We start from the raw sequence: 222,272 nt of genomic DNA on the forward strand, positions 1-222,272 counted from the left end.
GGGGGGCGGCGGGACGATCACGCTGCCCACCCTGTTCTTCATGGGCCTGAGCCCGGCGCAGGTGGTCGCCACGAACAAGCTGCTGGCGATCTTCGGGTCGGGCAGCGCCACGTACCAGTTCTGGCGCAAGGGGAACGTGGAGCGCGCCCTGGTGCTGCGCCTGATTCCGCTGGCGCTGGCCGGCGCGGCCCTGGGCGCGTACCTGGTGCATTTCGTGGACCCGGACAGTTTCCGCACGCTGGTGGGCGTGGTGATCCTGCTGGTGGGCGCGCTGGTGCTGGTGAACAAGCGCTTCGGCACCGAGGACCGCTATCCGGGCCTGACCGCCCGCACCCTGGCGCTGACCCTGCCGGGCGCGTTCGTGATCGGCATGTACGACGGCTTCCTCGGGCCGGGCACCGGGACGTTTGCGATGTTCATGTTCGCGCTGGCGGGCTTCAATCTGGTGAAGTCCGGCGGGAACGCCCGTACGCTGAACTTCGCCACGAACCTGGGCGCGTTCCTGTTCTTCCTGATCGGTGGGCAGATGGTGTGGTGGCTGGGCCTGCCGATGGGCGCCGCGAACGCGCTGGGCGCCACGCTGGGCGCGCGGATGGCGATGCTGCGCGGCAGCGGGTTCGTGAAGGCGGTGTACGCGGTGATCGTGCTGCTGGTGGCCATGCGCCTGTTCTTCGTCCGCTGAGGTCAGGGAGCGGGGCCGGGCGCGTCATGCCCGGCCCCGCTGCTCTGCCCCTCAGGCCAGGAAGGCCCGCATGTCCTCCTGCACGGTGCCGATCCCGGCAATCCCGAAGTTCTCCATGAGCACCTTCGCCACATTCGGGGACAGGAACGCCGGCAGGGTCGGGCCGAGGTGGATGTTCTTCACGCCCAGGTGCAGCAGCGCCAGCAGGACGATCACGGCCTTCTGCTCGTACCACGCGATGTTGTACGCGATGGGCAGGTCGTTGATGTCGTCCAGCCCGAACGCCTCCTTGAGTTTCAGGGCGATCACGGCCAGCGAGTACGAGTCGTTGCACTGCCCGGCGTCCAGCACGCGCGGAATGCCGGCGACGGTGCCCAGGTCCAGCTTGTTGTAGCGGTATTTCGCGCAGCCGGCCGTGAGGATCACGGTGTCCTGCGGGAGTTCCTGCGCGAAGTCGGCGTAGTAGCTGCGGCTCTTGAAGCGGCCGTCGCAGCCGGCCATCACGAAGAACTTGCGGATCTGCCCGGTTTTCACGGCGTCGACGACCTGATCGGCCAGCGCGAGCACCTGATCGTGCGCGAAGCCGCCCAGGATCTCCCCCTCCTCCAGCGGGGTGGGCGCGGGGCAGCTGCGGGCCTGGGCGATCAGCGCACTGAAGTCCTTCTCGCCGCCCGGCAGGCGGTCCGGGATGTGCGTGGCGCCGGGGTACCCGGAGGCGCCGGTGGTGTACATGCGGTCCAGGTAGGTGTTCCCGGCCTTGAGCGGCACGATGCAGTTCGTGGTGAACAGCACGGGCCCGCCGAACGCCTGAAAGTGCGCGTTCTGCTCCCACCACGCGCCGCCGTAGTTCCCGGCGAAGTGGGCGTACTTCTTGAAGGCGGGGTAGTAGTGGGCGGGCAGCATCTCGCCGTGGGTGTACACGTCCACGCCGGTGCCCTCGGTCTGCCGCAGCAGGTCCTCCAGGTCCCGCAGGTCGTGCCCGGTGACCAGGATGCCGGGGTTGCCGCGCACGCCGATGTTCACGCGGGTCGCCTCGGGCTTGCCGTAGGTGCCGGTGTTCGCGCGGTCCAGCAGGGCCAGGGCCTTCACGCCGTACTCGCCGGTCTTCAGGGTCAGGGTGATCAGGTCGGGCACACTGTGGGGCTCGGTGGTGGCCGCCAGGGCTTCTTCCACGAACGCCTCGATGGCCTCGTCGGTGTGACCCAGGTTCCAGGCGTGGTCGTAGTACGCGGCGAGCCCCTTGAGCCCGAACAGGATCAGGGAGTGCAGCGAGCGGACGTCCTCGTCGGCAGTCATCAGGAAGCCGGCGCGGGGCGCGAAGGCCAGCACGTCCTCCCGGCTGTCCACGAGGAAGGTGGCGCTGCCGTGCGGAAGGGTGCGGCCCAGCTGGGCCTGCAGGGCGCCGCGCAGCCGCAGGCCCTCCTGGACGCGGCGCAGGATGACGTCCTCGTCGAAGTTGGCGTTGGTGATCGTGGCGAACAGCGACTGCGTGAGGTACAGGCCCACGGCAGGGTCCACGGGGAGCCGTTCGGCGCGCAGGGCCCGGGCGTACAGCGCCACGCCCTTGCAGGCGTGCAGCAGGACGTCCATGGCGCTGGAGAGTTCGTCGGTCTTGCCGCACACGCCAACCAGGGTGCAGGCGACGCCCTTGCTGGCCTCCTGACACTGGTTGCAGTACATGGGGGTGGGGGCGGGGATGGTGGGGTTCAGGGTCATGCGCGGGCCTCCTGGGATGCCCCCGGCCGGTTCCGTGAAACCGGATGCGAGGGTCCACTTTCTGTCCGCGGGGAGGCTATCCCGGCCCGCCCGCGTGTGGAAGGGCAAGTATCCCGGCCCGGGCCACCGCCCGCCCCGGACTGTAAGCCCGGCGCCACGCCCCACCCCGCCCGCACGGCAGACTGCCCCCATGACCACCCCAGACCCACAGACCCCCCAGGCCGGCCGGACCGAACAGGCGATCCTCGCCGGAGGCTGCTTCTGGTGCACCGAGGCCGTCATGCAGGACGTGCGCGGCGTCCTGAAGGTCGAGAGCGGCTACATCGGCGGGCACACCCCCACCCCCGACTACCGCAGCGTGTGCAGCGGCCAGACCGGGCACGCCGAGGCCGTGCGCGTCACCTTCGACCCCGCCCAGGTCAGCTACGAGGACCTGCTCGGCCTGTTCTTCGCCACGCACGACCCCACCACCCTCAACCGCCAGGGCGCCGACGTCGGCACCCAGTACCGCAGCGCCCTGTTCCCCCTCACGCCCGAACAGGACGCCGCCGCCCGCCGCATGATCGCCGACCTCACCGCGCAGGACACCTTCGGGCGGCCCATCGTGACAGGCATCGAACCGGCCGCGACCTTCCACGTCGCCGAGGCCTACCACCAGAACTACTACGCGAACAACCCGAACCAGGGCTACTGCATGGCCGTCATCGCTCCCAAGGTCGCCAAGCTGCGCGCCCACTACGCCGACAAACTCCGCCGCTAAGGCCACTCACAGCAGGACAGGGCCGGGGCAATGCCCCGGCCCTCCCGTCATTCCGGATTCGGTGCTCCGGGCTCAGTGCGCGGCGGCCGCGTGCTTCTTCGGCAGGAAGCGCAGCACGGTGGTGATCACCGAACCCACGAACCACCCGAACAGCAGCGAGCCCAGCGTTTCCACCAGCCACTTCACGAGCCCCGGCGCGACCGGCGTGGCCTCCTCGGCGGCGTGCTCCCAGTCGTGCAGGATGTGCACCGGCTCGTGCCAGCCCAGCGTGTCCAGGCCCACCAGCAGGATGTGGCCGCCCACCCACAGCATCGCGGCCGTGCCCACCACGGACAGCACGGACAGCACCTTCGGCATGCCCTTCACGAGCGCGCGGCCCAGGGCCTGCCCACTACCGGTGCGGGCGTTCGCCAGTTTCAGGCCCAGGTCGTCCATTTTCACGATCAGGGCCACCACGCCGTACACCAGCGCCGTGATCATGATCGCCACCACGACCAGGATCGCCAGGCGCGACCCGAACGGTTCACCGGCGACCTCCGCCAGGGACAGCGCCATGATCTCGGCCGACAGGATAAAGTCAGTGCGGATCGCCCCGGACACCATCAGCTTCTCGTGCTCGGGTGAGCCGATCGCCGCGGCCGACTCACTGTCGTCGCCGTGATGCTCGCCGGTCAGCGCCTCGTGGATCTTCTCGGCGCCCTCGAAGCACAGGTACGCGCCACCCACCATCAGCAGCGGCGTCAGCGCCCACGGGAGGAACTGGCTGAGCAGCATGGCGGCCGGCAGGATGAACACCAGTTTGTTCCGCAGCGACCCCAGCGCGATCTTCTTGATGATCGGCAGCTCGCGGTCCGGCGTGAACCCCTGCACGTACTGCGGGGTCACGGCCGTGTCGTCCACGACCACCCCGATCGCCTTCACGCCGGCCTTCCCAGCCGCCGCACCGATATCGTCGATGGACGCCGCCGCCAGCCGCGCGATCACGGCCACGTCGTCCAGCAGGGCCACCAGCCCGCCACTCACGCCAGGCCTCCCCGCGGGGCACTTCTCTTCTCATGTCCGGACAGATTCACCCGCCCAGGGTAGCAACCGGGAGCGGACCCGGCAGCCACACGTCCTTCATGCCGCGCGCGTGGGCGGACCCGGCCGCGGGGCGTCCGGTATGCTGTCGGGCGTGAGCAGTGAACGGCAGGCGACCGGCGACCCCCCGCACGACGACGCGACCCCAGCGGCCGGCCGCGCCGCCGTGCGCCTCCTGCAGGGGTACGTGTGGCACCCCCGGGACGCGGAGATGGACCTCGACACCTTCCTCCCGCGGGAAGTGGATCTCCCCGCCCACTCGGGCACCACCGAGACGGACCCGGAGCCCGCGCGGGTGCTGTGGGACGAGGTGACGCCTCCCTTCGCCTTCTTCGAGAACGGCGAACCCACCGCCAGTCAGGCCTTCTACCAGTTCACGGTGCTGCGCGTGTATGAGGTCCGCCCCGGCAACGACGCCCTGCACGCCGACGCCCAGGAGGTCAGTGAACTGCTGGGGCCGCTGCTGGAGGCCACGCCGCAGGGGGTGGGCTGGCAGGTCTGGGAGGACCTGCGCGACCTGTGACCGCCTCCGGCCTGGACTGGCTGGACCTGCGCGTGGCGGACGATCCGCACCCGCGGCGGTTCAGCAGTGAGGCGTCACTGCGCGCCTACCTCCTGAAAGTCGAGCGGCTCTCCCCGGACGCCGTGATGGACCTGCTCGCACACGGGGAGCTGTCCCCGCCGGCGGTGCGCCGCGAGTACCGCGTGGACCGGCTCGCGCCGGCCCCCCGCACCCCCTGACCGTCAGGCGTCCAGCGTGTCCAGGCCCTCCAGGCCTTCAAACAGGCCGCGCAGCGGGAACGCGGGCAGCGCCGTGCGGGTGCCGCCCAGGCTGAAGTGCTCGACGCCCAGCATCTGCGTCTCCATGGCCTGCCGCTCCTTGGCGCTCATGCGGCCCATCAGGCTCTGCTCGCCCATCTGCGTGCCGTGCGCCGCCAGGGCCGCCTTCTTGTTGCCGGCGTAGGCCCGCACGTCCATGCGCACGGCCACCGTGCCGTCACTCACCCCGTACAGCTGCGGGTCCAGATTCTGGCCCATGCGCGACAGGCCCTGCGCGGCCGCGGCGGTCAGGGCCGTGTAGTACAGGCGCTGCGGCCCGCCGCCCGGCAGGTGCCCGGAGCTGAAGTAGGCCGCGGTGGCCGCCCGGTGAATCTGAAGGTGGTCGATGTGGCCGTACGCGCCGTGCGGATCGAAGGTCACCAGCACGTCCGGCTCCAGCTGCGCGATCACGTCCCGCACCCGGGCCTCCACGTCCAGCACGCTGGCGTTCATCAGGGCGCGCGGGTCGTCGTGCCGGGTGCGCTCGAAGCGGCCCGAGTCGTGGAACCCCAGGAACACCGGTTCCTCGATCTCCAGGGCGCGGCAGGCGTCCCGGAGTTCCTGCTCGCGCTGGGCGCCCAGGTCGTCCACGGTCATGCCGGGCACCGTGATCTTCCCGGCCTCGCCGCGCGTGGCGCAGGCCACGACCACCCGCACGCCCCGGCGGGCGTAGTGCGTGAGCGTGCCGCCCACCGAGAAGGCCTCGTCGTCCGGGTGGGCGAACACGGCGAGCAGCGTGGGGGGGCGGGTCCGGGCGTCGGTCATCCCGGGAGTTTACCCGTCAGTGCCCGCCGCGCCCGCTTCCTGCGCCTCCAGTCTCAGGCCGCGGGTGTGAAAGTCCCACAGGGCGTCCGGCCAGGTCTGGTAGATCAGGCGGCGGTTCACGGCGTCGGCGGCCTCCAGCGCGGCGCCCAGGTGGCGGTAGAAGCGGCTGCCCTGTTCCTGCATGGCCCGCGCGGTCCAGTACGGTTCGGAGGCGAGGAGGGTGGCGAGGCGCTCGTCGGCGGTCATGCCGTCCACGATACCCGCCGGTCCGGCGCTGGCCCTCTGCTACGCTCCGCGCATGAGTGCCGAGACCCGCGGGGAGCGCCTGCCATGCCGACCGTGATCGCCGTGACCTCCGAGAAGGGTGGCGTGGGCAAGAGCACCCTGGCGGTGCACCTCACGGCCGCGTTCGCCGGGCGCGGCCTGAACGCCGCCCTGATCGACGAGGACGGCCGGGTCGGCAGCAGCCGCCGCTGGGCGCAGCGTGCGGAACAGGTCGGCCAGCCGCTGCCCTTCCCGGTGTACGAACCGGACGACGTGAAACCGAGGAAACTGGCGGACCTGGACGTGCTCGTCATCGACACCGAGGGACGCCCGAAACGCCGGGATCAGCGCGCGCTGGCCGGCCGCGCCGACCTGATCCTGGTGCCCAGCGGCCCCAGCCCCCTGGAACTGGAGGCCACGCTGGACCTCGTGGACTACCTGCACGAGCACGGCAGCGGGCGCGGCGCGTGCCGAGTGGTGCTGACGCGCGTTCCTGCGGTCGGCCAGGGGGGCGAGGCCGCCCGCGAGGACCTGCGGGACGGCGGGGTGACCGTGTGCAACACCCTGATCCGGCAGTACGCGGCGTACACCCGCGCGGCCGAGCAGGGTGGCCTCGTGCGCGACCTGCCGGACCCGCGCGCCCAGGCGGCCTGGGGGGACGTGCTCGCCCTGTCCCGGGAGCTGCAGTGACCCCCCCCGGAGGCCGCTGAGATGGCCCGCTTCGACTACCTGGAAGGCAAGAAGCGCCGCAGGGACGCCGGGCCGGGCGCCGACGAGAAGCTGGAGGCCGTGTACCTGCGCCGCGAGACGGTCCGGGCGGTGTGGCGCCAGCTGCGGCGGGACAGGGCCGCGCCGGGCGGTGGGCGGCCCGAGGAGAGCGTGAGTGAACTCGTGGAGGACCTGCTGGTCCGCTGGCTGCGGGAAAGGGAGCGGGACTGACGTGCGCGCGGAAGCGTCCGCAGGCGTGCAGCGCGCGGGCCGCTGGGTGGGCGCCCTGGTGGCGCTGCTGCTGGCCGGTCCGTCCCTGCTGGCCCCGGCGGATTTCCACGCGCTGGACCACGTGAACCTGATCTTTCACGAGGCCGGGCACATGCTGCTGATGCCCCTGGGCGAGACGGTGATGCTGCTGGGCGGCAGCCTGATGCAGCTGCTGGTGCCGCTGGCCTGCGGGGCCGCCTTCCTGACCCGCGGGGACCGCTACGCCGCCGGCCTGATGGGCGTGTGGGCCGGGCAGAGCCTGGCGAACGTGAGCGCTTATGTGGCCGATGCCCGGGACCGTGCCCTGCCGCTGATCACCGGCGACCCGGACACGCACGACTGGTGGCAGCTGCTGGGCGGGTGGGGGGCGCTGGACGCCGCGCCGGGCCTGGGTCGGCTGCTGCTGGCGCTGGCGTTTGCCCTGGTGGTGGGGGCGGTGCTGCTGGCCCTGTGGGGCGACCTCAGCGAGCCGGTGGGGGAGGGGAGGGGCACGTGACCGGGCCGGTGCGGGTGGGCCGCTACGCGCCGAGTCCGACGGGCGCCATGCACTTGGGGAATGCGCGGACGGCGCTGCTGGCGTGGCTGCATTCCCGGGTGGTGGGGGCGCGGCATCTGCTGCGGTTCGAGGACCTGGACCGGGGCCGGGTGCGGCCGTGGGCGTACGACGTGCTGCGCCGGGACCTGGAGTGGCTGGGTCTCACCTGGGATGAAGAATATATCCAATCGAAGCGACTTGACCTGTATGCCAGTGCTCTAGAACACCTCCCCACCTACCCCTGCACCTGCACCCGCCGCGACATCCAGGCCGCCATCCAGGACAGCGCAGGTGCCCCCCACGGCACCGAACCCGTGTACTCAGGCACCTGCCGCACCCGGCCCAGCCACCCGGACCGGCCGGCCGCCCTGCGCTGGCGCGTGCCGGACCTCACCGTCTGCGCCCAGGATCTCTACCGCCAGGAAACCCTCTGCCAGCACCTGCCGGGCGAGGTGGGCGACCTCGTGCTGCGCCGCAACGACGGCGTGTACGCCTACCACCTCGCCGTGGTCGTGGACGACGCCGCCATGGGCGTGACCGACATCGTCCGCGGCGCCGACCTGTGGCCCGCCACGCCCCGCCAGATCGCCCTGCAACGCGCCCTGGGCGCCCCCACGCCCGCGTACCTGCACGTGCCCCTGATGAACGACCACGCCGGCCTGCGCCTCGCCAAGCGGGACGGCGCGCCCCCGGTGCGGGCCTACCGGGAGGAGGGCACGCCACCGGGCCGCCTCCTGGCCGAGCTGGCCCGCAGCCTGGGCTGGACGGTGCCCGACGAGGTGACCGCCGCCGACCTGCAAGGCCACTGGCGGGCGGAACTGGCGGACCGGGGGCTTAGCCCACCCAGTTCCTGAAGGCGGCCTTCATCCTGCCGCTCTCGTCTGCCGCTTGTCTAAGACGCGTCAGGCGCGCGTGCGGGGCATTCACTAGGCTTGGCGATCATGACCTTCGAGCTCCCCCAGTTTCCGTTGCCGGACGGACGCGGCCGCTACGGCCGCTACGGTGGCCGGTACGTGCCGGAAACCCTGATTCCCGCTCTTGACGACCTGGAACGTGCCTACGCCGAGGCCCGCCAGGACCCGGCCTTCCTGAACGAACTGCAACGCCTCCTCAAGGACTTCGTGGGCCGGCCCAGCGGCCTGTACCTCGCCGAGCGCCTCACCGCGCACGCCGGCGGCGCGAAGATCTACCTGAAACGCGAGGACCAGAACTACACCGGTGCCCACAAGATCAACAACTGCCTCGCGCAGGGCCTGCTGGCCGTGCGCATGGGCAAGAAGCGCGTGATCGCCGAGACCGGCGCCGGACAGCACGGGGTCGCCAGCGCCACCGCGGCCGCGCTGCTGGGCCTGGACTGCGTGGTGTACATGGGCGAGGAGGACATCCGCCGCCAGGCCCTGAACGTCTTCCGCATGAAGCTCCTGGGCGCCGAGGTCCGGCCCGTGACGAGCGGCACCGGCACCCTGAAGGACGCCACGAACGAGGCGATCCGCGACTGGGTCACGAACGTCCGCGAGTCCTTCTACATCCTGGGCAGCGTGGTCGGCCCGCACCCCTACCCGGCGATGGTCCGCGACTTCCAGAGCGTGATCGGTGAGGAGGTCAAGGTGCAGCTGCAGGCGCTCGAGGGCCGCAGCGTGCCGGACGCCATCGTCGCCTGCGTGGGCGGCGGCAGCAACGCCATCGGCATCTTCGCGCCCTTCGCGTATCTGCCGGAGGCCGAGCGGCCCCGCCTGATCGGCACGGAAGCTGCCGGGCACGGCGTGGAGTCCGGCCTGCACGCCGCGAGCGTCGCGGGCGGGCGGGTGGGCGTGCTGCACGGCGCGATGATGTACCTCCTGAACGACGACGAGGGCCAGATCGTCCCGCCGCACAGCATCAGCGCCGGCCTGGACTACCCCGGCATCGGCCCGGAGCACTGCCACTACAGCGACGCCGGCATTGCGTCGTACGTGCCCGTCACGGACGCGCAGGCCATGGAGGCGCTGCAGCTGTGCACCCGCCTGGAAGGCATCATTCCCGCGCTGGAAAGCGCGCACGCCATCTACCACGCGGTGGAACTGGCGGCCGGCATGCGCCCGGATCAGGTGATCGTGGTGAACCTCAGCGGCCGCGGCGACAAGGACGTGGCCGAGGTGATGCGCCTCCTGGACGCGGCCCGGGAAGCCGCGCCTGCCGGGGTGAGCGCGTGAGCGCCTCCCTGACCGGCACGCCCGTCGCCACCCGCGAGGGCCGGGGCGTGGCCCGCCTGCAGGCGGCCTTCCAGCAGGCCGAGGCCGAGGGCCGCGCGGCCTTCATTCCGTACATGACCGCCGGATTCCCGGACCGCTCGCGGTTCCTGGAGGTGGCCGCCACCCTGCTGGAACGCGCGGACATCCTGGAGGTCGGCATTCCCTACAGCGACCCCCTGGGCGACGGCCCGACCATCCAGCGCGCCAGCGAGGACGCCCTGGCGGCCGGCACCAGCACCCGCGGCACGCTGGACCTCGTCCGGGAGCTGCGGCGCACGCACGATACGCCGATCTCGGTCATGACGTACGTGAACCCCATCTACGCGGTCGGCCCGGAGACGTTCATGCAGCTGGCGGCCGAGGCGGGCGTGGACGGCCTGATCCTGCCGGATCTGCCGCCGGACCAGGACATCGAACTGATCGACCTCGCCACCCGCTACGGCCTGGGCCTGACCTTCCTGATCGCGCCGACCAGCACGCCGGACCGTGTGAAGCTGGTCGCGGAGGCCTGCACCGCCTTCCTGTATGCCGTGAGCGTGGTCGGCGTGACCGGCGCCCGCGAGGAAGCGGCCCTGGGTGAGGTGCCGGAGATGCTGGCCCTGGCGCGTGAGCACGCGCGCGTGCCGGTGGTCGTGGGTTTCGGGGTGCGGGACGCCCGCGCCGCGCAGGCGCTGGCTCCGCTGGTGGACGGCGTGGTGGTGGGCAGCACCTTCATCAACGCGATCCGGCAGGGCGCGGACCTGCGGGCCCTGGTGCACGACATCGCCGACGGCTGCCGCCGCTGATTCCCTGCCTTCCGGCCCTCTTCCCCCACGCTCACGGCGTGGGGTTTTTCACACCTTTTCGTGTCCTCAGGCAGCCGTAAGACGCGTGTGGGACTGGAAATGTAGTCTGTCCTCATGAGCCTGCGGCGCCTGCTGTACTCCACTCAACTGCCGTTCTGGCTGCTGCTATTGCTGGCCTTCGTGCTGCTGGGACGAGCACTGAACGCCCGCGTGGACGCCACCCGGCAGGTGGACAGCACCCGCGTGGAGATCGCGCAGGTCAACCGCGTCATGCAGCAGGTCGTGGACATGGAAACCGGCGTGCGCGGGTACCTGCTCACCGCCGACGCGAGCTTCCTGGAGCCGTATGACGCCGCGGTCGCCAGCCTGCCCGGCGACCTCGCGCGGCTGCGCGCGGTGGACGCGCTGGAAAAGGAGAAGGGCACCGCTCAGGAAGGCCAGACCGAACGTCTGGACCGGATCACCACCCTGATTTCCCGCTGGCAGATGGAGGTCGCCGGACCGGAACTCGCCGCCGCCCGCCGCGGGGACCGGGGTGCGGCCGTGGCCATCGTGCGCACCCGCACCGGCAAGAAGATCATCGATGCCGTCCGGACGGAGATCACCGCCTACACCGACGCCGAGAACGCGCTCCTCAGCCGCAGCCTGCGCACCGCCGACGCGCGGCTCTCGGAGCTGCGCACGGCCCTGTACGGCCTGCTGGGCCTCGCGCTGATCGCCGGGATCGTGTCCATCTCGGCGGGCGCGTCGATCCTCTCCCGGCATTTCGAGGCCCTGACGGGCGCGGCCCGGCGCCTCAGCGGCGGCGAGCGGGGCGTGCAGGTCCGGGAGGGCGGCCCGGCCGAGACCCGGGAACTCGCGGCGGCGTTCAACCGCATGAGTGAGGAACTCACCCACGCCACGGAGGCCGCCCGCACGCACGCGCTGGAATTGGAGGACCGCAACCGCAGCATGCGGCAGCTCGGGGACCTGAGTGACTGGATGCAGGCCGCGCGCAGCCTGGACGAGGGCGGCCAGATTCTCGCGCGGGCCCTGCCGGAACTGCTGCCCGGCACACGCGGCACGCTGCTGCACCACAACGCGTCCCGGAACCTGCTGGTGCCGCTGGTGTCGTGGGGCGGGGACGTGCAGCGGCCCGGGTCGCCGGAGCACTGCTGGGCGCTGCGCCGCGGGGAGACCCGCCGGCCGGGCAGCATGCCGTACGCGCCCCCCTGCCTGAACGGCGAGGAGTGCGCGTCGGTGTGCGTGCCGCTGTTCTCGCACGGGGAGACGCTGGGCATCCTGCGCATGACCCCGGCGGCCGAGGGCGCGGCCGACCTGGACCCGGCCGTGGACCGCGCCCTGCCCGGCGTGGCCCGGCAGGTGGCGCTGGCCCTGGCGAGCCTGAGGCTGCAGGACCGGCTGCTGCAGCTGTCCATCCGCGACCCCCTGACGGGCCTGTACAACCGCCGGCACCTGGAGGACGAACTGGCGCTGCACTTCGTGAACGGCGTGAGCGGCACGGCGCCCGTCAGCCTGATCGCGCTGGACGTGGACCACTTCAAGCGCCTGAACGACACCTTCGGACACGAGGCCGGGGACGCGGCCCTGGTGCGGCTCGCGGCGGCGCTGTCGGACCTCGCCCCGGCCGGCAGCACGCCGGCCCGGCCGGGCGGGGAGGAGTTCGCGCTCCTGCTGCCCGGGCACGACCTCGCCTCCGCCACGGCGCTGGCCGAGACGCTGCGTGAGCATGTGGCCGAGTGGACCCTCAGCCACGCCGGGATCGCGCTGGGCCGCGTGACGGTGTCACTGGGCGTGGCGCAGGTGGACCGCCTGATGACCGGCCCGGACGCCCTGGTGCGCGCGGCGGACGAGGCGCTGTACGCCGCGAAACGCGCGGGCCGCAACCGCGTGGTGCAGGCCGGGGAGGCCCCCTGGACCCTGCCGGAGGCGCTGCCCGCCCACTGAGCCTGCCCCGGGCCGGTGCTAGCCTGACCGGGTGACCATTCAATCCGTGAAGGCCCTGCCGGCCCGTGCCGACGTTCCCCGCGAGGAAACCTGGGACATCGAAGCCCTGTACGCCACCCCGGATGCCTGGCAGGCGGAGGCTGACGCCCTGCCGGCCGCCATTCAGGCGATGAGCGCCTACGCGGGCACGCTGGGGCAGTCCCCGGAGCGCCTGCTGGCGTACCTGACGGCCGCCGACGACCTGGAGCTGCGCCTGACCCGGCTGATGTCGTACGCGAGCATGAGCGCCAGCGTGGACGGCCGTGACCCGGTGGCGGCCGCGCGGCGGGACGTGACCAGCGGCCTGCTGGCCGAGTACGGCAGCCTCACGGCCTTCGCCCGGCCGGAACTGCTGGCGCTGGATTCGCTGGAGGGCTGGCTGGAGCGGCCGGAGCTGAAGGACCACCGGGTGCGGCTGTCGCGGCTGATCCGCAACCGGCCGCATGTCCGCTCGCCGGAGGTGGAGGAACTGCTGGGTGCGGTGCAGGCGCCCTTTGCCAGCGAGCGCGGCATTCACCCGGCGCTGGCGAACATGGACCTGCAGTTCGGGTCGGCGGGCGGGGAGAAGATCACGCAGGGGAACGTGGAGCGCCTGACCACCGATCCGGACCGGGAGGTGCGCCGCGCGGCCTGGGAAGGGTACGCGGACGCGCACCTGGCGCTGAAGCACTCGCAGGCCGCGATGTACGCCACGAACGTGCGCCAGGGCGTGTTCATGGCGCGGGCGCGGCGGTACCCGGACGCGATCACGGCGTCGCTGGCACCGGACAACATACCGGTGGGCGTGGTGACGACCCTGCTGGACACCTACCGGGCGCACACGCCGATCTGGCACCGGTACTGGCGGGTGCGCCGGGAGTGGCTGGGCCTGCCGGAGCTGCGCGAGTACGACGTGAAGGCGCCGCTGGTGGGCACGCGGCCGGTGTCGTACGCGCAGGCGGTGGAGTGGATCCAGGATGGCCTCCAGCCCCTCGGCGAAGAATATATCCAAGAAATGCGGAAGGGTCTCACCAGCGACCGCTGGGTGGACTATGCCGCCAACGACGGCAAACGCCAGGGCGCCTACAGCAACGGCGGCGGCCGCGTGAAGCCCTACATCTTCATGACCTGGAACGGCACCATGAGCAGCTACAGCACCCTGGCCCACGAGATCGGCCACAGCATGCACAGCCTGCTCTCCCAGCGCGAGCACCCCCACAGCGTGCCCCGCTACACCCTGTTCCACGCGGAGGTCGCCAGCAACTTCAACCAGGCGATGAGCCGCGCCAACCTGCTGCGCCGCGCCGGCGACACCGACCTGGAAATTCAGGTGATCGAGGAGGCGCTGGGCAACTTCCACCGCTACTTCTTCATCATGCCCACCCTGGCCGCCTTCGAGATGGAGGTGTACGAACGCGTGCAGGCCGGCCGGCCCGTGAGCGCGCCGGACCTGATCGCCCTGACCGCCGACCTGCTCGCCCAGGGCTACGGCGACGGCGTGCAGATGGACCGCGAGCGCAGCGGCATCATGTGGGCGCAGTTCAGCACGCACCTGTACGCGAACTTCTACGCCTACCAGTACGCGACCGGCATCAGCGCCGCCCACCAGCTGCTCGCGCAGTTCGACGCCGACCCGGACGGCGCCCGCGAGCGGTACCTGGCGTTCCTGCGTTCCGGCGGGAGCCTGGACCCCATCGACGCGCTGCGCGAGGCCGGTGTGGACATGCTCAGCCCCGAGCCGGTCGAGGCGACCTTCCGCACGCTCGCCGGGTACGTGGACCGCCTGGAGGAGCTGCTGCGCGCCCGCACCACGCATTGATCGCATAGGGAAAGGGGAGAGCGGGGTAACCCCCGCTCTCCCCTGTAACTGGCCGCCTCAGCGCATCAAACTCAATGTCACCGGCGCCACACCTTCGCCCAGGATGCCCAGCTGCCGCGCGGCCGCCGTGGACAGGTCGATCACCCGGGACGGCACCCCGAACGGCCCGCGGTCGTTGATCAGCACGACCACGCTGCGCCCCGTGCGCTGGTGGGTGACCCGGACCCACGTCCCGAACGGCAGGGACAGGTGCGCGGCCGTCATGGCAGTCCGCGCGTCCCGCCGGCCCCCGTAGTACACCGCCTGCCCGCGCTGGAACACCCGCGCGGCGGTGGAGGGGGCCGCGCGGGGCAGCAGGGCCGGCGGCGCGGCCGCCCCGGCGCCACCCCTCCCGTCGGGCAGGCGCATGACCTCCCCGGCGCGCAACTGGAAGCCCGGCCCGCCGTTCATCGCCTGAAGCTGCGCCACGCTCACCCCGCTGACACGCGCCAGGGACCACAGGGTGTCGCCGCGCTGGATGGTGTAACTGCGGTCCGCGCCGGCCGAACCCAGGAGCGCCGCGGCCAGCAGGACCAGCCGGGCCCCCGCGGCCATCCTCACACGGTCTCCTTGACCGCCTGGCTCAGCACCTCATACCCGTCCTCGGTGACCAGCACGAGGTCCTCGATCCGCACGCCGCCCACGCCGGGCAGGTACGCGCCGGGCTCGATGGTGACGAGCATGCCGGGCTTCAGGACGTCCTCGCTCGTGCCGCGCAGGCCGGGCGCCTCGTGCACCATCAGGCCCACACCGTGCCCCAGCGAGTGCGCGAACGCCTCGGCCAGCCCGTGCCGTTCCAGGATGCCGCGCGCCAGGGCGTCCAGGTCGGCCGCCCGCGCGCCCGGCTTCACGGCCTGCACGGCGGCCTCCTCGGCCTCCAGCACGGCGCCGTACACTCGGCGCATCTCGTCCGTGGGCGTGCCGATGGCGACCGTGCGGGTCATGTCGCTGTTGTACCCGTTCAGGCAGGCGCCCATGTCGATGGTGACGAGCTCGCCGTCCTGCATCACGCGGTCCGAGGCGGTGCCGTGCGGCATCGCGCCGCGCGGGCCGCTGGCGACGATCACGTCGAAGGCGTTGGTCGCGCCGGCCCGGCGCAGGCGCTGCTCGATCTCCAGGGCGATGTCGGCCTCCCGCAGGCCGGCCCGAATCATGGGGCGCACCTCGGCGTACACGCGGTCGGCCAGGGCCTGCGCGGCGCGGATCGCCTCGATTTCCCGGTCGTCCTTGCAGCTGCGCAGTTCCTCCACCAGCCCGGGCGCGGCCTTCAGCGTGGCGTCCGGCCACGCCGCCTCCAGTTCCTCCAGGCCGGCGACGGTCAGGTGGTCGGCCTCGAAGCCCACCACGCCGCGGCCCACGTCCGCGGCGGCGTGCTCGTACGTGGCGGGCGGCCGGGCGATGAACTGCGGCAGGGCCGACTCCTCGGCCGCCTGCACGGTGTACCGCGCGTCGGTGTACAGCGTGGCGCGTTCCTGGGTCACGAGGACCTTCCCGTCGGCGGGGCTGGTGAAGCCGGTCAGGTACCGGACGTTCGCGGGGCGGCTGACCCACAGGGCGTCCAGGCCGCGCTGGCGCATCTCGTCGCGGAGGCGGGTGAGTTGTGTCATACCGCCGTACGGTAACACGCGCCCCAATTCGGGGCGTGAGCCGGCCACCCGCCCCGGCGTCCCGCGGGCCCTGCACCTGATCTGTTCCCTGGGCGGGGACAGCGGCCGGGCGCCCGGGAGGGACGCTTATACTCTCTCAACGGGACAGAATCCGAGTTTGGCCCGCCCCCCGGCGAGGCCCAGTCGCATCCCAACCAGGAGGAGGAAGCGTGAAACTTCACGAATACCAGGGTAAGGAACTGCTGCGCCACTTCGGCGTGAACGTTCAGGAAGGCAAGGTCGCCTATACCCCCCAGGAAGTCAAGAACATTGCCGTGGAGTACGCGCAACCCGTCGTCGTCAAGGCCCAGGTGCACGTGGGCGGCCGCGGCAAGGCCGGCGGCGTGAAGTTCAGCCCCACCGCCGAGAAGGCCTACGAGAACGGCCAGAACATCCTCGGCATGGACATCAAGGGCCTGACCGTGAACAAGGTCCTGGTCACCAAGGCCGTGGACATCGACAAGGGCCACGAGTACTACGTGGGCATGATCGTGGACCGCAACGTCCAGTCCTACACCCTGATGGCCTCCGCCGAGGGCGGCATGGAAATCGAGGAAGTGGCCGCCGCCACCCCCGAGAAGATCATCAAGTACCGCGTGGACCCCGTGAAGGGCCTCCAGCCCTACGAGGCGCGCCAGATCGCACTGGAAGCCGGCTTCAAGGGCAACCTGAACAAGATCGCCGACATGATGGTCAAGATGAGCAAGGCCGCCTTCGAGCGCGACGCCGTGCTCGTGGAGATCAACCCCCTGTTCGTCGGTGAGGACGGCATCCCCGTCGCGCTGGACACCAAGTTCGAGATCGACGACAACGCCATGTACCGCCACCTGGACCTCGCCAGCTACCGCGAGGTCGCCGAGGAGCACCCCCTCGAGGTTGAGGCCAGCCAGCACGGCTTCGCGTACGTGAAGCTCGACGGGAACGTCGGCGTGCTCGGCAACGGCGCCGGCATCGTGATGACCACCCTGGACGTCGTGAACCGCGCCGGCGCCAAGCCCGCGAACTTCCTCGACATCGGCGGCGGCGCCAAGGCCGACGTGGTGTACAACGCCGTGAAAATCGTCAGCAAGGACCCGGACGTCAAGGCCATCTTCATCAACGTGTTCGGCGGCATCACCCGCGCCGACGAGGTGGCCAAGGGCGTCATCCAGGCCCTGGAAGAAGGCATCCTGACCAAGCCGGTGCGCATGCGCATCGCCGGGACCGCCGAGGACGAAGCCAAGGCGCTGCTGAACGAGAAGAACAGCGACCTGATCAAGATGTACCCCACCATGTTCGAGGCCGCGGAAGTCGCCGCGCAGGAAGCCAACGCCGCCAGCGGGAAGGGAGCCTGAAATGGGCATTCTGGTTAACAAGGACAGCAAAGTCATCGTGCAGGGCATGACCGGCTCCGAAGGCGCCAAGCACAGCCGCGCCATGAAGGAGTTCGGCACGCAGGTCGTCGCCGGCGTCACGCCCGGCAAGGGCGGCCAGACCTTCGAGGACTGGCCCATCTACAACAGCGTCGCCGAGGCCAAGGCCAAGCACGGCGCCGACGTCAGCATCATCTTCGTGCCGCCCGCCGGCGCCGCCGACGCCGTGCTGGAAGCCGCGCACGCCGGCATCCCCCTGATCGTCCTCATCACCGAAGGCGTGCCCACCGTGGACATGATGCGCGCCGTGCAGCAGGTCAAGGAACTCGACCAGCTCAGCCGCGCCCAGGGCGGCAAGGGCATCCGCCTGATCGGCGGGAACTGCCCTGGCCTGGTCACCAACGGGGAATGCAAGGTGGGCATCATGCCCAACCGCATCTACACCAACAAGGGCCGCATCGGCCTGATCAGCCGCAGCGGCACCCTGACCTACGAGGCCGCCAAGCTGCTGAACGACGCCGGCATGGGCACCAGCACCACCGTCGGCATCGGCGGTGACCCCGTGATCGGCACCACCTTCGCCGACGTGCTCCCCATGTTCGAGGAGGACCCGGACACCGACGCGATCATCGTGATCGGCGAGATCGGCGGCGCCGACGAGGAAGCCGCCGCGGAGTACATCGCCCAGAACATGAAGAAGCCTGTCGTGGCCTTCATTTCCGGCCGCAGCGCCCCCAAGGGCAAGCGCATGGGTCACGCCGGCGCGATCATCATGGGGGACGTGGGCACGCCCGAAAGCAAGCTCGCCGCCTTCAAGGCCGCGAACGTGCCTGTGGCCGACACCATGCCCGAGATCATCGATATGGTGAAGGCCGCCCTGAACAAGTAAGGCATCACCGGGTGCCCGGGGGCCGGCCAGCAGGCTGCCCCCGGGCGCCTTCACGCTTCAGGGGGCTTCATGTGCGGTCACGTGCGGGTCAGCCCCGCGAGTAGACTGAAGCCATGAAGCTCCGGACCTTCCTCCCCCTCGCGGCAGCGCTCGCCGCGCCTGTCTCGGCCCTGACCGTGACGGGCAGCGTGAGCGGCCAGGCCCCGGCCGGCACGCGGGTCGGCGTGTGGAGCGTCACCGCCTTCGGCCAGCCGGTCGAGGAGATGATCAGCTCGCCCCTGGCGGGCGGCACCTTCAGCCTGAACATCCCCGAGCGTGCCCCGGCCGCACGCGCCCTGAGCGCCCTGACGCCCCAGAACGTGAACTGGCCCGGCGTGATCGACCCGGTTGCCGTGAGCGGTGCCGCGCAGGCGGCCGAACTGAAGTTCTACCTGTACCAGGACGCGAACGGCAACGCCCGGCGCGACACCAGCGAGGCCCTGCGGGAGGTGAGCGTGACCGCCAACCGCGCCACGCTGTTCATGGCCTGGGTCAGTGCCGACGTGACCGTGAAGGCCAACAAGGGGTACGTCGCGCCCCTCAGGCAGGGCCTGAACGCCTTCCTGGTGGATGTGGGCCGCGCCGTGAACGTCGAACCGTACCGCCCGGACCTCACCGTTCACGTGCAACTGGGCCGCTGAGAGGAATCACAAGGGGACTGCGTGTGAAGCGCGGTCCCCTTTCCCGGGCCGGGCTCAGGCCCGGTTGTAGACGTCCACGTACTGCGGCACGATCAGATCCGGGTGGAAGCGCTCGATGGCGGCCCGGCGGGCGTTCGTGCCGAGCTGCATGTACAGTTCCCGGTCGCGCAGAATCCGCAGGGCCGCGTCGGCCATCATGTCCACGTCCCCCACCGGCGTGAGGAAGCCGGTGACGCCGTCCTCAATGACCTCCGGCACGCCGCCGGCGCGGGCGGCCACGACGGGCACCTCGCAGGCCATCGCCTCCAGCGCCGCCAATCCGAAGCTCTCGTTGCTGCTCGGCAGCAGGAACAGATCGCAGATGCCCAGCACCGTCTGCACGTCCGGGAAGGACCCCAGGAAGTGGGTGCGGCCGATCACGCCCAGCTGCTGCGCCAGGTCGAACGCCCGGGCCCGTTCGGGGCCGTCGCCGATCATCAGCAGTCGCGCCGGAATCTCCGACGCCACCCGCGCGAAGGTCTGCACGACGTCCTGCACGCGCTTCACCGGACGGAAGTTGCTGATGTGGACCAGCAGCGCCTCCTCCGGGTGCGCGAAGCGGGCCCGCACCGCCGGGTCGGTGATGCGCACGAAGCGCTCGGCGTCCACGAAGTTGTGGATCACGTCGATGGGCCGGTCCACGCCGAACACCTCGCGCGTCTCGTCCGCCAGGAACTGCGATACGGCCGTCACGTGGTCGCTGTGCTCGATGGCGTGCCGGGTGGTGTGCCGGAAGGCCGGCTCGGCGCCCACCAGGGTCACGTCCGTGCCGTGCAGCGTGGTCACCACCCGCGTGCGGCCGGTAATGTTCCGCGCGTGAATCGCCGAGGACGCGTGCGGGATCGCGTAGTGCGCGTGCACGAGGTCCAGGTCGTGTTCCAGGATCACTTCCGTGAGGGTGTTCGTGGTGGCCAGTTCCGGGAACGGCTGTTCGAACAGGGCGTACGCGAAGCCGCTGACCTGATGGAAGTACGGGCCGTTCATGCAGCCCAGCCCGGACAGCCGGAACGGCTGCGAGGACCCCACGAAGTGCATCTCGTGCCCGCGTCTGGCGAGCATCACGCCCAGTTCCGTGGCGACCACGCCGGACCCGCCGGCGCTGGTATGGCACAGCACCCCGATCTTCATTCCGCGCCCCGCTCCGGGCCGCTCAGGCCCGCGGGCACGTGTTGCTCAGTCCAGTGAATGCACACCCGCCGAGACTACCAGCCCCCCGGCCCGCCCGGGGGTGTGCCCGCCCACCGGTGGGGTCGCCCGGCCGTGACAATTTTGTATCGGGTCCAGCACTACGCTCCGGGGAACATGATCGCCGTCGTAACGGACTCCACGAGTGACCTCGCTCCGGACCTGGCCCGCCAGCTCGGACTCCACGTCGTGCCGCTCACCGTGCACATGAACGGCCGCGCGCTCCTCGACTGGCAGGAAGTCCACCCGGACGGCGTGTACGAGCACCTGCGGGCCGGCCATACGGCCAGCTCCGAACCGGCCAGCCCCGAGCGGTTCGTGCAGCTGTACCGCGAACTGCTGACCACGCACGACCAGGTGATCAGCCTGCACATCTCCGGCAAGCTCTCCGAAACGGTCCGGAACGCCGAGAAGGCCGCCATGCAGCTGCCCGAACCGGGCCGCGTATACGTGCTCGACAGCCGCCTGACCACCGCCCCGCTGGCCGACCTGGTCCTGCGCGTGCAGGAGGCCGTGCAGGCCGGCACGTCCGCCGAGACGGCCGTTCAGGCCCTCGACGGGTACCGCGACGAGCAGTACATGGAGTTCAGCGTGGCCACCCTGGAGTACCTGCGCCGCGGCGGCCGCATCAGCCGCGTGACCGAGGTGATGGGCAACCTGGTGGGCCTGCGCCCCGTCCTGACCTTCCAGAACGGGGAACTGAAGGTGATCCGCCGCGCCCGCAGCAAGGAAACCGCCGAGAACATCCTCCAGTCGCTGGTGGAGCGCTTCGGGTCGCAGCCGGTGCACCTGACCATCACGCACGCCGGCACCGACCCCGTCCGCATCCGCGCGCTGCGGGACGCCGCGCAGCAGAGCGGCCTGACCATCCGGCAGGGCAAGGTCATGCTGCTCGGGCCCGTGATCGGCGCGCACGTCGGCCCGGGCACCTTCGGGTTCATGGCCCGCCCATACGCTGACTGAAGTCGGCGCACTCTCGACCCAAAAGGAGGCCGGCCCCCACGTGAGGGGCCGGCTTCCTTCACTGCCTCCGCTCAGGTGCCGGCGGTGCTCCCGTCGCGCTCCAGGCGTTCCAGGTACGCTTTCCCGCCCTCCACGTCTACGCTGAACGCGTCGGACGCCCCGAAGGTCAGGGTCTCGGCCAGCGTCTCGCTCATCAGGTACTCCTGCCACGCCTCGGCCGCCTCGCGGGCGTCCCCGGTCAGGTCCAGGTGCAGGGTGATGCGGTCGGACACCTCGAAGCCGGCCTTCTTGCGGCCGTCCTGGATGCCGCGCACGAGGTCGCGGGCCAGGCCCTCGAGTTCCAGTTCGCGGGACAGGGTGGTGTCGAAGGCGACGAGGTACCCGGCTTCCTCCATCGCGGCGTACCCGTCGGGGGATTTGGCGTCCACGAGCACCTCGTCCGGCCCGAGTTCGTAGCGCTCGCCGTCGGGGGAGACGACCTCGAAGAACTTGCCGTCCCGGACGAAGCGGGCGACCTCGGCGGCGTCGGCGGCCTGCAGGGCGGCGCGCACCTGGGGCACGGCCTTGCCGAACTTCTTGCCGAGGACCGGCAGGTTGGGCCGCAGCTGGTAGCTGACGAGTTCGGCGTACTGGTCGAGCAGCTCGACCTCCTTGACGTTCAGCTCCTCCTTGATCTGTTCCGCGAAGCGGCCCAGCGCGGCCGTCTGCTCGGTGGTGCGGGCGCGCAGCATCACGCGCGGCAGCGGCTGACGCTGGCGCAGGCCGGTCTGCCCGCGCACCGCGCGGCCCAGGGACACCACGCGCAGCACGGCGTCCATCTCGCCCACCAGGGCGGGCGCGGCGAGCGACTCGTCCACGGCCGGCCAGGTGCTCAGGTGCACGCTTTCGGGCGCGTCAGGCTGCACGCTCAGCACCAGGTTCCGGTACAGTTCCTCGGCCAGAAACGGCGTGAAGGGCGCGGTCAGCTGCGTCACGGTGACGAGTGCGTGGTGCAGCGTGGCGTACGCGGCGAGGTCCACGCGGCCGTCCCCGGTCCAGAAGCGGCGGCGGTTGCGGCGCACGTACCAGTTGCTGAGGTCCTCGACCACGAAGTCCTGCAGCGCGCGGCTGGAGCCGGTCGGGTCGTAGCTGTTCAGGCTGTCCGTGACGGTCTGGATGAGTGCCTGCACCTTGGCGACCAGCCAGCGGTCCACCTCGGGGCGCTCGGCCACGGGCGGCGCGGCGCTCAGGTCGGGCCGGTCCAGGTTGGCGTACAGCACGAAGAAGCTGTAGGTGTTCCACAGCGTCAGGAAGTAGCTGCGGAACGCTTCCCCGATCACGTTCATGCCCACGCGGCGGGACAGTTCGGGCGGGGCGGACACGTAGGTGTACCAGCGGGCGGCGTCGGCGCCGTACGCGTCGAACACCTCCCAGGGGTTCAGGATGTTCCCCTTGCTCTTGCTCATCTTCAGGCCCTTCTCGTCCAGGAAGTGCCCGGCGCAGATCACGGACTTGTACGCCACGCTGTCGAACACCATGGTGCCGATCTGGTGCAGGCTGTTGAACCACCCGCGCGTCTGGTCGATGGCCTCGCTGATGTAGTCGGCGGGGAAGCCGCCCTGTTCGAACACCTCACGGTTCTCGAAGGGGTAGTGGTGCTGCGCGAACGGCATGCTGCCGCTGTCGTACCAGACGTCCATCACGTACGGCACGCGGCGGAAGGTCTTGTCGTTCACCTCGAAGGTCACGTCGTCCACGTACGGGCGGTGCGGGTCGAAGGCGTCGGTGCGCACGTCCGCGCGGCCACTCAGGTCGGCCAGTTCCTCGTAGCTGCCGATCACGCGGTACTCGCCGTCCTCGGCTTCCCACACGGGCAGCGGCGTGCCCCAGTAGCGGTTGCGGCTGATGTTCCAGTCGATCAGGTTCTCCAGCCACCCGCCGTAGCGGCCGTTGCGGATGTGCGCGGGGTGCCAGTCGATGGTCTGGTTCAGCTCGATCAGGCGGTCTTTCAGGCGGGTGTTGTTCAGGTACCAGCTCTCGGTGGCGTAGTACATCAGCGGCGTGCCGCAGCGCCAGCAGTGCGGGTAGCTGTGCACGAAGTTCTTCTCGCGCCACATCACGCCCCGGGCGCGCAGGTCGCGGATGATGTCGGTGTTCGCGTCCCGGAAGAACGCGCCCTTCCACGGTCCGAAGCGGTGCTTGCCCTCGCTGTCCACGCCGACCAGCACCGGCCAGCCGTAGTTCCGGGCGAGACGCATGTCGTCCTCGCCGAAGCTGGGCGCGGTGTGCACGATGCCGGTGCCGTCACTGTCACTCACGTACGTGTCCAGGCCGGCCGTCCAGCAGGCCCTGCCCTCGCCCTCGGCCGTCCAGGCCTCGGTGAAGGGCGGCTCGTACGCCACGCGGTCCAGGTCGGTGCCCTTGAAGGCCTTAAGCACCTCGGCGTTCTCGCCGAGCACCTCCGAGAGCAGGCTGCGGGCCAGGATCAGCGCCTTGCCGTCCTTGTCGAGTGCGGCCACGTACTCGAAGTCCGGGTGCACGGCCACACCCACGTTGTACGGCAGGGTCCACGGGGTCGTCGTCCACACCAGGAACGCCGCGCCGTCCGGCAGGCCCAGCGCGGCCGGGTCTTTCAGGTCGAAGGTCACGTAGATGCTGGGGTCCTGGATGTCCTTGTACCCGTCGCTGACCTCGGCGTTGGAGAGCGTGGTGCCGTCCTTCGGGCAGTAGGGCGCCACGCGGAAGCCCTTGTACAGCAGGCCTTTCTCGTCCAGCTGCTTGACGCTCCACCACACCGACTCGATGTAGTTGCGGTGCAGGGTCATGTAGGGCTCGTCGAGGTTCACCCAGAACGCCATGCGCTCAGTGAAGCGCCGCCACTCCTGCTCGTACTCGAAGACGCTCTCGCGGCACTGCGCGTTGAACTTCTCGATGCCGTACGCCTCCACCTCGCGCTTGCTGCCCAGGCCGAGCTTCTTCTCCACCTGCAGTTCCACCGGCAGGCCGTGCGTGTCCCAGCCGGCTTTGCGGGGCACATGGTAGCCCTGCATGGTCTTGAAGCGCGGGAAGAGGTCCTTGAGGCTGCGGGATTCCACGTGGTGGATGCCGGGCACGCCGTTCGCGGTGGGCGGGCCCTCGTAGAAGGTGTAGAGCGGCCCGCCGGCGGTCTGTTCCAGGCTGCGCTCGAAGATCTTCTGCTCGTCCCACCACTTCAGGGTGGCCTGTTCCATCTCGGGGAAACTGGGGTTCTGCTGCACGGGTCTGAACGGGGGGCGGGTGGTCATCGGGCACTCCTTGGAAGGCAGGGTGGACTGTGGGGGATCAACGGCAGACGCCGCGCCTCAGCGGTTGCTGGGACGCGGCGGACAGGGCCAGTGCGTGGTACCACCCAACTTCACTCCTCGTGCGGAGTCTCGTTGCAGGTCCCTCTGTCGCGGGGCGTACGGACGGGTCTACTGGGCCGCGGGGGGCGGTTCTTCCGTCGGCGCGGGCGGTGATCTTCGGCACTCGGACGTGAACGTCAGGCTCTCACCGTCCCTGACTCGCTCGTGTTCCGGTTCCGGGCGTACTGTCCGCTCGTTCGCCTGAAGCTGTGGTCCCGCAGGCGGGACAGATCATGGTAGGCCGCGACCCGCCCGGGGGTCAATCCGCCATCCGGCGGGGATGGGCGGCACGCGGCGCGCACGGGCAGTATGCTGTCATATCCGGGGCAGTGCGGCCTGGGCCTGAGCCCTTGGCGGCCAAGCGCTCCCCGATACGGAACGGCAGCCCCCAGGCGGGGCCGCCCTGGAGGGCAACATGGAATTCTTCATCGATACCGCCATCGTCGACGAGATCAGGGAAATTGGCGAGTGGGGCGTCCTGGCGGGCGTCACCACCAACCCCAGCCTGATCGTCGCTTCGGGACGGGATTTCCGGGAAGTCGTGCTGGAGATCGCCGGAATGGTCGGCGGCGCCATCAGCGCCGAGGTCACCGCGCTGGACGCCGAAGGCATGATCAAGGAAGGCCGCGAGGTCGCCGCCTGGAACGAGCACGTCGTCGTGAAACTGCCCCTGACGCCCGCCGGGCTGCAGGCCTGCAAGGCCCTGACCGCCGACGGCATCAGGACCAACGTCACCCTGTGCTTCAGCGTGCCGCAGGCCCTGCTGGCCGCCCGCGCCGGCGCCACGTACATCAGCCCCTTCGCGGGCCGCGTGGACGACATCGGCTGGGACGGCATTCAGCTGATCCGCGAGATCAAGGAAGCGTACGTGCTGGGCGGCATCGAGACGAAGGTGCTGGCCGCCAGCATCCGCCACCCCATGCACGTGCAGCAGGCCGCGCTGGCCGGCGCGGACGTCGCCACCATTCCCTACAAGGTGTTCAAGCAGATGGTCAGTCACCCCCTCACGGACAAGGGCCTGGACGGGTTCATGAAGGACTGGGCCAAGCGGGGTGAGGCGAAACAGTGACCGAATCCGCGCCACGGGGCCTGCCCTACCACGAGTTGCAGCAGAAGATTCTCCCGGAACTGCACCTGATCGCGGCCGGGTACGGCATCGAGAACTACCGCAAACTCAAGAAAGACGCCCTGGCCCTGGCGATCATGGAACACCAGGCCCAGGCCGAGGGGCAGGTCCTGGCGCGCGGCTTCCTGGAAATCAGCCCCGACGGCTACGGCTTCCTGCAGTCCGACCTGCTGGACCCGCAGAGCCGCACCGTGCTGGTCACGTCTGGCCTGATCCGCCAGTTCCACCTGCGGACCGGCGACGAGGTGATCGGCCGCGCCCGCCTGCCGCGCGAGAACGAACGCTACGGCTCGCTGGTGCGCGTGGAGGCCGTGAACGGCCTGGACCCCGACACGTCCCGCAGCCGCCCGCGCTTCGATGACCTGACGCCCACCTTCCCGGACCACCAGCTCGTCCTGGAAGACCCCACCATGGACGACGGCCTGAGCCTGCGCGTGGTGGACCTGCTCGTCCCCATCGGGCGCGGGCAGCGGGCGCTGATCGTCGCGCCGCCCAAGGCGGGGAAGACCACGCTGCTGAAAAAGATCGCCAACAGCATCGTGAAGAACTACCCCGACGTCACCGTGATGGTCCTGCTCGTGGACGAACGCCCGGAGGAAGTCACGGACTTCCGGGAGAGCGTGCAGGGCGCCCAGGTGATTGCCAGCACCTTCGACGAGCCGCCCCAGCACCACGTGCGCGTGGCGGAGTTCGTGCACGAACGCGCCCGGCGCATCGTGGAGGAAGGCGGGCACGTGGTGATCCTGCTCGACTCCATCACCCGTCTCGCGCGGGCGAACAACCTCGTCACGCCCCCCACCGGGCGGACGCTCTCCGGGGGTCTGGACAGCAACGCCCTGCACTGGCCCAAGCGCTTCCTGGGCGCGGCGCGCAACATCCGCGAGGGGGGCAGCCTGACCATCCTGGCGACCGCGCTGGTGGAAACCGGCAGCCGCATGGACGACGTGATTTTCGAGGAGTTCAAGGGCACCGGCAACGCTGAACTGGTCCTCAGTCGGCGCCTGGAAGAGCGCCGCATCTTCCCGGCGCTGGACATCCTGAAGTCCGGCACGCGCCGCGAGGAACTGTTGCTGCAGCCCGAGGTGCTGAAGAAGATGTGGCTGCTGCGCAAGGTGATCAGCGACATGGATCCCGCCGACGCGATGGACATGCTGGTGGGCCGCATGGGCAAGACCCGCAACAACGTCGAATTCCTCCAGTCCCTGACGGGAGGGTAAGGGGCCGCGTGCCTCCAGCTCTCACTCCCTGTCCTGGCGGCCCCGCATGAGGCCGCCTTCCCGCGTGCTGATCGTGGACGACGAGGCGCAGATCGTGGAACTGCTGCAGCTGACGCTGGAGATGCACGGCATGCAGGTCCGCACCGCCATGTCCGGCCCGGAAGCGCTGGAACTGGCCGGCCAGCATTCCTTCGACGTGATCATCATGGACGTGCTGATGGTCCCCTGGGACGGCTTCGAGACGGTGCGGCGCCTGGGCGCCCGCATGGGCCCGGCGCTGCCGCCCGTGGTGTTCCTGTCGGGCCTGAACCTCGCGGAGGACCTGCCGCGCGTGCCCGGCCTGCGGGCCGAGTACCTGGTCAAGCCGTTCCGGCCGGCGCACCTGATCGAGGCGCTGAACCGCGTCGTCCGCAAATCCTGATCTGACCCCTTCGGGTCCTCCGAACTGGCCCTCACCATGGGGCCAGTTTGCGTTTACGCTCGGCACATGACCACTCACACCGGAACCCCCGCCCTAAAAGAAGGCTTCGCCGAGATGTTCAAGGGCGGCGTCATCATGGACGTCGTCACGCCCGATCAGGCCCGCATCGCCGAGGCCGCCGGCGCCACCGCCGTCATGGCCCTGGAGCGCGTCCCGGCCGACATCCGCAAGGACGGCGGCGTGGCCCGCATGAGCGACCCCAAGATGATCAAGGAGATCATCGCCGCCGTGACCATCCCCGTCATGGCCAAGGTCCGCATCGGCCACATCGTCGAGGCGCAGATCCTCCAGGCGCTCGGCGTGGACTTCATCGACGAGTCCGAGGTCCTCACGCCCGCCGACGACGAATTCCACATCCTCAAGACCGGATTCCGGGTGCCGTTCGTGTGCGGCGCGAAGAACCTCGGCGAGGCGCTGCGCCGCGTGGGCGAGGGCGCCAGCATGATCCGCACCAAGGGCGAGGCCGGCACCGGCAACGTCGTGGAAGCCGTCCGGCACGCCCGCACCGTCCTCGGCGAGATCCGCCGCATCCAGGCCCGCCCCGCCGAGGAACTCATGACCGCCGCCCGCGACCTGCAGGCCCCCTACGAACTCGTGCGGTACGTTCACGAGCACGGCAAACTCCCGGTCGTGAACTTCGCCGCCGGTGGGGTCGCCACGCCCGCCGACGCCGCCCTGATGATGCACCTCGGCCTGGACGGCGTGTTCGTGGGCAGCGGCATCTTCAAGAGCGACAACCCGGAGCGCCGCGCCCGAGCCATCGTGAAGGCCGTCACCCATTACCAGGACGCCGACATCCTGGCCGAGATCAGCGAGGACCTCGGCGCGCCCATGACCGGCATCAACATCGACGACCTGATCCCCGCCGAACGCCTCGCCAGCCGTGGCTGGTGACGCCCCGCGGGTGGGTGTCCTGGCCCTCCAGGGCGCCTTCCGCGAACACCGCAGCCTGCTTGAAGGACTGGGCGCGCAGGTCACCGAGGTCCGCCTGCCACACCACCTCAGCGGCCTGAACGGCCTGGTGCTGCCCGGCGGAGAGAGTACCACCATGGCGAACCTGCTCAGCGCCTATGGACTGTGGGACCCCATCCGTGCCTTCCACGCGGCCGGGAACGCCATGTGGGGCACCTGTGCCGGCGCGATCCTGCTCGCCCGAGAGGTCGAGGGTGCCCCCCCGCAGTTCGGCGGCCGGCAGGACAGCCTGGGCCTGCTGGACGTGACCGTGCAGCGCAACGCCTTCGGCCGGCAGGTGGACTCCTTCAGCGCGCCGCTCTCCGTGCAGGGCCTGTCCACGCCGTTCCCGGGCGTATTCATCCGCGCGCCCCTGTTCCGCCGCACCGGCCAGGACGTGCAGGTTCTCGCCCGCCACGGGGAGGACGCCGTGATGGTCCGGCAGGGGAGGGCGCTGGGCACGGTGTTCCACCCGGAACTCACCCGGGACGCCCGCGTTCACGAACTCTTTCTGAACCTCTGCCCGCACCCCCTCCCGGCCTGACAACGCGGCGGTCCTCCCGTATGCTTCCGGCGTGCGACGCGCCCCCCGCCCCCCCGCAGAGTGGTTCCAGGCGGAACCCGGCGGCCCCCGCCTGTCCGTGCAGCGCACTGGCAGCGGCGGGCCGCCCGTCGTGCTGCTGCACGGCCTGAGCGGCTCGGCGCACTGGTGGAGGGACAACGTGCCCGCGCTGGCCGAGGGCCACGACGTGTACCTGCTGGAACTCGCGGGGTTCGGCCGCGCGTGGCGGGACCGCGCCCTGAGCGTCACCGACGCCGCCCACCTGATCGGCGCGTGGCTGGCCGCGCGCGACCTGCACGACGTGACCCTGATCGGCCACTCCATGGGCGGACAGATCAGCGCCCTAGTCGCCGCGCAGCACCCGGAGCGCGTGCGGAACCTCGTGCTCGCCTGCGCCAGCGGCCTGCTGGAGTCCAGCGTGCAGCGCGCCGCCCTGAACCTCCCCCGCGCCCTGGCGACTGGACGGAAATCCTTCGTGCCCCGCATCCTGGCCGACGGGCTGCGCGCCGGGCCCCGGAACCTGTGGCTCAGCTCCAGCAGCCTGCTCACCGGCGGCCTTCAGGACGTGCTCCCGACCCTCAAAGCCCGCACGCTGGTCGTGTGGGGCGGCCGGGACGCCCTGGTGCCCGTGCAACTCGGCCGCCGCATGAGCGCCGCCATCCCCGGCGCCACCCACGTGGAATTCGACCGGGCCGGGCACGTAGTCATGGTGGATGCCGCCGAAGACTTCAACCGCGCCGTGCTCGACTTCCTCCGGGACGACCACCAGAAGGACCGCGGTAACGCGGGGGACGCCAGCTCTTGACCTCCCCCTCACGGCATGACTACGTGACGGTCCTGGGCGTGCGCACCCACGCCCGCGTGTGGGGCAGCGGCCCGCCCCTCGTGATCGTGCCGGGCCTGGGCTGCTCCGCGTGGATGTACACACGCCTCGCCCGGCGGCTGGCACGGACGCACACCGTGTACGGCTACGATCCGCCCGGTCACGGCCTGAGCGGCGGAACCTGGTGGGGCCGGGCGGACCTTCCTGGTCTGGTGGAGCACCTCCGGGCGTGGCTGACCGTAAAGGGGTTCGGGCCGGTGCCCATCGTGGGCCACTCGCTGGGTGGGGAAGTCCTGTTTGACCTTGCGGCCCGTCACCCGGAGTGCCTGAGTGCACTGATCGCCGTGGCGCCCACCGGCATCCCGGAGAACCCGAGTGTTCGCGTGCAGCTGACCCGGCTGATGAAAGACCTGCCGCGGGAGAGGGGAGAGCTGATGCTGCGCGGCATCCCCTCCTACCTGCGCTGCGGGCCGCTGCGGATGCTGCGGCTCGCCCGCGGACAGGTGGAACACCTCAGCGGCCCACACCTGCACCTCGTCCACACCCGGAATCTGCTGATCTACACCCCGAGTGACCCGGTCATTCACGTCTGGACGGTGAAAGCCCTGAGAGACCGCGTTCCCGGCAACGAGAGCGTGGAGATCCCCGGAGGGACACACGCCGTCACGGATTCCTGCCCGGATGCCGTCGCAGACGCCATTCATGCCTTTCTTCGATAGTGATCGACTCGACAAGTCGGAATATATCCAACTAGAGCCATAATCAGCAAAAACCATAGGCAGAGCAGCCAGATGAAACCGAAGGTGAAAATATTCACCTGTATAAGCTATTGTGCATGATAGCTATCTGAGCGCCATGCGGTGAGAATCCAGGGATTCAGCCAGCGGGGTGGGGATGGGTTGCTCACCGCGCAGGAAAGCCAGCCAGTCTCGGATGAGGGTGGTGTCCCCGCCACCGTGGTTGCCGGTCACGTTCACGGTCCAGGTGCGGGTGTGGCCGGTGCGGAAGTCGTGGAGTTCGAGTTCACCACGGTCCATGTGGCCGCGCAGTTCGCCGTGGGACCCGAGGACCTTGAGGGTGCGGGTGTTGTTGTGCGTGAATGCGCTGACGGTGAGTTGCGCGGTGACGCCGTTCTCGAATTCGATGGTGACGGCCTGATAGTCGTTCACGTTGTTCCGGCCGAGGTACACGCACTCGCCGTAGGGGCCGTGGTGCAGGGCGTCGTGCAGGCTGATGCCTCCGGCGGTGAGGACGGTGACGGGCCACTGGTCGGCGGGACGGGTGACGTAGATGCGGCGGGCGTCGGAGGGGCAGTCGGGGACGGGGCAGTGGACGCAGCGGGTGGCCGCGCCGGGCGGGGCATTCTCGGGGCGGAAGTGGTGGAGGCGGCCGGCGCTGTGGATGCGGGTGGGGGGACTGCCGGCGTACCAGCGCAGGAGGTCGAGGTCGTGGACGCTCTTGGCGAGGAGGAACGGCGCGGCGGGCGGGGAGGCCCGCCAGTTGCCGCGGACGTACGAGTGCGCGTAGTGCCAGTGGGCGACGTTCTCGGCGAGGGTGAGGCCGACGAGTTGGCCAAGAACGCCGGAGCGGATCGTGTCGTGGACAGCCTGGAAGAAGGGAGTGGCGCGCAGGACGTGGCACACGCTGACGCGCCCACTGGAGCGCGCCTCGGCGGCCTGCAGGGCGTCGAGTTCGGCGTGGGTGGCCGCGACGGGTTTTCGAGGAGGACGTGGTACCCGAGGGCCAGGGCGTGCAGGCAGGGCTGGACGTGGTCGTCGTCGGGGGTGGCGATCACGACCGCGTCGGCCACGCGGCCCCGGGCGAAGAAGTCGGTCCAGTGGGTGAACTGCCCCTCCGGGGGGACGGCGTGGCGGGTGGCGACCTCGTGCAGCCGGGCGGGCCGGGGGTCGACGAGCGCGGTGATGTGGGCGCCCTGCGCGGCGAGGTGGTGGGCGTACACGTCCGCGCCGCGGTTCCCGCAGCCGATCACGGCGACCCTCACGGTCATGCGGGGGTCATTCCGGGCGGCGGGTCACGCCCCAGCCAGGGCCCTGGGGCGGCGCGAGTTCACCGGCCTGCCAGTGCAGGCCGGTGAAGGGGTCGTCGGCGAGGAGGAGGGCGCCGTCCAGGTCCGCCCAGTCGCAGGAGCCGGCGAGGGCAGCGGCGGCGGCGATGCCGAGGCTGCTCTCGATCATGCAGCCGATCATGACCTGCATGCCGTGCGCCCGCGCGAGCCGCAGGGCCTGAAGGGCCTGGAGGGGGCCGCCGAGTTTGGCGAGTTTCAGGTTCACGCCGTCGAACGCCCGGGCGAGGCTGAGGACGTCGCGGACGTGGTGCAGGCTCTCGTCGGCGACGAGGGGCACGCGGGCGGTGCGGCGCAGTTCGGCGTGGCCGTCGAGGTCGTCGGCCGCGAGGGGCTGTTCGAGCAGTTCGGCGTTCGCGGCGTCGAGGACGTCCAGCATGCGTTTGGCCTGTACGCGCGTCCAGGCGGCGTTGGCGTCCACGCGGAGGGTGACGTGGGGGAGTTCCTCGCGCAGGGCGGTGAGGATCGCCTCGTCCCGGTCGGTGCCGAGTTTGACCTTGAGGATGGTCTGCCCGGCCTCGACGGCCTCGCGGGCACGCTGGCGCATCTCGGGCAGCTCGGCGAGGCTGACGGTGTAGCTGCTGTGCGGGAGGGGCCGGTCGGACAGGCCCAGGAGGTGCCGGGCGGGCACGCCGGCCAGCATGGCGCACCATTCAACCGCTGCCATTTCCAGGGCGCACTTCACGCTGGGGTGGTCGTGCGGCATGACGCGGGTCACGGCGGCGTGCAGGCCCTCCCAGTCCCAGGGGTCGCGCACGCCTTCCAGCGCCGTGGCCAGGAGGGGCAGCACAGCCTCCACGGTGCCGCGCGTCTCGCCGTAGAAGGCGTTCGGGGCGGCCTCCCCGCGCCCCTGCACGCCCCCGCGCTCCAGGGTGACGAGGGTGCGGGGGTACACGCTGTGCGTCCAGCGGGCGATGCCGAAGGGCTGTGCGGTGTGCAGGTCCAGGGTGTCCCAGGTGAGGTTCACGAGGTCCACCGCCCGTACCCGGTGCAGGACGCGGCGAGGCGCGCGCCGTAGTCGCCCTCGCCGAGGGTCTCGATGGTGACGCGCATGTGGGTGGCGTTCGCGTGGATCATGCGCCTGCCGTCCAGCATCAGGCCCACGTGTCCGGGGAAGAACGCCAGGTCGCCGGCCTGCGGGACGTCCACGGACGTGAGGGCCGCCTGCTGCTGGTCCGCGTCACGCGGGAGGGCCCGGCCGGCGGCGGCGTACACGACCTGCGTGAGGCCGGAGCAGTCCAGGCCCCAGGCGCTGCGGCCGCCCCACACGTACGGCGTTTCCAGGAAGCGCAGCGCGAAGGTGGCGGGGTCCGTGCCGGTCAGCGGGGCCAGGGTGACGTCCTGCACCCAGGCGTCCCGGCCGTCGGGCAGCACGACCGGCTGCCAGCGGCGGTGGTCCTCGGTGACTCCCTCGCCGGCGCCGGGCGTGAGGCGGGCGCCGTGGCTGAGTTCCGCGAGAATCGCGCGGCTGACCTTCGGGCCGGCGAACGCGTGCCCGCGCAGGACCGTCACCTGAAGCGCGCCGGGGTCGCCGGCCACCAGGGCGGCCGCCCGGGCCCAGCCGAGGTACCGGTCGTGGGCGGTGCGGACGTACTGCCAGCCGTCCCCGGTGTCCCACAGGATCTCCATGGGCTCGCCGGGCAGCGCCTCGGTGACCTGCGCGGCCATGTCGTCCGGCCGAGCCTTCAGGCTCACGCGGGCGGCACCGGCCAGGGCGGGGCGGGGCTGTACGTACGTCCACTCCCCGCTCAGCTGGTCCTGCAGGGCCGCCTCGGCCCAGCGGCGGTCGGGGTCCACGGCCCACACCCGGCGGTCCAGGGTGTCCGGCAGCGGAGGGGTGGTCGCGTCATTCACGGCGGTCATGCCTGCCAGCCTAGAGCATCCCCTGAACGGCCCGGCCAGGGCTTTACAGATGGCTCTTCAGCCAGCGCAGCCAGTTGCCGCCTGCCACCCCGGCCCGCGCCTCGGCGGGCAGCAGGTCCAGGAAGCGGGGCAGGTCGGCGCAGGAGTCCAGGCCGGCCGGGGTCTTCTCCTGCCCGAACCCGCCGTCCAGGTCCGTGCCGAGCGCGACGTGGGCCCAGCCGCCCAGCGCCGCGTAATGCCGGGCGTGCGCGGCGAGGTCGGTGAGGGACACGCGGGGCTGCGTCGCGTCCCACCCGGCGCGGATGAAGGTGCTCAGGCACACCAGGCCGATCACGCCGCCGGTGGCCATGACCGCGCGGGCCATGTCGTCGGTCAGGTGCCGGTTGCCGGGCAGCAGGGCCCGGGCATTCGAGTGCGAGGCGATCATGCGCACGCCGAGGTCCGCCGCGTCCCAGAAGGCCGCGTCGTCCAGGTGCGAGGCGTCCAATGTCACGCCCAGGTCCCGCATGCCGGCCACGAGGTCGCGGCCGGCCGGGGTGAGGGGCCCCGGGGCGTTCGTGCCGCCGGCGTACCGGGTGCGGCCCCAGGCGGGCCCGATCAGGCGCACGCCGCGCTCCACCCAGAACGGAAGGTCGTCCGCGTCGCGGATGGGGTCGGCGCCCTCCATCAGCAGGACGACGCCCAGCGCGTCCCCGCTGCCGGTCAGGGCGTCCGCCTCGAAGGCCGCGACCTCGGCGGCGCTGCGCAGGAGCCGGACGTGCCCCTCGTCCTGCCAGCGGGTGTACACGTTCAGCTGCGTCAGGGCCTGCTGCCGGGCGCCCTCGGCGTCGGTGTACCCGGAGCTGCCGGCGCTGGCCGGGAGGGCGAACAGCGTGCCGAACGCCAGCCGCACCCCGCCCTTGCGGAGTTCCGGGAAGCTCACGGTCGCGGTTTCGCTGGGCACCGGGTCGCAGGCGCGCAGCTCGGACAGGGGGAGGCGCAGGTCGCGGCCCAGCAGGGCGTTCATGGCGAGGTCCAGGTGCCCGTCCACGATCAGCACGCCGCGACCTCCCGGGCGGCGGCGAGGTTCCGGTCGATCAGGGTCAGGACGTCCCGGAGGTCATGCACGACGCCGGGTTCCGCGTGGTGCACGTTCACCCGTTCGGCCGCCATGCCCACGCGGCGGGCGGCGTCCACGTTCTCCGGCAGGTCGTCCAGGAACAGGATCGCGGCCGGCGGGAGGCCCAGCGCCTCGGCCGCCAGCGTGAAGGCGCGCGGGTCGGGCTTGTGCACGCCGAGGGTGCAGGTGGCGAGAGGAACGTCCACCAGGTCGGCCAGTCCGGTGCGCCGCAGGGTCCGGTCGATGCTGGGGAAGGTGTTGCTCAGCACGCCCACCCGCAGACCCCGGGCGCGCACGCCGCGCAGCACCTCGGCGACGTGAGGAACGGGCGTCAGGAAGGCCTCATAGGGGTACTCGCTCAGGAAGGCCTCGCCCTCGGCGTGGGTCAGGCCGAGCTGCCCGGCCAGCCCTCGGGCGTAGGTGGCCCAGTAGGCGGCTTCCTCGTCGGGCGTGCGGATGGCGTGCCAGTGCGGCGCCTCGGCCTGCCAGTGGGTGATCATGCGGCGCGCGGTGTGCTTCGGGTCCAGGCCGAAGCGTTCGGCGGCCCAGTGGCCGGCCTGGGTGTACACGCCGGGGTCGGTGGTGCAGAGGGTGTCGTCCCGGTCGAAGAGGACGGCCTGCCAGCGGGAGGTCATGGGCGAATCCTAGAGCGCACGGCCCGATCCTGCCCGGTCCCGTTTGCATTCGGCAACAATGTTGCTCATCTCATCTGACCGGCCCGATGTATAGCAATAGGGTTGCGCGGTCCAGCGTTCTCCCTCTAGCATGGCGGGCATGACCAGCGCGGCGCCCGCCCCCCACACGCTCCTCACGCCCGGTCCCACGCCCATCCATCCCCGCGCCGTGCAGGCGCTCACGCGGGACATGCTGGGTCACATGGACCCGGTCGTGTTCGCCCTGAACCGCGACATCCAGCAGGGCCTGCGCGACATGTACGGCGCGGCCCCGGACACCTTCACCGCCCTGCTCGCCGGCACCGGCAGCCTGGGCATGGAGGCGGGCTTCGCCAACCTCGTCGAGAGCGGGGACGAGGTGATCGTCTGCGCGAACGGCAGCTTCGGGCACCGCATGGCCGAGATGGCCGCCCGTTACGGCGCCCGCGTGCGGCTGGTCACCGCGCCCCTCGGTGAGGCCATCCGCCCGGAGAACGTCGCCGCGCAGCTCGACGACCGCGTGCGCATGGTCGCCGTGGTCCACGGCGAGACGAGCACCGGCGTGCTGAACCCCGTCCCGGAGATCGCCGGACTGCTGCGCGGCCGCGACACCCTGCTCACCGTGGACGCCGTCACCACCGCCGGCATGGAACCCTTCCACATGCAGGCCTGGGGCGTGGACTACGCCTACACCGGCGCGCAGAAGTGCCTCAGCGCCCCTCCCGGCCTCGCGCCCATCGCCGTGAGCGACCGCGCCTTCGCGCGCTTCCATGCCCGACGCAGCCCCACGCCGCTGTGGTACGCCGACCTGGACGGCCTGCGCGACTACTGGGTGCACCGGTCCTACCACCATACGGTGCCCGTGAACCTCCACTACGCCCTGCACGCCGCCCTCAGCGCCGCGCTGGAAGAGGGCCTGGAGGTCCGGCAGGCCCGCGCCGCGCACATCGGGCAGGCGGTGTACCGCACGCTGGAGCCCCTGGGGTTCCGCCATTACGTGCAGGATCCCGCCCAGCGCCTCCCGACCGTGCTCGCCCTGCGCCTCCCGGCCGGCCTGAACGACGCCGCCGTGCGCGCCGAGCTGCGCCAGCGGGAGATCAGCGTGACCGGTGGCCTGGGGGCCACGGCCGGCCTGATCTGGCGCCTGGGCCTGATGGGCGAAAGCGCCCGCCCGGCCCCCTACCGCACCCTGATGCTCGCGCTGGAGGACATCCTCGGCGTGCCCGGCCTGGCCGGGCGCTTCACCGAGACGCTGACTGAGATCGAGGACGCCGTTCCCGTCTGAAGGCCGAACGCATGCGGGCGACCCCGGTTCAGGAGGTCGCCCGCACTGTTGTCCTGATCCGCTCTCAGGCGCCCATCTTGCCGGTGCGGATCACGTCTGCGATCAGGGGCGGCAGATTCCACGCCATCACGTCGAACGCCGCGGACGCGAAATCGTACGTGACCTTGTGCAGCGTCACCTTCGGCTTGCGGCCCGAGCAGTCCACGATCGCCACGTCCGCGCCCGGCTCGTGGTTCAGGCTGAGGCCCACGCTGCCCGGGTCCACGAACACCGTGTCCTCCAGCGTCCGCACGAACGGCACGTGCGTGCCGCCCACCACCACCACCCGCGCGCCCAGCTGCTCGGCCAGTTCCTCCAGCTGCCGCTCCGGGGCCATCAGGTCCAGTTTCGTTTCCGGGTCGTGCGGGCTGCCGTGAAAGAACCGCACGCGGCCCACCGGGGTCATCAGGCGCCCGCCGGGCGGGAGGCGCCGCAGGTACTCCACCTGCTCCGGCATCAGCACCTCCCGCGTCCACGACAGCACCTGATCGGCAATGCCGCGCCGGTCGGGGCTGCCGCCCAGTTCCATCGCCACGCGCATGTCGCTGGACCCCAGCGCCACCGGCCAGCCCTCCCGTTTCACGAAATCGATCACCGGGCCCGGGCTCGCGCCGTACCCGACCAGGTCGCCCACCACGATCACCTGGTTCACGGGGTTTTCCTGCAGGAAGCGCTTCACGGACGTCAGCGCGTGAATGTTCGCGTGCAGGTCACTCAGGAACGCGATCCTCAAGGCCGCGCCCCCCGGAACGGGCGGGCGGAGCGGCAGGCCGGGCGGATCTCGGAACGTCCCATCATTGTCGCCCAGCATACCGGGTCGCGCCCTGGCGCGGCTGTGAAGTCCCCCCACCCCCCACCGTCGCTGTGGGTGGGGCGCCCTATGATGCGGGCGATGCGACGTCCCCTCCCGGTGCCCGTGCAGGGCCTGCTTCTCGGCGCGGCCCTGGGCGCCACCCACCTGCCCCTCGACTGGAGTTTCCTGGCGTTCGTGCCGCTGGCCGCACTGCTGCTGTGGGCCGCCAGCGCCGACACGGCGCGCGGGGTGGCGGGCCGGGTGTTCTGGGCGGGCAGCGGGCTGATGGCCGTGCACCTGTGGTGGCTCACGGCGTTCCTGGGCAAGATCTTCAGCTTCCCGCCGGCCGGCGCACTCGCCTTCGCGCTGTTCGCTCTGGAGGGCCTGTTCCTGGCGGTCATGGCCCTCATCGTCGCGCGCCTGACCCCGCACCGGCTGGGGCGCGTGTGGGCCCTGGCGGGCGGGTGGGTGATCCTGGAGTGGCTGCGGACCCTGGGCCCGCTGGCGTTCCCCTGGCCGATGCTGGGCTACACGCTGCTGCCCACGCCCATGATTCAGATCGCGGACGTGGGCGGCGTGCTGCTGGGCAGCGCCCTGGTGGCGGCGACGGCCGCCGCGCTGGTCAGCTTCTGGCTGGACCGCCGCGCCCCCCTGATCGCCCTGAGTGCCGTGTGGATCGCCGCCATCGTGTACGGCGTGACCCGTCAGCCCGCCGCAGGCCCGGCGGCGCAGGCGCTGGTGCTGCGCACGGACTTCGATTCCTTCGACCGGGTCACAGGCCTGAGTCCGGACGCGGAATTTCAGCGTCAGCTGCAGCTCTCCGCTGCCCGCCGCCCGGGCGAGGTCCTGATCTGGAGCGAGAGCGCCGTGCGGAGCCCCGCGTACCTCGCCCGGACACCGGCGAACGGCCTGTACGGTCTGAGCAGCTGGGAGCCCCGCTCCAACCGCGTGGTCAGCTGGGACGGCGTGACCCCCCTGGGCACCACCGACAAGGCCCGCCCGGTGCCGTTCGGCGAGTACTTCCCCCTGCAAGAGACGCTGCAGCCCTTCTGGACGGTGATTCAGCAGGGCGTGGGCTTCGTCCTCCCGCCCAACCTGCCGCCCGCCCAGGATGTCCACCCGCTGCCGCTCAGCGGCGTGCTGTACGGCGCGTACGTGTGTTACGACAGCGTGTTCGGCTGGGTGGCGCGCAAGCTCACGAACCGCGGCGCGCAGGTGCTGGTGAACGTCAGCAACGACGGCTGGTACGAGGGCTGGGGCGTGCAGCAGCACTTCATGATGGGCCGCGTGCGCGCCATCGAGAACCGCCGCTGGGTGCTGCGCAGCGTGAACCGCGGCATCGCCGCCGCCGTGGACGACCTCGGCCGGCCCCGGCAGGTGCTCGGCAGGGGAGAGGGCGCCCTGCACGCCCGGTACCGCGTGCTCTCAGGACAGACCGTGTACGGCCGGGTGGGCGACTGGCCGGCGCTGCTGCTGGCGGCCGCCATGATCGCCGGCGGGAGCCTCGCCGGCCGGCGGCTCTAGTCAGCGGAAGTGCTCCACGATGTCGTCCAGGTCGTCTTCCGGCACCTCGACGTACCGCCTCGTGGTGTCCACCTGTTCATGCCCCAGGAACCCGGCCACCCGCGTGAAGTCCTTCGTGGCGGCGTACAGCTGCGTGCCCGCGTACTTCCGCCCGGCGTGAAAGCCGCGGAACTCATGCTCCCGGCCGCATCTCAATGCCAGTTTCCGCAGGCGTTCGTACGCGCTGGAGTACGCCTGGAACGTGAACACCCACGCTGGCCCCCGGGCGCCCGACTCGGCCTGCCAGGCACTCAGGGCGTCCCGCAGCAGGGCGCTCAGCGGCACCCGGCGGGCCTTATCCCCCTTGCCGTGCGCGACCAGCAGGCGCCGCCGCGGCAGGTCCACGTCCGCCCAGGTGACCGCCAGGGCCTCCGCGATCCGCAGGCCGGCGTGCGCCATCAGCAGCACCAGCGCCCGCTCCTGCGCGTCCGCGTGCTCCAGCATCGCCTGCACGAACTCCGGGCGGTACGGAGGATTCTTCACGATGCCCTTGGTGCGGTCCTTGGGGCGTTTCACGTCTGCGAACGGGTCGGCGTCGGTCGCCCCGGCCCAGCGCAGGGCCCGGTACAGCGCCGAGGCCGCCGCGACGCGCGCCATCACGGTGGCGGGTTTCAGGCCGCTGCTCGTGAGGGCCGCCACGTACAGACCAGGTTCGCGGCGGCCCGGGTGCAGGAGATTCCAGGCGTGGTCGCGGGCGTGGTTCACCAGCACCTCGACGCCCTTGCGGTAGGCGCGCAGCGTGTGCGGGCTGGTACGCACGCCGCCGCTGGTGTCGGTGCTGAGGTACGCGAGCGTGATCGCCCAGAGCTCCGGGAACGTCTTGTCGCGGGCGGCAGTGACGGCCCGGACCCGCAGGGCCTCGTCGGTGAGGCCGCTGAAGCTGCGGGCCTGGGCAAGGGCGTCGGCGGTGAACGGCACCAGGGCATCGGTCATGGGTGAGCCGATGATAACATGCATTATCAACGGGCGGAGAAAAGATTAGACTGAGAGGCGATGGCCTCCGACGACCCACTCACCAGACCGGAGATTCAGCACTTCATCGCCCGAATGTCTGCCGTGCAGGCCACTGACCCGCTTAACCCGTACGGCCCATTTATGGAATCGGACGTCAGGATGGAAGACCTGTTTAACCTCTTGGGCCATGAGGATGCCGGCGAACTCTTGGCCACGGCCGTGGATCGGAGTCTCCTGAGCCTGGAGCAAGCAGAAGCGTTTCTGGGCATCGGCATCTGGAGTGGCCGGACCAATGGCTCCGATTTCATCCCGACATTGGATCAGTGGCTAGAGGATGCGAGCAGCCGAGTACGCGTGCATCTGGCCCTACACATGGACGTGCTGCCGTTCGGTGGACCGCGGAATCGTGAAGCCCGGGGTATTGATGCACTGACTTTGGTGGCAGACAGGTTCCCTGAGTATGCGGACGAGTGTGCAGCAATAATTGTGTCCCTTCGGAGTTTCATTTCCTGACTTCCCAGGTATCCCAGGTCTCAAAATGGTTCGGAGGCCCCTTCCTGGGCCTCCTGTGAGCTCGCAAAAAATCCAGCGTGCTGGACGGCAGTTTTTCAGGTGTCCAGTTCGGTGCGCGGCAGTTTCGTCAGGAACCGGATCGCGCCGGGCAGCACCCGCGCGGTGAACGGCGTGGTCTCCACGTGAAGCTCCCCGTCGTACTGGAGTGGGAACGGATCCTCGGCGTCCACGGTGACGTTCTTGGCCTGGAGGGTTTCCATGTTTCCGCTGAACAGCGGGTCCCCGAGGTTCAGTTTCACGCGCACGCTGTCGATCAGGTTCGGGACGAGCCGCAGGATGTTCCCGGCCTTGAGCAGCACCACCGTGAAGCGGCCGTCGCTGGGGCTGATGTCGCTGGTGATCGGCAGGCGGTAGTTCGCCATGCCGAAGTTCGCGACCATCACCCCGATGCCCTCGAAGTGCCGTTCCTCCCCGTCGATGACGAGGTTGAACACGGTCTTCTTGGGGTTGAGCTGCTTCATGGCGCTGAGGACGTACGCCATCACGCCGTATTTTTCCTTGAGTTCCTCACTGTCGCGGATCATGGCGGCGTCCGCGCCGGCGCCGGCCAGCATGCAGAAGCCGCTCTTCTCGCCCTTGACCTCCACCTCGCCCATGTCCACGCGGGTGGCGTGCCCGTGAATCATGACGTCCAGCAGCTCGGACGGGTCGGTGGGCAGGTCGAGGTTCTGCGCGATCAGGTTCGCGGTGCCGGCGGGGTACGCGAGCAGTGGGACGTTCTTGTACCGCATGGCGTACGCGAGGCTGCTGACCGTGCCGTCCCCACCCGCGCCCACCACCGCCGCGTAGCTCTGCACGTCGCTTACGTACTTGTCCATGTGGGTGTCCGGCTGCAGTTCTCGTTCGGTGACGTCTGCGCCGATGGCCCGGAGGCTCTGCACGAAGTCGGGCAGGCCGCTGTCCCCGTGGCCGCTTCTGGGGTTGAAGACGACCAGGATGCGCCGGCCTTCCAGCGAGCGCACGGCGTCCTCCGGCTTTGACGGATTCTTCTCAGCGGAAACGTCGTCGTCGTGGGAAATTTGACCGGGTATCATCACGTTCATTACACTTCGTTCACGGAGGCTGTTGCTATGCGCTCACTCTTGGTTGCTTCTTTACTGTCGTTCGGTCTGCTCGCCTCTTGTGCCCCCTCGGCCTCCACGGGTCAGATGGTCACCGTCACGCCCGTGCTCGTGAAAGTCTCCGATCCGGCGCCGCGTGGCGGCACGCTCACCATCCAGGGCCGTTACCTGGGCGGGGCGAACCAGGGCGTCATCCGCCTGGGCGCCGACGAGAACGGCAAGGGCGGGTACGTGTTCCCCGCCAGCGCCATCAAGTCCTGGACGGACAGTGAGATCGTCGCGACGATTCCCACGGACGCCCCGGTGGGTGGGTCGTGGCTGTTCGTGGAGGTGTCCGGGAAGCAGTCCACGGGCCTGCCGTTCAGCGTCACCCGCTGAGCACCGCCTCTGGAGGGGGACCGGCCTGCGCGGCCTGGTCCCCCTCCCCTGTTGTGCCGGGCGTGCGGGGTGCGTGACGGGCGGTACACTGTGCAGGTTATGGCGATTCAACGCCCCAAAGGCACCCAGGACCACCTTCCGGACGGCAGCCCCAAGCTCGGGCTGGACACCCGGGCGGCGGCCTTTCAGTTCATCCGGGAGACCGCCCGGCGCGTGCTGGAACGCGCCGGCGCGCAGCAGATCGATACGCCCATCTTCGAGGACGCCGAGGTAATTAAGCGCGGCGTGGGCGGCAGCACGGACATCGTCCGCAAGGAGATGTTCACCGTGTACTACTTCGGGGACCACGGCGGGTTCATCCTGCGGCCCGAAGCGACCGCCGGGGTGGTCCGCGCGTACCTGCAGAACGGCCTGAAGCAGCTGCCCGCGCCGCTGAAGCTGTGGCTGCACGGCCCGATGTTCCGCGCGGAGAACGTGCAGAAGGGCAGGCTGCGGCAGTTTCATCAGGTGGATTACGAGGTTCTGGGGTCCACGGACCCCCTTGTGGACGCCGAGACGATCAGCCTGCTGGTGGACGTGGTCAGGGCGCTGGGCCTGAAGCAGGTGAAGGTGAAGCTGGGCAGCATCGGCGACCCGGAGGACCGCGAGGCGTACAACGCGTACCTGCGTGACCTGTTCACCCCTCACGTGGACCGCCTGTCGGACGACGGCAGAGCCCGCCTGGAACGCAACCCCATGCGCATCCTGGACGGGAAGGCGCCCGGCGACCAGGAACTGATCGCGGAGCTGGGCGTGAAACCCATGCTGGCCTTCCTGGGCGAGGCGGCCAGGGCGCACTTCGAGCAGGTGCGCGCGCACCTGGACGCCTGGGACGTGGCGTACGACATCGACCCCAGCATCGTGCGCGGCCTGGACTACTACCGCCGCACTGCCTGGGAACTGCACCACGAGGGCGTGGGCGCCAAGTCCGCGCTGTGCGGCGGCGGGCGGTACGACGGCCTCGCGCAGGAACTCGGCAGCAAGGACCCCGTGCCCGGGATCGGCTGGGCGTTCGGGATGGAACGCCTGTTGCTCGCCATGGAAGCCGACGGCGTGGTGATTCCCGAGTCGGACGGCCCGCTGCTGTACGTGGCCGCGCTGGACGACTCGAACGTCGGGTACGCCGCCACGGTCGCCATGACCGCCCGGCAGGTGGCCCGCACCGAATTCGCCTACAAGGCCATGAAGCCAGGGAACGTTTTCCGGGACGCCGAGCGCCGCCGCGCCCGGTTCGTCGCCCTGATCGGCTCCGACGAGGTCGAGCAGGACACCCTGACCGTGAAGAACCTCGCCACCGGGCAGCAGACGACCGTGCCCACCCGCGACCTGCTGGCCTTCCTCAAGGGGCAGCTCGCCCTGACCCCCACCCCCCTGGAGAACGCATGAAACGCACCGCCCTGATCGGCCACCTCACCCCCGCCCACGCCGGGCAGACCGTCACGTTGCAGGGCTGGGTGAACCGCCGCCGCGACCTGGGCGGCCTGATCTTCCTCGAACTGCGCGACCGCAGCGGCGTGGTACAGGTGCAGGTGGAACCGGACTCCGCGGCGTTCGCGGAAGCGGACCGGCTGCGCGCCGAGTACGTCGCGGAGATCGAAGGCGTGTACCAACAGCGCCCGGAATCGCAGCGCAAGGGCGGCGCGGCGGACTTCGAAGTGATCGCCGTTCGGGTGAAGGTGCTGAACACCGCGAAAACCCCGCCATTCGAGCTGGAAAAGGGCGGGGACGTCGCCGAGGACATCCGCCTGAAGTACCGCTACCTGGACCTGCGCCGGGCAGACATGCAGCGCAACCTTTTCCTGCGCAGCAAGGCCGTGACCGCCGTGACCGAATTCCTGGACGCCGAGGGTTTCATTCAAGTGGAAACGCCGATGCTCACGAAGTCCACGCCGGAAGGCGCGCGGGACTTCCTGGTGCCCAGCCGCCTGAACCCCGGGGAGTTCTACGCCCTGCCGCAGAGCCCGCAGCTGTTCAAGCAGCTGCTGATGATCGCGGGTTTCGACCGGTACTACCAGCTGGCCCGCTGCTTCCGGGACGAGGACCTGCGCGCCGACCGGCAGCCGGACTTCACGCAGCTGGACATGGAACTGAGTTTCGTGGAGCAGGACGACGTGCTGGAGCTGCAGGAGCGCCTGATGGCGCACGTGTTCCGCAGGGCGCTGGGCGTGGAACTGACCCTGCCGTTCCCGCGCCTGTCGTACCAGGAAGCCATGGACCGGTACGGCTCGGACAAGCCGGACCTGCGCTTCGGGTCCGCGTTCGAGGACGTCACAGACCTGTTCCAGGGCGGCGACTTCAAGGCCTTCGCGGACGCCCAGACCGTCAAGGTGATCGCCGCGCCGGAACTGACCCGCAAGCAGATCGACGAACTGGAACGCGTGGCGAAACAGAACGGCGCCAGGGGCCTCGCGTGGCTCAAACGCGACGGCGACGCCTTCACGGGCGGCATCAGCAAGTTCGTGACCGCACAGACGGCCGAGCTGCTCGCCCGCACCGGCGTGCCGGAGGGCGGCACGCTGCTGTTCGCCGCCGGCGAATGGAAGAAGGCCGTGTCCGCGCTGGGTGCCGTGCGCCTCGCGCTGCGTGACCTGTTTGACCTCGCCGCAGGCGGCCCGCAGTTCCACGTATCGTGGGTGGTGGACTTCCCGCAGCTGGAATTCGACGAGGACTCCCAGACCTGGACGTACATGCACCACCCCTTCACCGCGCCGCACCCGGACGACCTCAAGCTGTTCGGCACGCCGCAGCAGGGCGAGATCCGCGCGCAGGCGTACGACCTGGTGCTCAACGGCTTCGAGGTCGGGGGCGGCAGCATCCGCATTCACGACCCGGAAGTGCAGACGCAGATGTTCGCGGCGATCGGGTTCACGGAGGAGCAGGCCCGCGAGAAGTTCGGGTTCTTCATGGACGCCCTGGCGCACGGCACGCCCCCCCACGGCGGGATCGCCTGGGGCTTCGACCGCCTGATCATGGTGATGAGCGGCGCGCAGAGCATCCGCGAGGTGATCGCCTTCCCGAAGAACAACCGCGGCGCGGACCTGATGGCCCTGGCCCCCTCCCCCGTGGACACGGCCCAGCTGGGCGACCTCGGCCTGAAACTGGACGACGCGGCCCCCGAAGCCTGAGCGATTCACGGAAAAGAGCGGGACGCTTTCACGGGCGTCCCGCTCCTCTCTGCCTGTTTATTGCGTTTGTCTGGCCCACCACTGCGCGCCCAGCGTCACGTCCGCCTGACTGAGTTCGTGCCCGGCGTTCAGGGTGTGCTCCTCCACCTGCGCGCCCGAGTGGGTGAGGTAGGGCGTGACCGCGCCGGCGTGCGCGGCGTACGGGTCGCGGGCGCCGTGCAGGATCAGGGCGCGGGCGTGGCTCAGGTCCGCGCCGGGCGGGTCGTCCAGCGGCATGACCGGGCGCAGGAACAGCCCGCCCTGGAAGGTCTGCGGCTGGAGGGCGAGGGCAGCCAGGGCCATGTTCGCACCGTTGCTGTAACCCAGCGTCAGCACCTTCGCGGGGTCCAGGCCGTACGCCTGGGCGGCATCCTGCACGAACTGCGCCAGCGCGGCGGCCTCCTCCCGGATCTGCGCCTGGTCGTAGCGCACGGCCGTGAACCGGCGGAAGAAGCGGGGAAAGCCCTCGTCCAGGCTGCGGCCGCGCACGCCCAGCAGGGTGGCGTCCGGCGCGATCTCCCGGCCCAGGCCGCGCAGCTGGGTCTCGTTCCCGCCGGTGCCGTGCAGGTGCAGCAGGGTCCAGGGACCGGTGCCGCGGTCCAGGTGGTGAATCCAGTTCGTGTTCATCCGGAGGTCTCGTGGGGTCGGGTGGTCCACCAGTGCACGGCGAAATCCACCAGGGCGCGCTGGGACATGAGTTTCGCCGTGCCCGCGCCGACTGGTCCGATCCTGACGGCGCCGGTGGCCTCGAAGGCGGCTTTCACGGGGGGGAAGGCGCTGTCGTCGTAGTCGATCTCGTCGAAGGTCACCCACTGCCTCTCGCCGTTCACGAGGACGGGTCCGCTGAAGGACGTGACCGGCCGCGTCCCGGCGCGGATCTCGGCGAGGTGCAGACTGGTGTTGTTCTCCGTGCCGAGCAGCAGCACGCGGCCGTTCAGGTCGTACACCCGGGCGAGGGGCGACTTCTCTCCCAGCGAGAAAGTCAGGGCGTGGCCGTCGGTCACGAACCCGGCCTGCCGACCCCAGGCGGCAAACGAACTGTGCGGGTGGTGGCTGCGCTGCGCGCCGGGTGCCGTGCGGAACAGTTCCGGGATGCGGCCCATCTTCCGGGTGGGCGTGAGGGCCGGGTCGAAGGCGGGCAGTTCGGCGCGGAGGGTGGACCACCACGATTCCGGCACGGCGGGGTTACGCCAGCCGGCCGGGTCGGTGAGATTCAGGGTAAAGGTCGGCATGACCAGCGTGCCTTCCGGCGTGACCGCGTCCTGCAAAGCCTGGATGACGGCCACGGCACCCCCGGCCACCCAGCCGAGCCGACTGAGGCTGCTGTGCACGATCAGGACGTCGCCGGGCTGCACGCCCAGAGCGCGGAGGTCGGCAGTCAGGCTGGAGCGGGTGCCGGGCCGGTCAGTGCGGGCGACCGTATCGAGTTCAGTGGTTCGGTTCATGGCGGTCCTCCGGTGGCCGGACGTGTAGACGGCGCGTCCCTGGAGGGTAGGGGCGGGCCGCCGGGAGTGGATGCGCCGGATGGCGGAGGCGGCCTGTCAGTGGATGGGTTTGAGGCCGGCCTCGATGGCGGCGCGGCGCGATTCGAAGCGGGGCGGCAGGATCAGCCGTTCGCCCAGGTGCGCGGGGTCCTCGTCCACCGCGAAGCCGGGGCCGTCGGTGGCGATCTCGTACAGGATGCCGTTCGGTTCACGGAAGTACAGGCTGCGGAACCAGAAGCGGTCCACCTCGCCGCTGGTGCGCAGGCCGAAGTGGCTGAAGTGCTCCGTCCAGGCGTGGTACTCGGTGTCGTTGGGGGTGCGGAAGGCGACGTGGTGCACGCCGCCCGCGCCGGGCTGGGCGGGGGGCAGGTCGGGCCGGACGGCGACGTGCAGTTCCGCGTGCGGGCCTTTCGGGGTGCCGTCGTCGGCGCCCATCTCGTACACGTGCACGGTGTGCTGCGGGCCGGTCGGGTCGGGGTAGGTGCGCACGGGCCGCATGTGTAGCACCTTCTGGAGCACCACGTCGGTGTTGCGCAGGCTGGGCACGGTCATGGTGATGGGCCCCAGGCCGCGCAGCTGGTGTTCGGCGGGCACGGGGCTGCCGGTCCAGGGAGTGGGTGGGTCGCCGGCGCCGCCGTCCGCGACGAGGGCGAGGCGCTGGCCTTCCGGGTCCTCGAAGTCCAGGGTGGGGCGGCCGTCGCGTTCCACGATTTCCCCGTGCGTGACGTTCAGGTCGCGGAGCCGGGCCTGCCAGTAGTCGAGGCTCGCGGCGTCCTTCACGCGCAGGGCGGTGCGGGTCACGGTGTGGTTCCCGCGCTGTTCGGGCGGGGTGGGCCAGTCGAAGAAGGTCAGGTCGGTGCCGGGGTTGCCGGCGCCGTCGGCGTAGAACAGGTGGTAGGCGCTCACATCGTCCTGGTTCACGGTCTTCTTCACGAGCCGCATGCCGAGCGCCCCGGTGTAGAAGTGCCTGTTCCCGCTGATGTTCGCGGAGACGGCGGTCAGGTGGTGAATGCCGGTCAGGGTGAGGGGGGTCATGCGGGGTCTCCTTACGTGAGGGTGAGGGGGCGCAGGTGCGCTTCGATCGTGGCGCGGCGGGGTTCCAGGAAGGGCGGGAGGGCCAGCCGCTCGCCCAGGGCGCCCTGCGGTTCGTCGCTGGCGAAGCCGGGGCCGTCGGTGGCAAGTTCGATCACGAGGCCGTTGTCGTCCCGGATGTACACGCTGTGGAAGTAGTACCGGTTCACGTGTCCGCTGTTGGCGTACCCGGCCCCGGCGAGGTGGTCCAGCCACGCCTGGAGGGCCGTTTCGTCGGGCACGCGAAGCGCGACGTGGTGCACGCTGCCCGCGCCGGGGCGGTGGCGGGGCATGTCGCCGCGTTCGGTGACGTGCAGTTCGGCGTGCGGACCGCCTTCTCCTATCTGAAAGACGTGCGTGGTGAAGGCGTCCGTGTCGTACTGCCGGACTTCACGCAGGTTCAGCCCTCCTTCCAGGAAGGCGCGGGTGGGGCCGAGGTCGGCCACGCTGGCGGCGCTGTATCCGAGGCCCTGAATCTGGAACGCGGCGGGAATGTCCGCCTGGGGATTCGGGGTGCCGCGGGGGCCGTGACCACCGTCGTCGAACAGGGCGAGGCGGGTGCCGTCCACGTCCTCGAAGGTCAGGTGCGTCCGGCTGTCCAGGGTATGCAGGCCGCTGTGCACCATCCCAAGCGAGGTGAGGCGCTCCACCCAGAAGGCCAGGGCGTCCGGGCCGGTGACGCGGAAGGTCGTGAGGGTCACGCTGTCGTTGCCGCGGTGCTCGCGGGCCGCGCGGGGAAAGTCGAAGAAGGTCATCTCGCTGCCCGGGGCGCCCTGGCCGTCGGCGTAGAACAGGTGGTACATGCCGGGCGAGTCCTGGTTCACGGTCTTCTTCACCAGCCGCAGGCCCAGCACGCGGGTGTAGAAGTCGTGGTTACGGGCGATGTCGGCGCTCAGGGCGCTGACGTGGTGCAGGCCGCCTAACGTGAGGGGGGTCATGCGGGCTCCTCCTGCAGCCGGGTCCAGATGCTGGCCAGGACCTGCTGCTCTTCGGGGGTGACGCGGTTCAGGAACAGGGCGCGGACGCGGTTCAGGTGCGTGACGTGCAGGCGCTTGAGGCGCTGCGCGCCGTGCGGGGTGAGGGTGACCTGGTAGCCGCGGCCGTCGGTTTCGCAGCGTTCGCGGGTGATCAGGTTCAGCGCCTGAAGTTTGTCCGCGAGGCGGGTCAGGCCGCCCAGGCTGTAGCCGAGCGCGTGCGCGAGTTCGGTCATGCGCAGGCCGGTGTCCGGGCCCTCTTCCAGCGTGAGCAGCAGTTCGTACGCGGCGAGGTTCAGGCCGGTTTCGTCCTGCAGTTCGCGGTCCAGGGTGTTCCAGAGGCGCTGGTGGGTCTGGAGCAGGCCGCGCCAGGCCTGGGCTTCCAGTGGAGTGAGTTTCGGCATGGGTCTCTCCTGCCGGGAGTCGGTGGGGTAGTCCGGCGTGCATCGACAGTAGCATTACTTGCTTTGCAAAGCAAGTAAAAATGCGCGGAGTTGCACGAGGCGTTCCATAAGTAATTTTTTTCACCTGTTGGCAAACAGGTGAATTGATTGAACAAACTATTCGTGCCATTCGTGGGCCATCCCGCCTTCGCCGTGCAGGCGCTCCTCTATCCTGGCGGGAATGCTCTTCGAAGACCTGCCCGTCCTGCCCGTCACCCCCGGCGTGTACATCTTCCGGCGGGGCGGCGTGCCGATCTACATCGGGAAGGCGAACAACATCCGCTCCCGCGTGGGCCAGCACTTCAAGGCCGGCGGCAAGAGCGGCAAGTTCACCAAACTCGCCGAGAGCCTCGAATTCATCACCGCCCGCAACGAGGTCGAGGCCCTCATCCTCGAGGCGAACCTCATCAAGCAGCACCGCCCGCACTACAACGTGCTGCTCAAGGACGACAAGCACTACCCGTTCCTGAAACTCACGAACGAGGCCTACCCCATGCTGGTCGTCACCCGCCGCGTCATCAAGGACGGCGCGAACTACTACGGCCCCTACCCGGACGCCGGGGCAGTGCGGCGCGTGAAGCACCTGATCGACACCATGTTCCCCCTGCGGAAGAACTCCGGGCTGCCCCTGCAGAAAAAAGCCCGGCCGTGCCTGAACTTCCACATGGGCCGCTGCCTGGGGCCGTGCGTGGACCGCGCCGACCTGGCCGAGTACACGCGCGTGGTCGAGGACGTGAAGAACCTGCTGGAGGGCCGCGCGGCGCCCGTGATCGCCCGGCTGAAGGACGACATGAAGGTCGCCGCGCAGAACCGCGACTTCGAGCAGGCGGCCCGCCTGCGGGACCGCGTGCAGGCCGTGGAGAAACTGTTCGGCACGGAGCAGCACGCCTTCGTGAGTGACGAGACGGACCTGGACTTCCTCGGCGCGGCGCAGGCCGGGGAGTTCGCCATGGTGCAGCTGTTCCGCATGCGCGGCGGGCGCGTCGTGGGCCGCGACAAGCGCTTCCTGACCGGCGCGGAGGACAGCAGCCTGGGGGAAATCGTGGAGGCGTTCGTGCAGGACTACTACACGCAGGCCACGCACGTCCCGCCGCTGATCCTGCTGCCGGCCGAGTTCGAGGACGCGCCGCTGTGGAGCGAGTTCCTGAGCGAGAAGGCCGGGCGGAAGGTCAGCATGCGCACGCCCAAACGCGGCGACAAGGTGGACCTGGTGGACATGGCGCAGCGCAACGCGAATACGGGCCTGGAGTCCGAGATGGCGCTGCTGGAACGCCGCGGGGACCACCCGGGCCTGGACGCGCTGCGGGAGGTGCTGGCCCTCCCGGACCGCCCGTGGCGGATCGAGGGGTACGACAACAGCAACCTGTTCGGCACGAACATCGTGTCCGGCATGGTGGTCTTCGAGGGCGGACGCGCCCGGCGCGGCGAGCACCGGCGCTTCAAGGTGCGCGGCCTGGACCACCCGGACGACTACACCAGCATGAAACAGACCATCTCGCGCCGCTTTACCGGCAGCCTGGCCGACAAGCTGCCCCTCCCGGACCTCATGCTGATCGACGGGGGGCGCGGGCAGGTGAACGCCGCGCTGGACGCCCTGCGGGAGGCGAACGTGCGCGTGCCGGTGGTGGGGCTCGCCAAGCGGGAGGAACGCCTGATCCTGCCGGCGCGGTTCGGGGCGCAGTGGTGGCTGGAGAGCGGCACGGAGATCGGCGTGAACCGCGAGTTGCTGCTGCCGCACACGCACCCGGCGCTGCGGGTCCTGATCGGCGTGCGGGACGAGGTGCACAACTACGCCGTGACGTACCACCGCAAGCTCCGCGGTCAGGACATGCTGAAAAGCGTGTTCGACGACCTGCCCGGCATCGGGCAGAAACGCAAGGACGCGCTGCTGGAACACTTCACCAGCCTGGAGGACCTCGCGGCGGCGCCGGTCGAGCAGATCGCGGCGGTGCCCGGCATGACCACCCGCGCCGCGCAGAGCGTGAAGGACTTCCTGCAGCAGCGGGAAGCGAACGCCGCACCCATCACGAACTAGTGGACTGATTCAGAAGAATCTCGGGAAGTTGTCGTCCTGAGATACGGGAGGCAGAACCGACGAATGCTGTCCAGGATGTCGTCTGCAGACCGCTTCCACACGAACGGCTGCGGATGTTCGTTGTTTTGAGCGATGAACGCCTCAATGGCCTGTTCGAGGTCATCCTTCGAATGAAAATCTCCGCGACGCAGCCGCCGGCGACTGAGCAGCGCAAACCACGATTCCACCAGGTTCAGCCAGGACCCGCTCGTCGGCGTGAAGTGAAAGGTGTACCGCGGATGCTGAATCAGCCAGCCCTGGACCGCTTTCGTCTTATGGGTGATGTAGTTGTCGAGAATCACGTGCACCGCGAGTTCCGAAGGAACTCGCCGATCGATCTCCTCAAGGAAGTCCAGAAACTCCACGGTCCGATGCCGGGGATAACAGCGGCCGATCACCGCGCCAACCTTCGCATCCAGTGCGGCGATCAAGGTGGTGGTGCCATGCCGGATGTAAGTATGCCCGGTGCGCTCTTCCTGACCCGGCTGCATGGGGAACGTGACTCCACCACGTTCCAGGGCCTGAATCTGCGGCTTTTCATCCACGCAGAGCACCAGCGCCCGATCCGGAGGAGACAGATACAGGCCCACGATGTCGCGGACCTTCTCAATCAGCAGCGGGTCTTTGGACAGTTGGAAACTGGAGGTCAGGTGGGGACGCAATCCGAACGCCCGCCAGATGCGGTGCACCGCACTCTGCGTGAGTCCGCTGGCCCTGGCCATGCTGCGGGTCGTCCAGTGCGTCGCATGTGCCGGCAGGGTATCCAATGTCAGGCGCACGACCTGTTCCACCTGCTGATCCTGAATAGAACGCGGTGCCCCGCTCTTCGGCGCGTCACTCAGCCCGTCGATGCCCGCCCGAATGAACCGTCGGCGCCAGACGCTGACCGTGTCGTCACACAGCCCGACCTTCTCGCCGATGTCGCTCAACGTCCACTCAGGGTGATCTGTGCTCAGCAGGATCACCCTGGCGCGGGTGGCCAAACCCCTCGGGGTCTGGCGGCGGCGCACGAGAGCCTCCAGGAGGGCACGCTCGTCAGGTGTGGGTTGAGGAACCGGTGAGTGGCGACCGCGGGACATGCCTCACCTCCGAGTCCATCGTACGCCTCCCCACCCAGCACTCTTCTGAATCAGTCCACTAGGGACCCAAATTTGACCGCCCCGCTTCACTGTGGAAGGGGGCGGTCGTTGAGGTGGGGGCGGCGGGTCATCCGGCGAGCCGTCCGAGTTGGAACAGGCGGCTCAGGGCGAGGCGGGGACTTTCGGGGCTTGGGGCGCGGAGCTTGCGGGCGTCGCGGTCGCGCTGCGCTTCGTCGCGGAGCTGCTGGGCTCGTTCGACACCGTACTGAAGGGACTGGACGTTCACGTTCTCTCCTTGCGCGCCGGGGCCCGGTGGGCTGTGTGGTCGGCGCGTCTGCATGTATGGTGCCCGAAGGGGGCGCTCCGGGGCATGCGGTGAGTGGCGCACTGCCGGCTGCGCCAGGTGGCCTAGCGGGCGGGCGCTGCGTTAAGCATCCGGCAAGCCCGGGGGCGGGAAAACAGCGTGTAATGACGGGATGTTCACGGGGAGGCGCAGGGAGGACCTGCAGGCGCGGTGGCAGCCGCTGGTCCGCAAGTACTGGAAGACGGTCGCGTGGATCGGCCTGGGCGTGCTGCTGCCGCTGGTGCTCGTGGCGAACGTCACGGAGGAGGTGTTCCGGGACGGCGGCTTCGTGTGGGACCAGGCGATCCTGGACTTCTACCGCGAGAACCGCACGCCGGCCCTGACGGCCTTTGCCCGGGCGCTGGGGGTGATCGGCGGGGTGACGGTCCTGCCGATCATCACGCTGGCGCTGGCCCTCGGGCTGGCCTGGAAGCGCCTGCCCGGGAAGGCGTGGTACCTGGCGCTCAGCGTGGCCGGCGGCACGCTGCTGAACGTCCTGGCGAAAGTCGCCTTCCAGCGGCCCCGCCCGGACGGGCTGGGTGCCGTGCTGGTCGAGCCGGGGTTCAGTTTCCCGAGTGGGCACACCATGGCGAACTCGGCGTTTGCGGTGGCGCTGATCCTGATTTGCTGGCCCACCCGGGCGCGCTGGGCGGTCCTGGGACTGGCCGGCGCGTGGATGCTCCTGATTGCCGCGAGCCGCAACTACCTGGGCGTGCACTACCCCACGGACGTGCTGGTGGGCATGCTGGCCAGCACCGCCTGGGCGGCCGGGCTGTACCGCGCCATGCGCCGCGTGTGGGTGCGCCCGCGCGAGGCGGCCCGGCAGGCTGAACGGGAACAGGCGCAGGAGGATGCCGGGAATGGTGACGGGGACCGCCTGAAGGTGCCCTAGGCGGTCCCCGTTCGGGCGGGAGGTCAGTCGGCGGCGACCGGCGCTTCGTTCAGGCGGAAGGCTGCGTGCACGGCGCGGGTGGCCTGGTCCACCTCGGCGCCGTTGATGGCCACGCTGACGTTCAGCTCGCTGCTGCCCTGGGAGATCATCAGGATGTTCACGTCCGCGTCGGCCAGCGCGGTGAACATTCTGGCGGACACGCCTTTCTGTCCGCGCATGCCGCTGCCCACGATGGCGAGCACGGCCACGCCGTCCTGCTCCTCGATGCGCAGGTCCCCGCCGACCTCGCGCAGGGCACTGAGGGTGCGTTCGGCGTCACCGCTCTGCACGGCGATGGACACGTTGCTCATGCTGCTGCTCTGCGAGACCATCAGCAGCGTGATGTTCACGCGGGCGATCGCGTCGAACAGGCTCGCCACGACCTGCGGTACGCCCAGCGCGCCGGCGCCCGTCACGTTGATCAGGGACACGTTGCGGATGGCGGTCACGGCCTTCACGGGGTGCGCCTGGTCGTTGTTCGGTTCGGCCTGCACCAGCGTGCCGGGGAAGTCCGGGTCGCGGCTGTTCTTCAGCCGCAGCGGAATGCCGCTGTCCTGCAGGGGCGTGACGGCCAGGGGGTGCAGGACCTTGGCGCCGAAGTACGCGAGTTCCATCACCTCGCCGTAACTGAGGGTGTCCACGTTCCGGGCGTCCGCGACCACGCGGGGGTCGGCGCTCATGACGCCGTCCACGTCCTTCCAGCCCCACACCTCGTCGGCGTGCAGGGCCTTGCCGATGATCGTGGCGCTGAAGTCCGTGCCGCCGCGGCCCAGGGTGGTGATCGCCCCCTTCTCGGTTTCGCCCATGAACCCGGACACGACCGGGATGACGCCGGCCGCCATGAAGCCGCTGAGGCGGTCCTTGATGCGCTCGTAGGTGGTGGGCAGCGGCTTGGCGTTTCCGAAGTTCGTGTCGGTGAGGATGCCGGCCTCGCCGCCCGTGAGGTGCTTGGCGCGGTGCCCGGACTGTTCGAGGGCCAGGCTCATCAGGGGCGCGCTGAGGCGCTCGCCGAACGCCACGATCAGGTCGCGGCTGCGGGGCGTGAGTTCACGCAGGAGGTACACGCCGTACACGGCCTGCCGCAGCGTCTCGTGCATCTCGCGGATCTCGCGCACGGCGGCGCTGTCGGGGCTGGCACCGAGTTCCTGCGCGGCCGTGAAGTGCCGGGTGCGCATGGCGGCGATCTCGTCGTTCGCCGCGGCGATGTCGCCTTTCTGGGCGTCGTCGGCGATCTTCAGAAGCTGGTTGGTGACGCCGGCCATGGCGGAGACGACCACGATGACCTTCACGCCCTCGTCCACGCTGCGGGCGGCCAGGGAGGCGCTGTGGCGGATGGCGGCCGCGTCGCCCATGTTCGTCCCGCCGAACTTCATGACCAGAAGGGAGTGACCGGTTTGGCTCATGTCCTGCATGATAGGTGGCGCGTGTCCCGGCGCGCGCCGCGCGGGTTAGGGGGGCGCGCGCCGGCCGTCCCGGATTGGTGTCCGCCGGACACGAACCCCGATTGTGGGTTTCGGCGTACACTGGGCCATGAGAGGCGCCCGCCCCACCCAGGGGCGGCCCTCAGTGACTGGAGGTTCCCATGAAAGTAGGTATTAACGGTTTCGGACGCATCGGCCGCCTCGTGTTCCGCATTCTGGAAGCGCGCGGTATCGAAGTCGTCGCCATCAACGACCTGACCGACAACAAGACCCTCGCCCACCTCCTCAAGTACGACAGCACCGCCGGACGCTTCAACGGCACCGTCGAACACGACGAGGACAGCCTCACCGTCAACGGCAAGAAGATCCACGCCCTGGCCGAACGCGACCCCGCCAACATCAAGTGGGGCGAGATGGGCGCCGACATCGTCATCGAATCCACCGGCATCTTCACCGACCGCGAAGGCGCCAGCAAGCACCTCGCCGGCGGCGCGAAGAAGGTCCTGATCACCGCCCCCGCCAAGAACGAGGACTTCAGCATCGTGCTCGGCGTGAACGAGGAAGGCTACGACCCCGCCAACCACCACATCATCAGCAACGCCAGCTGCACCACCAACAGCCTCGGCGTGCCCATGAAACTGATCGACGAGGCCTTCGGCATCGAGAAGGCCATCATGACCACCGTGCACAGCTACACCAACGACCAGCGCGTCCTGGACCTGCCGCACAAGGACCTGCGCCGCGCCCGCGCCGCCGGCGTGAACATCATCCCCACCAGCACCGGCGCCGCCAAGGCCGTCTCCCAGGTGTACCCGAACCTCAAGGGCAAGTTCGACGGCACCAGCCTGCGCGTGCCCACGCCCACCGGCAGCATCAGCGACGTCGTCGTCATCCTGAAAAAGGACGTCACCGTCGAGGAAGTCAACAGCGTCTTCCGTGAAGCCGCGAACGGCAAGTACAAGGGCATCCTCGCCTACACCGAAGACCCCATCGTCCTCACCGACATCCAGGGCGACCCGCACAGCGCCATCATCGACGGCGGCCTGACCATGGCCATGGGCAACCTTGTGAAGTTCTTCAGCTGGTACGACAACGAGTGGGGCTACAGCAACCGCATCGCCGACCTCGTGGAACTCGTTCAGCAGAAAGGCTGAGACCAGCCGCGCCGGCCCGCCCCGGCGCGGACCACCAGGGGGCAGTGGACCAGCAGAGGCGGCCACTGCCCCCGCTTCACAGGGAGAAACGACATGCAGAACCTCAACAGCCTGGATGTGAAAGGCAAACGCGTGCTGGTGCGCGTCGATTACAACGTTCCCGTCAAGGACGGCCAGGTGCAGGACGCCACGCGCATCACCGCCAGCCTCCCCACCATTCAGGCCCTGCTGGACGGCGGCGCCGCCGTGGTCCTGATGAGCCACTTCGGCCGGCCGAAAAACGGCCCCGAGGACAAGTACAGTCTGAAACCCGTCGCCGAGGCCGCCTCCGGCGCGCTGGGCCGCGACGTGAAGTTCATCCCCGGCCTGCCCGGCAGTGACGAGACCCTCGCCGCCGTGCAGGCCCTGCAGCCGGGCGACGTGGCTCTGCTGGAAAACGTGCGCTTCGAGGCGGGCGAGGAGAAGAACGACGCTGGCCTGAACGAGAAGCTCGCGAAACTCGGGGACGCCTTCGTGCTGGACGCCTTCGGGTCCGCGCACCGCGCGCACTCCTCCGTGAGCGGCGTGGCCTCCCTGCTCCCCCACGCCGCCGGCACGCTCCTCCAGACCGAGGTGGACGCCCTGTCCCGCCTCACCACGAACACCGAACACCCCTACGTCGTGATCATCGGCGGCGCCAAGGTCAGCGACAAGATCAAGGTCATCGAGAACCTCCTGCCGAAAGTGGACCGCATGCTGATCGGCGGCGGCATGATGTTCACGTTCATCAAGGCCCGCGGCGGGAAGATCGGCAACAGCCTCGTCGAGGACGACCAGGTCGAGTACGCCAGAGGCCTCCTCGACCAGTACGGCGACAAGCTCATGCTCCCCACCGACGCCGTCGCCGCCGACCGGTTCGACGCCGCCGCCCAGAGCCAGGTCGTGCCCGCCGACCAGATCCCCGACGGCTGGATGGGCCTGGACATCGGCCCCGACACCCGGCAGGCCTACGCCGAAGCCCTGAAAGGCGCCAAAACCGTGTTCTGGAACGGCCCGATGGGCGTGTTCGAGTTCGAGCAGTTCGCCGCCGGCACGAACGCCGTCGCGGCCGCCGTCGGCAGCCTGAAAAACCAGGCGTACACCGTGGTCGGCGGTGGAGACTCCGTCAGCGCCATCAACAAGAGCGGCAAGGCCGACCAGATCGACCACATCAGCACCGGCGGCGGCGCCAGCCTGGAACTGCTGGAAGGCAAGGACCTGCCCGGCGTCGTGGCGATGAAATGACCGCCGCCGCCTCCGCCGTGACCCACCGGACCACCCGGCAGTTCACCGAGGCGTTCGCGCAGCGCCTTGTCACCCACCTGAACCACCTCCGGCAGGAAAGCCACCCGGAGGACCCGCCGGTCCAGGTGGACAATGTGTGGGGGCAGATGCAGCACCTGCCGGACCTGCTGGACCTGCAGTTCTGGACGGTGGAGGACGACGCCGGCATTCACGCCCACGCCCGCACGCAGTTCATGCGCGGCCCGGACAACCAGCACCTCGCGCACCTCGACCTCATGGTCGCCCCGGACCGGCGCGGGCAGGGCCTCGGCCGGCAGCTGCTGGGCCTGGCCGCCCACGCCATGCAGGCCGAGGGCCGGTCCCTGCTGCTCACGGCCACGAACGACCGCGTCCCGGCCGGTGAGCGGTTCGCCCGGCGGCACGGGTTCCAGGCGGCGCAGTCCACCCACACCAACCGGCTGCTGCTCCGTGACCTGCCCGCCGGCCTGCTGGACCGCTGGACGACCCGCACCGAGGACGGCTACCGCCTGGAGTTCTGGCAGGACGCCGTGCCCGAGGCGGACCTGCCCGCCTACGCCGCCCTGCTGGACGTCATGAACAGCGCCCCCACCGACGACCTGAACGTCGAGGACAGCCACGTCACCCCAGAGGAAGTGCGTGCCATGGAACGCCTGTCCGCTGCCGGCGGGCGCACCACCCTGACCGTGGTGGCCCGCGCGCCCGACGGCACCCTCGCCGGAATGACCGACCTGTCCTGGCGCGCCGCGCAGCCGCAGATCGTCGGGCAGGGCAACACCGGCGTGCTGGACGCCCACCGCGGCCGCGGCCTGGGCCGCTGGCTGAAAGCAGCCAACCTGCAGCGCCTCCTGACCCTCAACCCGCATGCCCGGGAGATCCGCACGCAGAACGCCGACAGCAACGGCCCCATGCTGCACATCAACACCGCCATGGGCTTCCGCCCGTTCATGGCCTCCACCGTCTGGCAGGGCGACCTCACCGCCACGCTCGACCACCTGAAGGAATCCACATGACCATCCTGCTTGCCCTGAACTGGAAGATGAACAAGACCCCCACCGAGGCGCGCGCCTGGGCGGAGGACCTCAAAGACAAGTACGCCCCAGTGGACGGCGTGGAACTCGCCGTCATGGCCCCCGCCCTCGACCTCCCCACCCTGGCCGCCAACCTGCCCGCAGGCGTGGGCTACGGCGGTCAGGACGTCTCCGCGCAGGAATCTGGCGCGTACACCGGCGAGACCAGCGCCGCCATGCTCAAGGACGTGGGCTGCACCTACGCCGTCGTCGGGCACAGCGAACGCCGCGACTACCACGGCGAAACCGACGAGACCGTCGCCGCCAAGGCCCGCCAGGCGCAGGCGCACGGCCTGACCCCCATCGTCTGCGTGGGCGAGAAGCTCGACATCCGGGAGAAAGGCGAGCACGTGGCCTTCACCCTCCGGCAGCTCGCCGGCAGCCTCAGCGGCGTGGACGCCGAAGTGGTCGTCGCGTACGAACCCGTCTGGGCCATCGGCACCGGCAAGACCGCCACCGCTGACGACGCCGAGGAACTCGCCGCCGCCATCCGTGACGCCCTGCGCGGTCAGTACGGCGCGAAAGCCGACGGCATCCGCGTCCTGTACGGCGGCAGCGTCAAACCGGATAACATCGCCGAGATCTGCGCCAAACCCAACGTGAACGGCGCCCTGGTCGGCGGCGCCAGCCTGAAGGTCGCGGACGTGCTCGGCATGCAGGGCGCCCTCCAGTAAAACGCGTCCAGCCTCTCCCCCATCCAGCCCAGCTGAGATGGGGGATTTCGTTTACCGCGTGGAGTCCGGTTCGTACGTCAGCAGCAGCACGCCGTCGCCCAGGTCCCGGGACGCCGCGAGTTTCAGGGGAACCCGGTCCCCTTCCCCGAACAGCCGTTTTCCGCGTCCGAGCACCACCGGAAACACCATCAATCGCAACTCGTCCACCAGACCATGCCGCAACAGCCACTGCGCCAGTGTGGCGCTGCCGTACACGAGCAGGCTCCCCTCCCCCTGACCTTTCAGCTGAGAGACGGCCTCCTCCAGGTTCCCCGGCAGGACCTCGGCATTCCACCCAAGGGTGCCGGGCACCAACGTCCTTGAGGTAACGTGTTTGGGCAGAGAGTTCATCCGGTCCGCGAATTCACCTTTGCCCTCCTGGCCCGGCCAGTACCCCAGAAAGTCCTCGAACGTCACGCGGCCCAACACCAGAGCGTCAGTCTCGAACAGTTCCTCCCGCTTGAAGGACCTGTCCTCCGGCGAATACTGCCGTGTCCAGGCCCCAGGCTCCTCCATCACGCCGTCCAGGGACAGAAATTCCGTCACGATGAGTTTGCGCACTTTGGGCCTCCTATGGAATGTGTGCTGGTGGAGCTGAGTGTAGAAAAAAACAAAGGTCAGCACAGGTGAAAATTTTCACCTCAATATTCCCTTTTGCCCGTCGGCCTTGTATTCTTGCTCCTGGGCTTTGCAATTGGATATATTCCAGAAAATTTGCCGCGGCTCCCTACGCCTATACTGACCGCCGATGAGCAGCATTCGCAGTCTGAAAGAGCACGTGGGCGAAACCGTCACGCTAAACGCCTGGCTGACCGACAAGAGCGGCAAGGGCAAGATTCAATTCCTGAAACTCCGCGACGGCACCGGCTTCGTGCAGGCCACCGTCTTCAAGGGAGACGTCACCGAGGAGATTTTCGAGGCGGCCAAGCGCCTCACGCAGGAGCAGGCCGTGAGCATCACCGGCGAGGTCCGCGCGGATGAGCGCGCGCCGGGCGGCGTGGAGCTCAGCGTGCGGGACCTCTCCCCCATCAGCGAGAACCACGGCGAGTACGCCATCACCCCCAAGGAGCACGGCATCGAGTTCCTGATGGACCAGCGCCACCTGTGGCTGCGGCACCGCCGCCCCTGGGCAGTCATGCGCGTGCGGGACTGCGTGCAGCGCGCCATCGTGGACTTCTTCCACGGCGAGGGCTTCGTGCGCTTCGACGCGCCCTTCTTCACCCCGAACGCCGCCGAGGGCACCACCGAACTCTTCGAGATCGACCTGTTCGGCGAGGACAAGGCGTACCTGAGCCAGACCGGGCAGCTGCACGCCGAAGCGGGCGCCTTCGCGTTCGGGAAGGTGTACACCTTCGGCCCGACCTTCCGCGCGGAGAAGAGCAAGACCCGCCGGCACCTGCTGGAATTCTGGATGGTGGAGCCCGAGGTCGCCCCCAGCAACCACGCGCAGAACATGGACCTTCAGGAGCGGTTCGTGAGCTTCCTCGTGCGCCGCGCGCTCGCGGAATGCCAGGCGGAACTGGACCTGCTGGGCCGGGACGTGAGCAAACTGGCCGGCGCCGCCGAGGGCAACTACCCCCGCGTGACGTACACGGACGCGCTGGAGATCATCCGCAAGCACATCGAGGACCGCGACCTCCCCCCGAACGTGCAGGACGACGTGCAGCCGGTCGAGTGGGGCGACGACCTCGGCGCGCCGCACGAGACGATCCTGGGCCATCACTTCGACCGGCCGGTGATGATCGAGCGGTACCCGGCGGCCATCAAGGCGTTTTACATGCAGCCGGACCCGCAGGACCCTCGCGTGGCCCTGTGTGACGACATGATCGCCCCGGAAGGGTACGGCGAGATCATCGGCGGGTCCGAGCGCATCCACGATTACGACCTGCTGAAGTCCCGCATCGAGCATGAGGGACTGCCGCTGGAGGCGTTCGACTGGTACCTGGACCTGCGCCGCACCGGGAGCGTGCCGCACGCGGGGTTCGGCATGGGCCTGGAGCGCGTGATCGCCTGGATCACCGGCATCGACCACATCCGCGAGGCGATTCCGTTCCCGCGGATGCTGACGCGCATGAAACCCTGAGGACATGCTTGGGTGCGGGTGGGTGGGCGCGGGCCTGCTCACCCGCTTTCCTCGGTCGGTTCCGCAGATTCCCTGTTTTGGATATATTCATCCACCGGCCTGGGCGGGACCCCAGGCGCTAGAGTGAGCGGATGATCGGGTACAGCGAGGTCTACGCCTTCACCGACACGCCCGGCTTCGGCAACCGCGCCGGCGTGGTGCTGGACGCCCGCACCCTGAGCGACCGGCAGATGCAGGCCCTCGCCCGCCACCTGGACGCCCCGGAAACCGTGTTCGTCACGGACCTGGACCGGCGCGGCGCCACCGTCCGCTACTTCACCCCCACTCAGGAGATCGAGTTCTGCGGGCATGCCACCCTGGCCCTGGGGCTGATGCTCGCCCAGCAGGGCCTGCTCCGGCACGGGCAGGACTACCCGCTGCACACCCTGGTGGGCACCGTGCCCCTGCGCCTGGACGGTGACAACCAGGAACTGCGCATCTGGATGCAGCAGCCCGAACTGGACGTCCGGCCCCTGCCGGGCGCGCTGCGCGCCGAGTTCGCCGAGGCCCTGGGCATCAACGAACGGGTGATACACCGCGGCCTTCCGCTGGCCGCCGCGAGTGCCGGAGGATGGAGCGCCTTCGTGCCCCTGCTGGACCAGATGATCCTCGACGCCCTGGAACCCGACCTGGACCGCATCCGCACCATCAGCGAGTCGCTGGGCATCGTGAGCGTGTACGCGTACGCGCCGGTGGGCGTGAACCGCTTCGCCGCACGGGACTTCGCGCCCGCTGTGGGCATTCCCGAGGACCCCGTCACCGGCAGTGCCGGCGGCGCCCTGCTGGGCCTGCTGGCCTCCCAGGGCCGGCTGCCCGTCCGCGGGGACCGGGCGGCCGGCACGGTGTACCAGGGGCACGTCCTCGGCACTCCCGGCGAGGTGGAGGTGCAGGTGCTGCTCCGCGGCGACCGCGTGACCGCCATTCGCGTGGGCGGCCGCGCCGTGATGGACCGCGAGGGCCACTGGCTGCCGGACACAACCGCCCAGTGATCTGAACCGCCACCGGCCCGGCGATTCCGTCAGGGCCTACACTGCCGTGATGCTGGGACTTGTCGGAGTGGATGTGGACGGAACGCTGGTCGGCACGGACAACCGCGTGCGGGAGGACGTGTGGGCGGCCATCGAACGGGGGCGCGCAGCAGGCATGCACTTTGCCATCTGCACCGGGCGGCCCGCGGTGGGCAACGCCCTGGAGTACGCGCGGCGCCTCGATCCGGACGGCTGGCACGTCTTCCAGAACGGGGCGAGCATCGTGCACGCCCGCACGGGCGAGAGCCTCTCGGCGGCCTTTCCGGAAGAGGCCCTGCCGGGCCTGCTGAACATGGCGCACGAACGCGGGTGGCTGCTGGAGCTGTACACCGACACGGACATGGCCGTCACGCAGCCGGGGGACGTGGCGCGGCGGCACGCGGACCTGCTGGGCATCCCGTACCGCCCGCAGCCGCCCGAGGCGCTGGAGGGCACGGTCGTGCGCGTGCAGTGGGTGGTGCCCCGCGAGGACGAGGGCACGGTCACGGCCACACCTCACCCCGGGCTGGACCTGCACCCGGCAGGCAGCCCGGTCATGCGGGACGTGATGTTCATCAGCGTCACGCGGGCTGGCGTGAACAAGGGCAGCGCCCTGGGCCGCATCGCACAGCGGTACGGGTTCGGCATGGACCGCGTGATGATGGTCGGCGACGGAGAGAACGACGTGACGGCCCTGCGGGCGGTAGGTCACCCGGTCGCCATGGGGAACGCGGACGCCCCGGCCCGGGAGGCTGCGCGGTATCAGGTGGGGCACGTGGATCAGGGGGGATTGATCGGGGCGGTGGATCTGGCGCTGGGGCTGTAGGTCACTGGGACCGGGGAGTGGCTACGTACGGACAGACCGCTATGATTGGATATATTCGGTTGTCAGACGTGAAAAGGCGGAGCGTTCCAGATGGACGCTCCGCCTCTCCCCTGCCCCGGATCAGACCAGAACGGGTTCGGTGTACTCGCCGTACACGGCCTTCAGGGTGTCCATCTGCTCGCCCAGCGTGCAGTACGCGTGCGCGCACTCCAGGAAGGCAGGCATGCTGTTCGCCCCGGTCACGGCCGTGTCGCGCAGGGCCGCCAGGGCGGCTTCGGCGCGCTGCGGGTCGCGTTCGCGCTTCACCTGCGCCAGACGCCGGGCCTGGAGCTCCTCCACGGCCGGGTCGATGATCTGGATGGGCACCTCCACGGCGTCCTGCACGAAGTCGTTCACGCCGACGATGATGCGGTCCTTGGTTTCCACCTCGCGCTGGTAGCGGTAGGCGGCCTCAGCCATCTCCAGCTGGAAGAAGCCGTTGTCGATGCCGGCCTCCACGCCGCCCATCATGCGGATCTGCTCGATGTACCCCATGGCCGCCGCCTCGATGTCGTTGGTGAGCTTCTCGACGTAGTAGCTGCCGGCCAGGGGGTCCACGACGCCGGCCACGCCGGTTTCGTACGCGATGATCTGCTGGGTGCGCAGGGCGATGGCGGCACTCTCCTCGGTGGGAAGGGCCAGGGCCTCGTCGAAGGCGTCGGTGTGCAGGGACTGGGTGCCGCCGAGCACGGCCGCGAGGGCCTGGATGGCGACGCGGGCGATGTTGTTCAGGGGCTGCTGAGCGGGCAGGCTCACGCCGGCCGTCTGGCTGTGGGTGCGGAGCATCAGGCTGCGGGGGTTTTTCGCGCCGTAGCGGTCACGCATCTGCCGGGCCCAGATGCGGCGCGCGGCGCGGAGCTTGGCGATCTCCTCGAAGAAGTCGTTGTGGATGTCCCAGAAGAAGCTGATGCGGGGCGCGAACTCGTCGATGTCCAGGCCGCGTTCCAGGGCTTTTTCCACGTAGTGGAAGCCGTCGGCGAGGGTGAACGCCAGTTCCTGCACGCCGGTCGCGCCGGCCTCGCGGATGTGGTACCCGGACACGCTGATGAAGTTCCACTTGGGCACGACCTTAGGGCCCCACTCGAAGGTGTCGATGACGAGCTTCACGCTGGGCGCGGGCGGGTAGATGAATTCCTTCTGCGCGATGAATTCCTTCAGGATGTCGTTCTGGATGGTCCCGCCGACCCGGCCGAGGTCCTTGCCCTGCTTCTGGGCGTTGGCAATGTACATGGCCCAGATGGCGTTCGCGGGGCTGTTGATGGTCATGGAGGTGGTCACTGCTTCCGGGTCGATGCCCTGGAAGAGGATTTCCATGTCCGCGAGGCTGCTGACGGCCACGCCGCACTTCCCGACCTCTCCCCTGGAGAAGGGGTGGTCACTGTCGTAACCCATCAGGGTGGGCAGATCGAACGCGGTGGACAGGCCCGTCTGGCCGGCTTTCAGGAGGGCGTGGAAGCGTTCGTTGGTCTGCTCGGCGCTGCCGAAGCCGGCGAACATGCGCATGGTCCAGAGCTTGCCGCGGTACACGCTGGGCTGCACACCGCGGGTGTACGGGAACTCGCCGGGGTAACCCAGGTCGCGTTCGGCGTCCCAGTCCGTCAGGTCGTCCGCAGTGTAGATGGGCTCGGGGTCCATGTCGGACAGGTTCTTGAAGTTGTACTTGCGTTCAGGGAATTTCTGCGCGGCGGGGCTGTAGACGCTCTGCATCCACTCGTTTTTCGTTTTCATGCGGGGACCTCCGGGCGGGCGCGGGGGGTGGGGCGCGGGACGGCAAAACTAACGACCGTTAGGGTACTGGACAGGGTAGCAGACCGGTGCGCCGCCCCGGTGCCGGGCAGGTGAGACAGCCCCCCGCCCAGGGGAACCGGACGCGGCCGTCTTGAGGCTCCGTTCGGGAAAGCCCGGGCTACTGCGGGGCCTGCTCTAGACTCGGCGGCACATGACAGAAGCAGCGTCGGGCACGGCGGTTCAGGCAGGACTCACCCGGAGGGCGGCGTGAGCGGCCCAATACGTTCGCCCGCCCCGGGCCGGCGGGGACCGAACGTGCAGGTGGTGAATCTGCTGCCGGTGGCGATGGCCGTGATCGGCGTGCTGCTGCTCCTGAGCTTTTTCGGGCGGGTCGCGCCGTCCCTGCTGGCGATCACCCTGGCCCTGATCCTCGCCACGGCCCTGAACCCCGTGGCGCGGTTCTTCGAGCGGTGGATGTCCCGCGGCCTGGCGGGCACGCTGACGGTGCTGCTGGTGCTGGGCACCATCGTGGGCCTGGGGTTCCTGGCCGTGCCCCCCATCGTGAAGCAGCTCAGCGGACTGGGCGAGAGCCTGCCCACCGACCTGAACCAGATCGAGGCGCGGCTGAACAGCTGGCTGAGCCTGAACCCCACCCTGGACCGCGTGGTCCCGGACGACGCTCCGGGCCGGCTGGCCGAGCAGGCCGGGAAGCTGGGCAATGTTCTGGCCGAGCGTCTGCCGGGGGTGCTGACCCTGGTGGGCGGCGGGATCTTCACGGCGCTGGTCACGCTGATCATGGTGGTGTTCGCACTGGGGAACCCGGTGCCCATCGTGAACGGGTTCCTGGGTGCCGTGCCCGCCCACTACCGCCTGAACGCCACGCGCGCCCTGGCGCAGACCCTGAAGCAGATGGGCGCCTGGGGCCGCGCGACCGTGCTGGTCATGCTGGTCACGGGAACGGTCACGGCAGCCGGGTTCTACCTGCTGGGCGTGCAGAACTGGCTGGTGTTCGGGATTCTCGCGGCGCTGGGGGAACTCGTGCCGACCATCGGACCCATCGTGGCGTCGCTGCCGCCGGTGCTGTTCACGCTGGCGTCCGACCCGGAGAAGGCGCTGTGGGTGGCGGTGTTCGTGCTGGTGTTCCAGCAGGTGAGCGGGTTCGTGCTGGCGCCCTTCGTGGTGGGCGGCGCGGGCGGCCTGCACCCACTGTCGGTGACGGTGGGCGTGCTGCTGTTCAGTGGCGTGTTCGGCATCGTGGGCGCGTTCCTGACCATTCCGTTCCTGATCCTGATCAAGGCGGTGTATCAGCACTTCTACCTGCGGGACGCGCCGGACATCCCCGACGCGGTCGCCATGGCCCTGATCAGCGGGGTGGTGGAGGAGCAGATGGACCGCGAGGAGGAAGCGCGCAAGGCCGCCGACCGCGCGATTCAGGAGGTGCGGGACGCGGAACTGGAACGGCAGCTGCAGGAGGGCGAGCTGGACCTGGAGGCCGTGCTGGACGAACACAGCGAGCACGACTCCACGCCCGTGGTTCGCCCGGCGCCCCGTGGGAACGCGGAATCCGGCGGGCCGCCGCGGGGCCCGGAACGGCCGGACACCTGAACGCCCCGCAATCTGATAGAATTCCCGTTTGGGAGACCCGCCCCGAGTCGTGTGGCGGGCTTTTTCGTGCCAGGGAGAGCAGAAGGCCGGAGGCAAACGCGCCGGCGGCCGACCGCTCCGAGCAAGGGAGCAAGTATGGAATACAGGAACATTGCGATCATCGCGCACGTCGACCACGGCAAGACCACGCTGGTGGACGGCCTCTTGAAGCAGACGCTGGAACTCAAGCACGGCGAGGAAATCGCCGAACGCGCCATGGACAGCAACGATCTGGAACGCGAGCGCGGCATCACCATCCTGGCGAAGAACACCGCCGTGGAGTACAAGGGCGTCAAGATCAACATCGTGGACACCCCCGGCCACGCCGACTTCGGCGGGGAAGTCGAGCGCGTGCTCGGCATGGTGGACGGCTGCCTGGTGCTCGTGGACGCTGCCGAAGGCCCCATGCCCCAGACCCGCTTCGTGCTGCGCAAGGCGCTGGAACTGGGCCTCAAGCCCATCGTCGTCGTGAACAAGATCGACCGCCAGGACGCCCGCCCGGAAGAGGTCGTGAACCTCACCTTCGACCTGATGGCCGAACTCGGCGCGAACGACGACCAGCTGGACTTCCCTGTGCTGTACGCCATCGCCCGTGAAGGCAAGGCGTTCAAGGACCTGGAAGCCCCCCGCGACGACTTCGAGGAACTGTTCGACATGGTGCTGGAAAAGATCCCCGCGCCGCACGTGGACTTGGAAGCGCCCTTCCAGATGCTGGTCACGAACCTCGACTACAGCGAGTACCTGGGCCGCATCGTGCTGGGCCGCGTGAACCGCGGCACCGTCAAGAAAGGCGAGTTCGTTCAGCTGATGCACAAGGACGGCACGATGACCAAGACCCGCGTGGTGCAGCCGTTCACGCACCTGGGCCTCAAGCGCATCGAGTCCGACGTCGTGGGCGCCGGGGACATCGTGGCGCTGGCCGGCATCGAGGACGCGCAGATCGGCGAGACCATCGCTGACCTCGCCGACCCCGAGGCGCTGCCCATCATCACCGTGGACGAACCCACCGTGAACATGACCTTCCAGCCCAACACCAGCCCCTTCGCCGGGCGGGAAGGCAAGTACGTCACCAGCCGCCACCTCAATGACCGCCTGAAGAAGGAAGTCATGACGAACGTGTCCCTGCGCGTCGAGGAAATCCGCCCTGACGAGTTCGTGGTCAGCGGCCGCGGCGAGCTGCACCTGTCCATCCTGCTGGAAACCATGCGCCGCGAAGGGTACGAGGTGCAGGTCGGCAGCCCCCGCGTCATCACCCGCGACATCGACGGCGAGAAGCACGAGCCCTTCGAGCACCTGGTCATCGACGTGCCCGAGCAGCACAGCAGCAGCGTGATCGGCGTGCTGTCCAGCCGCAAGGGCCAGATGGTGAACATGGAGCCCCAGGGCAACCGCGTGCGCGTGGAATTCAAGATTCCGTCCCGCGCCCTGTTCGGCTTCCGCACCGGCTTCCTCAGCATGACGCAGGGCGAGGGGATCATGAGCCACGTGTTCGACGGGTACGCGCCGTGGGCCGGGGAACTCAAGACCCGCCAGAATGGCTCGCTGGTCAGCATGGAAGACGGCCCGGCCTTCGCGTACAGCATCTTCAAGCTGCAGGACCGCGGCAGCTTCTTCATTGACGCCGGCACGGAAGTGTACGTGGGCATGATCGTGGGTGAGAACGCCCGCGAGAACGACCTGAACGTGAACGTCTGCAAGAACAAGAAGCTCACCAACGTCCGCTCCGCCGGCGCCGACGAGGCCCTGACGCTGATTCCCCCGCGCCGCCTGACGCTGGAAGACGCGCTGGAGTACATCTCTGAGGATGAACTGGTGGAACTGACCCCGCAGAGCATCCGCCTGCGCAAGAAAATTCTGAACCCCAGCCTGCGCAAGTAAGCGGGGGAAAGATGGGAGGCTGGCGACGACATGCCAGCCTCCTTCCGATTTAACTTGATATAGCCATAGGTGGATTGGATATATTCCGTCGTCCGCCTCCTGTTACGCCCGGAACAGAAAGAGTATCCTCTCCCGGTGACTGCCGTCTCCCCCACCAACCTCGACACCCGCGCCCTCGACATCCTCCACCGGGTCTGGGGGTACGGCGCGTTCCGGGGCGTGCAGGCCGACATCGTCCGCACCGTCGCCGCCGGCGGCAACGCCCTGGTCCTGATGCCCACCGGCGGCGGGAAGAGCCTGTGCTACCAGGTGCCCAGCCTGCTGCGCGACGGCACCGGCATCGTCGTCTCCCCCCTGATCGCCCTGATGAAGGACCAGGTGGACGCCCTGCGCGAGAACGGCGTGCGCGCCGCGTACCTGAACTCCACCCTGAGCCTCCCTGAAGTCCGCGAGGTGGAGGAGGCGCTGCTGGCCGGTGAGCTGGACCTGCTGTACGTGGCGCCCGAGCGGCTGCTCCTGCCCCGCACCCTGGACCTGCTGGAACGCGCCCCGGTGGCCCTGTTCGCCATCGACGAGGCGCACTGCGTGTCCCAGTGGGGCCACGACTTCCGGCCCGAGTACGGGCAGCTGGGCGTGCTGCCCGAACGCTTCCCGCACCTGCCGCGCGTGGCGCTGACCGCCACCGCCGACGACCGGACCCGGGCGGACATCCTGAACGTGCTGCACCTGCACGGCGCGCCTCAGTTCGTGAGTTCCTTCGACCGGCCGAACATCCAGTACCGCGTGGCGAACAAGGAAGCCCCCAAGTCCCAGCTGCTGGACTTCATCCGGGGCGAGCACGCCGGGGACGCCGGCATCGTGTACTGCCTGAGCCGCAAGAGCGTGGAGGACACCGCCAGGTGGCTCACGGCGCAGGGTGTGGAGGCCGTGCCGTACCACGCGGGCCTCAGCCCCCGAGAGCGCAACACCGCGCAGGAGCGCTTCCTGAACGAGGAGGGACTGGTCGTGGCGGCCACCGTGGCTTTCGGCATGGGCATCGACAAGCCCAACGTGCGCTTCGTGGCGCACCTGGACCTGCCCAAGAGCATGGAAGGGTACTACCAGGAAACCGGCCGCGCGGGCCGTGACGGGCTGCCCAGCACCGCCTGGATGGTGTACGGCCTGGCGGACGTGGTGAACGTGCGCCGCATGCTCGCGCAGAGCGACGCGCCGGAGGAGGTCAAGCGCGTGGAGGCCGGGAAGCTGGACGCGCTGCTCACCTACTGCGAGACGGCCGCGTGCCGCCGGCAGGTGCTCCTGGCGTACTTCGGGGAGGAGTTGCGGGAACCCTGCGGGAACTGCGACACCTGCCTGAATCCGCCGCGCGTGCACGACGCCACCCGCGAGGCGCAGATGGCGCTGTCGGCCGTGATCCGCACCGGGAACCGCTTCGGGGCGGCGCACGTCACGGACGTTCTGCTGGGCCGGGAGACCGAGCGTGTGCTGGCGCTGGGGCACCACCAGCTGCCCACCTTCGGGGTGGGAGCCGGGCATGACGAGAAGTTCTGGCGCGGCATCCTGCGGCAGCTGACCAGCCTGGGCCACCTGACGGCCGGCGAGCACCACGGCCTGAGTGCCACCGGCCGGGCCCGCCCGCTCCTGAAGGGCGAGGCGGAATTCCGGGTGCGGGAGGACAGCCTGCTGCCGCGCGAGACCGTGAAGCGCCGCGAGCGGACCAGCCGGGCGAGCGGCGCGGTAGCCGAGGCGGACCGGGGCCTGTTCGAGGCGCTGCGGGCGTGGCGGCTGGGCCGCGCGAAGGAACTGGCGGTGCCGCCGTACGTGATCTTCAGCGACGCGACGCTCAAGGGCATCGCGGAGACGCGGCCGGGCAGCCACGCCGCGCTGGGCCTGGTGAGCGGCGTGGGGCAGCGCAAACTCACGGATTACGGAGACGAGGTGCTGCAGGTCGTCCGTGACCAGGGCGGGGAGCCGCGGGCCGGGGCGCCCCTCACCGACGCGCAGCGCGGGACCGCCGCCAACCTCGCGGTGCTGAACGTGCTGCGGGCCGGCCGGGCGGCGTCGGCCAGCCCAGCCCCGGGAGGCCCAGGCGCACCGCTGCTGTCCGTGTCGGTGCCTGAACCGGCGCGGCAGGAGGCGGTGACCGAGGCGCTGCGGGCGCTGCGTCAGGAGCTGTGCCGGGAGACCGGGCACAGCCCCTTCGTGGTGTTACCGAACGCCACGCTTGCTGCCCTGGCCGAGCGGCAGCCCCGCACGCTGGAGGAGTTGCGGGGCCTGCCGGGCATGGGCGAGAAACGCATTGAGGCGTACGGGCGGCGGGTGGTGGAGGCGGTCAGCGCCGCGCTGGGCGGCTGACGCGCCTCAGAAGGTGAAGCTCTTGGGCACCACGACGACGCCGCTGTCGGTGACGGTGAAGCCGCGGGCGCGGTCCTCGTCGGGGTCCAGGCCGATCTGCGTGCCCGGGGGGATCTTCACGTCCTTGTCCACGATCACGCGGTGCAGGTGGCTGTGCCGCCCGACCTCCACGTCGTCGAACAGCACGCAGTGTTCCATCAGCGAGTACGAGTGCGCGCGGACGTTGCGGCCCAGCACGCTGTCCCGCACGGTGCCGCCGCTGATGATGGCGCCGCCGGCCATGATCGAGTTGAACGCCTGCCCCTTGCGGCCCTCGGATTCATGCACGAACTTCGCGGGCGGGGAGAACTCGCTGCTGGTGCGCAGCGGCCACTGCGGGTTGTAGATGTCGAACTCCGGGTTCACGCTCACGAGGTCCATGCTCGCCTCGAAGTACGCGTCCAGGGTTCCCACGTCCCGCCAGTAGCGGTTGGGGCCGGCCTGCCCCGGGATGGGGTTGCGGTGGAAGTCGTACGCCTGCACGTGGTACCCGTCCGACAGCGCGCGGGGAATGACGTCCTGCCCGAAGTCGAAGCCGTCCTTCTGCCCGCTGATGCTGGTGTGCAGCAGTTCCTCCAGCGCCCGGCGCGAGAAGATGTAGTTGCCCATGCTGGTCAGCGTGGTGGTGGGGTCGTCCGGGAGGCCGGGCGGGTTGGCAGGTTTTTCCAGGAACTGCGTGACGCGCCAGCCGTCGTCGATCTGCATGACGCCGAAGCGGTGCGCCTCGGTCTGCGGCATGGGGTAGGCGGCAATGGTCACGTCCGCGCGGGACTGGATGTGCTGCTCCAGCATGTGCTCCACGTTCATCTTGTAGATGTGGTCGCCGCTGAAGATCGCCACGTAGTCCGCCTCGAAGTTGTCGATCAGGTGCATGTTCTGGTACACGGCGTCGGCGGTGCCGCGGTACCACACCGCGCCGAGTTCCTCGTAGCGGTACATCTGCGCGGGCACCAGGGTGATGAAGTAGTCGCTGAGGAAGGTCCCGAAGCGCCAGCCGCGCTGGATGTGCTCGGTGAGGCTCTGCGCCTTGTACTGCGTGAGGACGTAGATGGAGAACACGCCGCTGTTGATGAAGTTGTTGATGGCGAAATCGATGATGCGGTACTTGCCGCCGAACGGCACGGCCGGCTTGCTGCGCTTCTGGGTGAGCGGCGCGAGGCGCGAGCCCTGCCCACCGGCAAGAATCATTCCGAGAACCCTGGGTTTCATGCGCACCCTCCACCGCGCCTTGCATTCCGGTGGCGCGGGCAGACCGGGGGACGAGACGGAAGCCGGACCGGAGAGGAAATCGGAGCTGGGCACGCTTGGCCGGCGCATTCATGCATAGGCTCACATTATCCGCCCGGAAATGGGGATGGGCTGCGCCGGTCTTTATCTGTTCGCAGTCAAACACGCCCCGAGACGCTCCCCGGCGTCTGCCGGGCCGAGCAGCGCGGCGCCCAGCTGGGTGCGCAGGAAGGTCAGCTGGCGCTTGGTGTACTGCCGGGTCGCGAGGGCCACGGCGTCCTGCACGGCCTCGCGGGAGCGGCGCCCCAGGGCGAGGTCCAGCACGTCCCGGTACCCCAGGGCCTGCCACACGGTCGGCCGGGGCTGAAGGTCCGGGGCCACTCTGGAGGCCAGCCAGCGCGCCTCGGCGGGCCAGCCGGCGTCCAGCATGGCCGCGATCCGCCCGGCCTGCCGCCGGGCCAGCGCGTCCGGCTCCAGGGTGAAGGCGATCAGGTCGTACCGGAAGGCGGGGGCGCTGCGCCCGAACGCGCCGGGGTATCGGCCGGTCATGCGGTGCACCTCGGTCGCCCGGGCGATGCGGCGGGGGTTGCGCTGCATGCGCTCCGCCTCGGCCGGGTCCCGGGCCATGATGTCGGCCAGCAGCGCCTCCCAGCCGCGCTCGGCCAGCTCCGCGGCCACCGCCTCCCGCACGGCCGGGTCGGCCGGCGGGGTGAGGGGCAGGCCGTGCATCAGGGCCTGCAGGTAGAAGCCGGTGCCGCCCACCACCAGCGGCCGGTGCCCGCGCGCCAGGATGTCCGCGATGGCGGCCTCGGCGTCGCGGGTGAAGCGGGCGACGTCGTACTCGCTCTCCACGTCCACCACGTCGATCAGGTGATGCGGCACCGCGGCGAGGTCCGCCGGGCCGGGTTTGGCGGTGCCGATGTCCAGCCCGCGGTACACGGTGAAGGCGTCGGCCGACACGAGTTCCACCGGGGAGCCGGCCTGCCGGGCGGCGTGGAGGGCCAGGGCGCTCTTGCCGGCAGCGGTCGGGGCACTCAGGATCGGGACGGGGAGGCGCGGGGCGGGCACGGGCGAATTGTAGGGCGGGCGCCGCGGGCGGGATGCTACGGTGAACGGCATGAACGAGCCGGTGCTGGGACGACTGCAGCAACTCATGACCCTGCGTGAGGGAGTGGAGAGCCTGTCCGGAACAGGGCCGTGGATTCCGGCCGCCGACTGGCTGGATTCGGACACGCACCTGACCCTGCTGCTGGACGTGCCGGGCGTGGAGACGGACTCTCTGGTGCTGGAGGAGGAGGGCACGCTGCTGCGCGTGATGGGGGAGCGGGCGGCGCCGGCGCGGCGGTTGCAGGGGGAGCGGCCGGACGGGCGCTTTATCCGCACCCTGGCGTTCCCGCAGGAGGTCGTGCCGCAGAGCGGGGAGGCGCGTCTGGCGCATGGGGTCCTGGAGGTGCGGTTCGAGAAGCGCCACCCCACCATTGAGGTCACGGCGTTCGCCGAGGCGGAGGGCCACGGGGAGTGAGGTCCCCCGTCACGTGAAGGGAGCCTGAACGGCCCGGGCCGCCCGCCCCCATCCGCGGAGGGCGGGGCCCAGGTAGTGTGGCGGCCTGAGGTACCGTGACTTGATGTCGAAACAATCCCTTCCGCGTGCGGTGCGCCCGGCCAGACCCGACCGGGCCGCCCGCCGGAAGTGCCTTCCCCTCCTGGCCGGGCTGCTGTGCACGGCCAGCCTGACGGCCTTGCCCGCCGCGCAGGCGGCGCCCGCCACGCCCACCTGCACGACCGGCTCCCGGATGCTGGACGGACAGATCACCCGGCCGGCCGGCGTGACCCGCGTGTGCAGCGGCCGCACCTTCACCGCGTACGCGCGCGAGATCGTGCGCTACCAGTCATTGGGCGTGCGGATCGAGATCTGGTCCACGAAGGGCGACCCGCAGACCGTGAAGGGCCCGCTGGTCAAGGGCATGACGGCGCTCGGCTACCGCCTGAAAGGCACCTACCCCAACGGGGAGCGAAAGTACGTGACCGCCACCGGGCGCGGCGTGCGGATTTCCGACTGGAAGGAAGGCAGCGTCACGTACTTCCTGCTGTTCCTGTTCTGACCGGCGGCCCCATCCGGATTTTTCGCGCCGCAGGAAGTCAACTTCGGCTCTCCTAACCCTGTTAGCCTGACGGGGCATGGCGCCCCTGACCACCAGCCGGACCCTCAGAATTGCCGCGGGCAGCGTCCTGGTCGCCGTGGTGGTGCTCAGCCTGAAGTTCGTGGCGTACCAGATGACCGGCAGCCTGGCGCTGTACTCCGACGCGCTGGAAAGCATCATCAACGTCGTCGCGGCCCTGGCGGCCCTGATCGCCCTGCGCATCGCGGCCCGCCCCGCCGACGACAACCACCCGTACGGGCACAGCAAGGCTGAGTACTTCAGCGCCGTGGCCGAGGGCGTACTGATCGTGCTGGCGGCCTTCACCATCCTGCGTGAGGCGCTGCCCGCCATCCAGAACCCGGGGGCGCGCGCCGCGCCGCTGGACGGCCTGCTGGTTAACGGCCTGGCGAGCGTCATCAACGGCGTGTGGGCCACCTTCCTGCTTCGCGAGGGCCGCAGCATCGGCTCCCCGGCCCTGCTGGCCGACGGGCGGCATGTCATGAGCGACGTGGTGACCAGCGTGGGCGTGCTGGCGGGCGTGCTGCTGGCCCGTTTCACCGGCTGGCACGTGCTAGATCCCCTGCTGGCCGCGCTGGTCGCGGTGAACATCCTGTGGAGCGGGTGGCATCTGGTGCGCGAGAGCGTGGGCGGCCTGATGGACGGCGCCGACCCCGACACCACCGCCCGGCTGCGGCGGATCATGAGCCAACACGCGGACGGCGCGCTGGAAATGCACGACCTGCGCACCCGGCAGGCCGGGCAGGTCACCTTCGTGGAGTTTCACCTGGTGGTGCCGGGCGACATGACCGTCTCGCGTAGCCACGTGATCTGCGACGTGCTGGAAGAAGCGATCCGCGCCGAGATGCCGGGCGCGCAGGTCACCATTCACGTGGAGCCGCCCGAGAAGGCCAAGCATCACGGCGTGGTGGTGGTGTGAAGCCGTGACGGACCCCCGCCTCAGTGAACGGCCCAGACGGCCGCTGTCAGCGAAACCGGCCGGGTACGTGGGGCTGGCGACCTACTCCAGCCTGGGGCGGCTGTGGGCCATGCTGGACGCCGCCAGGCGGGCCGGGCGGACCGTGAGCGTGGTGCGGGGCGACCCGCCGGAGGCCGCGCGGCGCCGCATCAGCGGGTACACGCTGCGCGGCGCGGGTCTGTTTGTGGACACCGAGCGCCTGCTGCGGGACCTGGAGGACGGGTTCGAGACGCACCCGGCCCTGCTGGCGCTGATGGCCGGGGACGCCGGGCCGCTGCGGGACACGCTGAACGCCGGGTACGAGCTGCGGCTGGACTTCACGGTGGCCCTCACGGCCGGCCGTGACCTGATCCTGCGGCCGGAATTCCGGTACGCGCCCCTGCCGGAGAACGCCGACCCGCTGCCGTCCACGGTGACGCTGCGCACGCGGCGGATGGGCCGCGACGAGCTGCACCTGCTGCTCCAGCGCGCCTGCGGCCTCGCCTGACCTTACTCGTAGGAGCGGGCGCGGTTGCGGGCGGGCGTGGCGGCGTAGCGGGCGAGCTGCGCGGTGAGGCCGGCGGGCGTATTCGTGAGGATGTGGCGGGAGGTGGGCTGCCGCGCCGCGAAAGCGTCCAAGCGGTCGAACACCTGGGTGAGCAGGTCCTCGGGCATGTCCAGGGCGGGCGTGAGGCGCACGGTGCGCTTGCTGCTCAGGCTGAGGTTCGCCATGACGCCCGCCTCGTGAATCTGCCGCAGGGCCAGGATGGCGGTCGCCTCGAACAGCAGTTCCTTCAGGGCGCCCGGCAGCGGCACGCCCAGCATGGGCTGGAACTGCATGGCGAGCAGCAGGCCCTGCCCGCGGACCTTTTCCAGCAGGCGCGGGTGGCGGGCCTGCATGGCCTGCAGCCGCGTGAGGCCCACCTCGCCCAGGGCGCGGCTGCGGGCGGGGAAGTCGTTCTCCATCAGGTATTCCAGGGATTTGAGGCCCACGGCCATGGCGAGGGACCCGCCGCCGAAGGTGTTGCTGTGGCGTTTGCTGCTCAGGCCCGGCAGCATCTTCTTGTAGATGCTGCGGCGCACGATGGTGGCGCCCACGGCGGTCAGGCCCGCGCCGAGGGGCTTGGCGAGGGTCACGATGTCCGGGTCCAGGCCCTGCGCAGCCGATTCGAACCAGTGTCCGGTGCGGCCCAGGCCGGTCTGGATCTCGTCGGCGATGACCACGATGCCGTGCCGGGCGCACAGTTCGCCCAGGCCGGTCAGGAAGCCGGGCGGGGGGATGTTCACGCCGCCCTCGCCCTGGATGGGTTCCACGACCACGCAGGTGACCTTGTCCGGCCCGAGCCGGCGGATCAGGGTGCTCAGGGCCCGCAGGTCCCCGTACGGCGTGGTCACGGCGCCCGGCACCAGCGGCTTGAAGGCGTCCTGGTACTCGGGGTTGGGCGTGAGGCTCAGGGCGCCCAGGGTCTTGCCGTGGTAGGCGCTGGTGAACGAGATGCTGTACTTCGACCCGGGGCGGTAGGCGCGGGCGAACTTCAGGGCGCCCTCGATGGCCTCGGTGCCGCTGGAGCAGAAAAACACCTGATCGTCACTGTGGCTGGGCAGTTCCCGCGCGAGCAGCCGCACGAGGTTCGCTTCCAGCGCGGCGCGCCAGGGGCTGCTGGACTGCTGCGGGAGGCTCATGGCGCGGTTTTTCTCCATGAATTCCCGGATGAAGCCCGTGATGGCCGGCGGCATGTCGCCGAACGGCACGGCGGAGTACCCGCTGACGTTGATGCGCCGCACGCCGCGCTCGTCCTCCAGTTCCCAGGGGGTGACGCGGTAGAAGGGGCCGCCCACACCGATCAGGTCCAGGCCGTACAGCAGTTCCTCGTTGCCGTACGCGAATTCCAGGCGCCGGACCTCGGGGCCACTGAGTTTCTCGTCCAGAACGTCACGGGTGCTGATGAATCCAGCGGGCAGGCTCATATCCTCTCAGTCTAGTGCAGCGGGCATGAGGACGGCTCAGCGCGGGAGTTCGCGCAGCAGGGCGGGCAAGCCGCCCGGGTAGGACTCGGCGTTCAGGCCGTCGGCACGCAGGAAGCGCGCGGCGAGCTGCGAGCGCACGCCCCGTTCGCACAGGACGAGCAGCGGGCCGTCGGCGGGCGTCAGGCCGTGCCGGGCGTCCTCGATCTCGTCCAGGCTGAGGGTCACGAGCCGGTGGTGCGGCAGCAGGGCGCCCAGGGGCTGCGCGGCCCGCAGGGGTTCGGGGCGAAGGTCGAGCAGGGTGACGCCGGCGGGCACTGGCATGCGGCAAGCATAGCGGGACACCCGCGGGCGCATCCCGACTGGGTTACTCAGGTTTCCGCCCGGGTCGGGTATGCTGGGGGCATGCAGGAAGTCACCCCCCAGGAAGGCCTCGCCCGCGTGCAGCGCGGAGCGCTGCTCGTGGACGTGCGCGAGCAGAACGAGTACGACGAAGTTCACGCCCAGGGCGCGCAGCTGATTCCCCTCAGCGAGTTCGAGAGCCGCTACGCGGAGCTGCCCCAGGACCAGGAGATCGTCCTGATCTGCCGCAGCGGCGCCCGCAGCGGCCGCGCCACGCAGTTCCTGATGGACCAGGGCTACACCCGCGTCGCCAACCTCCAGGGCGGCACGCTGGCCTGGGACGAGGCCGGCCTCCCGGTGGACCGCGCATGACCGGCGAAGCGCAGCCCGAGACTGTGGCCGCCAGCGGCGCCCTGCCCACCGAAGCGCAGATCCGCGAGGCGCTGAAGGTCGTCAAGGACCCGGAAATCCCCGTAAACGTGGTGGACCTGGGCCTCATCTACGGCGTGGACATCAACGCCGACGGGCACGTGGACATCACCATGACCCTGACCAGCGTCGGCTGCCCGGTGCAGGACCTGATCCGCGCGGACGCGGAGATGGCCGTGGGCCGCCTGGACGGCGTGTCCGACGTGAACGTGGAATTCGTGTGGACGCCGCCATGGGGTCCGGACAAGATGAGCGAGGACGGCAAGCGCCAGATGCGCATGTTCGGCTTCAACGTCTGAACAGCACTTCCCAGCTTTCCGCATGAAGGCGGCAAACAGAGAGGGCCCCACCGAGCAGATGCGGTGGGGCCCTCTCCATCAGGTGGTCAGGCCAGGAGGCGGATGGCGTGCTCGGCCATCAGGCGCGGGATGTTCACGCCGGTGGTGGCCACGCTGTTCTTGAACTCCATGGTGTGGTTGATTTCGATGATGACCAGCCCGCCCCACTCGTTCTGGCGTCCGGGCGCCTCGACGAGGTCGATGGCGACGATCTCCCCTTCCACCGCGGCGGCCGCCTTCACGGCCAGGTCGGCGAGGTCCGGGGTGACGGGGCAGTTGGTGGCCCTGGCGCCGCGGGCGGTGTTGGTGATCCAGTGCTCGCTGGTGCGGTAGATCGCGCCGATGCACTGCCCGCCGACCACGAAGGCGCGGATGTCGCGCCCGGGCTTGTCGATGAGTTCCTGCACGTAGAAGATGCCGTGTTGCGGCCCGCCGAGCACCTCCTTGTGTTCGATGACGGCCTCGGCGGCGTGGCGGTCGTTCAGGCGGCTTACCATGCGGCCCCAGCTGCCCACGGTGGGTTTCAGCACGACCGGGTAGCCGAGCTCCTCGATGAGTTGCAGCGCCGCGTCGCCGTCGAACGCGACGCCGGTGCGGGGCGTGGGCAGGCCGTGGGCGTGCAGGCGGGCGTTCGTGGCGAGCTTGTCGCCGCACAGTTCGATGACGTGCGCGGGGTTGATGACGTGCACGCCGAACGCTTCGAGCGCGCGGGTGACGGCGTGCCCGCGCGACTGGCTGACGCAGCGTTCGATGGCGACCTTCCAGGGCACCTGCTGGGCGCCCTGATCGTCGAAGGTGAGGGTGAGGTGGGGGGCGTACACCTTGTCGTAGGGCACGCCGAGGTCGTCGAGCGCCTCGAAGAGCATCTTCTCGTCGGGGCGGATGCGGTCATAGATGACGGCGAGGTCGGCCATGCGGGGCTCCTGGGTGGGGCGGGGGGCGCAGGGTTCAGCGGTCAGCCGGGGCGTCCGGGCTGACCGCTGGGGGGGTGGGGTTTACTCGCCCCAGTCCTCGGCTTCCTGGGGGGCGGCCTGGAGGCGGGGGGGGTCGAGGCTGACGACCTCGTATTCGACGCCGGTTTCGTCGTCGATGACGAGTTCGCCGAGTTCGGGGTTGGTGAGTTCGATGGCCGCTCCGGTGTCCGGGTTTTCAAATTGAACAGTAGACATGATGACTCCTCTCGTTTGACAGGTTAAATCGTATCATAGATTTACAAACGAAATCGTCTAGGGCAGATCCCCTCGCGGACAGCAGGACCCCCAGCAACGCCAGGATTACTCCGCGTCGCTTCCCTCGGTGAACTCCAGCTCGATCTTCGCCCGGCAGTGGGGGCACTCCACCACGCTCACCTGCGACCCGTCCGGCGATTCCAGCAGCGGCGCGGCGGCCAGCATCTCGTCCGTCACGTCGAACTCCTCCCCGCAGCCCGGGCATACCGTCAGCACGCCCAGCAGGTCCAGTTCGAAGTCCTCCCCCTCCCCGCTGCGGGTCACCTCCATCTCGGCGTTGCACGAATCGCACACGATCACGTCCCCGACCGAGAGTTCGGCGCGGTCCTCATCGGTCAGTTCCAGAACCTCCGCGCAGATCGGGCACTCAATTTCCAGAATGGGCATGCCCCAGTGTACGAAGAGAGGCGCCCCTGCGGGCGCCCCCTGACCTGTCTCCCCTTACTCCCCGGCGGGTTTCTCCCCGGGAAAGCGGCCGTGCTGCTTGAAGAACTCCAGGATGCTCCCGGCCGCCAGGGCCTCCCGCAGGAACTCCGGCGGGGGCGGCAGCTGGATCACGCCCCCCGCGTGGCGCAGTTCCCCGCTGGCGGCGTCCAGGCTCACCTCGGCGCCGTCCTCCAGCACGCCGGTCAGGTCGTACGCGAAGGCCGGGATGCCCAGGTTCAGCAGGTTGCGGTAGTGGATGCGCGCGAAACTGGGCGCCACGATCCCCCCGATCCGCAGTTTCTTCAGCGCCTGCGGGGCGTACTCGCGGCTGCTGCCCAGGCCCCAGTTCCGCCCGCCGATCAGCACGTCCCCGGGCTGCACCGCCGCGGCGAACTCCGGGCGGATGTAATGGAACGCGAAGGTCTGGAACACGTCCTCACCGGCCATGAACGGCGCGAACTTGCCGGGCAGGATGTCATCCGTGTTCACGCTGTCACCGAATTTCCAGATTCTGGGCATGCTTACTGGCCTCCTTGAACTTGGTGGGGAGTGCGGGGCAGCACCAGACAGCCGAACGACCCGGGCCAGGACAGGAACGCCCGCACGGCCTCGGCCTCCTGCGCCGTGCAGCCGAGCAGCACCTTGAGTTCCGCGTCCCGCTTGCGGGCGTCCACGGTGGCGACCACGCCGGTCACGTCATGACGGCCAGACGTCCCGCGGAACACGTCGATGTCCGCGCTGTCCCCGGAGCGGGTGTGGCGCAGGGCGCCGTAATCCAGGGGGTAGAGCGACCCGGGGAAGCGCGGGTGGGGCGTTCCGGCGGGCCGTTCGATCACCACCTCAGCCTCCCTGACCAGGGTGTCCAGCACGGTCCAGAAGTGGGGGTCGGTGCTCATGCGGGCGCCCTGGTCAGGTCCTGCGGCAGGGCAATGCGGCCCATCACGGCGGTGGCGGCGGCCACGGCCGGGGACGCGAGGTAGATCTTCGCGTCCTTGTCGCCCATCCGGCCGATGAAATTGCGGTTCGAGGTGCTCACGCACACCTCCCCGGGCGCCAGGACGCCCTGGTGCCGGCCCATGCACGGCCCGCAGCCGGGCGTCCCCAGCACCGCCCCGGCACGTTGCAGGGTGAGCAGCGTGCCGTCGGTCAGCGCCTCTTCCAGCACCTGACTGCTGGCCGGGATCACCAGCAGGCGGGTGCCCGGGGCGACCTGCCGGCCGCGCAGCACGTCGGCCGCGGCGTGCAGGTCCTCGATGCGGCCGTTCGTGCAGGTGCCGATGAACACCTGGTCCACCTTCAGGCCCCGCAGCTCGGCCACGTCGTGCACGTTGTCCACCTCGCTGGGCGCACTCATGCGGGGGTTCAGGGCCGACAGGTCGATGTGGATTTCCTGCACGTACGCGGCGCCCGCGTCCGGGTACACCCAGTCCGGGATGTCGTACCCGTACTCCGTCAGGATCTCGCCGCCGGGTACGACCAGCCCGACCTTCGCGCCGGCCTCCACGCACAGGTTCGCCAGGGTCATGCGTTCGCCCCGGGTGAAGCGGTCGCCGGCGTGCATCTCGATGCTCTGGTAGGTGGCGCCGTCCGCGCCGAGGCGGCGGATCATTTCCAGGGCAGCGTCCTTGGCAGTCACGCCGGGTTGCAGCTCGCCCGTGAAGATGACCTTGACGCTCTCCGGGACGCGCAGCCACGTCTTGCCGCTGGCGGCTGCCAGGGCGATGTCGGTGGCGCCCATGCCGGTGCCGAAGGCGGCCACGGCGCCGTAGGTGGTGCTGTGGCTGTCGCTGCCCAGCACGATCCAGCCGGGCCGGGCGAGGCCTTCTTCCATCAGGACCTGGTGGCAGATGCCGCGCCCCACGTCGAAGAGGCGCACGCCGGTCGCGGCGGCGTACTCGCGGGCTTCCTTCTGCGCCTGCGCGACGGACACGGTGCTGGCCGGGGCGACGTGGTCGATGACGATGCTGACGCGCTCCGGGTGTTTCGGGAGGGCGCCGAGGTCACGCTGCATGCGTTCGATGAAGCTCTGGGCGATGGAGTCCACGACCATCACCTGGTCGACGTCCACCACGGCGAGGTCCCCGGCGTACACGGCCTGGCCGCTGCGCCTGGAGAGGATCTTCTCCGCCATGGTCTGCGGGCGGGAGGCTTGGGAGGTCATGCCTGTCATTCTGAAGGAAATCCAGGCGAAGCGCTATCCGCTTGCCTGGATTCAGGAGAAATGGCTATTCGAATGAAAGGCAGCCGTGTGTCGATTCGCCAGTGACGATCAGACCGCGAGGCCCTGCGCGTGCGCACTCACGTCCCGGCTCTCGTACTGCCCGGGCGGCAGGCCGATGCTGGGCGTGTTCGTCTCGAAGGTGTCGCTCCAGCCGACCTCGGCCAGCGCCTTTTTCCACGCGCCGATGCTCTCGTTGCGGTAGATGCGGTAGGCGGCCATGCCGACCTCCGCGCCGCCGCGCGCGATCACGCTCTCCACCCAGGCCCACTTCGCGGACACGTTGCGGAGTTCGGCCGTGGTGCGCAGTTCCTTCTGGATGCGCTTCAGGCGGCTCTCGATGGTCTGCACGCCCGCGAAGGGGTCCGCGAAGTGCGGGGTGTGGCGCTTGGGCACGAAGGGGCTGATGCCCAGCGCGATGCGGTTCACCTTCGCGAGATCCTTCGTGAAGCTGATCAGTTCGGTGATGTCGTCGTCCGTTTCCGGGCCGAGGCCGATCATCATGTACACCTTCAGGCCGCTGAAACCCAGGTCGCGGCTGATCTGTGCAGTTTTCAGCAGGTCCTCGGTGGTGATGCCCTTTTTCAGCCAGCGGCGCAGCCGCTCACTGGGCGCGTCCGACGCGACCGTGAAGGTCCGCAGGCCACCGGCCTTGAGGATCTCGGCCAGTTCGGCGTCCACCGTGTCGGCGCGGATGCTGCTCACGCCCAGCTTCACGCCGCGCTCGGTCAGGGTCCGGCCCACGTACTTGGTGTGCGGGAAGTCCGACAGGGCCGCGCCCACCAGCCCGACCTTCTGGACCCAGTCCGGAATCACGTCCAGCAGTTCCTGCGCCTGGTTGTTGCGGTTCGGGCCGTACATGGTGCGCGCCAGGCAGAAGGTGCAGGGCCGGGGGCAGCCGCGCTGCGCCTCGACCAGGAACATGTTGCTCAGTTCGCTGTGCGGGGTGACGATCTGGCTGTAGGCGGGCAGCAGTTCCTTCGGGGCGGTCGCCCACTTGGGTTCGTGCGTGTGCCGCGCGGGCAGGAACACGCCGGGCATGCCGTCCACGAGGTCGTAGAACTCCTCGCGGGTGGCGGACTCGCGCATCGCCTCGCTGACCACGGGGATGATCTGCTCCCCGTCCCCGATGATGATCACGTCCGCGAACGGGGTCAGCGGGTAGGGGTTGCTGCTGGTGAAGGGCCCGCCGATCATCACGACCGGGTCGGCCTCGTCGCGTTCCTCACGCAGGGGTTTCATGCCGGCCACGTCCAGCAGCCGGATGATGTTCGTCAGGTCCAGTTCGAAGGACACGCTGATCGCGAACAGCTCGCAGTCCCCGGCGGCCCGGCCGGACTCCACGGTGGGGAGCGCCTGGCCGGTCTTCTCGAAGGCGTCCACGTCGTCGGGCAGGAAGGCGCGCTCGCAGGCGACGTTCTCCTCCTGGTTGAACATGCGGTAGATGACCTGATAGCCCAGGGAAGCCATGCCCACGCTGTAGCGGTTCGGGAAGGCCAGGGTCACGCGGATCGGCGCCTGTTTGAACAGGGTGCCGGTCTCCGCGTCGAGCAGGGGTTTGATTTCGTTGCGCCAGTAACTCAAAAGTCCTCCTGATATGCCGTGAGACACCCGGATCACGCCGGAGTGCCCCTGTTCGGTCAGGTGGAGGCGTGGCGCGTCACAGCCTTACAGTATACCGCGCGAAACCGCATGGACTGCGGCGCAGCTCACGCCAGCAGCAGGCCGCCCGGCTCAGCGGCCAGGTGTGGACGGGCTCTCGGCCGGGGTGTCCAGGGGCGCCGCGGTGGCCACAATGACGGGCGGGGCGGCCTTGGCCGGTGCCGGGCTTGCGGCCCTCCCCTGCCCCCGCCCGGCGGGACGCCAGGCGCTGGTCACGAAGTACACCAGCCCGCCCAGCACGCCGGCCACGATCAGGAACCACAGCAGTCTGAACAGCACGCCGGCCGTGCCGGCCACCACCAGGCCCAGGCCAGCCAGCACCTGCCCGGCCAGCCAGATCACGGCCAGGGCGGTCACGGCGAGCAGAATCACGCCCACCAGGGCAAACACGAGGCGCAGCACGCCGGACAGTATGCCGCAGCAACCGAGGGAAAGCGCCGGACCGGGGAAGGTCCCCTGGTCCGGCGCCGGCGGTGGCGGGGCTCAGCCCTGCTGAATGTGGCCGATGATGCGGTCGGCGAACTCGCTGGTCTTGACCTCGGTGGAGCCTTCCATGCTGCGGGCGAAGTCGTAGGTGACGGTCTTGTCCTGGATGGTGGCGTCCAGGGCCTTCAGGATCAGGTCGGCCGCCTCGGTCCAGCCCATGTAGCGCAGCATCATCTCGCCGGAGAGGATCACGCTGCTGGGGTTGATGACATCCTTGCCGGCGTACTTGGGCGCGGTGCCGTGGGTGGCCTCGAAGATGGCGTGGCCGGTCACGTAGTTGATGTTCGCGCCGGGGGCGATGCCGATCCCGCCGACCTGGGCGGCCAGGGCGTCGCTGAGGTAGTCGCCGTTGAGGTTCAGGGTGGCGACGACGTCGTAGTCGGTGGGGCGCAGCAGGATCTGCTGGAGGAAGTTGTCGGCGATGACGTCCTTGATGACGATGCCGCCGGGCAGCTGCAGCCAGGGACCGCCGTCGAGTTCCACGCCGCCGAATTCGCGCTTGGCGAGCTCGTAGCCCCAGTCGCGGAAGCCGCCCTCGGTGAACTTCATGATGTTGCCCTTGTGCACCAGCGTGACGCTCTTGCGGCCGTTGTCGATGGCGAACTGGATGGCGGCGCGCACGAGGCGCTCGGTGCCTTCACGGGACACGGGCTTGACGCCGAAGGAGCTGCTGTCCGGGAACCGGATCTTGTTCACGCCCATCTCGCGCATCAGGAAGCCGCGGAGTTTCTCGGCTTCGTCGGTGCCGGCCTTCCATTCGATGCCGGCGTAGATGTCCTCGGTGTTCTCGCGGAAGATCACCATGTCCACGTCCTGGGGACGCTTGACGGGGCTGGGCACACCCTCGAAGTACTGCACGGGACGCACGCAGGCGTACAGGTCGAGTTCCTGACGCAGCGCCACGTTGATGCTGCGGATGCCGGTGCCGACCGGGGTGGTCAGGGGGCCCTTGATGCCGAACAGGTACTCGCGGAAGGCGACCAGGGTGCTTTCGGGCAGCCACTCGTTGGCGCCGTACACCGTCAGGGCTTTCTCACCCGCGTACACCTCCATCCATTCGAGCTTGCGCTCGCCGCCGTAGGCCTTCTCCACCGCAGCGTCGAACACACGCACGGACGCCCGCCAGATGTCGGGACCGGTGCCGTCCCCTTCGACGAAGGGGATGATGGGGTGGTTCGGAACGGTGAGTTTGCCGTTCTGCATGGTGATCTTCTCGCCCGTTGCGGGAACCTTGATGTGCTTGTCCATGACCTGACACTGTACCCCCGCCGGGTGAGCTGCCGCCACGCGGCGGGTGTTACTGCGTGCGTTTGGACCCGGTGCAGGCTTGCGGGGGCTCTGGGGTGCCGAGCGTGATCGTTTGCCCAGGGCGCCCTTCATCCAGGCCACGGTCGAGCCCGCCACACTGAATGCCTGCCCACGGCAAGTCACCTCCGATTGCGCGGGGCAAGTTCAATTTCAGGAGGTCTCTATTCATGAGTGACAAATCTGCTGCCGAGAACATGCTGGACGCCGCCGCCGCCAAGGTGAACGAAGCCACGGACCGCGCCCGCGCCGCCGGGCACGAGGTCGCGCACGCCGTGACCGGAGACGCGACCGACAAGGCCCGCGCCCTGGAGGACCGCGCCAAGGCCGAAGTGCACAACCGTGAAGCCCACGCCGAATTCAACGAGGGCAAACGCGAAGCGCAGGACGGCGACGGCCACTGACCTTCGTGCCCGACCGAAGCGGCCCGCCCCACCCGGCGGGCCGCCTGCCGTGTGCCCCGGGACCGTGAACCGGTCCTGAGGCAGCATTCACACCCCCACGCCATCCCGGGCGCACCATCAGCCCATGAGTAACCCACCCCGCAAGGGCCTGATGGACAGTCTGGTGAACGTGGCGAAAGCCAGCACCGAGGAACTGCTCGACCGGGGCCGCGCCGTCGCGCACGACGTGGCCGCCCGCACCGGCACCGACGAGGCCGCCAATGAACGCTCACGCCTCGCGGCCGCCGAGGCCCGAGCCCGCGCAGACGTGCGCCGCGGCGAGTATGAGGCGGACATGACTGACCTGAGCCAGAGCATCGAGCGGGGCGTGGAAGGGGGGCTCTCGAAGGCCGGCGAACTGGCCGGCCGCGCCCGCGTGGAGGCGACCCGCGCGGCCGAACGGGCACAGGACATGACGCGGAAGGCCGGACAGGACATGCAGGACGCCGCAGCCCGCATGCGCCAGGACGCCGAACGGGCGGCCGGCTCGTCCGGAGCGCCCCCGGGCGGGTTCCAGGAGCGGCTGGCGGACGCCGCCCGGGGGCGGACTCCCGCCGGGGGTGGCCGGCCGGACCGCTGAGCCCCGATCTCCTCCCCTCCGCCCTCCCCGTCCCAGGGGAGGTTTTTTCATGCCGGCCGGGGCGGGAATGCGTACACTTCCCTTCATGACTTCCACACCCCGGCGCCTGTCGCGCCGAGAAGAGCTGAGACTCGGAACGGCTGGAGCCCGCCGCACCGCGCGCAACACCCTGATCGCGTACGCGTTCCTGCTGCCTTTCCTGATCATGCTGCTGGCCTTTCACACCTGGCCGGTGATCTTCGGCACTTACCTGGCGTTCACGGAGTACAACATCATCAACCCGCCGAAATGGGTGGGGCTGGAGAACTTCCGGGAGCTGTTCGCCGACGAGCAGTTCTGGTCCGGGCTACGCAACAGCCTGACGTACATCTTGGTCGTGCCGGTCATTCAGGTGATCAGCATCCTGGTGGCGCTGCTGGTGAACCGGCCCCTGAAAGGCATCGGGTTTTTCCGCACGGCGTATTACGTTCCGGTCGTGACGAGTTTCGCGGTGGTGGGCCTGATCTGGACCTGGATGTACCAGCAGGACGGCGCGGTGAACGCGGTGCTGAGCGCGCTGGGCCTGTACAAGGGTGGAAGCCTGTTGAACAACCCCAGCACCGCCCTGTACGCGGTGATGTTCGTGACGTTGTGGAAGGGCATCGGGTACTACATGGTGCTGTACCTTGCGGGTCTGCAGAGCATCAGCCCAGAACTGGAGGAAGCGGCCGTGATCGACGGGGCGAGCCGCGCGCAGGTGTTCTGGAACATCACCCTGCCAGGGCTGCGGCCCACCATCCTGGTGTGCAGCCTGATGAGCACCATCAGCGCCATCAAGGTGTTCGAGGAGATCTACGTGATGACGCAGGGAGGCCCTGCCGGGAGCACCTACACGGCGCTGTTCTACACGTTCTCCCGCGCGTTCGGGGACTTCCGTTACGGGCTGGCGGCCGCGGGCGGCATCGTGATCGCGGTGATCAGCATCCTGTTCGGCATCCTGAACTTCAAGCTGACCAAGGGAGGCAAGGCCGATGGCTGAGCCGGCCACCCTGCCCGCCCCCGGAGGCGCCGCCGAGGCCAGTGCCACGCCCGACATGCTGGCTCACGCCCGACTGGCCGCCGACCTGAAGGCCCGGCGTGCCCGGCGCGCCCGACTGGGAAACCTCGGCGCATACGCGCTGCTGATCGTGATCGCGATGATCACGCTGTACCCCTTCTACTGGACGCTGATCACCAGCCTGGAAGAGACCGGCAACATCTACCAGGCCAAGCTGCTGCCCAGCAGCGTGAGCCTGAAGAACTACGTCGAAGTGTTCACGGGGACCACCCTGCCGTTCTGGCGGCTGATCCTGAACAGCGTGGCGATCTGCCTGCTGGGCGTGACCCTGAGCGTGACGCTGGCGGCCCTGGCGGCGTACCCGCTGTCCAAGATGCAGTTCCCGGGCCGGAACCTGATCTTCTACGCGATTCTCACGCTGATGGTCCTGCCGAACGAGTCCGGACTGATCGTGAACTACGTGACCACCACCAAACTGGGCCTCCTGAAGGAGATCAATCCGGTGCTGGACACGCTGCGGCAGTACTTCGCCATCGTGATGCCCGGGCTGGCGAGCATCGTGGGCCTGTTCCTGCTGCGGCAGGCGTACCTGAGCGTGCCGCAGGAACTGATCGAGGCGGCCCGGATCGACGGCGCGGGGGAGCTCACCATCTGGCGCCGGGTGCTGCTGCCCCTGGCGATGCCGACCATCGCGGCCTTCGCGATCCTGGAATTCGTGGCGTACTGGAACAGCTTCCTGTGGGCGCGGATCATCCTGCCGCCCGGTAGCCAGACGCTACCCCTCTCGGCGGGCCTGCTGGAACTGAGCGGGATGTTCAGCACGAACAGCCGCGCCGTGATGGCAGGGGCTGTCATCACCATCATTCCCATCCTGGTGGTGTTCCTGCTGGGCCAGAAATACTTCATGAAGGGCCTGGAAGGCGCGGTGAAGGGCTGATGACGCTGCCCTACCGCACCCTGGACCGCACCTGGGACGTGATCGTGGCCGGGGGCGGCACGGCCGGCGCGGTGGCCGGGATCGCCGCGGCCCGCACGGGCGCGCGGGTGCTGGTCGTGGAGGCGCAGGGCAGCCTGGGCGGCACCGGCACGAACGCCTGGGTCACGCCCCTGATGCGCAACGTGTCCGCGGGCGAGAACCTGAACCGCGGCCTGACGGACGAGATCAAGGCCCGGCTGTTGAGGCAGGGGGACGGCGCGCGGGACGGGCACGGGAACGACAACTGGTTCAACCCGGAGGGCCTGAAGTTCGTGCTGGACGACCTGCTGCACGAGAGCGGCGGGGAGGTGCTGTTCCACACGCATGTGGTCGCGCCCGTGATGGACGGGGGCAAGGTGCAGGCGCTGGTCGTGCACAACAAGGGCGGCCTTCAAGCGCTTCACGCGGAGGCGTTCATCGACGCGACCGGGGACGCCGACCTGGCGCGGCTGGCAGGGGCCCCCGTGACCGGCGGCGACGAGGACGGCCTGCATCAGGCGATGAGCCTGCGCTTCACGCTGGCCGGGGTGGACACCGGGCGGCTGATGGCGTTCCTGCGGGAGCACGGGCAGGGGCAGGACAGCGCCGACTTCCTGCACTTCTGGATGGTGTGGGGCCGGAACTCCAGCCTGGAACCGCTGTTCCGCCGCGCGGTAAGCCAGGGCGTGCTGCTGGAACGCGACGGGGATTACTTCCAGGCGTTCAGCGTGCCGGGCCGCCCGGGCGAGCTGAGCTTCAACTGCCCCCGCATCCGCGCGGACCTGAACGACGGCGCGGACCCCTGGCAGCTGTCGGCCGCGCAGGTGGACGGCCGGCAGGCGATCCGGCGGCTGGTCGCCTTCTGCCGGGCGTTCCTCCCCGGCTGCGAGGACGCGTTCCTGGGCGTGGTGGCGCCGATGGTGGGCATCCGGGAGACGCGGCGGATCGTGGGCGAGTACACCCTGACCCTGCCGGACATCCTGGACTGCGCGCGCTTCCCGGACTCGGTGTGTCGCAACCACTACCCGGTGGACATCCACAGTGTGAAGGGCGGCGCGACCCTGCTGCACGAACGGGACGGCGAGGCGCCCTACTTCGCCAGGGACCAGTACCACGAGATTCCCTACCGCTGCCTGATCCCCCAGGACGTGACGAACCTGCTCGTGCCGGGCCGGGCAGCCTCCAGTTCCTTCGAGGCGCAGTCCAGCATCCGGGTGCAGCAGAACTGTCACACCATGGGGGAGGCGGCCGGCATCGCGGCGGCCTGGGCGGCCCGGGCGCATGGGGGCGCGGTGCGCGCGGTGGACGTGCCGGCCCTGCAGGTGGAAATGCGGGCGCGCGGCGGGCTGGTCTGAACGGCGGCGCACTTCACCGTTCGTAACGGTTCCGTTCAGAGGGTACCCCGCCTCCCAATCTGCCGGGAGGGCAGGCGGCAGCGTAGGCCCATGAGCGAACACGACCAGAAGGAGCTGACCCACGAGGAACGCATCGCGCAGATCGCCGGCATGATCAAGGACATCAAGTTCGCGATGCTGACCGTGAGCACCGACGAGGGGCACCTGCACAGCCACCCCATGACGACCCAGCAGACAGAGTTCGACGGGGACGTGTGGTTCATCGGCAGCAGGAAGAGCGAGCAGGTGGCCTGCATGCGCGCCCGTCCGCAGGTGAACGTCAGCTACTCCAACCCCGGCAAGGGCCTGTACGTGAGTATCAACGGCACGGCCGCGCTGGTCGAGGACCCCGCGAAACTGGACGAGCTGTGGAGCGACTTCTACGAGGCGTACTTCCCGCAGGGCAAGACCGACCCGGACATCCAGCTGATCCGCGTCAACGCGAACGGCGCGGAATTCTGGGAGAGTGACGGGAAGCTGCACACGCTGTTCGCGTTCGCCCGCCAGAAACTCACCGGGAAGGGCGGCGACGACCTCGGCACGAACGAAACTGTGCGCCTCTAACCAGCCCGACTCACACGAAAAGGACCCGGCCAGTGGCCGGGTCCCTGCTTTTGCTCGGTGGCGTTACTTGAGGGCCTTGATGACGGCCGGCGTGAGGTCGGCGCCCGCGTTCGCGTACACCACGAGGTTGGATTGAGCCGCCACGCGCTGGTCCAGGATCACGGTGTAGCCGTTGGCCTTCGCGGTCTTGGCGACCACGGGGTTGAGCTTCGCGGCCAGCGGCTGCATGGCCTTGTTGATGGCCTGCATGTGGGAGCTCTGCGCCTGCGCGTACGCCTTCTGGGCGTTCTGCAGCGCCGTGATGTCCTTGGCGGCCTTGGTGGCGTTCGCGGTCTTGGCGAGGTTCTGGATAGTTTTCTGACGGGCGGCCAGGTCACTGTCGGCCTTGGCAACGACGCTCAGATAGTTGGCGCTGCCGGACATGGCCTTCACGGCTGCCTGAACGTTCAGGTACCCGAGCTTGCCCTTGGGGGTCTGGGCCTGGGGGGCGACGGCGACGAGCGGAAGGAGCAGCAGGGGCAGGAAACGTTTGTTCAGAGTCATGAGTGGGTCCTCGGGGTTTCTTTAGGTTGGCCCTGAAAGGCAGCGCCCCGCGCGAGGCGGGGACGCAGGCTCAGGATTGTGAGGGTTACTTGATGTTCTTCTGGGCGGCGGCGGTCAGGTCGGTGCTGTCGTCGGCGTACACGACGAGGCCGCTGCTGGCCGCGACGGCGCGGTCCATCACGACGCTGTAGCCGTTGGCCTTCGCGGCGGCCGAGATCGCGGTGTCCACGACCTTGGTGGCGGCCTCCATCTTCGTGGACAGGGCCTGCACCTGCTTGGCGGCGGCCTGGGCCTTGGCCTGGTAGGTGGCGTTCAGCTGGTTGAGTTTTTCCTTCTCGGCGGCGGTGGCGGCATTGCCCTTGGCGATGATCGCGTTGGCCTGCTTCTGCAGGTCGGCGGTTTCCGTCTTGAGCTTGTTCTCGATCGCGCGGGCTTCCTTGGGGCCGGCCTGGGTCTGCAGGAGGCCGTCCACGTCCACGAAGCCGATCTTCTGAGCGGGCGTCTGGGCGTGGGGGGCGAGGGAACCGAGACCGAAAGCCGCGACGAGGGCGACAGGGGCGAGCGCTTTGGCGTTCACTTTCATGAGGGGCACCGTACCATGGTGATTTCTGAGCCGAATGAAGGGGAGCAGGGGCTGTCTGAACGGCGCATCACCTGCCGGTCAGACAGTGTCGGGGTCGTCCGGACGGGGGTGGGACGACACGGAAACGCACAGGCCATACAATCGGGGCATGCTCGTACGCGACTGGATGACGAAGGACCCGATCACTGTCTCCCCCGACACGACCGTGATGGAGGCGTTGCAGATCATCAAGGAACACGGCTTCCGGCGTCTGCCGATCATGAAAGGCGGCGAGCTGATCGGCATCGCCACCCGCAAGGACCTGAAAGACGCCATGCCCAGCAAGGCCACCACCCTGAGCGTGTGGGAACTCAACTACATGCTCAGCAAGCTGACGGTGGCCGAGGTGATGAGCCGCCCGGTCGTGACCGCGCACGAGGACGAGTACATGGAAGACGCCGCGCTGCGCATGCTGGAGCACCGCGTGGGCGGCCTGCCCGTGCTGAACCAGGCGGGCCGGGTGACTGGGGTGATCACCACGCGTGACGTGCTGCGCGCCTTCACCGACATCCTGGGCATGCGCGAGGGCGGCCAGCGCCTCACGCTGGAGATGCCGGACGTGCCCGGCAGCCTGGAGCGCGCCACGCAGGCCGTCATGCCCAGCAACATCATCAGTGTCGCCACGTACGACGCGGACGGCCCCGGCGGGAACCGCCGCTTCGTGCTGCGCGTGGGGGGCGAGGGCGTGGAGGGCGTGCGTGCCCGCGTCGAGGCGGCCGGCATCAAGGTGCTGTAAGCGCTGAACCCAAAGGGGCGCCGGGTTGTGATAACCCGGCGCCCGTGCATTTCGGAAGGGTTCAGGCCTCGCGGCCCCCGTGGCGGGCGGCGGCGGCGTCCACGGCCGCACGGTCCACGTTGTCCTCCACGGCGACCAGGCGGTTGTCGTTCACGGCGGCCGCGTTGAGGCGGTCGTAGTGATCGTCGTCCAGGTCGTAGTCGGTGTGGCGTTCCAGGGCGGTGCGGCGGGCGTGTTCCTCGTTGCCGTCACCGTGCAGGGCGGCATCGGTCATGCCGGCGGTAGCGCCGATGCCGAGGCCCAGGATCACGGGAATCGCCGCGAGGCCGCCGGTGGCCGCGACGACCGCGCCGGCAGCGAGGCCGGCCGCCGTGCCGATCGCGCCGCCCTTCAGGGCGCCGCCGACCATCTCACCGGTGTCGCCGCCGCCGTCCACGACTTCGGTGGTGACGGTCTGCGTGGTGGTGCCGGTGGTGACGGGCGTCCGGCGGCGGAAGCTGGCCGTCTGGATGTCCTGCTGGATCAGGTTCTGGCTGCGGAGGTCAGCGATGAAGGCGTCGGCCTGGGCACTGCTGGGGAACACGAAATGTCTCATGGGGGCCATTGTGTCCGGGTGGGCAACCTCGGCCGTGAGCGGGCCGACAAGGGCCGTTCAGGAAGCCGTGAGGATTCCTCCACACTCGCGCCGCCCGGGGAGGGCGTGTGGTACGGCACTCAGCCCAGCGTGGCCCAGGCCGCACCCACGGCCGCACCACGCGTGAACGGCACGCCCAGGGACGTGAAGGCGTCCTCCAGGATGCCGGCGATGCCCAGGGCGTCGTAGCGGTCGCTGTAGCCCATGGTGCTGACCCGGAACACGCTATCCTCGTGGGGGGCCTGACCGGGCAGGGCGCGTTGTCCCATGCCCGCCAGCGCGCCCGCGATGGCCCGCCCGGTCAGGCCGGGGGGTGGGGTGAGGACCGCCACGGCCGGGCTGGTCCGCGTCGCCCACGCGGGGGCACCCAGGGCGGTCCCGGCGGCGATCAGGGCGTCCGTCTTGCGGCGCTGCTCGGCCCACAGGACCTCCAGGGGCACGCTGAGCAGGCGGTCCAGGGCCGCGCTCAGGGCGTACATCAGGTTGATGGCCGGCGTCTGCGGGGTGTTCCCGGCCTTCTGCCCGGCGAGTTCCCGGGTCAGGTCCAGGTAGAAGCCGCGCGGGGTGTCGCGGATCATCCGAGCCTGCACCTCGGGGCTGAACAGCACGAAGCCCAGGCCGGGGGGGGTGGCGGTGCCCTTCTGGCTGCCGGACACGATCACGTCCACGCCCCAGGCGGCGGGGCGCAGTTCCGCGACGCCGTAACTGGTGATGCAGTCGGCGATGACGATCAGGTCGGGGTTGGCGGCCTTCGCGGCGCGGGTGATGGCTTCCAGGTCGTGAAGGGCGCCGGTGCTGGTCTCGCTGTGCGTGATGGTCAGGGTGTGCGCGTCCTGGCAGGCGCCGGCGATCTCGTCGGCATCCAGCAGCGCACCCCAGGGACGCGCGACGCGGTGCGTGTCGTAGCCGAGCCGGGCGGCCATCTCGCCCCAGCGTTCGCTGAACTTGCCGGCCTGGGCGTTCACGACCTTCGCGCCAACCGGGGTGGTGCTGACCAGCGCGCCCTCGAAGGCACCGGTGCCGCTGCTGGTGGTGATCACGGCGTCGTAGGGGTCGCCGAGCAGCGCGGTGAGTTTCGCGCGGGCTTCCATCAGTTTCTCGATGCCGGCCTGCGCGCGGTGGTGCATCTGCGGCTGCGCGAGTTCCAGCAGCACGCGCGGGTCCACCTCCACCGGGCCGGGGGCGATCAGGCGGGGGCGGTGCAGGGGCGTGTACGCGGGGAGGTCGGGCTGGGTGGTGGGGGCGGGGGCAACCTGGGTCATGGGGTCTCCGGCGGGCCTCAGCCCTTCACGAGGTAGGCGCTGTCGATGACGTCCAGGTCGCGGATGGCCTGCAGCTGCTCGGGCGTGAGGTTGTCGTCCAGGGTGAGGGTGAACAGCGCCTGCCCGCCCTTCTCGGCGCGGCCGAGCGCCATGCCGGCGATGTTCACGCCCCAGGTGCCGAGCAGGTTGGACAGCTTCGCCACGGCGCCGGGTTTGTCCTGGTTGCTGGCGATCAGGATGTACCCTTCCGGCTCGACCTCCACGCGGTAGTCGCGCAGGCGGGTCAGGCGGGGGCGGCGGCCGAACACCGTGCCGCCCACGGTGCGGGTGCGCGTGCGTTCCTGGCCGTTCTCCTGCACGCGGCGGGACACGCTGACCACCACCTCGCTCACGTAGTCGGGGCTGTTGGGTTCCTCGCGCACGCCCACGTTCAGGCCGCGTTCCTTCGCCAGGGCGCGGGCGTTGATCATGTTCGGGTGGTCCTCGGTGCTGCCCTGCAGGTAGCCCACCAGCACGCTGGTCACGACCGGGGTGGGGTCGGTGGGGAACTCGCCCCGGAAGGTGACCTGCACGTCCTGCGCGGCCGGCAGCAGCTGCGCGAGGATGCGGCCCAGCTTTTCCCCAAGTTGCAGGTACCCGCCGAGCTGCTCCAGGGTCTTGGGGTCCAGGGCGGGGGCGTTCACGGCGCCCTTGCTGACGTCGCCGTGCAGAGCGTCGAGCACGCGGCTGACGATCTCCGCGCCGACGCGCTCCTGCGCCTCGCGGGTGTTGGCGCCCAGGTGCGCGGTGATGCCCAGGTTCGGCGCGTGCAGGAAGACGTGGTCCGGCGCGGGCGGTTCGTCCACGAACACGTCCACCCCGGCGGCGAAGAGGTGCCCGGATTCCAGCGCGGCGACCAGGGCGGCCTCGTCGATAATCCCGCCCCGCGCGGCGTTCACGACGACCGCGTCCTTGTGCAGGCGCGCCAGTTCGCGCGCGCCAATCATGCCGCGGGTCTCGTCGGTGAGGGGGGTGTGCACGGTCAGGAAGTCCGCGCGGTCCAGCAGCTCGTCCAGGGTGGCGGCGCGCTCCACGTCCAGGCGCCCGAACTTGCTGTCCGGCACGTACGGATCAAAGGCGATCACGCGCATGCGCAGGCCCTGCGCGCGGTCCGCGACGATGCTGCCGATGCGGCCCAGCCCGACGATACCGAGGGTGCGGTCCTTGAGTTCCAGGCCCAGGAACTTGCGGTCCCAGTCCCCGGCGCGGGTCTTGCGGTCGCTGCGGGTCAGGCCACGGGCGGCGGCCATCAGGTGCATCACGGCCAGTTCCGCCGCGGACACGTTGTTGCTTTCCGGCGCGTTGAGGACGAGCAGGCCCTTGAGGCTCGCGTAGTCCAGGTCGATGTTGTCCACGCCCACCCCGCCGCGCCCGATGACCTTCAGGCGAGGGCCGGCCGCGTCGATCAGCTCGCGGTCCACACGGGTGCGGCTGCGGGTGATCAGGGCGTCGTACTCCGGCAGGCGCCGCAGCGTCTCGGCGCGGTCCAGGTTGCCCTCGTAATCGACCTGGAAACCCTCGTGGTTCAGGTCGCCGGGGTTCATCTCGTCGCAGATCAGAACGCGCAGGGGTGGGGCCTGGTTGCCGTCCTGGCGGGCGGGCAGAGTCTGCTGATCGGTCATACCGGACAGCCTACGGGGCGGGGGGCCCCCCGGCGCGCCGCGTGGCTAGACGGAACTCCGCAGGTGACTGGACAAACCACAGGGTCCGGACAGCCTGGGGCCTCTGCGGCTGCCAGGGGTCAGAAGTCCGCGTTCACCTGCAGGGCGGCCTTCAGGTCCCGGCGGAACGCGGCCGGCCGGACCTCCCGCACGCCCAGCCGGGCGACGTGCTCGTTCTGGATCTGCGCGTCCAGCAGCGTGAACCCCCGCGCGTGCAGGTGCGCGGCCAGGTGGACCAGGGCGGCCTTGCTGGCGTTTGTGACGCGGTGGAACTTGCTCTCGGCGAAGAACACGCCGCCCAGCGCGATACCCAGCACCCCGCCGGCCAGGGCCCCGCCCCGCCACACCTCGAAGGAGTGCGCCAAGCCGGTGGCGTGCAGGTGAGCGTACAGGGCGCTCAGCGGCGGGGAGATCCACTCGCCGTCGCGCGGGGGGCTGCCGGGCAGTACGCCCCGGCAGCCCAGGACCACGTCCGCGAAGGCGGTGTCCGTGCGCGGCTCGAAGTGCTTCAGGTCGCGCTGGAGACGCCGAGGCACGTGCAGGCCGTCCCCGGGGGTAAGCGGGACCACGGCCCGGGTCTCCACGGTGTAGAACTGCACGCCCTCGCCGTTGTCCATCAGGAAGCCGCCCTCCGCGTACGCGCGGGCGACCTCCCGCGTGATGGGGTCCGGGTGGGTCAGGAAGGCGGCCGCGGTGGGCATGGGGGTCAGCCTCTGGGGTACAGCACGGCCTGCGTGCAGCGGAACAGAGCGATCACGCGGCCCTGGGCGCCCCGGACCTCGGCGTCCCAGACCTGGGTGGTGCGGCCGGTGTGCACGGGCCGGGCCTCGCAGGTGATCACGCCGTCCCGCGCGGTGCCCAGGTGGTTGCTCTTGAGTTCGATGGTGGTGAAACTCTCGGCGCCCTCCGGCAGGTGCAGTCTGGTGCCGTAGCCGCAGGTGGTGTCGGCCAGGGCGATCACGCTGGCGGCGTGCAGGAAGCCGTTCGGGGCAAGCAGCTCGCGGCGCACCGTGAGTTCCGTGCGGAGCACCTCGTACGACACGTGCGTATAACGCAGGCCGATCAGGCCGGGCAGGTACCCCTCGCCGCGGGCGTTCAGGTCGTCCAGGGTGGGGAGAGGCGGGCGGGCAGTCATGCGTCCCAGGGTATCAGCGGGGCCACAGGCGGTTCATCCAGCCGGCTGGGTTGGTGCTCTCGCCGCGCACGCGCATCTCCAGGTGCAGGTGCGGTCCGGCGCTGAGGCCGGTGGTGCCCACCTCCCCGAGTTTCTGCCCGCGCGTGACCTTCTGGCCGGGTTTCACGACCACTCGGCTCTGGTGGAAGTACAGGCTGGTCAGGCCGGCGCCGTGGTCGATCACGACCAGGCCGCCACGCACGGTGTACATGCCGGCCATGACGACCGTGCCGTCGTTCACGGCCAGGACCGGCGTACCGGTCCTGGCGGGGTAGTCGGTGCCGTAGTGGTAGGTGATGTCGCTGCCGGCCACGTACGTGCGCGGCTGCCCGAAGCCGCTGCTGGTGGCCTTGGCGCCCTTCAGGGCGGGCGCGAAGGGTCTGGTCCAGGCCTGCGGGGTGCGGCGCTCGTAGGCGCGGTTCACGGCGGCGTCCTCGGCTTCCTTCTTGGGGTCCTTGAGCAGCCCGCCGATCTTCGGGGGGAGGTTCAGGTGCTGGATCGGCTGGTCCAGGCCCCGGACGGGAATGCGGCCGCGGATGAGCTCCCCGCCCACCATGACCTCGTACACCACGGGCGTGGTCTTGCCCAGCACCACGCGCCCCAGCACGAGGTACTCGCCTGCGCCGCCCACGGGCTTCAGGACCTCGTTGGGCTTGCGCACGTCCTCGCCCACTTCGCTGGGGAAGCGGACGGTGGCCTGCCCCGCCCGCGCCCCGCTGAGCCGGACCACGAAGGCGTCCCCCATGCGCAGGCTGTCCGGCACCTGGATGTTCACGCCGGCAATCCGGGCGTCCGGGGCGGTGGGGCGCAGCTGTTCTTCCGGCAGCGGAGCCGGGCGTGGGGCGGCGGGCGTGGGCGCCGGGGCCGGCACGGGTGTACCGGCCGGGGTGGTCAGGGTGGCCTCGCCGGGCACGCGCAGCACCTGACCGACCTCCAGGGTGGTGCTGGTCAGGTTGTTCAGCCGCTGCAGGTCGGTCACGGTCGTGCCGTACCGCCGGGCGATGGAGTACAGGGTGTCGCCGGTCTTCACGGTGTACGCGCCGGCCCCCCCGGCCAGCAGGGCGCCGAGCAGCAGCCACTTGCGCAGAATCATGGCTGACAGCGTAAACGCTGGGCGTGAGAAGGGGCCACCCCGCACCAGGGCGGAGCTTCCTAAACGGGCTGTCAAGAACAGCCCAAGGGGACGCGCCCGCCACTTAACCCAGTCCACGCTCCGTTCGCAGGTGGGGGCGGCAGGCTGGAAGGCATCTCAGGGGGCCGATTTGCGGCCCGGCGCGGCCGGCGTTTCCGGCGGTTCTCTCCTCCGGACGTACGAATGACTGCCCAGATCTCCCCTTCCGACGCGCCCAGCTGTCCGCCCATCAACATCCTGCTGGTGGAGGACAGCGAGGCCGATATCGAACTGACCCGCGAGGCCTTTCAGGCCGCGCAGATCGCCAACGTGATGCACGTCGCCCGTGACGGCGTGGAGGCCCTGGAACTGCTGCAGTCCGGGCCTGAACTGGACTACCGCCCGGACCTGATCCTGCTGGACATCAACATGCCGCGCATGAACGGCCTGGAACTTCTGAACGTGCTCAAGACCGACCCGGCGCTGCGCACCATCCCGGTGGTGGTCCTGACGACCAGCAGCGCCGAAGAGGATATCCTGCGGTCCTACCAGTCGCACGCGGCGAGCTACGTGGTCAAGCCCATCGACTTCGAGCAGTTCTTCTCGGCGATTCAGGCCCTGGGGCGGTACATGCTCACCATCGTCCGCCTGCCCGGCTGACCCCGGGGGGCCCTCAGCGCGCCTGCCGCCGGCACTCGAACATCACGAGGGCGGCGGCGGTCGCCACGTTCAGGCTGTCCGCACTCCCGGCCGCGTACATGGGAATGCTGACCGCCTGATCCGTCTGCCGCCAGGATTCGGGCAGGCCCTCGTGTTCGGTGCCGAACAGCAGCGCCACCCGCCCGGTCAGGTCCGCGTCCCAGTAGGTGCGGGGGGCGTCGGGCGTGCAGGCCACCGTGCGGAAGCCGTGGGCGCGCAGCCACTCCAGCGCCGCGTCCTCGGGCAGGGCGGCCACCGGCACCCGGAACACGCTGCCCTGACTGGCGCGGATCACGTTCGGGCTGTACGGGTCCGCGCCGCGCCCCAGCACGATCACCGCGTGCGCGCCGGCGGCGTCGGCGGTGCGCAGGATGGCGCCCACGTTTCCGGGCTTCTCGAGGCCGTGCAGCAGCACGACCACCGCGTCGGCGCCGGGCTCCGGCAGGACCGGCGCGGGCGTAGGGAACACGGCGAGCAGGCCGTCCGGGTTCTCCCGACCACTCACCTTCTCGAAGGCGGGGCGGGACAGTTCCGTCACGCCGGCCAGGGAGGCGGCGGTGGCCGCGGCGTCCGGGCTGTGCAGCGCGGGGCAGCTGAACACCGCCTGGGGGTTCAGGCCGGCCTGGAGGGCGCGGGCAATCTCGCGCCCTCCCTCCACGAGGATCACGCCGTGCGCCTCGCGGTCCCGGCGGGCGCGGAGTTTCACGAGGTGCTTGACCTGGGGGTTCTGCAGGGAGGTGATCACGTCCGGACCGCTCATCCCGGCCATTAGAACACGCGCCCCGGGGCGGGCTAGGCTGGGGGCATGGTCCTGCCCCACCCGCCCTTCAAGCCCTGCCCGTGCGGGTCCGGGCGCAGCTACCAGGCGTGCTGCCGGCCCGCCCACACGGGCGAGCGGCCCGCCCCGACCGCGGAGGCGCTGATGCGCTCGCGGTACGCGGCGTTCGCGCTGCAGGACGAGCCGTACCTGCGGCGGACCTGGCACCCGGACACCTGCCCCGCCGACCTGGACCTGGCGGACGGCACGCGGTACCTGGACCTCACGGTGCACGACGCGGGCGAGGACTGGGTGAACTTCACGGCGCGCCTGGGCCTGCCGGGCGGCGGACGGGCCAAGTTGCGCGAACGCAGCCGCTTCGTGCGCCTGAACGGGGCGTGGGTGTACCTGGACGGCGACGTCCAGGACGGGTGAGGCGCGGCTGGACCGGCTGGCAGCGCCGGCAACCCTGAGGGCGCGGGAAGCGTACCGGTGGCATGACGAACGACCTCTCCGGCAAGAGCACCCCGTCCGTGTCCCTGCGTCTGCCCCGCGCGCCCCGCAGCCTGGGGTGGGGGGTGGGCGGCCTGATCGTGGCGGGCCTGCTGGTCGGGCAGGCGGTGCGGGTGATTCCGGCCGGGTACGTGGGCGTGGTGTTCAGCGCCGTGAGCGGCGTGAAGCCCTCGCCCTTGCAGGAAGGCATTCACCTCGTGGTGCCGTTCGTGGACCACGTGACGCTGTACGACGCGCGGCTGCAGGAGGTGACGCTCGGCAAGGGCACGCAGAGCGGCGACGAGGACGCGATCCGCGCCCGCAGCAAGGAGGGCCTGGACATCACGGCGGACGTCACCGTGAACTTCCACCTGAACCGCGCGCAGGCGGCCGTGCTGCACAAGGAACTGGGCCGCAACTACCTGGAGACCGTGGTGCGTCCTCAGGTGCGCAGCAAGGTCCGCGACGCGATCGGGCAGTTCAACGCCGCGGACCTGATCAGCACGGAGCGGCAGGCGGTGGAGGCCAGCATCACCAAGTCCCTGGCGGAGGTGTTCGGGCGCAACAACCTGCTGCTGGACTCGGTGCTGCTGCGCGAGCTGCGCATCCCGGAGAGTGTCGCCAAGGCCATCGAGCAGAAGCAGACGGCCGAGCAGCAGGTGGCGGTGGAACGCAACCGGCTGCAGCAGGCGGAGATCAGCGCCAAGCGCGCGGTGGTGGAGGCCGAGGGTGAGGCGAAGGCCTCGGTCGCCAAGGCCCGCGGGGAAGCCGAGGCGCTGTCCCTGCGCGGCCGGGCCCTGCGGGAAAACCCGCAGCTGATCCAGTTGACGGTGGCGGAGAAGCTCTCGCCCGGAATCCGCACGGTGATGCTGCCCAGCGACGGGAACTTCCTGCTGAACCTCGAATCCCTCACGCCAGCCACGCCCGCCCCGGCGAAGTCCGGGCAGTGACGGCGCGGCCTAAGATGGGGTCATGTCGGCCCTGCTGATTCTCCTGCTGGTCCTGGCGGTGATCGTCGTGGCGGCCCTGACCGGCCTGCTGCGTGTGACGCGGCCCGGGGAGGCCCGGCCCCCGGCCCCCGCCCCACTGCCGCCGGAGGGGCCGGGCGTGGAGCGGCTGGTGCTGCGGCTGCCGGAACCCGCCCGGACGCGCGCGTGGACGCTGCTGTGCAGCCTGGCGGACGCGGCGCAGGCGAACGTGGAGGCGGACGCCCGCACGCGGTTCCTGCTCACGCAGACCCGCGAGCGGTACCTGCCGGACACCGTGGAGGCGTACCTGGGCCTGTCCAGTGGCGCCCGCCGCGCCCTGCTGGCCCAGGGGCAGCCGGCCGAGCAGCTGCTGGAGGAGCAGCTGGACCTGATGACGGACGGCGTGCGGGAGGCGCTGCGGCACGAGCACGCCGCCGCCGACCGTCTGCTCACGCAGGGGCGCTTTCTGCGGGAGCGTTTCGGGCCGGGTGAGGCGCTGTTCCCGGTCGGCGACCCTTCCCGGGACTGAGAGTCGCGCCGCCCGCCGGCACCGGATTTACACTCGGTTCAGGTTTCCCGGTGGCGGGGCGCGCTTCCACTAGCCTGTGGGGATCATGACCACCACTGCTTTCATCGGCCTGGGCGCGATGGGCTACCCCATGGCGGCCCACCTGAGCCGCCACGCTGCCGAGCACGGCGGCGCGGCCCTCGTCTGGAACCGCACTGCCAGCAAGGCCCACAAGCACGCCGCCGAGCACGGCTCCCGGGTCGCCAGCCTGTCCGAGCTGGCGCAGGCGGACGTGATCCTGAGCTGCCTGCCCACCAGCGCCAGCGTGGACGAGATGATCGGCCGTCTGGAAGGCCAGCTGCGCCCCGGCACCCTCTGGATCGACTGCACCAGCGGGCACCCGGACGCCGCCCGCACCCAGCGGACCCGGCTGGCCGCGCACGGCGTGCGCTTCCTGGACGCGCCGGTCAGTGGCGGCACCAGCGGCGCGCAGCAGGGCACCCTGACGGTGATGCTGGGCGGCCCCGCCGACGAGGTCGAGGAGGCCCGCGCGGCGCTGCCCTTCGCAGCGAAGGTGGTGCACGTGGGCAACACCGGCGCGGGCTTCGCGGTGAAGGCCATCAACAACGTGCTGCTGGCCGTGAACCTCTGGGCGGCCGGGGAGGGCCTGGCGGCCCTGGCAGGCCTGGGCGTGAACGTGAGCGCCGCGCTGGACGTGATCAACACCAGCAGCGGACGCAGCAACGCCACCGAGAACCTGATCCCGCAGCGGGTCGTGACCCGGCAGTTCCCGGTGACCTTCACGCTGGGTCTCCTGGCCAAGGACATCGGCATCGCGCTGGACGTGGTGCACGCCGCGAAGGGCAGCGCCCCGGTGCTCGCGCAGACGGGGGCGCTGTACGACGCCGCGGCGCGGAACGTGGGCACGGACGTGGACCACACGGCCGCGCTGCAATTCGTGGAACGCATGAACGCCCGGGAGATCCGGTGAGCGCGCCCACGCCCGGGTTCGCGGTGGTCACGGACGGCGGCCTGGACGCCTACGCCGGGCTGCGCAACGACGCGCCGGTCGCGCCGTTCTCGGTGAACTTCGGGAACGTGTCGTACAAGACGCACGAGATCAGCCGCGAGGACCTGTACCGGCAGTTGCAGACCAACCCGGAGCATCCCACCAGCAGCCAGCCCACCCCGCAGGACTGGAGCGCCGCCATTCAGCAGACCGGCGTGAAGGACGTGCTGGCGGTCACGATCAGCAGCGGCCTGAGCGGCAGCCGGAACGCGGCCGAGCAGGCCCGCAGCCTGCTGCCGGACGTGAACCTCACCATTCACGACTCCCGCACCCTGAGCGCCGCGCAGGCCTTCCAGCTGCACGCGGCCGTCACGGCCGCCGAGCGCGGCGAGACGCTGGCGACCGCCGTGGACTGGATGACGCGGGTGCACGAGGAGACCGAGCTGTACTTCACCATCGAGACGCTCGAATACCTGCGCCGCGGCGGGCGGATCGGCCGGGTGGCGGCGACCCTGGGGGGCCTGCTGAACCTCAAGCCGGTCATCACGGTGGACAAGGGCACCGGGCAGTACACGAACGTGGCGCGGGCCCGCACGTACCGGGGCGGCATCGAGGCCGTGACGGCGCAGGTCACGCAGAAGTACGGTGAGGGCACGCCCCTGCGGGTGGGCCTGCTGTACGGCAACATCACCGAGGACGCCGATCAGGCGCTGGAACTCCTGCAGGCGCGGCACCCGATCGTGTGGAGCGGCAAGGCGCCGGTGAACCCGGTGCTGAACATTCACACGGGGCCCCGGGCGCTGGGCATTGCGGCCGCGCCGGGCGCCTGGCCCTGGGAACGCTGAATACTGGCGGTGCAACCCCTCCCGCTGATGTGGCCGGTGTGAGAAAAAGGTAAACCTCTGTTCGTAGCCTGAAGGGGTGCGCGCCCACCTCACCTGCCTGCTGCTCGCCCTGCTCTACGCCCCGGCCCAGGCGGGGTTACCTGCCGCTGCGCCCACTGCCACCGTTCCGGACGCCCTGACCGCGGTGGTCGAGCAGGACTTCCTGTCCTGCGGGCAGACCGCCCGGCCCGACCCGGCCCTGAACGAGGCGGCCCGGCTGGTGCTGCGAGGCTTCAAACTCGCCCAGGCGACCGCGCAGGTCGGATACCGCGCCAAACGCGGCGGGGCCGAGCTGCTCACCGGGACCATCACGGCCCCGAAACTCGCCGCGGCCCTGGCGAACAAGTGCGGGCAGCGCCTGGGGTACTCCCGGTACGGCGTGGCCACCGACCAGGGCCGTTTCGCGCTCGTCTATGCCGAGCCTGCCCAGGTGGACCTCACCCGCCGCACGGCGTGGCTGGAGGAGTTCCTGCGCCTGACCAACCTGGCCCGCTACCGGGGGCACCGCTGCGGCGACACGCTGTTCGCGTCCACCGGGCCCCTCACCTGGAACGAACCCCTGGGCCGGGCGGCCAGCGCGCACGCCGCCCAGCTGGTGCGCCTGAACTTCCGGGGGCACCTCGCCCCGGACACTGCCGAGGGGCCGATGGAACGGGCCCGGGCGGCCGGCTTCCCGGGCCCCTCGGTGGGCGAGACGATCGCCTACGAGAGCCTGACGCCTGAGGAGGCGCTGCAGGGCCTGCTCGCCAGTCCCGGCCACTGCCGGATCATCATGAACCCGGAGTGGACGGTGATGGGCGCGGACGTCGTGAACGGCGAGCCGGGCTCGGCCTTCAGCACGTACTGGGTGCAGGTGTTCGGCCGGCCGTAAGCGCCCGGGGCCTTACGCCCGGAAGGGCAGCTGGCCGCGGGCGGCCGAGTCGCCCGCCAGCCACGCGAGCAGGGCGGCGCGGGCCTCCGGGCGGAAGCCGAAGGTGACCACGGCCGGGGCCTGCACGTCCAGCGCGGCGTACGGGTTATACAGCGCGACGTGCAGGTCCGGCTGCACGCCCACCAGCGCGGGGTGGCGGTGGCGGGCGGTGGTGGCCAGGATTACGGGGCGGCCGGCCGCGCGGATGGCCGCCCAGTCCAGCTCGTCCGGGGATTCGAAGGGCACGAGGTGCACGTCGTACAGCCCGCCCAGTTCCCGCGCGAGGGTCTCCGCGTCGGCGGCGGCCTCGCTGACGTTCTCGCGCTGGGGGGTGCGGTGCGCGACCAGCGTCACGGCCGAACCGGCGCTTGGGGCCACCGGGTCGCCCAGGGTGGCGAGTCCGGCCGCCCAGGCGCCACGCAGGAAGGCAGCGTCCGCGGCCGGGTCCAGGGCCGGGTCGGCCTCGGCCGGGTGCTGCCGGGCCAGGGCGGTGAGGCGCTCGCGGCTGCGGCGCAGGGCGGCGTGATCCAGTCCAGGGCCGTCCAGGGCCCCCTGGATGGCCCCCAGGGTCTGTTCCTGCACCTCGCGGCGGCCCAGGGCCATCACCATGTCCGCGCCGGCCTGCAGGCTCAGCACGGCAGCCTCGCCGCGGCCGTAGTTCGCGTCGATGGCCTGCATGCCCATGCTGTCCGTGATCACCACACCCTCGTACCCCCACTCCCCGCGCAGCAGGTCCGTGAGGATCACACGGGACAGCGTGGCCGGGTAGGCCGGGTCCAGGTCCGGGTACACGATGTGCGCGGTCATCAGCGCCGGGGTGACCGGCAGCAGCGCCCGGAACGGGGCGAACTCCTCGGCCTCCAGCGCGGCGCGGTCCTTGCGCACGCTGGGGAGGGCCAGGTGGCTGTCCAGGCTGGTGTCGCCGTGCCCGGGGAAGTGCTTGGCGCAGGCGGCCACGCCGGCCCGCGCGTGCCCGGCCAGCGCGGCGCGGCCGTGCCGGGTGACCAGGGCCGGGTCGGCGCCGTAGGCCCGCTCGCCGATCACGGGGTTGGCGGGGTTCACGTTCACGTCCAGCACCGGCGCGAAGTTCCAGTTGATGCCCACGGACCGCAGCTGCCGGGCGAGGGCGGCGTTCACGTCCTCGGTGAGCTGCACGTCGTCGGCGGCGCCCAGCAGCATGGCGCTCGGCGCGAACGGCCAGAAGGTGGGCCGCAGGATCGCGCCGCCCTCGTGGTCCAGGGCGATCAGGGCGTCCGGGCCCATCACGCGCCGCAGTTCCCCGCACAGCTGCCGCAGCTGCGCGGCGCTCTGCACGTTCTTCCCGAACAGGCACACGCCGCGGATCTGGTGCCGGGCGAGGTACTCGGCGGTGTCCGCGTCGAGGTCCGGGCCGGGGATGTCCACCATGGTGAGGTGACCGGGCAGCAGCGGGGCGGGCGTTTCACTCATGCCTGACAGGGTACGGCAGCGTCCGCCCTGGCAGGCCGGGACGCGGAGCGGTTTCGTGCAATTTCTCAGGTCAGCGGCGCGTCAAGGCGCTAGACTTCCGGCGCATTCCAATCCCTCATGTCCTGGGTGCCCCGGCCGGGGCCCCTTGTCAAGGAGCCTGCATGAAAAAAGCCCTGATTGCCGCCGCCCTGCTCGCCCTGGGGTCCGCCCAGGCCCAGAAGACCCAGCTGGAGTTCTGGACGATCAGCCTCGCGCCGCTGTTCAACGACGAGATGAACCGCCTCGTGGCGCAGTTCGAGAAGGAAAACCCCACCGTGGACCTCAAGTGGGTGGACGTACCCAGCAACACCCTGGAGCAGAAGCTCCTGGCGACCATCGCCGCGGGCCGGCCGCCCACGGTCGTGAACCTGTCGAGCGACATGACGGTGCGCCTGTACGACCAGGGCGCGCTGGAACCCATGAGCCTGTCCGACGCGCAGAAGAAGGTCTTCTTCTCGAACACCCTCAAGACCTTCACCTTCGACGGGAAGTTCTACGGCGTGCCGTGGTACTGGGCGCCGAAGGTCGTGGCGTACAACACCGAGATCTTCCGCAAGGCGGGCCTGGACCCCAGCAACCCCCCGCGCACCATTCAGACGCTGATCGCCGCCGCGAAGCAGATCAAGGACAAGACCGGCATGTACGGCTTCGTGCCGAACATCGACAACGTCAAGATGCTGTACGTGTTCCGCGAGGCGGGCCTGCCCATCTTCGACGCGAAGGGCCAGGCGGTGTTCAACAGCCCGGCGCACGTGCGCCTGTTGCAGACGTACGTGGACCTGTACAAGAAGGGCTACATCCCCGAGGACACCATGCGCCGCGGCTTCACGGCCGCGACGGAGCTGTACTCGGCCGGGAAGCTCGCCATGCTGATCACCGGGCCGCAGTTCATCCTGCGCGTCGCGAACGACAACAAGGCCATCTACGACGCCACCCGCGTGGCGCCCTACCCCATCGACCTGGGCGGCAACGTGATTCACACGCCCCTGATGGGTTTCTCGATTCCCAAGGGCGTGAAGGACAAGGCCCTGGCGCAGAAACTCGCGCTGTTCCTCACGAACGACGTGAACCAGCTGCAGTTCAGCAAGGTCACCAAGACCACCTTCCCCTCCACGGTGAAGGCCAGCGCCGATAAGTTCTTTAAGCAGGGCGGCAACAACGCCATCGACCAGGGCAAACTGGTGTCCAGCACGCTGCTCAAGCGCGCCCAGGACCTGACCATGCTGTACCCGGACGCCAGCAAGCTGAACAAGATCTTCAAGGACAACGTGGAGGCCGCCATGGCCGGCAAGAAGTCCTCCCAGCAGGCGCTGGACGACATCGTCAAGGCCTGGAACGCCAGCCTGTAACCCCGGATTGGGCGCGCGGAGGGGGAGTCGTGACCGGCTCCCCCTCCGCTGTTGGTCCTCGTTTTTTTCATGCTGGGGGCGGGCATACTGCCTCCCGTTCACCCGATTCGCCTGGCGGTCCGGCCCGGCCGGCACCCGCCTGATTCCCAAGGAGCCCTGCTGTCATGACCCCTGCCTTCCGCCTGCCCTTCCTGCTGGGTGCCCTGCTGCTCGACGCCGCCCAGGCCGCGCCCCTCGCCCTGACCGCCACGCCCGAGGCGCGCGCCGTGAGGCCCTTCGCGGCGGTGGTGCCCACGCCCCGGCAGGCGACCTACCCGGCCGGGAGCCTGCCCCTGGCCGGGCTGGGCGTGAAGACCGTGGGCGCGGCTCCGGAACTGGCCTGGGCCGCGCGGGACCTGCGGGACGAGTGGAAGGTGCGTCTGGGTATCCCCCTGCCGGACGGAGGTGGGAAGTCCATCACCATCGGCACCAGGGGGGATGCCGATCTCGCCGCCCGAGCGAAGGCGGCGGGGCTGTACACCGAGGCGCCCGAGGGGTACGCGCTGTGGGTGGACGCGGGCGGCGCGTTCGTGGTGGGTGCGGACGCGAAGGGCGCGTACTACGGCGCGCAGACACTGCGGCAGCTGCTGACCCCCGAGGGCCTGCGGTTCGCCCGCATTCAGGACGCCCCGGCGCTGAAGCGGCGCATGGCGATGCTGTACCTGGACGCCGCCAGCAAACCCGTGAACGACCGCCTGATTCCCCTGCTGGCCGCACTGAAGTACAACTCGGTGCTTGTCATGAGCAACTACGTGCAGTGGGACGTGGCGAAGGCCGGCGGCTGGGCCCACCCGGGCGGCGCGACCAAGGCCGAAGCGAAGCGCGTGGCGGAGCTCGCGCGCAGCTACGGGATGGACGTGATACCGCTGCTGGAAACGCCGGGGCACGCCACCTGGATGTTCAACAACGGAAAGAACCTGGACCTCGCGCAGGACCCGGACGTGCCCGCACCCTACGCGTACGACACGCTGAACCCCGCCTCCTACGAGCGCGTCATCCTGCCGACCCTGAAGGAGATCGTGGAGACCTTCGCGCCCAGAACCGTGCACATCGGCCGGGACGAGGCGCGCGCCGACGGCCGCGGGCGCTTCCCGGGCCGGCCGAACGGCGTGGCGGTGGGCTTCGAGAAGCTGTTCACGGACGACACCCTGAAACTGCACGCGTTCCTGAAAGAGCGCGGGGTGGGCACCATGATCTGGCACGACGTGGCGTTCGCGGACAGCCTGATCGGCAGCGTGCCCGCGAAACTCCCGAAGGACATTCAGGTGGGCTTCTGGAACTACACCGGGGACGCCAACCCGGACCTGATGCGCCGCATCCGCGCCCTGGGCTTCCCGGTGCTGGGCGCGAGCTGGTGGAAGGCCGGGAACGCCGAGGGCATGGCGAAGGCCGCCGCGCAGGCGGGTGCGGACGGCATGATCCAGACCCGTTGGAGCGGGTACTTCGGGAACACCAGCGTGTGGGACGGCATGGCCGAGCAGGGCGTGGCGCTCGTGCGGGCCGGCGCGGCCTTCTGGAACCCGGACGCCCCGCCCGTCGCGAACGACGTGCAGGTGTACCGCAGCCTGTACCAGCCGCAGGCGTACGCGAAGGCCGCCGGACAGCTCGTGGACCTCTCCCCCGCCGTGACCCGCACCCTGAAGGACGACAGCGGCAGCGGCTGGATCCAGAAGGGCGCCTCCACCGACCTGCGAAATCTGCCGGCCGGGAAGGACGTCGCGCTGGGCGACTACCGCTTCAACGTGAGCGGCGCGGTGATGCTGCGCGGCAGCCGCCCGGCCGCCCGCGAGCTGCCGGAACAGGTCGCCCTGGACCTGGGCGGAAGGAAGGCCGACGCGCTGGCGCTGCTGCTCACGACCGGCTGGGCCGGCGCGAACAACCGCGAGGTGATCGGGAAGCTGGACGTGAAGTACGCCGACGGCAGCCTGCTCAGCGTACCGCTGGAGTACGGGCGGCACCTGCGCTCCTGGACGGAAGTGGCCGGCACCACCGAGAACCTCAGCATGATCCCCGCGCCCGGCTGGACCGGGAAGACCGGAGACGGACTGGACGTGAACGTGCTGGTGCTGGACTGGACCAACCCGAAACCCGGCGTGGCGATTCAGGCCCTCACGCTCAGCAGCGCCGGGCGGGGCGCGAACCCCACGCTGCTGGGCCTGACCCTGATCGGCGGCCGCTGAGCGCGGCCCTCCGTCCGGGGGCAGCGGGGAGGTTGCTTGACACCCCGCACCCCCCCACATAGGCTGGAACGACCGAATTCGTTCTCACCTCCCGGAGGCCGCAGGCTCCCGGGATTCCGGAGGTTCCATGAAGAAAGTGTTTCTCACTGCCCTGCTCGCCACCCTTTCCGCTGCGTCTGCCGCGGGCACGCTCGTGTACGGCGGGAACGGTGAACCTGTCAGCCTCGAATCCGGGAACATCACGGACGGCATCAGCATCCTCGTGCAGCACCAGGTCTACGACACCCTCGTCCACTTCAAGGACGGCAAGACCGACACCGAGCCCGGCCTGGCGACCAGCTGGAAGAGCAACGCCGCCGGCACCCAGTGGACCTTCAACCTGCGCAAGAACGTGAAGTTCCACGACGGCACGCCCTTCAACGCCGACGCCGTGATCTTCAACGTGAGCCGCTGGTGGGACAAGGCGCACCCCTACGGCTTCCGTGACCAGGGCCGCACCTTCGAGATCGTCGGCGACCTGCTCGGCGGCTACAAGGGCGACGCCACCTCCGTCATCAAGAACATCGTCAAGGTCGACGACTCCACCGTGCGCTTCGACCTGACCAAGGGCAGCAGCGTGTTCCCCGACGTGATCGGCGCCGGGTACTTCGGCATCGCCAGCCCCACCGCCATCAAGAAGGACGGCGCGAAATACGGCACCCCCGCCAGCAAGCCCATCGGCACCGGGCCCTTCATCTTCCAGAGCTGGCGCACCGGTGACCGCATCACCCTGACCGCCAACAAGTCCTACTGGGGCTCCAAGGCCCGCGTGGACACCCTGATCATCCGCGGCATCAAGGACCCCAGCCAGCGCCTCAACGAACTCAAGGCCGGCACCATCGACTTCACGTCCGACCTCGCGCCCGACGCCCTCAAGAGCGTCAAAGCCGACAAGAACCTGGTCGCCGTGAAGAAACCCAGCTTCAACGTGGGCTTCGTGAGCCTGAACGCCAAGAACCAGTACCTGAAGGCCGACAAGGTCCGTCAGGCGGTCAGCATGGCCATCAACAAGAAGGCGATCGTGGACGCCTTCTGGGGTGAACTGGGGACCAGCAACGCCAGCTTCGTGCCGCCCGTCCTGGGCTGGGCGAACAGCAAGAACGTGCCCGCCGACTACAAGTACGACCCCGCTGCCGCGAAGAAGCTGCTCGCCGAGGCCGGCTACCCCAACGGCTTCTCGCTGGACCTGTGGTACATGCCCGTGTCCCGCCCGTACTTCCCGCAGCCCAAGCCCATCGCCGAGGCCATCGCCGCTGACCTGAGCGCCATCGGCGTCAAGGTGAACCTCAAGACCGAGGACTGGGCCAAGTACCTCGAGGACCGCAACAAGGAACCCGGCTTCGACATGTACATGATCGGCTGGACCGGCGACTACGGCGACCCGGACAACTTCTACGGCGCGTACTACGGCCCGAACGGCAGCAGCGACATCAACTGGAACCCGGCCGAACTGCAGACCCTGCTGGAAAAAGGCCGCGCCGCCGTCGCCCAGGCCGAACGCGCCAAGTTCTACGCCCAGATTCACGAGATGACCTACAAGGCCAACTACCGCCTCCCGATCGTGCACAGCAGCCCCCTGGCCGCCGCCCGCACGTACGTGAAAGGCTGGACGCCCAGCCCGCTGGGCAGCGAGGCCTTCAACAAGATCAGCCTGATCGGCAAGAAGTAAGCCGCCGATTTCAGTAAAGAGGCGCCGCTCCCGTTAGGGACGCGGCGCCTCTCCTATGGCGGTCACATCGCGGAGGGAATCTCGATGCCGATCAGGTCCAGGGTGTCCTCGAAGGCGCGGCGAACCCGGGCCACCAGCGCCAGCCGCGCCTCGCGCAGGCCCTCGTCGGACTGCAGGACGTTCGTGGCGGGTTTGCCCTGCCTATCCTTGGCGTTGTACCAGGCGTTCAGGCTGGTGGCGAGGTCCAGGGCGTACTGCGCCACTCCGTGCGGGCTGTGGGCCCGGACGGCCTGCGCCACGACTTCCGGCAGGCGCGCCACCTGCTTCGCGAGGATCAGGTCCACGTCTGGAAGGGCGTCCCAGTCGGCGCCGCGGCCGTCCACGGCGTGACCGGCTTCCTGGGCGCGGCGCAGGATGTTCGCGGCGCGCACCGCGGCGTACTGCACGTAGGGCGCGGTGTCGCCGTTCAGGCTGCTGGCCTTCTCCAGGTCGAAGTCGAAGGTGCGGCTGGGTTCGTTCTTCAGCATGGCGAAACGCAGCGCGCCCACGCCGATGCGCCGGGCGATCTCGGGGGCATCGTCGCGGGAGGCGAGGTCGGGATTCTTCGCGGAGAGTTCCGCGAAGCCGCGCCGGGCCGCTTCCTCCAGCGCCTCGTCCACGGCCAGGGTGATGCCCTTGCGGCCACTGATGGTCTGGCCGTTCAGGTTCACGAACTCGTAGCTGAGGTGAATGCTGCGCGCCTCGCGTTCCTGATGACCCGCCACGCCCAGGCTGCTTTTCACCAGCATCTGCGGGTGCTTCTGGCGGGAGTCGATCACGTTGATCACCTCGGCCGCGTGCCCGAAGCGCCTGGCCGTGTCGGGCTCCCCGGCGGGGTGGCTGGTCCAGATGGTGTGTCCGGCGGGGTCCTGCATGAACGGCGCGAACTTCATGCCCTCGAACAGCCCGAACTTCCAGAACTGGTACCCGATGTCCTTGGCGACGTACATGGCCGTGCCGTCCGAGCGGCGCAGCACCACGTTCGGTTCCTCCAGGCCCGGCATGAATTGCGAGACGTCCATCACGAACGCCCCGGCGAACTTGCCCTCGGCCGGCCGGGACGCGAAGGGGCTGCCTTCCAGGATGTTCATCGCCTGGTCCAGGAAGCCGCTGCCCACCACATCCGACTCCCACACCAGCAGGTCGTAGTGCGCGCCGATGCGGAAGCAGGTCTCCAGCTGGGCCTTCACGGTCTGCTCGACCACCGGGCGCAGCAGGCCGGCCTCGAGCTTGTGCATGACCTCGCGGATCTCGGTTTCCAGCTCGGCCTTCTGCGGGTCGGCGTTGAGTTTCACGTAGCCCTCGCCCAGCCAGTGGTCGTACTTCTGCGCGCCGTCCCAGGTGCGGCCGTAGTGTTCCATGGCGTAGATGGACTCGGCCGCCTGCCGGCCAGTGTCGTCGATGTAGTTTTGGACCTCTACCTCGTGCCCGGCGGCGCGGAAGATGCGCGCCATGCTGTCCCCAAGCACCACGTTCCGCAGGTGCCCGACGTGCAGTTCCTTGTTGGGGTTCACGCTGGTGTGCTCGATGATCACCTTGCCGCCCTGGCTGGGCAGGGTGAACGGCGTGTCCACGACCGCCTGGACGAACGCGCCCACGTCCAGGAAGAAGTTCAGGAAGGGCCCGGCGGCCTCCACCCGGCGGATACCGGCGGGGAGTTTGACGGTCTGCGCGAGATGCGCGGCGATCTGCGCGGGGTTGCCGCCGGCGGCCTTGGCCATCTGGAAGGCGGCGGGCGTGCCGTAGTCGCCGGGTTTGTTCGCGGGGGTTTCCTGAATGGCGGCGTCCACGGGCATCCCGAGTTCAGCGGCGGCGGCCTCCACGGCGGCCTTGAGTTGAGCCTTCAAATCCATCCCCCGAGTGTAGAGCACGCCCCCTCCCGCAGGCGCACCGGAAGGGGCGTGCGGCGGGGCTCAGGTGGTGTAGTCGGCGTTGATGCTGACGTACTCGGCGCTCAGGTCGCAGCCCCAGGCTTCGCCGGTCGCGTCGCCCACGCCAAGGTTCACGTCGAACACGACCTCCTGGGCCTTCATGCTCTCGCTGACCTGCGCGGCGTCGTAGGCGAGCGGCTGGCCCGCGAAGACCGGCTGGCCCTGCACCGCGACGGTCATCGCCTCGATGTGCACGGCGGCGCCGCTGCGGCCGACCGCCATGATCACGCGGCCCCAGTTCGGGTCGTTGCCGTGCACGGCGGATTTCAGCAGGGGGCTCACGCAGCAGGTCCGGGCGGCGGTCAGGGCCTCGGCCTCGCTGCGCGCCCCACGGACCTTCACGGTCAGGAGTTTCGTGGCGCCCTCACCGTCCGCGGCGATCTGGCGGGCGAGGTCCCGCATCACGCCCTCCAGCGCGCTCAGGAACTCGGCCTCGTCCACCGGGCCGGCCAGGCCGTTGGCGAGCACGGCGGCCATGTCGTTCGTGCTGGTGTCGCCGTCCACGGTCACGGCGTTGAAGGTCCGGGCCACGACGCCCGGGAACGCGGCGCGCAGGGCCGCCTGGCCCACCTGCGCGTCGGTGAACACGAACGCGAACATGGTCGCCATGTCCGGGTGAATCATGCCGCTGCCCTTGGCGGTGCCCACCAGCCGCGCGCCCGTGCTCAGGGTGGCGTGCGCGGTCTTGGGGTGGGTGTCGGTCGTCATGATCGCCTGCGCGAACGGTGCGGCGGCGTGGCCCAGCTCGTCGGGCAGGTGCTCCACGCCGCTCAGCACGCGGTCCATCGGAAGGCGGTGGCCGATGATGCCGGTGCTGGCAGTCAGCACCGCCTCGGCCGGGACGTTCAGGACGCTGCCGGCGGCGTCGGCCATCCCGGCGTTGTCGCGGGCGCCGCCCTCGCCGGTGGCGGCGTTCGCGTTCCCGGCGTTCACCAGCAGCGCCCGCACGGGCGCGCCGGTGCCGGCCAGGGCGCGGTTGCGGGTCACGCAGGCGGCCGCGGTGGTGCTGCGGGTGCCCGCGAACGCCCACACGCAGTCGTGGCTGGACGTGACGAGGCTCAGGTCGGTGCGGCCGCTGGGTTTGATGCCCGCGGCCATCGCGGCCGCCTGAAAGCCCTGCGGGAAGGTGAGGTCGGGGGGCGTACTGGTCATGGTCCGAGTGTACGTGTCCGGCCGGGCGGGGCGCACGCCCGCCTATACTCGGCGCACATGACAGGTCAGTTGGGGCGCAGGGCGGACGTGATCGTCGTCGGGGCCGGATCGGGCGGGTGCGTGCTGGCCCGGCGGCTGCTGGACCGGGGGCTCCGGGTGCTGCTGTTGGAGGCCGGGGAGCGCGACGGCAGCCCGCTGATCCGTGCGCCGGCGGCGTTCCCGCGGCTGTACCGCTCCCGGTACGACTGGGCGTTCGAGACAGTGCCGCAGGCGCACGCGGACGGGCGGCGGTTCTTCTGGCCGCGCGGGAAGGTGCTCGGCGGCAGCAGCGCCATCAACGCGACCATCTGGATTCGCGGGTCCCGCCGGGATTTCGACGCGTGGGGGGAGGGCTGGCGCTGGGCGGACGTCCTCCCGGCGTTCCGGACGCTGGAGCGCTTCAGCGGGACGCCCGGCGACACGCGCGGCACGGACGGGCCGCTGCCGGTGGGGCTGCGCCGCGACTCGCACGCCCTGTCGCACGCGTTCGTGCAGTCGGCGGCGCGGGCGCTGGGTGTCCCGGCCGCCGCGAGTTTCAACGACGGCACACTGGCCGGCGCGGCCCTGCTGGAAAGCAACCACCTCCGCGGCGAGCGGTTCAGCGCCTTCCGGGCGTTCCTGCGCCCGGTCCTGTCCCACCCGAACCTGACGGTCCTGACCGGCGCGCACGTCCTCAGGGTGCTGTTTCAGGGGACGCGGGCGGTGGGCGTGCGGCTGCGCTGGCAGGGCCGGACGCTGGACGCGCCGGCAGGCGGCGTGGTGCTCACGGCCGGCGCCGTGCAGACGCCGCAACTGCTGCTGCTGTCCGGGGTGGGTCCCCTGGGGGAACTCGCCCGGCACGGCATCGAGCCCGTGGCCGCGGTGCCGGGCGTGGGCGTGGGCCTCCAGGATCACCCGGCCATCCCGGTGATCTACCGCTCCGGCACGCCCAGCCTGGAAGCCATGCCGGAACTGGAGGCCCTGGCCCGCTACGCGCTGACCCGCCGCGGGCCGCTGAGCAGCAACGTGGCCGAGGCCTGCGCGTTTACGCACGCCCGCGCGGACCTGAACCCGGCGCAGGATGACCCGGACATCCAGTTCCTGTTCGGCCCAGCGTACTTCCGGGACCACGGGTTCCGGAAAGCACCCGGGCATCACTTCTCGGTGGGGCCGGTGCTGGTGGACGTGCACAGCCGGGGCCGGATCACGCTGGCGTCCCGGGATCCGCGCGCCGCGCCCCTGATCGACCCGGCGTACTTCTCGGACGAGCGGGATATGCGGAGCATGGTTTCCGGCATCCGGCTGGCGCGGGAAATCGCCGGGGCGCCGCCCCTGGCCGGGCACGCCCGCGGGGAAGCCGTGCCCGGGGCGGCCGTGCAGTCGGTCGGAGCGCTGCGCGCCTACCTGCGCGCGGAAGCGGCCACGCTGTACCACCCAACCAGTACAGCGGTGCTGGGGGACGGCCCGGAGGCGGTGGTGGACCGACAGCTGGCGGTGCGCGACACGGCCGGGCTGTGGGTGGCGGACGCGAGCGTCATGCCGCGCGTGATTCACGCGAACACCAACGCGACCAGCATGATGATCGGCGAGCGGGCAGCGGCGTTCGTGGCGGGCGGCCTGTGAGCAAGCCTGACGGACAGGTGACGGAAAGTGCATGTTCCTCATGTTCACTTCATAAGCGCGCTCAGGGCGGCGGGTAGGGTGGCGGGAGCATGAGACGAACCTTTCTCACCACCCTGCTCGCCGGGGCCCTGCTGACCGGCCTGGCCGGCGCCGTGCCGGTCAAGCTCGGCACCCTGCCGCTCAGCCTGGAACCCAACGCGAAACTCCTGACCCTGAACCAGGCGGGCATCGCGCAGGCGTACCCCTCGGCCGCCGGCCGTCCGGACGCGGTGTTCCTCACCGAGGACCGCAAGGTGACCATGTCCTTCGAGTGGCGTCAGGGCAAACTGAGCGGCGCGGACGTGACGAAACTGGTCAGCCAGTTTCCCAGCGTGATCCGCAGCCAGGTGCCGAACCTCAAGAGCCTGAAGTCCGGCACGCTGGAGTCCGGCGGGTCCACCTGGGCGCAGTTCGTGTTCACCACCCCCGGCAAGACGGACGACCTGCGCCGCGAGATGCTGGTCACCAGCCTGCAGGGCCGCATGTTCGTGATCACCGTGGCCGGCACCGTGAAGGACTACAGCCGCAACGAGGCGGTCGTGCAGTCGCTGCTGCGCAGCATCAAGCTGGACTGAGCAGGGTTACGCGCTCCCGGAAGCGTCGGGCGGGTGGGCCCGGCCGGTTCCGGGCTTCAGAGGGGACACGCCGCGTGTCCCCTTCCGCTGTTCGCCCGGTCCGGGCGCCGGAAAGGAAATGGTCTATGATGCGTGACGTGCTGCACCTGAAGGAGCTCCAGAGCGTGGAATCGCCGGTCCCGGTGAGCCGCCTGGGAAGCGTCCTCACGCAGTCAGGCCGCTGGCGGGATCAGGCGGTACTGGTCAAGACCCTGGTGTCCGACGATCCGTCGGACGTCGCCCGCTTCCGGCACGAGGGCGCGGTTGCCGAATCGCTCGCTCACCCGCGGATCGTGCCGCTGCTCGCGGTCACGCCCCGGCAGCTGATCTTTCCGTTCATCACGGGCGGGTCCCTGCGCGAGTACCTGGACGGCACGCAGCTGGACGCCGATCAGGCCACCGCGGTCACGCTGGGCGTGCTGAGCGGCGCGGCGTACCTGCACCGCTGCGGCGTGGTGCACCAGGACCTGAAACCCGAGAACGTGATGCTGGCCGGCGGAGAGCCCACGGCCGCGGCTGTGCGGATCGTGGATTTCGGCATGAGCCACGCCCGGAACCTGCCGCTGGACATCCACAGCGGCACGCGCATGGGCACGCCGCACTTCATGGCCCCGGAGCAGTTCCAGGGCGTGCGGGGCGACCCGCGCAGCGACCTGTACTCCGCCGGGGTGCTGCTGTTCGATGCGCTGGCCGGGCACCCGCCCTACGAGGATGCGCTGGGGTGGCTGGCGGGCATCCGGGACAACCGCGCGGCCCTTCCGGGCCCGGCTGCGCTACACCCCGTCATGCTCGCGGCCCTGGCCCGCGACCCGGACGAGCGGCCCGGGAGTGCCGGGGCGATGATCGAGGCGATTCAGGTGGCGCGCGAGGCGCTGGGGCTGGGCCGCGTGACCGGCCTGGACGGGTAGGGCCGCGCGTGCCGATCCTGGCCTTTACCGGTAACCGGTTCCTGGCGGACGAGCTGCTGCGCGACACCCTGAGCGCGCGGGGCCTGCCCCCCCGGGACCTGCCGCGTCTGGCGGGTGACGACGTCACCCTGGAGGCCGCGCTGCCGCACCTGACGCCCGGGCTGTTCGGGGACGGCGGCCTGATCGTGGACCTGGACGGCGTGAAGCCCGACAAGGCGCTGCTGGAGGCGCTGAGCGGCGCGGGCGTGACTGTGGCGGTGCTGGACGAGGCGCCGCCGGCCACGCGCGTGAAGCTGTACGAGAAGCACGGCGAGGTCCTGGCCTCGGCCGCGCCGGCCCGCACCGGGGACGTCGCCGGCTGGGTGGCGGGCCGCGTGAAGGGCCTGGGCCTGAAACTGGACCGGGACGCGGCGCTGTACCTCGCTGAGGTGTTCGGGCCGGACCTGACCGGGATTGCCGGGGAGCTGAACAAGCTGACGCTGCTGCCCGGGCCCTTCACCCGGGAGGCGGTGCAGCGCGTGGTGGGCCGTGAACCGCCCGGCGACAGTTTCGCGATGCTGGGCGCGGCGACGACCGGCCGGGCGGCCGAGGCGCTGGGGCAGCTGCGGCGGCTCCTGGCGGCCGGGGAGGATCCCTTCAAGCTGATGGGCGCGGTGGTGTGGCAGTACAGCCTGGTGGCGCGGTGTGTGGGCCTGATCGCGCAGGAGGGCCGCGTGAACGAGACGGTGGCGGCGCAGCGGCTGGGCGTGAAGCCGTTCCCAGCGAAGAAGGCGCTGGAGGTCGCGCGGCGGCTCAGTGAGGCGAAGGTGCGCGCGCAGCTGTCGCGGATCCTGGACGCGGACCTGAGCATGAAACGTGGGCTGGATCCGGCGGTGACGCTGGAGCGGCTGATCGTGCAACTGAGCGTGTGACGCGCACCCCTGGGTCCGGCCGGCTGCTAGATTGAACTTGGTTCAATATTCGGGCGCTGGCCGGCTGCCGCTGGCCCACTCATCGGCGGCTCCATCCCACGTTCAGCCCCGCCACGCGTCCCTCAAGGGTGCGGAATGGCACAATCAGGGCACCCAAGCGCACGCCGCCCCATCACACCACCATTTCCCTCATCACAGCAAGGAGTTCAGCATGGAGTTCACCCTCTCAGACGAACAGCGTCAATTGCAGCAGCTCGCCCGTGACTTCACCCGCAAGGAGATCACGCCCATCGCCGCCGAGTACGACCAGAAGGAAGAGACGCCCTGGCAGGTCGTGGAGAAGGCCTTCGAGGTCGGCCTGCTGAATGTGGGCATCCCCGAGCATGCCGGCGGGATCGGCCTGGGCATGCTGGACGAGTGCATCGTCGGCGAGGAGCTCGCCTACGGCTGCATGGGCATCTTCACCGTGCTGATGGCGAGCGAGCTGGGCATCACGCCCATCCTGGTGGGCGGCACCGAGGAGCAGCAGAAACGCTTCCTGGGCCCGCTGACCGAGAAGGCCGGGCTGGCCGCGTTCGCGCTGAGCGAACCGAACAACGGCTCCGATGCCGCCGCCATGGGCACCACCGCGGTGCTGGACGGCGACGAGTGGGTCATCAACGGCACGAAGATGTGGATCAGCAACGGCGGGCTGGCCGAGATCACGGTCGTGTTCGCCACCACCGACCGGCAGGGCGGCCACAAGGCCACCGTCGCGCTGGTCGTGCCGAAGGACGCGCCGGGCTTCACGTACAACAAGATCAAGCACAAGATGGGCCAGCGCGCCAGCCTCACCAGTGAACTGGTGTTCGAGAACGTCCGCGTGCCCCGCGAGAACCAGCTGGGCGGCCTGGGGGACGGCTTCAAGATCGCCATGAAGACCCTGGACAAGACCCGCATTCCGGTCGCGGCCGGCTCGGTCGGGATCGCCCGGCGCGCTCTAGACGAGAGCGTGAAGTACAGCAAGGAACGCGAGGCCTTCGGCAAACCCATCAGCAACTTCCAGGCCATTCAGTTCAAGCTGGCAGAAATGGCGATGGGCATCGAGACGGGCCGCCTGATGTACCAGAAGGCCGCGTGGCTGGTGGACCAGGGCCAGCCGCACGGGTACGAGAGCGCCATCGCCAAGGCGTACTGCTCGGAGATGGCCTTCAACGCGGCCAACGAGGCGATCCAGGTGCACGGCGGGTACGGGTACGTGGGGGAGTACCCGGTGGAGAAACTGCTGCGCGACAGCAAGCTCAACCAGATCTATGAGGGCACCAACGAGATTCAGCGCGTGGTGATCAGCCGTCAGCTGCTGAAGTAAGCGCCGCCCCCAGGGGCAACGTGAGGAGGAGACCGGGCATGCCCGGTCTCCCCTTTTCCTTGAGTTCCGGCCTTACTGCCCGGTGAGCTGGTGGTGCAGCAGGATGGCCTGCCCGGCGTGGTAGCCCTCGTGCCACCCGAAGAAGTCGATGAAGTCACCCAGGACCATCGGGCCGAAGGGCGACTGGACGGTGGGCGTCAGGTCGGCGGTGGCGAGGGCGGCGGCCAATGTCTCCTGCGTGGCGGCGAGGTGCGAGAGCAGGTCCGCGAGGGGCAGCGCGGCGGCCGGGTCCGGCGAGGTGCCCTTGCCGTAGCGGGCGCGGACGTCCTGCATGTCCACGCCGGGCTGCGCCGCGCTCAGGAAACTCAGGATCAGCAGGCGGCTGCCCAGGACGTGCCCGGTCACCCAGTTCAGGCTGCTCGCGCCGTTCACGCGGGCGTGTTCGGCGCCCTGCGGCAGGTCCGCCCCGGCCTTCAGGAAGGTGTTGAGGTTGCGGCGGTAGGTGCCTTCGAGGCGCTGGGCTTGGCTGGGCATACGGCCGGCAGTCTAGGCCACCGGGCCGGACGCGGGGGTCAGCGGATGTGGGTGGTCAGCACGCCGATGCCCTCGACCTCGACCTCGACGGTGTCGCCGGGCACGAGCGGGCCGACGCCCTCGGGCGTGCCGGTCAGGACGACGTCGCCGGGTTCCAGGGTCACGAAACGGGTCACGTAGGTCAGGATCTCGACGACCGGGAAGATCATCAGGCTGGTGCGGCTGTCCTGTTTCGTCTCGCCGTTCACGCGGGTCTGCACGCGCAGGTCGCGGGGGTCCAGGTCGGTTTCCAGCCACGGCCCCAGCGGGCAGAAGCGGTCGGCGGCCTTCGCGCGGAACCACTGTAGGTCCGTCTTCTGCCGGTCGCGGGCCGTGAGGTCCAGGCCGCAGGTGTAGCCGAGCACGTGCGAGAGCGCGTTCTGGGGCGTGAGGTCCTTGGCCTGCTTCCCGATCACCAGGGCCAGTTCGCCCTCGAAGTGAAAGTTCTCAGTCCAGTCGGGCCTGTCGACCGCGCCGCCCGGTTCGGCCAGGGTGTTCGGGCCCTTCAGGAAGATGCCGGGTTCCTTGGGCAGGTCGCCGGTGTCGTTCCCGAGTTCACGGATGTGGTCCAGGTAGTTGCGGCCCACGCACACGACCTTGCTGGGCGTGGCGGGGGGCAGCAGCGCGGCGCCTTCCAGGGGAAGGGTTTCCCCGGTGGGGGCGCCGCCGAGGCTGCCTGTGAGGGTGATGGTGTCGCCGCTGAGGGTGCCCCAGCGGGCCTCACCCTGGTGTGTCACGTGCACGATGCGCATGCGGGCAGGATAGCCCGTGCAGGACGCGGGGCGCGGGGGTCAGTCGCTGTCGGTGTCGTCCAGGCCCAGGCGCTGCAGGGCCGTGATGTCCAGCAGGGTCACGCTGCTGGGCGTGACGCGCAGCAGGCCCTGGCGGTCCATCTTCCGCAGCACGCGCGAGACCGTCTCGCGGCTGGCACTGATGCGCTGCATGATGTCCTGCGTGCTCAGGGGCAGCACCTCCGGCTGCAGGGTGCCGGCCACGCGGCGCTGCTCGTACAGCCCGCAGAAGACGTGCGCCAGCGCCGCCTCGGTGTTCAGGCCGAAGGCGATCAGTTCGTCGTTCTGCTGCGTGATGCGGTCCGCGAGCAGCGTGGCGAGATTCCACAGTACGTCCGGATGGCGGCGCAGGATGCGGGAGAAGTGGTCCCGGTACAGCATCAAGATGGTGGTGGCCGACAGCGCCGTCACGGTGGCGCTGCGCTCCCCGCGGGAGAGCACGGCCGTCTCCCCGATCAGGCCCGGGGCGTACACGTCTGCCAGGACGCGCTCGCGGCTGCCCAGGCTGACGCGGGAGACGCGCACCACGCCGTCCACGATCAGGTACAGCGCCTCGCCCGGTTCGTCCTGTTCGAGAATCACGTCCCCCGCGCGGTACGTGCGGGACGTGACGACCTTCTCCGCCTCCTGAAGGGCGTCGAGGGGAACGTTGCGGAAAAGTGGCGATGCCCGGAGTTGGTCCAGTCGTGACATTCCTCACCAGTTTACCCGGCGGCCGGGGCTGCCCGTCACCCCCACCCACCCCGGGCGGCCCGGGCCCATGCACTACCATGCGCCGCGTGACCGACCCCGCCCACCCACCCGCCCCGGCGCTCGCGGCTGACCAGCTCGTCCACGGGTTCGGGGGCCCACCTGTGCTGAAGGGCGTGTCGCTGGCCGTGGCGGCCGGCGAGGTGCTGGCCGTGACCGGCCCGAGCGGCAGCGGCAAGAGCACCCTGCTGCACCTGCTGGGCGGCCTGGACGTGCCGCAGGAGGGCGGCGTGTGGTGGGCAGGCGAGCGGGTGGACACCCTGGACACGCAGGCCCGCGCGGTGCGCCGGGCCGGGCGGGTGGGTCTCGTGTTCCAGCACCACTACCTGCTGGAGGACCTGACCGTGCTGCAGAACGTGCTGATTCCCGCGCAGCTGTCCGGCCGCAGCGACCCGGACCGGGCGCGGGCCCTGCTCGCCCGGGTGGGCCTCGCCGGGCGGGAGGCCGCGCTCCCCGGCGTCCTCAGCGGCGGGGAGCGGCAGCGGGTGGCGGTGGCGCGCGCCCTGTCGGCCAGGCCGGCGGTGATCCTGGCAGACGAACCCACCGGCAGCCTGGACCGCGCGAACGCGGACACAGTGGCCGCCCTGCTGCTGGCCCTGGCGCGCGAGGAGGGCGCGGGCGTGGTCATGGTCTCGCACGACGACCGCCTGAGTGCCCAGGCAGACCGGACCCTTCACCTGCTCGACGGGCAGATCACCGAGAACCTGTCCCTCCCACCGGCCCTGGGGGTTTAGTCCTTCACGCGGGTGCCGCGCTGGTACGCCTGCGGGAGGTGCGGCGTGACGCCCAGGCGCTGCGCGGCATGCCACGGCCAGTGCGGGTCGCCCAGCAGCGGCCGGCCCAGAGCGATCAGGTCCGCCTGACCGGACTGCAGCACGCTCTCGGCCAGTTCGGGCGTCTCGATCAGGCCCACCGCCATGATGTGCAGGCCGGGCACTTGCGCGCGGATGTGCTCCGCGAAGCGCGTCTGGTACGCGGGCCCCACCTGGAGCTGCTGCGCTGTGGTCAGGCCGCCGCTGCTGACGTCCAGCACGTCCACGCCCTCGTCGCGGAGCCGCGCGGCAAGTTCGGTCGTCTGCTCCAGGTCCCAGCCGCCCGTGGCCCAGTCGGTGGCACTCACGCGCACGAACAGCGGCTTGTGGGCCGGCCACGCGGCCCGCACGGCCCGCACGACCTCCAACAGGAACCGGACGCGGTTGTCGAACACGCCGCCGTACTCGTCGGTGCGGGCGTTCGCGAGCGGGGACAGGAACTGGTGCAGCAGGTAGCCGTGCGCGGCGTGAATCTCGATGGTGTCGAGGTTCGCCACCTCGGCCCGCCGGGCGGCCGCCGCGAAGTCAGCGGTGACACGGTGAATGTCGTCCACGGTCATGGCACGGGGCTGCGGGTACAGGTCACTGAAGGCGTTCCCGACCGGCCCGATGACCGTCCAGCCGCCGCGCTCGGGCGGCACGGCCCCGCGGCCGCGGCCCGGGGCGTAGGTGCTGGCCTTGCGCCCGGCGTGCGCGAGCTGCACGCCCAGCCGCCCGCCGTAGGCGTGCACGAAGTCCGCGATGCGCCCCAATGGCAGGGTGTGCGCGTCGTCCCAGAGGCCCAGGTCCTCGGGGCTGATGCGGCCCTCCGGGGAGACGGCGGTGGCCTCCGCGAGAATCAGGCCGGTGCCGCTCAGGGCGTACTGACCCAGGTGCACGAGGTGAAAGTCGTTGGCGAGGCCGTTCTGCGAGGAGTACATGCACATGGGCGACAGCACAATGCGGTTGGGCAGCGTGAGGTTGCGCAGGGTCAGGGGGGTGAACAGCAGGGGCGCGGGGGCGGTCATGCCCAGAAGCTATCCCGCGCGGGCCGCCCACGATTGTCGGATGCCCCGGGTTCCCTTTGAGGGACACTGGCGGTCTGCCCCTTCAGACGGACCTGACTGGAATCACCCCGCAGATGCTGGGCTACCTTTTCGAGAGCTGGCTGCACCCGCCCGGCCCGGACTCGTTCCTGCGCCTGCTGCGTGCCACACGTCGCCGTGGCAGTAGACAACGGGCAGGTGGTGGGCTTCGTGTATGCAGTCAGTGACGGCGTGCTGAGCGCGTACATTCCGGGGCTGGAGGTCCGACCGAGTGGCGCGGCCAGAGTGTCGCGCCGGTTCTGATTGCCCGTCTGCTCGCGCAGTTGGAGGGCCTGTCGATGATCGGCACGGTCTGCGACGACGACCTCGTGCCGTTCTCCAAGTGGTCCGGGATGCGGCGCGGGAACGCCATGCTCCGGTGCGACGACGCCCGGCGAAGCGACCAGCCACAGGATTGACGGCGCCTGTCAGCTGCTGGCGCTGGTGTAGCTGCCGACCGCCTTCAGCCAGAACCAGCGGGTCGCGGCGAACAGCACCGCGGCGACCAATGGGGACGCGAGCGCCTGGGTCAGGGTGAGGCGCCCCAGCAGGGCCTGAGCGGGCACGGTGGTGATGAACGCGATCGGCACCACCACGGTCAGGAAGGCGCGCACCGGGGCGGGAAAGGCGGTGGACGGGAAACGGGCGGCGCTGAACACGCCCTGGAAGAGCTCCGTGGCATTCTGGGTTTTCACGAACCAGAAGGCGGTGGTGCTGAGGGCTAGCCAGATGCAGTACACGATCACCAGGGACGACAGGTAAAGCAGCGTGCCGCCCAGCATGCCGCTGGCTGTGATGGTCAGGCCGGACGCGGCGTAGACCATCAGGCCGGCGCCGATCAGCAGGTCGGGGAAGCGGAGGATGTCCACGTTGCGGGTGCTGACGTTCAGCTGCGCGTCGATGGGTTTGAGTAGAGTGAAGTCCATGTTGCCGGTGCGGACCGCCTCGGCGATCTTGCTCATGTTGGGGCGGATGAACACGGCGATGAACCCGCTGGTGAGCAGGTAGAAGGCGGTGACGAGCAGCGCCTCGCGGAGCGTCCAGCCGCCCACGCCGGTGGTGCCGGGCTGTCCCAGCACCAGGCCCAGCGCGAACAGGGAGGTGCCGGTGGCGACCAGGGTGCCCATCAGGGCGCCCAGGAAGTTCGCGCGGTACTCCAGCTGCGCGCTGATGGTCGCGCCGATGAACACCCGCATCAGGCGCAGGGCGCGCCGCAGCCCCCTCACGCGCCCACCGCGCCGTAGCGGCTCAGACCGCGCCGCCACACCCACAGGCGCACGAACCAGAACAGCACCAGCCACCCGGCGAGGATGGCGGCGCCGTGCAGTGCCTGGTCAGGCGTGGCCTTGCCGGTCAGAAGTTGCGCGGGCAGGCCCAGCATGTACGGGAAAGGCGTCCAGCGGGCGATGGCCTGCGCCCAGTCCGGCAGGAAGGTCAGGGGCGCGAGCATGCCGCCCAGCGCGGCGTAGATCAGCCACACGACCTCCTGGAAGCTGGTGGTGTTCTCTGTCCAGAAGGCCAGCAGGCCCAGGGTGTACTCCCACAGGAAGCGGGCGGTGAAGCCCAGCGTGACCAGCCCGAAGGCGGCCGGGTACGCCCACCACTGGGTGGTGAATTTGGCGCCGGTGAGCAGGGTGAACACGAACACGAGCGCGAACATGGGCAGCGCGCGCACGAAGCGTTCGGTGACGTGCCCGATGAAGTGCGGCCAGATGGGGTCCAGGGGCCGCAGCAGCTGCGGGGAGAGCTGGCCCTGGCGGATGGCGTAGTCGATCTCCCAGGACACCCACACGACCATCAGTTGCGAGACCACCCAGATGCTCAGGAAGTACCCGGCGAACTCCTCGGGGCTGTAGCCGCGCACCTGCCCGCCCGGGGCGGCGTCGGCCTGCGCCATCCACACCAGCATCATGACCAGGGACAGCGTGCCGGAGAACATCCAGATGATGATCTCGGCGCGGTACTCGGCCATGCTGGCGAACTGCGTGGCGAACAGCACCCGGAACTTGCGCCACAGGGGCTGCGCGCTCACGCGGGGACCTCCTGCGGCGGCTGGGGAGCGGCGTCCTTCTTCCCGAACAGTTCGGCCATGACCGTCTCGATGGGCGGGTCCTCCACGGTCAGGTCGGCAACGTCCAGGTCCGCCAGGAGCCGCGCGGCCCGGGTGCTGACCTCGGCGCGGGGCACGCCGAGTTCCACGCTGAGGCCTTCGTTGTGGATGACGGTGCCGTAGCGGGCGAGCTGCGCGGTGTCGGCGGGGCGGCGCAGTTGCAGTTTGACGGTCTTGCCGCCGCTGCTCTGCCCGGCGAGGTGGCGCAGGTCCCCGTCGAACACGAGGTCGCCCCGGTCGATGACGAGCACGCGGTTGGCGAGGGCGGTCACGTCCGCCATGTAGTGGCTGGTGAGGATCACGGTGGCGCCGTAGCGGCGGTTGTACTCGCGTACGAAGTCCCGCACGGCCTGCTGCATGTTCACGTCCAGCCCGATGGTGGGTTCGTCCAGGAACAGGATCTTGGGGCGGTGCAGCAGCGCGGCGGCCAGTTCGCACTTCATGCGCTCGCCCAGCGAGAGCTTGCGCACCTGCTTTTTCAGGATGCCGTCCAGGGACAGCACCTCCGTGAACTCGCGCATGGTGGCCCGGTACTGGTCGTCGGGAATCTCGTAGATGGCCTGATTGACCAGGAAGGAATCCAGGGCGGGCAGGTCCCAGATCAGCTGCTGTTTCTGCCCCATGACCAGCGTGATCTGCTTCAGGAAGGCGGCCTCCCGGCGCCGGGGTTCGTGCCCGGCGACGACGGCGGTGCCGCCGGTGGGGTGCAGCAGCCCGGAGAGCATCTTCAGGGTGGTGGTCTTCCCTGCCCCGTTCGGCCCGAGAAAGCCTACCACCTCGCCAGGCGCGAGATCGAAGGACACGCCCTTGACGGCGTCCACCATCCGGGTGCGGCGGTTCACGAAGGCCCGCAGGCTGCCCATGAAGCCGGGTTCCTTCTCGTGAACGGCGTACTGCTTGATGAGGCCCTGCACGTGCACGGCGTGGCCCGCGTGGTCGCTGGTCATAGTGTCCCCAGGGTACGCCACGGGCGGAATGCCCGCCCCGGCCTAGGCCACTTGACGTAACGGCCGTCAGGGTTTTTCCCATTCCACCACGCGGCGCCCCCGCCGGTACGTGTAGAAGGCGCCGACCAGCAGGAACACGTTCATCAGGGCGGCGGACAGCACCCGCTCGCAGATGCCGTAGGCCTTCCCCAGCGGCGTGTGCGTGCCGTCCGGCGTGACGAGCAGCACCACCGCCAGCGTGAGGAGCACCACGGCCGCGGTGATGTTCACGTTGTACAGGTGCTCCCGGTAAAAGCCCTGCCACAGCTTGTGCCGCAGCGGAATCACCCGGCCGGTCGTGAGGTCCGTGCGGCGCCCACCAAAGTCCAGGGCGATGAAGCACCGCGTGTGCGGGGTCAGGAGAAAATGCTGCTGGGCGTCCAGCAGGCGGTGCAGGAACCACTCGCTGGTGCTCTGGATGTCCGTCAGGTACCGGCCGAAGATGCGCACGCTCACCTCGTGCCGCGCGGCGTTCACGCTCAGCAGGCACTCGTTCGGTGCGGGCCGGTCCACGTCCTCCAGCAGCATCACCTGCCCGTCCAGGACCTTTTCCAGCGCGGTGGGGTTCAGGCGACCGATCACGTCCCGCATCCGGGGGGTGTACTCCCCCTGGGCGTCCCGGACGGGCAGGAACGTCCAGGTGGGCAGCAGTTCGCGCCAGAAGGCCTCGCCCGTCACCGCGTCGTCGCCCGGTCGGAGGTGCACGGTCGTGATGGAGCGCATGAAGGTCATGTGGTCCGGCATCGGCCCTCCCGGGAACCCGCCAGCGGGAGGAGGCGCGGCCCGCCGGGAGGGCTGGCCTGCGCCCCGCGCCCGGGCTGGGGGGGCCTGAACGGGTGCCGCTCGTGGTTCGCCATGGGGCCAGCGTAGGCACTCCCGGGCGGTGACCGGCTCACCTGTTTACCGTGTCCCCCAAGCAGTCCTGCCTGCGGCCACCGGCCGCGCCTAAGCTCAGGGCATGACGCGCCCAAGCCCCGCTCCCACGCCCGGGGGGCTGTTCGTGGCCTTCGTGCAGGTCGCCCTGTCCGGGATCGGCGGGGGCCTGCCCGCCCACACGCGCCGGCTGCTGGGCGACCGGGGCTGGATCACCGACGAGGACTACGCCGAGACCTTCACCCTGGCGTCCCTGACCCCCGGCCCGAACGCCGTGAACCTCGCTGCGGTCCTCGGCATGCGGCTGGGCGGCGTGGCCGGCGCCGTGTGCGCGGTGGGCGGGATTCTGCTGCCCGGCCTGATCGTAATGCTGGCGGTCTCGGCCGTCACGGTGGGGCAGGGCGCGGCGCTGCCCGGCTGGGTGCAGGGCGCGCTGCGCGGCGCGGCGTGCGCGGCGGTCGCGGTGATGCTCACGGCCGCGCTGCCGGTGCTGCGGGTGGGCGTGAACGTGCGCGGGGGTGTGGTGGTGGCCGCGCTGACGTTCCTGGCGCTGGGCGTGCTGCGGCTGGACCTGCTGCCGGTCCTGCTGGCCGCCGTGGGTGTGGGCCTGCTGATTCACCGCCCCCGCGCAGCCTCCGGGACGGGCGCGGCGGGGGTGCCGGATGCCTGAGGCCGCCCCCCTTCAGCTCGCGTGGGAGTTCATCCGGATCGGGCTGATCAGTTTCGGCGCGGCGAACCTGCCGGAGATGGAGCGCGTGCTGGTCACCCTGCGCGGCTGGATCGACGCGCGCACCCTGGCGAGTGGACTGGCGCTGGGGCAGCTCATGCCCGGCCCGAACCTGCTGGCCGTCACGCACTACGGGTACGCCATCCAGGGCCTGGGCGGCGCCCTGATCGCCACGGCCGCCTTCTACGTGCCCACCTCGGCCCTGAGTGCCGGGGTGGCGCGGCTGTGGGACCGGCACCGCGCGAACACCTGGGTGAACGCCCTGCGCAGCGCCCTGCTGCCCTTCGGGGCGGGCGTGATGCTCGCCAGCACCCTGGTGCTGGCCCGCACCAGCCTGCACGGGTGGACGGACCTGCTGATCACGGCCGTGGCGTTCGGGCTGCTGTGGTACGCGAAGGTCAACTCGGCCGTGGTGGTGCTGGGCGCGGCCGTGCTGGGCGTCCTCCTCAGCCTGTAACGCTCAGCCCTGCCCGGTCAGGAAGCGGGCAGTGACGCGGTGCAGCGTCTCCACGTGCTCCAGCGAGTCGAAGGTGTGGCCCGCACCGGGGATCGCGGTGGCGTCGCAGTTCAGCGCCTGGGCGTAGCGCACGCCCCACGCGGGCGGGCAGACCGTGTCCGCGTCCCCGTGGAACACGTGGGCCGGGCCGCCCCACGCGGCGGCGGCGTCCAGGGGCCGCAGGCGCACCACCTCCTGCAGAAAGGCCCGCCCCACCGGCCAGCCGCCGTAATCGGTGACGGTGGGCGGGAACGCCCCGCCGCGCAGCAGGGGCAGCCACAGGTCCGGCAGGGCGGGCGCCCACAGAGCCAGCCGGTGCGGGCGGACCTCCCCGGCGCTCAGCGCCGCGACCAGACCGCCCAGGCTGAAGCCCAGCAGCATCACGCGCTGCGGGTCCAGGCCCGGCTGGCGGCGCACGTACTCGAAGGCGGCCACCACGTCCTGCACCTCGCGGGACACGGTCATCTCGCTGAAATCGCCCTGGCTTTCCCCGCTGCCCCGGAAATCGAAGCGCAGGCTAGCCACGCCCCGCGCTGCCAGCAGGCGGGACAGGAGCACGAAGTTGCGGTGGCCTTCCATGCGGTGCCCGGTGAAGCCGTGCAGCATGACCACGCTGGGCCAGCCCTGTGCGGGCGCGTCTCCGTCGGGCACGTGCAGCATGCCGTACACCCGCTGACCTTCCACCGTGAACTGCGCGAACGCTTCCATCCCGGGATTCTGCCAGACCCGGGCGGAACGCCACGCGGGGCAGGGGGCCACGCCGGCCACCCTGCCCCGCGCTTCACCCCACCCCGTGCTTCACGCCGCGCCGCTCAGGGCGTGAGGCGGTGCCGGTCGCGGGGGAACGCGCGGGCGTAGCGCACGTTGCTGATGCCCAGCAGCTTCGCCGTGAGGCGCTCGGCACCGATCGCGAAGCCGCCGTGGGGCGGCATACCGTACTTGAAGACCTCGGTGTAGCCTTCCAGGCTCGCGGGGTTCAGTTTGTACGAGGTGATGGAGTCCATCAGCATGGCGTGGTCGTGGATGCGCTGCCCGCCGCTGGTGATCTCGATGCCGCGGAACAGCAGGTCGAAGCCGCGGGTCAGGTCGGGGTTCAGGCTGCCGTCCTCGTTGTGGTCGGCGTGCGTGTAGAAGGGCCGGGCGGCGCGCGGGTACTTCGTCACGAACACGAAGTCGCTGCCTTCAGTCTCGGCGTAGTGCTGGGAGAGCAGGCGCTCGGCTTCGGGGTCCAGGTCCTTGCCGCCCACGGCGTGCCCGTACTTCTCGCTCACCAGCCGGCGGGCGTCCATCAGGGTGATGCGGGGAATGTGGGCGGGCACGTCCGGGATCTGCGCGCCGAGCAGCGTGAACTCGGCCGCGCAGCGCTCGCGCAGGCGGACCATGATCGCGCCGAGCAGGCGGTTTTCGAGCGCCATCACGTCCTCCTCGTCCTGAATGAAGCCCAGTTCCACGTCCAGGGAGAGGTACTCGTTCAGGTGGCGGCTGGTGGCGTGCTCCTCGGCGCGGTATACGGCCGCCACCTCGAACACCCGCTCGAACACGCCCACCATGATCTGCTTGTACAGCTGCGGGCTCTGCGCCAGGAACGCCTGCTGCCCGAAGTACTCGATGGGAAACAGGTTCGCGCCGCCCTCCGCGCCGGCCGACACGATCTTCGGCGTGCTGATCTCCGTGAATCCCTCGGTGTTCAGGTGGTCGCGGAAGGCCGCGACGAGTTCCGCCTGCACCTTCAGCGCGGCGCGCTCCTTCAGGCCGCGCACGGTGACCACGCGGTAGTCCAGCATGGTCTCGGGGTTCACGTGCCAGTCCATCTTCGGGATCTCCACGGGCGGCGCGGTGGTGGCGGCGCTGATCACCCGGAACGCCGTGACCTGCACCTCGAAGCCGCCGGGCGCTTTCGGGTGGGCCTTCACGGTGCCCTCGACCTCCACGCTGCTTTCCGCCAGCGGCAGGTCCAGGCCGGACCCGACGCACTGCGCCAGGCCGCTCACGTCACGCAGCACAAGAAACTGCACGCCCCCGAGATCCCGGCGGGCGTGCAGAAAACCTTGCAGTCGGACGGTCTGGCCCTCATGCCGCGGCAGTTCGCGGGTGAGGGTGCGGGGCAGGCCCTGGGCGGCCGCCTGTGTCGGAGCCGATTGGGCCGGGGGGGTGGGGGCAGGCTGGGTCATGGAACTCCTTGAGGGGTGAGGCGGGGCGGAAACGAAAGGCCCCCGGCCTTGGGGAGGTCGGGGGCGCGGCACAGCGAAAGGCGACCCCTAGCCGGGATCGTTGTCATTGTTGTTCGCTGCGGTGAACATGCCCCGAGACTATGCCCGGCCTCCGGGCCGGTCAACGGGGCGGCTAGGCAGGTGCCGCCCGCCGCCCACCGGGACGGGGCCGGGAACGCTCGGGTATCCTCACGGACGTGACCCCGCACTCCACCACCCTGGCCCGCCCGCGCAGCGTGCTGTTCGCGCCCGGCAACCGCGCGGACCTGATTGCCAAGCTGCCCCGCAGCGCCCCGGACGCCGTGGTCCTGGACCTGGAGGACGCCATTCCCGCCACCGAGGCCGCCAAGGCCGCCGCGCGCCCCATCCTGCGCGACGCTGCGCGGGACCTGATCGCCGCGCACCCGCACCTCGCGGTGTTCATCCGCGTGAACGCCTTCTATTCCCCTTACTTCAACGACGACCTGGCGGTCCTCACGCCGGAATTCTCGGGCGTGGTGGTGCCCAAACTGGAATCCGCGGACGACGTGACCCGCGTGCGCGCCGCGCTGGCGCAGGTGGACGTGGACCTGCCCGTCATGGCGGGCCTGGAAACCGGGGCGGGCGTGTGGAACGCCCGGGAGATCCTGGACCACCCGGCCGTGCAGTGGGCGTACTTCGGCGCGGAGGACTACACCACGGATCTGGGCGGCGTGCGCACCCCGGACAACCTGGAGGTCCTGTACGCCCGTTCGCAGGTGGCCCTGGCCGCGCGGCTGGCCGGGAAGCCCGCGCTGGACATCGTCGTGACCCGCCTGAACGACGAGGACGCGTTCCGCACCGACGCCCGCCAGGGCCGCGCGCTGGGGTACAGCGGGAAACTCTGCATTCACCCGGCGCAGGTGCCGCTGGCCCACGAGCACTTCGGGCCCACGCCGGCCGAGGTCGCCCGCGCCCGCGCCCTGCTGGACGCTGCGCACACCGCCGCCCAGGCCGGGCACGGGGCGTTCAGCTTCGAGGGGCAGATGGTGGACGAACCCATGCTCGCCAAGGCCCGCGCCCTGATCGCCACCACCCCCGAGGAGACGAGCGCATGACCGACCCGCACCTGAACGCCGACCTGAACCGCCCGCAGGGCCGCTACCTGGAGGAGCTCCCGGTGGGCGCCGTGATCCGCCACCGCGTGACCCGCACCCTGACCGAAGCCGACAACGTCTTCTTCACCACCCTGACCATGAACCCCCAGCCGCTGCACCTGGACCACGAGTACGCCGCGAAGACCGAGTTCGGGCGGCCGCTCGTGAACAGCCTGCTCACCCTGAGCACCCTGGTGGGCCTCAGCGTGCACGAGCTGACGCTGGGCACCCTGGTCGCCAACCTGGGCCTGTCGGACATCGTGTTCCCGAAGCCCGTGTTCCACGGCGACACCATTCACGCCGAGTCCGAGGTGCTGGGCGTGCGCGAGAGCCGCAGCCGCCCGGACGCCGGGATCGTGACCGTGGAGCACCGCGCCATCAACCAGCGGGGCGAGGTGGTGGCGAAATGCACCCGCACCGCCCTGATGCAGCGCCGCCCCAGCGCGGGGTAAGGAGAGAGCGGGGGCTGAACAGAATGCGGGCAGAGTGGAATTCCACTCTGCCCGCATTCTTGCGGTGTTACTCCTCGTCCTCGTCGGGGGTGGGGAGGCGCACGCGGAAGGTGGCGCCGCCGCCCGGGGTGTCGAGCACGTCGATGCTGCCGCCGTGGGAGGTCACGACCTGCTGCGCGATGGTGAGGCCCAGCCCGGCCGATCCGGCTTCCTTGCCGCGGTAGAACTTGTCGAAGATGCGGGGCTTGATGTGGTCGGGCACGCCGGGGCCGCAGTCGACCACGCGGACCTCGACCTCGCCCGGGCGTTCGCTGAATTCCAGGTGCACCTTGTCGGCCGAGCCGCACACGCGCACGGCGTTGTTCACGAGGTTCGCGAACACCTGCGTGAGCCGCCCGGGGTCCCCGACGATCTCCAGGTCGCCGTCGGGCGCGCGGACGCCGAAGTCCCGGCCGATCTGACGGAGCAGGTTCCCGAGGTTCAGGAAGTGGTTCTCGATGCCCTGCACGAGTTCCCCGCGGGAGAGCTGCAGCAGGTCGTTCACGAGGCGGGTCATGTTCTCCGCGACGCGCTGCGCGTCCAGCAGCGTCTGGCTGCCGCCGGCCTCGCGTTCGGCGCGGCGCAGGTAGCCGTGCAGGGCGGTCAGGGGCGTGCGCAGTTCGTGGCTGGTTTCGGCCAGGAAGGTCTTCTGGAGGTTCAGGGCCTCTTCGAGCTGCCTGGCCTGCACCTCCAGGCGCCGGGCCTGCCGCTCGGCGATGCCGTTCAGGCGTTCGACCTCCACGAGGCGGGCCTGGAGGCTGGCGTTGAGGTCACGGACCTCGCGTTCGGCCTGTTCGCGGCGGGCGCGGGCGTCCACCTCGGCCATGGCGCGGCGCACGGCCTGCGGCAGGCGTTCCAGGCGGGCCTTGAGGACGTAGTCGGTGACGCCCTGGCGCAGCGTGTCCACGGCGACTTCCTCGCCCATGGCGCCGGTCACGATGATGAACGGCACCATCGGCAGGTGCGCGTTCGCGGCCTGGAAGGCGCTCAGGCCGTCGTAGGAGGGCAGGGAGAAGTCGCTGAGGATCAGGTGCGGGCGGTGTTCGTCCAGCGCGGCGCGGAATTCGGCCTCGTTCTCGGTGCGGCGGAAGTCGGTGGCCCAGGGCAGTTCGCCTTCCAGGTTCATGACCACCAGTTCGTGGTCGAGTTCGCTGTCCTCGAGGTGCAGGATGCGCAGGGCCTCGGTCTCGGCGGGCAGGCTGGCCCAGGTCTGGGCGCCGTGGCCGGGGGCGGTGATGGGGGTGGGGGCAGGGTCGAGCATGGTCATTCAGGGGACTCCAGGGGCAGGGTGACGCTGAAGGTCGCGCCCTGGCCGGGCTGGCCCTCGGCGCGGACCTGGCCGCCGTGGCGGTTGACGATGCGGCGGACGTTGGCGAGGCCGATCCCGATGCCCTCGAAGTCCTCCGCGCGGTGCAGGCGCTGGAACACGCCGAAAAGTTTACTCGCGTATTCGGGGTCGAAACCCACGCCGTTGTCACGAACGTGGACGGTCACGGCCCCGTCCTGCGTTTCGCTGGTGATGTCCACGCGGGCGTCCGGGGTGCGGCGCGTGTACTTGATGGCGTTGCTGAGCAGGTTCGTGAACACCATGGCGAGCAGGCTGGGGTCGCCGTGCACGGTGGGCAGGTCGCCCATGGTGAGCGGGATTTCCCGGCCCTGACGGTCGGGTTCCAGGCCCTGCCAGCTGGTGCGGATCAGGTCGTTCAGGTTCACCGGCACGAAGCGCAGTTCCTGGCGGCCCATGCGGGAGAACTGCAGCAGGTCGTCGATCAGCTGGCTCATCTTGGTGCTGGCGTCCGTGATGACGTTCAGGTACCGGTCGGCTTTCGGGGAGAGGCTGGTGTTCGTCTCCTTGCGCAGCAGTTCCCCGAAGCCCACGATGTGCCGCAGCGGCGTGCGCAGGTCGTGCGAGACGCTGTAGCTGAAGGCCTCGAGTTCCTTCACGGCGTCCTGCAGTTCCACCGTGCGGCGCTGCACGCGCTCCTCGAGTGACTGGTTGAGCTGCCGCAGGTCGGCCTGCGCGGCGGCGGCGGCGGCCCGCAGGGCGTCCTGTTCCAGGGCCGCGCCGAAGCGCTGGGCGAGTTCCTGCACGAGTTCGTGGTCGCGGTCGGTGAGCGGCTGCCGGAAACTCAGGCCCAGCACGCCCGCCGAGCGGCTCTGGAAGCCCTGCAGGGGCAGGATCACGGCGCTGCCCATGTTCAGCCGTTCCAACATGCCCGGGTCGTCGGAGTACACGGGCTCCCCGCTGTCCAGCACGCGGCGCACCAGCCGGGAGATGACGCGTTCGTGCTCGGTGCGCAGCAGGCTGGGCGGCGGGCGGGACTGGGCGAGCACATGCCCGTCCGGGGAGCTCCACAGGAACGCACTCTCCGCGAAGCGGCCGGTGACGAGTTCCAGAGCCTGTGTGTAGCGCTGCACGCGGCCGCGCGCGTCCTCGTCGCTGGGGGCGAGCAGGTGGGCGGTGACGTTCGCCAGCAGGCGGGAGGACGCCTCGGCGTGCACGCTGTCGTCCACGTCGGTGCTGGTGCCCACCCACTCGATCAGCTGGCCCTGGGTGTCCAGCACCGGGAGGCTGCGGGTCACGAAGGCGCGGTACACGCCGTCCGCGCCCAGCAGGCGGTGCTCGGCGTCGAAGGGCCTCACCTGACCCAGGGCGCGCTGCCAGCGCTGGCGGAAGTCGTCGCGGTCGTCCGGGTGGATCAGTTCCACGAAGGGCAGCCCGGCGTTCTGCGCGCCGACGTACTCGTCCCAGCGGCGGTTGAAGTAGGTGGGCACGCCGCGCGTGTCGGTGAGCCACACGATCTGCGGCATGCCCTCCAGCACGCCGCGGTAGCGCTGCTCGCTGCGCTGCGCGAGGCGTTCGGCGACCAGGCGGTCGTGGATGTCGGTGGCGCTGCCCACCCAGTCCAGGGTGCGTTCATGGTCGTCCAGGATGGGCGTCACGCGGATCATGTACCAGCGCCAGGATTCCTGCACGCGCAGACGCACCTCGCACTGCGCGGTGCCGTTCACGGCGCGGGCGCGGGCCCACATCTCGTCGTAGTGGTGGCGGTCCTCGGGGTGCAGGCGCCGCTCGAAGTCCTCGCCTTCGAGCAGGGTCTGGTGGCGCAGGTTGGTGTAGGTGAGGTGCCCGTCGTCGGTGACCACCCACACGATGTGCGGCACGGCGTCCAGCACGTCCCGGGAGCGCTTGTCGGCGGCCCGCAGGGCGCGGTCGGCCTCCAGGCGCTCGGTGACGTCCCGCACCACTTCCAGCAGGCCGAGCACGTTCCCGTCCGGGCCGAGGACCTCGGTGCGCTGGGCCTCGCCGGCGAATTCGGTGCCGTCCACGCGGCGGTAGGGGGTGGTGAGGGCCTGGAAGGTGCCCAGGTGAGCCAGGCGGCGGTCGGCGTGCAGCTGCTCGACCGGCTGGCCCAGCAGGGCGCGGTCCTGCACGCCGAACAGCCGGGTCAGGGCGCGGTTGGTGCGGCGGATGCGGCCCTTCGTGTCGGTGAAGGCGGCGGCGTCCTGCATGGACTGGAAGATCGCCTCGAACTCCGCCCGGGCCTGCATCTCGCTCTGGCGGGCGCGGTTCAGGGTGTCGTTCATGGATTCGGCGCGCAGCCGGGCGCGCATCTGCCCGTTGGACAGCCGGAAGGCCAGCCCGGCGATCACCATGCCGGACAGCAGTACCAGCAGCGGCAGGTTGGCGGCCACGTCCCGGCCGAAGGCGGCGTCCGCGGAGTAGTGGACCTGCCAGGGCTGGCCCAGCAGGTCCAGGGTGCGGTCGTCGCTGAACGACGTGAAGCGGTGCTGGGGGTTGGTGATGGGCACGCCGGCCACGGTCACCTCGATGTGCAGGCCGGCGGCCGTCTCGGGCCGGGCGATGGCGGTCACGAGTTCCTCGGCGCGCACGGCGAGGTACACGAAGCCCAGCGGCTCGCCGCGCGCCTCGCCGCGCCACACGGGCAGCGCGATGATCAGGCCCTGGACGGGCCGGCCCTGCGCGTCACGTTGCACCAGGGGGATGGGCGGGGTGGACTGCACGTCGTTCGTGCGGCGGGACAGGGCAAACGCGGTCCGGCGGGCCGGGTTGCTGTACATGTCGAAGCCCAGGGCCCGGCGGTTTTCCGGGCTGTCCGGCGCCAGCACCACGATGGGCGCCTTGGGCTCACCGGGCGGCGTGACGGGCCGGAAGTCCAGCGCCTGCCCGGCCTGCGCTTCCAGGCCGGGGCGCAGCGCGTCCAGGCGGCCGTCCGGAATCCAGCGCGCGAAGCCCAGGCCCTGCAGGGCCGGGATGCCGCTCGATTCCCGCAGGAGTTTCAGGGTGAGGTCCAGGGTGGCCTCGTCCGGCACGCGGCCCGACGCGGACCACTGCGCCTGCGTGGAGCGGAGGAAGCCCTCGTACACGTTCAGCTGCGCGACGAGGTCCTTGGCGTGCGCGTCGGTCTCGCGTGCGAAGCGGTTGTCCTGCTGCAACCGCACGAAGGACGCCGTGATCAGCGCCATCGCCAGGGCCAGCAGCAGCACCAGGACGAGCACCAGCAGCGGTGTCAGGCGGGTGCGGGTGACCCGCTGCATCAGGGGCGGGGTGCCGGGCGCGACCGGGGGGTCCGGGGTCACGGCGCCTCACCCTGGGCATGCGGTTCCAGGGCCGCCTGGGCTGCGTTCAGGAAGACATGGAGCGGCACGTCCGCGCCCGTCCAGGCCAGGAAGGAGAGCCGGGCCTGGGCGGCCAGCATGCTCAGGCCGTTCTCGGCCCGGTGTCCGGCGGCGCGGGCCTGGCGCAGCAGGCGGGTCTCGGCGGGACGGTACACCATGTCGTACACCGCGGCCCCAGCCGGCAGGCGGGCGACCACCTCGTCGGTGACGGGGGACTCGTCCGGGCGGCTGAGGCCCGCGCTGCTGGCATTCACGAGCAGCGCCATGTTTTCCCAGGGCACTTCGGCGGGGGCCACGGCGGTTCCGCCCAGTTCGGCGGTGAGCGCCTCGGCGCGCGCCAGGGTGCGGTTCACGACCGTGACGGCCCATCCGTCGCGCTGCAGGGCCCACACGGCGGCGCGGGCGGCCCCCCCGGCGCCCAGCACGGCTGCCTGCCCGCGGTCCGGTCCGGTCAGGGGGGCCAGGGCGTCCAGCAGGCCCGGGGCGTCCGTGTTCTCGCCGATCAGGTCTTCCCCTCGGCGGATCACGGTGTTCACCGCGCCAATGGCCCGGGCAGCGGGCGTCAGGCCGTCCATCAGGGCCAGGGCCGCTTCCTTGTGGGGCAGGCTCAGGTTCGCCCCACAGGCGGGGGGCACGCGCAGGCCGCGCAGCGCCGCGGGCAGGTCCTCCGGCGGGACCCGACGGGCCTCGTACTCGCCCGGCAGCCCGGCGTGCAGGAAGGCGGCGCGGTGCATCACCGGCGACAGGGAGTGCGCGGCGGGGTCCGCGAACAGGTACGCCTGCAGGGGCCCCGTCGCAGGCCGGTGCGGGCCGGTCGTCATCACGTGTCCAGTGTACGGGGGGTGGGCGCGGCCTCCAAGCGGCGCCTGGACGGGGCCTGCTCTATGAACGAGGCGGAAAGGTCTCTCATGTCCCCCGGCCCGGGCGCGCGTGGCCGCTGTCCTGGCGCGGCGCGCGGCCCGGGACCGCCCCCCTGGCCGACTCCTTAGAATGTGCAGCGGACCACGCCCCCCTCGGGCGCGGCCCACGACAATACCTCCCTCTGGCCCCGCTTTCCCCGCCTCCTTTCCCGCCCGGCCCGGCCGGCGCGACTTCCAGGAGTTCACTTGACAGATCCCACCCAGACGGACCCGCAGCAGACGCCCTCCACCCCCGCGGACGCGGCCCCGGCCCCCGCGGCGCCCCAGGCGACCGCGACCATCACGCTGGAGCACCAGCGCGAGGCGTACGCGCTACTCGGCCCGCAGGACGCGAACCTGCGGCGCATGCGGGAACTCACGAAAGCGAAACTGATCGCGCGCGGCGAGACGATCTCCGTCAGCGGCGACGCGGCCGAGGTGACCCGCGCCGAGCGGATGGTCCGGGACGCGCTGGACGTGGTGCGCTCCGGAGGGGAACTCACCCCGGACAGCCTGCTGCGCAGCGCCCGGCTCTCCGACGAGGGCCGCTCGCTGGCCGCGGAAACGCAGGTCACCGGCCTGAGCCTGCCACGCGGCCTGAAACCCAAGACGCCCGGCCAGAAGGAGTACCTGGAGAAGGTCGAGAAGAGCGACATCACCTTCGGCGTGGGGCCGGCCGGGACCGGGAAGACCTACCTCGCGGTGGCAATGGCCGTGCAGGCCCTGAAAAACCGCAAGGTGAAGCGTATCATCCTGACCCGTCCGGCGGTGGAGGCCGGGGAGAAACTGGGCTTCCTGCCCGGGGACCTGCAGGCGAAGATCGACCCGTACCTGCGCCCGCTGTACGACGCGCTGCAGGACATGCTGGACCAGGAGAAGTTCGAGTCGTACCTGACGAGCGGCGTGATCGAGATCGCCCCGCTGGCGTTCATGCGCGGCCGCACGCTGAACGACGCGTTCATCATCCTGGACGAGGCGCAGAACACCACGGGCGAACAGATGAAGATGTTCCTGACCCGCATGGGGTACTCCAGCAAGGTCGTGGTCACCGGGGACGTCACGCAGATCGACCTGCCGCGGCACATCACCAGTGGCCTGGCGATCAGCAAACGCGTGCTGGGCAACATCGAGGGCATCGCCTGGCACGAGTTCACGGACGTGGACGTGGTTCGTCACCCGCTGGTGGGCCGGATCATCAAGGCGTACGAGGCGGCCGAGGACGCCGAGGAGGACCGCCGCGCGGCCCGGCGCGGCGAGTTCGCCAGCATTCCCGAGGACGACCGGGACCGGTAAACGGTTTCTGGGGTGGGGGCGGCCGGGATTTCCGGCCGTCCCTTTCCTTTGGCATCTGCGATACTCGGCGGCGTGATTGATCTGGTGGTCCGCAAGACCCCGCCGGCGGGATTGCGTCCGGCCCTGCGCGCCAGCCTGGGAGCGGTGCAGGCGCATTTCGGCGTGGAGGACCGGGAGCTGACGGTGGTGCTCGTCGGGGACCGCACCATCCGGGCGCTCAAACTGGAGCACTGGGGCGAGGACGCCGCGACCGACGTGCTGAGTTTCCCCACCTGGGAACCCGGGGACCCGTTCATGCCGCCGCACCTGGGGGACATCATCATCAGCCTGGACACGGCGGCGCGTCAGGCGCAGGCGCGCGGGCACAGCCTGACGCGGGAGGTGGCGCTGCTCGCCAGCCACGGCCTGACGCACCTGATCGGGCACGACCACCCGCACGCCGAGGGCCTGGGCTTCGAGGAGGGCGCCACCGGCGAGGAATGGCGCGTGTTCCACGAGGCGTGGGACGTGGCCCGCGCGGCGCTGCCTGACGGGGCGTAGGTGCGGTCGGACGGGTCCGCGCTGAACCTGCGCCGCTGGTGGCGCTCGGCGGGCTTCGCGTGGGCGGGGCTGGCGTTCGCGTTCCGCACGCAGGCGAACTTCCGGATCGAGCTGGTCTGCGCAGCGCTGGCTGTTCTGGCCGCGCTGTGGCTGAACGTGCCGGGCGCGCCGGTGCTGCTGGCCTGCGCGCTGGTGCTGGCGCTGGAACTGATGAACACGGCCGTGGAGGCGGTGGTGGACCTGGTGAGCCCGGACGTGCACCCACTGGCGAAGGTCGCGAAGGACGCCTCGGCGGCGGCGGTACTGCTGGCCTGCCTGGGGGCGCTGCTGGTGGCCGGCGTGACGCTGCTGCCGGCGCTGCTGGCGCGGCTGGGCCTGTAACGGGGCGCCAGGGGGCATGGAGGAACGCTGAACTGCCGGGCCTCGCATTCCGGGGGCTGATCTGAGAGGATCGCGGCGTGACCGAGCCCGACCCCGTCTCCCCCGCCCCTGCGGCCCGCAGCGCGGACCCGGCCCGGCTGTCCATCCGGGGCCGGCGGCCGCGGGACCTGCCGGCCCTGCGCCGCTGGCTGACCGACCCGGCCGCCGAATGGCGGCAGTGGGACGCGCCGTACTACCACGCCGAGGCGACCACCGAGATGCTGGAACGCTACGTGGACACGCTGGCCGCCTCCCCGCCGGACCCGCACCAGCGCGTGCTGGACCTGGACGGGAGCTGCATCGGCATGGTGAACCGCGCCGAGGAGGACCCCCGGGGCGGCGGGTGGTGGGACCTGGGCATCCTGATCTACGACCCGGCCCTGTGGGGCAAGGGGCTGGGCTCCCGGGCGCTGCACCTGTGGGTGCAGGCGACGCTGGACGAGACGGACGCGCACGTCCTGACCTTCACCACCTGGGGCGGCAACGAGCGGATGATCCGCGCCGCGCGGCGCCTGGGGTTCCGGGAGGCGGGCCGGGTCCGGGAGGCGCGGGTGGTGCGGGGGGCGCGGCACGACAGCGTGCGCCTGGACCTGCTGCGCCGCGAGTGGGTGGGCGGGCCGTGACCCGCAAGACCCGCCCGACCGGGGAGAAGCCGGTGAACCCGCCGGGGTTCCTGGCGACGCAGGACCTGAAGGACCGGGGGTGGACGCCGGCGCTGATCGCGCGCTTCCTGGGCGAGCACGACCAGACCCGGCCGAACGGTCTGCGGATGGGCCGCCGGCGGCTGCCGCCCGTGAAGCTGTACGAGGAAGCGCGGGTGCTGGACGTGGAGCGGGACGACACGTTCCTGGCCGCGCAGGCGAAGGCGGCGGACGCGCGTGAGCGGGCCGAGGCGCGCCGGGCCGCGCGGGCCGAGGCGAGGCGGGCGCTGCTGGAAACGGCGGCGCGGTTGTACGTGCCGGTGATTCACCCGGAGCCGCTGCGCAGGGGAGCGGTGCGCAAGGCCCGGGAGCCGTACCTGCCGGGCCTGGAGCGCGCCCTGAACGATCTGGAGGCCTCGCTGGAGCGCGTGACGGAGAAGGAGGCGCAGACGCTGGCCGGGCTGCTGCGCGCGCAGCTGGACCGGGCGCTGGCGGCCGTGTACGACTGGTACCCGGACCCGGACGCCGGGCCTGATGAGGAGGCGCCCCGCCCGAAGGGGAAGGCGAAAGCCAGCGACTGGCGCGACTGGGACTGGGACTGAGCCCCATGGAAAACGGCCCGCCTGTTTCCGGGCGGGCCGCTGGTCTGAGCTTACTTCAGCAGGTCGTGCGCTTTTTTCAGGATGGCGTCGGTGGCCAGGTCCACGATCGCCACGCCCTGCACGTCGCTGCGGGGCACCTTCCGCGCCTCGGCGGTGTACGTGAACTTGCCGTCCTTGTCGGCGGTGACGGTCACGTCCTTGCCGTCCACCTTGAAGGTGATCTTCTGCCCGGGCTGCGCGCCGCCGCCCAGGAAGTTGAACGGGGTGGGGTAACGGGTGTCCTTCACGACCACGTCCGGCGTGACGCCCTTCTTGTGGATCTCGCGGCCCTTGGGCGTGAGCCAGGCGCTGTTCACGATGGCGACCTTCCCGCCGTTGGGCAGGGACAGGGGAATCTGGGCGACGCCCTTGCCGAAGGTCTGCTCGCCGATGATCTTCGCGCGGGCGTTGTCCTGCAGGGCCCCGGCGACGATCTCGCTCGCGCTGGCGCTGTTCTTGTTCACCAGCAGCACCAGCTCGCCGGTGTAGTCGCTGGTCTCGTTGCGAGCGCTGCCGTACACGCGGGCCTGGCCGTTGCGTTCGCGCAGGCTCACGATGGGGCCGCTTTTCAGGAAGTCGTCGGCGATGTCCACGCCGGCGTCGAGCAGGCCGCCGCCGTTGTCGCGCAGGTCCACGATCAGCTTGGTGACCTTCTTGTCCTTCATGCTCTTGATGGCCGCGCGGAACTGGTCGGCGGCCTTCTCGTTGTAGAAGGTGTTCAGGGAGATGTAGCCCACGTTGCCGGGCAGCACGGTGGTCTCCACCGGGACCAGGGTGACGGTGCGGCGGTCCATCTTCACGGTAAAGGGCTTGCCGCTGCGGGCGAAGGTCACGGTGACGGGCGTGCCGACCTTCCCGCGGATCTGGCTGACGACCTCGTCGAGTTTGGCGGTCAGGACGTCCTTGTCGCCGATCTTCACGATGATGTCGCCGATCTGCACGCCGGCGTCGATGGCGGCGCCGGTCTTCAGGACGTTATCCACCTTGGCGCCGGTGCCGTCGGCGTTGGCGGGCGTGAGGGTCACGCCGATCCCGCCGAACTCCCCGGCGAGGTTCTGGGCGTCCATGGCGCTGCTGACGGGTTCGCTGTAGTAGGTGAATTCGTCGTTCAGGCTGCCGAGCGCGCCCTGGATGGCGCCCTGCATGACCTTGTCCTGATCCACGGGGAACAGGTAGTACTGGTTCAGGGCGGCCAGCGTGCTCAGGAACGCCTGGCCGCTCTTGGTCTTGCCGAGGTCGCTGGCGGAGTACCCGCCGAGCTGGGCGTAGGACAGCGCGGCCGTGCCGGCGAGGGCCACGGTCACGAGCGTGAGGCGGGATCGGTTCACCGGGGCATGATACGGGCCGGCGGTGAGGGACCGTGAGGTGCGGAGCACGATCGCCAGGCGGCCCATCACCGGCAGCGGGAGAACTTGGGCTATCGTGTCCGCCAGGCATGAGTGTGTTAATGGACGTTTGCGCCCGGACCCGTGACGGGGTGCGCGGTGATTGAATTCAGGAATGTCACGCTGGAGTACCCGGTCACCCGGACGCTGGCGCTGGACGACGTGTCCCTGCAGATCGGGAAGGGCGAATTCGCGTACCTGGTCGGCCACTCCGGCGCCGGGAAGAGCAGTTTCATGAACCTGGTCCTCAAGCGCGCCCTGCCCAGCCGCGGCGAGGTGCGCGTGGCCGGCGAGACGCTGGCCCGCTACCGGGGGGGCCGCACGGCGCTGCTGCGCCGGCGCATGGGCACGGTCTTTCAGGACAACCTGCTGCTCGATCACCTGAACGCGTACGACAACGTGGCCTTCGCGCTGCGGGTCACGGGCGTACCGCAGCGGGAGTGGCCGCAGCGGGTGTCCGGGGCGCTGCGCACGGTGGGTCTGGAGCACAAGAAGCAGGCCTTGCCGGTGCAGCTCTCGCAGGGCGAGCAGCAGCGCGTGGCGATCGCCCGGGCGATCGTGTCCGACCCGCCGCTGCTGCTGGCCGACGAGCCCACCGGGAACCTCGACCCGGACAATAGCCGTGAGGTGCTGAAGGTGCTGCAGAACGTGAACCTGCGCGGCACGACCGTGATCGTCGCCACCCACGCCAAGGACCTCGTGGAGACGTACCGGCACCGCACGCTGACGCTGCGCAAGGGCAAACTGGTGCGCGACGACCCGTACGGCGGGTACGCGCTGTGAGCTACCACCTGAGACAGGCGCTGCTGGCGATGCGCGGGAACCTCACCGCCACGCTGTCCACCCTGACCACCATGACCCTGACGCTGCTGATGCTGGGGTTCGTGCTGCTGCTCACCCTGAACGTGAACCGCACCCTGCAGCAGCTGGAATCGCAGGTGGAGGTCGCCGCGTTCCTCGACGACGGCGCCGACACCGCCGCGCTGCTCACGCAGGTCAAGGCGCTGGCCCAGGTGCGCGAGGTCACGCTGGTCGGCAAGGAACAGGTGCTGGAGGAGATGACGCAGGACTCGCCCTTCACCCGGGACGCGGCGGCGCTGGTCGGGAACCCCTTCCCGGACACGCTGCGCCTGCGGGTGGCGCGGGTGGAGGACTCCCGGACCGTGGCGGGCCTGGTGGAGAACATGAACGGCGTGCAGGACGTCGAGTACGGCGCCGCGTACGTGGACCCGACCGTGAAGACGCTCTCGGCGGTGCGGGCGGCCGGGTACGTGCTGGTGGGCCTGCTGCTGCTGGGCACGCTCTTCAACATCCTGAACGCGGTGCGGGTGGCGATGTACGCCCGCCGCAACGAGATCAGCGTGATGCGCCTGCTGGGCGCCACCTGGGGGTTCATCCGCATGCCGCACGTGCTGGAGGGCCTGATCGTGGGCCTCACGGCGGCGGCGCTGGCGCTGGCGCTGCTCACGCCCGCCTACCTGGCGATGGCGCGGCGCGTGCAGGAGCTCGCTCCCGTGTTCCCGGTGGTCACGGACCTGAACACCCTGGTGCCGCTGCTGGGCGGCGTGGCGCTGCTGGGCATCCTGGTGGGCCTGGTGGGCAGCCTGTTCGCGACCCGGCGGTACCTGCAGGAGCTGGAATGACCTCACGGGGCCGCGTCCGGGGCCTGTCCCCCCGCCGCCTGACGGTGGTGGCGCTCACGGCCCTGCTCACGGTGGGGTTCGCGCAGACCACCAGCGAGAAGCTGCAGCAGTTGCAGCGGGAACTGACCGAGCAGCGCCAGCAGAGCGCCGAGCAGGCCAGTCAGCTGCGGGCGCTGCGCGACCGGATCGCGAACCTCACCGAGCAGCAGCGCGCGACGCTGGACCGGCTGGACGCCCTGGCGCAGAACGTCGCGGCGCTGGAGAACGAGGTCGCCACCCTGACCGCCCGGACCGCGCTGGCCGAGCGGGCCCTGGCGGACGTGACCGCGCAGCGGGAGGTGACGGCCGCCCGCGTGAACCGCCTGCAGGAGGACGTGCGGCAGATCCTGAACACCCTGTACCGCGACCGCAGCGGGCAGTACCTGCAGCTGCTGTCGCAGTCGCGCAGCCTGTCGGACCTGCTGATCCGGCTGGAGTACAGCAACCGCGCCGGGGCGTACCACACGCGCGTGATCCTGGCCCTGAAAGAGGAGGTCGCGACCCTGGGCGAGCAGCAGGCCCAGCAGGCGCAGCGCGCGCGGGAACTCGCGGACGTGCGGCAGTCCCGGCAGGCGAAGCTGGAGGCGCTCAGGGCGCAGCGGGTGAGGCAGTCCGCGCTGCTGGCCGAACTGAGGCGCAGCGAGCAGGGCCAGCGGACCCTGGCCGCGCAGACGCAGGCGCAGCAGGTGCTCACCGCGCGCAGCATCGACACGCTGGTCAATCAGGTGGTCGCCGAACGCGCCCGCATCGAGGCCGAACGCCAGCGCCGCCTGGAGGAGGAACGCCGCCGCCGCGAGGAGGAAGCCCGCCGGCTGCGGGAAGCGCAGGAGCGCGCCCGGCGGGAGGCCGAGCGGCTGGCCCGGGAGCGCGAGGCGGCGGCTGCCAGTGCGCGGGCTGCGGCGACCCGGCGGGCGCAGGACGAGGCGGCGCGCCGGCGCACGGCCCAGCTGGAAGCCGAGCAGCGGGCCCTGCAGCAGCGGCAGGTGCAGGTGCAGCAGGAGCAGCAGCAGGCCGAGCAGGAGGCCGCGCCGGTCCCGGTGCAGAGCGGCCCGCTGCTGTTCCCCCTGCCGGGCGGCCGGGTGTCCGCGCCGTTCGGGTCGGGCGGGGTGCAGTGGTCCGTGTTGCAGGGCGCGCCGGAGTCTCAGGCGGTCTCGGCGCGCGAGGGGCTGGTCCTGACCGTGACGTACTACGCGGCGACCGGGTGGGTGGTGATCGTGGACCACGGCGGGTACGTGGCGACGTACCTGGGCCTGCGGGACCCGGTCGTGCAGGCCGGAAACCGTGTGGCGCAGGGGGCGCAGCTGGGCACCGTGGGCGGCAGTCCGGTGTTCGGACCGAACCACATGGCCTTTCAGTGGAACCGCGTGCAGGGCGCCTCGCGGCAGCCGGTCTCGCCCGGGTTCTGAGGGGGGCGCGGCCCTTGCCGGGCGGGCGGGGAGTCTGTTACTCTTTTGCGGTGCGCTTTCCGGTTGGCTGCTGACGGGCGCATGACCCCCGCGACCTAAGCGGGAGCTTTACCCTCAAGACCCACCCCAGAGGTTTTCCATCATGGTTAAGATTCGCCTGTCCCGTTTCGGTTCCGCCCACAACCCCCACTACCGCATCGTGGTCGCCGATGCCCGCCGTCCCCGTGACGGTGGCTACATCGAGAACCTGGGTCACTATGACCCCCGCAAGACCACCGAGAACTACCTGAAGGTGGACGTGGAGCGCGCCGCGCACTGGATCGCCCAGGGCGCCCAGCCCACCCAGACCGCCCGCCGTCTCCTCAAGAGCCAGGGCGTCAAGGTCGCCTGAGGCGGAACCCCGAAGCGCCGAGCGTGAAGCTCAGAGGCCCCCGATCAGGGGCCTCTTCTTGTTGGATGCCCGCCGACGTTCTGCGTCCAGGCCGCTGGATTCCCCCGCCCTCCCCCGCCTGAGCGGCGGGCGGATGCTCTAGACTGCGCGGGATGAAGAGTGATCCTGTGGACCTGACCCAGTTTCTGGCGCAGAGCGTGGTGGACCAGCCGTCGCTGGTGCGGGTGTCGCGCCGCGGCCCGACCGTGCTGGTCCGGGTCGGGGCGGGCGAGGAAGGCCGCCTGATCGGCCGCCAGGGCCGCGTGATTCAGGCCATCCGCACGCTGGTGCGCGCCGCCAGCGACCCCAGAGAGCGCGTGAACGTGGACCTGGACGCGCCCCGCAAGGCCTGAGTGGTGGGTCAGACGAAGTGACGGGCCCCGGCAACAAGGAAGCGGACCGCACGCGGATCGGGCACCTGCTCGGTCCGCACGGCGTGCAGGGCGGCGTGAAGCTGTTCGTGCTGGGCGACGCCGCACAGGTGCGGGCACTCAAGCGCGTGTACGTGGAGGGCCGCGGCTGGCTGCGCCTGACGCGCACCGAGGCGCTGGCGCCGGGCGTGGTGCTGCACCTGGCGGGCGTGAGCACCCGCGAGGGGGCCGAGGCCCTGCGTGGCCTGAACGTCTGGGCGGCGGACACGGAACTGCCCGCGCCGGAAGACGGCGTGTACTACTACCACGAACTGCGCGGCCTGGCGGTCACGGGCGCGGGCGGCGAGCCGCTGGGTGAGGTGGTGGACGTGGTGGACATGGGCCACCAGGACCTGCTGCTGGTGCGGCATGCGGGCGGCGAGGCGTACCTGCCGCTGCAGGCGCCGTACGTGGACATCCGCCTGAACGGCCGCAAACGCCCCCTGAGCGTGCGGCTGACCGACGAGGCCCCCGAGGGCCTGTTCGATGCGGACGAAGCGGAAGCCGGCAAGGAGGACCGTGACGGCGAGGGCTGACACCCGGGGCGGCCGGGCGTGCTGACCTTCTCGTTCCTGACCCTCTTCCCGGAACTGCTGGCCCCGTTCGCGTCCGAGGCGATCGTGGGCAAGGCGCGGGACCGCGGGCTGCTGGACGTGCAGCTGGTGAACATGCGGGATTTCGCGGAGAACCGGCACCTAAAGGTGGACGACACGCCGTACGGCGGCGGGGCGGGCATGGTGATCCGCGTGGACGTCGCGCAGCGGGCCCTGGCGAGCCTGCCCCCGGCGGACGAGGTGATTCTCTTCTCCCCGGCCGGTGAGCGCTTCGATCAGGCGATGGCCGAGGAGTTCGCCACGCGCTCGCACCTGGCGTTCCTGTGCGGGCGGTACGAGGGCTTCGACGCGCGGGTGGAGGGGCTGGTCACGCGCGAGGTGAGCATCGGGGATTACGTGATGATGGGCGGCGAGGCGGCCGCGGCGTGCGTGCTGGAGGCCGTGGCCCGGCTGGTGCCGGGCGTGCTGGGCGACGAGGACTCGCACCGCGCCGACAGTTTCAGCAGCGGCCTGCTGGACTACCCCGAATTCACCCGCCCGCCGGAATGGGCGGGCCACGCCGTGCCAGAGGTGCTCAAGGGCGGGAACCACGCCGCCATCGCCGCGTGGCGGCGCGCGCAGGCGCTGGAGCGCACCTTCCGCCGCCGCCCGGACCTGCTGGTCACGGCGCCGCTGACCCCGCAGGACACCGTCGTGCTTCAGGCGCTGGGGGCCACGGAAGCGCAGCTGAGGGCGTGGCAGGCACCCGCGCCCCCGGTGAAGAAGGTCCGGCGGAAGAAGACGCCGCGGCCGGAGTCCGGGCATGGTGATCTGTAGGCGTGGCGATGGTCTGACCGGCAGTGACGCAGGAGGATGCAGGGGCTGATGGACGCCCTGCCCGACCTTCCCCTGTTCCCCCTGCCGGACGTGGTGCTGTTCCCGGGCATCGCCCTGCCGATGTACGTGTTCGAGCCGCGCTACCGCGCCCTGCTGGCGCGGGTGGTGGCGTCCGGCGAACCGTTCGGGATCGTGCGGATCGCGGTGCCGCGCTCGGCGTCCGACCGGCCATTCCACGAGCGGGTGGCGCGCGTGGGCACGCTCGCGCACGTGCGTGAGGTGCGGCCCCACGGGGACGGTACGAGCAGCATCCGCGTGGTGGGCGGCGAGCGCTTCCTCATCGTGGAGTTCGACCTGACCCAGCCCTACCTGTCGGCCCGCGCGGCCCTGTCCCCGCTGCCGGCCGGCCCGGAGCGGGCGCCGGAGCTGGCGGGCGCGGTGCTGGCGAACCTGATGCGCCTGAACCCGCAGCAGCGCAGCGACCTCGACGGCCTGCGGGACGCCGATCCGCTGCTGGTGGCGAGCTACGCCGCGACGGTGCTGCCGCTGGACCCGGCCGACCGGGAGGCGCTGCTGGCCGCGCCGGACCTCGACGCGCGCCTCGAGGGCCTGCTGGTCCGCATGCCGGCGGAGGCGCGGCAGCTGAACTGACGCGCTGGGAATGCGCCGCGCCGGTTTACAGCACGTCGTCGGCGCTGCCGCGTTTGCGCAGGTTGTTCTGCGTCTTGCGCCAGCGCAGGGCCTTCACGATCAGCGGCGCCGCCGGGTTCAGGGTGAGGTCGTACGCGGGATACCAGACGCGCTGCTCGCTGAACTTGAGTTTCATCTTGAACACGCCGTAACTGTGCTTGCTCTCGTCGAGTTCGCGGGGAATGCCCCAGAAGTCGAACAGCTCGTACCCGCGCCGTTTGGCGTCCAGCATGGCGTTCCAGTAGAAGGCGTCCGGGGCCTTGGCGTCCTTGAGGGGCTGGCCGTCCTCGCCGACGCGGTCGTCGCGGACGCTGCCGCCGAACAGGTAGTACGTGCCCTTGCCCATGGCGATGAAGAACCCGCCGGCCAGCGCGCGGCCCTGGTAGCGTGACAGCACGATGTACGCCTCGCCGCCGTGCGCGTTGCCTTCCCGGAGCATGGTCTCGTAGTACTTCCGGGGGAAGGCCCCCAGTTTGGCGCGTTCGTTCGTGGCGGTGAAGATCTCCCAGAACGCGTCGAAGTCGTCGTCACGGCCGGCGACCACGCCCAGTTTCTCGGCGGTGCGCACGTTGCGGCGGGCCATGCTGCTCAGGTCCTTGAGCATCTGCTCCTCGCTGCGGCGCAGGTCCGCGACGATGGTGTGCTCCGGCTGCTCGGTGGCCGCGCGGGTGAACGGCCCGTACGCGGCCGGGATCACGGTGTGCTCGTCGTTCGCGTCGAGCGGCACGGGCGGCTCGATCTTCAGCAGGGCGTCGGTGGGCCGGGCGACCTTCCGCACGGCGTCTGCCACGGCCGGCAGCAGGTCCAGGTTCTCCAGGGCCGGGCCGCGCGGCGCGTACAGGGTGGTGAAGCCGGGCACCAGGCGTTTGCGGATCAGCTGCACGGCGCCCACCGTGCGGCTGCCGTCGCGGATCAGGTACCGCAGGGGCGTCTGCCCGAGTTCCCGGCGGGCCTCGCCGTACCCCCAGCCCTGCAGGGCACTGGTGATCGGCAGCTGCCGGACCACGTCGTCGTAGGCGTGGGGGTCGGTGGTGGGGTCCAGGGTGAGGCGCACGGGGCGGATTGTAGCAGCGCCCCCGCGCCCGGGACAGGAACGGGACGGGCGCGCACATGTGAGGAATGGCGGGCCACCACCACATTCCGGAGCCGCGGGCAGGCTACACTGCCGCGATGAAAAGACTGCTCCTGACCGCGGCCCTGCTGGGCGGCGTGGCCCTGGCCCAGACTGAGCCGCCCACCACGACCCCCGCCCAGCCTGCGCCCACCGCGCCTGCCGCGCCCGCGACCCCCGCGCCGGCCCCCACTCCTCCCGCGGCCGGCGCCGAGGCGGTCATCGTGGCGAAGGTCGGGAACGACTCCCTGACCCTGGCGCAGTACGAGGCGGCGCTGCGGCTGGCTGTGGCGAACGTCCTGAACGAGCAGGGCATGGAGTACAGCCCGGAGTACCTCAAGGAGTTCGCGGACGCCCGCGAGGGCTTCCTGAAGCAGTTCGCGCAGGAGTACGCGCTGTACACCCTGGCCCGCGGGTCCGTGCAGCCCGACGCCACGCAGGTGGATGCCCAGCTCACCCGCGCCCGCAGCGGCTTCGAGACGGATGCCGAGTTCAACGAGGCGCTCGCCGCGACCGGGTACCTCAGCAGCGCCGAGCTGCGCGCCGACCTGGAACGCCAGTACGTGGTGAACACCTACATCGAGAAGATCCGCGCCCGCTCCACCTTCGGGGACGCGGTCGTGGCCGGCTTCTACAACCTGAACAAGGCGCAGTTCACCGCGCCGAAATCCGCCTGCGCGCGCCACATCCTGGTCCGCACGGAAGCCGAGGCCAAGGCTCTGGCCGAGCAGGTCAAGGGCGGCGCGGACTTCGCGGCCCTCGCCAAGGACAAGAGCCAGGACCCCGGCAGCGCCGGGCAGGGCGGCGACCTGGGCTGCTTCGAGCCCGGGGACATGGTCGCCACCTTCGACAAGGCCAGCTTCAGCGGCCCGGTGAACGAGGCGCAGGTCGTGCAGTCCGAGTTCGGGTGGCACGTCCTGCTGGTCGGCAAGCGCAGCGAGGGCGGCCTGATGCCGCTCGCGGAGGCTGCGCCCTTGATCCGCGCCCGGCTGGCGCAGGACGCCGCGCAGAAGTACATCGACTCCCAGATCGCTCGCCTGAAGATCGAACTGTTCCCCGCGACCGTGAAGGCCACCGCCGCGAAATAAGGCGGCCGTGCACAGGAGGGAGGGCCGGCGGGCCCTCCCTCCCTGCCGTTGGCCTGTCTGTGCTTCCCCGGCGCCCGGCGCGGCAGGCGTCGTAGCGTGGGGCATGACGGACACCGCGAAGCCCTCCGAGCAGACCCCCACGCCCGCCCAGGGCACGGACCGCCGCCTGAACTGGAACTCGCATCAGGTGACGCAGGGCATTGAGCGCGCCCCGAACCGCGCGATGCTGCGCGCCGTGGGCTTCGGGGACGGCGACTTCGAGAAACCGGTGATCGGCGTGGCGCACGCGCAGAGCAACATCACGCCCTGCAACAACGGCCTGGGTGAACTTGCGGGGCACATTACGGACGCGCTGAAAGAAGGCGGCGGGATGCCGCAGGTGTACGGCACCATCACGGTGTCCGACGGGATCAGCATGGGCACCGAGGGCATGAAGTGCTCCCTGGTGAGCCGCGAGGTGATCGCCGACAGCATCGAGACGGTCAGCCGCGGGCAGTCGCACGACGGCGTGATCGTGGTGGGCGGCTGCGACAAGAACATGCCGGGCGCCATGATCGGCATCGCGCGCCTGAACATCCCCGCGGTGTTCGTGTACGGCGGGACGATCAAACCCGGGCATTACGGCGGGAAGGACCTGACGATCGTGAGCGTGTTCGAGGCGGTCGGTGCGTTCCAGGCCGGGAAGATCACCCGCGAGGAATTCGACGGCATCGAGCGGCACGCCTGTCCCGGGAACGGGGCGTGCGGCGGCATGTACACCGCGAACACCATGAGCAGCGCCTTCGAGGCGATGGGCATGAGCCTGCCGTACTCCAGCACCATGAGCGCCGTGGACGCCGAGAAGGCCACCTCCAGCGCCGACAGCGCCCGCGCGCTGCTGCACCTCGTTGAGCGCGACATCCGCCCCAAGGCCATCCTGACCCGCGAGGCCTTCGAGAACGCCATCACGGTGATCATGGCCGTGGGCGGCAGCACGAACGCCGTGCTGCACCTGCTCGCCATCGCCCACGCGCTGGACCTCGACCTGACCCTGGCGGACTTCGAACGCATCCGGGAACGCACCCCGGTGTTCTGCGACCTGAAACCCAGTGGGCAGTACGTCGCCACCGACCTGCACGAGGTCGGTGGCATTCCCCGCGTCATGAAGATGCTCCTGAAGGCCGGCCTGCTGCACGGCGACTGCCTGACCGTCACCGGTAAGACCGTCGCGGAGAACCTCGAAGGCGTGCCCGACGAACCGGACGCCGGGCAGGACGTCATCCGCCCGTTCGACCAGCCGATCTACACCCAGGGGCACCTCGCGATCCTGCGCGGGAACCTCGCGCCGCAGGGCAGCGTGGCGAAGATCAGCGGCCTGAAACAGATCAAGATCACCGGCCCCGCCCGCGTGTTCGACAGCGAGGAAGCCTGCATGGACGCCATCATGCACGACCGCATCCGCGCCGGGGACGTCGTCGTCATCCGCTACGAGGGCCCCAGGGGCGGGCCCGGCATGCGCGAGATGCTCTCCCCCACCAGCGCCATCATCGGCAAAGGCCTGGGGGACAGCGTGGGCCTGATCACCGACGGGCGCTTCAGCGGCGGCACCTTCGGCCTCGTCGTGGGCCACGTCGCCCCGGAGGCGTTCGTGGGCGGCCCCATCGCCCTGGTCGAGGAAGGCGACACCATCGAACTGAACGCCGAAACCCTGAACCTCACCCTGCACGTCCCGGACGAGGAACTCGAGCGCCGGCGCGCCGCGTGGCAGCCGCCCGCGCCGAACTACACCCGCGGCGTCCTTGCCAAGTACGCGAAACTCGTCCAGGGCGCGGACGTGGGCGCCTACACCGACTGACCGGCAACCATGGAGGCCGCCCCGTTTTCTCGGGGGCGGCCTCCTCTCCTGCGTGTCTTACTTGGTGGCGTTGAGGGTGTAGCTGCCGCTGCCGCTGTAGCTCTGCACGACCCAGCGGTAGATGCCGGCGGTCTGGTTGGTTTCGATGGTTTCGCTGGCGCCGGGGCTGTCGCTCTTGGCGACGGTGTACCAGCGGCCATCGGAGTACTTCTGCACGAGGTACAGGTCATAGTCCGCGCCGGAGGGGCCGGTCAGGGTGGCCTTCAGGGTGCCGCCGTACCAGTTGAAGCCGGCGCTGGGGTGCGTGGCGTACGCACCGGCGCTGAGCGTTCCGGTGTAGGTGACGCCGGTGACCGGGTCAGTGGGATCGGTGGGGTCCGTGGTGCCGCTGTTCGGGTAGATGGCGCGCAGGGTGGCGAGGTCACCGGTGCTGAGCTGGCTGCCGCGGCCCAGGTTGCTGGGGGTGCCCTGGTAAGGGCCGCCGGGGGTTTTGGCGTAGGCGTAGGGGGCGCCGTAGTTCATGATCGAGTCGTAGTCGTAGTTGCCGTAGGCGTAGCGGTTGCACAGGCGGCCGAAGTTGATGCTGTCGCTGCCGCTGACGGTGACGTAGCTGTCGCGGTCGCAGCGCTGGTGTTCGTGGTGCAGGCCGGCGGCGTGGCCCATCTCGTGGATGACGGTGCCGGTGTTGAAGCAGCCGACCGTGAGGGGCTGGGTGCCGCCGATCATGCCGACGTACGAGGACCCGCACACGCCCTGTCCGCTGGCGTTCACAAACTGGACCTTGTTGTAGGGGGTGGTGTTCCACTGCCATTTCACGGCGTCGCCCGCCTGCTGGTTCCAGAGGTTGATGGCGGTGTTCAGCACGCTGATCTGACTGGCGGTAAAGGCATTCGTGTTCCAGTAGTACGGGATGGTCTTGCCCCAGTTGGCGCGGCCGGCGGCGAACTCGGAGAGGCCCTGACCGTTGATGGTGCCGCCGCTGCGGGCGAGGCCGTCCACGATCTTGTGGGCGGCGTCCGAGTGGCCGAGGATCATGTCGCCGTCCACGACGACGTGACCGTCCACGTTGGCGTACAGCAGGGCCTTGCCGTTCGGGAGGATGACGCGGACCACGGCGTCCGTGCCGAGGCGGGTGCGGGTGGCGGCGTCCAGGGCCGTGAGGGGGGTGCTGCGCAGGTCCACGGTGAGGGTGGGCGTCTGCGTGGCGAGGTCGGCGGGGGCGTGAATGGAGGTGAAGGTGTCTGCGGGCGGTGTGGCGCTGTGCCCGGCGTCCGGGGCGCCGCAACTGGTGAGGATGAGGGCAAGGGTGAGGGCGCTGGGGATGATGGGTTGCCTGTTCATGAAAGCCTCCGGGTCCGGACAGTTGCCCCATGGGAAGGCCCGCCGGGTGGGCGGGCTGGGACTGAACTGTCAGGGGGCTTTCAATTTGCGGGAAGCCGAAGCGCCGTTCATGAGAGTGTCCGGCTCCCCCGACCGCGCGGGCTTCGGGGCCTCCAGAACAGGGAGGGGAGCGCGTTACCCGGCGTGCTCGGCGAACACGGCGCGGCTGATCACGAGTTGCTGGATCTCGCTGGTGCCTTCGTAGATCTCGGTGACCTTGGCGTCGCGGTACAGGCGCTCGACGGGGTACTCGCGGCTGTAGCCGTTCCCGCCGAAGATCTGGATGGCGTCGCGGGTGACGTCCACGGCGGCCTCGCTGGCGAGCAGTTTGGCGATGCTGGCTTCCTTCCCGAAGGGCTGGCCCTGGTCCTTGAGCCACGCGGCTTTCAGGGCGACGAGGCGGGCACTTTCGATGCGGGCGGCCATGCGGGCGATCTTGAAGGACACGCCCTCGAACTCGCGGAGTTTCCTGCCGAACTGCTCGCGTTCGTTGGCGTACTGGGTGGCGTGCTCGAAGGCGGCGCGGGCAATCCCGAGGGCCTGCATGGCGATGCCGATGCGCCCGGAGTCCAGGCTGGCCAGGGCGATGATCAGGCCCTGCCCTTCGGCGCCGACCATGTTCTCCTGGGGCACGCGGACGTCCTCGAAGGTGACGGTGGTGGTCTGGGAGGCGTGCAGGCCCATCTTCTCCTCGGGCTTCCCGAAGCTCAGGCCGGGGAGGCCGTTCTCGACGATGAAGCAGCTCACGCCCTTGGCGCCGCTGGCGCCGGTGCGGGCCATGACGAGGTACGTGTCGGCCTGTCCGCCGGAGGTGATCCAGGACTTGCTGCCGCTGAGGACCCAGTGGTCGCCGTCGCGTTCGGCTTTCAGGCGCAGGCTGGCGGCGTCGCTGCCGGCGCCCGCCTCGGTGAGGCAGAAGGCGCCGATGTGCGTGCCGGCGGCCAGGGGCCTCAGGTATTTCTCCCGCTGGGCGTCGGTGCCGTAGTTGAGGATCATCTGTTCGGGCAGGCCGTTCTGCACGCTGGTGATGACGGCCACGCTGGCGTCCGCGGCGGCGATCTCCTCCAGGCACAGGGCGTAGGTGACGCTGTCCAGGCCGGCGCCGCCCCACTCCTCGGGCACGGTGGCGCCCAGCAGGCCCATCTCGGCCAGGCCGCGCAGCTGCTCGCGGGGGTACTCGCCGCTGCGGTCGTACTCGGCGGCCTTGGGGGCGATCTCGGCGCGGCAGTAGTCGCGGACGTGCTGGAGAATCATGCGCTGGTCGCTGCTCAGCGCGAAGCTCATGCCGGTGTCGGGGCTGGTCATGCCCTCACTGTACGGCAGGCGGCCTAACGGGCGTTAGGTTCCGGATTCAGTCGGCGGGCGGCAGGGCGCCGCGAAGCGCTTCCTCGATGCCCCGGCCGCGCCAGCCGGTCTCCACGACCTGCACCTCCCCGCCCGCCCAGCGCAGGTGCGCGCCGATCACGCTGCCGCCGGCGATCGCCAGGGCCGCGCCGGTCAGGGCGTCCACGGGCGCGCCCGGGCACAGGCGGCGGGCGGCGGCAGTCAGGGCCGGAGCGAGCGGCAGCGGCGGCACGGTCACGCGCACGCGGGCGGGCAGCGGGGTGGAACTCATGCCGGGCAGTGTACCCACCCGGGACCGCGGGGCGTTGACCCGCCGCCCGCGGGGGGGCACACTCGGGGGCGATGCCTCGTGTCCGCCTGTTCCCCTGCCCGCTTCTCTCCGGCCGTGGGGGCGCCTGATGCGTTTCCTGGCCTGGCTGCTCGTGCTCGTGCTGGTCGCCCTGGGGGGCGTGCTGGGCGCCCTGACGCTGGGGGTTTTCGCGTCACTGGTCTCCGACGCGCCCCTGTGGCTGCGGTCGCTGGGCAGCCTGGAGGCGACCATCAGCGGGTCGCTGGGCGCGCTGAGCATCACGGGCTTCCGCCGCGCCCTCATCCTGGCGGTCCTGACCTCCGCGGTGCTGGGACTGGCGGCGTACATCAAACCCCGCGCCTGACGGCCTTTCGGGGTGTGCTGCGGCCGGCCCGGCAGGTGAACGCGGGTTCAGGCGGGTCTCATGGGCCGTGGTACGATTGATGCGTTTTGACCGGAGGAATGCGTGGGAAGGTTTTCTGAAGATATCGGTATCGACCTGGGAACGGCCACGTTCCTGATTTACAGCAAGACCCGTGGACTGGTTCTTCAGGAACCCAGCGTGATCGCCATGGCCCGCGACAGCAAGCAGGTCAAGGCCGTGGGCGAGGAAGCCTACCGCATGATCGGCCGCACTCCGGGCGGGATCGTCGCGGTGCGGCCCATCAAGGACGGCGTGATCGCCGACGAGGGCCTGACCGAGAAGATGATCACCATGTTCCTGCAGAAGGTGCAGGGCAGCGCCGGGCGCCTCTTCGGGTTCAAGCCGCAGCTGATGGTGGGCGTGCCCAGCAACGTCAGCGACGTGGAAAAACGCGCCGTGCTGCGCGCCGCGCTGAACAGCAACGCCAAACGCGCCTTCCTGATCGAGGAACCGCTGGCCGCCGCGATCGGCGCGGGTCTGAAGATCGCCGAGCCGATCGGCAGCATGGTCGTGGACATCGGCGGGGGCAGCACCGACGTCGCCGTGATCTCCCTGGGCGGCATCGTGGTGAGTGAATCCATGCGCGTCGCCGGCAACGAGTTCGACGAGAGCATCATCCGCTACGTGCGCCGCAAGCACAACGTCCTGATCGGGGAGCGCACCGCCGAGGAGATCAAGGTCAAGGTCGGCGCCGCCATGCTGATCGACGACAGCGAGAACCTCACCGCCGAGGTGCGTGGCCGCGACCTCGTGAACGGCCTGCCCAAGACCATCACCCTGGACAGCCAGGACGTCGTGGAAGCCCTGTCCGAGCCGGTCACGAAGATCGTCGAGGGCGTCAAGCGCGTGCTGGAGATCACCCCGCCGGAACTCGTGAGCGACATCATCGACCGCGGCATCGTGATGACCGGCGGCGGCAGCCTGCTGCGCAACTTCGACGAACTGCTGCGCCAGACGACCGGCATTCCGGTGGCCGTCGCGGAGAACGCCGTGGAGGCCGTTGCGGTCGGGACCGGCATGGCGCTGGAGATGATCCCGGTGCTGGGCGACTCGCTGGTGTCCAGCGACAACTACCTGCGCCGCTGACCCTCACCGCACTTCCTCCCTGTTCGCTCGTGCTGAGCGTCTTCTGGCCGGGCCGCCCACGGGACCCGGCCTCACCTTTGCCCCCACCCCACAAGGAGGTTCACCCCATGGAACCACTGCTGATTCAGGACGTGCTCAAGACCCTCCCCCACCGCTTCCCGTTCGTGCTGGTGGACCGCGTGCTGAGCGTCCAGAACGGCGAGGTGCACGCCATCAAGAACGTGACGATCGGTGAGCCGTTCTTCACCGGGCACTTCCCGCAGGAACCCGTGATGCCCGGCGTGCTGATCACCGAGGCCCTGGCGCAGGCCAGCATGTTCTGCATGCACGGCGCCGAGGGCGGCCTGGAACCCGGTACGGTCGGGTACCTGGCGGGGATCGAGGGCGCGCGTTTCAAGCGCAAGGTGATTCCCGGGGACCAGCTGCACCTGCACGCGAAACTGGAGTTCCTGCGCCGCGGGCTGGGCAAGACCACCTGCCGCGCCGAGGTGGACGGGCAGGTCGCGGCCGAGATGAGCATCCTGTTCGCGATCGCCAAGGGCTGAGTGCGGCTTGTCGCGCCTCGCCCGGTACGTCACCGCTGAACTGATCCCGCCGCTGCTGGCGGGCACGCTGCTGTTCACCGCGATTCTCAGCTTCGGGTACTTCTTCGTGTCCAGCCAGTGGCTCTCGGGCGTGCCGGTGGGCCTGATCGCCCGCTGGATCGCCTACCAGCTGCCCGACACGCTGGTGAAGGTCTTCCCGATGGCGGTCGTGCTGATGACCGTGGTGGCGTTCGGGCGCATGAGCACCGAACGCGAACTGATCGCGGTGCAGTCCGGCGGCGTGAGCCTGGGCCGCGCGGCAAGACCCGTGGCGGTGGTGGCCGCGCTGGTCACCGCCCTGGCCCTGTGGCTGAGCCTGTGGGTGGCCCCGAAAGCGAACGTGGAAACCCGCGGCCTGTACTGGGACGCCCTGACCGGCGCGGGCCTGTCGCAGCTGGCCGGGAAGACCGTGGACCTGGGCGGGAACCTGACCCTGGCGATGAAGGGCTACGACCCGAAAACCCGGCAGATGCAGGGCGTGCGGGTGGAGAAGTGGACGCCGGACAACCACCGCCGGGGCACGATCATCCTGGCGGACAGCGGCACCTTCGAGGCGAGCCGCCTCACCCTGAAAGGCTACGGTGTGTACACCGTGAACTACGGCGCAGTGCCGGCCCTGGCGCGCGTGCCCGACACGGACCCGCTGGCGCTGCGCGCGGCCCTGAACGAGGTGTTCACCAGCGTGGTCGTGCCCGCACAGGCCAGCGACACCCTGAACGTGGACACCGGCCTGTCGCGCAAGGAGACCCTGGCAAAGTACGCCGACGCGATCGGCGCGGACGCCGAGGGCTGGCCGCAGCTCATCACCAAACTCACCGCGCCGGGCGTCCCGGCGGCCGAGCGGCAGGAGGCGCGCGTGAACCTGAACCGCAAGCTGGCCCTGCCGTTCGCGAACCTCGTGCTGGCCCTCGCGGCCCTGCCGTTCGCCCTGCGGTTCGGCCGGACGCTGGGCGTGAGCCTGGGCATCGCCCTGCTGATCGCGGTGGCGTACTACCTGCTGTTCTTCGTGGGCCTCACGCTGGCCTCGCAGCTGCCCGGCCTGCCGGAACTGGGCGTGTGGCTGGCGAACCTCGTGTTCGCGGTGTCGGGCCTGTGGCTGCTGAGGCGCACGTGACCGAGGTCGCCAGCCCCGAGCACGAGGAACACGATCACGCCGCGGCGGTCGCGCTGCGCACCCTGTTCGTGTCCGCGTCCATCGGCTCCGGGCACCATCAGGCGCAGCTGGCCGTGCAGCACGCCCTGGAAGGCCGCGGCGTGTGCCTCCAGGCGCGGGAAGGGGACGCGGTCGCGTACCTGAAACCCAGCGAGCGGTGGTGGACGGTGGACCTGTACGCCTTCGAGCTGCGGTACGCGCCGTGGCTGTACGCGTGGTTCTACCGCCGCACCGACCATGACCGGCCGTTCAGCCTGATCGGCTGGCTGTGCAGCTGGGTGGGCCGCGCCGGCCTGGAGCGCGACATCGCCGCGGCCGGGCCGGACCTGGTGGTGTCGAGCTACTGGTCGTCGGTGCCGCTGGCCGACACGGTCCGGCGCCGGCGCGGGCGGCCGTTCGTGAACGCGCTGATCGTCACGGACTACCGCGCGCACCGGCACTGGATTCGCCCGGAGGCGGAGGTGATCATGGTCGCCACCGAGGAAACAGCCGCGCAGATGGTCGCGCGCGGCGCCGACCCTGAGCGCGTGGTGGTCACCGGCATTCCCATCTCGCCGCGGTTCCGGGCGCTGATCGGCGCGGACCGCGCGGAGCTGCGCGCGCGGCACGGCCTGCGGGCCGACCAGCCGGTGCTGCTCATCTCCGGCGGCGGCACCGGCGTGTACCGCGCCCTGAACGAACTGCTGGACGCCCTGGGCAACCTGGGCCGGCCGGTGCAGGTGCTGCTGCCCGCCACGCCGCAGGACACTGGCGTGGAGGTGCGGGGCGGCGCCACCATTCACCACCTGGGCTACACCACCGCCTTCCCGGAGCTGATGGCCGCGTCGGACCTGGTGGTCGGGAAGGCCGGGGGCCTCACGGTGGCGGAGGCGACCGCGCTGGGCGTGCCCATGGTGGTGTACGGCCCGATTCCCGGGCAGGAGGAGCACAACGCGGACTTCCTGGAACGGCACGGCGCGGCCGTGTGGGTGCGGCGCCGCGGGGACCTGCGCGCCGGGGTGCTGAGGGCCCTGGACCCGGACGAGCACGCCCGCCTGAGCGCGAGTGCCCGCGCGGTGGGCGTGCCGGACGCGGCCGAGCGGGTGGCGACGGCCCTGCTGGCCCGCATGGACCGGGCGTGACGGGCCCCGCGCGCCGGTGGCTGGGCGCCCTGGCGCTGGGCGTGCTGGGCACGGTGCTCGTGCCGGCAGCGCTGGTGCAGGGCCTGAACCTGGGTCTGATCCGCGAGGGCCGCCGCGCGAAACGCGAGGTGGCCCTCACCTTCGACGACGGCCCGGACCCGGAGACGACCCCGCAGGTGCTGGACGCCCTGAAGGCGGCGGGCGGCCGGGCGACCTTCTTCCTGCTGGCCGACCGGGCCGAGGCTCACCCGGCCCTCGTGGGGCGGATGCGGGCAGAGGGGCACGAGATCGGCGCGCACGCGGTGCGGCACGTCCACGGCTGGCGGCGCGCCCCGCTGGACGCGCTGCGGGACCCGGGCGAGGCGGCCGGCCGGATCGCGGCGGTGGCCGGAGTTCCCGTGCGGCTGCACCGGCCTCCGCACGGGGCGTACACGCTGTTCACGGTGTGGGGCCAGCGCCGGGCGGGCCTGCAGGGTGTGCACTGGAGCCTGGAAGGCCAGGACTGGCAGGCGGGCCGGACGCCGGCCCAGGTGCGGGCGCGGCTGGAGCGGCGGATCGTGCCGGGCGCCGTGGTGGTGCTGCATGACGCCGGGCCCGGAGGGCGCACCACGGCCGCGCTGCTCACGGAGCTGCTGGCACACCTGAAGGCTCGCGGGTACACGGTGAACCCCGTGAGCGACCTGGACGGCGCCACGCCGGTGGGCCGCGCCGCGCTGAAACGCCGGATGATCCTGGCGCTGGACGCCGCGTACGACCGCGTGGAGCACGTGCGCATGGTGGGAGACCGCGCGGACAACCTGTTCCGCGTGAACCGCGTGGCCTTCCCGCACGCGGGCCTGGCCTGGCCGGACGGCACGCCGATTCCGGCGGGCACGCCCGCGCTGGAGTTTCACGTGAACAACCCTCAGCTCGTGGACCTGGGACCGCGCGCGGCGGTGCGGGCCGCGCCGGCGGACTTCCAGGAGCTGGCGCGGGAACTGCTGGACCGCCCGGAGTACCGGGAGGCGCAGCTGGTCTTCTGCGTGAGTTCGCTCGGGCCGCTGCTCTCGCTGGTGGGCTTCACGAACGTGCCTCTGCCGCCGGGCACAGGCCGGCGGCTGCGGGGGTGGGCGAACGTGCTGCGCCGCGCGTACGGCAGCGCCCCGGACGCGCCGGCGCCGGTGCTGAGCGTCCTGTCGCGGGAGGCCTTCCTGCGGCGGTACGGGCCACGCGCGGGGTAGGCTGGGGCGCGTGGATTACGACGAGTTCGCCGAGCTGTACGACGACCAGTACGACGTGTACCGTGACGACCTGCACTTCTACGGCAAGGTGACCGAGCGCCAGGGCCGGGTGCTGGAGGTCGGGGCGGGCACCGGGCGGGTCACGGCGTTCCTGGCGCGGCGGGGCGTGGACGTGGTGGGCCTGGAGCCCAGCGCCCGGATGATCGAGCGCGGGCAGGCTCGCGCGGCGCGGGAGGGCCTGAACCTGACCTTTGTACAGGGGGACGTGAAGACCGCGCAGCTGCACGAGCGTTTCGGCATGGTGATCGCGCCCTTCAACTCGCTGATGCACCTGTACACGCCGAACGAGCAGCTGCAGGCGCTGGAGAACCTGCGGGCGCACCTGCAGCCGGGCGGGCGGTTCGTGTTCGACCTGTACGTGCCCCGGTTTGGGAAGATGAACACGGTGCGGCACGAGGGCGAGACCTTTCACGCGCCGGACGGCGGCCGCACGGACGTCTTCCTGGTGCAGCGGCACGACCGGGTGCGGCAGCACATCACCACCGAGTACCACGTGGACACCACCCACCCGGACGGCGCGCTCACCCGGCGGCACTTCACACTGACGCAGCGGTACTACACGCGCTTCGAGGTGGAGTGGCTGCTGCGCTTCGCAGGATTCGAGTCGCCGCGGGTGACCGGCAGCTTCCAGGGCGGGCCGCTCCAGAAGGGCAGCGACGTGATGGTGTTCGACACCCGAGCGCTGTAAGCACGGGCGGGCCGCCTTCCCACACCGGGAAAGGCGGCCTGATTGCGTGAAGTCCGGGGTTACTGGTCGAGGATCGCGGCTAGGTCCTTCTCGGTGATGGTGCGTTCCTGCGCGCCGAAGGTGGTCACCGACAGCGCCCCGGCGGCGTTGGCGGCGTGCGCGGCGTGCTTCAGGTCGCTGCCGGTCAGGATGGCGTGCGCGAACGCGGCGGCGAAGGTGTCGCCGGCGCCGGTGGTATCCACCACGCTCTCGTCGGGGCTGATGGCGTCCACGAGTTCAGTGTCGGTGGGCGTCCAGACGATGCTGCCCATCTTCCCAACCTTCACGATCACGTTCTGCGCGCCGGCCTGCCCGAGATGGTGCAGGGCGGCGCTGATGCTGTCCGTGCCGGTCAGGGCCTGCAGTTCCCGCTGGTTGAGCAGCAGGTACTCGGCGGGCAGGATGCTGTCCAGCAGACCGGTGCCGGCGCGGTTCACGGCGCCCGTGCCCAGGTCCACGAAGATCGGCACGCGTTTTTTCGCCTCGCGGGCGTACTTCATGGCGGCCAGGGCGTAGTCCCGCTGGGGGCTTTCGATCAGGCTGTAGGCGCTGACGATCAGGGCGTCGCTGCCCTCCACGTCCTTCTTCTTGAGTTTGGCGGGGTCGAGCTGGCGGTTGGCGGCGCCGTCGCCGATCATGGCGCGCTCGCCGCGTTCGGTCTGCATGACGGTGATGGTGCTGGTCAGCAGATCCGGGTCGCGCTGAATGGCGCTCTCGCTCACGCCGGATTCCCGGACGTAGCTCAGGGCGTACTCGGCGAACGGGTCGGCGCCGACGCGGGCGGCCAGGGTGACGGTGTGGCCCAGCCGGGCCAGGGTGACGCTGATGGTGCCGCCGGCGCCGCCGGGCTCCATGCTGGAGCGCTGGGGGCTGACCTCCTGACCGGGGCGGGGCAGCTGCTGAAGGTGGTAGAGGTGGTCGACGGTGACGTCGCCGATGACATAGAACTTCACGTCTGGGTTCCTCCGGGCCCGCGCGGGGCGGCCCTGTGCGTCCGGCCTCTCCCGGCGGTGGTGCGGCCGGCGGCGGACGGGAAATGGTGGTGTGGACGGGTGAGACCCGGGGTTACCGTACCACGCCCAGTTCCAGGGCAACGTGACGCATCTGGTCCAGCGGCACGTCCTCCGCCCGGACATCTTGCCTGAGGCCCGCGGCATGCAGCGCGGCGTCGATGGCCTCGCCCGCGTGGCCGGCCATGCGGAGGTTGTTGCGCATGGTCTTGCGGCGGTGGTGCAGGGCGGCCTCCACGAACTTCAGGTAGGCCGCTTCCGGCGCGGGGCGGCTGCGGTCGAAGTCCAGGCGGATGACGCTGCTGGTCACGTCCGGAGCGGGCAGGAACGCACCCTTGGGCACGTCGCGGACGTGCTTCACGCGGCCGTGCAGGGCGGCCAGGGCGCTCAGGAAGCCGTAGGCGTCCTCGCCGGGCTGCGCGGCGAGGCGCTGCCCGACCTCCTTCTGCACCAGGACGGTGGCGGACAGGATGCCGGGGGCGTGCATGAAGCGGGAGAGCAGCACGCCCGTGATGTAGTATGGCAGGTTCGCGATCACGCGCGTGCCGTCCGGCAGGGACGCGTAGTCGAAGTCCAGCGCGTCACCCCAGACCACCTTCACGTCCGTGCCGGCCAGCGTCTCGGCCAGGACGGGCTTGAGCCGCTCGTCCTTTTCCATGGCGGTGACCTGCGCGCCCCGGCTGGCGATCTCGCGGGTGAGCACGCCCAGGCCCGGGCCGACCTCCAGCACCGGCACGCCCGGCGCCGCGCCGCCCGCCTCGGCGATGGCGCGCAGGATGTTCCCGTCGATCAGGAAGTTCTGGCCCAGGCTCTTGGTGGGCCGCAGGCCGTGACGGGTCAGGAGTTCCTTCACGCGGGCCGGGGAGTACAGCGGCGCGGCGGAACCGGGGTCCGGGGTGGGGTGGGTGGAGTCGGGCAGGGTCAAGGGAGCTCCGGGGCAGGGGGGCGCGGCGGGTTCGGGGCGGGGTCGGAGGGCGCGACGGGGCGCGGCGTTCCGGGCGCGTCAGTATACTCTCCGGCATGACTGATTCCCTCACCCCGGCCCCGCCGACGCCGGGGGAATCGCCCGCCGGAGAGCCGGCGCGGCCCCTCCTGACCGAACTGATCCAGGCCCGCGAGTGGCGCCGGGCGCTGGCCGTAACGCGCGTGAGCGGTATGCACCCGCTGGTGCAGGACGTGTTCGAGCAGCTGCAACTCATGCAAGACGGCGTGCGGTCCCGCCGGTACCTGCTGTCCCGCAAGGCCCTCGCTGCGTACGAGGAGAGCCTGGACGCGATTGCCGGCACGGACGCGCCCCTCTCCACGGAGGAACTGGAGGCGCTGTCCACCCTGCGCCTGGACTGGCGGCCGGACGGCGTGCGGGAGGCGCTGGGCAGCCTGGACGCCGCGCAGAAGGCGTGGTCGCTGGAGTCGCTGGCGCTGGCCCTGGCACACCCGCTCACGCGGGCGGAGGCGCTGAACATCCAGGGCGTGCAGGCCGTGCGCGAGCACCGTGAGGCGGACGGGCAGGCCCTGTTCGAGGAGGCGCTGGTCGCCGACCCCGGGCACTACCGCGCGGTGTCGAACCTGGGCAACATCGAGATGGAGGCCGGCCGGTACGCGGAGGCCGAGGCGCTGTACCGCAAGGTGATCGCCCTGAACCCGGAATTCGACACCGGGCACCACAACCTGGGGGTGGCGCTGCGCCGCCAGGGGCAGGTGCGGGCGGGTGTGAAGTCCATCCGCCGGGCGCAGCAGCTGGGCATGCGTCAGGCCCGCGCCGACAGCCGCCTGGAGGTGGAGGAGCAGCTGCGGCAGAACCCGCGCCTGCGCCTGATCCGCTGGGCGCTGCTGATCGGGGTGGTGCTGGTGTTCGCGCTGACGATGCTGCTGGGCCGCTGAGATGCCCGCCGACCTGCCGGCCCTGGACACCCTGCTGCTGAGGTCCGGCTCGGAGGCGGTGCTGCTCCCGGACGGCGCGGGGCGCGTGGACGCCCGACTGGACCGCGCGGGCCTGCTGGACCTGACCATGGAGGAGGCCGGGCGGGCGGTGGCCACTGCGGCGCAGCGGCTCGCGCCGTCCGGACGGGTGGTGCTGCTGGCAGGTGGTGGCGCGAACGGCGGGGATGCCCTGGTGGCCGCGCGGCACCTGAGCGTGGCCGGACGGGACGTGCAGGTGCTGGCCGCGCCGGCCACGCACCCACTCACGCGGCTGAACCGCCGGCGGCTGAAGGCGGTGGGCGTGAGCCCGCAGGTTCTTTCCCCGGCGCGCCTGCGGGCGGGGGCGCGGGGCGCGGCCCTGCTGGTGGACGGGCTGCTCGGCACCGGGTTTCGCGCGCCGCTGCGGCCGTCCATGGAGGCGCTGATCGCCGAGGTGAATGCCGCCCGGGCGCAGGGGGCACCGGTGCTCGCCATCGACGTGCCCAGTGGCCTGGAGGCCGGGCCGGCCCGCGCGGCGGGCCCGGCGGTGCAGGCGGACGCGACCGTCACGCTGATGGGCTGGAAGCCCGCGCTGCTGTTCGGTGAGGCGGCCACGCGGGCCGGAGCGGTGGACCTGACCCCCCTCAGCGTGCCGCGCGCCTGGGTGGCGCCGGAAGCCGTGGCGGCCCGCCTGCCGGACGCCCTGATCGGGTTCTGGCTGCCGGAACGCCCCGCGGACGCCCACAAGGGCACCGCCGGACGGGTCTGGGTGCTGGGTGGCCATCCGGGTACGGCCGGCGCACCGGTGCTGGCGGGCGTAGGGGCCCTGCGGACCGGCGCGGGGCTGGTCACGCTGCACTCGCTGGCCGAGCTGCCGCTGCTGCACCCGGAGCTGATGGTCCGCCGGCACCCTTCCTGGCCGGAGGCCCTGCCGGCTCTGGCTGCCTCGGGCCTGCCGGACGCGCTGGCAGTGGGCATGGGGCTGGGGCCGGAGGCAGCCGAGGTCGCGCGGGCGGTGCTGGCCTGGAAGGTCCCCACGGTGCTGGATGCCGACGCCCTGCAACCGGACCTGGCGGGGGCCGGGCACGACCGGTGCGTGTGGACCCCCCACCCCGGGGAGGCGGCGCGCCTGCTGGACGTGCCGACCGCTCAGGTTACGGGTGATCCTCTGGTCTCGGCGCGGGCGTTGCAGGCGCAGATGGGGGGCGTGGTGGTGCTCAAGGGCGGTCCGAGCGTCGTCGCGTGGTCGGGCGGGCTGGTCGTGGCGCGCGGCGGGCACCCGGGCATGGCGACGGCCGGCATGGGGGACACGCTGGCGGGGGTGATCGCGGCCCTGCTGGGTCAGGGCCTGGACGCCGCGCGCGCGGCCCTCTGCGCGGTCCGGCTGCACGCCCGCGCCGGAGAGCGCGCCGCGGCCAGGCACCATTACGGCCTCGTGGCGGGGGACGTCGCGGAGGAGCTCGGGGGGGCGTGGCTGGACCTGCGGGCAACCGGAAGGTAGGCCGGGGCACGGCCCGCCGGGCGCTGTCCCGGGGCGCTGTGGCCGCGCTGGGTGCGGCGTGTTAGGCTGGCGGGACATGCAGGGTCTCTTGAGTGATCTGCCTCTCCTGGGCGTGCTGGAACTCATTCACGCCACCCGCCAGACGGGCGTTCTGGACGTTCAGGCGCGGGTGCCCTTCACCGTGGCGTTCCTGGACGGCGAGATCGTGGAGGGCGGCATCCTCGACTGGCTGGGCCGCGAGGCGCTACAGGCCAGTCCGCTGCTGGCCGACAGCGGCACCTTCGAGTTCACGCCGAAACCCGTGACGGGCACGCCGCTGGCGCCGTACGACCACTTCACGACCGACTGGGCCCGCGCCTCGGACGAGTGGGTGACGATCTGCGAGGTGATCAGCAGCCCCAGCCGCTTCTTCCACGGGGACCTGCTGGGCTTCGAGGCGGAGGAAGGCCTGAGCGTGCGGGCGGCCGCGCGGGAGTTCAACCAGCCGCTGTTCGACGTGGCGAGCGCCGTGGCCGAGGGCGTGCGGGACGGGGCATTGAAACCCATGGACCGCTACGCGTGGCACGGCCTGAAGCTGCGGCCGGCCGGCGAGCGGGCCACGCAGCACCCGGTGGCGCGCATGCTTCAGGGCGACCGCAAGCTGGGCGACCTGGTTGCGGAAGGCGTGCCGAACGAGGAAGTGCGCGCGTACCTGCTGGGCGAGCTGCGCATGGGCCTGCGCTTCCCGGGCAGCGGCTGGGTGCTGCGTGACCTGGTGTGGGAAGAGGACCACGGCCTCACCGACGACTTCGAGCTGTAATCCCTGGCCGACTGGGGCGGAGGGTGCTGCGGATAGAGCGCGGTTGCGGCCGGGCGGGCTAGAATCCCCGGCATGTTGTTTCTTGCTGCCCTGCTGCTGCTGGTCGCGTACCTGACGGGGAGTGCTCCCCTGGGGCAGGCGCTGCTGGCGCGGGCGGGAGTGAATGTCCGCACCCTGAACGCCCACAACCTGGGCGTGGAGAACGTGCTGCGGCACCTGGGGCCGGGGCTGGCGGCGGCGTCGGCGGCCGTGGATTTCCTGAAGGGCTTTGTGGCCGTGCTGATGGCGTCCAGTCTGGGTGAGCCGGAGGTGACGGTGCTGGCGGCCCTCGCGGCGTACCTGGGGCACCTGTACCCGCCCCGGCCGTTGTTCGGAGCGGGTGTGCCGCGCGGCCGGGGGAACCTGGTGCTGCTGGGCGCCCTGGCGGGCCTGGCGGTGACGGGCGCGGTGCCCATGTGGGTCACGGTGCTGCCCCTGATGGTGTTCGCGGCCGTGACCGGGTTCTGGGGGTACGCGAGCGTGGCGACCCTGGCGGGCCTGCTGGTGTTCACGCTGCTGGTGGCGGCGCTGCCCACGCCGGTGTCCATGAAGCTGGCCGCGCTGGCGCTGCTGGTCACGGCCACGTGGCGCTTCAAGGAGCAGCTGGGCCGGATGATGGACGGCACCGAGCCCCGCGTGGGCGAGGACGTGCCGATGGCCGGGAAGCGCAGTGACGAGGTGGTTGCGGCGTTCATGATCCACCCGATGAACCTCAAGGACCTGTGGTCCGCGCAGCGGTTCGCGTGGCTGCGGCCCCTGGTGGAGCGGGGCGTGGTGAGCGAGAAGGCCGTGCGCGACTTCTCGAACCACGTGCGCCCCATGAAGGTGGGCGAGCTGCGCGGCATCCGTACCGTGGACGGCAAGAGCGTGCGCTGCTACCTGCTGTCCGCGCCACTGCTGCCGGATGTGTTCCGGGACGACCCGGAGCTCGCCACGCAGCGCGCCATCGAGGGTGCCCGGCTGGCGCAGGAACTCGGCGCGGAGGTGTTCGGGCTGGGGGCCTTCTGGTCGGTGGTGGGGAACAAGGGCGTGGACGTGCAGGAGGCCGTGCCGGACATCACCATCACGAACGGCGGGGCGTACACCTCGGGGTCCGTGAAGGCCGCCATCCCCGGCATCGTGCAGCACTTCGCCGCGACCGGGCGCGACCTGAAGCACGCCACGGTGGGGATCGTCGGGGCGAACGGCGTGGTCGCGTTCGGGATCGCGCGAATGGTCGCGCCGCAGGTCCGCAAGGTGATCATGATCGGGCGGGACATGGAGCGCCTGGAGCGCACCGCCGCCACGCTGCGCCGCGCCGCGAAGGACACCGAGATCGTGTCCACCACGAGTTACGACACGCTGAAGGAAGCGGACCTGATCTTCAGCGCGACCAGCGACCCGAACCCCGTGATCTTCCCCGAGCACGTGAAGCCTGGCGCGTGGATCTTCGACGAGGGCCGCCCGGCGGACGTGCACGAGAGCGTGGCCCTGGTGCCCGGCGTGCGCATCATTCCGGGAGGCGTGGTGCTGCCGCCGGGCGGCATGACGAGCAACATCGACCTGCAGTTCGGGGACGGCGCGGTGCCCGCCTGCCTGGCGGAGACGTTGATCATCGCCGCGACCGGCGAGCACGAACGCAAGAGCCTGGGCGCGCAGACGCTGACGGAGAACATCAACTTCTTCGTGGAGCAGGCGGACAAGCTCGGTTTCCGCGTCGTGGACTGAGGCGGGCTAAGGCGGGGACGGGTGGTGGCCGGCTGGCGCCACCTGTTTGGTTGGTGCCCCCTGCCTATGTCCCTGTTCCAATTTTGGATATATTCACCCAAAGTCCGCTGCGGCCCCTTTCCCTCAGGACGCTCTCCCCTACACTGGGCCCCATGATCGAGCGTGTTCATCTGGCCAAACCGCGCGGGTTCTGCGCGGGCGTGGTCATGGCCATCCAGGCTGTGGAGAAAGCCGCAAAAACCGAGGAGAAACCGGTGACGGTGTACCACTCCATCGTGCACAACCACACGGTCGTGGAACGGCTCTCGCAGGGCGGCGGCGTGCATTTCGTGGAGGACCTGGAGGCCATCGAGGCGCTGCCGGACGGCGGGGACACCGTGATCTTCAGCGCGCACGGCATCAGCCCGGCGGTGCGGGAACGGGCGCGGGCGCTGGGCCTGAGCACCATCGACGCGACCTGCCCGCTGGTCACGAAGGTGCACACCGAGGCGAAGAAGTACGCCCGGGAGGGCTACACCATCCTGCTGATCGGGGACAGCGCCCGGCACCAGGAGGTCATCGGCACGCGCGGCGAGGCGCCGGACAGCACCATCCTGGTGGGCGTGCTGGGCCAGCCTCACAAGGAAGGCAGCGGGCTGAACGACCCGTACACCGTGCAGGTGCCGGACCCCGAGCGGCTGGTGGTGCTGACCCAGACGACCCTGAGCGTGGACGACACGCGCCGCACGGTGGAGGTCCTCAAATCGCGCTTCCCGGCGCTGGTGGTGCCGCCCAGCGAGGACCTGTGTTACGCCACGAAGAACCGGCAGGACGCCGTGAAGGGCATCGCGCCACAGGTGGACCTGTTCCTGGTGCTGACCAGCACGCACAGCAGCAACGGCATGCGCCTGCTGGAACTGGCCCGGGACCTGTGCGGCCGCGCCGAGCGCCTGGAGACGGTCGCGGATCTGGCGGGCGTGGACCTGAGCGGGGTGCGGTCGGTGGGGATCACGAGTGCGGCGAGCACCCCGGACGACCTGGTGCAGGCAGTCGTGGAGCACTTCCGGAGCCTGAACCCGGCGCTGCAGGTGGTCGAGGAAGGCGAGTGGGAGAACATCGAGTTCCGCGAGCCGAAGAAGCTGCTGCCAACCCAGCCGCTGCCGCGCACGCTGACCTGACGCGTGCCGTTGAGTGATTGGGCGGGCCTGCTGTTCCGCGCGTTCGTGGTGTGGCAGGTGGGGTGGGGGCTGGTGGCGTTCGTGATGGTGTGGCGGGACAAGGGGCTGGCGCGTTCGGGCCGCGGGCGCACGCCGGAGCGGGACCTGCACCGCGCGGAGGCGTGGGGCGGGTAGCTGGGGTCGTTCGTGGCGCAGCAGGTGTTCCGGCACAAGACGCGGAAGGCGGCGTACCAGCGGGTGTTCCGGCGGATCGCGGCCGGGTGGGTGATCGCGTGGGTGGGCGCCCTCCTTCTAGGAGTTTTCATTTGAAAGTCGTTTGACCTGGAATCCTGCCAAACGTTAGGATCAATGCATGATCATCGTGAAGGTCGGCGGGAGCGCCGGAATTGACTACGACGCCGTCTGCGCCGACATCGCCGCCCTCTGGAAAGAGGGCCAGCGGCTCGTGCTCGTGCACGGCGGCAGCGGCGAGACCAACCGCGTGGCCGAGGCGCTGGGCCACCCGCCCCGCTTCGTCACCAGCCCCAGCGGGTACACCAGCCGCTTCACGGACCGCGAAACGCTGGAAATCTTCGAGATGGTGTACTGCGGCAAGATGAACAAGGGCATCGTGGAGCGCCTCCAGCGGCTCGGCGTGAACGCGGTGGGCCTGTCGGGCCTGGACGGCCGCATCTTCGAGGGCCGGCACAAGGACAGCGTCCGCGCGGTCGAGAACGGCAAGGTGAAGGTCCTGCGCGGGGACCACACCGGCACGGTGGAGAAGGTGAACACCGGGCTGATCGAACTGCTGCTGAACGCCGGATACCTGCCGGTGCTCACGCCGCCCGCCAGCAGTTACGAGGGCGTGGCGATTAACGTGGACGGTGACCGCGCCTCCGCCGCCCTGGCCGTGGCCCTGCGCGCCGAGGCGCTGCTGCTGCTGTCCAACGTGCCCGGGCTACTGCGGGCCTTCCCGGACGAGAGCAGCCTGATCCGCGAGATTCCCGCCGGTGACGTGGAGAGCTACCTCGAATTCGCGCAGGACCGCATGAAGAAGAAGGTGCTGGGTGCCGCCGAGGCCGTGCAGGGCGGCGTGGGTCGCGTGGTCTTCGGCGACGCGCGGCAGGCCCAGCCGGTCAGCGCGGCGCTGGGTGGGGCGGGCACCGTCGTCGCCTGAAGGCGGGCCAGTGCGGAGGGTTCAGCTCTCCCCTGCTATCCTCCGTGCCGGTATGCAGGCGGCGGAACTTCTCTCCTTCCTCTCAGCGCGTGGTGGACGCGAATTCCGCGTGACGGCGCTGCTGCTGTCCGGCCGCGGCCGCAAGGCGGTGCGCCGGGAGCTGGGTGCGTACCACCTGACGGTGCGCGGCGAGTTCGTGCAGGCGACCGGGCCCAGCGGGCAGACCCGGCAGCTGAGCGCGCAGGAGTTCACGCAGGTGTTCGGCGCGCACCAGTTCACGCCGCCGGAACCGACCGGCGTGCTCACCGACCTGGGCCCGCTGTTCGGGTAATCACGAACGGGGCGCAGCCGGCACGATGGCGGCTGCGCCCCTCTGTACACCCTTACTGCTGGGTCTGCTGCGGGAAGTCGAAGGCCTGGAGTTCCACGGTCACCTGCCGGGTCTGGCCGCCCCGGGTCAGGCTGAGGGTGATCTTGTCCCCGATGGCCTTGCCGATCACGGCGCGCCGCAGGTCCTCGCCCTCGGTGACGGGCTGGCCGTCGATGGCGGTGATGATGTCGCCGTTCGTGCTGATCTGCTCGCCGGCGTTGCCCGCGCCCAGCGGCACGGCGTTCGTGCCGGCCTGCAGGTTGGCGCGGGAGGCGGGGCTGTTCGGGTACACCCGCTGCAGCAGCGCGCCGGTGTCCGGGAGCTTGTTCTGCGTGCGGAAGTCCTCCGGCAGGCCGGACAGGTCCGTGAACTGGATGCCCAGGGTGGGCGGCTGGATCACCTCGGTCTTGCCGGACTGGAGTTGCGGCAGCAGGCGTTTGACGGTGTTCACGGGAATGGCGAAGCCCACCCCGGCGCTCTGGCCGATGCCGCCGGTGAGAATCTGGGTGTTCACGCCGATCACCTGCCCGGCGCTGTTCAGCAGCGGGCCGCCGCTGTTGCCGGGGTTGATGGCCGCGTCCGTCTGGATGACCTTCTGGTACACCGGCTGGCGGTTCCCGGTGGGCTGCCCGACCGGCACGGTGCGTTCCAGGTTGGAGATGATGCCCTCGGACACGCTGAAGTCCAGCCCGAAGGGCGCGCCCATGGCGATGGCCTTGAGGCCCACGTCCAGCTGGTCGCTGTCGCCCAGCGGGATCGGCTGGATGGACGCCGCAGGCACGTTCTCGGCGCGGATCAGCGCCAGGTCGAAGTCGGGCGCGCGGGCGATCACCTTGGCCTTGTACTCCTTCTGGTCGTGGAGTTTGATGGTGATCTCGCTGGCGCCCTCGACGACGTGGTTGTTGGTGATGATGTCGCCCTGCTTGTTCACGAAAAAGCCGCTGCCGGTGCCCTGGCTGGGCTGGGCGCCGGTGTCGGGAATGCCGAACTGCTGCTGGAGGCGCTGGCGCAGCTGCGCTTCCTCGCTGTTGGCGCTGCTTTCGGTGACGCTGATGAACACCAGGCCGTTCTGCTGTTCCTTGACGACCTGAACGGTGTTCGCCTCGGACTCGGTGCGGGCGCGGCCGTTGTCGAAGGTGGCCGGGGTGGGGGTGGCCGTGCCTGCGCCGGTGTCGGTGGCCGGCGTGGTGGTCGTGCCGGATTCGGTGGTGGCGGTGCTGGGTTCGGTGGCCGTCGTGCTCTGGCCGCCGAGGTCCACGGTGCGGCGGAAGTTGCCGTCGCAGGCGGTCAGGGCGCCCAGCGCGAGAACGCCGGTCAGGGTCAGGGCAGGCAGGGAGAACTTCATGCGCCCATTGTTGGCGCGGGCGGTTACGCGACGGTTAAAGCGGCGCAGCGGAAGTCCTTACACACGGCCCCCTGGGCAAAGGGAAAGGCCCGGCCGAATGGGCCGGGCCTTGGCGGGGCGCGTTTACTTCTTGCGCTTGCCGGCAGGTTTCTTGCCGCCGCCGGCGGTGGTGCGCTCCTTGGCGTCGCGCATGAAGGAGCGCAGTTTCGCTTCGAACTGCGGGCTCTGGCGGCCGATCGCGCGGGGGCGGGGCACTTCCTCGGGCTCTTCCAGCAGTTCCTTGATGGACAGGTCCAGGCGGCCGCGCTCGTCACGGCCGAGCACCTTGACTTCCACGGTGTCGCCCTCACGGACGTGGTCGTGGATGTTGCGCACGAACGAGTGGGCGATCTGCGAGATGTGCACGAGGCCCGTCTCACCGTTCTCGAACTGGATGAACGCGCCGAAGTCCGTCACGCGCGTGATGCGGCCCTCTGCCACCGCACCGGAATCAAGCTGCACCAAGGCGAATCTCCTCAAAAGGCATGTGACCCACTTTACACCATGCCGCCCCCCCTGCCACCCGCAGGTCTTTAGACGCCGTGCAGGAACACGGATGCGCCCCCGCCCGCTAGGATGAACTTCATGAAGTTGCGCGGCACGTTGGGTGGTCTGAACCTCCTTCTCGAACCGGGAGACACGGCAGGAAGTGTCGCCCAGGCCCTCGCGGCCCGGCAGGAGATGCTCGCCAGCCAGGTCACGGTGGAGATCGAGGGCGACGCCAGCCCCGAGGCACTGGAAACGGCCCTGACCTCCATCCGGCTGGCGGGCGGCACGGTGGGCCGCATCCGGGCGCCGCGCGTGACCGTGAACGCCGCGCAGGCCGCGCCGGTCGTGGTGAACGCGCGCACCGTGATCGTGCCGCACGGCGTCCGGGCGGGGTTCCGCGGGGAGTACGCCGGAAGCGTGATCGTGCTGGGGGACGTGAACCCGGGCGCGGAACTGGTCGCGGGCGGGGACGTGATCGTGGTGGGGGCGCTGCGCGGGGTGGCGCACGCCGGCACGGACGGGAACCTGGACGCGATCGTGTGGGCGCGGCCCATCGCCAGCACGCAGATCCGCATCGGGGACGCGGTGGCGCGCGCGCCGGAAGGCAGCAGCCTGAGCAACATGCGCCGCGCCGAGGGCACGCCCGTGGCCGAAATTGCCCGCCTTCAGGACGGGCAGATCGTGATCGACGTGCAGAAGTAACGCTCCAGTCCGGCACCGGTCTCGTTCCCCGGGGCCGGTGCTCTGTGATCGGCGTTCCAGCAGGCGTCTTTGCGCGTGCGGTATACTTTCATTCGAAATCCTCGGACGGAGGGTGGGCGAGGTCCCACCCTTTTTCGTGGAGGGGGTGGTGAACAGGCTGGAAACGTTCTTTCTGGCCGCGACAATATGAATAACAACGCAAGCAACAATTCACAGACGGGGCCCCTCACACAGATCGCGCAGGCGGCCGTGGACGCCCTGGGGTACGAGGTGCTCGAAGTGCAGCTTCAGGACGGCGGCCGGGTCGTTCTGGTCCGCATCGACCGGCTGGACGAGCAGCCCGTCACCATGGAGGACCTGACCAAGGCCAGTCGCGCCGCGGAAGCCGAATTCGACCGGCTGGACCCCATCAAGGGCGAGTACCGCCTGGAGTTCGAGTCCCCCGGCGCCAAGCGGCCCCTGAACCGCGCCCGGCACTTCGAGCGGATGGTGGGCCTCAAGGCCCGCGTGCGCGCCGAGGGCCACGCCTTCACCGCGCCGATCAAGGCCGTGAACGGCGACCAGGTGACCTTCGACGTGAGCGGCGAGGACGTCACCCTGACCGCCGGCAGCATTCAGGCGAACCTTGCGGAATTCCCGGACCGGCACCGCTGAGCGCCCGGCGCCGACACCTTCATTCAAAGGACACTGGAACAATGACCGAACCTGAAGTCAATTTTGCGGACGCGCTGCGTGAAGTCGCGCAGGCCCGCAACATCAACGAACTGCAGCTGATCGAGGCCTTCGAGCAGAGTCTCGCGCAGGCCTACACCCGCAACGTCGAACCCGACAAGCGCATCGAGGTGCACCTGGACCCGCAGTCCGGCGAGCTGGAAGTGCTGGTCGTGCGCGAGGTCGTGGAAAAGGTCGAGGACGAGAACCTGCAGATCTCCCTGGCCGACGCGCTGGAACTCGATCCTGGCGTCGAGATCGGCATGGAGATGGAATTCCCTGTGGACCGCGAGAAGTTCAGCCGCATCGCGCTGCAGGCCGCCAAGCAGACCCTGACGCAGAAGATGCGCGAAACCGAGCGGAACGTCGTGTACAACGAGTACAAGGACCGCGAGGGCCAGGTGCTGACCGCGCAGGTGGTCCGCAGCGACAACAAGGGCAACTGGTTCGTGGAACTGGGCGCCGGCGAGGCGATCCTCCCACCCCGCGAGCAGATTCCCGGAGAGAAACTCACGCCCGGCAACCGCGTGAAGATCTACCTCAAGGAAGTCCGCAAGACGCCCAAGGGGCCCACCATCCTGGCGTCCCGCGCCGACGAGCGGCTGCTGGACTACCTGCTCAAGCAGGAGATCCCGGAAGTCGCCAACGGCATCGTGGAGGTCAAGGCGATCTCCCGCGAGGCCGGGCAGCGCAGCAAGGTCGCGGTGTTCTCCCACAACAGCAACGTGGACCCCATCGGCGCCTGCATCGGGCACCGCGGGAACCGCATCCAGGCCGTGACCGGCGAACTCGGCCGCGAGCGCGTGGACGTGATCCTGTGGGACGCCAACACCCGCGACTTCATCCGCAACGCCCTGTCCCCCGCGAAGGTGGGCCTGATCGAGGTGCAGCCCGAGGCGCGCGCCGCGACCGTGACCGTCACGCCCGACCAGCTCAGCCTGGCGATCGGCAAGGGCGGGCAGAACGTGCGCCTGGCCGCGAAACTCACCGGGTTCAAGATCGACCTGCGGGAAACCGCCGCGATTCAGGACCTGGACGCCGCCATGCAGCAGGCGCTGCAGGACGAGCAGGAAGGCCGCGAGACGGGCGACACCGCCAAGTCCGCGTTCGACGCCCTGTTCGCCGACAGCAAGCCGGTGCACACCGCCACGCCGGACGACACCCAGGAGTAAGGCTTGACGGTCACCCCCCACCCCGCCCTCTCCCGCCAGAAGCACGTTCCGGAACGGACCTGCGTGGCCTGCCGCCGCAAGCGGCCCCAGGCCGAGTTCCGCCGGGTCACGCGTGTGGGCGGCGTGTGGACGGTGCAGGAGGGTGACCGCACAGGCCGGGGCGCGTACGTCTGCGCCGACACCCCGGCGTGCTGGCAGGAAAAACGCCTGCGCCGGGCGTTCGGGGCGCAGGCGCCGCAGGTCGCCGCGCAGCTGGCCGGCCCCACCCCTTCACCAATTCCCATGGATCAGCCCATGACAACCTGATCTTCACCCGCCGCCGCCCACGCACCAGCGGGCGGGCCAGCGCGGGACTCACCGGAGGTGAGCATGTCGAAAGTCCGTATTTACACTCTCGCCAAGGAACTTGGCGTGGACAACCACAAGATGCTGGAACTCCTGGATGGCCTGGGCGTCGCGTACAAGAGCGTGAGCAGCACCATCGAGGAAGAGACCGTCGAACTGATCAAGCAGCTCCTCGCCGAGGAGGCCGGTGCGGATACCGCCGGTGCCAGTGCGGCGCCGGCCGTGGCCGAGACCACCCCGGCCGCGGAAACGGTCACTGCGCCCGCCGAGCCGGCCGCCACGCCTGCCCGGCAGCCCGAAGCGGAACCGGCCGCCGAACCCGTGAACGAAGTCCCGCACCGTGCGCCGGTCGTGACGATCATGGGCCACGTGGACCACGGCAAGACCAGCCTGCTGGACTACATCCGCAAGACCAAGGTCGCCGCGAAGGAAGCCGGCGGGATTACCCAGCACGTTGGGGCGTTCGAGGCGAAGACCAGCAAGGGCAAGATCGTGTTCATCGACACGCCCGGCCATGAGGCCTTCACCACCATCCGCGCCCGCGGGGCGAATGTGGCGGACATCGCGATCATCGTGATCGCCGCCGACGACAGCCTGATGCCGCAGACCCGCGAGGCCATCGCGCACGCCCAGGCCGCCAAGGTCCCCATGATCGTGGCGATCAACAAGGTGGACCTCCCGCAGGCCGACCCGGAGAAGGTCAAGACCGACCTCACGCAGCTGAACCTCGTGCCCGAAGAGTACGGCGGGGACGTGGTCGTGGTGCCCGTCAGCGCCAAGACCGGCGAGGGTGTCGAGGACCTGCTGGAGTACATCAGCCTGACCGCCGAACTCGAGGACCTGCGCGCCGATCCCAAGGGTCAGTTCAGCGGCGTGATCATCGAGGGCCGCGTGGACAAGCAGGCGGGCGTGCTCGCCACCGTGATGGTGCAGGAAGGCACCCTGCACGTCGGGGACTTCCTGGTCGTGGGTGAAAGCTACGGCAAGATCAAGGCCATGACGGACAGCAACGGCGGGCGCATCAAGGAAGCCGGCCCGAGCACCCCGGTGCAGATCCTGGGCTTCAGCGAGGTGCCCAGCAGCGGCGAGAAGGTCCAGAGCGCCAAGAACGAGCACGCCGCGCGCGAGGTCATCGCCCAGCGCGCCGATCAGCGCCGCGACGAGGAGGACGCCCGCGACCGCCGCCGCGCCCAGCGCAGCCTCGAAGACCTGCTCGGGCCGCTCGGCGAGGTCCGCACCGTGAACCTGATCCTGCGCGCCGACACGCAGGGCAGCGTCGAAGCCATCCAGGGCATCCTGGCCCGCAAGGAAAGCGACGACGTCAAGATCAACGTGATGCTCTCCGGCATCGGCGCGCCCACCGAAGGGGACGTCCTGCTGGCCAGCACCGCCGAGGCGACCATCCTGTGCTTCAGCGTCACCCCGGCCGGCGGCGTGAAGAAGATCGCGGACACCAAGGGCATCGAGATCAAGTCCTTCCGGATCATCTACGAACTCATCGACGAGGTGGACCGCCTGATCAAGGGCAACCTGGAGCCCGTGTTCGAGGAACGCTACCTGGGCCGCGCGGAGGTCCGCATGGTCATCCGCCACCCCAAGAGCGGCAACATCGCCGGGTCGTACGTCACGGACGGCATGTTCCGCCGCAACGCGAAGGCCAAGGTCACGCGCGGCAAGCAGGTCGTGTACGAGGGCACCGTGGTGGGCCTCAAGCGCTTCAAGGACGACGTCCGCGAAGTGCAGACCGGCTACGAGTGCGGGATCAACCTCGACTGGAACGACGTGATGGAAGGCGACATCATCGAGGCGACCGAGATGGTCGAGGTCGAACAGGCCTGAGCCACCCCAGTTGACGAGCAAGGCCCGGGCACTCATGTCCCGGGCCTTGCCCTTGTGGCTGCTGGCCGCTGCGCTCCGATTCAGATGCCGCTGGCGCTCGGGGCAACGGCCGCCGGTTCAGTCGGCATGCTGTCCTGGGCGCCGTCCTGCCCGTCGTGGAAGCCTCCGCGGCCTCCCCTGCCGCCCCGGCCGAAGCCGCGGCCGGCGGGGGTCAGGCCGAAGGTCGCGTCGGCCTGCGCCTGCTGAACCATCTGGTCGGCCTGCGCCTGCTGAACCATCTGGTCGGCCTGCACCTGCGTGAGGCGGCCGGCGGTGACCTCGGCCGCCAGGGCTGTCTTCAGGGCCGCGACGGCCGCCGCGTGCAGGCTGGCGGTGCTGACGCCCTTGGCCTGGGCGAGCTGCGCGATGGTCTTCCCAGCCTGGAGTTCCGTGACGAGTTGCTGCTCGGTCAGGCCGAGGGCCCGGGCGACGGCCGCCGTGACAGCCGGACCACCTGCGCGCAGGCCGCCGTGCCGGCCCCCGGGGCCGCCGAAGCCGCGGCCTCCAGCCAGCCCGAGCGGGTTCTGCGTGAGGTTCTGCTTCATGAAGGCCGCTTGGTCGGCGGTGAAATCCCCGGCCCTCACACCCTGGTCAATGGTGGCCGTGCCGGCGGCGGTGGCCGCCGCCTTGAGTTTGTCCAGGGTGATGCCGAGCTGCGCGGCGAGCTTCTGGAGGAACACGTCAGCGTAGTTCGTGCCGGTGCCCGGCTGCGCCTGCCCGGGCTGGGCCGGGGGGGTGGCGCCCGGCTGGGCGGGCTGCACGCGCTGGGCCTGCGCCTGCGTGGCGGGATCCTGAGCGGTGCCGGTCTGGGCGAGCACCATGCCGACCGTGAGGGGCAGGGCCGCCCAGGCGATCAGGGGCAGGTTCAGGCGGCGGCGGGGCGTGGGGTGGGGGGGGGCCGGGGTGGTCATGGGGTCTCCTCGGGCCGGGGCCCTGTGGGAATGAGATGGGGGGGCTGGCGTGGTCCTGGGGGTTCAGGCCCTGTCCACTCGTGCAGCCTGGGCCCGGGCGGTTAAGCGGCGGCTAACGGGTGGGGGGTGGGCACCGGTCACCGCGCGGCCGGGCGGGGTGGGGTATCCTGTGGCGCTTTGAGCAGGATGGTCATGCCCCCGAGTGCAGCCTGGAAGGCGCGTCTGATCGCGCTTCCCGGGGTCCTGACCCTGCTGTCGCTGCTGGCCGTGGTGCTGGGCTCCCAGCCTCCGGCGCCGGACACCGCGCCACGGATGACGGCGGGCGCGGTTATGCCCAGCCTCCCGGAACTGCGGGCCACACCGGCCCCCGCGCCGGCCGTGCCGCTCCTGACGGGCACGCCGCCCGAGTCCTTCCGGCTGTCGTCGGCCGCGCGGGAGCTGGGCGCCGCGCTGCGCCCCTGGACGGACCCGGTGCGCGCGCCGGACCTCCGGGTGCTGGGGCGCCGGCAGACGGACGGCGGCTGAGCCCGTCCCTTTCCGGCCGCCGGTATGTTCTGGCGCTGCGGAGTGGACGGCCCGGTTTCCGCTGGAAACCGCCCACGCTTGCCCACCCACGGGGCGGGCAGTGCAGATCAAGTGTGTGAAGGAGTTCAGAGAACGTGACGTACGGCAATAACCGCAACAAGACCACCTCCGGCAACCGCCGGCCCCCCGCGCGGCCCACGGGCAGCCGGGGCCCCAACCGCTGGACCGGGCCGCTGCTGCTGGCCCTGACGCTACTGAGCCTGCTGTTCATCTGGCGACCCTGGCAGCACCAGGACAGCCCCTGGAGCCTCTGGGACGACAAGTTCCAGTTCATCACCCTGGGCCTCGACCTCAAGGGCGGGCTGCGCATCGAACTGGCCCCCGAGGACGGCACGGCCACCAAGGAAGAACTGGAGCGCGTGAAGACGGTCGTGGAAAACCGCGTGAACGCCCTGGGCGTGGCGGAACCCACCGTGACCGTCGCGGGCGGCAAACGCGTGGTCGTGGAGATCCCGGGCGCGACCCCGCAGGTGCAGCAGCAGGCGCGCGAGATCATCCAGCGGCAGGCGCGGCTGGAATTCCGGATCGTGCAGCCCAACGCCCAGCCGGACCAGGAGACGCTGAACAAGAACCCCAACAGCCAGGGCTACGACCTGGCCGACCTGGGACCCGTGGAGGCGACTGGGGCCGTGATCGCGGACGCGCAGGCCGGCACCGACCAGCGCACCGGGCAGTGGCTGGTGTCCTTCCAGACGACTGGCGACAACAGCAAGACCTTCGGCGAGTTCACCCGCAAGAACATCGGGAAGCTCATGGCGATCGTGCTGGACGATCAGATCAAGTCCGTGGCGACCATCCAGTCGGCGCTGTACGGCGGCGGGCAGATCAGCGGCAGCTTCGGCGCGGACGAGGCCTCGCAGCTGGCCCTGGTGCTGCGTTCGGGCGCACTGCCCGTGAAGATCAAGACGGAAGCCGAGCGGGCCATCGGGCCGACGCTGGGTGCCGACGCGATCCGCAGCGGCGCGATCGCCAGCGCGATCGGCATGGGCCTGGTGTTCGTGGCGCTGTTCGCGTACTACGGCTTCTGGTTCGGGCTGGTGGGCGCGCTGGGCCTGCTGTTCTCGGCCGTGGCGATCCTGGGCATGCTGGGCGGTTTCGGCGCGACGCTGACGCTGCCGGGCATCGCGGGTCTGGTGCTGACCATCGGGTCGGCGGTGGACGGGAACGTGATCTCCTTCGAGCGCATCAAGGAGGAGATGGCCAAGGGCAAGGGCATCAAGAACGCCATCGGCGCCGGGTACGAGAGCTCGGCCTCCGCGATCATCGACGTGAACGCCGCCAGCCTGCTCTCGGCCCTGGCGCTGTACAACTACTCCAGCGGTCCGGTGCGCGGCTTCGCGGTCACCCTGATCATTGGTCTGATTCCCTCCACGTTCTCGAACATGGTGGTCGCCAAGTGGCTGATGCAGCGCCTCGCGCAGATCAAGCCGAACATGCGCGCGCCGCAGTGGATCAAGGAAACGCACTTCAACTTCATGAAGCCCGCCAAGTGGATCGCCGGGGTCTCCCTGCTGCTGGCGGTACTCGGCGCGGCGACCGTGTTTACCAAGGGCCTGAACTACGGCGTGGACTTCACGTCCGGCACGACCCTCTCCGCGCAGACGGCCGCCAGCGTCACCACCGATCAGGTGCGGGACGCGGTCACGTCGGCCGGCGTGGCGTCCGTGACCGGGCAGAGCACCACCATCCAGCGTGAACTGACGCCCACGCAGCAGGGCGTGAACTACACCGTGAAGACCCCGCAGCTCACCACCGAGGAAGCGAACAAGGTCACCGCGGCCATCCGCAAGCTGGAGGGCGGGGACGTGCGCGCCACCGAGACGGTCGGGCCGGCGGTCGGGAAGGAACTCACGCAGAACGCCACGTACGCCGCGCTGCTGGGCTTCGGGCTGATCCTGGTGTACATCGGCATCCGCTTCGACTTCATCATGGGCGTCGGCAGCATCCTGGCCGCGATTCACGACGTGGCGATCGCCATGGGTCTGTTCGCGCTGCTGAACCTGGAGTTCACCGTGTCCACCGTCGCCGCGCTGCTGACGCTGGTCGGTTACTCGCTGAACGACTCGATCATCGTGTCCGACCGCATCCGCGAGAACATGCGGACCATGCGCGGGCAGCCGTACCGCAAGATCGTGAACGCCGCGATCAACCAGACGCTGTCCCGCACGGTCATGACCTCGCTGACGGTGATGCTGCCGCTGCTGAGCCTGCTGATCATCGGCGGGCCGGTGCTGCGCGACTTCGCGTTCATCCTGGTGACGGGCATCCTGGTGGGCACGTACTCCAGCGTGTACATCGTGTCGCCGATGATCGTCTACTTCGAGGACTGGCGCACCAGCCGCCGGAAGGACGCGCCGGCCACGGCGCCCGCCCCGAAAGCCTGAGCCTCTCCTGTTCCCGTTCCGCCCCGGTGACCGCCGGGGCGGTTTTCAATTGCGCGACGCCCCCTGCCCCCGGACGAGTGACAGACAGGTCATGGTGTGCCAGGGGCTTCATCCCGCAAAGTGAAGGGCGATGAGTGAGCAGAAAACAGTCGCGATCGTGGGCGGCAGCGGGTACGCGGGCGGGGAGTTCCTGCGCCTGGCGCTGAACCACCCGAACCTGAAGGTCACGCAGGTGACCAGTGAACGCAGTGCGGGCCTGCCCGTCACCATGGTCCACCCCAACCTGCGCAGCCGGTCCAACCTGAAGTTCACGAAGATGGCCGAGTTGCAGGACGCGGACATCGTGGTGCTGGCCCTGCCGCATGGCAGCGCGGCCAAGCGCATCGCGGAGTTCGAGGCTCGGGGCCGGGTGATCGTGGATCTGTCCGCCGACTTCCGCCTGAAGGACCCCGAGGTGTACCGGGCCACGTACGGCGAGGACCACCCCGCGCCGGACAAACTGGGCGAGTGGGTGTACGGCAACCCGGAACTGCACCGCGCGGAGCTGAGGGACGCCACGCGCATCGCCTGCGCCGGCTGCTTCGCGACCAGCGTGATCCTGGCCCTGTACCCGCTGCTGAAACTGGGGGTGCTGTTGCCCAAGGACATCATCGCCACGGGCCTGGTGGGGTCCAGTGCGGCCGGGGCGAGCAGCAGTGACGCCTCGCACCACCCGGAACGCGCCGGGAGTCTGAGGGTGTACAAGCCGATCGGGCACCGCCACACCGCCGAGGCGCAGCAGGAACTGCCGGGGAACTTCCCCCTGCACCTCACGGCCATCAGCACGCCCCGCGTGCGCGGCATCCTGACCACCATCCAGGCCTGGATTCCGGACGGGTACAGCGACCGGGACGTGTGGAGCGCCTACCGCGAGGTGTACGGGCAGGAGCCGTTCATCCGGATCGTGAAGGTCGCCAAGGGCATTCACCGCTACCCGGACCCGATGCTGCTGGACGGCACGAACTTCTGCGACCTGGGCTTCGAGATGGACAACGACACCGGCCGCGTGGTCCTGATGAGCGCCATCGACAACCTCGGGAAGGGCACCGCCGGGCACGCCCTCCAGAGCCTGAACATCGCGCACGGGTGGGAGGAGACGCTGGGCCTGGAGTTCACGGGCCTGCATCCCGTCTGAGGCCAGGGGGCCAGGGGAGGGCCAGGGGCTGAACGGCTGCCCCTGGCCCTCCCGCCTGCTCAGTTCTCGGGGCTGTCCGGCGCCGCCCGGTAGCCGCCTTTCGGGTGCGGTACGAGACGCCCGAAGGGGTGCTGCGGGTCGTGGGGCGTGCAGATCAGGGCGTTCCTCTCGTGCCATTCGGGGAAGTGCTGCTTGCGCTGCTCCACGTTCGTGACGGGGTACAGGTCGTAGCCGATCACCCAGGCGGTGGGGGCGTGCGCCAGGGTGGTGAGCAGGTCGGCGGTGTACACCAGCGTCTCGCCGCCCCGTTCCAGCATCACGCCCTGCTGGCCGAGGTTGTGGCCGGGCAGCGGGATCACTTTCAGGCCGGGGCGGAGTTCCGTCTCGCCGTCCACCACGTCGAACAGGCCCGCGTCGGCGATGGGCTCGTAGTAGGCGGGGATGTAGCTGGCGCGGCTGCGTTCGTGGGGGTGGCGGGCGTCGTGCAGTTCCTGCTTCTGCACCACGTACCGGGCGTTCGGGAAGGTGGGTTCGCCCAGCGCGGTGACGTTGCGGCCCGCGTGATCGAAGTGCAGGTGGGTGTTGATGACGAGGTGGATGTCATCCGGAGTGAGGCCCTCGCGGTCCAGGCCGCGGAAGATCGTCTCATCGCGGTCCACGGCGTAAATGTGCTCGAACTTCTCGCCACCCTGGTCCCAGAAGCCGGTCTCGATCAGGATGTTCTCGCCGTTCAGGCGGATCAGCAGGGGGTTGATGCGGAGCTGGATGCGGTTCTCGTCGTCGGGTGGGGCGACTTTCTCCCACAGGACGCGGGGGACGACGCCGAACATGGCGCCGCCGTCCAGGCGGAACTGGCCGTCCGTGAGGCTGATGACTTCGGCGTCGCCGACCGTGCGCTTGTGAATCCAGGCCATGCCGCCCAGCCTAACGGACGTTCGTTCCCGTTCGCGCGGGAGCGTGGGTTCAGCGGGCGACGAGGTCCGCGTACTCCGGGTGGTCCGCCACGAACTGCGCCGCGAACGAGCACTGCGGGTTCGCCCGGAGGCCCTGCGAGCGGACATCGTTCAGCGCGAACTCCATCACCTGCGCGGCATACCCCTGCCCCTGGTGGGCCGGGGCGGTCTCGGTGTGGTTCAGGACCACCGTGCCGCCGCTCTGGGCGTAGGCGGCCAGGGCGACCAGTTCGCCGTTCAGGTACAGTTCGTACTGCCGGCGCTCCGCGTTGTGGTGCAGGGTGGGCTGCGAGGACTCGGTCATCCGCCGAGCGTAGAGGCGCGGGGCCACCCGGCGTCAGGGCTCCGGCTTCACCAGACTTCAACACCCGGGATTTCGCCACGCGGGGCGGGCGTCAGAGCCGGGCGTCCGGGTGGGCGTCACTCTCCTGCACCAGCAGCCACAGGCGCCGGCCCGTCTCGGCGGCGCGGGCCTGGGCGTCCAGCAGCACCGTTTCCAGGTCGGCGGCCAGCCGGGCGTGCTTGCGGCGGAAGTACGGGTAGTCGCAGAGCACCAGCGCCAGGTCCCGCGGGAACTGCCCGGGGTCGGTCAGCACGTCGAACAGCGCGTCCCAGTTGCGGCCGAAGTGGTCGGTGAGCGCCAGGCCGCCCAGGAACGCCATCATCAGGCCTTCCTTGTGGTGCACGCCGGTGAACGCTACCTCCCGCACGGCCACGCGGTGCCCGGCGGCCAGCATGCGCAGCTCGTGCGGCGCGCGTTGCAGGCCCTCCGGGGGCCCGTTGAAGATCTGGATCATGGCCGGTCTCCTGCGCCCTGAATGCGGCGGAACGACGCGTAGTGGTCGGCGGTGTAGTAGCACTCGTCCAGGCGGGTGGCCGGCTGACCGCCGCACACGATCCGCCGGGCGCCCCGGTCCCGCTCGCCGGGCGTGCGGACGGTGTACTCGCGGTAGTACCCGCGCGCCTGCAACGGCAGGAGCCGCTCGCGGTTGCCGAAGGTCGAGCCGTCCTGCGCGTACGTGAACGGGCCGCCCTGGCCGATGCGGTCCAGCACGCCGGTCGCCTCGCGCGGCAGGGCGCTGCGGGCCACCCAGCCCAGCCCGCTGTGCGGGTCGCGGGCCGCCGCCGTGGGGGCGGGGGTGCCCGTGGAGGGGGAGACGCCGGGTTTCTGGCAGGCGCCCAGGGTCAGGGTGCACAGCAGGGCAAGGAGGACGGGCCGGACGGTCACGTCTCGGAGTGTACGCCCGGCCCGCCACCCGGGCCTTCGGGGCTCCTTGACGTTCCGGGGCTCCCGGCGCGGGCGTCCAGCCACGCCAGCACGTCCGGGAGGAGCGTCTGGAGGCCCTTGTACCCCACCTGCTCGGGCGTCATGGACCGCAGCGCCTGCGCCAGCCGCACCGCGTGCTTCGGCGTCTGCACGGCCTGCGTCAGGGGCGTGGTGTACGGACGGATGGTGAACAGCGCCCCGCCCGCCGCTGGGAAACCGGTCAGCGTCTGCCGCTCCACGCGCAGGAACGCGCCGTCCGGGTGGAAGCGGGTGGCGGCGTGCCGGTCGGCATCCGGCGGGGAGGCCGGGTGGTGGTCCAGGCGGTCGCCCATGCTGAGCCCCCACGCGAAGCGGATGAAAGGCCCCCGGGTGATCACGGCGTCCACCAGCCGGGGCGCGGTGGCGTTCATAGGGCCGCTCCCGGCGACCGGGGCGTGCACCGCCACAAAATCCCGCCCGAGCTTGTCGCGGGGGTCCCAGTGCTGCGGGGACAGCACGTGCGTGGCCGCCAGCCAGTCCCCGCCGTCCCCGCGGGCGATCACGGCGAGGTCCTCCGGAGCGTTCAGGCCCAGGAAGTCCAGGGAGCCCACCGGGGTGAGGTTCTCGACCAGGGCGGCGTGCGGCGCCGCGAACCGTTCCAGGTGCTCGATGCCGCCCCAGCGGAGGTCCAGGCGGGCCGCCCAGCCCAGCTGGTCGTTGCGGAAGGTCTGGCCGTCCCAGTGCAGCGCGCCCGCGCTGTCCTCGGCGAGCGTGCGGGCCACGTGGGTCAGGGCGGCCTCGCGCAGCTCGGGCGTCAGGCCGGCCTCACCGGCGTACTCGTGCAGCGCGCGGCGGTGCGCGGCCGCCTTGCTGCGGACAAAGCGGGGGTACTCGCGGTCCAGCGCGAAGGTGTGCGTCTCCCCTGCCCCGTCCTGCCGCCAGGGAATCGGCTGACCGAAGCGGAACAGGCCGGCCGACACCTCGTACCGGCCGTTCAGGAAGGGCCGGTACACGGCCGGGGCGCCCTCGGACATGGTGCATTCTGGCATTCTGCGCGGCAGGACAACGGGCCGCGCGCAGGCGGCCCGGAGGCGGCGCGGCGCAGCCTCAGCCGAGGCTGCCGTTGCTCATGACGCCGGTGGCGACCAGCACCAGGATCAGGGCGCCCACCAGGACGCGGTACACGGCGAAGCCCTTGAAGTTGTTGGTGGACACGAACTTCAGCAGCCACCCGATCGCCAGGTACGCCACCACGAAGCTCACGCCAGCGCCCAGCAGCACATTGACCAGCCCGATCTCCCCGAAGATGATCTCGCGGTCCTGAATGAGGTTCAGCAGGGCCGCGCCGCCCAGCGTGGGCACGCCCAGGTAGAAGCTGAACTTCGTGGCGGTCGGGCGGTCCAGACCCAGGGCCATGCCGCCCAGAATGCTGCTGGCGCTGCGGGAGAACCCGGGCCACAGCAGGGCCAGGCACTGCAACGCGCCGATCATCAGGGCCTTGGGCAGGCCGATGCCTTCGATGGCGTGCACATCCGGCTGCACGCGGCGGTTCTCGATCAGCCACATCAGCACGCCGCCCACGATCAGCGCCCAGGCGACCACGCTGGGTTTGAACAGCACCTCCTGAATCCGGTCACCCAGCAGAAGGCCCAGGATCACGGCGGGAATCGTGGCGACCAGCACGCCGCTCCACAGCTGCTGCTGGGTGCGGTCGGTGCCGACGTCCCTGAGTTTCAGGAAGTCCCGCCAGTAGTACACCAGCACGCTCAGGATCGCGCCGCCCTGAATGACGACCTCGAAGGCGTCCTTGACTTCCTTCGTCCACGGGACGCCCATCAGGTTCCCGGTCAGGATCAGGTGACCGGTGGAGCTGATGGGAAGGAATTCCGTGATGCCCTCGACGATTCCGTAAATGATGGCGTACACCCAGTCCATATCCGGGAGAGCCTAACACTTCCCTGCCAATGCCCGGGTCGTCCGAAAGGTGCAGCGCGGGGCGCGTCGGGTGCACACTGCGGGGGCATGACCCCCGAGACTGCCCCCCTGCCCTTTGCGGAGTTCCTGACCCGCTGGGGCCTCACCCCGGACGGCCCGGCCCGCCGCACGCCGGGCAGCGACCTGCTGCCGGTGCGCTGGCAGGGACGCGCGGCCATGCTGAAGCTCGCCCGGACGGCGGAGGAGGCGGCCGGGCACCGCCTGATGGTGTGGTGGGCCGGGCAGGGCGCCGCCCGGGTGTACGCCCACGATGGCCCGGCCCTACTGATGGAACGTCTGGACCGCGAGGGCACGCTGGCGGCGCAGGCGCTGGACGGGCAGGACAGCGACGCCACCCGGGTGCTGTGCCGCGCGGCGGTGGCCGTACACGGGGCCGGGCAAGGGCCCTGGCCGGCGTTGCCGGACCTGCATCGCTGGTTCCGGGCGCTGGGCGAGGCGGCCGGGCAGGGTGCGGAATTCGCGGCCCTGTGGGCCGTGGCGCAGCGCTGCCTCGCGGAGCAGCGGGACGTGCGGCCCCTGCACGGCGACCTGCATCACGGCAACGCCCTGCACAGCGCGGAGCGGGGCTGGGTGCTGATTGACCCGAAGGGCCTGATCGGAGACCCGGCGTTCGAGTACGCGAACCTCCTGTGCAACCCCACCCTGACGCACGCGCTGTCCCCGGGCCGGCTGGAGGCGCAACTGGCCGTGATCGCGCAGGAAAGCGGGCTGAACGCTGCCCGGCTGGCCCGCTGGGCGGCGGCGTACGCGGGCCTGTCCGCGGCGTGGCACCTGGAGGACGGCCAGCGGCACGAGGCAGCGCTGACCCTCCGCGTGGCGCATGCGGCAAATCTCGCTCCCGGGCGCTGACGCGCGTCCCTATACTGGCGCGACATGACCTCCCCGAGTTCCCTTGCGGCCCCCACTGCCGGGCCCAGCGCCGCCGTGCCCAGTCCGTGGAAATTGTCCGCCTTCTGGTTCGGGAGTGCCTTCCTGTGGCTGCTGCTGCTGCTGATCCTGATGCCCGCCGACGTGAAGCACTTCGTGGGGGACGCCGACAAGGGCAAGTACCTGGGCCTGCTGGGCGGCATCGGCGCGGTGGTGGCGCTGGTGCTCCCGCCCATCGTGGGCAACTACTCCGACCGGGTGGGCAAACGCCTGCCGCTGATGCGTCTGGGCGTGGGCGTCAGCGTGGTGGGGCTGGCGGTGATGGCCTTCGCGGCCACGACCCTGAACGGCATGAACGGCTTCTGGATCTACACGCTGGGGTTCCTGATCGTGCAGTTCGGGAACAATTACGCCACCGCGCCGTACAGCGCCCTGATTCCGGAACTCGTGCCGCAGGCCGAGCGCGGACGGTACAGCGGCGTGATGGGGCTGTTGCAGGCGTCCGGGCAGTTGCTGGGCGGCGTGACGGCCCTGCTGGTGGGGCTGCTGCACCTGCCGGGCCTGGTCAGTTACCTGCTGATCGCCGTGGCGGTCCTGGTGAGTGCCTGGGTGACGCTCTCCGGCGTGCCGGAAACGCAGGTAAAGGTCCGGAAGGAGTCGGGCCCGCGCCTGAGCCTCGCGCAGCTGTTCGCACACCAGCCGTTCCTTTGGGTGTTCATCACGCGGGCACTGTTCGCGCTGGGGCAGTACAGCGTGCAGCCGTTCCTGAGCTACTACACCAAGGACGTCCTGAAGCAGGAGAACGCCAGTCTGTCCACCAGCATCCTGCTGATGACGATCATCGTCGGGGCGATCTGCACCACCCTGATCGGCGGGCGCCTGAGTGACCGCATCGGGCGCAAACCCGTGATCTACGTGGCCGGCACCCTGATGGCCGCCATCGCGCTGCTGCTGCTGATCGCACCCAGCTTCCCGGTGGCGGTGGCGATGTCCCTGGTGTTCGGGCTGGGCTACGGCGCGTTCACCAGCGTGGACTGGGCGCTGGGCAGCGACGCCATGCCCAGCAGCGGCAGTTACGCCCGCGACATGGGCATCTGGCATGTGGCGTTCGTGGCGCCGCAGCTGATCGAGTCCCCGCAGGGCATCCTGCTCGACCACGGCAACCGGCTGGGCGGGAACCTGGGGTACAGCTGGGTGTTCGGGCTGGCGGCCGTGTTCTTCATCCTGGGCGTGATCCTGGTGCGCAACGTGCCGGAAGCGCCCCGCGGGGCCCGCAAGGCGGGATAAGGTCACCCGCCAGCGCGAGGCCGGCGGGTGTGGACGCTCAGGCAGGCGGCGGGTCAGTCGTCGCTGCTGCGGGCCATGGCGAACACGTTCATGAACTGCGCCAGGGCCATCGCAAAGCCGGCCACATAAGTGAGGGCAGCGGCGGTCAGAACGCGCCGGGCCCCAGCTTCCCCTTCGGCGCTGCCGTTCAGGGCGCGGCCCTGGAGGTACTGCAGCGCGCGGCGGCTGGCGTCGAACTCCACCGGCAGCGTGATCAGGTGAAACAGCAGCGCGAAGCCGAAGAAGATCACGCCGGCCCACACCAGGCCGCTGATCTGCAGGAACAGGCCCACCATCAGCAGCAACGGCGCGAGGTTCATACCGAGGCTCAGGGGCATGGCCATCTGACCGCGCAGGATCAGGGCCGGCATGCGGACCTTGTCCTGGATGGCGTGGCCGACCTCATGCGCGGCGACGGCCATGGCGGCCACGCTGGGCACGTTGTAGTTCCCCTCGGACAGGTTCACAGTCTTGCGGACCGGGTCGTAGTGGTCGCTGAGGGTACCGGGCACCATCTGCACAGGGACGTTGTGCAGGCCGTTCTCGTCGAGCATCTGGCGGGCCACCTCGGCCCCGGTGAGGTTGCGGGCATTGCGGACCTGGCCCCAGCGGCGGTAACTGCTGGTCAGGTATCCCTGAATGAGCATGGAGGCGACAAAAATCGCCAGGATCAGAAAGGTGTACGGGCCAAAGATCATGTGATACCCCCACTTCACATCTTAGCCAACCACACTCAAGTTCAATGAGAAAACGTTCAGCGTGGACCGGGAAACCCCAGTCCACGCTTCACATTTGCCAACCGGCCGCCGCTGCCCCAGAGACAGCTGCCAGCCCTGTATGTTCGGGATCAGCCCGTGCTGGCCTCGCCCGCGGCTTCCAGCGGCCGGGCCGTGACGGTGAAGCGCAGCGCAGTCCGCTCTTCCTGATCAGCGCCCAGCTTCACGAAGGCCGGCTGCGTCACCAGGTCCAGGTGGTCGCCCACCAGATACCCGCGGGCGATGGCCATGGCCTTCACACTCTGGTTCACGGCTGCGGGGCCGATCGCCTGAACTTCCACCTCACCCTGGGAGCGCAGCAGCGCGGCGATGGCACCGGCGAGGGCGTTGGGTCTCGAATTTCCAGAAACACGTAATACTTCCACGATTCAACCTCTATAAGTCGTACAGGAACACGCTCGGTTTCGACGGTCCAGAACGGGGGTATTGTGGCGCCGCTTCCGAAGCGGTACAAGGCCCCCAGCGGGGGGGCCCGAAAAAGGCAAAATCTGCGTCCTGTGAAAGAAATCTGCAAGACTTCGCCTGTTATGGACCGCTCGGATCAGGGCGTCACCCCCCACCAGCATACCGTTCGACGTCGAACAAAAGGTGTGACCGCGCGGGTATTCTCTGCACATTTTTATTCACACCGTGCGCCCCCGCCCAGTACTCGCCCCGGCGCCGCGCCAATCCCTCCCCTTGCACCACGCCAGACAGCGGCGTAACATGATCGGCCGTGCACCACCCCAGCGGTGACCCGGCCGGGCGGTTAGCTCAGCGGTAGAGCTCTCGCCTTACAAGCGATAGGTCGGGGGTTCAAATCCCTCACCGCCCACCACAGCAGGCCCCGACCCCGGTCGGGGCTTTTTACTGGCGCCCTGCCGTCCATGGTCAGGACCGGGCTGGACTGGCGATGACGCCAACGAACCGCAGGCAAGGCCCCACGGAGATCCACGTCCAGGCCCGGTCTCAGCCGGTGGTCGTCATGCGCTCCGCGACGGCCAGCACGTCCTTGGGACCGAGCACGCCCTTGAACCACACCACCCGGTCCCCGAAGTCTCTGGGGTCCACCCCGGCCTTCTCCAGGTTCAGGCGCTCGGAGACGCACACGATCACGTCGGTCCGGCCGGATCTGCGCAGCAGTTCGAACTTCTTCCGGAGGTACTCAGGCCGCCAGTACCCGACGATCTCCACCAGCACCGACTGTTCGCCCTTCACCAGGCGGAAGTCGGGGAGGATCACCCCGCCGGGCACGGGCACGAGGTCCACCTCGCGTTCCAGCGTCCAGTCCGTGCTCAATTTCGCGAACCGCTCGGTAAAGCCGGCTTCCAGCGCGGAGTCGTGCTCCTCCGGGGGTTTGTAGTGGCTGACGTAGCCGTCCTCGCTGGTGAGCTGCAGCATCCATTCCTGGTCCGCTTTGTCCACCCAGGCGAGTTCATGGCGGGGTTTGACCTGGGCGGTCAGGTCCCATTTCGTGACGTGCAGCAGAGCGGGGAGAAATTTCGCCATGGCGAGGCCGTAGCGGGTGGTGCTGCCGAACAGGCTGGACGGGCCGTCCATCGTCAGGGTGAAGCCGATGCCGGCGTCGCCCTCCACGGTGAGCATCAGCCCGAAGAACTTCGTGTACTTCAGCAGTTGCTTGTACCGGGCCGGTTCGTTGCGGCGGGCGGTGATGATCAGGCTGTACGCCCGGTACAGCTGCCCCTGCACCTGCGCCAGATCGAAGCGCTGAATGAGTTCCGTGGGCGTGGGCGGGTCGAAGGCCACCAGGGTCTGCTGGTCCGGCAGGTCCGCGTACAGGGCCGAGAGAACGTCTGCCGGGGACACGGTCGGGCCCAGTTCTCTGGCCGCCTGGTCCAGGATCCGGGCAGTCCGGTGTCGGCTGGGTGGGCCGCCCTGCGCCAGGGCGAACACCCGTTGCCTCACCGCGGCCGGTTCCGTGTCGCCTCCGGCCTCGAACTCGGCCGTCTGGGTGAGGAGGTGCGCCAGCCCGCGGGGCACCTTGACGCTGGGTACATTCTTCTCGAAAGGCTGCAGGGCCTCATCCAGTTCGAAGCGGCGTTTGCCGATATGCGCCTCGAACGTGGCGATGAGGCTCTCGGCGAGCTGGAGATTGGAGGGCGTGGGCTTGAGTCTCGCGGGCAGCACGATGCCGGCCTTGACGTTGAACTTGAGCAGTTCAGTCGGCAGCATTCAGCCCACCGGCCCGTTCTGATCTTCCCAGAAGCGATCGAAGTCGGCCGGCTCCCCGGGGCGCCATTGCCCCTTGCGCTGCTGGCTGACGCGTTCCTCGCTCGTTCCTTCGGTGATGACCTCGTACAGCACGGCCTGCTTGCCCTCGGATTTGCGCAGGATCCGCCCGAGGCGCTGGATGTGCTCCCGTTCGGTGGACGTGCCGGACAGCACCACGGCCAGGCTGGCTTCCGGCACGTCCACACCCTCGTTCAGGACTCGGCTGGTCGCCAGGTACTGGTATTCCCCGCTGCGGAAGCGTTCCAGGATGGCGCTGCGTTCCTTCACCGGGGTCTGGTGCGTGATGACAGGAATCAGAAATTCGCGGCTGACGCGGTAGGCGGCGTCGTTGTCGTTCGTGAAGATCAGGGTCCGCGAGTCGGGATGCTCGGCCAGAATCGCCTCCAGCACCCGGAGTTTCCCCTCGGTGCCGTACGCGATGCTCCTGGCTTCCTGGTGGGCGCGCATGGCCTTGCGTCCAGCGAGGCTGCCGCTGGCGGCCACGAACTGCTGCCAGCCATCCAGGGACCCGAAGCGGATGCCTTCCTGCCTCAGGAACTCGTTCCGGAAGCGGATCAGTTCGTCGTAGCGTTCTTGCTCGGCGCGGGAAAGCTTGACCCGGACGAGCTCCAAGCGGTAATCCGCCAGGGTGTCACCTGCGAGTTCCGCCGGGGACACGCTGTAGACGACAGGCCCGATCAATTCGTCCAGGTCCCGTTCCCGGCCGTCGGAGCGTTTCAGGGTGGCGGACAGCCCCAGGCGGTAGGGAGCGAGGCTCATCTCCGCGATGACGCGCGTGAAGTCGCTGGGCAGGTGATGCACCTCGTCGCAGATCAAGAGGGCGTAGCGTCCGGCGAGCGTTTCGGCGTGAATGGCGGCAGAGTCGTACGTCGCGATCAGGATGGGCGTCTCGTCATGGCTGCCGCCGCCCAGCAGGCCCACGTTCGCGTCCGGGAAGGCGGCCACCAGCCCGGAATACCACTGCTCCATCAGGTCCAGGGTGGGCACGGTAATCAGGGTGCTGCGGGGCGTGTCACGCATCGCCAGCTGCGCGAGATAGGTCTTCCCTGCCCCGGTCGGCAGGACCGCCACGCCGCGCCGCCCGGCCGCCTTCCAGGCCTGCAACGCGCCACTTTGATGCGGGTAGGGCCGTTGGTCGCGCACGAAGCTCAGGTCGAGCTTCTGGAAGCCGGCCGCGTCGTCCCGCAGGGGCAGGGCGGCCTGCCGGGCCGTTTCCATGATCTCCCGGTAGGCCCGGCCTCGCGCGCGGTAGCTCTGGCTCCGGTCGTCCCAGGTGAAGAAGTCACGCAGCGCTTCGGGGCATTCGCGCATGACGAGCGTGCCGCGGTCCAGCCGGAGGACCGCGGTCACCTGCCCCACCGGGGGGGGCAGGAGCGTGGAGGGGGGGCGCACGGCACGGGCATCGGCGGGGTCAGCTGGCCCGGCTGAGCTGGAACTGCATCTGGCGGCGCACGCGTTCCTGCACGAGCACGTCCGGCACCCACAGGCCCTGCTGGCCGCGCACGGGAATGGGCACGTCGAAGCGCATGGGGTGGCGGAAGGTCAGGGCGATCCGGCCGGGTTCGTACCAGGCGGATTCGCTGTACTCGTCCACGGCGGCCAGGGTCACCACGCCGATCACGGCGGAGGGCGTGACGGTCGTCGGCCAGTACCGCTGGCCGCCGTGCCGGTAGACCCAGTCGTTCCAGTGCCGCTCGAAGCGGCTTCCGGCGTGGATGAGGAGGGGCTGGTTCAGCAGGCGGCGGGCCTGCGCGGTGTGGTGCGGCGCGGCGTGCCAGGGGCGGCTGTCCACGTCCCGGCCGCAGTCCAGGGTGGCGCTCGCCAGGGGTTCGGGGATGGTCAGGGCGTGCAGGGGCGCCCCGGGCGTGGGGACCGGCCAGGGCATGGGCTGGTGGGGCGCGGCCATTCAGCTCACCTCGTCGAGTTGCAGCCAGTCGAGGTTGAAGAACACCCGGTCGATCCAGCGGGCGAGGTCCTCCATGACCTCGTCCGGGTGGTAGGGGAACCACTGCCCGATCAGGAGGGTGGCGCCGCCGCCGCTGAGCATCTGGCCGGGTGAGAGGATGACGCCCGCGTCGTAGGTTTCGGCGGCGTGTGTTTCGAGGTCGTGCAGGGCCTGGGGGTCCACCTCGTGGCCGGGAGGCGGGTACAGCAGGATCACGGCGGCTGCTGGTTCGCTCATAGCAGAATCATGCCTCAGGAATTGCCTCAATATAGTAATCCGGTTCCGGCACCCGGCCAGAAGGGGCGCGGCCCTCATGGCCCGGCCACCATCCGGTTCCGGCCTGCCGCCTTCGCCTCGTACAGGCGCCGGTCGGCGAGGTCCACCAGCCCGGTCACGCCGACCGCCTCACTCAGGCAGGCCAAGCCCGCACTCAGGGTCACGGGCGGGATCCCGGGCGGCAGCACCGTCCGCACCACGGTCAGCACCCGCTGCCCCACCTCCCGGGCGTCCGCGGGAGACAGGTCGGCCAGAGCCACCAGGAACTCCTCTCCGCCCCAGCGCACCAGCACGTCGCTGGGCCGGGTCAGGTCCCTCAGGAGCGCGGCGACGGCCACGAGCACCTCGTCGCCGCGCCGGTGGCCCAGGGAATCGTTGATCTGCTTGAAGTGGTCCAGGTCGAAGAGAATCACCGCCAGCCGCTCGGGCGCGGCCTGCCACTGCCCGGCCAGGGCGGCCAGTTGCGCCTCCCCGGAGCGGCGGTTGCACAGCCCGGTCAGGGGATCGGTCGCGGCGATCGCGGCCAGGGCGGCGCTGCGCACCCGCTCGGTGCTGACCTCCTGCCCGTGCAGCGTCAGGTGCCACGCCAGCGGAATCGTGAACCCGGTGAGGATCAGCCCCGGCACGTCCGGCACGGTGGACTGCATCGCCCCGCTGAACAGCAGCCCGTACGTCACGCCCACCAGCACGGTCGCCCAGCGCAGTGGCAGCCAGGAGAACGCCAGCAGGAACACGATGACGGCGTGCAGCAGCAGGCCGGACGTGATGGGCCGCTGGGTCTGGGCCACCACCGCCACGTTGAGCAGCAGCCATAGGGTCACCAGCCCCACCGCGCCGCGCTGCACGTGATGAATGGGCAGGCGCGGCCAGCCGGCCAGGACCACCAGCAGCCCGTTCAGTCCGAAGGCCACCATGGCCGGCACCGAGACGAACGTGGCGGTCGGGTCGCGGTCTACGTACAGCCGCGTCAGGATCTGCACGAGCAGGGCCAGCAGCGCCAGCACCATCAGCGCCCCCCTCTGCCGGCGTTGGTTGGCGTCGATCTGGCGCTGGGGGGCCTCCACGCCCCCACCGTACCCGAGTGCCCGGACGCGGCCCTTCATCTGTTCCCCGGCCCGGATTCATGCAGGGCCGCGCCGCCCGCCTGCACGCGCAGAAGCCTCCGGGGCGCCGTGATGAGCGCCGGTCACTCATCGCCGACCTCCGGCCGTGGGGGAGAATGCCGGATGCCTCCGGTTCAAGCGGACCTCCTTCTTCCCTGCGGCGTCACCCTGCACGGCCGCCTGTTCAAGGGCGCCATGAGCGAGGGTCTGGGCGACCGCGCGGGCGCGCCCCGGCCCGAACTGGGCCGCCTGTATGCGCGCTGGGCGCGCAGCGGCATCGGGTTGCTGATCACCGGGAACGTGATGATCGCCGCCCGCGCCCTCGGCGAGCCCGGCAACGTCATCCTGGAGGACGACCGGCACCTTGCCGCCTTCCACGACTGGGCGGTGCGGGGACAGCGGGACGGCACGCAGGTGTGGGTGCAGCTCAACCACCCGGGGAAGCAGGCGCCGCGCGGCCTGAACGCCGAGACGGTCGCCCCCAGCGCCCTGCCCTTCCCGGGCGCGATGGGCCGGGCCTTCGCCACACCCCGCGCCCTGACCCGCGAGGAGATTCACGGCCTGAGCGGCCGCTTTGCCGCGTCGGCCCGGCTGGCGCAGCGGGCGGGCTTCGGCGGGGTGCAGCTGCACGCCGCGCACGGGTACCTGCTCTCCCAGTTCCTGTCGCCCCGGCACAACGTGCGCCAGGACGAGTACGGCGGCAGCCCTGAGAATCGCCGCCGCTTCCTGCTGGAAACGTTCGCGGCCGTGCGCGCCGCGGTCGGCCCGCGGTTTCCGGTGTCGGTGAAGCTCAATTCGTCGGACTTCGTGCGCGGCGGCCTCAGCGAGGAAGAGAGCCTGGAGGTCGTGCGGACCCTCGGGGAGGCCGGGTGCGACCTGATCGAGATTTCCGGCGGCACGTACGAGAAACCCATGATGATGCTGGGCCGCGGGGAGCGCGGCGGGTTCTTCGCGGACTTCTCCCGGCGGGCGCGTGCGCTGGCGGGCGTGCCGGTCGGTGTGACCGGCGGGTTCCGGGACGCAGACGTGATCCGCGAGGCGCTGGATTCAGGGGCAGCGGACCTGATCGGTCTGGGCCGCCCGCTGGCGGTGGACCCGGACTTCGCTGGACGGGTGCTGCGGGGCGAGACGCTGCCCCGGCTCGCCCGCCCCGGGCGGACCGGCGTGCGGGCCGTGGACCGGTCCGGGTCCTTCGACACGCTGTGGCACGAGGACGCCCTGCGGCGCCACAGCCGGGGCCAGCCGGTCCGTCCCGACGAGAACATGCGGCTGGCCCTGCTGCGAATCCTGGCCTCCACGGGCGTGCAGGCGGCCCTGCGCCAGCGCCGGGCCTAGGGCACCTGACTGGCGTTCCGGTGCGCGGCCCGCGGGCCGGGAACGGGGGACGCACCGTGGGCCGGAACGGGGGCGGCGGTGAGGCGCTCGACCCGGTCTCCGTCCAGCCGGACCCAGCCGGCGCGGCGGGCGTACTCCAGCGCGCGGCGCGTGCGGGTCTCGTCCCAGTCGAGGCGCCGGGCAATGGCGGCCGGCGTGTACCGCTGCTCGCCGTGCAGGGCCGTCAGGAGCAGCCGGGCGGTGAAGTCCTCGCGCTGACGGGCGCGGCGGGCGAGGGTGGTGACAACGCCCTGCTCCGGCGAGAACAGCAGGCTCAGCGTGAACACCACGCCCAGCACGCTGGCGATCATTCCCGCGATGGAGGTGTCCAGCCACAGGGCCAGCGCGTACCCGGCGGCGCTGCTGACCACGCCGATCACCAGGGACAGGCGCAGCATGCGGCTGAGCTGCCGGGTGAGCAGGTACGCGCTGGCGGGCGGGATGATCACGAACGCCACGATCAGGATGGCACCCACCGACTGGAACGCCCCGACGGTGGTGAAGGACAGCAGCGTCATCAGCAGGTAGTGCACGGCGGTGGGCGCAAAACCCAGGGTGGCGGCCAGCCCGGCGTCGAACGTTCCGACCTTCAGTTCCTTGTAGCACAGGCCCACGAACGCGGCGTTCAGCAGGGCCAGGGTGCCCATCAGCAGCAGCGACTCGGGCACCTCGCGGCCCAGGAAGATCACGGTGTTCAGGGGTGCGTAGGCGATCTCGCCGTACAGCACGGCGTCCATGTCCAGGTGGACGTTGCGGAAGTACAGGGACACCAGGATCACGCCGATGCTGAACAGCAGGGGAAACACCACGCCGATCGCGGCGTCCACCTTCACGCGCCCGCTGCGTTCCAGCAGTTCCACGCTGAGCACCGTCAGCAGGCCCATGGCGGCCGCGCCGATCAGGGCGGGGACGGTGGCGGTGCCGCCGGACAGCCAGAAGGCCCCCACGATGCCCGGCAGGACGGCGTGGCTGATGGCGTCGCTGAGCATGCTCTGTCGGCGCAGCACCAGGAACACGCCCAGCAGGCTGCCCGCCACGGCGACCAGCGCGGCCGTGAGCACGATGATCAGGTCCGCGGCGATCATGGGCGCACCCCACGGCGCATCGCCTCGCGCAGCTCCCGGCCGCGCCGCATGGACGTGAACTTCGCCCACAGCAGCCCGCGTTTCGGCGCGAGGAACAGGGAGATCAGCAGGACGGCGCTGGCGACCACGATGATGACCGGACCGGTGGGCAGGTTGGCGTTCCCGGCCGAGATCACGGCCCCGACTACGCCGGACAGCGCGCCGAACACGGCGCTGAGCAGCAGCATCCGCCCCAGCTGGTCGGTCCACTGGCGGGCCGCGGCGGGCGGGGCGATCAGCATGGCGGCCATCAGGACCACGCCCACCGTCTGAAGCCCCACCATCACGGCGATCACGGCCAGCGAGGTGAGCAGGGTGCCGAGGCGCCCGGTGGGGTAGCCCAGCGTGTGGGCGTAGGTGGGGTCGAAGGTGATCAGCTTGAACTCCTTGAACAGCAGGGCCACCAGCCCCAGGCCCACCGCGGACAGCGCGGCCATGACGGTCACGTCCGCAGCGACGATGGTGGCCGCCTGCCCGAACAGGAACTTGTCCAGGCCGGACTGGTTTGCGTCGCCGCTGCCGGCGATGAACGTGAGCAGCGCGATGCCGAACCCGAAGAACGCGCTGAGCATGGTGCCCAGGGCGGCGTCCTCACTCAGTCGGGTGTACTTCAGCACCGTGATGACCGCCAGGGCGCCCAGCCAGCCGCTCAGGCCGGCGCCTAGCAGCAGCCACAGCGGGGCCTTGCTGCCGGTCAGCAGAAACGCCAGGCACACGCCCGGCAGAGCCGCGTGGGCCAGGGCGTCGCCCAGCAAGCTCTGGCGGCGCAGCATGGTGAACGCCCCGATCACGCCGCCGGTGACGCCCAGCAGGGCGCTGCCCAGCGCGACGTTGCGCAGGGTGTAGTCCGTGAAGAGATCCAGGGGGGTCATCCGACCTCCCGCAGGAAGTGCGTTTTCGCGCCGTACGCCGCCTGCAGGTTCTCCCGGTGGAACACCTCGGTCATGGAGCCGCTGGCGATCACCTCCACGTTCAGCAGCGTGAGGTGATCGAAGTAGTCCCGCACGGTTTCCAGGTCATGATGCACGACGATCACGGTGCGGCCCTCCTGCTGGAGGCTCTGCATTACGTCCAGGATGGCGCGTTCGGTGGTGGCGTCCACCCCGGCGAAGGGTTCGTCCATCAGGTACACGTCGGCGCTCTGCGCCAGCGCGCGCGCCAGGAACACCCGCTGCTGCTGCCCGCCGGACAGCTGCGAGATCTGCCGGCCCGCGAAGTCCGCCATGCGCACGCGCTCCAGGGCCTGCATGGCCGCGTCCCGCTCGGCGCGCCCGGGGCGGCGGAACCAGCCAAGCCGGCCGTACGCGCCCATCTGCACGACGTCCAGGGCGTCGGTGGGAAAATCCCAGTCCACGCTGGTGCGCTGCGGCACGTACGCGACCCGCCGGCGCACCTCGGCGAGCGGCCGCCCGAAGAAACGCACGGTGCCGGACGCCACCGGCAGCAGGCCCAACGAGGATTTCAGCAGGGTGCTTTTCCCCGCACCGTTCGGGCCGACGATGGCGCACAGGTGCGCGGCGGGAAAGGTCACGTCCACGTCCCACAGCACGGGCGTCTCGTGGTAAGCGACGGTCAGGTCACGCACGCTCAGGGGCGGCGTGGCGGCTTCAGGTGTGGTCATTTCAGCCCTCCCAGGGCGCTGCTGATGGCGTGGGCGTTGTGCCGCACCATGCCGATGTAGGTGCCTTCCGGCGTGCCGGCGGCGCCCAGCGCGTCGCTGAACAGCTCCCCACCGATCCGCAGGGTGTGGCCCTGCGCCCGCGCCGCCTCGATCACGGCGTCCACGGTGCGCTGCGGCACGCTGCTCTCCACGAACACCGCCGGAATACCGCGCTGCGACACGAACCGCGCCAGGGCCTGGATGTTCTGCGTGCCGGCTTCGGCGGCCGTGGACACGCCCTGAACGCCTCGGACCTCCACGCCGTACCGCCGGGCGAAGTAGTTGAAGGCGTCGTGCGCGGTGACCAATACCCGCCGCTCCTTCGGGATGCTGTGCGTCAGGGTCATCACCTCGGCGTCCAGCGCGTCCAGTTGGCGCAGGTACGCGGCGGCATTCTGCGCGTACTGGGCCTTTCCGGCAGGATCGGCGGCGCTCAGGGCGTCCCGGGTGGTGCCGGCCGCGAACTTCCAGAGACTGACGTCAAACCACACATGCGGGTCGGGCAGGCCCTCGGCGCCGTCCGGACGGAGCAGCCGGTCATGGGGAATCTGCTCGGTGACGGCCACGGCGCGCCCGCTCTTTTCCAGGAGTTCCACCATCTTGCCTTCCAGGTGCAGGCCGCCGTACAGGATCAAGTGGGCGCCCTGCAGGGTACGCACGTCGCGGGCGCTGGCCTTGTACAGGTGGGGATCTACGCCGGGGCCCATCAGGGCGCTCACGGTCACGCGGTCCCCGCCGATCTCCCGGGCGAGGTCGGCGACCATGTTGGTGGTGGCGGTGACGCGCACTTTCCCGCTGCCCAGGTCGGCTGGCTGAAGGGTGGCGACGGTGGTGGGGGGGCGGTCCTGGACGCTCTGGCAGCCGGTGAGGAGGGCCGCCAGCAGCAGTGAGGGAAGCGGCAGGCGCAACATGAGATTTAGGCTTCCCTAAAAATCAGGAAATGTCAACTGCCGGTTTGCTTAACCTGCCGGTAGAATTCCATTGAACCTAATTCACCGATCCCGGACGGCGCTAGCGACCGGCTTCTCCAGCCACCAGGGACAGCAAAACCCCCGACGACTCGCCTGGGCCGGTGGCGTCCCTGGCAACATCCAACCGGCCGTTACAGCGACCGGACGCGGAATCAGTGGGTGTGCTCCTTGAGGCTCCACGGTGTTCACAACCACGCACTCGAATAAAGTTTCGAGCAATACCTGAGTGCATGGCGCCTCCAGAGCTAAGCAGCCGGGTTCTGCACGTCACACCTGCAAAGGTGTATACTGGGGTGAAGGTTTCCGAGTTCGCAAGATCGAGAGCGCACGGAGCAGGATTCCGTGCGCTCTCTTGCCCTGGAACCCGAGGAGTTTGGTATGGCACAAGGTAAAGTTAAGTGGTTCAACGCAGAGAAGGGCTTCGGCTTCATCGAGACCCCCGGTAGCCCCGACGTGTTCGCGCACTTCAGCGCCATTCAGGGCAGCGGCTTCAAGAAGCTCAACGAAGGCGACGAAGTCGAGTTCGAGATCGAAGACGGCCAGCGCGGCAAGGGCCCCCAGGCCAAGAACATCGTGGTGACCAAGGCCGCTCCGGCCGGCGCCTACGACCGCCCCGCGCGTCGCGACGACCGCTGGTAATCCGACCCTAAAGCGAAGGAGCCCACCCGGGCTCCTTTTTTCATGTCAGGAAGACGGACCAGCGGGAGATAAAACCCCCGGCCATCTCCGAAATCACCCCGCCTACGCGCGGGGCAGATAAGCAAAACTGCCCTCGAAAGTCCTCCGGCGCAACAGCGTGGCGCTTTTCATCGTGAGTGTGCCCCTCATCAGCCCGTGCGGGGTGGTGACCTCCACCTCGCACGCCCCGGCGTTCTGCGTGCACGCCTGGGTCAGGGCGTCGATGTCCTCCGCCAGCGTCCCCTTGGGCAGGTGATGGGTGTCGGCAATGATGGTCAGTCGCTTGTTGGGCGCCACCCGGTACTGTCCTCGAAGTCGCAGCATCCTGACAGGATAACCCACCTCACATTTCCTCACCGTAACCAAAGTGCGTTAGGTTGGGCTGTGTTAAAAGACGACATGGCCATCCACGCAGGCATTCCGGAAAAAGTGATTCTCGGAGCGCTGCGTCAACTGAGCGCCGATATGGAGGACGTGACCTGGGACATGGGCCGCACCCGTCCCGGCCGTCCCGTGAAGGTGTTCTTCGAAGCCGAAACCATCGCCGACGTGCAACGCGCCAAACGCCACCTGGAAAAACTTCTCGGTGACGCCGGCTACGACCTGATCCCCTGAACCCATCAGGGGCGTCCCGAGCGGTGACGAACAGAAACCAGTAGAGCGACGACCACCAGCGTCCCGGCGAAAGTCGTACCGGCCCAGGATGCTGATGGCTGTCGCTCTGCTCCTGGGCTTAGTGGACCAAGAATGCTAACGGTCAGGGTGCCGAAGAGCAGCATCCATCGCTCAGAACTTACCGCCCAGGCTGAAGGGGAGTCAGGTTAGGTCCTTCGACCCCGGCCCCAGGCGCAGCGGACGGTCTTCAGCCTTCTGCGGCCTCGACATTGATCTCGCGGGCAGCCAGGGTCAGGCGGGCGTCGGTTTCCTTTTCCTCTTCCAGCGTCGTGCGCAGCACCATGGCCTGCCGTTCCAGGCCGAGCAGGTCGGCGTAGGCGGCGACCGTGCCGTACCCGGCGATCTCGTAGTGTTCGATGCGTTGCGCGGCGGCGATCAGGCCCGCGTCCTTCACGGCGGGGGCGGCCTTCTCGCGGATCATCTCCTCGCCTTCCTTCACGAGGCCGAGCATCGCCTGACAGGTGTGTCCGCCCGGGTCCTGCTCCAGGTCCTGGAAGAGGCCTTCCAGCCGGCCCACCTGTTCCTGCGTCTGTACGAGGTGATCCTCGAAACCCCGTTTGAGGTCGGGGTCGGTGGCGGACGCGGCCATCTTCGGCAGGGCCTTGAGCAGTTGCGTCTCGGCGGAGTAGAGGTCACGGAGCTGTTCCAGGTAGAGGTCGTGCAGGTCCTGAAGTTTCACCTTGATCTTTGCCATGTCGGGCCTCCTTGAGGGGCTGCCTGTCAAGTGTGGCGGGGCGAAGTTCAGCCTCCGCCCCGCCTCGCTTAAATGCGCCTTACGAAACGCCTGGGCTTCAGTCGGCCACGATGCGGGTCAGGTCCCACTCGATGGTGCGCTGGACGGGTTCCAGGCCGTAGGCGTTGCCGGGCAGGATGAAGCTGCGGCCTCCGGTGAGGTGGGTGACGCCGTCTTCCTCGACGGCCGTGCCGGTTTCCTGCACGGCGAACCATCCGAGCTGGGCCTTGTGCTCGTCGCTGGTGCTGTATTCCGAGTCGTGGTAGTCGTTGCATCCGCCCTTTTGCAGGCTGTAGGACGTGGTCTTCTGCATGCCGGAGACAAGCTTGAGGGACCGGGGGTCGCCGATCTCCAGGGTGTATCCGGCGCCGGGCGTGAACTCGATGTCGATGTTCGACGTGCCGATCTTCTCGACGTTGGTCACGGCGGTGGAGTCGCTGCGCATCGTCTGGGAGCGCGTGAAGCCGATGCACTCGACGTCGAAGGTCTCGTTGTAAGTGGAGCTGTAATCGTGCTGGCCTCTGTACTCCGCCTGGGTGGTCAGGCGGGCGAAGGTGGCGCTGCTGCTCTCGTGCCCGTTGACGGTGTACACGGCGTCCCGGATGAGCACGGAGTCCTGGCTGCCGACCACGCCGCCTGTGACGGTGCCGTACACCGGCACGGACATGCGGCCCTGGTCGAGGACCTTCACCGTGCCGATCCAGCAGGTGTCCCCGGCCTGCCCTTCGCAGTGCAGTTTCCAGTCGCGGACGGTCAGGGGAGCGGTGGCCGAGATGGGCCACATGCGGTACAGCAGTTCCTGCGGCATGGTGATCAGCCCGCCCACCCCGCCGGCCGCGGTGCCCAGGGCGTCCACGAGGTCCGCGGCCAGAGAGGAGCTCTTGATGGAGGTGATGGCGGTCACGCTGCCTTCTTTCAGCACGGGCGTCACGTCGTCGCCCAGGTCACGTTTCTGCCGCACGCCCTCGAAGCGCAGGTCGGCGACGCCGTCCGCGCCGGTCTTGTCGTGCATGACCTCCTCCCCCTGCAGCGCGGAGAGGATGTTCGTGTGCCGCTGGGTGTAGGAGTCCTGGCCCTGGGCGGCGAAGACCCGCCAGCGGACGTCGCTGCCCTCCACCGCCCCGGCGTTCGGGGTGCTGAAGTCGATGCCGGCCGCGTTGAACGCCAGGCGGAAGCAGTTGAGGTACTGCACGCCGGTGTTCAGGTCGTAGTGCACGCGCACGCTGGCCTGGTGCACGCCCTCGCCGTTCTGGGTGGCGCTGCGGGTCCGCTGGACGGTGGGGTTGTCCACAGTCAGGTCCATCTGGAAACTGGCGAAGGTCAGCAGGAACTTCGTGTAACTGGTGATCAGGTTCGCGGTGCCCAGCCAGCCGGCCGCCCGATCCGCGGCGCTCTCCCCCGGCGTGCTGCTCACCGAGTCGAGGTAGGCGAGCAACTGGTTCAGGCCGCTGGTCATGGCCAGTGCCGCGGCGTCCATGATGGTGCCCTCGGTGCCTCCGAAAGTGCAGTTCGCCGTGGCCGCGGGCACCAGCCCCTGAGCGCGCACGCCCGCCCCTGCCGGCAGGGTGGCCGGGGTGGGCAGGACCGCACCGTAGAGCTGCGCCTGCCGGGCGCTGCCGCCCACCAGCCGGAGCATGATCAGGGTGTGCTGCACGGCCGAGAGCGGCACCTGATCAGCCGGCGTGTCACTCAGCAGGCCGGGCTGACCGGCGGGGCCGCTGGCGGTCACGAACCGCGCCCAGAACCGGGTGGTGGGCTGAACGCTGTCCGTTTCCAGGCGCAGGTCCTCGCGGAGCAGCTCCGCGATGCGTGAGGCGTCCGCGTTCGGGTACAGGACCCGGAGCGTGTCGGCGAGATCGGCGAGGGTGACCGTGCCGCCGCGCGCCTGCGCGAACGCCAGGGCGTCCGGGTCCAGTTCGGCCACCGCGACGCCCTGTGCGGGCTGCTGGGCGGGCTGGATCACGCGGCCGTCCAGGCCCCGGACGGCGATGCCGCTGGCCGCCAGGACTTCCTGAAGCTGGGCGGAGGACGGCTGGCCGGTGCCGAAGCGGGCGGCGAGGTCGGCGGCTCGGGTGTCCACCTGAGCGAGGTCCGGCACCGGGAGGTCGGGACCGGCGGGGCCCGGGGTGGGCGCGCCGCAGCTGGCGAGCAGCAGAGTGAGGGCGAGGGCGATGGGAAGGGACCGGGAGCGTGTCATGGGCCGACCGTACGGGGAGGTGGATGGCCGGCCGATGGCAGGCATTCAGGGTGCCGGGTGGGCCACTCAGGGCCTGCGCGCGGATGCGAGGGCCTGCAGGGCCCGGTGCGTGCCCTGCACGTTCAGGAACGCGTCGCGGTACTCGGCCGGGACCTGCTGCACGGCCGCTTCCAGCCAGGTGAGGGCCTGCTGGAGCGGCGCGTCCGCCGCGGCGGCGTCCAGCGCCATGAAGACGCGGTGGTGCACGAGAAGCGGCCGGGCGAAGTCGTCCCGGGGCGCGTGGGCGGGCAGGCGCGCGACGGCGGCCTGGCTGTCCGTGCGGGCCTGTGCGGCCTGCCCGGCGGCCAGGAGGGCGGCGGCGCGCGTGGTCAGGGCGGCCGTTTCCAGGTCCGGGAAGTGCCGCGTGCGCGCGAGGTCCAGGGCCTGGGTGGCGAGGTCGACCGCGTCCTGCGGCCCGGCGAGGTCGGCGCGGGCCAGCAGCAGGAGGCCCCGGGTGTACGGGAAGTCGCGCCCGCTCAGTCCCTTCTCGACGTGCTCATACGCGGTCAGGGCTCCGCCCCGGTCCTCCCGCGCGGCCCGGACGCGGCCCACGTGCAGCCACGGAATGAACGCGCCGGAGTCCCGCGGGTCCGGCTGCGCGAGGGCCCGCCCGGCGGAGGCGAGGCAGTCGTCGTGGGCGCCGATCGCCCAGTACAGGTCCGCGAAGGCCCGGTCCAGGGACCCGCGTGGCTCGCCCACCTCGTCGCCGTACGCCTCGGCGCGGCGCAGCCAGTCCAGAGCCTGCGCGTAGTGCCGCAGCCGGGTGTGCGAGATGCCCAGTTCCGTGAGGTTCGCGCGGTACAGGGTGGGCGCATGGGCTCGGTCGAGCTTGACGTCCAGTTCCTCCCGCAGCCGGATCACTTCCGGGAACTGCTCGCGGGCGTGCAGGGTCGCGGCAAGGTTGTGCATCGCCCACGCCGAGCGGTACGTGTCGCCCAGGGCGCGGAACAGGTCGCTGGACCGCCGCAGGTGCGGTTCGGCCGCCTCGCCCTGCCCCAGCCGGAGGTACGCGCCGCCCAGGGCGATCTCGCCCAGTGCGCGCTCCCGGTCGTCGCCCAGCGCCTCATGCAGAGCGCGGAGGTAGGGCGCCATGTCCTGCACGTCCGCCTCGCGGCCCTGGTGCGCCCGGGCCTGCACGAGTTCCCGCAGGAGGGCCGCCCGCACGCGTGGCAGGTCCAGGCCCTCGAGCTGCGCCAGCCCGGCCAGGGCCTCCGCCTCGGCCGCCTGCGCCTGCCCGCGGCCGAGCAGCCGGCCGGCCCGCAGGGCCGCGACCCGGGCCCGCTGCGCGTTCGTGCGGGCGCCCGCCGCGAGCCTCTCCACGAGGGGATCGAGGGCCGCCACCTGCTCGGTCCGCCAGGGGCTCTCCGCGGCCCGCACCAGGGCGTCGAAGGCGGCGTCCTGCTGCCCGAGTTCCGTGTACAGCTGCGCGGCCTCCTCGAAGAAGCGCACCGCCTCCACCGGCCGCAGTGCGCCCAACGCCTCGGCGGCAGCCCGCAGGAACAGCGGCGCGGCCCCTGCCAGGTCCCCACCCTCCTGCGCGTGCCGGGCCACGCGGGCGGCACTGGCGCCCTCCCGGCCCAGAACCCGGGCCGCGCTGCGGTGCAGCAGCCGCCGCACGGACGGCGGAATGCCGGCCAGCACGGTTTCCTGCACGAGGTCGTGGCTGAACCGCTCGCCGGTCATCACGCCTGCCGCCTCCAGTTCCTCCCAGGCCGCCGCGACGTCCAGCAGCGGCGCGCCCAGGACGTCTGCGATCAGCTCCACCCGCAGGTCGCTTGCCACGATGGCCGAGGCGCGGGCCGCACTCAACGCCAGGACCGACAGGCGCGCAAGCCGGTCCGAGAGGAGCTGCGAGGCGCGCTCCGCGACCGGCAGGGCGCCGCCCGGGTCGGGCAGTTCGATCAGGTGCTTGACGGTTTCCAGCAGGAAGAAGGGGTTGCCGCCGGTAAAGCGCGTGAGCTGCCCGGCCCGCGCCTGCACCTCCGGCACGTCCAGGTCCCGCAGCAGTTCCGCGATGGCCTCTTCCGGCAGAGGGCCGAGGTCCAGGCGCCGGTTGTGCCCGGCCGCGCTGCCCCGGCGGAACACCTCGGCCGTCTCGGCCGGCAGTTCCGCCGGGCGCACGGTGCAGATCAGGTGCGGCACCCCGCCCGGCTGTCCCAGCGGAAACGCGGAGGAGATCAGCACGAAGCCCGCCTCGATGGACGCGGCGTCCGCGAGGTGCAGGTCGTCGTACAGAATGGAGCCCACCCCCGCCAGCCCGGCCTGAAACACGTGCCGGATCGCGGCGTGCAGGGACGCGTCCGGCGCCGCGGCCTCCCCCGGGCCGGAGCGCAGTTCCGGCAGCAGCCAGGCCAGACTCGCGCGCATCCACGGGTCCAGCGGCAGGTCGGGGGTCCGCTCCAGAATCCGGCGGAGGTTCCGGCCGGTCGTGGCGTACGGCACCAGCGCGTCCCCCGGGCGGCCCTCCAGGTGCAGCACCTCGCCCTTGCTGAGCGCGAAATCCCGCGCGAGCCGGGACTTGCCCACGCCGGCCTCGCCGGCCAGGATGATGAACTGCCCGGCCTGCCACGCCTCCTCCATGCTCTCCCAGGTGTCCGCGCGGCCCACCAGCGTCGGGGGGCGCAGGACGGACAGCGGCAGGCGCCGGCCCCGGCCTGCCGGCGCCCTCACCTCCCCCCGCTCGATCTCCCGGGCCAGGGCCACCGTCTCCGGGAGGGGCTCCACGCCCAGCTCCCGGAGGAGAGCCTCCCGGCAGCGGCCGTACGCCCGCAGCGCGGCGGGCCGGTCCCCGGCGAGGTAATGCAGGCGCATCAGCCGCCGGTGCGCGTCCTCGGACACCAGGTCCAGGTCCAGCAGGCGCAGCGTGGTGCTCACCGCGCCGGACAGGTCTCCGGCGGCCTCCTGCTCCGCGGCTGCCCGGGTCAGCAGGCGCGTCTGGGCGTGCTCCAGGCGTTCCCGCCACGCGTGCAGCCAGTCACTCAGGTCCGGACGGTCGTCGAAGTCCACGCCCGGCAGGAGCGGCCCGGTCACCATCCCGTCTCCCCCGTCACCGCCCTCACTCACCAGTGCCGCGGCGTCCACCCGAACGTGCGGCGCGAGCCCCACCCGGTCATCCGCGACCAGCACCGCGTCCCCGGCCGCGCGGTTCACCCGGCGGATCAGGTGCACGAGGTTGTTCCGCGCCGCGCCTTCCACGGTGTCCGGCCACAGCAGGCCCGCCAGGCGCGACCGCGCCGTGGGGCCTTCCAGGGCCAGGTACGTGACGAGCGCGAGGGCCGTGCCGTCCAGCCGCACCGCCGGTCCCTCCGGATGGACCAGGGTCGGCGGGCCCAGCACCCGCAGCTGCCAGCTGTCTCCTCGCGCCATGTGCCGGCAGCATAACGAAGTCCAGCACGAGCAGGGGATCAAACCCCGGGGCGGTGAACATGGGTCCGTGAGCGGAAGCCGGCCGCCGTGACCTCCGGGCAATGACCTTGGAATGGCAGGAGCGCCGGACCTCAGCCCGGCACTCCTGTGGACGCTCCGCGAAAGTGGGGCTTTAGACGGGCGGCAGCTGCGGGTCGCCCAGCTCGCCCTGGAGGGCCGCGGCGAACTGCAGCAGGGTCCGGTCCTGGCCGTGCGGGGCGACGAGCAGCACGCCGGTCGGTTCGCCGTCGTGCAGGGTGGGCACGGCGAGGCTGGGGTAGCCGGCCTTGGCGGCGAGGTCGTACCCGTGAATGCCGGGGAACACGACGAGATCGGCGTCCCGGAACAGCACGTCGAAGCCCTCGGTGCGGGTGAGGCGCAGGTCGCGGTCGCGGGCCTGCCGGTAGGCCAGCTCGCTGAAGTCGCCGCGGGTACCCTCGGCCGCGTGCAGGAGGGTCTGGCCGTACTTCAGGCAGCGTTCCGGGTCGGCGTCGTTGGCCTGGATGACCTCGTGCAGGCTGCGGGGGCCGCGCTGCACGCCGCTCAGGTAGGCGTTCAGGTCGCCCTTGAATTCGTACACGAGCACGTCCAGCAGCCAGCCGGAGCGGCTGAGTTCCTCCCGGCTGGGGAAGCCGCGGCGCTGCACGTCGGCGCCCAGGCGGCCCAGGTGCCCGGCCACGGTGTCCAGGGCGGCCAGTTCGCCCGGGGAGGCGTGGCGGGCGTCGTCGATCAGCACGGCGCGCAGGGGCCCACCAGCGGCCGGGGCGGTGAGGGTCAGGGCCTGCGTGGCAGGGTCGGGACCGCTGATCACGCGCAGGATCAGGTCGGCGTCCCGGGCGGAGCGGGTGATGGGGCCGGCAGTGTCCTGGCTGTGGCTGATGGGGATGATGCCGGTACGCGGCACGAGGCCCAGGGTGGGTTTCAGGCCGTACACGCCGCTCTGGTGCGCGGGACTGACGATGCTGCCGCTCGTTTCCGTGCCGATGGCGGCGGCGCACAGGCGCGCAGCGACGGCCACGCCGCTCCCGGAGGAGCTGCCGCCGGTGTCCCGTCCGGCCCGCCAGGGGTTCACGGTCTGCCCGCCCAGGCTGGAGTACCCGTTCGTCATGCCGAGCGTCATGAAGTTCGCCCATTCGGTCATGTTCGCCTTGCCGAGGATGACGGCGCCGGCGGCGCGCAGCCGGGCGACCAGGGGCGCGTCGGCGGTGGGGACGTGGTCGCGCAGCAGCACGCTGCCGGCGGTGGTGGGCAGGCCCGCCACGTCGATGTTGTCCTTGATGAGCATGGGCAGGCCATGCAGCGGCCCGCGATGCTCGGCCGGCAGGGCGTCGAGCGCCGCGGCGGCGCGGGCGGCGTCCGGGTTCACGGTGATCACGGCGTGCAGCTGCGGGTTCAGCGTCTCGATGCGGTCCAGGTAGGCGCGGGTGGCGTCCGCGGCCGTGACCTGCCCGGTGTGGAGGGCCTCAAGGAGGGCAGTGGCGTCCAGGCGCGTGAGGTGGTCGGGGAGCATGCGGGCATTCTAGGTGGGGCGCCGGGCCGGCGGGCCGGGGCAGGGTAGCCTCGGGGGCATGATCGACGGGGGCAGCCGGGCAGCACCGCAGGGGACCGTTCAGCTCAGGGAACAGCCGGGCCGCGCCGTGGCCTTTCAGGGGAACCCGGGCAGCTACGGGGAGATCGCGGCGCTGAACGCCCTGCCGGACGGGGAGAGCGAGACGCGCGGGTACCCGACCTTCCACGAGGTCGCCCGGGCCGTGGAGATAGGTGAGGTAGCGTTCGGGGTGCTGCCGGTGGAGAACAGCCTGATGGGCGCCATTCACCAGAGCATCGACCTGCTGTCGGACACGGAACTGCACGTGGTCGGGGAGGTGATCGTGCGGGTGAGTCACTGCCTGATGGCGCTGCCGGGCGTGGCCCTGGAGGACATCCGGCAGGTGATCAGCCAGCAGCCGGCGCTGGACCAGTGCACGAACCTGATCCGCCAGCACGGCTGGACGCCGGTGCCCGGGCACGACACGGCCGGCAGCGCCCGCGAGATCGCGGAGCACGGCCTGCGGGACGCGGCGGCCATCGCCAGCAGCCGCGCGGCCGGGCTGTACGGTCTGGAGATCCTGAAGCGCGAGATCGAGGACGAGCCGTTCAACTACACGCGGTTCCTGATCCTGTCGCGCCTGCCGCAGGACGTGACGGACGCGCCGCACAAGACCAGTCTGGTGTTCGCGGTGCGGCACACGCCGGGTTTCCTGGTGGAGACCCTGAACGAGCTGCGCGGCCTGAACCTGACCCGCATCGAAAGCCGGCCCCGCCGGGACCGGGCGTGGAGTTACCTGATGTACGTGGATTTCGAGGGTGACCCGCGGGATCCGCAGGTGGCGCAGGCGCTGGCGGGGGTGCTGCGCAAGGCGAGTTACGCGAAGATCATCGGGTCGTACCCGATGGCGATCACGCCGGTGGGCTGAGCGGGAAAGCAGGGGCGGCGCGTGAGGTAGGCCCACGCGCCGCCCGCTGCCGTCGGGCCTCAGATCAGTTCGACGAGCACCTGCCCGCCGCTCACCACGTCGCCCTTGCTGACGTTGATGGCGGCGATCTCCCCGTCGCTGGGGGCGGTGATGGCGGTTTCCATCTTCATGGCCTCCAGCACCAGCAGCGTCTCCCCGGCCTTGCACATCTGGCCCAGCTCGACCTGCACGGACGCGACGGTGCCGGCCAGCGGCGCCTGAATGGCCTTGTTGCCCACCTTGGGCCCGCCGCCTTGCTGCGGAGCGGGCATGGCGGGGGCGGGGGTGGCGGCGCCCGAGCCGAAGCTGCCCGCATGGAACACGCCCAGCGTGGGGGTTTCTTCCTCGACCTCGACGTCCACGTCGTACGCGACGCCGTTGATGGTGACTTTCAGTTTCATGGGGGACCTCGGCTTGTGTGGGGGTCTGGCGCGGCGCCTAGATGGGGCGGCGGCGGATGCTGTGGGTGACCTCGTGGCCCTGGATGGCGGCGCGGCCCTGCTGGGACCACGCGGCGTCGGTGCGGTAGTGCACCTGCCGGACGCGGGCGCGGTGCCCGAGGGTGGCGGCCACGGCGGCGGTGATCGCCAGCATGACGTCCTCGGGGATGTCGCGGGCCTGGGCGTCCTTCACGGCCTTCAGTTCGGCTTCCAGGGCTTCCACGCGCCGGAGGAGGGCGTGGACGGTGGCGGTCAGGTCGGGGGTGGGGGTGGTCATGTCAGGTCACCGGCCTCACGTGGGGCCCACGCCGTGCTTCTTGGTGGGCTGCAGTTCGCGTTTGCGGTACAGGATTTCCAGCGCGCGGGCGACCTGGGCGCGGGTGTCGCGCGGGTCGATGATGTCGTCCACCAGCCCGCGGGAGGCGGCGACGGCGGGCGTGCTGAAGGTCGTGCGGTACAGGTCGATCATCTCGCGGCGTTTGGCGGCGGGGTCCTCAGCGCTCTCGATCTCGCGTTTGAAGATGATCTCGGCGGCGCCCTCGGCGCCCATCACGGCGATCTCGGCGGTGGGCCAGGCGAACACGCGGTCGGCGCCCATGTCCTTGCTGCACATGGCAAGGTACGCGCCGCCGTAGCTCTTGCGCAGCACCAGGGTGATCTTCGGCACGGTCGCCTCGGCGTAAGAGTAGAGCATCTTGGCGCCGTGGCGGATGATGCCGCCGTACTCCTGCTGCGTGCCGGGCAGGAAGCCGGGGACGTCCACGAGGCTCAGCAGGGGGATGTTGAAGGCGTCGCAGAAGCGGATGAAGCGGCTGGCCTTGTCTGAAGCGTTGATGTCCAGCACGCCGGCCAGCACGGTGGGCTGGTTGGCGATGAAGCCCACCGTGCGGCCCACGACGCGGCCGAAGCCCACCACGATGTTCCCGGCGTACCCGGCCTGCACTTCCAGGAAGTCGCCGCGGTCCACGATGTTGGCGATGACCTCGCGCACGTCGTAGCCCTTCTTGTCGTCGTCGGGGATGATCTCGGCGAGGTGCGGGTTGGGTTCGATGACGTCCACCGGGTCCACGATGGGCGGGTCCTCGGTGTTGTTCTGCGGCAGGAAACTCAGGAGTTTTTTGGCGATCAGCAGGGCGTGGCGGTCGTCGTCCGCGATGAAGTGGATGTTCCCGGCGCGGGCCATGTGCGCGTCGGGGCCGCCGAGGTCCTCGGCGCTGACCTTCTCGCCGGTGACCTGCTGGATGACGCTGGGACCGGTGATGAACATGTTCGCCTGCCGCGTCTGGATGATGAAGTCCGTCAGGGCCGGGGAGTACGCCGCGCCGCCCGCGCAGGGGCCGGCCACCACGCTGATCTGCGGGACCACGCCGGAGAGCTGCACGTTCGTGTAGAAGATCTTCCCGTACCCGGACAGCGACCCGATGCCTTCCTGCACGCGCGCGCCGCCGGAGTCGTTGATGAACACGAAGGGCGTGCCGGTGGAGAGGGCCGCTTTCATCATGGCGACGACCTTGTCCGCGTGCACCTCGCCCACGCTGCCGCCCGCGACGGTGAAGTCCTGGCTGGCGAAGTGCACGGGGCGGCCCAGCACGGCGCCCACGCCGGTGACGACGCCGTCGGCGGGCGCGTCGAGTCGGTCCATGCCGAACAGCGTGGCGCGGTGGCGGCTGAACAGGCCGGTCTCCTGCAGCGTGCCGGGGTCCAGCAGCGCTTGCACGCGTTCGCGGGCGGTGAGTTTCCCGCCGGCGCGCTGCCTGGCGAGCCGGGCCTCGCCGCCGCCGAGTTCCAGGGTGTGGCGCTGCTCGGCCAGCGCCTCGATGCGGTCGTGCATGGTGGGTTTGTTCGTGGTGGTCATGGCTTCAGGCTCCTTCCGGGGAGTTCGGCGGTCACGCGGGCTGCACCTGCACGGTGTGGGTCTTGCCGCCCACCTTGACCTCGTACCTGATGGGGGTGGTCACGGCGTTCGCGCCGAAGGCGGCGGCGCGGGCGTTCGCGTCGGCCTGCGCGGGGTCCAGGCCGACGTTCTTCGGGCCTTCGGGGCGGGTCTTGAAGAAGCCGGCGGCCACGCCGGGGAACATGGCGTAGGTCAGGACGTCCTCCTCGGTGCCGTCGAAGCCGTCGAGTTTCTCGGCTTCCGCGCGGAGTTTCGGGAATTCGTTGGGGATCAGGTCGGCGGGGCGGACGGTGATGGGGTCCTTCTTCGCTTGGGCCTGCGCGGCGGCGATCACGTCGGGCTGCACCTCGCCGGCGGTCTTGCCGTAGTACCCGAGGGCGAGGTCGGCGAACTCGCCGGTGAGGACCTTGTACTTGCCCATCAGGACGTTGAACACCGCCTGCGTGCCCACGATCTGGCTGCTGGGCGTGACCAGGGGCGGGTACCCGGCGTCGGCGCGCACGCGCGGCACTTCCAGCAGCACGTCTTTCAGGCGGTCGCCGGCGCCCTGCTGCCTGAGCTGGGATTCCATGTTGCTGATCATCCCGCCGGGAATCTGGCTGTCGAAGATCTCGGTTTCCACGCCGGTGATCGCGCTCATGAACTGCGTGTACCTGGGGCGCACGGCGGCGAAGTGGTCCTTGATGCGGGTCAGGCGGTCCTTGTCGAGCGTGGTGGTGTAGGGGGTGCCTTCCAGCATCTCCACGAGGCTTTCGGTGGGGTTATGGCCGGGGCCTAGGCTGAGGCTGCTGATGGCGGTGTCCACCACGTCCGCGCCGGCCTCGATGGCCTTCATCAGGGACACCAGGGTGACGCCGGTGGTGCTGTGGCAGTGGACGTGCACGGGCACGTCGCCCAGGGCGTCCTTGATGCCCCTCACGATGTCGTACGCAGGCTGCGGTTTGAGCAGGGCGGCCATGTCCTTGAGACACAGACTGTCGCAGCCGAGGTCCATCAGGTCGCGGGCGAGCTGCACGTACCCCTCGACGGTGTGCAGGGGGCTGACGGTGTAGCAGATGGTGCCCTGCGCGTGTTTGCCGGCCTTCTTCACGGCCTTGAGGGCGCGCTCGACGTTGCGGACGTCGTTCAGGGCGTCGAAGGTGCGGAAGACGTCCATGCCGTTCTCGGCGGCCCGGTCCACGAAGGCGTCCACGACGTCGTCGGCGTAGTGGCGGTACCCGAGGAGGTTCTGGCCGCGCAGCAGCATCTGCAGCCGGGAGTTGGGCATGAGGCGCCGGAAGGTGCGCAGGCGTTCCCAGGGGTCCTCGTTCAGGAAGCGGATACAGGCGTCGAAGGTGGCGCCGCCCCAGCATTCCACGCTCCAGAACCCGGCGGCGTCCAGGTCCGCGCAGGCGCCCTCCATGTCCTCCAGGGCCATGCGGGTCGCCATGAGACTCTGGTGGGCGTCCCGCAGGGCGAGCTCGGTGACGCCGATCACACGTTTGTTCCCTTGGTCACTCATGAGCTCATCCTGTCACTCCAGGCCGGGACGGATGCCGGGTCGCAGATGAGGCGTCCCTAAAGAAAGAACGCGGCGCACATTTGTTGCGCAATGGCAAATAAGTCAAGCAAGGAAACAAAGACGAACGCCACCAGTCCGCAACCCAGCAATACAGGTGTCCCGGTCCATCGTGCAGGCTATCGTGAAGGGCGTGACCCACAACCCAGACAAGACCCCGGACGCCGCCGTGGACGTGAAGGTGGACCTCCACCCCGGCGCGAAGGACAGCCGGACTGCCACCGACGAGATCAGCGTCACCCGGCACGGCGTGACGGTGCAGGGGCGCACCCTGACCTACACCGTCACCGCCGGCACCATGGTTCTCGCCGAGGAGAAACACGGCAAGGACGGCGAGGCCGAAGGCGCCCGGCCCCGCGCCCGGGTGTTCTTCGTCGCGTACGCCCTGGATGAGCAGGACGAAACCACCCGCCCGGTCACCTTCGCGTTCAACGGCGGGCCCGGCAGCCCCAGCCTGTGGCTGCACCTGGGCCTCCTCGGGCCACGCCGCGTGGTGATGGGGGATGCCGGCGCCCTCACCGGCCCGCCCTACACCCTCACCGACAACGAGTTCACGCTGCTCACCCACACGGACCTCGTGTTCATCGACCCGGTCAGCACCGGGTACTCCCGCGTCACCGAGGGCGAGAAACCCGGCGAGTTCCACGGCTTCAAGAAGGACATCGAATCGGTCGGGGACTTCATCCGTCTCTGGACGTCCCGCGCCGGCCGCTGGCTGTCCCCGAAATTCCTGATCGGCGAGAGTTACGGCACTATGCGCTCCGCAGGCCTGAGCGGGTACCTGCAGGAACGGCACGGCATGTTCCTGAACGGCCTGATGCTGATCAGCACCATCCTGGACTACGCCACGGTGGACACGACCCCCGGCCACGACCTCGCGTACGTCACGCACCTGCCCACTCAGGCCGCGACCGCGTGGTACCACGGCGCCCTCGGCCGGCGCCGCAGTCTGAAGGCCACCCTGCGCGAAGCAGAGGCCTTCGCGGACGGCGAGTACGCCAGCGCCCTGCACCTCGGCGCCCGCCTGACCGGCCCCCAGCGGCGCCGCGTCGCGCAGACCTACGCCCGCCTGACCGGCCTGAGCCCGCAGGTCATCCTCCAGAACGACCTGCGCGTCCCCCTGGCCCGCTTCCGTAAGGAATTGCTGCGGGACCGCAACCTCACGGTCGGCCGCCTGGACAGCCGCTTCACCGGCATGGACCGCGACGCCGGCGGCAGCCAGGCCGACTACGACCCCAGCTACAGCGCCATCCTCGGCCCGTACACCGCCACCTTCAACCACTACGTCCGCGCCGAACTCGGCTACCAGTCCGACCTCGCCTACGAGGTCCTGTCCGGCCGCACCCAGCCCTGGAGCTACCGCGAGTTCGAGGGCCGCCACGTCCGCGCCTCGGACACGCTGCGCAGCGCCATGCACCAGAACCCGCACCTCAAGGTCCTGGTCGCCAGCGGGTACTACGACTTCGCCACCCCGTACTGGGCAGCGCGCCACACGCTGGACCACCTGCAGCTCGACCCCAGCCTGCGCGGCAACGTCCGCGAGCACTTCTACGAGGCCGGGCACATGATGTACGTGCACCTCCCCAGCCTCGCGCAGCAATACACCGATCTCACCGCGTTCATCGAGTGGGCGCGTCAGTAATCATTTTCAGGGCTGCCGGACCAGCAGCGTCACCCGTCCTTCGCAATCAATACCAGCCCCCAGTCGAGCTCCGCGACCGGAACGCCCTCCGCATTGACGTTCCGAAACCGGCCCGGACGCTCTGATCCGCTTTCCAATGGCACAGGGGGCCAGTGCATTCCATCTGGCCTCCCCTGCCGCTTGTCCGTGCAGGGCACGGTTGCGCCGGGCTGGGGGCGCTATGCTTCGTTCATCGCGCTTCGCGGCGCGGTCATCCAGAGTCGCCCGAGGGGTGTTCCTCCCCGCTGACGGCGCGGCAACCGGCTTTCATTGCGGCACGGTGCTTTCAGGAAAGGTCCCTTGGTGGTGCTGACGATGGCACGAGCGGATACGATGGCCCGGCGGCAGCGCATCTGCGCATAGACACCCGAGGCCGCCCTGTGCGGCTTTTTCTGATGGAGTGCGATGTTGAGCGAGTGGACTGATGACCTGCGGGCCGAGGCGCGCGAACGAATCCTGGTGCTGGACGGGGCGTGGGGCACCATGCTTCAGCGGGCGGGATTGACGGAAGCGGATTTCCGGTGGGACGGCGCGGACCCTCTGCGGATGTACCGGGGCAACTTCGACCTGTTGCAATTGACGCGGCCGGACGTGATCCGGGACATTCACCGCGCTTACTTCGAGGCGGGCGCGGATATCGCCAGCACGAACACCTTCAACAGCACGACGGTTTCCCAGGCGGATTACGGGACGGAGGCGCTGGCGTACGCGATGAACGAGGCGGGCGCGCGGCTGGCCCGGGAGGTCGCGGACGAGTTCGAGGCGCGTGACGGCCGCCGGCGCTGGGTGGCGGGGAGCGTGGGGCCGACGAACCGCACGGCAACCCTGTCGCCGGACGTGGAACGGCCCGAGTTCCGGAACGTGACCTTCGACGGTCTGGTGGAAGCGTACACGGAGGCGGTGCGGGGCCTGATCGCGGGCGGCGCGGACCTGATCCTGCTGGAGACGGTGTTTGACACGTTGAACGCGAAGGCGGCGCTGTTCGCGTGCGAGGAGGCGTTCGCGCAGGCCGGGAAGACGCTGCCGGTGATGCTGTCCGGGACGATCACGGACGCGTCGGGGCGCACGCTGAGCGGGCAGACGCCGGAGGCGTTCGCGGTGAGCACGGAGCACGCCCGGCTGTTCAGCCTGGGGCTGAACTGCGCGCTGGGCGCGGACCTGTTGCGCCCGCACCTGCGGGCCATCGCGGCGAACACGGAGGCGCTGGTGTCGGTGCACCCGAACGCCGGGCTGCCGAACGCGTTCGGGGAGTACGACGAGACGCCGGAGCACACGGCGCGCGTGCTGGCGGAGTTCGCGCGGGAGGGGCTGGTGAACATCGTGGGCGGCTGCTGCGGCACCACGCCGGAGCACATCCGCGCCATTGCCGAGGCCGTGAAGGGCATCGCGCCGCGCACGGCGCCCACCCTGGCACCGTACCTGCGCCTGAGTGGGCTGGAGGCGCTGACGGTCACGCCGGACCTGAACTTCGTGAACGTCGGGGAGCGCACGAACGTGACCGGCAGCCCGAAGTTCGCGAAGGCGATCCTGGCCGGGGACTACGACGCAGGCCTGAAGATCGCGCGCCAGCAGGTCGCCAGCGGCGCGCAGATCGTGGACATCAACTTTGACGAGGGCATGCTGGACGGCGAGGCGGCCATGGTGAAGTTCCTGAACCTGCTGGCCGGCGAGCCGGACATCTCCCGCGTGCCGCTGATGCTGGATTCCAGCAAGTGGGAGATCCTGGAAGCGGGCCTCAAGCGCGTGCAGGGCAAGTGCGTGGTGAACAGCATCTCCCTGAAGGACGGCGAGGAGAAGTTCCTGGAGCGGGCACGGCTGCTGCGGCGGTACGGGGCGGCGGCGGTCGTGATGGCCTTCGACGAGCAGGGGCAGGCGGACAACCTGCCGCGCCGGCAGGAGATCCTGGGCCGCGCCTACCGGCTGCTGCGGGAGGTGGTGGGGTTCCCCGCGCAGGACATCATTTTCGACCCGAACGTGCTGACCGTGGCGACCGGGCTGGAGGAACACGACCGGTACGCGCTGGATTTCATCGAGGCGACCCGCTGGATCAAGGCGGAACTGCCGGGCGCGCTGGTGTCGGGCGGGATCAGCAACGTGTCGTTCAGTTTCCGCGGGAACAACCACGTGCGTGAGGCGATGCACGCGGTGTTCCTGTACCACGCGATCGGCGCGGGCCTGGACATGGGCATCGTGAACGCCGGGATGCTGGCCGTGTACGACGACATCGAGCCGCGGCTGCGCGACGCGGTGGAGGACGTGATCCTGGCGCGCCGGCCGGACGCCACCGAGCGGCTGCTGGCCCTGGCCGAGGATTACCGCGACGTGAAGCGCGAGGCGGCGGCGCAGAGCGCGTGGCGGGAGTGGCCGGTACAGGAGCGGCTGAAGCACGCGCTGGTGCAGGGCGTCACGGACCACGTGGTGGAGGACGCCGAGGAAGCCTACCAGTTGCTGGGGTCGCCGCTGGCGGTGATCGAGGGGCCGCTGATGGACGGCATGAACGTGGTCGGGGACCTGTTCGGCGCCGGGAAGATGTTCCTGCCGCAGGTGGTGAAGTCTGCCCGCGTGATGAAGCGCGCCGTGGCGCACCTCACCCCGTACCTGGAGGCCTCGAAGCAGGAGGCGGGCGGCAAGGGCAGGGTGCTGCTCGCCACCGTGAAGGGCGACGTGCACGACATCGGGAAGAACATCGTGGGTGTGGTGCTGGCCTGCAACGGGTACCAGGTGACGGACCTGGGCGTGATGGTCCCCACCGAGAAGGTGCTGGACGAGGCCGAGCGCATCGGCGCGGACGTGATCGGCCTGAGCGGTCTGATCACCCCCAGCCTGGACGAGATGGTCACGGTGGCCCGCGAGATGACCCGGCGCGGCATGCGGCAGCCGCTGCTGATCGGCGGGGCGACCACCAGCCGCGCGCACACCGCCGTGAAGATCGACCCGGCGTACGACGGCACGGTGGTGCACGTGCTGGACGCCAGCCGCGCCGTGACGACCACCAGTGAGCTGCTGGCCGACGAGGCCGGCTACCGCGAGCGGACCCGCGTGGAGTACGACGCGCTGCGGGAGCGGCACGGCGGGCGGCAGGTGCGCCTGATTCCCGTGGCGGAGGCCCGGGCACGGGCGCCGCGCCTCTCCCCGGCCGTGGCGCGCGCCCCGATGGCCCCCGGCCGGCAGGTGATCGAGCAGCCCATCGCGGAACTGCTGGAGTTCATCGACTGGACGCCCTTTTTCATCGCCTGGGAGATGCGGGGCATCTACCCCACCATCCTCAGCGACCCGCTGCGCGGTGAGGAGGCCCGCAAGCTGTTCGCCGACGCGCAGGCGCTGCTCCGGCGCGTGATCGAGGAGAACCTGCTGAACGCCCGGGGCGTGATCGGGCTGTGGCCCGCAAGGCGGCGCGGGGATGACATCGACGTGTTCACGGACGGGAGCGAGGCGCCCGCGGCGACTCTGCACACCCTGCGGCAGCAGCGGGAGCAGGCGACACCGAACGCGGCCCTGGCGGACTTCGTGGCGCCCCGCGGCGACCATGTGGGGGCGTTCGTGGTCGGCATTCACGGCGCGGAGGAGCTCGCGCGGGCCTTCGAGGCGCAGCACGACGATTACAGCGCGATCCTGGTCAAGGCGGTCGCGGACCGCCTGGCCGAGGCGTTCGCGGAGAAACTGCACCGCGACGTGCGCGTGCGGCACTGGGGGTACGCCCCGGACGAGGCGCTGGGCAACGACGACCTGATCCGCGAGCGGTACGCCGGCATCCGCCCCGCGCCGGGGTATCCCGCGCAGCCGGACCACACCGAAAAGCGCACCATCTTCGGGCTGCTGGACGCCGGTGAGGTCGGGGTGGCCCTCACGGAGTCCTGCGCGATGACGCCGGCCGCGGCGGTGTCCGGGCTGTACTTCGCGCACCCGGAGGCGCGGTACTTCGCGGTGGGCCGGATCGGGCGCGATCAGGTGCAGGACTACGCCGGGCGCAAGGGCTGGACGCTGGAGGAGGCCGAGCGCTGGCTGACGCCCCTGCTGGCCTACGATCCGCTGAAGGAAGCGGGGGCGGCGGCCGTGCCGGTGACCACGTGACGTCGGGCTCGCGCGTCTCGGTGGAACTGGTGCCTCGCTCGCGTTCCGGGCTGCGGCGGGAGATCGCGCAGGTGGCCGAGCACCTGCCCAGCGTGGACACCATCAACGTGCCGGAGTTCCTGCGGTACAGCACGCGCTCCTGGGAGGGCGCGGCGTTCGCCCGGCCGCGCTTCCGGGGCATTCCGCACGTGCGGGCCATCGACCTGAACCCGCGCGAGCCCCTGCCGATGTGCGGGCCGCTGGTGGCGCACGGCATGGACGAGCTGCTGGTCGTGTCCGGTGACCCGCCGGCCGACATGAGTCACCGCGTGTACAACGTGGACGCCGAGCAGG

General features: G+C 70.3%; 221 protein-coding genes, 1 tRNA gene and 1 pseudogene (2 of these 223 only partly in view). 122 read left to right on the top strand and 101 right to left on the bottom strand.

The genetic code is table 11. From position 1 onward, the window contains the following. A protein-coding gene (locus tag DFI_RS06650) for a TSUP family transporter (protein ID WP_027462609.1) crosses the window boundary here: on the top strand, positions 1-682 show its 3' portion. The gene continues 71 nt to the left of window position 1, outside the view; only the last 682 of its 753 coding nucleotides appear in the window; its start codon lies off the left edge, out of view; it ends in the stop codon at positions 680-682. Between the two features lie 51 nt (positions 683-733). Here the strand turns inward: DFI_RS06650 and hcp are convergent, their stop codons facing one another. Further along, positions 734-2,398, bottom strand: a complete 1,665-nt coding sequence (gene hcp, locus DFI_RS06655) for a hydroxylamine reductase (protein WP_211235348.1) — start codon at positions 2,396-2,398, stop codon at positions 734-736. A 190-nt stretch (positions 2,399-2,588) separates the two neighbouring features. On the opposite strand from hcp, the gene msrA reads away from it, so the two are divergent. Then, positions 2,589-3,158, top strand: coding sequence for a peptide-methionine (S)-S-oxide reductase MsrA (gene msrA / locus DFI_RS06660; protein WP_027462611.1), 570 nt, complete (start codon positions 2,589-2,591; stop codon positions 3,156-3,158). 72 nt (positions 3,159-3,230) lie between these two features. Here msrA and DFI_RS06665 read toward each other — a convergent pair whose 3' ends face one another. Then, positions 3,231-4,181: a DUF808 domain-containing protein gene (locus DFI_RS06665; RefSeq protein ID WP_027462612.1), complete on the bottom strand. Its 951-nt coding sequence runs from the start codon at positions 4,179-4,181 to the stop codon at positions 3,231-3,233. Positions 4,182-4,332: 151 nt separating this feature from the next. Between DFI_RS06665 and DFI_RS06670 the strand changes: the two genes are divergently transcribed. Then, a complete protein-coding gene (locus DFI_RS06670; RefSeq protein ID WP_244940341.1) occupies positions 4,333-4,761 on the top strand; it encodes a DUF3208 domain-containing protein in 429 nt (142 codons plus the stop codon). Then, positions 4,758-4,979, top strand: a complete 222-nt coding sequence (locus DFI_RS06675) for a hypothetical protein (RefSeq protein ID WP_244940342.1) — start codon at positions 4,758-4,760, stop codon at positions 4,977-4,979. Before DFI_RS06670 ends, DFI_RS06675 begins: the two co-directional genes overlap by 4 nt. A gap of 3 nt (positions 4,980-4,982) precedes the next feature. Here the strand turns inward: DFI_RS06675 and DFI_RS06680 are convergent, their stop codons facing one another. After that, the gene (locus tag DFI_RS06680) at positions 4,983-5,822 is read right to left on the bottom strand and encodes a PIG-L deacetylase family protein (RefSeq protein WP_027462615.1); all 840 of its coding nucleotides are present in this window, start codon (positions 5,820-5,822) and stop codon (positions 4,983-4,985) included. Positions 5,823-5,831: 9 nt separating this feature from the next. Continuing rightward, on the bottom strand, positions 5,832-6,068 hold the full coding sequence (locus DFI_RS06685) for a hypothetical protein (protein WP_027462616.1): 237 nt from the start codon (positions 6,066-6,068) through the stop codon (positions 5,832-5,834). An 84-nt stretch (positions 6,069-6,152) separates the two neighbouring features. On the opposite strand from DFI_RS06685, the gene DFI_RS06690 reads away from it, so the two are divergent. The 8 genes from DFI_RS06690 to pepF all read left to right on the top strand — a co-directional run bounded on the left by DFI_RS06690 (position 6,153) and on the right by pepF (position 14,399). After that, complete coding sequence (locus tag DFI_RS06690; RefSeq protein ID WP_027462617.1) at positions 6,153-6,776, top strand: ParA family protein; 624 nt, start codon at positions 6,153-6,155, stop codon at positions 6,774-6,776. 21 nt (positions 6,777-6,797) lie between these two features. Continuing rightward, positions 6,798-7,025 (top strand): hypothetical protein, encoded by a 228-nt coding sequence (locus tag DFI_RS06695; protein ID WP_027462618.1) that lies wholly within the window; start codon positions 6,798-6,800, stop codon positions 7,023-7,025. A gap of 1 nt (position 7,026) precedes the next feature. After that, positions 7,027-7,560: a hypothetical protein gene (locus DFI_RS06700; RefSeq protein ID WP_051307655.1), complete on the top strand. Its 534-nt coding sequence runs from the start codon at positions 7,027-7,029 to the stop codon at positions 7,558-7,560. A gap of 47 nt (positions 7,561-7,607) precedes the next feature. After that, on the top strand, positions 7,608-8,453 hold the full coding sequence (gene gluQRS / locus DFI_RS06705) for a tRNA glutamyl-Q(34) synthetase GluQRS (protein WP_051307658.1): 846 nt from the start codon (positions 7,608-7,610) through the stop codon (positions 8,451-8,453). A gap of 87 nt (positions 8,454-8,540) precedes the next feature. Further along, positions 8,541-9,791, top strand: coding sequence for a tryptophan synthase subunit beta (gene trpB / locus DFI_RS06710; protein WP_043777663.1), 1,251 nt, complete (start codon positions 8,541-8,543; stop codon positions 9,789-9,791). Positions 9,792-9,799: 8 nt separating this feature from the next. After that, a complete protein-coding gene (trpA, locus tag DFI_RS06715; protein WP_027462621.1) occupies positions 9,800-10,615 on the top strand; it encodes a tryptophan synthase subunit alpha in 816 nt (271 codons plus the stop codon). Between the two features lie 114 nt (positions 10,616-10,729). Next, positions 10,730-12,562 (top strand): diguanylate cyclase, encoded by a 1,833-nt coding sequence (locus DFI_RS06720; protein WP_027462622.1) that lies wholly within the window; start codon positions 10,730-10,732, stop codon positions 12,560-12,562. A gap of 31 nt (positions 12,563-12,593) precedes the next feature. Beyond that, complete coding sequence (pepF, locus tag DFI_RS06725; RefSeq protein WP_027462623.1) at positions 12,594-14,399, top strand: oligoendopeptidase F; 1,806 nt, start codon at positions 12,594-12,596, stop codon at positions 14,397-14,399. A gap of 57 nt (positions 14,400-14,456) precedes the next feature. On the opposite strand, the gene DFI_RS06730 is transcribed toward pepF, so the two are convergent. Then, a complete protein-coding gene (locus DFI_RS06730; RefSeq protein WP_043777666.1) occupies positions 14,457-14,993 on the bottom strand; it encodes a septal ring lytic transglycosylase RlpA family protein in 537 nt (178 codons plus the stop codon). A gap of 2 nt (positions 14,994-14,995) precedes the next feature. After that, complete coding sequence (locus tag DFI_RS06735) at positions 14,996-16,045, bottom strand: M24 family metallopeptidase (RefSeq protein WP_027462625.1); 1,050 nt, start codon at positions 16,043-16,045, stop codon at positions 14,996-14,998. Between the two features lie 209 nt (positions 16,046-16,254). Here DFI_RS06735 and sucC point away from each other — a divergent pair, with 209 nt between their 5' ends. From sucC to DFI_RS06750, 3 genes are all read left to right on the top strand, one after another. Beyond that, positions 16,255-17,418, top strand: a complete 1,164-nt coding sequence (sucC, locus tag DFI_RS06740) for an ADP-forming succinate--CoA ligase subunit beta (protein WP_022802078.1) — start codon at positions 16,255-16,257, stop codon at positions 17,416-17,418. 1 nt (position 17,419) lies between these two features. Next, positions 17,420-18,325 carry a succinate--CoA ligase subunit alpha gene (gene sucD, locus DFI_RS06745; protein WP_022802077.1) on the top strand — a complete coding sequence of 302 codons (906 nt, stop codon included), beginning with the start codon at positions 17,420-17,422 and terminating at the stop codon, positions 18,323-18,325. A gap of 113 nt (positions 18,326-18,438) precedes the next feature. Next, positions 18,439-19,005, top strand: coding sequence for a hypothetical protein (locus tag DFI_RS06750; protein WP_027462626.1), 567 nt, complete (start codon positions 18,439-18,441; stop codon positions 19,003-19,005). A gap of 54 nt (positions 19,006-19,059) precedes the next feature. Here the strand turns inward: DFI_RS06750 and bshA are convergent, their stop codons facing one another. After that, a complete protein-coding gene (bshA, locus tag DFI_RS06755; RefSeq protein ID WP_027462627.1) occupies positions 19,060-20,172 on the bottom strand; it encodes an N-acetyl-alpha-D-glucosaminyl L-malate synthase BshA in 1,113 nt (370 codons plus the stop codon). A 174-nt stretch (positions 20,173-20,346) separates the two neighbouring features. On the opposite strand from bshA, the gene DFI_RS06760 reads away from it, so the two are divergent. After that, a complete protein-coding gene (locus DFI_RS06760; RefSeq protein WP_027462628.1) occupies positions 20,347-21,192 on the top strand; it encodes a DegV family protein in 846 nt (281 codons plus the stop codon). Between the two features lie 71 nt (positions 21,193-21,263). Here the strand turns inward: DFI_RS06760 and ileS are convergent, their stop codons facing one another. Continuing rightward, a complete protein-coding gene (gene ileS / locus DFI_RS06765; protein WP_043777669.1) occupies positions 21,264-24,455 on the bottom strand; it encodes an isoleucine--tRNA ligase in 3,192 nt (1,063 codons plus the stop codon). Between the two features lie 514 nt (positions 24,456-24,969). Between ileS and fsa the strand changes: the two genes are divergently transcribed. The 7 genes from fsa (at position 24,970) to DFI_RS06800 (ending at position 30,433) form a co-directional block, all read left to right on the top strand. Then, entirely contained in the window at positions 24,970-25,623 is a 654-nt protein-coding gene (gene fsa, locus DFI_RS06770; protein WP_027462630.1) for a fructose-6-phosphate aldolase, read from the top strand. After that, complete coding sequence (gene rho / locus DFI_RS06775; protein WP_027462631.1) at positions 25,620-26,897, top strand: transcription termination factor Rho; 1,278 nt, start codon at positions 25,620-25,622, stop codon at positions 26,895-26,897. Before fsa ends, rho begins: the two co-directional genes overlap by 4 nt. Before the next feature lie 46 nt (positions 26,898-26,943). Next, the gene (locus DFI_RS06780; protein WP_022802070.1) at positions 26,944-27,318 is read left to right on the top strand and encodes a response regulator; all 375 of its coding nucleotides are present in this window, start codon (positions 26,944-26,946) and stop codon (positions 27,316-27,318) included. Positions 27,319-27,384: 66 nt separating this feature from the next. Further along, positions 27,385-28,272 carry a pyridoxal 5'-phosphate synthase lyase subunit PdxS gene (pdxS, locus tag DFI_RS06785; RefSeq protein ID WP_022802069.1) on the top strand — a complete coding sequence of 296 codons (888 nt, stop codon included), beginning with the start codon at positions 27,385-27,387 and terminating at the stop codon, positions 28,270-28,272. Positions 28,273-28,282: 10 nt separating this feature from the next. Beyond that, positions 28,283-28,873, top strand: coding sequence for a pyridoxal 5'-phosphate synthase glutaminase subunit PdxT (pdxT, locus tag DFI_RS06790; protein WP_244940344.1), 591 nt, complete (start codon positions 28,283-28,285; stop codon positions 28,871-28,873). Positions 28,874-28,904: 31 nt separating this feature from the next. Then, positions 28,905-29,696, top strand: a complete 792-nt coding sequence (locus DFI_RS06795; RefSeq protein ID WP_081425798.1) for an alpha/beta fold hydrolase — start codon at positions 28,905-28,907, stop codon at positions 29,694-29,696. Continuing rightward, positions 29,693-30,433 (top strand): alpha/beta fold hydrolase, encoded by a 741-nt coding sequence (locus tag DFI_RS06800; RefSeq protein WP_043777672.1) that lies wholly within the window; start codon positions 29,693-29,695, stop codon positions 30,431-30,433. The genes DFI_RS06795 and DFI_RS06800 overlap by 4 nt, the downstream gene beginning before the upstream one ends. A gap of 123 nt (positions 30,434-30,556) precedes the next feature. On the opposite strand, the gene DFI_RS06805 is transcribed toward DFI_RS06800, so the two are convergent. The 6 genes and pseudogenes from DFI_RS06805 to DFI_RS06825 form a co-directional block, all read right to left on the bottom strand. After that, positions 30,557-31,357 carry a Gfo/Idh/MocA family protein gene (locus tag DFI_RS06805; protein WP_338030639.1) on the bottom strand — a complete coding sequence of 267 codons (801 nt, stop codon included), beginning with the start codon at positions 31,355-31,357 and terminating at the stop codon, positions 30,557-30,559. Between the two features lie 128 nt (positions 31,358-31,485). After that, a pseudogene (locus DFI_RS21025) lies at positions 31,486-31,722 on the bottom strand (Gfo/Idh/MocA family oxidoreductase); the annotation flags it as partial. A 7-nt stretch (positions 31,723-31,729) separates the two neighbouring features. Further along, positions 31,730-32,764 (bottom strand): dipeptide epimerase, encoded by a 1,035-nt coding sequence (locus DFI_RS06810; protein WP_338030640.1) that lies wholly within the window; start codon positions 32,762-32,764, stop codon positions 31,730-31,732. Beyond that, complete coding sequence (locus tag DFI_RS06815; protein WP_051307659.1) at positions 32,761-33,660, bottom strand: C40 family peptidase; 900 nt, start codon at positions 33,658-33,660, stop codon at positions 32,761-32,763. The genes DFI_RS06810 and DFI_RS06815 overlap by 4 nt, the downstream gene beginning before the upstream one ends. A gap of 43 nt (positions 33,661-33,703) precedes the next feature. Beyond that, positions 33,704-34,666, bottom strand: coding sequence for a dipeptidase (locus DFI_RS06820; protein ID WP_051307684.1), 963 nt, complete (start codon positions 34,664-34,666; stop codon positions 33,704-33,706). A 26-nt stretch (positions 34,667-34,692) separates the two neighbouring features. After that, a complete protein-coding gene (locus DFI_RS06825) occupies positions 34,693-35,394 on the bottom strand; it encodes an HAD family hydrolase (RefSeq protein ID WP_027462636.1) in 702 nt (233 codons plus the stop codon). A 139-nt stretch (positions 35,395-35,533) separates the two neighbouring features. On the opposite strand from DFI_RS06825, the gene DFI_RS06830 reads away from it, so the two are divergent. After that, positions 35,534-36,697 (top strand): aminotransferase class V-fold PLP-dependent enzyme, encoded by a 1,164-nt coding sequence (locus DFI_RS06830; RefSeq protein ID WP_043777674.1) that lies wholly within the window; start codon positions 35,534-35,536, stop codon positions 36,695-36,697. A gap of 64 nt (positions 36,698-36,761) precedes the next feature. On the opposite strand, the gene DFI_RS06835 is transcribed toward DFI_RS06830, so the two are convergent. Further along, on the bottom strand, positions 36,762-37,469 hold the full coding sequence (locus DFI_RS06835; protein ID WP_027462638.1) for a metallophosphoesterase family protein: 708 nt from the start codon (positions 37,467-37,469) through the stop codon (positions 36,762-36,764). A gap of 159 nt (positions 37,470-37,628) precedes the next feature. On the opposite strand from DFI_RS06835, the gene lnt reads away from it, so the two are divergent. Next, entirely contained in the window at positions 37,629-39,053 is a 1,425-nt protein-coding gene (lnt, locus tag DFI_RS06840) for an apolipoprotein N-acyltransferase (protein ID WP_027462639.1), read from the top strand. On the opposite strand, the gene DFI_RS06845 is transcribed toward lnt, so the two are convergent. Then, the gene (locus DFI_RS06845) at positions 39,054-40,025 is read right to left on the bottom strand and encodes a tyrosine-type recombinase/integrase (protein ID WP_027462640.1); all 972 of its coding nucleotides are present in this window, start codon (positions 40,023-40,025) and stop codon (positions 39,054-39,056) included. It abuts the gene before it with no gap. A 60-nt stretch (positions 40,026-40,085) separates the two neighbouring features. On the opposite strand from DFI_RS06845, the gene DFI_RS06850 reads away from it, so the two are divergent. Further along, positions 40,086-40,559: a hypothetical protein gene (locus tag DFI_RS06850; protein ID WP_027462641.1), complete on the top strand. Its 474-nt coding sequence runs from the start codon at positions 40,086-40,088 to the stop codon at positions 40,557-40,559. 95 nt (positions 40,560-40,654) lie between these two features. Here DFI_RS06850 and DFI_RS06855 read toward each other — a convergent pair whose 3' ends face one another. Then, positions 40,655-41,662 (bottom strand): diacylglycerol/lipid kinase family protein, encoded by a 1,008-nt coding sequence (locus DFI_RS06855; RefSeq protein ID WP_081425799.1) that lies wholly within the window; start codon positions 41,660-41,662, stop codon positions 40,655-40,657. Positions 41,663-41,767: 105 nt separating this feature from the next. Here DFI_RS06855 and DFI_RS06860 point away from each other — a divergent pair, with 105 nt between their 5' ends. The 3 genes from DFI_RS06860 to aspS (DFI_RS06870) all read left to right on the top strand — a co-directional run bounded on the left by DFI_RS06860 (position 41,768) and on the right by aspS (DFI_RS06870) (position 45,222). Then, the gene (locus DFI_RS06860; RefSeq protein WP_324603294.1) at positions 41,768-42,058 is read left to right on the top strand and encodes an IPT/TIG domain-containing protein; all 291 of its coding nucleotides are present in this window, start codon (positions 41,768-41,770) and stop codon (positions 42,056-42,058) included. A 99-nt stretch (positions 42,059-42,157) separates the two neighbouring features. Further along, the gene (gene hisS, locus DFI_RS06865; protein ID WP_027462643.1) at positions 42,158-43,483 is read left to right on the top strand and encodes a histidine--tRNA ligase; all 1,326 of its coding nucleotides are present in this window, start codon (positions 42,158-42,160) and stop codon (positions 43,481-43,483) included. After that, on the top strand, positions 43,480-45,222 hold the full coding sequence (aspS, locus tag DFI_RS06870; RefSeq protein WP_027462644.1) for an aspartate--tRNA ligase: 1,743 nt from the start codon (positions 43,480-43,482) through the stop codon (positions 45,220-45,222). Before hisS ends, aspS (DFI_RS06870) begins: the two co-directional genes overlap by 4 nt. Before the next feature lie 57 nt (positions 45,223-45,279). Here the strand turns inward: aspS (DFI_RS06870) and DFI_RS06875 are convergent, their stop codons facing one another. The 5 genes from DFI_RS06875 to DFI_RS06895 form a co-directional block, all read right to left on the bottom strand. Then, positions 45,280-45,888: an alpha/beta hydrolase gene (locus DFI_RS06875; protein ID WP_027462645.1), complete on the bottom strand. Its 609-nt coding sequence runs from the start codon at positions 45,886-45,888 to the stop codon at positions 45,280-45,282. Next, a complete protein-coding gene (locus DFI_RS06880) occupies positions 45,885-46,706 on the bottom strand; it encodes an AAC(3) family N-acetyltransferase (protein WP_027462646.1) in 822 nt (273 codons plus the stop codon). The genes DFI_RS06875 and DFI_RS06880 overlap by 4 nt, the downstream gene beginning before the upstream one ends. Positions 46,707-46,802: 96 nt before the next feature. Further along, positions 46,803-47,780 (bottom strand): ring-cleaving dioxygenase, encoded by a 978-nt coding sequence (locus tag DFI_RS06885; protein ID WP_027462647.1) that lies wholly within the window; start codon positions 47,778-47,780, stop codon positions 46,803-46,805. An 11-nt stretch (positions 47,781-47,791) separates the two neighbouring features. After that, positions 47,792-48,754, bottom strand: coding sequence for a VOC family protein (locus DFI_RS06890; protein ID WP_027462648.1), 963 nt, complete (start codon positions 48,752-48,754; stop codon positions 47,792-47,794). Then, positions 48,751-49,194 carry a MarR family winged helix-turn-helix transcriptional regulator gene (locus tag DFI_RS06895; protein WP_027462649.1) on the bottom strand — a complete coding sequence of 148 codons (444 nt, stop codon included), beginning with the start codon at positions 49,192-49,194 and terminating at the stop codon, positions 48,751-48,753. Before DFI_RS06895 ends, DFI_RS06890 begins: the two co-directional genes overlap by 4 nt. 220 nt (positions 49,195-49,414) lie before the next feature. Between DFI_RS06895 and uvrC the strand changes: the two genes are divergently transcribed. After that, positions 49,415-51,268: an excinuclease ABC subunit UvrC gene (gene uvrC / locus DFI_RS06900; RefSeq protein WP_027462650.1), complete on the top strand. Its 1,854-nt coding sequence runs from the start codon at positions 49,415-49,417 to the stop codon at positions 51,266-51,268. Here the strand turns inward: uvrC and DFI_RS06905 are convergent. After that, the gene (locus tag DFI_RS06905) at positions 51,265-52,386 is read right to left on the bottom strand and encodes an IS630 family transposase (protein ID WP_027462651.1); all 1,122 of its coding nucleotides are present in this window, start codon (positions 52,384-52,386) and stop codon (positions 51,265-51,267) included. The genes uvrC and DFI_RS06905 overlap by 4 nt on opposite strands. 127 nt (positions 52,387-52,513) lie before the next feature. Further along, positions 52,514-52,672 (bottom strand): hypothetical protein, encoded by a 159-nt coding sequence (locus DFI_RS20145; RefSeq protein ID WP_155864492.1) that lies wholly within the window; start codon positions 52,670-52,672, stop codon positions 52,514-52,516. A 190-nt stretch (positions 52,673-52,862) separates the two neighbouring features. Between DFI_RS20145 and DFI_RS06915 the strand changes: the two genes are divergently transcribed. Continuing rightward, on the top strand, positions 52,863-53,621 hold the full coding sequence (locus DFI_RS06915; RefSeq protein ID WP_051307377.1) for a phosphatase PAP2 family protein: 759 nt from the start codon (positions 52,863-52,865) through the stop codon (positions 53,619-53,621). 23 nt (positions 53,622-53,644) lie between these two features. On the opposite strand, the gene DFI_RS06920 is transcribed toward DFI_RS06915, so the two are convergent. Next, positions 53,645-55,063, bottom strand: a complete 1,419-nt coding sequence (locus DFI_RS06920) for an aspartate kinase (protein ID WP_043776624.1) — start codon at positions 55,061-55,063, stop codon at positions 53,645-53,647. A 179-nt stretch (positions 55,064-55,242) separates the two neighbouring features. On the opposite strand from DFI_RS06920, the gene gap reads away from it, so the two are divergent. From gap to tpiA, 4 genes are all read left to right on the top strand, one after another. Continuing rightward, on the top strand, positions 55,243-56,235 hold the full coding sequence (gene gap, locus DFI_RS06925; protein WP_027461544.1) for a type I glyceraldehyde-3-phosphate dehydrogenase: 993 nt from the start codon (positions 55,243-55,245) through the stop codon (positions 56,233-56,235). 93 nt (positions 56,236-56,328) lie between these two features. Further along, on the top strand, positions 56,329-57,498 hold the full coding sequence (locus DFI_RS06930; RefSeq protein ID WP_027461545.1) for a phosphoglycerate kinase: 1,170 nt from the start codon (positions 56,329-56,331) through the stop codon (positions 57,496-57,498). After that, positions 57,495-58,529: a GNAT family N-acetyltransferase gene (locus DFI_RS06935; RefSeq protein ID WP_051307378.1), complete on the top strand. Its 1,035-nt coding sequence runs from the start codon at positions 57,495-57,497 to the stop codon at positions 58,527-58,529. Before DFI_RS06930 ends, DFI_RS06935 begins: the two co-directional genes overlap by 4 nt. Next, on the top strand, positions 58,526-59,260 hold the full coding sequence (gene tpiA / locus DFI_RS06940; RefSeq protein WP_027461546.1) for a triose-phosphate isomerase: 735 nt from the start codon (positions 58,526-58,528) through the stop codon (positions 59,258-59,260). The genes DFI_RS06935 and tpiA overlap by 4 nt, the downstream gene beginning before the upstream one ends. Positions 59,261-59,311: 51 nt before the next feature. Here the strand turns inward: tpiA and DFI_RS06945 are convergent, their stop codons facing one another. After that, the gene (locus DFI_RS06945; RefSeq protein WP_027461547.1) at positions 59,312-59,860 is read right to left on the bottom strand and encodes a dihydrofolate reductase family protein; all 549 of its coding nucleotides are present in this window, start codon (positions 59,858-59,860) and stop codon (positions 59,312-59,314) included. Positions 59,861-60,047: 187 nt separating this feature from the next. On the opposite strand from DFI_RS06945, the gene asnS reads away from it, so the two are divergent. The 3 genes from asnS (at position 60,048) to DFI_RS06960 (ending at position 63,254) form a co-directional block, all read left to right on the top strand. Then, positions 60,048-61,382 (top strand): asparagine--tRNA ligase, encoded by a 1,335-nt coding sequence (gene asnS / locus DFI_RS06950; RefSeq protein ID WP_027461548.1) that lies wholly within the window; start codon positions 60,048-60,050, stop codon positions 61,380-61,382. 131 nt (positions 61,383-61,513) lie between these two features. Beyond that, entirely contained in the window at positions 61,514-62,410 is an 897-nt protein-coding gene (locus DFI_RS06955) for a PhzF family phenazine biosynthesis isomerase (protein ID WP_027461549.1), read from the top strand. A gap of 49 nt (positions 62,411-62,459) precedes the next feature. Next, positions 62,460-63,254, top strand: a complete 795-nt coding sequence (locus tag DFI_RS06960; RefSeq protein ID WP_027461550.1) for a Cof-type HAD-IIB family hydrolase — start codon at positions 62,460-62,462, stop codon at positions 63,252-63,254. 120 nt (positions 63,255-63,374) lie between these two features. On the opposite strand, the gene DFI_RS06965 is transcribed toward DFI_RS06960, so the two are convergent. Next, positions 63,375-65,021, bottom strand: a complete 1,647-nt coding sequence (locus DFI_RS06965) for a methylmalonyl-CoA mutase family protein (protein ID WP_027461551.1) — start codon at positions 65,019-65,021, stop codon at positions 63,375-63,377. A gap of 267 nt (positions 65,022-65,288) precedes the next feature. Between DFI_RS06965 and DFI_RS06970 the strand changes: the two genes are divergently transcribed. The 3 genes from DFI_RS06970 to recQ all read left to right on the top strand — a co-directional run bounded on the left by DFI_RS06970 (position 65,289) and on the right by recQ (position 70,895). After that, positions 65,289-66,626 (top strand): AI-2E family transporter, encoded by a 1,338-nt coding sequence (locus DFI_RS06970; RefSeq protein ID WP_051307379.1) that lies wholly within the window; start codon positions 65,289-65,291, stop codon positions 66,624-66,626. A 135-nt stretch (positions 66,627-66,761) separates the two neighbouring features. Further along, on the top strand, positions 66,762-68,543 hold the full coding sequence (typA, locus tag DFI_RS06975; protein ID WP_022802034.1) for a translational GTPase TypA: 1,782 nt from the start codon (positions 66,762-66,764) through the stop codon (positions 68,541-68,543). 135 nt (positions 68,544-68,678) lie between these two features. Continuing rightward, the gene (gene recQ / locus DFI_RS06980; RefSeq protein WP_027461552.1) at positions 68,679-70,895 is read left to right on the top strand and encodes a DNA helicase RecQ; all 2,217 of its coding nucleotides are present in this window, start codon (positions 68,679-68,681) and stop codon (positions 70,893-70,895) included. 6 nt (positions 70,896-70,901) lie between these two features. On the opposite strand, the gene glgC is transcribed toward recQ, so the two are convergent. Together glgC and miaA are read right to left on the bottom strand one after the other, a co-directional pair. Further along, positions 70,902-72,143 (bottom strand): glucose-1-phosphate adenylyltransferase, encoded by a 1,242-nt coding sequence (gene glgC, locus DFI_RS06985; RefSeq protein ID WP_022802032.1) that lies wholly within the window; start codon positions 72,141-72,143, stop codon positions 70,902-70,904. A gap of 162 nt (positions 72,144-72,305) precedes the next feature. Next, on the bottom strand, positions 72,306-73,229 hold the full coding sequence (miaA, locus tag DFI_RS06990) for a tRNA (adenosine(37)-N6)-dimethylallyltransferase MiaA (RefSeq protein WP_027461553.1): 924 nt from the start codon (positions 73,227-73,229) through the stop codon (positions 72,306-72,308). Positions 73,230-73,278: 49 nt separating this feature from the next. Between miaA and DFI_RS06995 the strand changes: the two genes are divergently transcribed. The 4 genes from DFI_RS06995 to DFI_RS07010 all read left to right on the top strand — a co-directional run bounded on the left by DFI_RS06995 (position 73,279) and on the right by DFI_RS07010 (position 75,765). After that, positions 73,279-73,683, top strand: coding sequence for an Hsp20/alpha crystallin family protein (locus DFI_RS06995; protein ID WP_022802030.1), 405 nt, complete (start codon positions 73,279-73,281; stop codon positions 73,681-73,683). A gap of 103 nt (positions 73,684-73,786) precedes the next feature. Further along, the gene (locus DFI_RS07000; protein WP_155864493.1) at positions 73,787-74,263 is read left to right on the top strand and encodes a hypothetical protein; all 477 of its coding nucleotides are present in this window, start codon (positions 73,787-73,789) and stop codon (positions 74,261-74,263) included. A gap of 76 nt (positions 74,264-74,339) precedes the next feature. Beyond that, a complete protein-coding gene (gene mntE / locus DFI_RS07005; RefSeq protein WP_022802028.1) occupies positions 74,340-75,239 on the top strand; it encodes a manganese efflux transporter MntE in 900 nt (299 codons plus the stop codon). A gap of 4 nt (positions 75,240-75,243) precedes the next feature. Continuing rightward, complete coding sequence (locus tag DFI_RS07010) at positions 75,244-75,765, top strand: hypothetical protein (protein ID WP_022802027.1); 522 nt, start codon at positions 75,244-75,246, stop codon at positions 75,763-75,765. Between the two features lie 2 nt (positions 75,766-75,767). Here the strand turns inward: DFI_RS07010 and DFI_RS07015 are convergent, their stop codons facing one another. Together DFI_RS07015 and DFI_RS07020 are read right to left on the bottom strand one after the other, a co-directional pair. Continuing rightward, on the bottom strand, positions 75,768-77,225 hold the full coding sequence (locus DFI_RS07015; RefSeq protein ID WP_027461557.1) for an aspartate aminotransferase family protein: 1,458 nt from the start codon (positions 77,223-77,225) through the stop codon (positions 75,768-75,770). Positions 77,226-77,261: 36 nt separating this feature from the next. Continuing rightward, positions 77,262-77,546, bottom strand: coding sequence for a rhodanese-like domain-containing protein (locus DFI_RS07020; RefSeq protein ID WP_027461558.1), 285 nt, complete (start codon positions 77,544-77,546; stop codon positions 77,262-77,264). 81 nt (positions 77,547-77,627) lie between these two features. Between DFI_RS07020 and DFI_RS07025 the strand changes: the two genes are divergently transcribed. Then, positions 77,628-77,936: a rhodanese-like domain-containing protein gene (locus tag DFI_RS07025; RefSeq protein ID WP_027461559.1), complete on the top strand. Its 309-nt coding sequence runs from the start codon at positions 77,628-77,630 to the stop codon at positions 77,934-77,936. Next, positions 77,933-78,292 carry a metal-sulfur cluster assembly factor gene (locus tag DFI_RS07030; RefSeq protein ID WP_022802024.1) on the top strand — a complete coding sequence of 120 codons (360 nt, stop codon included), beginning with the start codon at positions 77,933-77,935 and terminating at the stop codon, positions 78,290-78,292. The genes DFI_RS07025 and DFI_RS07030 overlap by 4 nt, the downstream gene beginning before the upstream one ends. 86 nt (positions 78,293-78,378) lie before the next feature. Here DFI_RS07030 and lysX read toward each other — a convergent pair whose 3' ends face one another. From lysX to icd, 9 genes are all read right to left on the bottom strand, one after another. Continuing rightward, positions 78,379-79,245: a lysine biosynthesis protein LysX gene (gene lysX, locus DFI_RS07035; protein ID WP_027461561.1), complete on the bottom strand. Its 867-nt coding sequence runs from the start codon at positions 79,243-79,245 to the stop codon at positions 78,379-78,381. Positions 79,246-79,326: 81 nt separating this feature from the next. Continuing rightward, positions 79,327-79,500: a lysine biosynthesis protein LysW gene (lysW, locus tag DFI_RS07040; protein WP_022802022.1), complete on the bottom strand. Its 174-nt coding sequence runs from the start codon at positions 79,498-79,500 to the stop codon at positions 79,327-79,329. A gap of 105 nt (positions 79,501-79,605) precedes the next feature. Further along, on the bottom strand, positions 79,606-79,947 hold the full coding sequence (locus DFI_RS07045; RefSeq protein WP_027461562.1) for a hypothetical protein: 342 nt from the start codon (positions 79,945-79,947) through the stop codon (positions 79,606-79,608). Between the two features lie 54 nt (positions 79,948-80,001). Further along, entirely contained in the window at positions 80,002-80,505 is a 504-nt protein-coding gene (locus DFI_RS07050) for a LeuD/DmdB family oxidoreductase small subunit (protein WP_027461563.1), read from the bottom strand. A gap of 2 nt (positions 80,506-80,507) precedes the next feature. Continuing rightward, positions 80,508-80,882, bottom strand: a complete 375-nt coding sequence (locus tag DFI_RS07055; RefSeq protein WP_027461564.1) for a hypothetical protein — start codon at positions 80,880-80,882, stop codon at positions 80,508-80,510. Then, on the bottom strand, positions 80,879-82,156 hold the full coding sequence (locus tag DFI_RS07060; RefSeq protein ID WP_027461565.1) for a 3-isopropylmalate dehydratase large subunit: 1,278 nt from the start codon (positions 82,154-82,156) through the stop codon (positions 80,879-80,881). Before DFI_RS07060 ends, DFI_RS07055 begins: the two co-directional genes overlap by 4 nt. A 99-nt stretch (positions 82,157-82,255) precedes the next feature. Further along, complete coding sequence (locus DFI_RS07065; protein WP_027461566.1) at positions 82,256-83,788, bottom strand: B12-binding domain-containing radical SAM protein; 1,533 nt, start codon at positions 83,786-83,788, stop codon at positions 82,256-82,258. Between the two features lie 150 nt (positions 83,789-83,938). Beyond that, on the bottom strand, positions 83,939-84,268 hold the full coding sequence (locus tag DFI_RS07070) for a hypothetical protein (RefSeq protein WP_211235335.1): 330 nt from the start codon (positions 84,266-84,268) through the stop codon (positions 83,939-83,941). Positions 84,269-84,349: 81 nt separating this feature from the next. Next, complete coding sequence (gene icd, locus DFI_RS07075; RefSeq protein WP_027461567.1) at positions 84,350-85,600, bottom strand: NADP-dependent isocitrate dehydrogenase; 1,251 nt, start codon at positions 85,598-85,600, stop codon at positions 84,350-84,352. Positions 85,601-85,827: 227 nt separating this feature from the next. Between icd and DFI_RS07080 the strand changes: the two genes are divergently transcribed. From DFI_RS07080 to DFI_RS07105, 6 genes are all read left to right on the top strand, one after another. Continuing rightward, entirely contained in the window at positions 85,828-86,061 is a 234-nt protein-coding gene (locus DFI_RS07080) for a hypothetical protein (RefSeq protein WP_027461568.1), read from the top strand. Between the two features lie 124 nt (positions 86,062-86,185). Beyond that, a complete protein-coding gene (locus DFI_RS07085) occupies positions 86,186-86,680 on the top strand; it encodes a hypothetical protein (protein WP_051307380.1) in 495 nt (164 codons plus the stop codon). An 85-nt stretch (positions 86,681-86,765) separates the two neighbouring features. Then, on the top strand, positions 86,766-87,698 hold the full coding sequence (locus DFI_RS07090) for a carbohydrate ABC transporter permease (RefSeq protein WP_022802012.1): 933 nt from the start codon (positions 86,766-86,768) through the stop codon (positions 87,696-87,698). Next, positions 87,691-88,653: a carbohydrate ABC transporter permease gene (locus DFI_RS07095; protein ID WP_081425652.1), complete on the top strand. Its 963-nt coding sequence runs from the start codon at positions 87,691-87,693 to the stop codon at positions 88,651-88,653. Before DFI_RS07090 ends, DFI_RS07095 begins: the two co-directional genes overlap by 8 nt. After that, positions 88,653-90,026: an FAD-dependent oxidoreductase gene (locus tag DFI_RS07100; protein WP_027461570.1), complete on the top strand. Its 1,374-nt coding sequence runs from the start codon at positions 88,653-88,655 to the stop codon at positions 90,024-90,026. The genes DFI_RS07095 and DFI_RS07100 overlap by 1 nt, the downstream gene beginning before the upstream one ends. Positions 90,027-90,116: 90 nt before the next feature. Then, a complete protein-coding gene (locus DFI_RS07105; protein WP_027461571.1) occupies positions 90,117-90,629 on the top strand; it encodes a pyridoxamine 5'-phosphate oxidase family protein in 513 nt (170 codons plus the stop codon). A 63-nt stretch (positions 90,630-90,692) separates the two neighbouring features. Here DFI_RS07105 and DFI_RS07110 read toward each other — a convergent pair whose 3' ends face one another. After that, positions 90,693-91,172, bottom strand: coding sequence for an OmpH family outer membrane protein (locus tag DFI_RS07110; protein ID WP_043776634.1), 480 nt, complete (start codon positions 91,170-91,172; stop codon positions 90,693-90,695). Positions 91,173-91,257: 85 nt separating this feature from the next. Further along, the gene (locus DFI_RS07115) at positions 91,258-91,755 is read right to left on the bottom strand and encodes an OmpH family outer membrane protein (protein ID WP_027461573.1); all 498 of its coding nucleotides are present in this window, start codon (positions 91,753-91,755) and stop codon (positions 91,258-91,260) included. 148 nt (positions 91,756-91,903) lie between these two features. Here DFI_RS07115 and DFI_RS07120 point away from each other — a divergent pair, with 148 nt between their 5' ends. Next, positions 91,904-92,530: a CBS and ACT domain-containing protein gene (locus DFI_RS07120; protein ID WP_022802006.1), complete on the top strand. Its 627-nt coding sequence runs from the start codon at positions 91,904-91,906 to the stop codon at positions 92,528-92,530. A 61-nt stretch (positions 92,531-92,591) separates the two neighbouring features. Here the strand turns inward: DFI_RS07120 and DFI_RS07125 are convergent, their stop codons facing one another. The 6 genes from DFI_RS07125 to DFI_RS07150 all read right to left on the bottom strand — a co-directional run bounded on the left by DFI_RS07125 (position 92,592) and on the right by DFI_RS07150 (position 98,393). Continuing rightward, positions 92,592-93,125: a hypothetical protein gene (locus DFI_RS07125; RefSeq protein ID WP_022802005.1), complete on the bottom strand. Its 534-nt coding sequence runs from the start codon at positions 93,123-93,125 to the stop codon at positions 92,592-92,594. A gap of 119 nt (positions 93,126-93,244) precedes the next feature. Next, positions 93,245-94,426 (bottom strand): aminotransferase class V-fold PLP-dependent enzyme, encoded by a 1,182-nt coding sequence (locus DFI_RS07130; RefSeq protein ID WP_027461574.1) that lies wholly within the window; start codon positions 94,424-94,426, stop codon positions 93,245-93,247. Positions 94,427-94,443: 17 nt separating this feature from the next. Then, positions 94,444-96,087, bottom strand: a complete 1,644-nt coding sequence (gene serA, locus DFI_RS07135; RefSeq protein ID WP_051307381.1) for a phosphoglycerate dehydrogenase — start codon at positions 96,085-96,087, stop codon at positions 94,444-94,446. Between the two features lie 119 nt (positions 96,088-96,206). Further along, positions 96,207-96,827 (bottom strand): leucyl/phenylalanyl-tRNA--protein transferase, encoded by a 621-nt coding sequence (gene aat / locus DFI_RS07140; RefSeq protein WP_027461576.1) that lies wholly within the window; start codon positions 96,825-96,827, stop codon positions 96,207-96,209. 5 nt (positions 96,828-96,832) lie between these two features. Continuing rightward, a complete protein-coding gene (locus DFI_RS07145; protein ID WP_027461577.1) occupies positions 96,833-97,261 on the bottom strand; it encodes a PaaI family thioesterase in 429 nt (142 codons plus the stop codon). A 13-nt stretch (positions 97,262-97,274) separates the two neighbouring features. After that, on the bottom strand, positions 97,275-98,393 hold the full coding sequence (locus DFI_RS07150; protein ID WP_043776637.1) for a LysM peptidoglycan-binding domain-containing M23 family metallopeptidase: 1,119 nt from the start codon (positions 98,391-98,393) through the stop codon (positions 97,275-97,277). Between the two features lie 222 nt (positions 98,394-98,615). On the opposite strand from DFI_RS07150, the gene DFI_RS07155 reads away from it, so the two are divergent. Beyond that, positions 98,616-99,071, top strand: coding sequence for a response regulator (locus DFI_RS07155; RefSeq protein ID WP_027461579.1), 456 nt, complete (start codon positions 98,616-98,618; stop codon positions 99,069-99,071). 13 nt (positions 99,072-99,084) lie between these two features. Here DFI_RS07155 and DFI_RS07160 read toward each other — a convergent pair whose 3' ends face one another. Then, positions 99,085-99,870, bottom strand: a complete 786-nt coding sequence (locus DFI_RS07160) for a TrmH family RNA methyltransferase (RefSeq protein WP_027461580.1) — start codon at positions 99,868-99,870, stop codon at positions 99,085-99,087. A 45-nt stretch (positions 99,871-99,915) separates the two neighbouring features. Between DFI_RS07160 and DFI_RS07165 the strand changes: the two genes are divergently transcribed. The 6 genes from DFI_RS07165 to DFI_RS07190 all read left to right on the top strand — a co-directional run bounded on the left by DFI_RS07165 (position 99,916) and on the right by DFI_RS07190 (position 104,599). Beyond that, the gene (locus DFI_RS07165; protein ID WP_027461581.1) at positions 99,916-100,302 is read left to right on the top strand and encodes a YchJ family protein; all 387 of its coding nucleotides are present in this window, start codon (positions 99,916-99,918) and stop codon (positions 100,300-100,302) included. Positions 100,303-100,364: 62 nt separating this feature from the next. Then, positions 100,365-101,309 (top strand): prohibitin family protein, encoded by a 945-nt coding sequence (locus tag DFI_RS07170; protein ID WP_022801996.1) that lies wholly within the window; start codon positions 100,365-100,367, stop codon positions 101,307-101,309. Between the two features lie 22 nt (positions 101,310-101,331). Continuing rightward, positions 101,332-101,856 carry a hypothetical protein gene (locus DFI_RS07175; protein WP_051307382.1) on the top strand — a complete coding sequence of 175 codons (525 nt, stop codon included), beginning with the start codon at positions 101,332-101,334 and terminating at the stop codon, positions 101,854-101,856. Between the two features lie 85 nt (positions 101,857-101,941). Then, positions 101,942-102,826, top strand: a complete 885-nt coding sequence (locus tag DFI_RS07180) for an NAD(P)-dependent oxidoreductase (protein ID WP_027461582.1) — start codon at positions 101,942-101,944, stop codon at positions 102,824-102,826. Next, a complete protein-coding gene (locus DFI_RS07185) occupies positions 102,823-103,689 on the top strand; it encodes a DegV family protein (protein WP_027461583.1) in 867 nt (288 codons plus the stop codon). Before DFI_RS07180 ends, DFI_RS07185 begins: the two co-directional genes overlap by 4 nt. 76 nt (positions 103,690-103,765) lie before the next feature. Beyond that, positions 103,766-104,599, top strand: coding sequence for a CAP domain-containing protein (locus DFI_RS07190; RefSeq protein ID WP_051307383.1), 834 nt, complete (start codon positions 103,766-103,768; stop codon positions 104,597-104,599). Between the two features lie 12 nt (positions 104,600-104,611). Here DFI_RS07190 and nagZ read toward each other — a convergent pair whose 3' ends face one another. Beyond that, on the bottom strand, positions 104,612-106,087 hold the full coding sequence (gene nagZ / locus DFI_RS07195) for a beta-N-acetylhexosaminidase (protein WP_338030609.1): 1,476 nt from the start codon (positions 106,085-106,087) through the stop codon (positions 104,612-104,614). A gap of 161 nt (positions 106,088-106,248) precedes the next feature. Between nagZ and DFI_RS07200 the strand changes: the two genes are divergently transcribed. The 3 genes from DFI_RS07200 (at position 106,249) to DFI_RS07210 (ending at position 111,402) form a co-directional block, all read left to right on the top strand. Beyond that, positions 106,249-107,475 carry an ABC transporter substrate-binding protein gene (locus DFI_RS07200; RefSeq protein WP_027461586.1) on the top strand — a complete coding sequence of 409 codons (1,227 nt, stop codon included), beginning with the start codon at positions 106,249-106,251 and terminating at the stop codon, positions 107,473-107,475. A gap of 164 nt (positions 107,476-107,639) precedes the next feature. Next, a complete protein-coding gene (locus tag DFI_RS07205) occupies positions 107,640-109,694 on the top strand; it encodes a beta-N-acetylhexosaminidase (RefSeq protein WP_043776642.1) in 2,055 nt (684 codons plus the stop codon). A 127-nt stretch (positions 109,695-109,821) separates the two neighbouring features. Beyond that, positions 109,822-111,402 (top strand): ABC transporter substrate-binding protein, encoded by a 1,581-nt coding sequence (locus tag DFI_RS07210; RefSeq protein ID WP_027461588.1) that lies wholly within the window; start codon positions 109,822-109,824, stop codon positions 111,400-111,402. Between the two features lie 62 nt (positions 111,403-111,464). On the opposite strand, the gene DFI_RS07215 is transcribed toward DFI_RS07210, so the two are convergent. Both DFI_RS07215 and argJ read right to left on the bottom strand, forming a co-directional pair. Next, entirely contained in the window at positions 111,465-113,294 is a 1,830-nt protein-coding gene (locus tag DFI_RS07215) for an arginine--tRNA ligase (protein ID WP_027461589.1), read from the bottom strand. Positions 113,295-113,354: 60 nt separating this feature from the next. Then, positions 113,355-114,524, bottom strand: a complete 1,170-nt coding sequence (gene argJ, locus DFI_RS07220; RefSeq protein ID WP_027461590.1) for a bifunctional glutamate N-acetyltransferase/amino-acid acetyltransferase ArgJ — start codon at positions 114,522-114,524, stop codon at positions 113,355-113,357. 57 nt (positions 114,525-114,581) lie between these two features. On the opposite strand from argJ, the gene DFI_RS07225 reads away from it, so the two are divergent. The 5 genes from DFI_RS07225 (at position 114,582) to DFI_RS07245 (ending at position 119,985) form a co-directional block, all read left to right on the top strand. Next, positions 114,582-116,165: a GMC family oxidoreductase gene (locus DFI_RS07225; RefSeq protein ID WP_027461591.1), complete on the top strand. Its 1,584-nt coding sequence runs from the start codon at positions 114,582-114,584 to the stop codon at positions 116,163-116,165. 89 nt (positions 116,166-116,254) lie between these two features. Next, positions 116,255-116,779: a hypothetical protein gene (locus DFI_RS07230; RefSeq protein ID WP_027461592.1), complete on the top strand. Its 525-nt coding sequence runs from the start codon at positions 116,255-116,257 to the stop codon at positions 116,777-116,779. Positions 116,780-116,907: 128 nt separating this feature from the next. Continuing rightward, on the top strand, positions 116,908-117,726 hold the full coding sequence (locus DFI_RS07235; protein ID WP_051307384.1) for a serine/threonine-protein kinase: 819 nt from the start codon (positions 116,908-116,910) through the stop codon (positions 117,724-117,726). Between the two features lie 8 nt (positions 117,727-117,734). Continuing rightward, on the top strand, positions 117,735-118,637 hold the full coding sequence (gene holA / locus DFI_RS07240; protein ID WP_027461594.1) for a DNA polymerase III subunit delta: 903 nt from the start codon (positions 117,735-117,737) through the stop codon (positions 118,635-118,637). A 211-nt stretch (positions 118,638-118,848) separates the two neighbouring features. Next, the gene (locus DFI_RS07245; protein ID WP_027461595.1) at positions 118,849-119,985 is read left to right on the top strand and encodes an acyl-CoA dehydrogenase family protein; all 1,137 of its coding nucleotides are present in this window, start codon (positions 118,849-118,851) and stop codon (positions 119,983-119,985) included. A 72-nt stretch (positions 119,986-120,057) separates the two neighbouring features. Here the strand turns inward: DFI_RS07245 and DFI_RS07250 are convergent, their stop codons facing one another. The 3 genes from DFI_RS07250 to DFI_RS07260 are packed head-to-tail and all read right to left on the bottom strand — an operon-like array spanning position 120,058 to position 122,042. Next, a complete protein-coding gene (locus DFI_RS07250; protein WP_027461596.1) occupies positions 120,058-120,519 on the bottom strand; it encodes a DinB family protein in 462 nt (153 codons plus the stop codon). A gap of 38 nt (positions 120,520-120,557) precedes the next feature. Further along, a complete protein-coding gene (locus DFI_RS07255) occupies positions 120,558-121,310 on the bottom strand; it encodes a fumarylacetoacetate hydrolase family protein (RefSeq protein WP_027461597.1) in 753 nt (250 codons plus the stop codon). A 39-nt stretch (positions 121,311-121,349) separates the two neighbouring features. Next, complete coding sequence (locus tag DFI_RS07260; protein ID WP_022801978.1) at positions 121,350-122,042, bottom strand: Crp/Fnr family transcriptional regulator; 693 nt, start codon at positions 122,040-122,042, stop codon at positions 121,350-121,352. Between the two features lie 77 nt (positions 122,043-122,119). Here DFI_RS07260 and DFI_RS07265 point away from each other — a divergent pair, with 77 nt between their 5' ends. Beyond that, the gene (locus DFI_RS07265; protein WP_043776645.1) at positions 122,120-122,833 is read left to right on the top strand and encodes an ABC transporter ATP-binding protein; all 714 of its coding nucleotides are present in this window, start codon (positions 122,120-122,122) and stop codon (positions 122,831-122,833) included. On the opposite strand, the gene DFI_RS07270 is transcribed toward DFI_RS07265, so the two are convergent. The 5 genes from DFI_RS07270 to DFI_RS07295 form a co-directional block, all read right to left on the bottom strand. Beyond that, a complete protein-coding gene (locus DFI_RS07270; RefSeq protein WP_027461598.1) occupies positions 122,830-123,918 on the bottom strand; it encodes an NADH:flavin oxidoreductase/NADH oxidase in 1,089 nt (362 codons plus the stop codon). The two genes, DFI_RS07265 and DFI_RS07270, sit on opposite strands and share 4 nt — an antisense overlap. Before the next feature lie 485 nt (positions 123,919-124,403). Next, positions 124,404-125,201 carry an ABC transporter permease gene (locus DFI_RS07280; RefSeq protein ID WP_338030610.1) on the bottom strand — a complete coding sequence of 266 codons (798 nt, stop codon included), beginning with the start codon at positions 125,199-125,201 and terminating at the stop codon, positions 124,404-124,406. After that, positions 125,198-125,947, bottom strand: coding sequence for an ABC transporter permease (locus DFI_RS07285; protein ID WP_051307427.1), 750 nt, complete (start codon positions 125,945-125,947; stop codon positions 125,198-125,200). The genes DFI_RS07280 and DFI_RS07285 overlap by 4 nt, the downstream gene beginning before the upstream one ends. 56 nt (positions 125,948-126,003) lie before the next feature. Next, positions 126,004-127,032, bottom strand: coding sequence for an ABC transporter ATP-binding protein (locus DFI_RS07290; protein WP_022801972.1), 1,029 nt, complete (start codon positions 127,030-127,032; stop codon positions 126,004-126,006). Positions 127,033-127,098: 66 nt separating this feature from the next. Next, entirely contained in the window at positions 127,099-127,815 is a 717-nt protein-coding gene (locus DFI_RS07295) for a hypothetical protein (protein ID WP_027461601.1), read from the bottom strand. A 214-nt stretch (positions 127,816-128,029) separates the two neighbouring features. Here DFI_RS07295 and DFI_RS07300 point away from each other — a divergent pair, with 214 nt between their 5' ends. Both DFI_RS07300 and DFI_RS07305 read left to right on the top strand, forming a co-directional pair. Then, positions 128,030-128,614 (top strand): chromate transporter, encoded by a 585-nt coding sequence (locus DFI_RS07300; RefSeq protein WP_043776649.1) that lies wholly within the window; start codon positions 128,030-128,032, stop codon positions 128,612-128,614. After that, positions 128,607-129,128 (top strand): chromate transporter, encoded by a 522-nt coding sequence (locus DFI_RS07305; protein ID WP_027461602.1) that lies wholly within the window; start codon positions 128,607-128,609, stop codon positions 129,126-129,128. Before DFI_RS07300 ends, DFI_RS07305 begins: the two co-directional genes overlap by 8 nt. 3 nt (positions 129,129-129,131) lie before the next feature. Here DFI_RS07305 and DFI_RS07310 read toward each other — a convergent pair whose 3' ends face one another. Together DFI_RS07310 and aspS (DFI_RS07315) are read right to left on the bottom strand one after the other, a co-directional pair. Then, positions 129,132-129,875: an alpha/beta hydrolase family protein gene (locus DFI_RS07310; RefSeq protein WP_027461603.1), complete on the bottom strand. Its 744-nt coding sequence runs from the start codon at positions 129,873-129,875 to the stop codon at positions 129,132-129,134. A gap of 104 nt (positions 129,876-129,979) precedes the next feature. Next, positions 129,980-131,338, bottom strand: a complete 1,359-nt coding sequence (gene aspS / locus DFI_RS07315; RefSeq protein ID WP_081425655.1) for an aspartate--tRNA(Asn) ligase — start codon at positions 131,336-131,338, stop codon at positions 129,980-129,982. Positions 131,339-131,574: 236 nt separating this feature from the next. Between aspS (DFI_RS07315) and DFI_RS07320 the strand changes: the two genes are divergently transcribed. Beyond that, positions 131,575-132,453: an HpcH/HpaI aldolase/citrate lyase family protein gene (locus DFI_RS07320; protein WP_027461605.1), complete on the top strand. Its 879-nt coding sequence runs from the start codon at positions 131,575-131,577 to the stop codon at positions 132,451-132,453. Between the two features lie 11 nt (positions 132,454-132,464). Next, on the top strand, positions 132,465-132,944 hold the full coding sequence (locus tag DFI_RS07325) for a MaoC family dehydratase (RefSeq protein ID WP_027461606.1): 480 nt from the start codon (positions 132,465-132,467) through the stop codon (positions 132,942-132,944). Positions 132,945-133,011: 67 nt separating this feature from the next. On the opposite strand, the gene DFI_RS07330 is transcribed toward DFI_RS07325, so the two are convergent. The 3 genes from DFI_RS07330 to aroE are packed head-to-tail and all read right to left on the bottom strand — an operon-like array spanning position 133,012 to position 138,445. Beyond that, positions 133,012-134,244 carry an ATP-binding response regulator gene (locus tag DFI_RS07330; RefSeq protein WP_081425678.1) on the bottom strand — a complete coding sequence of 411 codons (1,233 nt, stop codon included), beginning with the start codon at positions 134,242-134,244 and terminating at the stop codon, positions 133,012-133,014. A gap of 2 nt (positions 134,245-134,246) precedes the next feature. Beyond that, the gene (locus DFI_RS07335; protein WP_244940246.1) at positions 134,247-137,585 is read right to left on the bottom strand and encodes a PAS domain S-box protein; all 3,339 of its coding nucleotides are present in this window, start codon (positions 137,583-137,585) and stop codon (positions 134,247-134,249) included. Next, the gene (aroE, locus tag DFI_RS07340; protein ID WP_043776753.1) at positions 137,582-138,445 is read right to left on the bottom strand and encodes a shikimate dehydrogenase; all 864 of its coding nucleotides are present in this window, start codon (positions 138,443-138,445) and stop codon (positions 137,582-137,584) included. Before aroE ends, DFI_RS07335 begins: the two co-directional genes overlap by 4 nt. A 285-nt stretch (positions 138,446-138,730) precedes the next feature. On the opposite strand from aroE, the gene DFI_RS07345 reads away from it, so the two are divergent. The 5 genes from DFI_RS07345 (at position 138,731) to DFI_RS07365 (ending at position 142,019) form a co-directional block, all read left to right on the top strand. Beyond that, positions 138,731-139,816: a PhoH family protein gene (locus tag DFI_RS07345; protein ID WP_027461610.1), complete on the top strand. Its 1,086-nt coding sequence runs from the start codon at positions 138,731-138,733 to the stop codon at positions 139,814-139,816. 72 nt (positions 139,817-139,888) lie between these two features. Continuing rightward, positions 139,889-140,356, top strand: coding sequence for an rRNA maturation RNase YbeY (gene ybeY / locus DFI_RS07350; RefSeq protein WP_027461611.1), 468 nt, complete (start codon positions 139,889-139,891; stop codon positions 140,354-140,356). Beyond that, entirely contained in the window at positions 140,357-140,737 is a 381-nt protein-coding gene (locus DFI_RS07355) for a diacylglycerol kinase (RefSeq protein ID WP_027461612.1), read from the top strand. A gap of 137 nt (positions 140,738-140,874) precedes the next feature. Further along, the gene (locus DFI_RS07360; protein WP_043776755.1) at positions 140,875-141,399 is read left to right on the top strand and encodes a GNAT family N-acetyltransferase; all 525 of its coding nucleotides are present in this window, start codon (positions 140,875-140,877) and stop codon (positions 141,397-141,399) included. Further along, positions 141,396-142,019 (top strand): hypothetical protein, encoded by a 624-nt coding sequence (locus tag DFI_RS07365; RefSeq protein WP_027461614.1) that lies wholly within the window; start codon positions 141,396-141,398, stop codon positions 142,017-142,019. Before DFI_RS07360 ends, DFI_RS07365 begins: the two co-directional genes overlap by 4 nt. A 50-nt stretch (positions 142,020-142,069) precedes the next feature. Here DFI_RS07365 and DFI_RS07370 read toward each other — a convergent pair whose 3' ends face one another. Further along, entirely contained in the window at positions 142,070-143,386 is a 1,317-nt protein-coding gene (locus DFI_RS07370) for a S41 family peptidase (protein ID WP_027461615.1), read from the bottom strand. Between the two features lie 156 nt (positions 143,387-143,542). On the opposite strand from DFI_RS07370, the gene ftsE reads away from it, so the two are divergent. From ftsE to DFI_RS07410, 8 genes are all read left to right on the top strand, one after another. Beyond that, positions 143,543-144,226 (top strand): cell division ATP-binding protein FtsE, encoded by a 684-nt coding sequence (ftsE, locus tag DFI_RS07375; protein ID WP_027461616.1) that lies wholly within the window; start codon positions 143,543-143,545, stop codon positions 144,224-144,226. Next, a complete protein-coding gene (locus DFI_RS07380) occupies positions 144,223-145,086 on the top strand; it encodes a cell division protein FtsX (RefSeq protein ID WP_022801955.1) in 864 nt (287 codons plus the stop codon). Before ftsE ends, DFI_RS07380 begins: the two co-directional genes overlap by 4 nt. Further along, positions 145,083-146,531: a murein hydrolase activator EnvC family protein gene (locus DFI_RS07385; protein ID WP_027461617.1), complete on the top strand. Its 1,449-nt coding sequence runs from the start codon at positions 145,083-145,085 to the stop codon at positions 146,529-146,531. Before DFI_RS07380 ends, DFI_RS07385 begins: the two co-directional genes overlap by 4 nt. Before the next feature lie 142 nt (positions 146,532-146,673). After that, positions 146,674-146,922, top strand: coding sequence for a 30S ribosomal protein S16 (gene rpsP / locus DFI_RS07390; protein WP_022801953.1), 249 nt, complete (start codon positions 146,674-146,676; stop codon positions 146,920-146,922). Positions 146,923-147,074: 152 nt separating this feature from the next. Beyond that, positions 147,075-147,314: a KH domain-containing protein gene (locus tag DFI_RS07395; protein WP_022801952.1), complete on the top strand. Its 240-nt coding sequence runs from the start codon at positions 147,075-147,077 to the stop codon at positions 147,312-147,314. Positions 147,315-147,331: 17 nt separating this feature from the next. Continuing rightward, positions 147,332-147,907, top strand: a complete 576-nt coding sequence (rimM, locus tag DFI_RS07400) for a ribosome maturation factor RimM (RefSeq protein WP_027461618.1) — start codon at positions 147,332-147,334, stop codon at positions 147,905-147,907. 18 nt (positions 147,908-147,925) lie between these two features. After that, positions 147,926-148,741, top strand: coding sequence for a tRNA (guanosine(37)-N1)-methyltransferase TrmD (gene trmD, locus DFI_RS07405; RefSeq protein WP_027461619.1), 816 nt, complete (start codon positions 147,926-147,928; stop codon positions 148,739-148,741). Positions 148,742-148,789: 48 nt separating this feature from the next. Then, positions 148,790-149,392: an LON peptidase substrate-binding domain-containing protein gene (locus DFI_RS07410; protein WP_027461620.1), complete on the top strand. Its 603-nt coding sequence runs from the start codon at positions 148,790-148,792 to the stop codon at positions 149,390-149,392. A gap of 25 nt (positions 149,393-149,417) precedes the next feature. Here DFI_RS07410 and DFI_RS07415 read toward each other — a convergent pair whose 3' ends face one another. Continuing rightward, positions 149,418-150,485, bottom strand: a complete 1,068-nt coding sequence (locus DFI_RS07415) for a lipid II:glycine glycyltransferase FemX (RefSeq protein WP_027461621.1) — start codon at positions 150,483-150,485, stop codon at positions 149,418-149,420. A 116-nt stretch (positions 150,486-150,601) separates the two neighbouring features. Here DFI_RS07415 and DFI_RS07420 point away from each other — a divergent pair, with 116 nt between their 5' ends. After that, complete coding sequence (locus DFI_RS07420) at positions 150,602-151,630, top strand: peptidylprolyl isomerase (protein ID WP_027461622.1); 1,029 nt, start codon at positions 150,602-150,604, stop codon at positions 151,628-151,630. A gap of 103 nt (positions 151,631-151,733) precedes the next feature. Beyond that, positions 151,734-153,464 carry a dihydroxy-acid dehydratase gene (ilvD, locus tag DFI_RS07425; RefSeq protein ID WP_051307386.1) on the top strand — a complete coding sequence of 577 codons (1,731 nt, stop codon included), beginning with the start codon at positions 151,734-151,736 and terminating at the stop codon, positions 153,462-153,464. Positions 153,465-153,521: 57 nt separating this feature from the next. Here ilvD and DFI_RS07430 read toward each other — a convergent pair whose 3' ends face one another. The 3 genes from DFI_RS07430 to DFI_RS07440 all read right to left on the bottom strand — a co-directional run bounded on the left by DFI_RS07430 (position 153,522) and on the right by DFI_RS07440 (position 156,459). Continuing rightward, positions 153,522-154,805 (bottom strand): M12 family metallopeptidase, encoded by a 1,284-nt coding sequence (locus tag DFI_RS07430; protein WP_027461624.1) that lies wholly within the window; start codon positions 154,803-154,805, stop codon positions 153,522-153,524. 174 nt (positions 154,806-154,979) lie between these two features. Then, entirely contained in the window at positions 154,980-156,149 is a 1,170-nt protein-coding gene (locus tag DFI_RS07435) for an acyl-CoA dehydrogenase (protein ID WP_027461625.1), read from the bottom strand. 46 nt (positions 156,150-156,195) lie between these two features. Beyond that, positions 156,196-156,459, bottom strand: a complete 264-nt coding sequence (locus DFI_RS07440) for a hypothetical protein (RefSeq protein ID WP_043776654.1) — start codon at positions 156,457-156,459, stop codon at positions 156,196-156,198. A gap of 127 nt (positions 156,460-156,586) precedes the next feature. Here DFI_RS07440 and DFI_RS07445 point away from each other — a divergent pair, with 127 nt between their 5' ends. The 7 genes from DFI_RS07445 to DFI_RS07475 all read left to right on the top strand — a co-directional run bounded on the left by DFI_RS07445 (position 156,587) and on the right by DFI_RS07475 (position 162,813). Beyond that, positions 156,587-156,841, top strand: a complete 255-nt coding sequence (locus DFI_RS07445; protein ID WP_043776656.1) for a hypothetical protein — start codon at positions 156,587-156,589, stop codon at positions 156,839-156,841. A gap of 102 nt (positions 156,842-156,943) precedes the next feature. Further along, positions 156,944-157,987: a rod shape-determining protein gene (gene mreB, locus DFI_RS07450; protein ID WP_022801940.1), complete on the top strand. Its 1,044-nt coding sequence runs from the start codon at positions 156,944-156,946 to the stop codon at positions 157,985-157,987. 107 nt (positions 157,988-158,094) lie between these two features. After that, a complete protein-coding gene (gene fabZ, locus DFI_RS07455; protein ID WP_027461628.1) occupies positions 158,095-158,532 on the top strand; it encodes a 3-hydroxyacyl-ACP dehydratase FabZ in 438 nt (145 codons plus the stop codon). Positions 158,533-158,539: 7 nt separating this feature from the next. Beyond that, entirely contained in the window at positions 158,540-159,685 is a 1,146-nt protein-coding gene (locus tag DFI_RS07460; RefSeq protein ID WP_027461629.1) for an LptF/LptG family permease, read from the top strand. A gap of 53 nt (positions 159,686-159,738) precedes the next feature. Next, the gene (locus tag DFI_RS07465; RefSeq protein ID WP_027461630.1) at positions 159,739-160,845 is read left to right on the top strand and encodes an MGDG synthase family glycosyltransferase; all 1,107 of its coding nucleotides are present in this window, start codon (positions 159,739-159,741) and stop codon (positions 160,843-160,845) included. Further along, positions 160,842-162,065 carry a polysaccharide deacetylase family protein gene (locus DFI_RS07470; RefSeq protein ID WP_051307387.1) on the top strand — a complete coding sequence of 408 codons (1,224 nt, stop codon included), beginning with the start codon at positions 160,842-160,844 and terminating at the stop codon, positions 162,063-162,065. Before DFI_RS07465 ends, DFI_RS07470 begins: the two co-directional genes overlap by 4 nt. 10 nt (positions 162,066-162,075) lie before the next feature. After that, complete coding sequence (locus DFI_RS07475) at positions 162,076-162,813, top strand: class I SAM-dependent methyltransferase (protein ID WP_027461632.1); 738 nt, start codon at positions 162,076-162,078, stop codon at positions 162,811-162,813. A 59-nt stretch (positions 162,814-162,872) separates the two neighbouring features. Here DFI_RS07475 and DFI_RS07480 read toward each other — a convergent pair whose 3' ends face one another. Both DFI_RS07480 and rsmA read right to left on the bottom strand, forming a co-directional pair. Further along, positions 162,873-163,805: a carbohydrate kinase family protein gene (locus DFI_RS07480; protein WP_022801934.1), complete on the bottom strand. Its 933-nt coding sequence runs from the start codon at positions 163,803-163,805 to the stop codon at positions 162,873-162,875. A 112-nt stretch (positions 163,806-163,917) separates the two neighbouring features. After that, positions 163,918-164,787, bottom strand: coding sequence for a 16S rRNA (adenine(1518)-N(6)/adenine(1519)-N(6))-dimethyltransferase RsmA (gene rsmA, locus DFI_RS07485; protein WP_027461633.1), 870 nt, complete (start codon positions 164,785-164,787; stop codon positions 163,918-163,920). A 95-nt stretch (positions 164,788-164,882) separates the two neighbouring features. Between rsmA and DFI_RS20150 the strand changes: the two genes are divergently transcribed. The 8 genes from DFI_RS20150 to DFI_RS07525 all read left to right on the top strand — a co-directional run bounded on the left by DFI_RS20150 (position 164,883) and on the right by DFI_RS07525 (position 172,451). Further along, positions 164,883-165,743: a tetratricopeptide repeat protein gene (locus DFI_RS20150; protein ID WP_027461634.1), complete on the top strand. Its 861-nt coding sequence runs from the start codon at positions 164,883-164,885 to the stop codon at positions 165,741-165,743. 1 nt (position 165,744) lies between these two features. Continuing rightward, positions 165,745-167,262, top strand: a complete 1,518-nt coding sequence (locus tag DFI_RS07495) for an NAD(P)H-hydrate dehydratase (RefSeq protein WP_244940248.1) — start codon at positions 165,745-165,747, stop codon at positions 167,260-167,262. A 76-nt stretch (positions 167,263-167,338) separates the two neighbouring features. Further along, positions 167,339-168,061, top strand: coding sequence for a DUF4388 domain-containing protein (locus tag DFI_RS07500; RefSeq protein WP_022801930.1), 723 nt, complete (start codon positions 167,339-167,341; stop codon positions 168,059-168,061). Positions 168,062-168,133: 72 nt separating this feature from the next. Continuing rightward, positions 168,134-169,807: a glycerol-3-phosphate acyltransferase gene (locus DFI_RS07505; protein WP_027461636.1), complete on the top strand. Its 1,674-nt coding sequence runs from the start codon at positions 168,134-168,136 to the stop codon at positions 169,805-169,807. 152 nt (positions 169,808-169,959) lie between these two features. Further along, the gene (gene ispH / locus DFI_RS07510; protein WP_022801928.1) at positions 169,960-170,964 is read left to right on the top strand and encodes a 4-hydroxy-3-methylbut-2-enyl diphosphate reductase; all 1,005 of its coding nucleotides are present in this window, start codon (positions 169,960-169,962) and stop codon (positions 170,962-170,964) included. 3 nt (positions 170,965-170,967) lie between these two features. Beyond that, complete coding sequence (locus DFI_RS20710; protein ID WP_244940249.1) at positions 170,968-171,138, top strand: DUF1294 domain-containing protein; 171 nt, start codon at positions 170,968-170,970, stop codon at positions 171,136-171,138. 178 nt (positions 171,139-171,316) lie between these two features. After that, a complete protein-coding gene (locus DFI_RS07520; protein WP_027461637.1) occupies positions 171,317-172,120 on the top strand; it encodes a [LysW]-aminoadipate kinase in 804 nt (267 codons plus the stop codon). A gap of 52 nt (positions 172,121-172,172) precedes the next feature. Next, complete coding sequence (locus DFI_RS07525) at positions 172,173-172,451, top strand: hypothetical protein (protein ID WP_022801925.1); 279 nt, start codon at positions 172,173-172,175, stop codon at positions 172,449-172,451. Positions 172,452-172,503: 52 nt separating this feature from the next. Here DFI_RS07525 and DFI_RS07530 read toward each other — a convergent pair whose 3' ends face one another. After that, positions 172,504-173,835, bottom strand: a complete 1,332-nt coding sequence (locus tag DFI_RS07530) for a S1C family serine protease (RefSeq protein WP_027461638.1) — start codon at positions 173,833-173,835, stop codon at positions 172,504-172,506. A 123-nt stretch (positions 173,836-173,958) separates the two neighbouring features. Further along, entirely contained in the window at positions 173,959-174,339 is a 381-nt protein-coding gene (locus DFI_RS07535) for a S1 RNA-binding domain-containing protein (RefSeq protein ID WP_022801923.1), read from the bottom strand. 120 nt (positions 174,340-174,459) lie between these two features. On the opposite strand from DFI_RS07535, the gene DFI_RS07540 reads away from it, so the two are divergent. The 5 genes from DFI_RS07540 (at position 174,460) to infB (ending at position 179,132) form a co-directional block, all read left to right on the top strand. Continuing rightward, positions 174,460-175,065, top strand: coding sequence for a septum site-determining protein MinC (locus DFI_RS07540; protein ID WP_022801922.1), 606 nt, complete (start codon positions 174,460-174,462; stop codon positions 175,063-175,065). 186 nt (positions 175,066-175,251) lie between these two features. Continuing rightward, positions 175,252-175,719, top strand: coding sequence for a ribosome maturation factor RimP (rimP, locus tag DFI_RS07545; RefSeq protein ID WP_022801921.1), 468 nt, complete (start codon positions 175,252-175,254; stop codon positions 175,717-175,719). 41 nt (positions 175,720-175,760) lie between these two features. Continuing rightward, entirely contained in the window at positions 175,761-176,948 is a 1,188-nt protein-coding gene (gene nusA, locus DFI_RS07550) for a transcription termination factor NusA (protein ID WP_022801920.1), read from the top strand. 3 nt (positions 176,949-176,951) lie between these two features. Beyond that, complete coding sequence (locus DFI_RS07555; RefSeq protein WP_027461639.1) at positions 176,952-177,254, top strand: YlxR family protein; 303 nt, start codon at positions 176,952-176,954, stop codon at positions 177,252-177,254. A 63-nt stretch (positions 177,255-177,317) separates the two neighbouring features. After that, a complete protein-coding gene (gene infB / locus DFI_RS07560) occupies positions 177,318-179,132 on the top strand; it encodes a translation initiation factor IF-2 (RefSeq protein WP_027461640.1) in 1,815 nt (604 codons plus the stop codon). A gap of 80 nt (positions 179,133-179,212) precedes the next feature. Here the strand turns inward: infB and DFI_RS07565 are convergent, their stop codons facing one another. Next, entirely contained in the window at positions 179,213-180,082 is an 870-nt protein-coding gene (locus tag DFI_RS07565) for a hypothetical protein (protein WP_051307388.1), read from the bottom strand. A 192-nt stretch (positions 180,083-180,274) separates the two neighbouring features. Here DFI_RS07565 and DFI_RS07570 point away from each other — a divergent pair, with 192 nt between their 5' ends. From DFI_RS07570 to argC, 3 genes are all read left to right on the top strand, one after another. Then, positions 180,275-180,607, top strand: coding sequence for a hypothetical protein (locus tag DFI_RS07570; RefSeq protein WP_027461642.1), 333 nt, complete (start codon positions 180,275-180,277; stop codon positions 180,605-180,607). A gap of 134 nt (positions 180,608-180,741) precedes the next feature. Beyond that, complete coding sequence (gene secD / locus DFI_RS07575) at positions 180,742-183,051, top strand: protein translocase subunit SecD (RefSeq protein WP_027461643.1); 2,310 nt, start codon at positions 180,742-180,744, stop codon at positions 183,049-183,051. Positions 183,052-183,181: 130 nt separating this feature from the next. Further along, complete coding sequence (gene argC, locus DFI_RS07580; RefSeq protein WP_027461644.1) at positions 183,182-184,225, top strand: N-acetyl-gamma-glutamyl-phosphate reductase; 1,044 nt, start codon at positions 183,182-183,184, stop codon at positions 184,223-184,225. 59 nt (positions 184,226-184,284) lie between these two features. On the opposite strand, the gene DFI_RS07585 is transcribed toward argC, so the two are convergent. The 6 genes from DFI_RS07585 to DFI_RS07610 all read right to left on the bottom strand — a co-directional run bounded on the left by DFI_RS07585 (position 184,285) and on the right by DFI_RS07610 (position 188,359). Further along, the gene (locus DFI_RS07585; RefSeq protein ID WP_027461645.1) at positions 184,285-185,139 is read right to left on the bottom strand and encodes an MBL fold metallo-hydrolase; all 855 of its coding nucleotides are present in this window, start codon (positions 185,137-185,139) and stop codon (positions 184,285-184,287) included. Between the two features lie 49 nt (positions 185,140-185,188). Then, a complete protein-coding gene (locus tag DFI_RS07590) occupies positions 185,189-185,482 on the bottom strand; it encodes a GNAT family N-acetyltransferase (RefSeq protein ID WP_027461646.1) in 294 nt (97 codons plus the stop codon). Positions 185,483-185,573: 91 nt separating this feature from the next. Then, positions 185,574-185,975, bottom strand: a complete 402-nt coding sequence (locus DFI_RS07595) for a barstar family protein (protein ID WP_027461647.1) — start codon at positions 185,973-185,975, stop codon at positions 185,574-185,576. Then, positions 185,972-186,406: a guanyl-specific ribonuclease gene (locus DFI_RS07600; RefSeq protein WP_027461648.1), complete on the bottom strand. Its 435-nt coding sequence runs from the start codon at positions 186,404-186,406 to the stop codon at positions 185,972-185,974. Before DFI_RS07600 ends, DFI_RS07595 begins: the two co-directional genes overlap by 4 nt. Continuing rightward, positions 186,403-187,458 (bottom strand): heme-dependent oxidative N-demethylase subunit alpha family protein, encoded by a 1,056-nt coding sequence (locus DFI_RS07605; RefSeq protein ID WP_081425657.1) that lies wholly within the window; start codon positions 187,456-187,458, stop codon positions 186,403-186,405. The genes DFI_RS07600 and DFI_RS07605 overlap by 4 nt, the downstream gene beginning before the upstream one ends. Positions 187,459-187,531: 73 nt before the next feature. Beyond that, on the bottom strand, positions 187,532-188,359 hold the full coding sequence (locus DFI_RS07610) for an undecaprenyl-diphosphate phosphatase (RefSeq protein ID WP_027461649.1): 828 nt from the start codon (positions 188,357-188,359) through the stop codon (positions 187,532-187,534). 87 nt (positions 188,360-188,446) lie between these two features. Here DFI_RS07610 and DFI_RS07615 point away from each other — a divergent pair, with 87 nt between their 5' ends. Both DFI_RS07615 and DFI_RS07620 read left to right on the top strand, forming a co-directional pair. Beyond that, on the top strand, positions 188,447-189,268 hold the full coding sequence (locus DFI_RS07615; RefSeq protein WP_027461650.1) for an aminoglycoside phosphotransferase family protein: 822 nt from the start codon (positions 188,447-188,449) through the stop codon (positions 189,266-189,268). Positions 189,269-189,292: 24 nt separating this feature from the next. Then, positions 189,293-190,573: an MFS transporter gene (locus DFI_RS07620; RefSeq protein ID WP_027461651.1), complete on the top strand. Its 1,281-nt coding sequence runs from the start codon at positions 189,293-189,295 to the stop codon at positions 190,571-190,573. A 53-nt stretch (positions 190,574-190,626) separates the two neighbouring features. On the opposite strand, the gene DFI_RS07625 is transcribed toward DFI_RS07620, so the two are convergent. Then, a complete protein-coding gene (locus DFI_RS07625; RefSeq protein ID WP_027461652.1) occupies positions 190,627-191,310 on the bottom strand; it encodes a zinc metallopeptidase in 684 nt (227 codons plus the stop codon). 149 nt (positions 191,311-191,459) lie between these two features. Beyond that, positions 191,460-191,753 (bottom strand): stage V sporulation protein S, encoded by a 294-nt coding sequence (locus tag DFI_RS07630; RefSeq protein WP_022801904.1) that lies wholly within the window; start codon positions 191,751-191,753, stop codon positions 191,460-191,462. Between the two features lie 377 nt (positions 191,754-192,130). Here DFI_RS07630 and DFI_RS07635 point away from each other — a divergent pair. Continuing rightward, positions 192,131-192,205 (top strand) — tRNA-Val (locus DFI_RS07635). Positions 192,206-192,336: 131 nt separating this feature from the next. Here the strand turns inward: DFI_RS07635 and DFI_RS07640 are convergent. From DFI_RS07640 to DFI_RS07660, 5 genes are all read right to left on the bottom strand, one after another. Continuing rightward, complete coding sequence (locus DFI_RS07640) at positions 192,337-193,560, bottom strand: DUF790 family protein (protein ID WP_027461653.1); 1,224 nt, start codon at positions 193,558-193,560, stop codon at positions 192,337-192,339. Beyond that, the gene (locus DFI_RS07645; protein ID WP_027461654.1) at positions 193,561-194,970 is read right to left on the bottom strand and encodes a DEAD/DEAH box helicase family protein; all 1,410 of its coding nucleotides are present in this window, start codon (positions 194,968-194,970) and stop codon (positions 193,561-193,563) included. A gap of 61 nt (positions 194,971-195,031) precedes the next feature. Next, positions 195,032-195,526, bottom strand: a complete 495-nt coding sequence (locus tag DFI_RS07650) for a hypothetical protein (protein WP_027461655.1) — start codon at positions 195,524-195,526, stop codon at positions 195,032-195,034. Then, positions 195,527-195,802 carry a hypothetical protein gene (locus DFI_RS07655; RefSeq protein WP_022801900.1) on the bottom strand — a complete coding sequence of 92 codons (276 nt, stop codon included), beginning with the start codon at positions 195,800-195,802 and terminating at the stop codon, positions 195,527-195,529. A 74-nt stretch (positions 195,803-195,876) separates the two neighbouring features. After that, positions 195,877-196,944: a GGDEF domain-containing protein gene (locus DFI_RS07660; RefSeq protein ID WP_081425658.1), complete on the bottom strand. Its 1,068-nt coding sequence runs from the start codon at positions 196,942-196,944 to the stop codon at positions 195,877-195,879. Positions 196,945-197,067: 123 nt separating this feature from the next. Between DFI_RS07660 and DFI_RS07665 the strand changes: the two genes are divergently transcribed. Beyond that, the gene (locus tag DFI_RS07665) at positions 197,068-198,279 is read left to right on the top strand and encodes an NADH:flavin oxidoreductase/NADH oxidase family protein (RefSeq protein WP_027461656.1); all 1,212 of its coding nucleotides are present in this window, start codon (positions 197,068-197,070) and stop codon (positions 198,277-198,279) included. Here DFI_RS07665 and DFI_RS07670 read toward each other — a convergent pair. The 4 genes from DFI_RS07670 to DFI_RS07685 are packed head-to-tail and all read right to left on the bottom strand — an operon-like array spanning position 198,276 to position 202,013. Then, entirely contained in the window at positions 198,276-199,403 is a 1,128-nt protein-coding gene (locus DFI_RS07670; protein WP_244940250.1) for a metal ABC transporter permease, read from the bottom strand. The two genes, DFI_RS07665 and DFI_RS07670, sit on opposite strands and share 4 nt — an antisense overlap. Beyond that, on the bottom strand, positions 199,400-200,314 hold the full coding sequence (locus tag DFI_RS07675) for a metal ABC transporter permease (protein ID WP_043776665.1): 915 nt from the start codon (positions 200,312-200,314) through the stop codon (positions 199,400-199,402). The genes DFI_RS07670 and DFI_RS07675 overlap by 4 nt, the downstream gene beginning before the upstream one ends. After that, entirely contained in the window at positions 200,311-201,063 is a 753-nt protein-coding gene (locus tag DFI_RS07680) for a metal ABC transporter ATP-binding protein (RefSeq protein WP_027461657.1), read from the bottom strand. The genes DFI_RS07675 and DFI_RS07680 overlap by 4 nt, the downstream gene beginning before the upstream one ends. Beyond that, positions 201,060-202,013: a metal ABC transporter solute-binding protein, Zn/Mn family gene (locus DFI_RS07685; RefSeq protein ID WP_027461658.1), complete on the bottom strand. Its 954-nt coding sequence runs from the start codon at positions 202,011-202,013 to the stop codon at positions 201,060-201,062. The genes DFI_RS07680 and DFI_RS07685 overlap by 4 nt, the downstream gene beginning before the upstream one ends. A gap of 438 nt (positions 202,014-202,451) precedes the next feature. Here DFI_RS07685 and DFI_RS07690 point away from each other — a divergent pair, with 438 nt between their 5' ends. Beyond that, complete coding sequence (locus DFI_RS07690) at positions 202,452-202,712, top strand: cold-shock protein (RefSeq protein WP_022801893.1); 261 nt, start codon at positions 202,452-202,454, stop codon at positions 202,710-202,712. 102 nt (positions 202,713-202,814) lie between these two features. Here the strand turns inward: DFI_RS07690 and DFI_RS07695 are convergent, their stop codons facing one another. Then, a complete protein-coding gene (locus DFI_RS07695; RefSeq protein WP_022801892.1) occupies positions 202,815-203,075 on the bottom strand; it encodes a hypothetical protein in 261 nt (86 codons plus the stop codon). Between the two features lie 75 nt (positions 203,076-203,150). Between DFI_RS07695 and DFI_RS07700 the strand changes: the two genes are divergently transcribed. Continuing rightward, complete coding sequence (locus DFI_RS07700) at positions 203,151-203,366, top strand: hypothetical protein (protein ID WP_022801891.1); 216 nt, start codon at positions 203,151-203,153, stop codon at positions 203,364-203,366. 247 nt (positions 203,367-203,613) lie between these two features. Here DFI_RS07700 and DFI_RS07705 read toward each other — a convergent pair whose 3' ends face one another. From DFI_RS07705 to DFI_RS07720, 4 genes are all read right to left on the bottom strand, one after another. Further along, entirely contained in the window at positions 203,614-204,120 is a 507-nt protein-coding gene (locus tag DFI_RS07705; protein WP_081425659.1) for a ferritin-like domain-containing protein, read from the bottom strand. A gap of 97 nt (positions 204,121-204,217) precedes the next feature. Next, a complete protein-coding gene (locus DFI_RS07710; RefSeq protein WP_027461661.1) occupies positions 204,218-206,356 on the bottom strand; it encodes a hypothetical protein in 2,139 nt (712 codons plus the stop codon). 66 nt (positions 206,357-206,422) lie between these two features. Then, positions 206,423-209,761, bottom strand: coding sequence for an ATP-binding protein (locus DFI_RS07715; protein WP_051307390.1), 3,339 nt, complete (start codon positions 209,759-209,761; stop codon positions 206,423-206,425). 172 nt (positions 209,762-209,933) lie between these two features. Further along, a complete protein-coding gene (locus DFI_RS07720; protein WP_043776673.1) occupies positions 209,934-211,310 on the bottom strand; it encodes an amidase family protein in 1,377 nt (458 codons plus the stop codon). A 58-nt stretch (positions 211,311-211,368) separates the two neighbouring features. On the opposite strand from DFI_RS07720, the gene DFI_RS07725 reads away from it, so the two are divergent. Then, positions 211,369-212,256 carry a prephenate dehydratase gene (locus DFI_RS07725; RefSeq protein WP_022801886.1) on the top strand — a complete coding sequence of 296 codons (888 nt, stop codon included), beginning with the start codon at positions 211,369-211,371 and terminating at the stop codon, positions 212,254-212,256. Between the two features lie 59 nt (positions 212,257-212,315). Here the strand turns inward: DFI_RS07725 and DFI_RS07730 are convergent, their stop codons facing one another. From DFI_RS07730 to DFI_RS07745, 4 genes are read right to left on the bottom strand one after another with little or no spacing between them, the layout of a single operon-like run. Next, positions 212,316-212,696, bottom strand: a complete 381-nt coding sequence (locus DFI_RS07730) for a biotin/lipoyl-containing protein (protein ID WP_027461663.1) — start codon at positions 212,694-212,696, stop codon at positions 212,316-212,318. 37 nt (positions 212,697-212,733) lie between these two features. Continuing rightward, a complete protein-coding gene (locus tag DFI_RS07735; RefSeq protein ID WP_027461664.1) occupies positions 212,734-213,012 on the bottom strand; it encodes a hypothetical protein in 279 nt (92 codons plus the stop codon). Positions 213,013-213,027: 15 nt separating this feature from the next. Further along, positions 213,028-214,590, bottom strand: a complete 1,563-nt coding sequence (locus DFI_RS07740; protein WP_027461665.1) for an acyl-CoA carboxylase subunit beta — start codon at positions 214,588-214,590, stop codon at positions 213,028-213,030. 31 nt (positions 214,591-214,621) lie between these two features. Next, a complete protein-coding gene (locus tag DFI_RS07745) occupies positions 214,622-216,130 on the bottom strand; it encodes a methylmalonyl-CoA carboxytransferase subunit 5S (RefSeq protein WP_027461666.1) in 1,509 nt (502 codons plus the stop codon). 190 nt (positions 216,131-216,320) lie between these two features. On the opposite strand from DFI_RS07745, the gene DFI_RS07750 reads away from it, so the two are divergent. From DFI_RS07750 to DFI_RS07760, 3 genes are all read left to right on the top strand, one after another. Continuing rightward, complete coding sequence (locus tag DFI_RS07750; protein WP_027461667.1) at positions 216,321-217,829, top strand: S10 family peptidase; 1,509 nt, start codon at positions 216,321-216,323, stop codon at positions 217,827-217,829. Positions 217,830-218,276: 447 nt separating this feature from the next. Next, a complete protein-coding gene (gene metH / locus DFI_RS07755; protein WP_244940251.1) occupies positions 218,277-221,939 on the top strand; it encodes a methionine synthase in 3,663 nt (1,220 codons plus the stop codon). Then, positions 221,936-222,272, top strand: the 5' portion of a protein-coding gene (locus DFI_RS07760) for a methylenetetrahydrofolate reductase (RefSeq protein ID WP_027461668.1). 413 nt of this gene lie beyond the right edge of the window; 337 of the gene's 750 nt are visible here — the first part of the coding sequence; it begins with the start codon at positions 221,936-221,938; the stop codon falls past the right edge of the window. The genes metH and DFI_RS07760 overlap by 4 nt, the downstream gene beginning before the upstream one ends.

Origin of the sequence: Deinococcus ficus, assembly GCF_003444775.1 — a bacterium.
In the GTDB taxonomy this organism is placed as follows: Bacteria; Deinococcota; Deinococci; order Deinococcales; family Deinococcaceae; genus Deinococcus; species Deinococcus ficus.

What these genes read in the sequence shown, in the direction of transcription:
- argC (WP_027461644.1), top strand. Translation starts at nt 183,182, where the DNA reads ATGAGTGAGCAGAAAACAGTCGCGATCGTGGGCGGCAGCGGGTACGCG.
- DFI_RS07565 (WP_051307388.1), bottom strand. Translation starts at nt 180,082, where the DNA reads ATGACCACCCCGGCCCCCCCCCACCCCACGCCCCGCCGCCGCCTGAAC.
- uvrC (WP_027462650.1), top strand. Translation starts at nt 49,415, where the DNA reads ATGCTCTTCGAAGACCTGCCCGTCCTGCCCGTCACCCCCGGCGTGTAC.
- DFI_RS06890 (WP_027462648.1), bottom strand. Translation starts at nt 48,754, where the DNA reads ATGACCCCCCTCACGTTAGGCGGCCTGCACCACGTCAGCGCCCTGAGC.
- DFI_RS07660 (WP_081425658.1), bottom strand. Translation starts at nt 196,944, where the DNA reads ATGAAGGGCCGCGTCCGGGCACTCGGGTACGGTGGGGGCGTGGAGGCC.
- DFI_RS07125 (WP_022802005.1), bottom strand. Translation starts at nt 93,125, where the DNA reads ATGAGACATTTCGTGTTCCCCAGCAGTGCCCAGGCCGACGCCTTCATC.
- aat (WP_027461576.1), bottom strand. Translation starts at nt 96,827, where the DNA reads ATGCCCACCGCGGCCGCCTTCCTGACCCACCCGGACCCCATCACGCGG.
- DFI_RS07695 (WP_022801892.1), bottom strand. Translation starts at nt 203,075, where the DNA reads ATGCTGCGACTTCGAGGACAGTACCGGGTGGCGCCCAACAAGCGACTG.
- DFI_RS07020 (WP_027461558.1), bottom strand. Translation starts at nt 77,546, where the DNA reads ATGCCAGTGCCCGCCGGCGTCACCCTGCTCGACCTTCGCCCCGAACCC.
- DFI_RS07540 (WP_022801922.1), top strand. Translation starts at nt 174,460, where the DNA reads ATGAAGTTGCGCGGCACGTTGGGTGGTCTGAACCTCCTTCTCGAACCG.
- DFI_RS07165 (WP_027461581.1), top strand. Translation starts at nt 99,916, where the DNA reads ATGGTCCTGCCCCACCCGCCCTTCAAGCCCTGCCCGTGCGGGTCCGGG.
- DFI_RS07445 (WP_043776656.1), top strand. Translation starts at nt 156,587, where the DNA reads ATGCGTTTCCTGGCCTGGCTGCTCGTGCTCGTGCTGGTCGCCCTGGGG.
- DFI_RS07590 (WP_027461646.1), bottom strand. Translation starts at nt 185,482, where the DNA reads ATGACCGAGTCCTCGCAGCCCACCCTGCACCACAACGCGGAGCGCCGG.
- DFI_RS06930 (WP_027461545.1), top strand. Translation starts at nt 56,329, where the DNA reads ATGCAGAACCTCAACAGCCTGGATGTGAAAGGCAAACGCGTGCTGGTG.
- DFI_RS07420 (WP_027461622.1), top strand. Translation starts at nt 150,602, where the DNA reads ATGAAAAGACTGCTCCTGACCGCGGCCCTGCTGGGCGGCGTGGCCCTG.
- DFI_RS06720 (WP_027462622.1), top strand. Translation starts at nt 10,730, where the DNA reads ATGAGCCTGCGGCGCCTGCTGTACTCCACTCAACTGCCGTTCTGGCTG.
- DFI_RS06920 (WP_043776624.1), bottom strand. Translation starts at nt 55,063, where the DNA reads ATGAGCCAAACCGGTCACTCCCTTCTGGTCATGAAGTTCGGCGGGACG.
- DFI_RS07650 (WP_027461655.1), bottom strand. Translation starts at nt 195,526, where the DNA reads ATGGCCGCGCCCCACCAGCCCATGCCCTGGCCGGTCCCCACGCCCGGG.
- hisS (WP_027462643.1), top strand. Translation starts at nt 42,158, where the DNA reads ATGGCGATTCAACGCCCCAAAGGCACCCAGGACCACCTTCCGGACGGC.
- DFI_RS06730 (WP_043777666.1), bottom strand. Translation starts at nt 14,993, where the DNA reads ATGGCCGCGGGGGCCCGGCTGGTCCTGCTGGCCGCGGCGCTCCTGGGT.
- DFI_RS07655 (WP_022801900.1), bottom strand. Translation starts at nt 195,802, where the DNA reads ATGAGCGAACCAGCAGCCGCCGTGATCCTGCTGTACCCGCCTCCCGGC.
- gap (WP_027461544.1), top strand. Translation starts at nt 55,243, where the DNA reads ATGAAAGTAGGTATTAACGGTTTCGGACGCATCGGCCGCCTCGTGTTC.
- aspS (WP_081425655.1), bottom strand. Translation starts at nt 131,338, where the DNA reads ATGACCCAGCCTGCCCCCACCCCCCCGGCCCAATCGGCTCCGACACAG.
- DFI_RS06885 (WP_027462647.1), bottom strand. Translation starts at nt 47,780, where the DNA reads ATGACCCCCCTCACCCTGACCGGCATTCACCACCTGACCGCCGTCTCC.
- mntE (WP_022802028.1), top strand. Translation starts at nt 74,340, where the DNA reads ATGGCGCCCCTGACCACCAGCCGGACCCTCAGAATTGCCGCGGGCAGC.
- DFI_RS07215 (WP_027461589.1), bottom strand. Translation starts at nt 113,294, where the DNA reads ATGGATTTGAAGGCTCAACTCAAGGCCGCCGTGGAGGCCGCCGCCGCT.
- DFI_RS07730 (WP_027461663.1), bottom strand. Translation starts at nt 212,696, where the DNA reads ATGAAACTGAAAGTCACCATCAACGGCGTCGCGTACGACGTGGACGTC.
- DFI_RS07235 (WP_051307384.1), top strand. Translation starts at nt 116,908, where the DNA reads ATGCGTGACGTGCTGCACCTGAAGGAGCTCCAGAGCGTGGAATCGCCG.
- DFI_RS07670 (WP_244940250.1), bottom strand. Translation starts at nt 199,403, where the DNA reads ATGATCGCCGCGGACCTGATCATCGTGCTCACGGCCGCGCTGGTCGCC.
- aspS (WP_027462644.1), top strand. Translation starts at nt 43,480, where the DNA reads ATGAAACGCACCGCCCTGATCGGCCACCTCACCCCCGCCCACGCCGGG.
- DFI_RS07710 (WP_027461661.1), bottom strand. Translation starts at nt 206,356, where the DNA reads ATGACACGCTCCCGGTCCCTTCCCATCGCCCTCGCCCTCACTCTGCTG.
- DFI_RS07045 (WP_027461562.1), bottom strand. Translation starts at nt 79,947, where the DNA reads ATGCCCATTCTGGAAATTGAGTGCCCGATCTGCGCGGAGGTTCTGGAA.
- nagZ (WP_338030609.1), bottom strand. Translation starts at nt 106,087, where the DNA reads ATGAGTGAAACGCCCGCCCCGCTGCTGCCCGGTCACCTCACCATGGTG.
- DFI_RS07230 (WP_027461592.1), top strand. Translation starts at nt 116,255, where the DNA reads ATGAGACGAACCTTTCTCACCACCCTGCTCGCCGGGGCCCTGCTGACC.
- fsa (WP_027462630.1), top strand. Translation starts at nt 24,970, where the DNA reads ATGGAATTCTTCATCGATACCGCCATCGTCGACGAGATCAGGGAAATT.
- DFI_RS07270 (WP_027461598.1), bottom strand. Translation starts at nt 123,918, where the DNA reads ATGACCGCCCCCGCGCCCCTGCTGTTCACCCCCCTGACCCTGCGCAAC.
- DFI_RS07665 (WP_027461656.1), top strand. Translation starts at nt 197,068, where the DNA reads ATGCCTCCGGTTCAAGCGGACCTCCTTCTTCCCTGCGGCGTCACCCTG.
- DFI_RS07110 (WP_043776634.1), bottom strand. Translation starts at nt 91,172, where the DNA reads ATGACTCTGAACAAACGTTTCCTGCCCCTGCTGCTCCTTCCGCTCGTC.
- DFI_RS07525 (WP_022801925.1), top strand. Translation starts at nt 172,173, where the DNA reads ATGCAGGCGGCGGAACTTCTCTCCTTCCTCTCAGCGCGTGGTGGACGC.
- DFI_RS07500 (WP_022801930.1), top strand. Translation starts at nt 167,339, where the DNA reads ATGCAGGGTCTCTTGAGTGATCTGCCTCTCCTGGGCGTGCTGGAACTC.
- DFI_RS07330 (WP_081425678.1), bottom strand. Translation starts at nt 134,244, where the DNA reads ATGCTCGACCCTGCCCCCACCCCCATCACCGCCCCCGGCCACGGCGCC.
- asnS (WP_027461548.1), top strand. Translation starts at nt 60,048, where the DNA reads ATGAGCAGCATTCGCAGTCTGAAAGAGCACGTGGGCGAAACCGTCACG.
- DFI_RS07615 (WP_027461650.1), top strand. Translation starts at nt 188,447, where the DNA reads ATGACCCCCGAGACTGCCCCCCTGCCCTTTGCGGAGTTCCTGACCCGC.
- DFI_RS07285 (WP_051307427.1), bottom strand. Translation starts at nt 125,947, where the DNA reads ATGGCCGAGTACCGCGCCGAGATCATCATCTGGATGTTCTCCGGCACG.
- DFI_RS07085 (WP_051307380.1), top strand. Translation starts at nt 86,186, where the DNA reads ATGAGTAACCCACCCCGCAAGGGCCTGATGGACAGTCTGGTGAACGTG.
- DFI_RS07310 (WP_027461603.1), bottom strand. Translation starts at nt 129,875, where the DNA reads ATGGAAGCGTTCGCGCAGTTCACGGTGGAAGGTCAGCGGGTGTACGGC.
- DFI_RS07385 (WP_027461617.1), top strand. Translation starts at nt 145,083, where the DNA reads ATGACCTCACGGGGCCGCGTCCGGGGCCTGTCCCCCCGCCGCCTGACG.
- DFI_RS07095 (WP_081425652.1), top strand. Translation starts at nt 87,691, where the DNA reads ATGGCTGAGCCGGCCACCCTGCCCGCCCCCGGAGGCGCCGCCGAGGCC.
- DFI_RS07625 (WP_027461652.1), bottom strand. Translation starts at nt 191,310, where the DNA reads ATGATCTTTGGCCCGTACACCTTTCTGATCCTGGCGATTTTTGTCGCC.
- trpB (WP_043777663.1), top strand. Translation starts at nt 8,541, where the DNA reads ATGACCTTCGAGCTCCCCCAGTTTCCGTTGCCGGACGGACGCGGCCGC.
- DFI_RS06830 (WP_043777674.1), top strand. Translation starts at nt 35,534, where the DNA reads ATGACCAGCGCGGCGCCCGCCCCCCACACGCTCCTCACGCCCGGTCCC.
- DFI_RS07700 (WP_022801891.1), top strand. Translation starts at nt 203,151, where the DNA reads ATGGCCATCCACGCAGGCATTCCGGAAAAAGTGATTCTCGGAGCGCTG.
- DFI_RS06965 (WP_027461551.1), bottom strand. Translation starts at nt 65,021, where the DNA reads ATGAAAACGAAAAACGAGTGGATGCAGAGCGTCTACAGCCCCGCCGCG.
- DFI_RS07605 (WP_081425657.1), bottom strand. Translation starts at nt 187,458, where the DNA reads ATGTCCGAGGGCGCCCCGGCCGTGTACCGGCCCTTCCTGAACGGCCGG.
- DFI_RS06915 (WP_051307377.1), top strand. Translation starts at nt 52,863, where the DNA reads ATGTTCACGGGGAGGCGCAGGGAGGACCTGCAGGCGCGGTGGCAGCCG.
- fabZ (WP_027461628.1), top strand. Translation starts at nt 158,095, where the DNA reads ATGGAACCACTGCTGATTCAGGACGTGCTCAAGACCCTCCCCCACCGC.
- lnt (WP_027462639.1), top strand. Translation starts at nt 37,629, where the DNA reads ATGCGACGTCCCCTCCCGGTGCCCGTGCAGGGCCTGCTTCTCGGCGCG.
- DFI_RS07245 (WP_027461595.1), top strand. Translation starts at nt 118,849, where the DNA reads ATGGAGTTCACCCTCTCAGACGAACAGCGTCAATTGCAGCAGCTCGCC.
- glgC (WP_022802032.1), bottom strand. Translation starts at nt 72,143, where the DNA reads ATGAAACCCAGGGTTCTCGGAATGATTCTTGCCGGTGGGCAGGGCTCG.
- ileS (WP_043777669.1), bottom strand. Translation starts at nt 24,455, where the DNA reads ATGACCACCCGCCCCCCGTTCAGACCCGTGCAGCAGAACCCCAGTTTC.
- DFI_RS07595 (WP_027461647.1), bottom strand. Translation starts at nt 185,975, where the DNA reads ATGATCCAGATCTTCAACGGGCCCCCGGAGGGCCTGCAACGCGCGCCG.
- DFI_RS06935 (WP_051307378.1), top strand. Translation starts at nt 57,495, where the DNA reads ATGACCGCCGCCGCCTCCGCCGTGACCCACCGGACCACCCGGCAGTTC.
- DFI_RS07705 (WP_081425659.1), bottom strand. Translation starts at nt 204,120, where the DNA reads ATGGCAAAGATCAAGGTGAAACTTCAGGACCTGCACGACCTCTACCTG.
- pdxS (WP_022802069.1), top strand. Translation starts at nt 27,385, where the DNA reads ATGACCACTCACACCGGAACCCCCGCCCTAAAAGAAGGCTTCGCCGAG.
- DFI_RS07290 (WP_022801972.1), bottom strand. Translation starts at nt 127,032, where the DNA reads ATGACCAGCGACCACGCGGGCCACGCCGTGCACGTGCAGGGCCTCATC.
- DFI_RS07530 (WP_027461638.1), bottom strand. Translation starts at nt 173,835, where the DNA reads ATGAAGTTCTCCCTGCCTGCCCTGACCCTGACCGGCGTTCTCGCGCTG.
- DFI_RS07570 (WP_027461642.1), top strand. Translation starts at nt 180,275, where the DNA reads ATGCCCCCGAGTGCAGCCTGGAAGGCGCGTCTGATCGCGCTTCCCGGG.
- ispH (WP_022801928.1), top strand. Translation starts at nt 169,960, where the DNA reads ATGATCGAGCGTGTTCATCTGGCCAAACCGCGCGGGTTCTGCGCGGGC.
- DFI_RS06905 (WP_027462651.1), bottom strand. Translation starts at nt 52,386, where the DNA reads ATGTCCCGCGGTCGCCACTCACCGGTTCCTCAACCCACACCTGACGAG.
- DFI_RS06685 (WP_027462616.1), bottom strand. Translation starts at nt 6,068, where the DNA reads ATGACCGCCGACGAGCGCCTCGCCACCCTCCTCGCCTCCGAACCGTAC.
- lysW (WP_022802022.1), bottom strand. Translation starts at nt 79,500, where the DNA reads ATGTCTACTGTTCAATTTGAAAACCCGGACACCGGAGCGGCCATCGAA.
- DFI_RS07100 (WP_027461570.1), top strand. Translation starts at nt 88,653, where the DNA reads ATGACGCTGCCCTACCGCACCCTGGACCGCACCTGGGACGTGATCGTG.
- DFI_RS07725 (WP_022801886.1), top strand. Translation starts at nt 211,369, where the DNA reads ATGATCGACGGGGGCAGCCGGGCAGCACCGCAGGGGACCGTTCAGCTC.
- DFI_RS07060 (WP_027461565.1), bottom strand. Translation starts at nt 82,156, where the DNA reads ATGACAGGCATGACCTCCCAAGCCTCCCGCCCGCAGACCATGGCGGAG.
- infB (WP_027461640.1), top strand. Translation starts at nt 177,318, where the DNA reads ATGTCGAAAGTCCGTATTTACACTCTCGCCAAGGAACTTGGCGTGGAC.
- DFI_RS07155 (WP_027461579.1), top strand. Translation starts at nt 98,616, where the DNA reads ATGACTGCCCAGATCTCCCCTTCCGACGCGCCCAGCTGTCCGCCCATC.
- DFI_RS07115 (WP_027461573.1), bottom strand. Translation starts at nt 91,755, where the DNA reads ATGAAAGTGAACGCCAAAGCGCTCGCCCCTGTCGCCCTCGTCGCGGCT.
- DFI_RS07715 (WP_051307390.1), bottom strand. Translation starts at nt 209,761, where the DNA reads ATGGCGCGAGGAGACAGCTGGCAGCTGCGGGTGCTGGGCCCGCCGACC.
- DFI_RS07735 (WP_027461664.1), bottom strand. Translation starts at nt 213,012, where the DNA reads ATGACCACCCCCACCCCCGACCTGACCGCCACCGTCCACGCCCTCCTC.
- rimP (WP_022801921.1), top strand. Translation starts at nt 175,252, where the DNA reads ATGAATAACAACGCAAGCAACAATTCACAGACGGGGCCCCTCACACAG.
- DFI_RS07720 (WP_043776673.1), bottom strand. Translation starts at nt 211,310, where the DNA reads ATGCTCCCCGACCACCTCACGCGCCTGGACGCCACTGCCCTCCTTGAG.
- DFI_RS06845 (WP_027462640.1), bottom strand. Translation starts at nt 40,025, where the DNA reads ATGACCGATGCCCTGGTGCCGTTCACCGCCGACGCCCTTGCCCAGGCC.
- DFI_RS06875 (WP_027462645.1), bottom strand. Translation starts at nt 45,888, where the DNA reads ATGAACACGAACTGGATTCACCACCTGGACCGCGGCACCGGTCCCTGG.
- nusA (WP_022801920.1), top strand. Translation starts at nt 175,761, where the DNA reads ATGACCGAACCTGAAGTCAATTTTGCGGACGCGCTGCGTGAAGTCGCG.
- DFI_RS06855 (WP_081425799.1), bottom strand. Translation starts at nt 41,662, where the DNA reads ATGAACGTGATGATACCCGGTCAAATTTCCCACGACGACGACGTTTCC.
- DFI_RS07440 (WP_043776654.1), bottom strand. Translation starts at nt 156,459, where the DNA reads ATGAGTTCCACCCCGCTGCCCGCCCGCGTGCGCGTGACCGTGCCGCCG.
- DFI_RS07305 (WP_027461602.1), top strand. Translation starts at nt 128,607, where the DNA reads ATGCCTGAGGCCGCCCCCCTTCAGCTCGCGTGGGAGTTCATCCGGATC.
- DFI_RS07175 (WP_051307382.1), top strand. Translation starts at nt 101,332, where the DNA reads ATGTCGGCCCTGCTGATTCTCCTGCTGGTCCTGGCGGTGATCGTCGTG.
- DFI_RS07300 (WP_043776649.1), top strand. Translation starts at nt 128,030, where the DNA reads ATGACGCGCCCAAGCCCCGCTCCCACGCCCGGGGGGCTGTTCGTGGCC.
- DFI_RS07265 (WP_043776645.1), top strand. Translation starts at nt 122,120, where the DNA reads ATGCGCCGCGTGACCGACCCCGCCCACCCACCCGCCCCGGCGCTCGCG.
- DFI_RS07395 (WP_022801952.1), top strand. Translation starts at nt 147,075, where the DNA reads ATGAAGAGTGATCCTGTGGACCTGACCCAGTTTCTGGCGCAGAGCGTG.
- DFI_RS06955 (WP_027461549.1), top strand. Translation starts at nt 61,514, where the DNA reads ATGATCGGGTACAGCGAGGTCTACGCCTTCACCGACACGCCCGGCTTC.
- DFI_RS07160 (WP_027461580.1), bottom strand. Translation starts at nt 99,870, where the DNA reads ATGAGCGGTCCGGACGTGATCACCTCCCTGCAGAACCCCCAGGTCAAG.
- DFI_RS07495 (WP_244940248.1), top strand. Translation starts at nt 165,745, where the DNA reads ATGCCCGCCGACCTGCCGGCCCTGGACACCCTGCTGCTGAGGTCCGGC.
- DFI_RS07435 (WP_027461625.1), bottom strand. Translation starts at nt 156,149, where the DNA reads ATGACCAGCCCCGACACCGGCATGAGCTTCGCGCTGAGCAGCGACCAG.
- DFI_RS07120 (WP_022802006.1), top strand. Translation starts at nt 91,904, where the DNA reads ATGCTCGTACGCGACTGGATGACGAAGGACCCGATCACTGTCTCCCCC.
- DFI_RS07080 (WP_027461568.1), top strand. Translation starts at nt 85,828, where the DNA reads ATGAGTGACAAATCTGCTGCCGAGAACATGCTGGACGCCGCCGCCGCC.
- DFI_RS06780 (WP_022802070.1), top strand. Translation starts at nt 26,944, where the DNA reads ATGAGGCCGCCTTCCCGCGTGCTGATCGTGGACGACGAGGCGCAGATC.
- msrA (WP_027462611.1), top strand. Translation starts at nt 2,589, where the DNA reads ATGACCACCCCAGACCCACAGACCCCCCAGGCCGGCCGGACCGAACAG.
- DFI_RS07050 (WP_027461563.1), bottom strand. Translation starts at nt 80,505, where the DNA reads ATGCCCAGAATCTGGAAATTCGGTGACAGCGTGAACACGGATGACATC.
- DFI_RS06860 (WP_324603294.1), top strand. Translation starts at nt 41,768, where the DNA reads ATGGTCACCGTCACGCCCGTGCTCGTGAAAGTCTCCGATCCGGCGCCG.
- DFI_RS07680 (WP_027461657.1), bottom strand. Translation starts at nt 201,063, where the DNA reads ATGACCACACCTGAAGCCGCCACGCCGCCCCTGAGCGTGCGTGACCTG.
- serA (WP_051307381.1), bottom strand. Translation starts at nt 96,087, where the DNA reads ATGACCGATCAGCAGACTCTGCCCGCCCGCCAGGACGGCAACCAGGCC.
- DFI_RS07090 (WP_022802012.1), top strand. Translation starts at nt 86,766, where the DNA reads ATGACTTCCACACCCCGGCGCCTGTCGCGCCGAGAAGAGCTGAGACTC.
- icd (WP_027461567.1), bottom strand. Translation starts at nt 85,600, where the DNA reads ATGGACAAGCACATCAAGGTTCCCGCAACGGGCGAGAAGATCACCATG.
- DFI_RS07150 (WP_043776637.1), bottom strand. Translation starts at nt 98,393, where the DNA reads ATGATTCTGCGCAAGTGGCTGCTGCTCGGCGCCCTGCTGGCCGGGGGG.
- DFI_RS07025 (WP_027461559.1), top strand. Translation starts at nt 77,628, where the DNA reads ATGCAGGAAGTCACCCCCCAGGAAGGCCTCGCCCGCGTGCAGCGCGGA.
- DFI_RS07255 (WP_027461597.1), bottom strand. Translation starts at nt 121,310, where the DNA reads ATGCGCATCGTGCACGTGACACACCAGGGTGAGGCCCGCTGGGGCACC.
- DFI_RS07640 (WP_027461653.1), bottom strand. Translation starts at nt 193,560, where the DNA reads ATGCTGCCGACTGAACTGCTCAAGTTCAACGTCAAGGCCGGCATCGTG.
- sucD (WP_022802077.1), top strand. Translation starts at nt 17,420, where the DNA reads ATGGGCATTCTGGTTAACAAGGACAGCAAAGTCATCGTGCAGGGCATG.
- argJ (WP_027461590.1), bottom strand. Translation starts at nt 114,524, where the DNA reads ATGACCAGTACGCCCCCCGACCTCACCTTCCCGCAGGGCTTTCAGGCG.
- DFI_RS07210 (WP_027461588.1), top strand. Translation starts at nt 109,822, where the DNA reads ATGAAGAAAGTGTTTCTCACTGCCCTGCTCGCCACCCTTTCCGCTGCG.
- DFI_RS06750 (WP_027462626.1), top strand. Translation starts at nt 18,439, where the DNA reads ATGAAGCTCCGGACCTTCCTCCCCCTCGCGGCAGCGCTCGCCGCGCCT.
- DFI_RS06820 (WP_051307684.1), bottom strand. Translation starts at nt 34,666, where the DNA reads ATGAACGCCCTGCTGGGCCGCGACCTGCGCCTCCCCCTGTCCGAGCTG.
- DFI_RS07740 (WP_027461665.1), bottom strand. Translation starts at nt 214,590, where the DNA reads ATGACCACCACGAACAAACCCACCATGCACGACCGCATCGAGGCGCTG.
- lysX (WP_027461561.1), bottom strand. Translation starts at nt 79,245, where the DNA reads ATGGCCGACCTCGCCGTCATCTATGACCGCATCCGCCCCGACGAGAAG.
- DFI_RS07260 (WP_022801978.1), bottom strand. Translation starts at nt 122,042, where the DNA reads ATGTCACGACTGGACCAACTCCGGGCATCGCCACTTTTCCGCAACGTT.
- DFI_RS07690 (WP_022801893.1), top strand. Translation starts at nt 202,452, where the DNA reads ATGGCACAAGGTAAAGTTAAGTGGTTCAACGCAGAGAAGGGCTTCGGC.
- DFI_RS07105 (WP_027461571.1), top strand. Translation starts at nt 90,117, where the DNA reads ATGAGCGAACACGACCAGAAGGAGCTGACCCACGAGGAACGCATCGCG.
- DFI_RS06760 (WP_027462628.1), top strand. Translation starts at nt 20,347, where the DNA reads ATGATCGCCGTCGTAACGGACTCCACGAGTGACCTCGCTCCGGACCTG.
- DFI_RS06680 (WP_027462615.1), bottom strand. Translation starts at nt 5,822, where the DNA reads ATGACCGACGCCCGGACCCGCCCCCCCACGCTGCTCGCCGTGTTCGCC.
- DFI_RS06735 (WP_027462625.1), bottom strand. Translation starts at nt 16,045, where the DNA reads ATGACACAACTCACCCGCCTCCGCGACGAGATGCGCCAGCGCGGCCTG.
- DFI_RS06960 (WP_027461550.1), top strand. Translation starts at nt 62,460, where the DNA reads ATGCTGGGACTTGTCGGAGTGGATGTGGACGGAACGCTGGTCGGCACG.
- DFI_RS07145 (WP_027461577.1), bottom strand. Translation starts at nt 97,261, where the DNA reads ATGACTGCCCGCCCGCCTCTCCCCACCCTGGACGACCTGAACGCCCGC.
- DFI_RS07430 (WP_027461624.1), bottom strand. Translation starts at nt 154,805, where the DNA reads ATGAACAGGCAACCCATCATCCCCAGCGCCCTCACCCTTGCCCTCATC.
- DFI_RS06850 (WP_027462641.1), top strand. Translation starts at nt 40,086, where the DNA reads ATGGCCTCCGACGACCCACTCACCAGACCGGAGATTCAGCACTTCATC.
- DFI_RS07225 (WP_027461591.1), top strand. Translation starts at nt 114,582, where the DNA reads ATGACAGGTCAGTTGGGGCGCAGGGCGGACGTGATCGTCGTCGGGGCC.
- DFI_RS07505 (WP_027461636.1), top strand. Translation starts at nt 168,134, where the DNA reads ATGTTGTTTCTTGCTGCCCTGCTGCTGCTGGTCGCGTACCTGACGGGG.
- rpsP (WP_022801953.1), top strand. Translation starts at nt 146,674, where the DNA reads ATGGTTAAGATTCGCCTGTCCCGTTTCGGTTCCGCCCACAACCCCCAC.
- DFI_RS07295 (WP_027461601.1), bottom strand. Translation starts at nt 127,815, where the DNA reads ATGCCGGACCACATGACCTTCATGCGCTCCATCACGACCGTGCACCTC.
- DFI_RS07610 (WP_027461649.1), bottom strand. Translation starts at nt 188,359, where the DNA reads ATGGACTGGGTGTACGCCATCATTTACGGAATCGTCGAGGGCATCACG.
- tpiA (WP_027461546.1), top strand. Translation starts at nt 58,526, where the DNA reads ATGACCATCCTGCTTGCCCTGAACTGGAAGATGAACAAGACCCCCACC.
- DFI_RS07200 (WP_027461586.1), top strand. Translation starts at nt 106,249, where the DNA reads ATGAAAAAAGCCCTGATTGCCGCCGCCCTGCTCGCCCTGGGGTCCGCC.
- DFI_RS07000 (WP_155864493.1), top strand. Translation starts at nt 73,787, where the DNA reads ATGTCGAAACAATCCCTTCCGCGTGCGGTGCGCCCGGCCAGACCCGAC.
- gluQRS (WP_051307658.1), top strand. Translation starts at nt 7,608, where the DNA reads ATGCACTTGGGGAATGCGCGGACGGCGCTGCTGGCGTGGCTGCATTCC.
- DFI_RS06690 (WP_027462617.1), top strand. Translation starts at nt 6,153, where the DNA reads ATGCCGACCGTGATCGCCGTGACCTCCGAGAAGGGTGGCGTGGGCAAG.
- bshA (WP_027462627.1), bottom strand. Translation starts at nt 20,172, where the DNA reads ATGAAGATCGGGGTGCTGTGCCATACCAGCGCCGGCGGGTCCGGCGTG.
- ilvD (WP_051307386.1), top strand. Translation starts at nt 151,734, where the DNA reads ATGACGGACACCGCGAAGCCCTCCGAGCAGACCCCCACGCCCGCCCAG.
- DFI_RS20150 (WP_027461634.1), top strand. Translation starts at nt 164,883, where the DNA reads ATGACTGATTCCCTCACCCCGGCCCCGCCGACGCCGGGGGAATCGCCC.
- DFI_RS07685 (WP_027461658.1), bottom strand. Translation starts at nt 202,013, where the DNA reads ATGTTGCGCCTGCCGCTTCCCTCACTGCTGCTGGCGGCCCTCCTCACC.
- DFI_RS07180 (WP_027461582.1), top strand. Translation starts at nt 101,942, where the DNA reads ATGACCACCACTGCTTTCATCGGCCTGGGCGCGATGGGCTACCCCATG.
- DFI_RS07170 (WP_022801996.1), top strand. Translation starts at nt 100,365, where the DNA reads ATGACGAACGACCTCTCCGGCAAGAGCACCCCGTCCGTGTCCCTGCGT.
- DFI_RS07250 (WP_027461596.1), bottom strand. Translation starts at nt 120,519, where the DNA reads ATGCCCAGCCAAGCCCAGCGCCTCGAAGGCACCTACCGCCGCAACCTC.
- DFI_RS07410 (WP_027461620.1), top strand. Translation starts at nt 148,790, where the DNA reads ATGGACGCCCTGCCCGACCTTCCCCTGTTCCCCCTGCCGGACGTGGTG.
- DFI_RS06880 (WP_027462646.1), bottom strand. Translation starts at nt 46,706, where the DNA reads ATGAACCGAACCACTGAACTCGATACGGTCGCCCGCACTGACCGGCCC.
- aroE (WP_043776753.1), bottom strand. Translation starts at nt 138,445, where the DNA reads ATGACGACCGGCCCGCACCGGCCTGCGACGGGGCCCCTGCAGGCGTAC.
- DFI_RS07620 (WP_027461651.1), top strand. Translation starts at nt 189,293, where the DNA reads ATGACCTCCCCGAGTTCCCTTGCGGCCCCCACTGCCGGGCCCAGCGCC.
- hcp (WP_211235348.1), bottom strand. Translation starts at nt 2,398, where the DNA reads ATGACCCTGAACCCCACCATCCCCGCCCCCACCCCCATGTACTGCAAC.
- DFI_RS07030 (WP_022802024.1), top strand. Translation starts at nt 77,933, where the DNA reads ATGACCGGCGAAGCGCAGCCCGAGACTGTGGCCGCCAGCGGCGCCCTG.
- DFI_RS06695 (WP_027462618.1), top strand. Translation starts at nt 6,798, where the DNA reads ATGGCCCGCTTCGACTACCTGGAAGGCAAGAAGCGCCGCAGGGACGCC.
- DFI_RS06815 (WP_051307659.1), bottom strand. Translation starts at nt 33,660, where the DNA reads ATGACCGCCGTGAATGACGCGACCACCCCTCCGCTGCCGGACACCCTG.
- DFI_RS06825 (WP_027462636.1), bottom strand. Translation starts at nt 35,394, where the DNA reads ATGACCTCCCGCTGGCAGGCCGTCCTCTTCGACCGGGACGACACCCTC.
- DFI_RS07055 (WP_027461564.1), bottom strand. Translation starts at nt 80,882, where the DNA reads ATGAGCACCGACCCCCACTTCTGGACCGTGCTGGACACCCTGGTCAGG.
- DFI_RS07520 (WP_027461637.1), top strand. Translation starts at nt 171,317, where the DNA reads ATGATCATCGTGAAGGTCGGCGGGAGCGCCGGAATTGACTACGACGCC.
- DFI_RS07015 (WP_027461557.1), bottom strand. Translation starts at nt 77,225, where the DNA reads ATGAGCCTGCCCGCTGGATTCATCAGCACCCGTGACGTTCTGGACGAG.
- DFI_RS06995 (WP_022802030.1), top strand. Translation starts at nt 73,279, where the DNA reads ATGAACGAGCCGGTGCTGGGACGACTGCAGCAACTCATGACCCTGCGT.
- typA (WP_022802034.1), top strand. Translation starts at nt 66,762, where the DNA reads ATGGAATACAGGAACATTGCGATCATCGCGCACGTCGACCACGGCAAG.
- DFI_RS07130 (WP_027461574.1), bottom strand. Translation starts at nt 94,426, where the DNA reads ATGACCCAGGTTGCCCCCGCCCCCACCACCCAGCCCGACCTCCCCGCG.
- DFI_RS06895 (WP_027462649.1), bottom strand. Translation starts at nt 49,194, where the DNA reads ATGCCGAAACTCACTCCACTGGAAGCCCAGGCCTGGCGCGGCCTGCTC.
- DFI_RS07205 (WP_043776642.1), top strand. Translation starts at nt 107,640, where the DNA reads ATGACCCCTGCCTTCCGCCTGCCCTTCCTGCTGGGTGCCCTGCTGCTC.
- DFI_RS07675 (WP_043776665.1), bottom strand. Translation starts at nt 200,314, where the DNA reads ATGACCCCCCTGGATCTCTTCACGGACTACACCCTGCGCAACGTCGCG.
- DFI_RS07745 (WP_027461666.1), bottom strand. Translation starts at nt 216,130, where the DNA reads ATGAGTGACCAAGGGAACAAACGTGTGATCGGCGTCACCGAGCTCGCC.
- DFI_RS07585 (WP_027461645.1), bottom strand. Translation starts at nt 185,139, where the DNA reads ATGGCCTGGATTCACAAGCGCACGGTCGGCGACGCCGAAGTCATCAGC.